Raw genomic sequence first — 230686 nt, forward strand, 5'->3', positions numbered from 1 at the left:
CGCTCGCCCAGTCGCCCTCGGCGTCGTCCGACTCGTCGAAGGCGTCGTCCGGCTCCAGTCCGGAGGGGCCGGCGAGCCAGGCGTGGTCGTCGGAGGTCCCCGCGCCCGGCCCGGCGAAGGTGTCGGACGCCCAGAGCCGCTCGGGCTCGGGCGCCGCCTCGGCCTCCGCCGCGGCCGCCGTGGCCCGCAGCATGCCGGCGACGGACCGGGCCGCGTCGGCGCAGTACAGCCGCTCCTCCACGGCCCAGTGCTCCCGGACCGCCTCGGCCAGCAGGGCGTCGAGCCCCTCCAGGTGCCGTCGCAGTACGGCCGTCGTACGGCCCGGCGCCCAGGCGGCGGCCGCCGCACGCCAGAGCCGGCGCGCCGTCTCCCAGGCCACGCCGAGGCCCGCCGGCAGGGCGAACGTGCTCAGCCAGAGCGGGGGTCCGGTCACGGCCGCCACGCCCGCCCCGACCACCGCGCCGGCGAACGCTCCGATGCGGGGGGCCACGGCCCAGCGGCCGGGGCGTCCGCTGCCGCGCAGCCGGGCCGCGCCGAGCGCCGCCATGCCGACGAACAGCAGCGGAACGGCGAGGGCCAGGGCGAGCAACGGCCCCTGCCACAGCGCGCCGAACAGCCCCGCCAGAGCGGCGAGCGGAGCGGCCGCCGCCAGGCCGGGCACCGCGGTGCCCTCCGCGCCGGTCTGGCGGGCCACGGTGTCGGCGGAGTGCGCTGCCAGCTTCGGCAGCAGTGCCGAACCCGGCAGCGGCTCCACCCGCCCGGCCAGACCGGTGAAGCGCTGGGCCACCGCCCGCATGGGCAGCCCCTGGCCCAGCAGCTTCCCGGCGAACTCCTTCAGGCCCTCGCCGATCCGCTCGCCCATGCCCTCGGCCGACGGCACCCGCAGCCCCAGGGCCGTGAGCCGGGCGGCGGACTCGGCGGCCGACGGTCCCGCGCCACCGCCGCCGCGCAGAGCCGTGCCGACGAGGTCCCGGTACTCGTCGAGGGCCTCGCGCGCCTGGTCGACGTCCGCCTCGAACGCCATTCTGCGGGTGGGCCGCAGCAGCCCGGGCAGGCCCTGCAGCCCGGCGAGCGCGTCCTCGGCGTGGTCGAGGGCGTGCGCGCAGCTGTGGAAGGCGTCGTCCGCCACGCCACCGGATTCCCGGTGCCGCTGGTCCTGGCCGCCGCGCGGCGCCACCAGGGCGCGCAGCGGCTCCGGGAGATCGGCTCCGGAGGAGGCGGTCAGCAGGACGTCCGGGGCGAGTTCGGTGTCCTCGCCCGCGAACCGGGTCAGTGCGTCGCGCCAGGCCCTCTCGCGCACCTCCGGCGGCAGGTCCTGCTCCAGCAGCCGTACGCCGGGCGCCGCGACGGCCTCGGGCAGCGACCCGATGGAGCGCAGGACCCTGAGGTAGAGGTCCGGCACGGACAGCACGCCGACCAGGACGGCGAGCGCGTCCGGGTCGTCTGGCTCGGGCTGCTCCAGCGCGGTGCGGGCGGAGCGCAGATCGCCGGCCCACAGCAGCGCGGTGCCCGAGGTCCGCAGGACGGCGGGCCGCACCAGCCGGCGGTCGGGCTGGAACGCCTCGTCCTCACCGGCGTACGAGCCCGGCGCGCTGCCGACCAGCAGGACCAGGAGCCTGACCTCGCCCACGGCCCGGAAGCCGGTGAGGAGTTCGTACTGCAGTTGGTGGTCGGTGAGCCCGGCCGGGGTGTCGACCACCAGGAAGAGCGGGTCGTCGGGCTCGGGCAGGCCGGCGCGCCCCAGTTGCCGGGCGACTCTGGAGCGCAGGGCCGCGGGGCTGTCGAGTTCGGCGGCTCCGGCCCGCAGGTCCAGATGGATGACGGCGCCGAAGTGCTGGGACATGCTCACTGCGCGTCACCGTCCCAGGGGTTGCGGCGGGACCGGTCGCGCTCGTCGCCGCTGCCCTGGACCTCGCGGTCCCCGGGCTCGTCCCACGGCGCGGCGGGCTCGTCCTCGTGGCGGGGGCGTCCGCCGGCGTCGCTCGCTGAGCCGGCCGGGGACCGTTCGTCCCGGCGGCCGTTCCAGTCGGCCCAGCCGTCCCGGCGGTCCGGGCCGTCCTCGTCGTCCTTCCGGAGCCGGGTGCCGCGGTCGTCGCCGTAGGGCCTGTCCTCGCCGTGGCGTCCCTCCTCGCCGTACCTCCTGTCGTGGCCGTGCCGTCCCTCCTCTGCGGACCGCCTGTCGTCCTCGTACGGCCTGTCGTTCCCGAACCGCCTGTCGTCCTCGTACCGCCTCTCGTCACCGCGGCGCCGGTCGTCGCCGTACGCCCTGTCCTCGCTGTACGGCCTGTCCTCGCTGTACGGCCTGTCCTCGCTGTACGGCCTGTCCTCGCCGTAGGACCTGTCCCCGCCGGGGCGGCGTTCCTCGCCGTACGGCCTGTTGTCGCCGTGACCGCCGGTGCCGTTCCTGCCGGCGGGCTCGTCCCGTTCGCTCTCGCTCCGGTAGGTGTCGAAGGCGGAGACGGGGGCCGTGCCCCAGTCGTCGTCCTCGGCGGCCGTGCGCCGGGGTTCGCCGATGTCGTCGCGGACGCGTGGCCGGGCCGGGCCACCGCCGCGCACGTGTTCCAGCAGGGTGCGCAGGGTGGGCTGGATGGCGCGCTGGTCGCCGAACTCCTTGTCCAGGGCCGCCGGCAGGGTCTCCGCCCAGAACTCCCACAGCGGCCGCACCCATCCCTCGACCCGCTCGCCGCCCCGCTCCCGGCGGTCCGTGAGCAGCTCCAGCTGGCGCGGGGCGATCTTCTCGACCAGGTCGACGAAGAGCGGGTGCGGTTCGCTGCCGGTGCGCGCGAGGCCCAGCGGCTGAGCCCCCATCAGCTCACGGCAGTAGTCCTCGACGGTCCGCTCGTCGTCGAGGACCGTCCAGCGTTCGTACGACCGCAGCAGCTCCGCCCAGCTCGACACGCCGCCGGGGAAGTCGCCCAGCCGCAGCCGGACCCCGGGCACGTTCGCGCCGTTCTCGGGGAACAGGCGCAGCCGGACCCGCTCCGGTGACGCCGGGTCGCCGTCCACTACGTCGACCTGGCCGTTCCACAGGCAGCACAGCAGCCGGTGCAGGATGGTGCGCCGGTCCTCCTCGCTGCTGACCATCCAGTTGTCCCGGTAGCCGAGCCGCTGGCGCCACCGCAGCACGTCCTGGGCCTGCTCGGACTCCTTGGCCCGGGCCCACTGGCGCAGCACCTTGCGGGCCTCGGGCACCTGGGTGAGGCTCATCTCGCTGCGGAAGAGGACCACGGTGACCGAGTCGCTCTCCACCCCGCGGTACTCCACGGAGTTCTTCGCGTCCGAGGGCAGCCGCAGTGTCTTGCCCAGGTACTCCTGCACCTCCTCCACGGCCTGCACGCGCGGGTGGGTGACCAGGACCCGCAGCGGGCCCGTGCCCTCCGGGGTGAACCCGACGGGCAGCAGCCCGGCGAGCTTGCGCCCGAACAGGTCGAGGGCCTCCTTGCTGACCTGGTCGGTGGCGTCGGCGCTGCCCGCCGAGGCGGCCAGCAGGGTGCCCATGGCCGGCAGCAGCGGACGCTCCTCCAGATGGGTGCCGCTCTCGGCGAACAGCCGGGTGATCCGGGCCTCCAGCTGCCCCTTGACGTGGGCGACGGCGCCCTCCGGGTCGCGGCGGCTGCGCGCGAGGACCTGGCGCCAGGTGTCCCCGTCGACCAGTTTCAGCAGCAGCGCGGACTCGTAGTCGTTCTCGCGCAGCCCCTCTCGGCGGATGAGCCGGGCGACGACGTCCTCGTAGAAGTGGTTGAGGTTGCGCTGCGGCGGGAGCAGGTACGAGATGCCGGTGCGGTCCTCGTACAGTTCGTGGCCCTTCTGCGCGGAGTGCTTGCGCTCCTGGTCGCAGTGGTGGCGGAAGGCCCGCACCAGACGGTCGACGTCGGCGCCGGCCGCATCGGCCTGGGGCTGCCAGTGCTGTTGCTGCTCCCGCCAGGCCTCGTGCCACACCGTCCGGCAGCGCCACTGGTACCAGGCGTCCTGCTCCTGGATGGCCGCCTGTACGTCGTCGTCGCCCCAGCGGGCCGGTGCCAGACCGGCCAGCTGGCCCTTGATCCGGGGGATCTTGGGCGGCTGGTCGGTGACCCCGGGCGGACGCTGCGGGGACCGGGCGCGGCTGTCCAGCATGCCGAGGAAGCCGAGCCGCGGGATCGTCTCGTCACTGTCCGGTATGCCCCTGACGATCCGTTCGACGAGGAACGGGTCGGCGCTCTGCAGCAGCTTGTCGATCGCGGGACGCGGGGCGAACCGGTCGGCCATCACGGCTGCCTGGCGGTCGGCCTCGGCCCGCAGGTCGGACAGCAGCCGCTGCATGTCGGCGATGCGCTCGCCGAGCGCCTGCTCGATGTTCTTCCCGCCGCGCGGCAGCGGATCGGGCTCCGGCACCGCCAGCTGCCGGCGCTCCCACAGCTCTTCGAGGTGGGAGTCGGCGAACAGCTGCCGGATCATCGGCACCGCGCCGTCCCGCAGCGCGGCCCGCGGCCGCTCCACGAGATCCGTGACCGCCTCCCGCAGCACCCGCCCGGCCACCAGGTCGGCCAGCTGGTCCATGGGGGCGGTCATGGAGGCCACCAGGCTGGTGGAGACGCCCTGCCGGCCGATGCCGGTGGGCGACAGGGAACCGCGGGCCACGCCGCGGTTGATGAAGCTCGCGGCGAAGGTCTGGTAGTCGTCGTCGGCCGCCATCTTGCGGCCCCGGGAGCGGCCGTCGCCCAGTTCGGTGCCGATCAGCGACATCACCAGGGAGACGATGGAGCGGCGCAGGTCGTCCGCGCGGATGCCGGCGGTCGGGCTGAACAGGAACGCCGTGGGCAGGATGCCGGTGCGCAGCCGGACCGGGTTGGAGCCCGGGTAGCGGATGCCGAAGCTGGAGTCGAAGTCGAGGTCGCCGATCTCCGCGCCCTCGCGCGGCGCGTTCTGCCGGTCCACCAGCCGGAACAGGTCGACCAGGGCCCGGGCCGCGTTGAGTTCCGCCTCCCGGCCGCCGCCGGTGGCGCTGGAGAACGACGACGGCATCACGACCAGCGGGTAGATCTTCACCCCGTCGAAACGGCGCAGCTGGAAGGCGTGGTTGATGAGGTGCAGGTAGTCCAGGAAGATCCCGGCGCCGGTGCCGCCGGCCACCGAGAAGGCGACGAAGACGTCGCAGCCGCTGACCTTGCCGCCGCCCAGCTCGCTCAGCTCGCCCGCCGACTTGGCGATCGCGTCGATCGCCTGGAGCAGCGGCTCCAGGACCGGCCCGAGGCTGTGGCGGAGCGTGGCGAACAGGGCGGCGCGCCCGACGGTGGGCAGCTGGCCCGCACCGTTGCGCAGCGGGGTGACCTCCGGTTCGTCGATGATCGGCGGCAGCCAGCCGGCCACCTCCTCGCGCAGGCTCGCCCGGAGCATCTTGGTCACTTCGGGAGAACTGTCGAAGTTCGGCAGCAGGTTGTGCGTGGCCCGGGAGGTACGGGCGTAGGCGGCCCGCAGCGACCGGTCCACGTTGAACTGCGGCAGCCGCTGCAGATCGCTCTCGCTGTAGTCCGCGTACACGAACTGGAGGCAGTCGGGCAGCTGGAAGGGGGCGTGGCCGCTGGTCCGGCTGAGCGCCATGCCGTCGGGACCGCACAGCTCGGTGCGCAGTCTGCGTTCGAGTTCGGCGCCGACCAGTCCCCCGGTGCCGCCCAGGCCGACGAAGAGCATCGGCTGGAAGATCTTCATGGTTTCCTCCCCGCTCGCGGCCGGGGCGGCCGCGGGTTCGTGCTGGGAACGTCCGTGGTGTGCGCGGCCGGTGGCCGCGGAGCGGTGTGCCGGGCGGGCGGTGCGGTGCCCGCCCGCCGTGTCACTCCCATTCGCTGAAGGCACCGCCGCCCGAGCCGGCACCGGGTGTGGGGGTGGCCTCCGGGCGCGTCCGGCCGGCGTTGCGGCCGGCGTTGCGACCGCCGCCCTTGGGGGCACGGCTGTCCTCGCCGAGGGCCAGGTGCAGCGTGTCGGTCAGCGGGACCTGCCCGCGGGCGGGCACCGGGGTCCGTCCGCCGCCCCGCTTGCGCAGGACCGCTCCGCCTTCGGGGCTGCGCTGGACGGCGTACGGTCCGTGGGGGCGCCGCTCGATGCGCGGGCTGCGGTGGGCTTCGGCGACGGCGAACTCGTACCACTGCTTGGTGCCGTGTCCGGCCAGGTGCTCGTTGAGGACGCTGCCCTCCTCGGAGACCAGCCGCAGCACGAGTCCGTGCGGGTCCCGGCGCCGGCGGCGCTGCCGTACCCAGGCGGCGACCGCCACCGCGGCCAGCGCGAGAAACGCGGCGCCGGCCGCGAACGCCCACCAGTACTGGTCCCAGATGCCCGGCCTGGGCGTGACCTGCACGGAGAGCGGGAGGCCCTGGAGGGTCCGGTCGTGGTCGGTGGTGTCGACGACGGTGGCGGTGCCGGCGAGCTTGAGCCCGCCGCCGAGGCGGTCGCCGAAGGCACTCGCGGGTGCGACCCGCACCGTCACCTTCCGGGTGCCGGACTCGCCGGGCTTGAGGGTGATCTCGGCGGGACGGACCGAGAGCAGCCCGGGCTGCACGTCGGCAACGGCGAGCCGCAGGGTGTGCGCGGTGTTGCTGGTGTTGTGGACGGACAGGGTGCCGCCGAGCGTGCCGCCCGGGTGGGTGCTCGCCGCGGGCAGGTCGAGCGCGGCGGTGACCGGCGGCTGGCCGGGTGCGGCCCAGCCGCCCTCGCTGCGGGTGTCGGCACGCAGTCCCGAGGCGGTCAGCGTGGCGCTCACCTTCAGCGCGCCGTCGGCGGTCTGCGGGATCCGGACGGTGCCGCTGAAGGAGCCGTCGCCGGCCGTGGGGTCGGGTGCTTTGCCGTCGTCGGCGAGGTCCAGGGCCAGAGGGCTGAAACCGGCTCCGGTCAGTTCGCTGCGCACGCGCAGTCCCGAGTAGTCGCGCGGGTCCTTGACCTCGTAGCCCTCGCGGGTCTGCAGCCGCATGGTCACGGTGACCTTGTCCCCGGGCTGCGGCGAGGGCGGGTCCATGGTGATGGCGCCGCGCAGCTCGCCCTGCCACAGCACGCTGACGGAGACGGGCAGGGAGCGGTGTCCCTCGGGGGCCTCGGCCTTGATCTTCCAGGTGCCGGGCAGCGGGTCGACGATCTTCAGCGCCTCCACCGGGCCGGTGCCGCCCGCCAGCTCGAACTGCGACTTCTTGAACGCCCCGTGGGTGGGGACCTTGTCACCGCTCGGGTCGTAGTAGCTGATCTTCACCGCGGGGTCGCCCTTGTCGACCACGATGCTGCCCACCGTGGCGAGCGGCGAGATGCCGACGCTCAGGGTGGCCGGGGGCCGCTGGCTGGTGCCCTTCTCGTGCCGCATGCAGTGGGCGGCCGCGAAGATGTCCTCCAGCGTGGAACCGATGTCCTCCGCCTTGACCTTGTGGGGTTGCGGATGGGCCGAGGGCAGGTCGACGCAGCCCTTCTGGTACCCGCCGGAGGCCATCCGCTTCAGCTCGTCCAGGCGCGGCTGTGCCCCGAAGCCCAGCGGCCAGATCTGCACGTTCTGGGCGGCCGCCTCCTTGAGCGCGAGGCCCAGCTGCCGTTCGCCCTCCGCCTTGCGGTGCTCGCGGGGGCCGTACTTGGGGCTGTCGGTGACGTCCATGTAGCCGTCGGTGAGCAGGAACAGCACCCGGGGCTGGGACGCGTCGGTGCCGTCGGTGAGGTCGTGCACGCCCTGGCGTATCGCGCTCGGGAAGTCGGTGCCGGTGCCCTCGTCCTCCGTGCGGCTGTGCAGCTTGCCGACGCAGTCGCCGATCGTCTCGCGGCCCGCCGCGTCCAGGCCGGTGCGCGGGCACACCGGGTCCACCGCGCGCTGGTCGCCGGACTCGGCGGCGGCGAATCCGAAGACGGTGACGTGGGAGTCCGAGGACACGTCACCGAGCGCGATACGGGCGGCGGCGGCCTTCTCGGCCTTCATGTCCTCGGGTGCGAGGCTCGCGGACTCGTCCACCGCCACCGCGTAGTTGACCGCCGGAAACGCCGCTACGGAGTCCGCCGCCGGCGCCGGATCCTGACCGGCCGGTGCCAGCAGGGACGCGAACAACGCCGCGCTCGCCAGCACCGGGGCCGTGGCGCGGCGCATCCGGCCCCTGTGTGTCTGCCGTCTTCCCGTGACTCTTCCCACGGCCGTCCCCTGTTTCTTCGTTCGTCGCTGCATGGAGTGCTTGTGCGGGCCGGCCACGCGTCAGCGCGGGGTCAGGCCCCAGGCCAGTGCCAGGGCGGCCGACAGGGCGAGCGAGCCCATGCCCCAGCGGATGGCCCGGTACTTGGCGGACAGGATCGAGCTGACGTCCACGGCCTGGACGAGCAGCCATTCGGCGGGATCGTGGCCGGCCTCGGCGACCTGTGCGGCGAGTGCCTCCAGATCGCGGGAGGCCGCCAGGTCGCCGAAGTACGTCACCCCGTTCCGGCCCCGGACGGTGCGGGTGCGCGGCATCAGTACGCCGATCAGCGCGATCACCGCACCGGCCCAGAGCACGGCCGCGAGGACCAGCGTCAGGTCGGCGGGGCCGTGCCAGCCCGGTGCGCCGTGCCAGCCGATCAGGAACGCGGGCAGGGCGAGCGTCCCCGACAGCAGGACCGCCGCCTTCGAGTCGGCCCGGCCGAGGTCCTCCCTGACCGTGCTCAGCAGCCGTTCGGCTATGCGCTCCCCCGCCCGGTCGTGGCAGTGCCGACCCCCGTGCGGCACAGGCCCGACCGGGTCGGGGGAGGTCCGGGGCCCACCCTCGGCGGTCATCGGTCCTCGTCCGCCCAGTCCCAGCCGTCGTCCCGCGACCGTCCGCGGTTGCGCGGCGGCTCCCGGTCGGGATCGTCGTCGGCCGGATAGCGCTCGGGCCGGTGGGCGCGGCCGCCGCGCGGCGGGTCGCGGTCGGGGTCGTCGGCCGGATGGAGCTCGGGCCGGTACGGCCTGCTGCGCGGCGGCTCCCGGTCGAAGTCGTCGTCCGCATAGCCGTCCGGCCGCTCCGACCGGTACGCCCGGCCGCGCGGCTCCCGGTCCACGTCGTCGACCGGGTAGGACTCCGGCCGGTACGGCCTGCTGCGCGGCGGCCCCCAGTCGAAGTCGTCGTCCGCATAGCCGTCCGACCGGTCCGACCAGTCCGACCGCTGCGGCTGTTCCGCCCGGTCCGGCTGTTCCGCCCGGTCCGACCGGTACGACGCCCGGCTGCGCGGCGGCTCCCGGTCCGCGTCGTCCGCCGGGTAGGGGTCGAAGCGGTCGGACCGGCGCCGGGTGCGGGAGGGCGGTTCGTCCGCCCCGGCGTCGTCGTAGCGGTCCCTGCGGCGGGACTCCTGCCGGGAGGACTCACCGCGGTACGGCTGCCGCCGGGGCGGTTCGTCGGACACCCAGTCCGGGGTGTACGGGCCGTCGGCGGACGCCTCCAGCTGACGGGGCGCGCGGCGGGCGGGCACCGAGCCGATGGGGCCGCTCAGGCCGCGGTTGTCCTTGTTGAGGAGGTTCAGGACCTGCGTCTCCACGTCGATGGAGTTGAGTTCGCCGCGCAGAGCCATGCTGTAGAGCCGGTCGACACGGTCCCGTTCGTCCTGACGGCCCTCCTGGCGGATCTTCTCCAGGAAGTCCTTGGCCCCCTCCGGGTCGGCGGCCAGCATGAAGCTGAGCTGCTCCAGTTCGCCGCCCTGCAGCATGCGCCGGAAGCCGTCCTGACGCACCTTGGTGACCTCGGCGTCGGCTCGCACCTCGCGCTGCTTCTTCGCGTACCCGATGGCCTCGTCGTCCACCCCCAGGCGGACGTAGAGCCGTACCCGCAGGCCGAGGTCGGATCCCAGGTCGCTCCAGCGTCCGCCCACGCACTCGCGGGTGATGACGCGGTTGGCCTGCTGGGCGTCGGTCACCCGGTAGGTCAGGGTGACCTCGCGCAGCCGTTCCAGCACCGGGGAGGTGAGCCGCTTGGCGACGTCGGTCACGACCTGGACGGCGGCCAGATAGGGATCGGTGACCTCCCACTCGATGTCCACCTCGGCCTTGAAGAAGCTGGTGCCACCGGCGGCCGGCAGATCCAGTTCGAGGGTCGACACATAGGTTCCCTGCGCGATCTCGCAGACGGAGCGCGGCTGGGCCAGCGCCCGCTTGTCGACGTGGCGCACCCCGGAGACCGTGATCACGCTGTAGCCGCCCTTGCGGTAGAAGACCACCGAGGCCTTCTGGGCGCTCACCGGCGGGAGGCCCACCGGCGTGTACTCCTTCAGGAACGGCCCCGGGGGCGCCACTCCTGCGGCTGCCGCCTCGTCCTCGTCCTCAGCCATGCCTCTCCTCCTCGCGGGTCGTCTCCCGGCGCGTGATCTCCTGACGCGACCGCGTCCGGCGCGGCCGTTCCTGCCGCGTCCGCTCCTGCGGCCTGACGGCGAGCCGCCACAGGTCGCGGGCCTGCGGCTCGGGGACGGGGTTCTCGGGGTCGTTCATCATGCGGCGCAGCAGCCAGTCCAGCCGCCGCCGGTCGTACTCGTCGGTGGCCAGCGCGGGCAGCAGTGCCGCGAGCCCGGGCCGGGTCCACTCGGTGCCCTTCTTGCGCACGGCCGAGCGCAGCAGACGTTCCAGGGCGTCCATCGCCACGTCCCTGGCCCGTGCCGTGTTCAGGGCGGTCCACATCAGGTCCGCCATGGGGCCCACGAGTTCGGGCCGGGTGGCGGCGAGGGCGAGCGGCAGCGGCCAGTCGCCGTGGTCGGCCAGCGGGGAGTCGGGGTCGTCGGAGAGCACCTCGTCCACGGGGGTCAGCGCGAGCCGGACGGTGGTCACCAGGCCGAGGTCCTGGTACCGCTCGCGCTTGTGGTGGGTCCACTCGGCCATCCGCTCCAGCACCTGCGCCGCGTCCGGCAGGGCGAGCAGCCGTACGACGTTGTAGGAGGCGGCCGCGAGCTGTTCCCCGTCGTCCCTGACCCCGATCCGGGCCAGGGCGTCCAGGGTGTCGTCCGTGTCCTCGGCGGCGTTGCCGTAGCCCAGCGCCATCGCCGCGGTCCAGCGCAGGAGCTTCGTGCCGTTGCGGCTCCAGTCGGCGACCAGCTTGTGCACCGTCTGGCGGTGCGAGCCGTGTCCGGCGGCCTGGTCCAGGACGGTGGCCGCGAAGATCCGGCGGCGGGGTGTGGCCGCCTCGGCGAGCGGCCGGACGATCTCCGCGTAGCCGTGGTCGAAGTCCCGTACGCACAGCTCGCCCGCGGCCACCGCGGCGCGCATCCACACCTGGGAGCGCGGGTCGTCCGCGAGCAGCCGCAGCCAGCGCACCACCGGCGCCCGGACCGGGAAGTGCCGGTCCCACAGCTCGGTCAGCACCGCGGACGGCAGGGCGGACCCCCGGTACCAGATCAGCCGCGCCGGTACCTCGACGCCGTCCACCTCGACCTTGCCGTCGGTCGGTTCGGCGCGCGAGAGGGCCAGATCGGCTTCCGGGTCGTCGCAGAACAGCGAGCGGGCCGGGGTGTTGTCCGGGTCGCACTGCACGGACAGTTCCCAGGTGAGCAGGTGGGCGGCGGCGGCCACCGCACTGTGCGTGGCCCCGCCGAGCACGGCGAGGGCGATGCGGAACGCCACCGGGTGGAACAGGGTCGCCGTGCCCGGCCGCTCCGTCCTCCGGTCCGCCTCGGCCGGCTGTGCCGGCTGCGCCGTCAGCGCCCGGTCGACTCCGGCGAACCACTCCTGGGCCTGGCTCGCGGCGAGGCTGCGGCACCCGGACAGCAGCTCCTCGTAGGGGAAGTCCCCCATCACGTGCCCGGCCAGCAGCGAGGCGAGCAGTTCGGCCTCGGCCGGGCGCAGTTCGTTGAGGCCGACGGCCTCCCTGACCTCTTCCCGGTCGGCCAGTTCCCGGGCGCGGGCGAGCAGGTCGTCCGCCCGGGCGCCGCCGTCCGGCTCCGCGGCGGCATGCCGCTCCAGGCGTTCGCTCAGCCGGGTGTCCAGCAGTTCCTGGTAGGGCACGGGCGGGCAGAGCATGCCGTAGCGGCCGGCGAGCAGCGGGTTCGCGGCCGATCCGACGGTGACGACGATCACCGCGAAGGCGTCGTGCCGGGCGAGGGCCGCGGCGAGCTCGTCGAGGTCCATCTCGTCGGGGGGCAGCGCGCCGGGCCGGGTGAGGGACAGCTCCAGCACGTGCCCGCAACCGCCGCTCGACTCCAGCTCGGCGGCCAACTGCCGTACCCCGCCGTCCGGATCGACCCGCAGCACCCGGTCGGTGTCCGTGTCCTCGGCGGAGCGCCGGGTGACCTCGTCGAGGAGCGAGAGCGCCGTACTCGTCCGTCCGGTACCGGGCGCGGCGCCGAGCACCAGCAGCCGCCGGGCACGCAGGGCGTTGCGCAGCCGTACGTATCCTTCCGGCTCCACATGGACGCGGCGGAGCCTGCGCAGCTCCTCCTCCGGTACGGGCCCGCTGCGCATGCCGGCGCCCGGCCGGCGGCCGTCCAGCCGCAGGTTGATGTCGCCGATGTGGGCGCTGTTGAAGTACGAGCGGTCGAAGCGGTTCAGGTCCCGGCCGACGTCGAACAGCTGCCGGGTGGCGCGGCGCGTGCGCGCGGCGGCGGCGAGGTCGGTGGGGCCGTCCTCGCCCTGGTCGTCGGCGAGGGGGTCGCGGGTGTACGCCTTGAACTGCTCGGCGGCGCGCTCGCGTTCCCTCTCCCGCTCCTCCGCCTTCTTCGCCTCCTCGTCCTCGGCGGACTTCTTGTCGTCGTCCTTGTCCTCGTCGTCCCGGGACCGGTCGTCCTTGGACTTCCTATCGTCCCGGTCCTGCCTCTTGCCGTCCCGGTCCTGCTTCCTGTCGTCGTCGGACGACCGTCCCGCCTCGGGCCTCTCGGGGGCGTCGTCTGCCGCGCCGCCCGCCTGCTCGTCGTCGCTCACTCGGCTCAGCCCTTCCCCTGCCCGGAGTCGTGGTTGACGGTCCGGCCGATCTGCACGTTCCCCTCGTACTTGTTGTCGTGGTGATGGGACACGTCACCGATGACGTTGTAATGAACTCCGCCGGGACCGGTCCGCCGGCCGGGCGTTGCGCCGTCGGCCTCGATGTCGTCGTGGTCGTCGAACGCGTCGGCGGCGGCATCGGCGTCGGCCGGGGAGCCGGCGGCGGGTGACGGTGCCGACGGTCGCGGCGACGGCGTGGACGGTTCGGCCTCGGGAATCCGCGGAGCGGGCCGTCCGGGCAGGTGGAACCAGGCGGTGACCTCGCCCTCCTTCAGGTCCAGCCGGGCCGGGGAGTAGTGCGCGGGGTCGATGAACTTGCCGCCGCCGCTGACCACGTCCTCGTACAGGGACCGGGAGGTCACCAGCACGAGGTCGGCCCCCTCGGCGTCGAGGAGCCGGCGGGCGACGGAGGAGTCGGCCAGCCGGCAGGCGAGGTCGACCGCGCGTCCGCTGATGCCCCGCTCGTCGTGCCGCACCGGGCCGACGTGCATCCCGATCCGCAGTCCCAGGGGCACACGCAGACCGCGGTTCTCCGCCCGGAGCCCCTCGTGCACCTCCACCAGCCACAGACCCAGCAGCCGGGTGACCGCGATGCGGCCGGGCACCGCCAGCAGCACGCCGTCCCCGCGGTCCTCCGTGTGGACGGCCTCGCGCGCCACGGTGGCGTGGGTGAACGCCGTCTCCAGCACCCGGTAGATCTGCTCGCGCATGCGCGGCTTGTCGACGTCGGCGTACTGGCCCGAACGTCTGGCATCGACGCTGATCACCAACTCGTAGTGCGCTTCGCCGAGTTCCGGTGCGTCGTGGTTCACGCGTGCCCCCTGCAGTCCTGTCCGCTTGCCAAAGAGGTGGTTCGTCCCATCAGCGTCAGGCCCGGGACGCAGGCCGTCTGTAGCCGTTTACACATGGCGGGGCGGGGTTCTACTCCTGATGCCCTTCCGCGAGGAGCGCGAGCAGCTCCGGATCGAGAATCTCCACCAGCCGGTTGCCGGTGCGCACGATGTTCTGGTCACGCAGCAGGCGCAGGGCCTTGGCCACGGCTTCCCGGGTGGCCCCGATCGTGGCGGCCAGTTCGTCCTGGGCCAGCTGGACGACGGGGCGGGCGGGCACCGGGCCGGCCGACGGTCCCGCTCCGGCCGGGGCGTAGGGGCCGGAGGACTCGGCTCCGGAGAGTTCGGAGAGCCGGCTGGCCAGCCGCTGGAGCACGGTGAGGGAAGCGAGCGCGGACCGCTCCTGGTCGGCACTGCGGAGCCGGAAGGTGAGCTGGCGGATCACCAGACCGCTGACCCGGGGGTGCAGGGCGAGGAAACGACGGAACGCGTCCCCGGCGATGATCTGGGCTTCTATGGGGCCGAGGGCGCGCACGGTGGCGCTGCGGGGATGCGGGTCGAGCGCCGCCATCTCGCCCAGCAGTTCACCGGGGCCGCGCACCCCGAGTATGAGCCGGGTGCCGCCCCGGTCGGTGGCCACGGAAACGGTTACCCACCCCTGAAGTATGATCACTACGTGACTGGACCGGTCACCTTCGGTCAGAAGGTGGGCATCGGCCGGGTATCGCTTCCGGTTGCCGAGAGCCATCACGCTCTCCCGTTCCTGGGCCGTCAGCGCGTGCGCGAACGCCAGCTCATTGCCGAGCAGCCCCATGGCCACGCCCCCCGCCGCAGTCCGGATGCCTCGTCTTGCGATGGCGTTGATGGTGACAGAGCGCCGTTTTGTGGCGAGTGAAATACGCCACACCGGGGGTACCGCCCGGTAGTTGACAAAGTGCCAGGTAGGTCACACAGGCGCGGCACGCTTGCGTCGCACGCTCACCCTTGGTACTCGCATCGAGCCATTCCGCCGGCCTGAGGAATTTGGCGCAAACTCAGGTTTTCCGATGCCGGGGCGGTGATGCCGAGGTAGTGACGCGGTGAGGGGACGGTGATTAATCGCCACCCCGGCGACAGGGCAGGAGGCGGCTGTCGCCCACGCGGACACGACCGTCCGCAACGGGTGGGGCGGTGGCGCGACGGGGGCTGATCGGTTCGGCCGGAAACGGCTGGAGCGGGACGGGTCGGCACGGACGGCCGGGGCGGTGGAGACGGCCGTGGAGACGGCGGCGGAGACGGCGAGGCTGCCGGAACCGCCGGGCGTCAGTTCGCCGCGCAGGGCTGCCCGTTGAGCGTGAAGTGGTAGGGGGCCCGGTTCCTGCCCTGCCAGGTCGCCAGGAAGCCGAAGGACAGCGTCCCGTGCGCGGCGACGGTCCTGTTGTAGTCGGCCGCGGTGGCGGTGACGCGGGACCCGTCCTGCCGCACGGTCGCGTCCCACATCTGGCCGGCCTGCTGGCCGTCGGGGAAGGTCCAGGCGACCTGCCAGCCGGAGAGCGGCCTGGCGGTGGTGACGGAGACGGTGGCCTGGAAGCCGTCGGCCCACTGGTTGACCAGGTCGTAGGCGACCCGGCAGGTGGCGGCGGGGACCGCCGGACGGCCGGGGCCGGTGGCGGTGGCGGCGGCGGCGGCGGCCGAGGAGGTGCTGCCCTGGGGTTCGGTGTCGGGGTTCGTGCGGCCGGTCCCGGTCCGGGTGGCGGACGGGGACGGGGTGGCGGAGGGCGAGCGGGAAGGGGCCGGGCCGGCGGTGCTGCGGGAGGGGGCCGGGACGGCGGCCGGCTGCCGGTCGCCGCGGGCGGCGGCGATGTCGTCGCCGGAGGCGGCGGACCCGCCGGAGCCGTCGCCGACGCCGAACGGCATCATCGACACACCCAGCGCCAGGGCCGACAACAGGACGGCTGCGGCGATCAGGCCGCCGCGCAGCACCCGGGTGCTGCTCGTGCCCTCCTCGGGGTCGCCGGTGTCCGTCCGGGCGGCACCGGGACCGGCCACGCCGAGCCGGACCTCGGCGGCGCGGCGGCGGCGCTCCAGATAGGCGAGGCCGCCCCAGCCGATGACGCCGCCGGCCAGCGCGGCGGGCAGGCCACCGCCGTGCAGACGCAGACACGCGGCGGCCTCGGCGCACCGGACGCAGGTGGCGAGGTGCCGGGAGAGGTCGCCCGGCGTGTCGGCGGCGGGCGAGCGGGTGACCGCGTCCAGCAGCCGGGCGTAGCTGCGGCACTGCGCGTCCATCGGGGAGTCGAGGTGCGCACGCCGGCAGCGGTCCCGGAACAGGCCGCGGACCTGGTCGAGCTCGTCGGCGACCGTGACCGGGTCCAGCCCGAGCCGGCGGGCCACAGCGGGCAGGGGCAGTGCCTCCGCCTCCGCGAGCCACAGCAGCGAGGCGTCGGCGTCCTGCATGTCCCTCAGGCCGCGCAGCGCGACCGGGCGGCCCGGCGGAGGGCCGCTGTAGCGGGCGGCCTGGCCGGAGTTGAGCCACAGCCTCAGGTCGGGGTCCAGCTTGTGCCCCTGACCGCCGGCCTCCCAGCCCGCGGCCGTGGCGCGGACGGCGGTGAGCAGCTCCGCGATCACCGGCAGCCCGGCCCGCCGCGCGGGGCCGCGCACGGACACGGCCCCGGCCGCACGCACCTCGCGCATGCCGAGGGCGAACGCCTCGGTGGCCAGCTGATGAGCCGTCAGCGAGCCGGAGGTGCACAGGTCGGCGTACGAGAGCACCGCATCCCAGCACTCCGAGAACAGCGCGGCCTCGGTGGCGTCCTGGGGGGTCGGCACGTCGGGCATGGGACTCCTGCATCCACGAGCGAGGTCAACTCACCATAGGAGGAATGGAGTTGGGGGAACCTCGCGGCGGGCAGGAGCCTTTCACGTCCTCGACACAACTGACAAGCGGCGTATTCAAATCCGGTGACCGCGAGGTAGCGTGGCGTGACCGCGTCCGCGGGGCCGACCACTCCGGCCTCTGATACGGACGCGGGCGCCGTCCGACTCACCGCCGTGGCAGTTTGCGCGGGCGGATCACACCTGGGCCGGCTCCTCGGCGGGCAGGCTGTCCATGAAGGAGCTGACGGAGAAGACGGCGCGGCCGGGTCCGGGCGGGCCGTAGCCGGGGGGCGAGGAGAGACCGAATTCGTCCATCGTGGCCCGGTAGGCCTCCAGCAGCCGGATGTGGTACTCCAGCGGCGCGCCCTGCGGGTTGGCCTTGCCGAGCGGCGTGGTGGGCTCCGGGCACCAGGTGGTGAAGCGGGGCGTGATCCCGTGCGACATGAAGAAGCGCAGGCCCTCGGTGGTGGAGGCGATGGCCTCGTCGACGGTGGTGAAGCCGAACGGCTCGGCCATCTCCACGCCCGCCACGAAGTTGGGGATCACATTGCGCGCGCCGAACACCTCGGTGGAGTCGAGGATCCGCTTGTGCCACTCGTCCCGGCCGACGTAGCGCTCCTTGCCGGGGCAGTACAGCTCGAACAGCCGGCGGTCCCACACCTCGAAGTTGGGGTGGTAGATCTGCACGCCGTAGTCCTTGAACCGCTGCACGTCCGCCTTGGGCAGGGCCTGCGCGACGACCTTGCCGATCCAGCGGCCCGGGAAGCGCTCCTCGATGGCCTTGGCGTAGTGCCCGTAGAAGTCGGCCTCGTCGCGGCCCGCCACCTTGGACGTGATCGCGCCGCCGGTGAGGGTGTAGGCGGTGGACGCCTTCTGCGTGTCGTACCGGTCGATGATCTCCAGGGCTTCGAGGACCTCCTCGACGTCCTTCACACCCGTGTAGGGCCGCCCCGCGGCCTTGTGCTGGCGCCAGTTGTGGTTGATGTCGCAGTACTGGCACTCCTCCTTGGCGCCGAAGTACTGGCAGACCCGGAAGACGGTCAGGTAGATCAGGTAGCCCCACTGGATGGTGGGGGCGACCTCCATGACGGACTTCCCGTTGGCGAGGGTGTGCCGGTAGTACTCCGGCATGGGCGGCACGCCGACGTCGGCGATCCGCTTCCCGTCCAGGTAGAGCCCGAGCACGCCCTCGTCGTCGGCGGCGACCCGGTAGGGCGAGGCGGGGTTCACCCGCACCGAGACGACGGTACGGCGCAGGCCGTACGGGCCGCCCGTGAGGATGATCTCCTCCGGGGGGCGGCGCAGCGCGGCCTCGCCCAGTTCGGGCAGGGTGCTGTGGTCGAAGGAGAAGATGAAGTACGACTTCGGTTTGACGTCCCCGGCCGCCTCGTTGGAGGTGTCGCTCAGGGCGGACGGGTCGAAGGCGACACCGCCCCGGAGCAGGTCCTCCTTGAAGACGGCTTCCCGCGGCACATGCGGAAAGCGCTCCATCAGATCCTCGACCAGCGCGGTGCGGCTGCCCATCCCGTAATCTCCTCCCGGCTCAGGCGTTCGGCTCCTCACGGTATGCCCCCGCTCGCGCGTCAGCCGTGCCGGGTCCCCTCGCGACGCGCGACGTGTCCCGGGACGGGGACGTCCGGCGGCAGCAGCGGGTCTGCCACGGGGGCGCCCCAGACCGCGGTCAGCGGCAGGGTGCCGGCCCACAGGCCCAGCCCGGCGTCGGGTCCGTCGCCGTCCTCGGGGGCGCCGGTGCGGATCTTGACCGAGGCCTCCTCCAGGGAGAGGGCGAGCAGGGTGGTGGCGGCCAGTTCCCTGCGGTTCGGCCGCCGGGCGTACGACCACTGCCCGGGCGTCGCGTGCTCGGTGAGCCGGCGCAGCCCCTCCAGCTTCTCCTCCGGGTCGGTGATCCTGCGGGCCTCGCCGTGGATGACCGCGCTGCGGTAGTTGACCCCGTGCTCGAAGACGGAGCGGGCGAGGACCAGGCCGTCGACGTGGGTGACGGTCACGCAGACGGGGGTGCCGCCCGCGAGGCTGCGGCTGGCCACGGACCCGTGGACGTACAGCTGCCGCTCGTCCCGGCCGTACACGGTCGGCACGACCAGCGGCCGCCCCTCGGCCACCACTCCCAGATGGCAGACGAACCCGGCGTCCAGGATCGCTTCGAGATCGGCCCGCTCCCGGCTGCCCTGCTCGCGCAGGCGGCGGTGCCGGGTGAGGTCGGTCTCGGGGAGCTGGGCAGGGAGGGGTTGTGAGGTCATGGGCAGCAAATCTACTGAAAGCGCATCGATGGCGCCATTGGATTGCGGAAACAGTTCACTTGACTCGATGGATCAACGAAATCAGCAGATTGTGATGATCGACGCTCGGGCTCGGGAGGGTCGGGGGTCCGCGGACGGTACGGCTGCTGAGCACCCGCACGCGGGCCGGTGTCAGGCCGACCGCGTCAGCTGCGCGTGGTCGACGGCGTGCAGAAGCCCGGCCCCCGCGGCGAGCCGCCCCGCCTCCTCCACCACCGTCCGCCCGAGCCGGGCCACCTCGTTGCCCTGGGAACCGGCGAGATGCGGGGTCACGAACGCGTTGGGCAGGTCGAACAGGGGCGAGTCGGCGGGCAGCGGCTCGGGATCGGTGACGTCGAGGACGGCGCTCAGCCGCCCGCTGCGCAGCTCGCCGATGAGCGCGTCGTGGTCGACCAGGGCACCGCGCGCGGTGTTGATCAGCACGGATCCGGTGGGCATCAGCGCGAGTTCCCGGGCACCGACCAGGTGCCGGGTCTCGGGGGTGTGCGGGGCGTGCAGGGTGACGATGTCGGAGGTGCGCAGCAGTTCGTCGAGGGGCAGCAGGGGCACACCGAGGCGCGCGGCCCCGGGCCGGTCGACGTACGGGTCGGTGAGGCTCACCCGCAGGTCGTGGGGCCGGAGCAGTTCGATCAGCCGGCGGCCGATACGGGAGGCGCCGACGACGCCGACGCGGCGGCCGTGGTTGCCGATGCCGGGGACGAGGTCGCCGTGGGGGAAGGTGCGGCGGGCGCGCAGCCGGTCGCGGAAGGCGAAGACGTCCTTGCCGGCGAGCAGGATCATGGCGAGGGTGTATTCGGCGACGGGCAGGGCGTTGGCGGCGGCGGCCGAGGAGACGAGGATGCCGCGCTGCCAGACCTCGGGGGTGGTGAAGCCCTTGACCGAGCCGGCCGCGTGCAGCACCGCGCGCAGCTGCGGGGCCGCGTCCAGGGCGGCCGCGTCCAGGCGGGGGCAGCCCCAGCCGGTGATCAGGACCTCGGTGCGCACGAGCGTCTCCCGTACCCGGGGTTCGGCGAAGTCGTGTGCCACCAGGGCGGGATCGATCTCCACGTGCTCGCGCAGCAGGGCGAGGACGTCCGGGGGGAAGACGTGCGGCACGTTCCGTGCCGTCATGGCGAAGAGCGCCTGGGGGCGTTCGGGCAAGGAAGGGGCCTTCCGGCTGGGTGACGCGCGGGTAGCAACCGCTCTCTACGGTAGGTCCCGGCCGATGAGAGGGTCAACGGACACACACTCTCCGGAGGGACGACAGGACATGACGGAGCCGGTACCGGCGGTCGCCAACTGGGCGCGCAACATCACGTACGCGGCCCGGGAGTTCCACCGCCCGGACACCCCGGACGCGCTCAGGGCCCTGGTGGCCGGCAGCGCGAAGGTGCGGGTGCTGGGCAGCGGCCACTCCTTCAACCGGATCGCCGACCCCGGCGCCGACGGAGTCCTCGTGTCGACCGCCGCCCTGCCGCCGCTGATCGACGTGGACGGCGCGGCCCGTACGGTGCGCGTCGCGGGCGGCGTGCGGTACGCCGAACTCGCCCGCACGGTCCACGCGCACGGTCTCGCCCTGCCCAACATGGCCTCGCTGCCGCACATCTCGGTGGCCGGCTCGGTGGCGACCGGCACCCATGGCTCGGGGGTCGGCAACGGGCCGCTCGCCGCCGCGGTGCGGGAGGTGGAGCTGGTCACCGCGGACGGTTCGGCGGTGTCGATCGGCCGCGGCGACGAAGGCTTCGACGGCGCGGTGACCTCGCTCGGCGCGCTCGGCGTCGTCACCGCGCTCACGCTGGACCTGGAGCCTTCGTACGAGGTCGAGCAGCACCTGTTCACCGGACTTCCGCTGGCCGGCCTGGACTTCGAGGCGGTGGCGGCGTCGGGGTACAGCGTGAGCCTGCTCACCGACTGGCGCAAGCCGGGCTTCGGCCAGGTGTGGGTCAAGCGCCGCACCGACCAGGCGCCGGTGGACTTCCCGTGGGCCGCCCCCGCGACCGAGGCACTGCACCCCGTGCCGGGGATGCCGGCGGCGAACTGCACGCAGCAGTTCGGGGTGCCGGGGCCGTGGCACGAGCGGCTGCCGCACTTCCGGGCGGAGTTCACCCCCAGCAGCGGCGCGGAGCTGCAGTCGGAGTATCTGCTGCCGAGGCCTGCCGCCGTCGACGCGCTGTGCGCCCTCGACGCCGTCCGGTCGGCGGTCGCGGGTGTCCTGCAGACCTGCGAGGTGCGGACGGTCGCCGCCGACCGGCAGTGGCTCGGCATGTCCCACGGCCGCGACTCGGTCGCCCTGCACTTCACCTGGACCGAGGACGTCGCGGCCGTGCTCCCGGTGGTCCGCCGGGTGGAGGAGGCCCTGGACGCCTTCGGTCCGCGCCCGCACTGGGGGAAGGTGTTCACCACCCCGCCGCCGGTGCTCCGCGGACGGTACCCGCGCCTGGCCGACTTCCGCGCGCTGGCCCACACCCTCGACCCCACCGGCAAGTTCGCCAACGCCTTCGTACGGGACGTGCTCGGCAACTGAACGGCGGCCGACGTCCGGCGGACTTTTTCCACCCCCTTTCCTAACCCCTTGCCGAAATCCCTTCCCGGCCCATAGCCTGACGCCGCGCCGGTGCTCGTCGCCCCGGCCTGGTCCGACGGGACGGGAGGGGCAGCTCCGTGAAGCGCACATCGCGCGACATCCGCACCGCGAACCGCTACGAGGTGCTGCGTCAGATCATTGCGGGCTCTCCCACCTCCCGGCAGGAGCTGGCGGCCGCCACCGGACTGAGCCTGGCCACCGTCGCCACGCTCGTCGGCGAACTGCTGGACCTGCGCATGATCACCGAGGTCGGCTTCGAGGACTCGGCCGGGGGCCGCCCCCGGGGGCTCGTCGCCGTCAACGCCTCGGGGGGCGCGCTGATCGGCGTCGACGTCGCCGAGACGTACGTCCACGTCGAGCTGTTCGATCTGGCGCTGAACGTGCTGGCCCGCGCCGACGAGGACCTGCGGCCCGGCGAGAGCCGCCCCGAGCAGGTGGTCGGCCACGTCGCCGCCGCCGTCGGCTCGGTGGTCGCCCAGGCCGGGGGCGAGGCGGCCCGGGTGCTGGGCGTCGGGGTGAGCGTGCCGGGCCAGGTGGACCGGGACACCGGCGTCGCCGAGTACGCGCCCAACTTGAACTGGCACGACGTGCCGTTGCTCGACCTGCTCGCCGAACACATCGCCTACCCCCTCCACCTGGACAATCCGCTGCGCGCCTGCGCGGTGGCGGAGCTGTGGTTCGGCGCCGCGCGGGGCCGCGGGGACGCGGTCGTGGTGAACCTCGGCACGGGCGTCGGCGCGGGTCTCGCCCTCGGCGGAGGGCTGCACCGGGGCGTGAGCAACAGCGCCGGCGAGTGGGGCCACACCACGCTCGTGCTGGACGGGCGGCTGTGCCACTGCGGCAACCAGGGCTGTGTGGAGACCTACGTCGGCGCGCCCGGCATCATGCAGAACCTGCGCGAACTCAGCCCGCAGTCACCGCTGTTGCACCCCGAGGACCAGACGGCCACCGTCGACGCGCTGGCCCGGGCGGCCGCCGCGAACGACCCGGTGGCGCTCAAGGTGGTCCAGGACACCGCCCGTTACCTGGGCGCCGGGATCTCCGACCTGATCAACCTTCTCAACCCCGAAGTCGTCGTGCTCAGCAGCTGGGTGGCGGCCCGGCTGGGCGAGCCGCTGCTCGGCGAGGTGCGCGCGGCCGTGGCCCGGCACGCGCTCCGGCGGCCGCTGGCCGCCACCGAGATCGTCCTCTCCCCGATCCCCACCGACCCGGTGTCCCTCGGCGCGGCCACGTTCGCGCTGGAAGGGGCACTGCAGTCCGCCGGCCACAGGACCGGCGGCACCAGGCGCACCGCCGCCCCCGCAAGGAGCCGTACCGCACCGCCTTCATGACGACGGAAGGGATGCACGTGTCCGACCCCCGCAGCGTTCACACCCGCACCGTTCACACCCGTACCGCTCACCCCCGCACCGCTCGGGCCTCCGGTGGCCGCACGGCCGGAGCTCGGCCCGCCACCGCCCGGCCCCGCACCGGGAGATCCTTCCTGCTGACCGTCGCGGCGGCGCTGGCCGTCACGAGCCCGCTGCTCACCTCCCCGGCCGCGAGCGCCACAGCCGCCCCCGTGACGGCCGAGGTCTCCCCGCACGCCGCCCAGACCATCGACGACATCGGCGCCTCGGGCGCCTGGTGGGTCAACGACCTCCAGCACTTCTCGCCCGCCGTCCAGGCCCGGGTCGCAAAACTCCTGTTCTCCTCCCAGGGCCTGGACCTCAGCGCCTACCGCTACAACATCGGCGCGGGCGGCACCGGCGTCACCACGCCGGCCCGCGCCCCCGAGGACTTCCTCGGGCCCGGCGGCTCCTACGACTGGAGCAGGGACAAGGGCGGCCGGACGTTCCTCGGCTACGCCGCCCGGTACGGCGTCGAGGACCTGATCGGCTTCGTCAACAGCGCACCCGCGCGGTGGACGTCCAACGGCAAGAGCTGCGGAGGTCTGCTGAAGGCGGAGAACGAGGGCGACTTCGCCCGGTACATCGCCGACGTGAGCGACCACTTCGCCCGCGAGGGCGTGCACCTGGGACTACATCAGCCCCTTCAACGAGCCGGACAACAGCTTCGCCGACTGCGGCCAGGAAGGCATGCCGGTTCCGGTGGACCAGCGCGACGACATCGTGCGCGCGCTGGGCGCCGAGCAGCGGGCCCGGCACCAGCGGACCGGCATCATCGCGGACGAGTCCAGCAGGACGACCCAGTTCACCACCGAAGTGCCGCGGTGGATCTCCCGACCGGGCACCGCCCCGTACGTGTCCAGGCTGGCCCACCACACCTACGACGACCCCGGCGACGGAGACCTCGGCAAGGTGTACGAGACGTCGCGGTCGGCCGGCAAGGCCTCCTGGGCCACCGAGATCTGCTGCTTCGGCAAGGGCACGACGGGCTGGAACCAGGAGTACGACCCGACCATCGACAACGCCCTGCTGATGTCCCGGATCATCTACAGGGACCTCGCGACCGCCCACGACTCGGCGTTCCAGTGGTGGGTGGCGCTCGCCAGCGGGTACGGCACCGATCCGGCCGCACGCAACGACGAGGGCTGGAACGACGGCCTGATCTACTACGACCCCGACTACGCGGCCGACGGCAACCAGGAGCTGTACTTCACGAAGCGGTACTACGCGCTCGGCCAGTACAGCAGGTTCGTACGGCCGGGCTCGGTGGCGCACGACGTGACGGGCGCACCGAGCGGGGTCGAGGTCACGGCCTACGACTCCGAGGGCCGCTGGGTGGTCGTGGTCAACAACCACAACACCACCGACACGGCACTGCACCTGCACTTCAACAGCCGCACGCCGGTGCGCGCCGCACAGGCCGTCCGCACCTCGGCCACCGAGGACTGGGCGGACGCCGCCCGGCCGTCGGTGCACGGCGGTACGGCTTCGGCGACCCTCGCCGCCCGGTCCGTCACCACGTACGTCTTCGACCGGGCGGGGCGCGGCGCATCGGCCGTGACCGGCGCCTGGCAGGGCACGCAGTCCGGCAAGTGCCTGACGGCGGACGCGTCCGGCGCCCGCATCGGCACCTGCACGGGGCAGGCGGGGCAGGCGTGGTCCTACGACGCCCGGGGCACCCTGAAGGGCGCGAACGGGTATCTGACGGCGGGGAGTTCGGGCCCGGCGACCACGGCCTCCTACGACGGCCGGGGCACCGGGCGCTGGCTGCTGAACGCCGACGGGCAGATCGTCAACGAGGAGACGGGCCAGTGCCTGGACGTCAGCGGCCGGGCGAGTGCCGACGGCAGCCCGGTGATCCTCTACAGCTGCAACGGCGGCACCAACCAGACCTGGTCCAGGCGGTGACCCCCTGGACGACACCCGGGCGCCCTGCGCACGCCGGCCCGCGGTCCGGGTCACGCTGTCGTCCTGCCCGACCCGCCGGACCGCCGACCACCGCCTGAACTCCACGGCGGCCTCCCCTTCCATCCCGCCCCTGCTGTCCGTGTCCCTCCTGCGCCGGCGCCGGCCGGTGCAGGGGAGCGCACAGACCGGTTCCAGGGGCTGAGCCAGGAGAGCGATGTCCATCCGCACGAGCACCGAGTACATCGAGGACGTCTCGCCGGGATCGGGGGCGCTGCCGCCCCGGGCCCGGTACGCGTCCTCGGACGCCGAGTCCCTCTCACTGAACGGCAGCTGGCGCTTCAGGCTGTCCGGCACCGCCGATACCGAGGACGACTCCTTCGCCCAGGAGGGGTACGACGCCGGCGGCTGGGCGCAGGTGACGGTCCCGGGCCACTGGGTCCTCCAGGGGCACGGCTCCCCCGTCTACACCAACCACCTCTACCCCTTCCCCGTCGACCCGCCCCGGGTGCCGACCGAGAACCCGACCGGCGATCATCTGCGCGTCTTCGACCTGCCCGAGGACTGGCCGGACGGCGGCGGGGCGGTGTTGCGCCTCGACGGCGTGGAGTCCTGCGCCCGGATCTGGCTGAACGGCACGAGCCTCGGCGAGTTCAAGGGCTCCCGGCTGCCGCACGAGTTCGCGGTGGGCCATCTGCTCAAGCCCGCGGGCAATGTGCTGGCGGTCCGGGTCCACCAGTGGTCGGCAGGCTCGTACCTGGAGGACCAGGACCAGTGGTGGCTGCCCGGCATCTTCCGTGATGTCACCCTGCTGCACCGGCCGGCGGGCAGCGTCCTCGACTTCTTCGTGCACGCCTCCTACGACCATGTCGCAGGCACCGGCACCCTGCGCGTCGACTCCGACGTGGACGGCCGGGTGACCGTGCCGGAACTCGGCGTCGACACCGCGGCCGGCGAGCCGGTCACGGTGCCGGTCGAGCCCTGGTCGGCGGAGCGTCCGCGGCTGTACGACGGGGTGCTGGCCACCGAGGGCGAGCGGGTGCCGCTGCGCATCGGCTTCCGCACGGTGGAGCTGTCGGACGGATTGATCAAGGTCAACGGCACGGCGGTGCTGTTCAGGGGGGTCAACCGGCACGAGTGGCACCCGGAGAGGGGCCGTGCGCTCGACACGGACACCATGCGCGAGGACGTGCTGCTGATGAAGCGGCACAACATCAACGCCGTCCGCACCTCCCACTATCCGCCGCACCCCGCCTTCCTCGATCTGTGCGACGAGCTGGGCCTGTGGGTGATCGACGAGTGCGACCTGGAGACCCACGGCTTCACCGAGCAGCGCTGGCGGGACAACCCCGTCGACGACGACCGCTGGACCCCGGCCCTGCTGGACCGTGCCGCCCGAATGGTGGAGCGGGACAAGAACCACCCCTCGATCGTCATCTGGTCCCTCGGCAACGAGGCCGGCACCGGCCGGGGCCTGACCGCGATGGCCGAGTGGATCCGCCACCGTGACTCCTCGCGGCTCCTGCACTACGAGGGCGATCCCGACTGCCGTGACACGGACGTCTACTCACGGATGTACGCCGATCACGCCGAGGTCGAGCGGATCGGCCGCGGCCTGGACGGCGGACCGCACCGGCGCCGCCAACTCCCCTTCCTGCTCTGCGAGTACGGGCACGCCATGGGCAACGGCCCCGGCGGTCTCGCCGACTACCAGCGGATCTTCGAGACGTACGACCGGCTCCAGGGCGGCTTCGTCTGGGAGTGGATCGACCACGGCATCAGGGACGAGCGGTTCGGCTATGCCTACGGCGGCGACTTCGGCGAGGAGCTGCACGACGGCAACTTCGTCTGCGACGGCCTGCTGTTCCCGGACCGCCGGCCCTCCCCCGGCCTGGTCGAGTACAAGAAGGTGATCGAACCGGTCGTCATCGAGGGCGACGGCGCCGGCGGCACGGTGCGCGTCACCAACCGGTACGGCTTCGCGGATCTTTCGGAGCTGGCCTTCGCCTGGTCGTACCAGGTGAACGGCGAGACCGCCGGGGAGGGAACCCTCCCCGTGCCCCCGCTCGCGCCCGGCGAGTCGGCCGAGGTGAAGCTGCCCGGGCGGCCGGCCGCCACCGGGCCCGGCGAGGCCCACTGGACGGTACGGGCGCTGCTCGCCGCCGACACCCCCTGGGCGCCGAAGGACCATGTCGTCGCCTGGGGCCAGTTCGCCGTGTCCGCACGTCAGATCCCGTCGGTCGCGCCGACCGGCGGGCCGGTGCGCGGCGACGGTGTCATCACCCTCGGCCCGGCCTCCTTCGACGCCCGCACCGGCGCCCTGCGGACGGTCGGCGGGGTGGCTGTCACCGGGCTGCGTCTGGACGTGTGGCGGGCCGTCACGGACAACGACAACGGCGCCGCCTGGCAGACCGACACCCGGTACGGCCCGTTGTGGCGCACGCTCGGACTGCACCGGATGCGGCACCGCCTGGACACGGTCGAGGCGGGCGACGAGGCACTGACGGTGCGCACCAGGGTGGCGCCGGCCGCCCGCGAGATCGGGCTGTCGGCCGTGTACCGCTGGACGTCGGACGGCAGCCGTCTGCGGCTGGCCGTCTCCGTGACGCCTGAGGGCGACTGGACGGTGCCGCTGCCCCGGCTCGGCATCCGCTTCGCGCTGGCCGAGGCCGACCGCGTGCAGTGGTTCGGCGGCGGTCCGGGCGAGGCGTACCCGGACAGCAGGACGGCGTCCATGATCGGCCGGTGGCGGTCGACGGTGGACGATCTGCAGACGCCCTACGTCCGTCCGCAGGAGAACGGCGCCCGGGCCGATGTCCGCTGGGCGCGGATCGGCGGTCTGCACATCGAGGGCGACCCGGAGTTCTACTTCACCGCCCGGCGCTGGACCACCGAGCAGCTCGACGCGGCGGCACACCTTTGCGACCTCGCCCCCGGTGCGGCATCCGGCGGCGGCTCGTCGGCGGGGGTATGGGTCAACCTCGACCACGGCCAGCACGGACTCGGCTCGCAGTCCTGCGGCCCGGGCCCGCTGCCGCAGTACCACCTGCGGGCCGAGCCCGCGCAGTTCTCGTTCGTCTTCTCGGCGACCGGCTGACGGACGCGCCGGCGACGCCCGCGGATCCGGGCCCCGTGGCCGGCCGGTGGCTCAGCGCCCGGCCGGCCACGGTCACGTCCCGCACGGGGGCCGCCGCCGGTGGGCGTGCTCAGGCCCGGCGGACGGGTGTGGCCACCGCGGCCGCCGCGATCAGGACACAGCCGGCGCCCGCCACCAGGGCCACCGGTGCGGTGCCCCAGCGCTCGGCCGCCCAGGTGAGGAAGGCGGCGCCGACGGGTGCGGCGGCGTAGGTGAGGGTCCAGTAGGCGGAGGTGACGCGGCCGAGGAGGTGCTCGGGGGTGATCTCCTGGCGCAGGGACATGGAGCAGGTGCCCGCCATGCCGACGCAGGCCAGGAAGGCGACGGCGAGCAAGGCGACGACAAGGACCGCGTCCGACCCGCCGATGCCGGCGATGGCGAGGCCGCACACCGCGACCGAGCCGATCCAGGTGAGGCCGAAGCCCAGCCGGCGGCGGACGCGGGCGACGAGCAGCGATCCGGCGATGGTGCCGAGCGCGCCGACGGCCAGGACGGTGCCGACCGTGCCGTCGTGGCGGCCGAGGTCGTGCTTGAGGTGGTAGATCAGCAGGTCGGTCAGGCCGAGGGTCAGAAAGCCGAAGACGAACAGCAGCACGGTCAGCGTGCGCAGCACCGGGTGCCGGCGCAGGAAGCCGACCCCGGTGCGCAGGTCCTGCCACAGGGTGCCGCGCCGGGAGGCCGGCCGGTCGTCGGCGGGGCGCGGGCGCAGGCGTACGAGGGGCAGGCAGGCTGCGCAGACGCCGAAGCTGGCGGCGTCGACGGCGACGGCGGCGGCCGGCCCGGTCCAGGCGGCGACGAGGCCCGCGCAGAGGGGTCCGAGGACTCCGGCCGCGGCGGCGGTCGAGTTCAGCAGGCCGTTGGCCTCGGTGAGCCGGTCGGTGCCGACCAGGCCGCGGACGACGGTGACGTATCCGACGGAGAAGAACATGCCGACGGCCTCGCACACGGGCAGCACCGCGTAGAGCACCCAGAGGCGCGGGCCGAAGGCCCAGACCAGCGGGACCAGTCCGTACAGGACCATGCGGAACAGGTCGCAGACGATCAGCAGGCGGCGCCGGTCGACCCGGTCCACCACCACCCCGGCGAAGACGGCGGCGAGCACGGACGCGGCGCCGCCGACGGCGGTCAGCAGCCCCATGCGGGCCACCGATCCGGTGGCCTCCAGGACCAGCAGCGGCAGGGCGATCAGCGCGAAGGCGTCGCCGAGGACGGAGAGCGTCTGGGCGGCCCAGAAGATGCCGAAGTCCCGCTGCTTCAGGGGCGATCGGACCGTCGGCGGGCTCGTCGACGCCGTGGGCTCCTCGTCACGTCGCGCCTCGTGCACCATCCGGCTCCCCCTCGCCGCTGCGGCCGGCCCCGCATCACCCGCCCCTGGCGAACGGATACCCCAACCACTGGGCGGATCAACCGTGTTGGGCGGCTCATGAGATCCGTACGTGCCCGTGAGACCCGTCCGCACCACGAGCCGGCTCGCTGCCGTCGGCTCGGCCGACGGCTCGGCGGGACCGCCCGGGAGCACGTCCGCGCACCGGTGTGCGAAACTTCGCCCGCAGGACGCACGGGGCCTGCCGGAACGTGAGCGAGGAGCGCTGTGACCACCGTCGAACCCGGCCACGGGTGATGCCGGAACCGTTCAACCGCAGGGTGCGTCTGGTCGTCGAGGTCCGCGAGGACCCGGACGAACTGGAGCTGGCGACCGGTGTGTTCGCCGCGCAGGGCTGGCGGGTGCGGCCGGCACGGGAGGGCGACGCGATCACCGCGGACGACGGATACGCCGCACTGCTCGTCGAAGTCCCGCTCCTGGGCTCACGGCTGACGGCCAGGTCGATGGCCTGCGAACACCTGACGACGCTCGCCGCCCGGCGCAGGCTCGACGTCCGGGTGCGGGAGGCCAAGCTCATACGGCCGAGGCCGGAGGCGCCGGACACGACGTACCACGTCCACCACAAGGTGCCGGACGGCGCGGGCCGCGTGCTGCGGTGGGTTCTCGAACACTGGACAGCCGTCGGCGGGCGGGACGTACGGCACACCCTGCACCTGCGCGGCGAGTACACCGAGGAGCAACGGGACCGGGCACGCGCCGAACTGGAGCAGCGCAATCTGGGGGGAGCGCCCTTCGACCCCGACGCGCACGACATCCGCAGGTCGATCGGGCCCGGCACCCGCTACCGGTCGGCCGATCCGCGCCGCAGGGCGATCGTGATCGCGGCCGTCGGTGCGGTCGTCGTCGTCAGCCTCGCCTGCGGAATCGTCCTCGGCTCCCTGGCGACGCCGTGGCGGCTCCTGGCGCTCGGGTGGCCGCTCGGCATGTGCTGGCCCGTGGGCACGTGGGTGTCCGCGAACGAGCCCCGTCCGTGGCTGGTCCGGCTGGGCATCGGCGTGATCGTCGTGTGGGGCCTGACCGCCGTCGGTGCCCTGTGGGCGAGCGCCCTGGACGTGGGAACGGCCGGGCAGCTCGCCGGATTCGGCGTGACCGCGGGCCTCGGCTTCGTCGTCCTCGGCCTGTGGTACGCCCTGAGCGAGTCCTGGTTCAGCCGCAACATGCAGTGGTTCCTGCCCGTCCTGGCCGCGCCGCTGCCGTTCGTGATGCCCTGGGTCGGATCGTTCCTGCACGCCATGTACCTGGAGGACTTCTTCGGCGTCCCGGCCGACTCCGTGCACGTGGCCTTCTACTGGCAGTACGTCGTGGCGCTGCGCCCGCTGACCACGGCCGCCGGATGCGGGCTGGTCCTGGTCGCACTGGCCGGCTGGGCCCGGCACTTCAACGTGCAGACGGGTGCCGCCGGGCTGGTCCGCTGGGTCCTGCCGCTGATGGCGCTGGTGGTGGTGCTCACCGTGGCGTCCGGCGCGGTGGGCGGCGTGGACAGGGCCGCCCACCGGACGATGGCGGCCGCCGCCCAGGGCCGGCGCGCACCCGCCTACTTCGGCATCCGGGGCGACCTCGTCTGCATCGAACCGCTCACCGGAAAGATCCCCGTCATCAACGGGCCGGTCCCGACGCGGCACCCCGTCCTCTCCTTCCGGGCGAGCGGCGACACCGTATGGCTCTGGGACCCGGACCCGGCGCGGGGCAGGGACACGTCCCGCCACGCCCTGCGCCTGAGGGCGGAGGACGTGCAGTTGGTCGCCGCCACCGGACGGCACTGTCCCGCCCGGCGAGCACCCTGAACCTAGATGCCCTAGGATTATTCCTAGGTCAACTAGGAGGAGGGGTCCGATGGCCCGTGCGGGTATCACGGCCGACCGGCTGGTCACGGCGGCGGCCGACCTCGCCGACGAGGCGGGCTTCGAGAACGTCAGCCTGTCCGCGCTGGCGCGGCACTTCGGCGTGAAGGACGCGAGTCTGTACTCGCACGTCCGCGGCCTGGGCGACCTGCGGACCCGGCTCGCGCTGCACGCGGGAGGCGAGCTGATCGACCGGATCGCGGCGGCCGTGGCCGGACGGGCGGGCAAGGACGCGCTGGCCGCGTTCGCGGGCGCCTACCGGGCCTACGCCCTGGAGCACCCGGGCCGGTACGCGGCCACCCAGATCCGTATCGACCAGGCCCTGATCGCCGATTCCCCCGCCCTGCGCCGCACGGCCGAGATCACCTACGGCATGCTGCGCGCCTACGGCCTCGCCGAGCCCGACCTGACGGACGCCGTACGCCTGCTGCGCAGCACCTTCCACGGGTACTGCGCCCTGGAGTCCGCGGGCGGCTTCGGCGCGGACCGGGATGTCCGGGCCTCCTGGGACAAGGCGGTCGAAGCCCTGCATCTGGCCCTCACGCACTGGCCCCGGGAGACGAGGAACGATGAGTGACCTTCTGCACCACGACATGACGGGCAGCGGTCCCGTCCTGCTGGTCGTGCCGGGCGGGGCCGGGCACCCCATGGGGCTCGGGCCGCTGACCGAGCGGCTGGCGCTGCGCTTCACCGTGGTGACGTACGACCCGCTGGGGCTCGCCCACGGGCGGCTCGGCCTGCCGGTCCCCGACCAGCGTCCGGCGGACTGGAGCGACGGGGCGCACCGGGTGCTGGAGGAGGTGCTGCCGCCGGGCGAGCAGGCCTACGTGTTCGGCACCAGCTCCGGCGGCATCGCCGTCCTCGACCTGCTCGCCCGGTACCCGGGGCGGCTGGCGGGCGTGGTGGCGCACGAGCCGCCCTGCGTGACGGTGCTGCCGGACGGCCGGGAGCGGCGTACGGAACTGATCGACGCCCTGGACGGTCCCGGCCGTCCGCCCGCCGAGGGCGGATCGGCGACCCCGATGGGCGTCTTCCTCGCCCATGTCCTGCGCCCCTTCTCCGCCCATGTGCCCTCCTTCACCGCCCCCGGGGGCCGTCTGACCCTCGCCGCCGGCGCCGACTCACGCGGGCACCTCCTGCACCGCACCACCGAGCTCCTCGCCGACCGCCTCGGCGGCTGCTTCAGGGAGTTCCCGGGCGGTCATCTCGGCACCCTGGAGCACCCGGTGGACTTCGCCGACCGGCTCGCCGGGACGCTCCTGGAGGGTGCGCACACCTCGGCGTAGGACGGTGTCGTGCCGCCCGGGACCCGCCCGGCCGCGATGTCGGCCACCGCGTCCAGGGCAGCCCCCAGCGCCCGCCGGTAGAGCAGCGAGCCGAGGCTGATGCGGCCGACGCCGAGACCGGCGAGCCGCGACACCGTGGGGCCGGCGGGCGAGTAGAGGACGTTGAGCGGGGCGCGGACGCGCCGGACGAGGGCGCCGATCCGGTCCGGGTCGGACAGTCCGGGCACGAACACCCCGTCGGCGCCCGCCTGTTGGTAGGCGTCGAGGCGGTGCAGGGTCTCCGTCTCGTCGCCGTCGCCCAGCCAGTACGTGTCCGTGCGGGCGTTGACGAACAGGGCGGGTACGGCCCTCTTCACCGCGGCGATCTTCGCGGCGTGCCGGGCGGCCGGTCCGAGTCCGTCCTCCAGATTGATTCCGACGGCCCCCGCCGCCCACAACTCGCTCGCCAGCTCGGCGACGTCGTCCGGGTCCTCACCGAATCCGTCCTCGGCGTCGACGGACAGCGCAAAGGGCTCCGCGCCGAGCGTGCGGGCGAGGCACAGGGTCTGTTCGCGGGTCGCGCCCCGGCCGTCGGGCAGCCCGGCGGCCGCCGCCACGGCGAGGCTCGTCGTCCCGATCGCGGGGAACCCCCGGGCCGCGAGGGCGACGGCGGAGGCATGGTCCCAGGCGTTGGGCAGGAGCAGCGGCTCGCCGGGCTGGTGGTGGAGGCCGGCGAAGGACGTCACGGCAGGCTCTGCGGTCATACGGCCACGCTAGGCGCCGTTCGTTGCGGCGCCCGCCGAAACGAGCGGGCACGGGCCGGTCCGGGGCGACCCGCGCACCCCGGCGGCACCCGGCCCGCACCCGGCACCGTGCACCGTGCCCGCGCGCCGGACAGCCTTGCTTCGAGCGCACTCGAATGACCTAGCGTGGCCGGCACGGCGGTGATCGACAGCACCACCGGGCACGGCTTTCACGGGGGGCGTCCGACGGACGCCGGAAGGGACCGGAACACCGGTATGAGCAGCGCCATCGAACAGATCAGCAAGGTCGCACTGGGCAACGGGGGCCCGCTCGTCGGCGTCCAGGGCTTCGGCGCCATGGGCATCAGCGCCGCTTACGGGCAGACGGACGACGCGGCGGCCCGCGACACACTGGAGGCCACTCTCGCGGCGGGCGTCACCCTCCTCGACACCGCCGACATGTACGGCGCCGGCGCCAACGAGGAGTTCCTCGCGCCGTTCGTCGCCGCGCACCGCGACGAGATCACGCTGGCCACCAAGTTCGGCTTCGCCTTCCGCGCCGACGACCCGGGTTACCGGGCCATCAGCAACGACCCGGCCTACATCAGGAAGGCCGTCGAGGCGAGCCTGCGCCGCCTGGACGTCGACGTCATCGACCTCTACTACATGCACCGCCGCGACCCCGCCGTCCCGCTCGCCGAATCCGTCGGCACCATGGCCGAACTGGTACGGGAGGGCAAGGTCAAGCACCTCGGCCTGAGCGAGGTCACCGGCGCCGAGCTGCGCGAGGCGCATGCCCTGCACCCGATCACCGCCGTGCAGTCGGAGTGGTCGCTCTTCAGCCGGGACGTCGAGCGGAGCGTGGTGGGCGCGGCCGCCGAGCTGGGCGTCGCCGTCGTGCCGTACTCGCCGCTCGGCCGGGGCTTTCTGACCGGGTCCTTCACCGACGCGGGCAAGGACCTCTCCAGCGGCGACTTCCGGAACCTGCTGCCGCGCTTCAGCGGCGACAACGCCAGGGCGAACGCCGCCCTGCTCACCCCGCTGCACACGATCGCGGCCGGTCACGGCGCCACCACGGCGCAGATCGCCCTGGCCTGGGTGCAGCAGCGGGCCCGGGTGCACGGGCTGACCGTGGTGCCGATCCCGGGGACCCGCAGCCGCAGCCGTCTCCTGGAGAACGCGGCGGCGACCCGGATCACCCTGAGCGCCGACGAGCTGGCGCTGCTGGAGCCGATCGCCGGCCGGGTGTCCGGCGACCGCTACGCGGACATGTCGCTCACCTCGACGGCCCGCGAGGACTGAAACCGGCCGGGCGCCACCGACCACGGCCCGCCCGCAGCACGCCCGTCCGGGGCCGTGAAGCGGAAGTGCCCGAGCCGTCCGGTGGCCCAGCGGACGCTCAGCCCGTAGTCCCCCTGCACCTCCACGGTCACCAGGTCCGTGAGGGGCCGGGGGCCGGGTTCCGCGGTGAGCCGGGCGAGCGCGACGAACAAAGCGGGTGCGGCGCCGGTGACGCCCGTGAGGGCGAGGCCCCCCGACAGGCCGTGGACCGGAACCAGTTCGGCCGACTCCCCCTCCCCGGGCGCCCATCCCGTAACCGTCACCTCGGTGCCGGCAGCGGCTCCCGCCACCAGATGGGCCCGCACCTCCACCGCACCGTCGGCCACGACCAGGCTGGTCACCTGCGCTCCGGAACCCACCGCGTACCGGGAGGCCGCCCAGCCGTCCCCCACGCCCAGCGGCACGATGCCCGTACGGGCCGGGTTCCCGCCGACCACGACGCTGTTGTCGGGCGGCGGTCCGACGGGCCGGGTGACCGTGGAGTAGGCGAACCGCGTGTAGTGGGGGTCGTAGCGGACGTCCTCGCTGCCGTGGTTGTGGAGGCGCACCACGCCGTCCGAACGGGTCGACTGCAGCAGCCAGTTGGGACCCGCGAGCGGTGTCACCGCGTCGGCGCGCTCCGCCGGGCCCGGCTCCTCGGCCACCGTCCACACCTCGTGGTCCGGGGGCAGCAGGAGGCCGAGGAACCCCTTGCTCGCCCAGTAGGGAGAGGCGGGCCCCGAGTAGCTCTGCAGGACGGCGGTGTCGGGGCCGTGCCAGCCGAGGGTCAGCAGCCCTCGGGCGTCCACGGCCCCCCGGTCCAGGAAGTACTTCAGCGCTCCGGAGGCCAGCCGTCGCGTCACTCCCGCCGTCAGCGGCGTACGGCCCGTGAGCGCGCCCAGCCAGAGCGGGGCCGTCGTCGCGAACCGGTACGTGAGCGAGCGGCCCTGGAACAGGGGGGCGCCGTCGCCGCCGAACAGGCGGGCGTGGTCGGCGAGATGGCGTTCGAGCCGGTCTCCGTAGAGCGCGAGCAGCCCTTCGTCGCCGGCGAGCCACGCGTGCAGCACCGGATACAGGTGCATGGCCCATCCGTTGTAGTAGTCGAACTTGCGGCCGTCCCCGTCGGTGTACCAGCCGTCGCCGACGTACCAGTCGTCGATGCGCTCCAGGCCGCGGTCGACCGCCCTGCGGGCCGCCTCGGGTTCGTGGCCGATCTCGGCGAGGAAGGCGCCCACGGTGACCGGGAACAACTCCCAGTTGCAGGGCCAGGGTTCGGCGGTGAGCGCATCCGCCAGCCAGACCGCCGTCCGCTCCCGCACGCTCTGGTCCAGGCGGTCCCACAGCAGGGGCCGGGTCAGCCGCAGGGCGAGAGCGATCGAGGCGGCCTCGACCAGGGGCTGGCTGCGGTCGGCGATCCGCGGCCAGACACCGCCGGGGCCCGCCGCGAGGCCCTCGGCGTAGCGGCCGAGCGCGGTCTCGTCCCGGCGGAACGCGGCGAGCAGCAGCGTGCGGGCATACCCTTCCAGGCCGTCAGAGAGGCGGCCGGAGTGGCTCACGTGGTCGCCCGGGAGGTGGTAGAGCGCACGGTCGTGGGTGGCGCAGGGCTCCACGGCGGCGAGCAGGACGTCGGCGGCCTTCTCCCAGTGGGCGCGGGTGTATCCGGTGTACGGGCTCGTGGAGCGGTCGGCGGCGGGCAGGTCGATCACGGCGGTGCTTTCCTTCCTTGCGGGCCCGGGCCCCCTGGTTCGGCCGGTGCCGGGAGCCGGGTTCGGACGGGTCCGGGGCGGCCCGGTTCCGGCGGGCCAGAGGTGAGCCGGTTTCCGGCGGGCCTGGGGGTGAGCCGGTTCCGGCGGGCCGGAGGGAACCCGGCCCCGGCGGGCCTGGGGCGCCCCGGTTCCGGTCGGGGCGCCCCAGGGGACTCTTCCCACCTGCACGCTGCCACGGGGCACCGGATGCCGGGCGGGGAGTTCGTCGCCGGCGAGTGGCACACCGTCACACGGACGGGGCGGTACCGGTCGCGGACCGTGCGGGCTGCCTGCCGACGGGGAAGGCGCAAGGTGCTCGACATGCCGAACGCCAACTTCTCTTCCGAACGCCGAAAAGGTAAGGGCGGGCACTGCGGAGGTCAACGGGTCCGACGAGACAGGGGGGTAAGCGATTTCCACAGTACAGGTGCAAGGGGGTGGCTCCGCGCAGGTCGGCCGCGGTGGTACCGACCGCTCACCTCCCGGACACCCATCCAGGTCCCGACCGCTCATCTGCCGGACGCCGACCCCGGTCCCGACCGCGCATGCCGGACGCCGATCCCGGTCCCGACCGCTCGCCTCCCGCACACCGGCCCCGGTCCCGACCGCTCACCCACTGGACGCCGCCCCCGGCCCCCGCCGCTCACCTGCCGGACGCCGATCCCGATTCCTGCCGCTCGTCTGCCGGACGCCGGTGCCCGATCGCGCCCGTCTGGACTAGCGTCGTGACATGGTCAGCAACACCTCCCCCGGCCTCGCCGAAGCCCTCGCCGCCCGGACCGTCGTGCTCGACGGCGGCATGTCCAACCAACTGGCGTCGGCCGGGCACGACCTGAGCGACGAGCTGTGGTCGGCGCGGCTGCTCGCCGAGCGGCCCGAGGCGGTCACCGAGGCGCACCTCGCCTATTTCACGGCGGGCGCGGACGTGGCGATCACCGCGAGCTACCAGGCCACCTTCGAGGGCTTCGGCCGGCGCGGGATCGGCCGCGAGGACGCCGCACGGCTGCTGGCGTCGAGCGTGGAACTGGCCCGTGCCGCAGCCCGGCAGGCACGCGAGGCCGGGGTCGCGCGGCCGCTGTGGGTGGCGGCGTCGGTCGGGCCGTACGGAGCGATGCTCGCGGACGGGTCGGAGTACCGGGGTCGGTACGGGATGAGCGTCGAGGAGCTGGAGCGGTTCCACCGGCCGCGGATCGAGGTGCTCGCCGCCGCCGCGCCGGACGTCCTCGCGCTGGAGACGGTGCCGGACACCGAGGAGGCGGCGGCGCTGGTGCGGGCGGTGCGGGGGCTGGGCGTGCCTGCCTGGCTCTCGTACACCGTCGACGGTCGGCGAACCCGGGCCGGACAGCCTCTCGAAGAGGCCTTCGCCCTGGCCGCCGACGTGGACGAAGTGATCGCGGTCGGCGTGAACTGCTGTGCCCCGGCGGATGTGGAGTACGCAGCCGCGACCGCGGCCCGGGTGACGGGCAAGCCGGTCGTCGTCTATCCCAACAGCGGGGAGGTCTGGGACGCCACCGCGCGGGCCTGGCGAGGGCGGACCACGTTCGGCGCCGGGCAGGTCGAGGGGTGGCAGGCCTCGGGGGCCCGGCTGATCGGTGGGTGCTGCCGGGTGGGGCCGGAGGCGATTGCCGCCATCGCACGCACGGTGTGAGGTGCGCCGGCCCGCCGTGGGGAAGCCGGCCGACGCGCGAGTGACGGTCCGGTCGGGCCCGGACGGCCCCAGCAGGCCTGCATCGGAGACGACCACGGCGACAGCTATGGCTACGGCGGCAACGGCAGCGACGGCCATGGCGACAGCAACAGCGACAGCGACATCGACAGCGACAACTTGCTGGGCGCGCCCATACGGCAGAGCCGCACGTCGGCGGTGCCCTACGGGGCGCGGGCGGCGGTGGCTCAGTGGCGGCGTGCGCCGACCGAGCGGCGCAGGCGGCGCACCGCCGAGGCGAGTTCGGCTCCGGGGGCCCGGAAGTCGGAGTCCGACGCCGGCTCCGGGACGGTGGGGGCGGCCGACCACAGGGCGATCTCCGCGTCCCGCGGGCCGTAGGCGATGTGCGGGACACCCTCGCCGAAGATCCGTACCGGATGGCGGGCGTCCCAGGCCTGCCAGCCGGGATCCCCGGTCGCGGCGAACCGTACCCAGGCCGTGTGCATCGCGTCGCACAGCTCCTGCGGTGCCCCCTCGCCGGCCAGCTTGGCCGACTCCGGCACTCCGGCGCTGTCGAAGACGAATCCGAGTTCCAGGGCGTGGCAGGCGCCGAGGCCGGGGAGGCGGGACGGCCAGGCGAACTCGTAGAGGTAGGAGGTGCCGGGGCGGGCGTCGGCCAGCCGGTGCAGGGGGATGCGGAGCAGGTGGTCGGTGACCATCTGGCCGACGATCTCGGCGGTGCCAGTCTCCGGGCGCAGGGCGCGGTAGCCGCGCGGGACCTCGTGGCCGACGTGGCAGCGCGCCATGGCGCCGGCCAGGGCGACCGGTCCGAGCCGGTCGACGGCCTCCAGGAGTCCGCCGGGCACCAGCCACAGCCGGTATTCGTCGCGGGTCCAGCCCATGAGCAGGTCGATGCCCCGGGCGGCCTCGCCGTCGATCAGGGCCTGGAGCGGGTCGCGGGGCACGAGGTCGCCGTCCAGGACGATGCCGAAGGCCGGACCGCCCAGGACCGGGCTGCTCAGTCGTCCCACCTCGGCCTGGGTGCGCAGCAGCAGGTCGCGGTCGACGGTGGCGAAGGCCTCGGCGGTCGCGGGGATCTTCAGCCGGGCGGCCATGCGGCGGACCATGCGCCGTACCTTGTCGCGCTCGGACGCCTCGGGCGGTCCGCTCTGCAGGACGGCCCGTCGTATCAGGCCCTGGGTCTGGGGTGCGGCGATCAGGGCGCCGGCGCTGATCGCACCGGCCGACTGTCCGCAGAGGGTCACGTTGCCGGGGTCGCCGCCGAAGGCGCCGATCGTGTCGTGGACCCAGCGCAGGGCGGCGAACTGGTCGCGCAGCCCTGGGTTGGGGAGTGCGTCCGGGAACAGTCCGTAGCCCTCGACGCCCAGCCGGTAGTTGACGGAGACGCAGACGACGCCGTCACGGGCGAAGGTGCGGCCGCCGTAGACGGGGACGGCCGAGGATCCCCTGGTCAGGGCGCCGCCGTGCAGCCAGACGAGCACCGGGAGCCGGGCTTGGGGGTCCGGCTCGGGGGTCCACACGTTGAGGTTCAGGCAGTCGTCGCCGGCGACGACCGGATCGGCCAGGTACTGGGCGAACGCCTCGGAGTACGGCGGTTTCGGCGCCGTGGGCCCGAAGGCGCCGGCGTCGCGCACCCCGTCCCAGGACTCGGGCGGCTCGGGCGGCCTGAAGCGCCGGGGGCCGAAGGGCGGGGCGGCGTACGGTATGCCCCGGAACACCGCGACACCCTGCTCGTACCGGCCGCGTACGGCCCCGTGGAGGGTTCTGACCACGGGGCCCGTCGGGTCTGCCGCCATCGCCCACCAGCCCTTCGCCGTGCGCGTGCACCGCTCATTTCAGAGCACCACATCACGCGTGTGTATTCCGGCGCACAGACTCGGTGTACGGCCGAACGGCGTACGGCACCCGCGAGGCCGGACAGGCCGCCGCCCGCATCGGCCCGTCCGTCGGCCGGCATCGCCCGTCCGCCGGCCATCGCCCGTCCGCCGGCCCGCCGCCCGTTCGGCCGCACCGCGGTGACCGCCCCCGTCCGGGACCGTTGAGAGGGCATGCATCCCACCACGCGCATCGCAGCGGTCCTCGCTGCGACCGCAGTCGCTCTGGTCACCGCGTACGGCACCGTCCAGGACACCGTGCGGGCCGCCCTCGCCCCCACCGGGCATCGCACCACGGCGGCCGTCCCCCGCGACGAGCACGACCCGAAGGAGGACGTCGAACTCGACGAGAACGGCCACCCGGACCTGAACGAGGACTGACCGCACCCGAGCAGAGGCAGGCGGCAGGCAACACCGGACGGCGGCACAACGGCACGCGGCACGACGGCAGACGGCGCGACGGCAGACGGCAGACGGCAGACGGCAGACGGCAGACGGCACAACGGCCGGGCACCTCCCGCACGGGGTGCCCGGCCCTCGCCCTGCCGCTTCTCCCGCTGCGCCTCAGTCCTCCCCGTCCCCGTCACGGGCTCCGAAGATGGCCTGCACCACGTCCACGGCACTGCCGTCGTGGTCGCTTCCCGCCGTACCGCTGCCGGTCTGGACGTTGGCCGTACGGTCGACCTCCAGGGTCGAGTCCGTCTCCGAGTTGTCGGTGCCCCTCTGCGAGTTGTCGATGACGGTGATCAGGCCGCCGTTCGCGACCGCGGGCACGGCACCGGCGCCGAGGAGCGTCACCGCGAGCATCGCAGCCGCCCAGAGACGGATCACGGTGCTCCTCACACGCCCACGCCCTCGGGCTGCAGCCGCTCGGGGGCGATGTTGCGCTCCAGCAGGGTGGTCGACGCCTTCACGCCGACCCCGCTCGCCGGGTCCACCTGCGGAAGCCTCCCGTCGGCCGCCTTCAAGCCGATGAGCGCGGAGCTCATCGCCTCGTGCGCGGCGAACAGGCAGGGGGTGCTGTAGATCGCGACGTCCACGCCGAGGTCCGACAGCTCGCCCAGCGACAGACGGGGCGACTTGCCGCCGGCGATCTGGTTGAACAGCAGCGGCTTGTCCCCGACCACCTTGCGGATGCGCTCGATCCACTCGACGCTGCGCACCCCGTCGACCAGGACCACGTCGGCGTCGGTCGCGGCGAGCCGCTCGGCCCGGTGCAGGATGTCGTGCTCGTCGGTGGCGTCCGTGCGGGCGACGACGACCAGGTCGTTGCGCGTCTCCAGGACCCGCTCCAGCTTCTCCAGGTACTCGTCCAGCGGCAGCACCTGCTTGCCGTCGGCGTGGCCGCAGCGGCGGGGCCGCTTCTGGTCCTCCAGGATCACCCCGGAGGCGCCGATCCGCTCCAGCCCCTCCACGACATGACAGGCGACCTCGGGATCGACGTACCCGTCGTCGATGTCGACCAGCAGGTGGTGGTGCGGGAAGGCGCCCCGCAGCCGCTGGACGAAGGCCACCATGTCCGGCCAGGCGATGAAACCGATGTCCGGCAGGCCGTAGTACGAGGCCGCGAAGCCGAACCCCGAGACGAACATCCCGTCGTAGTGCTCGGCCGCGATCGAGGCCGAGTACATGTCATACACACCGATCAGCGGTGTCGTCCCGGGCCCGGCGATCCGCTCGCGCAGCTTTTTCCCGTAAGTCAAGGTCCGGCTCCTCCTGTGGGTGGGTGACGCGGGCCGGGATGGGCCGTCGCGCCTCGGCGCCCTTTGCCAAGACAAGAGCATCTCTAGATATGCACGTGACCTGTTAACTACGCTAGCTTTACTCACTCCAATGGACGAGCGGGTTCACCGCAGAAACGTCACTCGGAGCCCCGGGCTCCGCCCCGACCCGGCCTGCCCCAGCGGGCCGGGAAAGCATGGGAGACCGGGTCGCGCGAGGCGCCGGCGGTGCAGCCAAGGGCCGTGACCCGTTCCGGGACAAGGGTGCCGCGCCACCCGTCACGAGGGGCCGGGACACGACGCGGCGGGCACGGGATGCGCGGACGTCCCAACACCGGTGGCAGGTACGCGCCGAGACTCCGGCAGGATGCCAACTCGGCCCCGTTTCGGACGAGGTGACCGCCTCCTCCCGGAAGTGTGCAACCGGACCGGGGTGGCTCAGGTCGGGCCGCGGCGCCGAAGCACGGGCCCCGGGCCGCCGGGCGGCCGCGGAGGGCTCACCTCGCCCGGGTGTTCCACACCGAGGTGCCGTTCCCGTAACCTCCCCCGGAATGAAGCCCATTCCTCCCCTGCTGGACCACCTCGTCCTCGCCACGCCCGATCTCGCCGCGACCGTCGCCGACTTCACCCGGCGGACCGGAGTGACGCCCGCGCACGGCGGGGTCCATGTCGGGCTGGGCACGCGGAACCACCTGGTCGCCCTGGGCGGCCGGAGCTACCTGGAGATCATCGGGCCGGATCCGGAGCAGCCGGAGCCGGTGGAGCTGCGTCCGTTCGGGGTCGACCGGCTGGCCGGTCCGCGCACCGTGACGTGGGCGATCAGCCCGCCGGGCCTGGAGCCGGCGATCACGGCCGCCCTGGCGCGGGGGTACGACCCGGGGCCGGTCCACCCGATGAGCCGCCGCACCCCCGACGGCACCCTGCTCCGGTGGCGGCTGACCGACAGCGGCACCGCGCACCCCTCCGGACTGATCCCCTTCCTCATCGACTGGGGCGACTCGCTGCACCCGGCGGCCTCGGGTCTGCCCGTCACCCCGCTGCTGGAGGTGTCGGCGACGGCACCGGATCCGGACGAGGTCCACTCCCTGCTGTCGGCGCTGGGCACCGAACTCACGGTCACCGAGGGGCCGTTCGCGATCACCTTCACCGTGCAGACGGCACAGGGGCCGGTGACTTTCGGCTGAGCTCCCGCGCGGAACGGGCGGACGTCCCGCCGGACCGGGCGCGGGCCCTGCGCGACCCCACCACCGCACACCCCCTCCCGACCCCACCACCGCACACCCTCCCCCCTCCCGACCTCACCGCCCGCGGCCGCACGCCTTCCTTGCCGGCCCGCGGCCGCCGTGTCCGATTCCTTCAAGACCCCGGGCTCGCGGCCTGCCTACGGTGAGCCCATGACTCCACGATTCGCCGTGATCGGCCTGGTGGCCGCCGACCTGGCCGCCTCGCTCGCGTTCTACCGTCGCCTCGGACTCACCTTCCCGGACGGGGCCGAGGAACAGCCCCATGTCGAGGCCGAGTTGCCCGGGGGGCTGGTGCTCGCGCTGGACACCGAGGCGACCGTCCGCTCGTTCCACCCCGCATGGCGGCCGCCGGCCGGCGGGGGCCGGGTCGGGCTCGCCTTCCGGTGCGGCTCACCGGCCGAGGTCGACGCCGCGTACGAGGATCTGGTCGGTGCCGGGTACCACGGGGAGCTGAAGCCGTGGGACGCCTTCTGGGGGCAGCGCTACGCCACCGTGCACGACCCCGACGGCAACGGCGTCGACCTGTTCGCGCCGCTGGCCGACCAGTAGCCCGGCGACAGGGGCGGGACCTCGACCGACAGGGAGTTCCTGGCCGAGTACGCCCCCCACTGTGTCGGGCTCTGCTCGCGGGCGTCGGCGATCGTCCGGTCCAGTTCCTCGTCGTGCCCGGCCCCCGCGCGCCGGACCACCTCCTCCTTCGGCGACGGAAGCGCGGAGAAGATCACCTGCCCGGTCCTGGTGTGCGAGGCAGCCGCCGATCTCTTCCACTCCGCCGCCGAGGAGTCCGATCCCCGCAGGCTGTACCGGCACCTCACGGCCCCGAAGAAGCTCCTGACCTTCACCGAGGAGGAAGGCGGCGCACTGCCACCCGGGCGCCGTCCGCCTGGCGGTGGCGCGCATCTTCGACTGGCCGGACGACACGATCTGATGCGGGGGCCTTCCGCCCGTCCGACACCGGACACCGGACACCGACGGGGTCAGTCGGCGCCAGTCGGGGTCAGCCGTGGGTGACGTTCGCGGTGAGCAGGCGCAACAGGTGCTTGGCGGTGGCGTCCTGCTCGGGCGTCAGGCCCATGGCCTCACCGATGGCCAGGGGGACGGTGCCGGCCTTCTCGCGGAGATCCGCACCGGCCCGGGTGAGGCGTACGGCGACCGAACGTTCGTCGTCGGCACGCCGCTCGCGATGGACCAGTCCGCCGGCCTCCAGCCGCTTGAGCAGGGGTGAGAGGGTGCTGGACTCCAGGTGGAGCGCGGCGCCCAGCTCGCCGACGGAGACCGAGTCCTGCTCCCACAGCACCAGCATGACCAGGTACTGCGGGTAGGTCAGACCCAGGTCCTCCAGCAGCGGGCGGTAGCGCGCGGTGACCGACCGCGAGGCGGCGTACAGGGCGAAGCACAGCTGGTCCTGGAGCAGGAGCGAGCCCTGGTCTGCGGCGTGGTGCGAGCCCTGGTCCATGTCTGCGGCCCTCCCGTCGAATGCTCGGCGCGTTCCAGCCTACTACTCCGGACGTCCGCAACCATGTACTGCTCGATTAAGTTGCGCACAACTTAATCGAGCAGTACCTTCTTTCTCGTGCCCGCCGGACGGCCGGCCGCACCGGCCCCCGGCACGACCCACGAGGAGAGACCGATGTCCGAGACCACCACCCGCCCGGTGCTCGAACCCGCCGCCGCGGCCTTCGCCGAGGCCACCGCGAACCCGCCGTACCTCTTCGACCTCGGCCCGGCCGAGGGCCGCAAGGCCGTCGACGAGGTGCAGTCCGGCGAGATCGACAAGCCGGAGATCGCCGAGGAATGGGTGACCGTCCAGGGCGGCCCCACCGGATCGGTCCGGGCCCGCGTCGTCCGGCCGGCCGGCACCGAGGGCCCACTGCCGGTGATCCTCTACATCCACGGCGCCGGCTGGGTCTTCGGCAACGCCCACACCCACGACCGGCTGGTGCGCGAACTCGCCGTCGGCGCCCGCGCGGCCGTCGTCTTCCCCGAGTACGACCTGTCGCCCGAGGCCCGCTATCCGGTCGCCGTCGAGCAGAACTACGCCGTCGCCCGGTGGATCGTCCGCGAAGGCGCGGCGAGCGGCCTGGACGCCGGCCGGATCGCGGTGGCCGGCGACTCCGTCGGCGGCAACATGACGGCCGCGCTCACCCTGATGGCCAAGGAGCGCGGCGACGTTCCGCTGGTCCAGCAGGTGCTGTTCTACCCGGTCACCGACGCGGCCTTCGACACCCCCTCCTACCAGCAGTTCGCGGAGGGGTACTTCCTGCGCCGCGACGCCATGCAGTGGTTCTGGGACCAGTACACCACCGACGAGAGCCAGCGCGCCGAGATCACCGCCTCACCGCTGCGCGCCACCACCGACCAGCTGCGGGGTCTGCCGCCGGCCCTGGTCATCACCGCCGAGGCCGACGTGCTGCGCGACGAAGGCGAGGCCTACGCGAACAAGCTCCGCCAGGCCGGCGTACCGGTCACCGCCGTGCGCTACCAGGGCATCATCCACGACTTCGTCATGCTCGACGCCCTGCGCGGCACCCACGCCGCCGAAGCAGCCGTCGACCAGGCCGTCGCGACACTGCGCACGGCCCTCGGCACCGCATGACCGCCACCGCGTGATCGCCGCCGCACGACCGGCACCGCACGACCTGACCCCGGCTGCGGCCCCGGTTCCGGTTCCGGCTCCGGCAGGGCACGAGGTGTCGAGTTCAGCGAGCGGGTGCGGTGACAGCCCCGTGGCCCAGCAGCTCCCCGAGCGTCGCCCCGGCCAACTCCCTCACCTCACGGGCGAAATGCGGCTGGTCCGCGTATCCGGAGCGGGCCGCCGCCTCGGCGTAGGGGACGCCGGAACGGGCCAGGGCCAGGGCGCGTTGCAGGCGCAGGATGCGGGCCAGGGTCTTGGGGCCGTAGCCGAACGCGGTCAGGCAGCGGCGGTGCAACTGGCGTGCTCCGAGGCCGAGTTCGGCCGCCGTCGCCGCGACCGCCCGGCCGCCGTCCAGGCACTCGACCAGTCGGCGCAGCAGCGCTTCGGGGGCCGCCGACTGTGCGGCCCGGTCCAGGGCGATCTCCTCCAGGGCGGCCGCCGGGTCGCGGGACGCCTCGACGCGACCGCGCAGCCGTTGCACCCGGGCGGCGGGCCACAGGTCGGCCAACTCGACGCGGGCGTCGCGCAGTTCGTGTGCCGGGACGCCGAGCAGGGCGGGTGCGGTGCCGGGGAAGAAGCGGATGCCCGTCCAGGCGCGGGGCGGGCCTACGGGGACGTAAGCCCGTGTGTCGGGGCCGGCGACCAGCAGCCGGCCCTCGCTGTACAGCAGGTCCATGCAGCCGTCGGGCAGCACCGGCCGGACGGCACGCTCTTGCGCGGTGCGCTGCCAGACCACCGCGCCGGTCAGCCGGGAAGGCCGCTCCTCGTACACGTGGGCCAGGCTACGCCGCCCGGGTGCGGTGCTCCTGCGGGCTGACCCCGTAGACCCGCTTGAAGGCGCTGGACAGGGCGAAGGCGCTGCCGTAGCCGACCCGGCGGGCGATGGCGGCGAGGGTGTCCTCGGTGTCGCGGAGCCGGTCGGCTGCCAGGGCGAGGCGCCGGCCGGTGAGGTGGGCCATCGGGGGTTCGCCGACCAGTTCGGTGAAGCGGCGGGCCAGGGCCGCGCGGGACACCCCTGCCCTGGCGGCGAGCGCCGCCACCGTCCAGGGGTGGGCCGGGTCGTTCTGGATCAGGCGCAGCGCGCGGCCCACGACGGGGTCGCCGAGGGCCCGGTACCAGGCGGGCGCGGCCGCCTCGGGGCGGGAGAACCAGGCCCGCAGCGCGCTGATGACGAGCAGGTCCAGCAGGCGGTCCAGGACCACCTCCTGCCCGGGTTCGTCACGGACGACCTCCTCCATGAGGAACGGGGTGAGCGGGCACTGCCACACCTCGGCCGGGAGGGTCAGCAGCGGGGGCAGGGCGTCCAGCAGACGGTTGCTGATCTCGCCCTGCATCAGGTAGGTGCCGATGAGCATCACCGTCGGGGCGTCCGGGCGGTCGCCCCAGGTGCGCACCCCGAGGTCCATGGAGCCGTTCAGGGAGCTGCCGTCGGGACAGCGGCACTCGCCGCCGGGCAGGATCAGCGCCTGCGGGGCGGTGGTGGGGGTGTCGCCGCAGGTGTACGGGGCGGGGCCGCGCGCGACGGCCAGGTCGCCGGGGCGCAGCCGCACCTGCTCGCCGCCGTCGTGGGTGATCCAGGCGTCGCCGCGCGCCACCAGCATCACCGTCAGCGGCGCCCGGTCCTCCACGCGTACCGCCCACGGCGGCTCGAAGCACGCACGGATCATGAAGGCGCCGCGCGCGCGGGGGCCGTCGAGCAGGCACGCAAGGGGGTCCCCCCGCGTGAGCATGTCCGAGCGTGCGGGAGCGTCCATGGGGCCAGCGTAGACGCGCGCGCATGGGGGCGAGCCGTTCGGCGATGGTCCCTTGCCCGGGAGGGCAGTTGACTGGCGGACATGACGCAGAACACGAGCAGGGCAGACGGGCCGACGGTGGTGGTGACCGGCACGTCCGGTCGTACGGGCAGCCGGGTGGCCAAGGCCGCACGGGCGGCCGGGATGAGGGTGCGGGCGGCCTCGCGGGCGCAGGGCTTCGACTGGCGGGACCGCTCGACGTGGGCGCAGGTGCTGCGCGGTGCCGACGCGGCCTATCTGGTGTACCCGTCGGACGTGGGGGCGCCGGACGCGGCGGAGGCGGTCGGGAGCCTGGCCCGCGAGGCCGTCGCCCTGGGGGTGCGGCGGCTGGTGCTGCTGTCGGCGCGGGGCGAGGAGCAGGCGCGGCCCACGGAGGAGGCGCTGCGTGCGTCGGGGGCGCGGTGGACGGTCGTCCGGGCCGCGTGGTTCGCGCAGAACTTCAGTGAGGGCCCGCTGGTGGCGGAGTTGCGGGAGGACGGGGAGCTGGTGTTTCCGGGCGGGGCGGTCGAGGAGCCGTTCGTCGACGTGCGGGACATCGCGGACGTGGTGGTGGCGGCGCTCTCCGAGGGCGACCGGTACGCCGGGCAGGTGCTGGAGGTGTCCGGGCCGCGGCTGCTGAGCTTCGGCGAGGCGGTCGCGAAGATCGCGGCGGAGACGGGGCGGGAGCTGTCCTACCGGGCGGTGCCGGCCGCCGAGTACGGCGAGCGGCTGGCAGGCTTCGGGGTGCCGCCCGAGGAGCTGGACTTCGTGGTGGATCTCTTCGCGTCACTGCTCGACGGCCGCAACGCCCGCCTGTCGGACGGGGTACGGCAGGTGCTGGGACGTGAGCCGTGGGACTTCACCGACTTCGTGCGGGAGGCCGCGGCGGCGGGGACCTGGACGCCGCTCGCAGCCGCGGGCAGGCCCTGACACGGGTGCCGGGCGCCCGGCACCGCCGGCCGACGCCGTCGGGCATCGCGCCGTTGCGGCGGCGAGGAGGGACTTCAGCGGTGAGGAAGGGCCGAAGAACCGGCCTCACCCGGTGGGCCGCCGACCGGACGTCGACCAGTGCCCTGGCTGCTTCGCCGACCGGACGCCGACCCGTGCCCGAGCCGCTCGACCGACCGGAGGCCTGTCAGTTCCCGGGCTGCTTCACCGACCGGACGCCGACCAGTGCCCGGGCTGCTTCGCCGGCCGGACGCCGATCAGTGCCCCGACCGCCTCACCGACCGGATGGCGGTCGATGCCCGTGCGGGGACGTGTCTCCGCCCGTGCCGTTCGCGCCGTGCGTCTTGTGCGTGTGGTGGTGCGGGTTCTTCGCGTGGGTGCGCAGCCGGGCCGTGACGTCCTCCGGGGGCAGGAAGCGGGACCACCGCTCGGGGAACTCGGAGGGCATGTCGGGGTCGTCGGGGTCGGCGTCGCGGGCCGCGGCGGCACGGGCGACGTACTCGACGACCTGGGCCTCGCGCAGCCGCTCGTTGGCCTCGCGGGCGGCGGCCGTGGCCGCGGCCGGCCAGACCCGGTCGATGGCGGCGTTCACCGCGGCGCCGACGAGCACGGCGAAGGCGGACACGCCGATCCAGAGGAGGACGGCGACGGAGGCGGCGAGGGAGCCGTAGATCGTGGCGCCCTCGATGGTGCTGGTGAGGTAGATACGGAGGAGGAAGCTGCCCAGGACCCACATGGCGAGGGCGACCAGGGCGCCGGGCACGTCCTCGATCCAGGGGGAGCGGACGGGCACGGACACGTGGTAGAGGGTCGTCAGGAAGACGATGGACAGGACGATGACGACGGGCCAGTACAGGACCTGGATGCCCGTCTCCGACCAGGGCACGATCCGCACCACCGCGTCCGGTCCGGCCACCATCAGGGGCAGGGCGACCGAGCCGATCAGCAGGCCCACGATGAACAGCAGGAAGGACATCATCCGCGTCTTGACGATCCCGCGGACGCCGTCCAGGCCGTACATCACGGTGATCGTGTCGATGAAGACGTTCACCGCGCGCGAGCCCGACCACAGGGCGAAGAGGAAGCCGATGGAGATGACGTCCGGGCGGCCGCCCTTCATCACGTCGTGCAGGATCGGCTCGGCGATCTCCTTGACGCCCTTGTCCGACAGGACCGTGCGGGAGGCCTCCAGGAGGTTGTTCTCCAGGCTCTGGATGGTGTCCGCGCCGGTCCAGGCGTCGACGTAGCCGAGCAGGCCGATGAGGCTGAGCAGCAGCGGGGGCACGGACAGCAGCGTGAAGAAGGCCGCCTCGGCCGCCAGGCCCAGGATGCGGTACTCCATGCAGGAGTTGACGGTGTCCTTCAGCAGCAGCCAGGCGGTCCTCCGCTTGGAGACGTTGCGGTAGAGGGCTCGGGCCCGGTGGAGCCGGCCCGGGGGCCGCTCGGGGGGTTCACTTCCTGACTGCACGACCTAACGGTATCCGCCATGCCGGACGGTCCTCACCTTCCGGGGCCGGTGACCGGCGCCGACTCGCCCGCGGGCGCTGCTGTGCCAATCTGGAGACCCCCGTCGCCGCCGTCCCGGGTAGGTTCGTAAACATGGCAGGCATTTCCACCCACACCGTGGCGAACCAGCCTCCTCCGCTGGTGGGCTACGACCTCTTCACCGCCGACCGGGCCCTCCTCGAGGCGGTCGGGCGGCACACCGCCGCGGAGGTGGTGGACGAGGTGCGCGACGAGTTGTCCGTACTCGGCCGGGCCTCGGGTTCGGCGCAGGTGCAGGAATGGGGGGTGCAGGCGAACGAGCATCCGCCGCGGCTGCGCACGCACGACCGTTACGGCCACCGGATCGACGAGGTCGAGTTCCACCCGGCCTGGCACCGGCTGCTGGGCAAGGGTGTCGGGGCGGGGCTGACCGGCGCCTGGACGCGCCCTGCCGGGCATGTGCGCCGGGCGGCCGGCTTCCTGATCTGGACGCAGGTCGAGGCGGGCAACTGCTGCCCGCTGTCGATGACCCACGCGGCGGTGCCCGCGCTGCGCACCGACCCCGGCCTGGCGGCGGAGTGGGAGCCCCGGCTGACCTCCACGGTCTACGACCGTCAGCTGCGGCCCCCGGGGCAGAAGCCCGGCGCCCTCTTCGGCATGGCCATGACGGAGAAGCAGGGCGGCAGCGACGTACGGGCGAACACCACGGGGGCCCGGCCGCTCGCCGAGGCCGGGACGTACACCCTGACCGGGCACAAGTGGTTCTGCTCGGCGCCGATGTCCGACGGCTTCCTGGTGCTGGCCCAGGCTCCCGGCGGGCTCACCTGCTTCCTCGTCCCGCGCGTCCTCGCCGACGGCACCCGCAACGTGTTCCTGCTCCAGCGGCTCAAGGACAAGCTGGGCAACCGGGCCAACGCCTCCGCCGAGGTCGAGTTCGACGGCACCTGGGCCCGCCGGGTCGGCGAGGAGGGCCGCGGGGTGCGCACCATCATCGAGATGGTCGCCGCGACCCGGCTGGACTGCGCGCTGGGCTCGGCGGGCCTGATGCGGCAGGCGGTGGCGCAGGCGATCCACCACTGCACGTACCGGGAGGCCTTCGGCGGCCGGCTGGTCGACAAGCCGCTGATGCGCAACGTCCTGGCCGATCTCGCGCTGGAGTCCGAGGCCGCTACCGCGCTGACCCTCAGGCTCGCGGCCGCCTACGACGACGGGGGCGAGCAGGAGCGCGCGTTCCTGCGGCTGGCGGTGCCGGCCGCCAAGTACTGGATCACCAAGCGCTGCACCCCGGTGGCGGTGGAGGCCGCCGAGTGCCTGGGCGGCAACGGGTACGTCGAGGAGTCGGGCCTGCCCCGGCTGGTGCGCGAGTCGCCGCTGAACTCCGTCTGGGAGGGCGCCGGGAACGTGCAGGCGCTGGACGTGCTGCGGGCGCTGCAGCGCGAGCCGGGCGCCCTGGACGCCTGCCTCACCGAGATCGGCCGGGCACACGGCGCCGACCACCGCCTGGACCGCGCGGTGAAGGACCTGTTCACCGAACTCGCCGATCTGGAGGGCATCGAGGGCCGGGCCCGGCGGCTGGTCGAGCGCCTCGCACTGGTGCTCCAGGGGTCACTCCTGGTGCGGTACGCGCCGCCGGAGGTCGCCGACGCGTTCTGCGCCTCCCGGCTCGGCGGTGACCGGGGCGCGTCCTTCGGCACCCTGCCTTCGGGACTGGACACGGCGTCGGTGGTGGAGCGGGCACGACCGGTGTCCGACCCGGCCTGACCTGCCCCTTCGCGGGCCGACGGCGCGAGGGTGGTGCTGCGCCGACACGGCACCACCCCCGCCTCATGGGCCCCTTGGAGGCCGCGAACGCCGCCCGGAGGCCGCATTCGCAGTCAAGTCTCAGCCACCCTCGTGCGGTTCACCAGGGTTGCAGGGGGTTGCAACATGTCGGTGTCTGTGCGCGGAGTGTGTGCCTCCGGCATGGTCCGGGCGGCAGTATGAGAGACACAGCCGGACCGGAAACCGCCGCCGGATCGGCTTGACAAGTGTGTTCGAAGCCCTTTCCCGGGAGGACCCCAGTGGTGAACCCGCCGATGAACGTGGCGCGCCTGGCCGCCGTGGACGCGGCGCAGGCGGCGCGGGTGCTGAGCGAGATGCGCGAGGCCACACTCGCGGGACAACGTGCACGGATCGCCCCCCGGCCGGTGATCGAGCAGTCCTGGGGGCGGATGCTGCGCAGCGGGGTCGACCCCGACCACGACTTCAGGTCCCAGCCGCTGGCCCTGGACGAAGTGCGGCGCAGGCGGGAGGAGTCACCGCTGCGCCACATCCTTCCGGTGCTGCGCGAAGGTCTGCTTTCGGTCGCGGACGTGGCCCAGCACATCATGGTGGTCGCGGACGCCGAGGGGCGTGTGCTGTGGCGGGAGGGCTCCGCACAGGTCCTGCGCAAGGCCGACAGCCTCGGGTTCCTGCTCGGCGCCGATTGGCGGGAAGACGTCGTCGGCACCAACGGCGTGGGCACCCCGGCGGTGGTGCGGCGGCCCGTGCAGGTCTTCGCCGCCGAGCACTTCGTGCGCTCGCACGCCTCCTGGACCTGTACGGGCGCCCCGATCACCGACCCCCGGGACGGCCGGCTCATCGGCGTGGTGGACGTGAGCGGCCCGCTGGAGACCATGCATCCCGCGACCCTCGCCTGGGTGGACACGGTCGCCAAGCTCGCCGAGGCCCGGCTGCGCGAGCTGCATGCGACCTCGCTGGAGCAGCTGCGCACGATGGCCGCGCCGGTGCTGGCCCGGCTGGACGGGCGGGCGCTGGCGGTGGACCGGGACGGCTGGGCGGCGGCCGTGACCGGGATGCCCTATGTACGGCGCATCGCGCTGCCCAAGTCGCTGACGCCGGGACGCCGGTGGGTGCCCGGGCTCGGCCCGTGCGCGGTGGAGCCGCTGGCCGGGGGCTGGCTGCTGCGGGCGGCCGAGGACGCGCCGCCGTCCGGCGCCACCCGGATCACGCTGGACCTGGGCAGGCCGTCCCGCAGTTCGGTGACCGTGGCCGCCGCCGCGGGCGCGTGGTCCCGGGAACTCAGCCCCCGGCACGCCGAGTTGCTGTACCTGCTCGCCGAGCACCGCGCCGGGCGGGGGGCCGCGGGCCTCGCCGAGGATCTGTTCGGAGATGCCTCCAGGACCGTAACCGTAAGAGCAGAAATGTCCAGAATTCGCCGATATCTCGGGGATCTTCTGCAACATCGGCCGTATCGTTTCTGCGAGGACGTGGAGGTCGAGGTGCTGATGCCCGCCGACCCCTGTGACCTGCTGCCCCAGTCCTCGGCACCGGCGGTGGCACGGCGACGGGCGGCGCCGGGGCCCGGCTGACGGGGACGAGCGGGCGTCGTCCAACGAGGAACGGGCGCGCCGGTGACGCGCCTGGGTGCACCATCCGTCCCGTGCGGGTGGCTTACGCGCCATTACGGGGTCTTGGCCCCGCGCCGCCCCTCACTGCCGTAGCATCGCTACGGGCCTCCCCACCTGCTTCTCCGTCAACCCGCGGATCACCAGGCGCAGTTGGCCCTCTCCGGCCGCGAGCGAGCCGACGTGGCACCGGAGGCGAAGGAGCCCTGAGGAGGGGACGGGATGAAGCATCGCGGCAGACACCGCCGGCACAGACGGGGCGCGGCTCTGCGCGCGGTCCTGGCCGGGACCGCGCTGGCCCTCACCGCGGCCGCCACCCTGATCAGCGCCTCGCAGGCCGAGGTCGCCGAGAGCCCCGGCGCCCTCAAGCCACTGACCTCCCCGGCGGACACCGGCGCGCTGCGCCTCCAGGAGCACCTGGTGGCCGCCCGCACGCTGAACCGGCTCGCCGCCTCCATGGGTCGCCCGGTCGGCGTGGACGCCGTACTGGAGGACGCCGACCACACCCTGCGCGACGGCGACGACTGCACCGCCGGGGACCGCGCGACCCTGCCCGTCACCCCGGCCGCCGCCCGCGCCTACTGCTGGGACCGCGCCGATGCCGCCGACACCGCCTGGCAGCCCGCCTCGGTGACCACGTCGGGGGACGCCGACGACGACGGCGTCCGGGGCACCCACCGGGTGATCCTCACCGGCTGGACGCACAGCACCACCACGGGACCGGCCTCCGAGCGGGGCCTTGCCCGGGTCGCCTTCGTCGACGCCGACCGCCCGGGCCGCCCCGCCTACCGCTGGGTCCTGCTGACGGTGCCCGTCGACGGCGGCCGCGACTACCGCGGCCTGGCCGCCCGCATCTCCGGCATGGTCTGGTACCAGGACAAGCTGCTGGTCACGACCACGACCGGCAGCGCCGACGCGCTCTATGTCTACGACCTCGACCGCATCCAGCGCACCACGGAGGACGGGCCCGCGATCGGCCGGGTGCCCGGCGGCTGGTCCGCCGACGGCTACCGGTACGTGATGCCCGCCGTCGGCTCCTACCGCTTCTCGGCAGGCCACTGCACCGCATCGGGCCCCCCGTGCCCCGGCGCCCTCGCCCTGGACCGCGGCACGGCACCCGACACTCTCGTCGCCGGCGAGTGGACCGCCCCCGACGGCGGCCGGCACGCCCGACTGTGGCGGTACGCGTTCAGTACGGACCCCGCGCGCAGCGGCCTGCTCGCCACCGACGCCACCGGGCGGGCCGACGCGGTCGAGGCCTACCGGACGCGGGCGGCCGGCATCCGGGGCGTGCTGTCGTACCGGCGGGCGGGGGCGACGGGCCCGTCCTGGTATGTGGGACGGATGTCCAGCCCCGTGGACGGCCATGGCGGGCTGTGGCGGCAGGACACGAAGGGCACGGCGATGGCCCGCTGCGGCTCGGACGCCTCGCACCACTGCTGGGCGGCGGCCCCGGGCTCGCTGTCGTACTGGCAGGCGACGGGCGAGGTGTGGTCCCTGTCGGACCGGATGCTGTTCGCGGTGCCCCTGGCCGCCCTGGACCGGTCGCTCGGGTGACGCCCGCGGCCCGGCGACGCTGCCGGCCCCCGTACCGCGCGGCGTGACCGGGGCGATCGACAGAGGGCCGGGCGGGATGATTCCCTGACCCGCATGAGCAGCATCCCCGTCACCACCTGGTCCCTGGAACAGACCTCACCGGCCGACCTCCTGCCGGCCGCGTCCCCCGACGGCGACGTACGGATCGCCCGCGCCGAGGTCCCCTCCCCCGAGTTCAGCCGCTTCCTGTACGCATCGGTCGGCGGCGACATCCGCTGGACCGACCGCCTCGGCTGGAGCCATGCCCGGTGGCTGGAGCACCTGGACCGTCCCGGGGTGGAGACGTGGGTGGCGTACGACCGCGGCACCCCCGCCGGCCATGTCGAGCTGGATCCACAGGACGACGGCGTGGTCGAGATCGCCTACTTCGGTCTGCTCCCCGCCTTCCGCGGCCGCCGGATCGGCGGCCACCTGCTGGCGTACGGTGCCGCCCGCGCCTGGGACCTGGCCGAGCGGTGGCCCGAGCGCGCGCCGACGAAGCGGGTGTGGCTGCACACGTGCAGCAAGGACGGCGCGTTCGCGATGGACAACTACCTGCGGCGGGGCTTCAGGCTGTTCGACACGAAGGTCGAGGAGGAGGCCGAGGTGCCCACGCCCGGCCCCTGGCCCGGGGCATACCCCGCCTGACCTGGCGGGACAAGCCGTTCCGCAGCGCATGTGACCGATGACACCCTTGTCCCACTCTTCGGGACAAGGGTGTCCGCATGATGGACGAAGCTGGACTGTGTCCAGATCTCCGTGACACGCTTCCGCCATGTCCGGAACTGGAGTTGCCTTGGTGAGTCGGCGGCACGTCGACCTCGGCCGCATGTCCAGCGCCATCTGTCCGGCGAGCTGACTGACCCAGCACCGCCGACTTTCCCGTACCTGATTCCTGCTGCGCAAAGGCGCGCGCATGCCTCCATGCGCGCGAATGCGCAGATCAGAGCAGCTTTCCGCCTGTCCGAAGGACGTACATCCATGGCCGCCACCCCGCAGAATCCCGCCGCGTCCACGCCCCGCCGCAAGGTGAGCCGTCACCGCGGTGAGGGGCAGTGGGCCGCAGGTCACTTCACCCCACTGAACGGCAACGAGCAGTTCAAGAAGGACGACGACGGTCTCAATGTGCGGACACGCATTGAGACGATCTACTCGAAGCGCGGCTTCGACTCGATCGACCCCAACGACCTGCGCGGCCGGATGCGCTGGTGGGGGCTGTACACCCAGCGCAAGCCCGGGATCGACGGCGGCAAGACCGCGATCCTGGAGCCGGAGGAGCTGGACGACAAGTACTTCATGCTGCGGGTGCGCATCGACGGCGGGCGGCTGTCGACCGAGCAGCTGCGGGTGATCGGCGAGATCTCGCAGGAGTTCGCGCGCGGCACCGCGGACATCACCGACCGGCAGAACATCCAGCTGCACTGGATCCGGATCGAGGACGTGCCCACGATCTGGGACCGGCTGGAGGCGGTCGGCCTGTCCACCACCGAGGCCTGCGGCGACACGCCCCGCGTGATCCTCGGTTCTCCGGTCGCCGGCATCGCCGCGGACGAGATCATCGACGGCACCCCGGCCGTCGAGGAGATCCACCGCCGGATCGTCGGCAACAAGGCGTTCTCGAACCTGCCCCGCAAGTTCAAGTCCGCGGTCTCCGGTTCGCCGCTCCTGGACGTGGCGCACGAGATCAACGACGTCGCGTTCGTCGGTGTCGTCCACCCCGAGCACGGCCCCGGCTTCGACCTGTGGGTCGGGGGCGGCCTGTCCACCAACCCGAAGATCGGCGTCCGGCTCGGCGCCTGGGTCCCGCTGGACGAGGTCCCGGACGCCTACGAGGGCGTCATCTCGATCTTCCGCGACTACGGCTACCGGCGCCTGCGCACCCGCGCCCGCCTGAAGTTCCTGGTCGCCGACTGGGGCGCGGAGAAGTTCCGGCAGGTGCTGGAGGACGAGTACCTGCAGCGCAAGCTGGTCGACGGCCCCGCGCCCGCGCAGCCGGTGGAGCGCTGGCGCGACCACGTCGGTGTGCACCGGCAGCAGGACGGACGGTTCTACGTCGGTTTCGCGCCGCGCGTCGGCCGGGTCGACGGCACACAGCTGGCCAAGATCGCCGACGTCGCCGAGGCGCACGGCTCGGGCCGGGTGCGCACCACCGTCGAGCAGAAGATGATCGTGCTGGACGTCGAGGAGTCGCAGGTCGAGTCCCTGGTGGCGGGGCTGGAGGCGCTGGATCTGACGGTCAGCCCGTCCCCGTTCCGGCGCGGCACGATGGCCTGCACGGGCATCGAGTACTGCAAGCTCGCCATCGTGGAGACCAAGGCGCGCGGCATGTCGCTGATCGACGAGCTGGAGCGCCGCCTGCCGGACTTCGACGAGCCGATCACCATCAACCTCAACGGCTGCCCGAACGCCTGCGCCCGTATCCAGGTGGCGGACATCGGTCTCAAGGGCCAGCTGGTCCTCGACGACAAGGGCGAGCAGGTCGAGGGCTACCAGGTGCACCTCGGCGGCGCCCTCGGCCTGGAGGCGGGCTTCGGCCGCAAGGTCCGCGGCCTGAAGGTCACCTCGGAGGAACTGCCCGACTACGTCGAGCGGGTCCTCAAGCGCTACCAGGCCGAGCGCAAGGACGGCGAGCGGTTCGCCACCTGGTCCGCGCGTGCCGACGAGGAGGCCCTGTCGTGAGCGAGCGGGCCGCGCCTTTCCACTGCCCCTACTGCGGCGACGAGGACCTGCGTCCCAGCGAGCAGGGCCACGGCGCCTGGGAATGCGGGGCGTGCAACCGCGCATTCCAGCTGAAGTTCCTCGGGGTCCTCGCCCGGGGACTGCAGCGAGCCGACGACGGAGGGGACGACCGGATATGACGACCGCCCAGGACGCGTGCACGGACGAGGAGTTGAAGCGGCTCGCCGAGCAGGCGGGCCGTGACCTGGAGGACGCCCCGGCGCTGGAGATCCTCCAGTGGGCGGTGGACACCTTCGGCAGGCAGTTCTGCGTCACCTCCTCCATGGAGGACGCCGTGGTCGCCCATCTGGCCTCACGGGTGCTGAAGGGGGTGGACGTCGTCTTCCTCGACACCGGCTACCACTTCCCGGAGACCATCGGCACCCGGGACGCCGTCGAGGCGGTGATGGACGTCAACGTCATCACCCTCACGCCGCGGCAGTCGGTCGCCGAGCAGGACGCCGAGTACGGCCCGAGGCTGCACGACCGCGACCCCGACCTGTGCTGCGCGCTGCGCAAGGTCCGGCCCCTGGAGGAAGGGCTGAAGGGCTACCGGGCCTGGGCGACCGGCCTGCGCCGCGACGAGTCCCCGACCCGGGCGAACACCCCGGTCGTGGGCTGGGACGAGAAGCGGCGGAAGGTCAAGATCTCCCCGATAGCCCGCTGGACCCAGGACGACGTGGACGCCTACGTCACCGAGCACGGAGTCCTCACCAACCCGCTGCTGACGGACGGTTACGCCTCCGTCGGCTGCGCCCCGTGCACCCGACGGGTCCTGGAGGGCGAGGACGCGCGCGCCGGCCGCTGGGCGGGCCGCGCCAAGACCGAGTGCGGGCTGCACGGATGACGACCTTCGACCTTCAGGAGAACCACGTGACCACCGGAGCCACCGTCTGGCTCACGGGTCTGCCGAGTGCCGGCAAGACCACGATCGCCCACGAGCTGGCCGGCCGGCTGCGGGCCGAGGGCCGCAGCGTCGAGGTGCTCGACGGCGACGAGATCCGCGAGTTCCTCTCGGCGGGCCTCGGCTTCTCCCGCGAGGACCGGCACACCAACGTGCAGCGCATCGGCTTCGTCGCCGAACTGCTGGCCCGCAACGGCGTCACGGCGCTGGTCCCGGTGATCGCGCCCTACGCGGCCAGCCGGGACGCGGTGCGGGGGCGCCACGCGGAGAACGGCACGGCGTACCTCGAAGTGCATGTGGCCACGCCGGTCGAGGTGTGCTCCGTGCGCGACGTGAAGGGCCTGTACGCCAAGCAGGCCGCGGGCGAGCTGACGGGGCTGACCGGGGTCGACGACCCGTACGAGGAGCCCGCGTCGCCGGATCTGCGGATCGAGTCCCAGAACCAGACCGTGCAGGAGTCCGCGGCGTCCGTGTACGCCGCACTCAGCGAAAGGGGACTGGCATGACGACCGTCGCTTCCGTCCACGAAGGCCACGAGGGCGCGGACAGCCCGTACGCCCTCTCGCACCTGGACGCGCTGGAGTCCGAGGCGGTGCACATCTTCCGTGAGGTGGCGGGAGAGTTCGAGAACCCGGTGATCCTGTTCTCCGGTGGCAAGGACTCCATCGTCATGCTGCACCTCGCGCTCAAGGCGTTCGCGCCCGCGACGGTGCCGTTCTCGCTGCTGCATGTGGACACCGGACACAACTTCCCCGAGGTCCTGGAGTACCGGGACCGTGCGGTCGCCACACATGGGCTGCGCCTCCATGTGGCCTCCGTGCAGGACTACATCGACCGGGGTGTGCTCAAGGAGCGTCCGGACGGGACCCGCAACCCGCTGCAGACGCTTCCGCTGACGGAGAAGATCCAGAGCGAGAGGTTCGACGCCGTCTTCGGCGGCGGCCGCCGGGACGAGGAGAAGGCCCGGGCGAAGGAGCGGGTGTTCTCGCTGCGCGACGAGTTCTCCCAGTGGGACCCGCGCCGCCAGCGCCCCGAGCTGTGGAACCTCTACAACGGCCGGCACGCCCCCGGTGAGCACGTCCGTGTCTTCCCGCTGTCCAACTGGACCGAGCTGGACGTGTGGCAGTACATCGCCCGTGAGGGCATCGAGCTGCCGCAGATCTACTTCGCGCACGAGCGCGAGGTGTTCCAGCGGGCCGGCATGTGGCTGACGGCCGGCGAGTGGGGCGGCCCGAAGGAGTCCGAGACCGTCGTCAGGCGCCTGGTCCGCTACCGGACCGTCGGTGACATGTCCTGCACGGGCGCCGTCGACTCGGACGCCGTCACGCTGGAGCAGGTGATCACGGAGATCGCCGCGTCCCGGCTCACCGAGCGCGGCGCGACCCGCGCCGACGACAAGCTCTCCGAGGCCGCGATGGAAGACCGCAAGCGCGAGGGGTACTTCTAAGCATGAGCACGACCACGACCGAGGCGCTCTCGGCCACCACCCTGCTGCGGTTCGCCACCGCCGGCTCCGTGGACGACGGCAAGTCCACCCTCGTCGGGCGGCTGCTGCACGACTCCAAGTCGGTTCTCACCGACCAGCTGGAGGCCGTGGAGCGGGCGTCGGCGAGCCGCGGCCAGGACGGCCCCGACCTCGCGCTGCTCACCGACGGCCTGCGGGCCGAGCGCGAGCAGGGCATCACGATCGACGTGGCCTACCGCTACTTCGCCACGCCGCGGCGCCGGTTCATCCTCGCCGACACGCCGGGCCATGTGCAGTACACCCGCAACATGGTGACGGGCGCCTCCACCGCCGAACTGACGGTGGTCCTGGTCGACGCCCGCAACGGCGTCGTCGAGCAGACCCGCCGGCACGCCGCCATCGCCGCCCTGCTGCGCGTCCCGCACGTCGTCCTGGCCGTCAACAAGATGGACCTCGTCGACTACCGGGAGTCCGTGTTCGCCGCGATCGCCGAGGAGTTCACGGCGTACGCGACCGAGCTGGGCATCCCCGAGGTCACCGCGATCCCGATCTCGGCGCTCGCCGGTGACAACGTGGTGGAGCCGTCGGCGACCATGGACTGGTACGGCGGCCCGACCGTGCTGGAGCACCTGGAGACCGTCCCGGTCAGCCACGACCTGGCGCACTGCCACGCCCGGCTGCCCGTGCAGTACGTGATCCGGCCGCAGACCGCCGAGCACCCCGACTACCGGGGCTACGCGGGCCAGATCGCGGCCGGTACGTTCCGGGTCGGCGACCGGGTCACCGTCCTGCCGTCCGGCCGCACCACGACGGTCTCCGGCATCGACCTGCTCGGCAAGCCGGTCGACCTGGCCTGGACGACGCAGTCGGTGACCATCCTGCTCAAGGACGACATCGACGTCTCGCGCGGCGACCTGATCGTGCCGACGAAGGACGCGCCGGCCACCACGCAGGACGTGGAGGCGACCGTCTGCCACGTCGCCGACCAACCGCTGACGGTGGGGCACCGGGTGCTCCTCAAGCACGGCACCCGCACGGTGAAGGCGATCGTCAAGGACATCCCGTCCCGGCTCACGCTCGACGACCTGTCCCTGCACCCGCACCCGGGACAGCTCGTCGCCAACGACATCGGCCGGGTGAAGATCCGCACCGCGGAGCCGCTGCCGGTCGACGCCTACGCCGACTCGCGCCGCACGGGCTCCTTCATCCTGATCGACCCGAGCGACGGCACCACGCTCACCGCGGGCATGGTCGGCGAGTCGTTCGCGGCCCCCGAACCGGTCAAGGACGAGACCGAAGACGACGGCTGGGACTTCTGACATGAACCGGACCGACTTCTACTCGACGTTCGCGAAGGAGGGCGGCCGCGTCGGCAGCGGCGCCCTCGGCAGCGGGCAGGGCGGGGTGGCGCGATGTGCGCGATGACGTACGCGCACTGCCTGCGCGCCCCGGCCCCCCACCCGACGTCCCGGAAGCGACGAAGACCTGCCGACCTCCCGGCCACGACCTGAAAGACCGTGACCGCCGGGCCAACGAGAGGAAAGCCTCCCGTGCCTGCCAACCGCTCCACTCTGCTTCGCCGCGGCATAGCCGCCCTCGCCGCACTCCCCCTGCTCACCCTCGCCGCTTGCAGCTACGGGTCCGAGTCCAAGAACGACACCTCCGACGCGAAGATCGCCGCCGGGGCCAAGAAGATCGACGGCCTGGACTCCGTCAAGATCGGGTACTTCGGGAACCTCACCCACGGAACCGCGCTGGTCGGCAACCAGAAGGGCTTCTTCCAGAAGGAGCTGGGCGCCACCAAGGCCGACTACCAGCTCTTCAACGCGGGTCCCTCCGAGATCGAGGCGCTGAACTCGGGCTCCATCGACATCGGCTGGATCGGCCCCTCCCCCGCGATCAACGGCTACACCAAGTCCGACGGCAAGAACCTGCGCATCATCGGCGGTTCGGCGTCCGGCGGCGTGAAGCTGGTCGTGAACCCCAAGAAGATCAAGTCCCTCAAGGACGTCAAGGGCAAGAAGATCGCGACGCCCCAGCTGGGCAACACCCAGGACGTCGCGTTCCTCAACTGGGTCGCCGAGCAGGGCTGGAAGGTCGACGCGCAGAGCGGCAAGGGTGACGTCTCCGTCGTCCGCACGGACAACAAGGTGACCCCGGACGCCTTCAAGTCGGGCTCCATCGACGGCGCCTGGGTGCCGGAGCCGACCGCGTCCAAGCTGGTCGCCGAGGGCGGCAAGGTGCTGCTGGACGAGTCCTCGCTGTGGCCGGACAAGAAGTTCGTGATCACGAACATCATCGTGTCGCAGAGCTTCCTGAAGGAGCACCCGAAGGCCGTCGAGGCGGTCCTGAAGGCGTCGGTCGAGACCAACAAGTGGATCAACGGCCACCCGGACGAGGCGAAGGCCGCGGCCAACAAGCAGCTGGCGTCCGACTCGGGCAAGGCCCTGCCCGCCGATGTCCTGGACCCGGCCTGGAAGTCCATCCAGTTCACCGACGACCCGCTGGCCGGGACCCTCAGCACCGAGGCGCAGCACGCGGTGAAGTCCGGTCTGCTCCAGAACCCGAAGCTGGACGGCATCTACGACCTCACCCTCGTGAACAAGGTCCTCAAGGCCGAGGGCGGCAGCACGGTCGACGACGCCGGACTCGGCGTCAAGTAAACCCCGCACCCGGTGAGTTCCCAGGAGGTGACGACCATGTCCACGACTTTCGCCAAGGCGGCCGCCGAGACCGTCGAGCAGGCGGCACGCCTCGAGCACGTCTCCAAGTCCTTCGCAGGACCGGCCGGACAGCAGCTCGTGCTCGACGACATCAGCCTCGATGTCGCCCCGGGCGAGTTCGTCACCCTCCTGGGGGCCTCGGGCTGCGGCAAGTCGACCCTGCTGAACCTGGTGGCGGGGCTCGACCGGCCCACCGCCGGCAGCATCACGACCCACGGGCGTCCGGCTCTGATGTTCCAGGAGCACGCCCTGTTCCCGTGGCTGACCGCGGGCAAGAACATCGAACTCGCCCTGAAGCTCGGGGGGGTTCCCAAGAGCGAGCGGCGCGGCCGCGCCGAGCAGCTGCTCGAACTGGTCCGGCTGCAGGGCTCGTACGGCAAGCGGGTCCACGAGCTGTCCGGCGGCATGCGCCAGCGCGTGGCCATGGCCCGGGCGCTCGCCCAGGACAGCCGGCTGCTGCTGATGGACGAGCCGTTCGCGGCACTGGACGCGATCACCCGCGACCTGCTGCACGACGAACTGACCCGGATCTGGGAGGAGACGGGCCTGTCGGTCCTCTTCGTCACGCACAACGTGCGCGAGGCGGTGCGGCTCGCCCAGCGGGTCGTGCTGCTGTCCTCCCGGCCCGGCCGGGTGGCCCGGCAATGGCGGGTGGACATCCCGCAGCCGCGGCGCATCGAGGACGCGCCGGTCGCCGAACTGTCCCTGGAGATCACCGAAGTCCTGCGTGGGGAGATCCGCCGTCATGGCCAGCACTGAGACGAAGACCGCCACGGACGCGGGAAGCGTCGAGGCGGGCCTGGACGCCCTGGAGACGGCCGTCACCGGCCGCACGCCCCTGCGGCGGACGTTCGTCGACAAGATCCTGCCGCCGGTCGTCGCCACCGTGGTGGTGCTGGCCGTGTGGCAGGCACTGATCTCCTTCAAGATCGTCGACGATCCGACCAAGCTGCCCTCCCCCGCCGACGTGGGCGCCGAGTTCAAGAGGGCCTGGCTCGAGGGCACGCTGCTCGACTACATCTGGACCAGCGTCTCGCGCGGTCTGCTGGGCTTCGCGTTCGCGCTGGCCATCGGCACCCCGCTGGGGCTGCTGGTGGCCCGGGTGAAGTTCGTGCGCGCCGCCATCGGCCCGGTCCTGTCCGGTCTGCAGTCGCTGCCGTCGGTGGCCTGGGTGCCGCCCGCGGTGATCTGGCTGGGCCTGGACAACTCGATGATGTACGCGGTGATCCTGCTCGGCGCGGTCCCGTCCATCGCCAACGGCCTGGTCTCCGGCATCGACCAGGTGCCGCCGCTGTTCCTGCGGGCGGGCCGCACGATGGGCGCGACCGGTCTGAAGGGCGCCTGGCACATCGTGCTGCCGGCCGCGCTGCCGGGCTATCTGGCCGGTCTGAAGCAGGGCTGGGCCTTCTCCTGGCGCTCGCTGATGGCCGCGGAGATCATCGCCTCCTCGCCCGACCTGGGCATCGGCCTGGGCGCGCTGCTGGAGAACGGCCGCAACGCCAGCTCCATGTCCATGGTGTTCGAGGCGATCTTCCTGATCCTGTTCGTCGGCATCGCCATCGACCTGCTGATCTTCAGTCCGCTGGAGCGGTGGGTGCTGCGCAGCCGCGGCCTGCTGGTGAAGGGCTGAGTACCCCCATGCGCCGTCCGGTCCGCCCCGTCCTCGTGGTCGTCGCCCACGGCAGCCGCGACCCGCGGCACGCCGCGACCGTGCACGCCCTCGTGGAGCGGGTGCGGTCGCTGCGGCCCGGACTGCGCGTGGAGACCGGCTTCCTGGACTTCAACATCCCCTCCGTGCACGGGGTGCTGGAGTCGCTGGCGGCGGAGGGGGTGCGGGACGTGGTGGCCCTGCCGCTGCTGCTCACCCGCGCCTTCCACGCCAAGGCCGACATCCCGGCCGTCCTGCGGGACGCGCCGCCGCGCCTGCGGATCCGGCAGGCGGACGTGCTCGGCCCGTCGCCCCTGCTGCTGTCGGCGCTGGAACGGCGGCTGTACGAGGCGGGCCTGACGCCCGCCGACAAGTCCTCGACCGGGGTCGTGCTGGCCTCGGCGGGGTCCTCCGACCCGGAGGCGATCGCAGTGATCGCAGACATCGCGCGGGAGTGGTGGCACACCGGTTGGTGCGCCGTGCGGCCTGCGTTCGCCTCCGCCGGTTCTCCCGGGGGGTTCCCCCGCACCGAGGACGCGGTGCGGGAACTGCGGGCCCTCGGCTGCGAGCGGGTCGCGGTGGCACCGTACGTGCTGGCTCCCGGCTTCCTGCCGGACCGCATCGCGCGCGGCGCGGCCGACGCGGACGTCCTGGCGGAGGTGCTGGGCGCGGCGCCGGAGGTGGCGCGGGTGCTGCTGGAGCGGTACGACACGGCCCGCCTGCCGCTGGCCGCGGCCGTCGGCGCCTGACGGACGGACCGTTCCACGCCTTTCGCCGGCCGCGACGCCGGTGCCGGACGGAGCGCCCCGACACCCGGCACCGACCGCCGCGCTCGACGCCCGAGGGATCAGTCGTTACCTCCCGCCCACCGCGACGCCCGAGCCTGACGAGCCGGTCCGAGACCTGACGCCGACCGCCGCACTCGACACCCGTGGGGCCGGCCCGAGCCCTCCCCTCGGCCCCGCGCCCATGCCCGACAGGCCGATCCGACGCCTGACGCCGACCGCGTCGCTCGACGCCCGCCAGGCCGGTCCGAACCCTCCCGCCGACCCCGCGCCCATGCCCGACAACCCAGTCCGACGCCTGCCGCCGACCGCCTCACTCGACGCCCGCCAGGCCGGTCCGAACCCTCCCGTCGATCTCGGCGCCCGGGTCTGGCGGGCCAGTTGCGTGGTCGTACGTCCCGACCTGCTCGGTTTCCCCGAAACCCCTTCCTGGCCCCGCCCGGATCTGCTGGGATGGTTCCCCGAAGCACTATCGGGGGAGCAGTTCGCGTGGCCGGTCAGGAGTTCGGGCATCACCTGGGGCTGCCCAGGGCCCTGTCGGGTCTGCCGCTGAGCCCTCTCGTGCCCGGTTACGGCGCCCTCGCCGTCGCCCAGCACACGGCCGGGCTGCGTCATCTCGGTGAGGCCCTCGGTGCCTCCCCCACGGGATTACGTGTCCTGGACGGGCTGTACGTGCCGGCGGGCCCGCGCGGCCGGCGCCGGGTGGACGGCCCGTTCCTGGACTCCCTCGCCCGGGGGCCCGGCTCCGCGGCCGCGCTCGCGGCCCGGATGGCCGCACTCCACCGCGGTGATCCGCAGGCCCTTCGCCGTGTCGTCCTCTACCAGCTGATCTGCCTGCTGCAGGACCATCCCCCCTCCCGACGCGCCCGTGCGGCGGCCGAGTTGGGGGTGCACCCGGACGAGGTCGCGGGCCTGGTGGCGGCCGCCCGACTGCGGCCCGCCCTGGACCGGCGCGGGCGTGACGCCGCCGAGTCCCTCGCCGACGCCCACGAGCAGCGGCGGCTGCACCGGCTGCGGGGGCTGTTCGACCGGCTGCCGGCCGACGGCGGGGACCCGGCACTGACCGCGCTGCGCACCGAAGTGTCCGAACGGCTCGACGTGGTCGACGAGGCCCTGCGGTCCGCGCGGCGCGCCGAGGAGCGTGGTGACCGGCAGGCCGCGAGCGGCGCGTGTCTGACCGCTCTCGGCGAGGCCGCCGACGACCGGCGGGCCCTCGGCTCCCTGGTCCGCATCCACCGGCCCGGCCCGCACGATCCTCCCCTCCTGGACGCCGAACTCCGCTCCGGCGACGTGGAGTTGACCTGGAAGGATCCGGACGGCACTCCGGGCGACTGGCGGTTGCTGCGGCTGCAGCGCACGGAGGGCGGCAGGTCTGCCGTACGGAGCGTGTCCGGTGCGGACCCGACGCCGGCCGGGACCGTCCGGGACAAGCAGGCCGCGCTCGGCTCGACCGTCCGCTATGCGGCCCTCCCCCTGCGCGAGGGGCGCCTGGCGGGGCCGCCCCTGGTGTCGCGGCGGCTGCTCGTCGCCCCGGAGGTGGGGGGCGCGGCGCTGACCGACGGGCCCGGCCGCATCGTCGGAACTTGGCAGCCGCCGACCGGCGTCGACGAGGTGACGGTCGAGCGGACCGGGTCCCGGGGCGGCACCGGGCAACTGGAGTCCCGTTTAGACGGGTTCACGGCCACCGGTCTGCCGGCCGGTGCGCACACCTTCCGCATCGTGAGCCATTACCGCGCGCCCGACGGCAACCGTGTCGGCTCCCCGGGCGTCAGCGTGACCGGCACCGTCCACCCCTGGCCCGAGCCCGTGCGCACGCTGACCGCCCGGTCCGAGGGCGGCTCGTTACGGTTCGCGTGGACGGGCGGGCGCAACGCCGAGGTCCGGCTGCTGGTCTGGCCCGGCCGGGCACCCGCGCCGGGCACCGAACTGCGCACGGGCGAGCTGCCGCCCGCGCCCGGCTGGCCCGGGCGGGCGGGCGTCCTGTGCCCTCCGGCCGGCACGCGGGCTAAGGTCACCGCGGTGGCCGTGCTCGGTGCGCGGGCGCTGGCCGGGCCGGGCGTCGCCGTGGAGGCCGTGCACGCCGTGCCCTCGCTCGCCGCCACCCGGCTCCCGGACGGGCAGGCACAGGTCACCCTGGACTGGCCCGAGGACGCCGGGCACCTCGTGGTCACCTGGGACGGCACGGAGGGCTCCGGGGAGCGGACCCTCACCGCGCACGCCTACCGGCGCGGCGGACTGCGCCTGCCCGTCGGTCCGGGCGCCGTGCGCATCCGGGCGGCGACCGTGCCCCGGGTGCCCGGTGCCGTCGTGGTGGTCCCCGACGCGGCCGAGGCGCTGCTGCCGCCCGACACCGCCGTCAGCTACCACCTGGTGCGCGCCCCGCGCCGGCTGCTGGGCCGGGGCCGCCCCCTGCTGCGGGTCAGCCTGTCCGCGTCCGGGCCGCCCGGGAACGTGCCGGAGTTCGTGTGCGTGGCGCGCAGCGGGACGCTCCGCCCGCGCAGCGTCGCCGACGGCACGACGGTGCTGCGGATAGCCGGGCCCGACCTGGCCCGGCGCGGGACCGTCGAACAGGAGCTGCCGGCCTCCCCCTGCCCGGCCCCCTACACGCTGCGCGGCTTCCTGCTCGGGGAGCACGCGGCCCTGGTGCGACTCGAAGAACCCTCCCTCGCCAGCCTGGTGGTGCGCTGAGCCATGACGACCGTGATCTGTCCCTACTGCTTCGACCGCGCGCCGGCGGCCAAGCTGCCCTACCGCTGTCAGATGACCCCGAGCGGCGTGCGCGGCAGCGCGCCCTGCGGGCCCGAACGCGACGACGCCTGGGCCGGGTTCATGGGCCCCAGTGTGCCCCCGGCGGCCCGGATGCGCGGGCCGCTGTTCGCCCCCGCGCGCAAGGTCGCCGGGTTCGGCGGCGGGGGCAGCAGCGTGCCCTGCCCGAAGTGCGGGGTGCCCACGCCGGTGCGTGCGTGCCGGTCCTGCCACAGCGATCTGCCCAGCGACTACTGCGACCAGGACAGCCGGATCATCGCGCTGGTCGGCGCGAAGGCCTCCGGCAAGAGCACCTATGTGTCCGTGCTGGTCAACGAGTTGAACCACCGCGTGGGTCAGGCCTATCACGCCTCGCTGGCGGCGATGGGGCAGAGCACCCAGCAACGGGACCGGGAGATGGCCGAGGACCTCTACGAGCGGCTGCGGCTGCCGGACGCCACCCGGCCGGCCGCCCTCGGCTTCAACGACCCGCTGCTGTACCGGCTCAGCCTGCCCCGCAAGGGTTTGCTGGGCGGCTCGGGCACCCGGCACACCACGCTGGTCTTCTTCGACGCGGCCGGTGAGGACCTCGCGGGCGCCGAGGCGATGAACCGCTACACCCGTTACCTCGGCGCCGCCGACGGGATCATCCTGCTCGTCGATCCGCTCCAGCTCGGCTCCGTGCGGGACCGGCTGCCCGTGCACGAGGGGCCGCCGCTGCCCGTGGTGGAGACCGCGCCGCAGCAGATCGCCGCCGACCTGGCGGCGCAGCTGCGCGCCCACGGCAGGGGGAAGGCGCGGGGCCGCGTGTCCACGCCGATCGCGGTGGCCGTCACCAAGACGGACATGCTCGGTCCGCTCCTCGACCCGCACTCCCCGCTGCTGCGCAACGCGGCGCACAGCGCCGGCCGCCACGACGCCGAGGACCGGCTCGCCGTGCACGAGGAACTCCGGTCGCTGCTGAACGACTGGGACTCCGGCGCGCTGCTGCGCCAACTGGAGCTGGACTTCGCCGAGTTGTCGCTCTTCGGGCTCTCCGCGCTCGGGGCGCCGCCACCCGCGAGCGCCCCGGCGGACGTACCGAAGTCGGGTCCGCAGCCGGTCCGGGTGGAGGATCCGCTGCTGTGGCTGCTGTCCCGGCGCGGGCTGCTGCCCGTCAGCGCCGCGGCGAAGGGGCGTGCCCGGTGAGCCTCTCCCAGCTGCACTACACCTCCGCGCCGCCCGGACCGGACGGGTCCGGGTTCCGGTTCACCGCGGTCAGCCCCGGCGTCACGCCCGCACTGCTGCGGGAGGCCGAGCAGCTCATCGGTTACGAGCCGCCGCGCGACCTCGCGGCCCGCCCGGACGCCGAGCAGCTCAAGAGCTTCCCGAAGGCCTTCGCGTTCAGTGAACTCTCCGACGGCGGGATGCTGCTCAGCCGCTCGGTGTACACCGGTGCCGACTACAGCGGCCGGTGGGGCAACTTCCACGCCCACGCCTTCCATCTGCCGCCGGGGGTCCGGCTGCCGGACGGGGCGCTGCCCATCACGGCGTGGGAGTCGCCGCGCTGGGCCGATGCCACACCCGAGGGCGGGCGGACCGAGCCCGTCGACCGGTTCGAGCCGTCCGGCCTGCTGCGCCGGGACGGTCTGGTGGCCTTCGCCCGGTCCCGCGCGGACCGGCTGGCCGCCTTCTTCGCGGACCTGCGAGCCCTGGCCGACGGCACGGACACCCGGCAGATCGTGCTCGTGGAGCACGACAGCGCCGATGTCGCCCAGTGGATCGCGCTCGCCTGCACCGTGCTGGCGCGCGAGCAGGCGCACCGGCTGACCTTCGTCACGTACACCCGCCGTCCGCAGCAGGCCCGCCAGCAGATCGTCGGGGCACTGCCGTCCTCCGAGCCGGCCGGCCACGACCACCGGTTCCGGGTGCACGACTGCACCGCCGGCACCGACACCGCTCCCGTCGACGACGCCTGGGCCGACGTGTGCGCCCGGGTCTGGGCCGCCGGGCGGCCCGAGCTGTTCCGCGACGGCTCCGGCGAGCTGGGACGCCTCGCCGTGGCCGCGCTCGTCGACGGTGTCGGGCTGCGGGCCGACGGGCGGGCGGCGGCGGCCCGCTGGGCCGCGGACCACGCCTTCACGCTGCCCGAGGAGTCGCTGACCGCGCTGGTCGCCGCGCTGGCGGGCGGGGCCGGGGAGCCGCGTGCCGGCACGGGCGGCCCAGGCGCACGGGAGACCCGGTACAACCCCACCGGCACGCCCCTGGACGGCGAACCGGCGGCGCTGGCCGCCCTGTTGGCGCGGCTGGACGGGCAGGTGCCCACCGTGGTGTCGGCGCCGCTGGCCGCACGGGTGCTGGCCTCGGCGGTACGCGCCCGGGGCCCGGTGCCGCCGCTGGGCGCCGGGTCCCTGACCCCCGCGCTCCGCGCCGAGCTGGCCCGCGATCTCGCCCCGGACCTGCGCCGGGGCGTCGCCGACGCCGCCGAACCGGCCGCCGGGCGCCCGCTCGCCCTGCTGCGCGTGGCCGATCTGCTCGATGTCGACTGCACGGAGGTGCTTGCGGAGTTCGCGGGCCGCATCGCCCGGGACCTGGTGAGCGGGCGGGCGACGGCCCCGGACGCGGCGGAGGGAACCGCGCAGGCGGGTCCGGACGCGGGAACCGTGCCGCCCGGCCGGACCACATCCGCCAAGGACGGCGGCCCGCACCCCGCAGGCTCTGCGCGCTTCCGGGCCGACGGCCGGGGAGATCCTGCGCGCTCCCCCGCCGACGGCCGGGGAGGTCCTGTGCCCTTCCCCACCGACGGCCGCGCGGGCGACGGGAGCTGTCCCGCCGCCCTGCTCGACGCCGTCCACGGCCATCCCGCCCTGCGCACCGCCCTGTTCGGGGCACTGAACTCGCTCGCGGCCGCCAACCCGCCCGGGGTCGCCGCACGACTCGCGGGCTCCGGTCTGCCGGTCTCGCTCGACTCCGGCTTCCCGCACCTGCGGATGTGCGTCCAGGCCGGGGGAACGGACCGGCGCGGCGGTGACCGGCTGGGGCGGTTCCACGAGGTGCTGCGCACCGCCGGGGTCTCGCCGCACGCCGAGCCCGCCGTCCTGCGCACCGCCTTCCACCTGGTGTGGCCGGACGGCCTGCCGACGGGTGAGGAGGCGAGCCTGCTGCTCGACGAGCTGGGCTCGGACGCCCACCGGGTGGCCGGCACCCGGGACCTGCTGGTCGGGGCCGCGCTCGCCGCCCCGGCCGACGACCCCGCCGTACCGGTCCTCGCCACCCGCCTGCTGCGGGGCTTCCCCACCGATCTGCCCTCCGCCCACCGCGGGCCGCTGCTCCTGCTGGAGTTCGCCGGGCAGCTGGGCACCGAGGCGGAGGGCGAGGGCTGGGTGAACCGGGTGCTGGGCCTGCGCGACGGCGCGGCCGAGGCCGTGCCGGAGCCGGTGACCCGGCGGGTCTGCGACGCGGTGGCGCGGCGGCTTCTGGCCGCTCCGGCGCCCGAGAGCGAGCTGTACGCGCTGGCCCGCTCGGGCGATCCGGCGCTGCTCGCGGCGTACGCGCGGCTGGCGCGCTCGGACCGGGCCGGTGACCGGCTGCGCACCGTGCCGTCGTACGTCGCCGCCTGCTTCTGCGACTGGAGCGCCTACCCGGGCACTCATCCGGCCTGGGACGAGATGCGCACGGCCCTGCTGTCCAAGGTGCTGCGGCCCGTGGTGCGGGCGTTGCCCGCCGAGGACCTCGCCGAGGTCGAGGAGGCGCTGCGCCGCACCGGCCGGGGCCGCCTGGACGCCTATCACGCCTGGAACCGGCCCGGGGCGCTGGGCAGGCTCGCGGGCCGCCTGACCGGGCGCGGGCGGCGCGAGGACCGGCCCACGGCCTGGTACGGCGACGTGGAGCCGCCGGACGAGGAGGGCCGCCGATGAAGGTGGGCACGAACGACAGCGTCGAAGTGCTGGTGGTGCTGGCCCTGTTCGGCTGGGCCGGCGTGGTCGCCGCCGCGGTGTGCGGGTGCCGCACGCTGTGGGAGTTCCTCGGGCGCGGTGTACTGGCCGTGTGGCGGGGGCTCGGGCCCTGGCAGACCGGCCGCTCGGATCCGCGTCTGGCCGGGGTCGGCGGCGGCGAGCCCGCGTATCCGGCCTACTGGTGGCGGCAGTCGTGGGCGGACGCCCTGGCCGCCGGGCGCGCGGGACTGCGGGCCGTGTGGTCGGCGTGCACCGGCCGGTGGCTCCACCGGATCGTCAGGAACCTGTTCCTCGGGCGCCGGCCGTCGGGACGCCCCGCCGTGATGCCGCTGACCCGGTTCCTGCTTGCCGTGCTCGTCGCGCCCGGGACCGCCGCGGGCGCGCTGGCCGGCGCCGTGCTGGCCACCGTGCTGCTCGGCTGGGCCCTGCTGCTGTTCGGGCTGCTGCTGGCCGTGGTGTGGGTGGGCTGGGCCGCCGCCGTGCCGGTGCTGCGCGGGCTGGAGCGGGGCTGGACGCTGGTGCGGGGCATCCGCGTCAGGTGCCCCCATCCCGGGTGCTGGGCGCCGGTCGCACTGCCTGTGTACCGCTGCCCCGGCTGCCGTGCGCACCATGCCGGGTTGCGGCCGGGACGCCACGGCGTGCTGGGGCACGTGTGCCGGTGCGGGCACCGGCTGCCGACCACCCGGCTCGCGGGCCGCGGGAAGCTGACCGCGCTGTGCCCGCACTGCGAGCAGTTCCTGCCGCGGGCGGCCGGCGCCCTGCGGGTGGTGCACACGCCCCTGGTCGGCGGGACGTCGTCGGGCAAGACGATGCTGATGGCGGCCATGGTCGAGGGGCTGCACGCCTGGGCCCGGCAGGGCGAACTGCGTGTGGAGTACGCCGGCATCGACGACCAGCGCGCCCAGACCGGGCTCACCCAGGAGCTGAACCGCACCGGCTGGGCACACGCCACGACCGGCGGCCCGCCGCGCGCCCTGATGCTGACGGTCGCCCGGGGCCGCCGGCGCCGGCTGCTGTACCTGTACGACCCGATGGGCGAGTCGGTGAGCGACGCCGAACGGGTGCGCACCCAGCGCTATCTGGCCCACACGGACGGAGTGGTCCTGGTCGCCGACGTGCTGGCCGACCCCAAGGTCCGCGGACTGCTGAGCCCCGCCGACCGGGACCGGGCCGACCGGGCACGCCCCTCCTCCCAGGGGCCGTGGGAGACGTACCAGCGGCTCACCGGGGAGCTGGCCGCGCTCACCGGCCGGCGGTCGCGGATGTCCGTGGCGACCGTGGTGACCAAGCGGGACGTGCTGGACCAGCTGGCCTCGCTGCCGGTGCCCGGCGCGCACCTCGGCGAGTGGCTCACCGGCATCGGTCTGGGCGGGCTGGTGCGCGCCCTCGGCCACGACTTCGGGGCGGCCCGCTACTGGGCGGTCAGCGCCCATGCGGCCACCGGCACCGGGCCGCTGGAGAGCGAGCAGCGCCGGGCCGCCGAACCGGTGCTGTGGCTGCTCGCGGCCTCGGGCCTGCGCACCGGTCCGCTCACCGGGTCCGGCGGCGGCCCGGCGGGCCGGCTGATCCGGCCCCGGCGGCGCCCGGACGAGACCAGGCAAGGGAGGTTCAGCAAGGCATGAGCCAGGTCACCCCCTCGGTCTCCCGGGCCCGGCGGGCTCTCGCGGGCCTGTTCGTCACCGCCCTGGTACTGGCGGCGGCCGCACTCGGCTACGGCGTACGGCTGCTGCTCTGACCCGAATACGGCCCCGATCCCCCCGATACCGACCCCGATCCCGAACTCACCTGCACCCTCACCTCCACACTCACCTCCACCGGAAAGGAATCACGGCGTGAGCGACATTCCCGGCGGGCCCATGGCCAACCGGCCGGTCCATTTCATCTGGCTGCTCGACTGCTCGTACTCGATGCAGGGCGAGAAGATCGCGAAGCTCAACTACGCGATCAGAGAGGCCGTTCCGGAGATGCGGTCGGTGGCGCACGACAACCCCGCGGCCCAGTTGCTGCTGCGGACCGTCACCTTCTCCACCACCGCCCAGTGGCATCACCAGACGCCGGTCCCGGTCGACGACTTCACCTGGCAGGACGTGCAGGTCGACGGCATGACCAACCTCGGTGAGGCACTGCACCTGGTGGCACGGGAGCTGCAGACACCGCCGATGCCGCAGCGGGCGCTGAAGCCGGTGCTCGCGCTGGTGTCGGACGGGGTTCCCACCGACGACTGGAAGGCGGGCCTGAAGGCCGTCGACGCCACCCCCTGGGGCCGCAAGGCGGTGCGGGTCGCCATCGCGATCGGCACGGACGCGGACCGCGGGGTGCTCCAGGAGTTCCTCGGCAACCCGGAGCTGCAGCCTCTGGACGCCAACAGCCCCAAGCAGCTGGCCGCCGCCATCCGGTGGGCGTCCACCGCGGCCGTCAAGGCGGCCTCCCAGCCGGTCGCGGGCGGCGACACCCCTGCGGGGGTGACCATGGCGAAGCAGCCGTACGCACCGCCGGTGCTGGACGACGACGATGACGACGTGTGGTGACGCTCGGGGTGCGACGGTGGGAGACGCTGGCCCACAGCGTCCAGGGCGTCAACAAGCGGCGCAACCAGGACTGGTACGAGTGCCTGGGCACCGGATCCGGTGAGGACCCGCTGGTCCTGGCCGTGGCCGACGGGCACGGCTCGGCGGTGCACGCGCGCAGCGAGCTGGGGGCGCGCTTCGCCGTGGACCGGTTCGTGTCGCTGGCCGCCGGCTTCGGCCGGGCGGCGCACGACTGCCACGAGCCCGGGCGTCTGGCACGGCTGATGACGTACGCGCGGGACGACTTCCCGCGCGCCCTGGTCCACGAGTGGCGCCAGGCGGCCCTCGGCCACTGGGACCGTCACCGCCCGGTCGTCGAGGAGGCCGCGCGGGAACCGGCGCCCGAGGACAAGCTCGTGCTGTACGGCACGACGCTGATCGGTGCCGTGCTCACCCCGTGGCTGTTCGTGGCCTGGCAGCTCGGCGACGGGGACCTTGCGGTGGTGGAGCACGATGGCACGCTGAGCCGGCCGCTCGCACCCCCCGAGGAGGAGCTGGGCGACGAGACGGAGTCGCTGTGCGGGCGCGAGGCCTGGCGGTCGGTGCGGATGCACTGGGCGCCGCTGTTCGAGGAGGCACGCACCCCGCGCCTGGTGGTGCTCTCCACGGACGGGCTCTCGAAGAGCTACGCGTCGGCCGACGGGTACCGGGAGTTCGTCGCGGGGCTGGCCGGACGGCTGGCCGAACAGGGCGGCCCGGGTGTGCGCGCGGTGCTGCCCGAGTGGCTGGGCCAGGCCTCGCGCTACTCGGGCGACGACACGACGCTGGCGGCGGCGGTGCGCTGCGCACAGGACGGCGAGGAGCCGGACGGGGCTACGGCGGACGACGGGGCGGACGACGAGTCCGCGGCGGCGGCCGGCGGTGCCGCCGGGACGGAAGAACGGGAGACGGAGACGTAGATGAGCGGCATGCTCGATGGCGGGACGCGCCTTGCGGCGGAGAACGGTGACGAGGTCGAGATCGTCGACTTCCTCGGCGCGGGCGGCCAGGGCGAGGTGTACCGGGTCCGCACACCGGACGGGGAGCGGGCCCTGAAGTGGTACTACCCGACCTGTGCGACGGGCGAACAGGAGGTGATCGTGAGGGAGCTGGTCGCGCGGGAGTTCGCCGACGACCGGTTCCTGTGGCCCGAGGCGTACGTGCCCGCGCACCGCGGCTCGTTCGGCTATCTGATGGGGTTGCGCCCGGACCGCTACAAGGGGCTTCCGGCGCTGTTCCGGCGGCAGCTGCGCACCAGCCCGCGCGCACTGCTGACGGCCTGTCTGTACACGGTGGAGGCCTATCAGGCGCTGCACTCGCGGGGCATCGCCTACCGGGACATCTCCTGGGGCAACATCTTCTTCGACCCGGCCACCGGTGACGTGCTGGTCTGCGACAACGACAACGCGGTGGTGGAGGGCGACGCCAGCGGCATCTCGGGGACCATGGAGTTCATGGCGCCGGAGCTGGTGCGCGGCGATCCGGGCGCGCGTCCGGGCACCCAGTCCGACCTGCACTCGCTGGCCGTGCTGCTGTTCATGTTCCTGATGAACCATCACCCGCTCAAGGGCAAGCGGGAGCTGGGCATCCACTGTCTGGACGAGGCGGCCGAGCGCAGGCTGTACGGCAAGAGCCCGCTGTTCGTCTTCGACCCTGCGGACGACTCCAACGCGCCGGACCCGATGGAGCACGCGACCGTGCTGGCGACCTGGTCCGCGGCGGCCGGGACGCTCCAGGAGCTGTTCCGCCGCTCCTTCACGGCCGGGCTGCACGATCCGGCGGTCCGGGTCCGCGAGTCGGAGTGGCGCAATGCGCTGCGGGCGGTGCTGGACTCGGTGGTGGAGTGCGCGTCCTGCGGGCGGCAGAACATGACCGAGCCGGGCGAGAACCCGCCGCCGCGGCACTGCTGGGGCTGCGGGGCGGTCCTGGTGCTGCCGCCGCGGCTGACGGTGACCACTCCCCCGCCGCGCACCGAGCACCACATCCGGCTGCGCCGGGGCGCCCGGATCCAGGCCCACCATCTGCTGCCGGAGCCGGCGCGGCACGACTGCTCGGACGCCGCGCTGGTGGCGGAGCTGGTCGAACACCCCGCCAGGCCGGGCCGGTTCGGTTTCGCCAACCGGTCGCAGCAGGCCTGGACGGGTACCCGCTCCGACGGCACCGTGCAGAAGGTGGAGCCCGGTCAGACGGTGCCGCTCAGGTCCGGTCTGGAGCTGGACCTCGGCGACGGGGTACGGGCGGTGGTGCGGGCCAGGTGAGCGGCGGTGGGGGCCCCGTGGCGACGGGGCCCCGGCCGTCTACAGGCCCATGACGTGCATGAGCTGCTGGACGAAGGCGAGGCTGCTGGTGCCGGCCGAGGCACTGATGCTGACGGCCTCCAGGGCCGAGCGGATCCGGCCCCGGTTGGGCGGCCCGCCGTCCGCCTCGGACTCCGCCAGCGCACCGCGGATGACGTCGCCGTGGTGCACGAGTCCCGGGTACTCGGCGCGCAGCGCCGCGAGGAGCCCCTCGGAGAGCTGGATGACGCCCTCCAGGTTCAGCCCGTGGGTGATGTCGATGCGGCCGTGGTCGCCCATGTTGGCGGGGCCGTTGATGTTCCCGTGGAAGTTGTAGGTGCTCACTGTCGTGTCCTGACTCCTGGTCTGAGGGAGCGGTCGGCGTCGGGGCTACGGCGGGGGCGGGCCGGATCCCGCGGGTCCCGGGCCGCCCTGGGGTCCCTGGCCGCCGTGCGGCCCGGGTCCCTGCTGACCGCCCATGGCGATCCGGCCGTCGTTGCCGAAGATGCTGGGACCGCTGACGTTACCGATGTTGTAGGTCTGTGTGCTGATGACCTGAACGGCTTTGTCGTACGAGCTGGTGTCGACATTGTGGTCCTGCAGGAACCGCTCCGTGGCGACGAGCACGCCCTGCTGGAGCCGGAACAGGAAGTCCTGCGCGTCGGTGCGCTCGGCGTAGCCCGCCTCGTCCCAGGCGCCCAGGTCCTCGCGCAGGCTGCCCTTGGCGCCGTAGTCGTACAGCACGTGCTGCTTGGTGATCGCCCGGCGCAGCCGGGTCAGTGCGCGCTCGTGGTCGTGCTGCCAGCGACGACGGGAGCGGAGCCGGCCCAGGGCGCCGCGCAGTTCCCCGCCCGTGTGCCTGGTGGCGTGTCCGACGAGGTCCCACCAGCGTTCGCGGGGGGCCACCGGGAGCCGGTCCACCCGGTGGAAGCGGCCGTCCAGCGGCGGTATCGCATAGGCGGCGACCTCCCAGGTCAGGCTGGGTGGATGGAGGATCGCGCGCAGGTACATGGAGACGATCATCCGGCCGCCCTCGCCGATGCGTTCCAGGCACAGGTGGGTGCGCATGCCCGCGCCCGGGTTCTGCAGCCCCGCCTGCACCAGGTGCTTGGGTATCCGGGCGTGCGGCCGGGCGGTGCGGTCGGGGACCAGCTCGGGCAGGTAGCTCGCGTTGCTCCCGATGACGTAGAGCCGGTTCTGGGCCCTGAGGCCCTGGAGTCCGGAGATGCTCTCCATGTGCCGGGCCACGTAGGTGTGCAGGTCGACGGCGTCGAAGTCCCGCAGGGGGAGTTTGCCGCCGCCGGGGGCCTCGGCGGGCCTGCTGACGTCGATGGGCTGCCAGACCACCTCCTTGATCTTCGAGCCGCTGCCGACGAACGGAGTGGTCTGGGCGGCCGCGTCCGCGTAGGGCAGGACGTTGGCGCGTTTCACCTCGTTCAGCCAGGCCTCCGCCTCGGGCTCCACGGGTTGCGCCGTCTGCTCGGGCTTCCCGGCCGAGAGGTAGATCTCGCGGGCCAAGTCCCGGTCCGTGGACTCCTTGCGGTGGACCAGGGTCCAGGCGGCCGCGTACGCCCCGAGAAGGCCGAAAATCGCCACCCATCCGAGTGAACCGTGTCCGTTGACCAGCCCCCACAGTCCCACCAGAAGGGCCACGGGTACGACCGCGGCGAGCCAGGCCAGCCTGCGGTCCAGGGCCGCCCGGCGGAGGGTGGCCCTGCGGGCCTGCCGGGCCAGGGCCACGAAGTTGATGCCGAGGCTCAGCCCGAGGGCGTCCAGCCGGTCGCCTGTGAGCGCCCGGTCCACGTAGAGGGCGAAGGCGTCGTCGAGGTGCACCGAGGCGCACAGACGCCGTGTCACCGAGTCCTTCCGGTACTGCGGCAGTGACGGCAGTGGTCTGCCCGACGTGCTCATCCGTCCCCCTCCGGCCCGTTCCGCGCGCTTCACCCTAGGGACAACCCGGTGGGTTTGTCGCGCGGTTCCGGCGAGCCGGGCACCGCGGTCCGGCGCTCCCCTGTGGCGTCGGACCGCGGTCGGCTCTTGGTACTGCGTCCGTTCCGGCACAGGTGTCACTGGCACGGGACGACACCTCGGCCGGAGGGGCGCTTATCAGCCAATCTCCTTGCGCCGCAGCCGACTTGACAGCCGGAGGGTCGACCTGCTCGGGGTGGGCCCGGTACCGGGTCAGTCGAAGCGGAGCGCTCCGGTGCGGGTGCGCTTGAGTTCGAACAGGTCGGGGTGGCGGGCCAGCACCCGGACGCTGTCGAAGAGTTCCGCCGCCTCGGCGCCGCGCGGAATCGCCCGCAGCACCGGGCCGAACCACACCGTGCCGTCGACATGGATCGTCGGCGTGCCCACATAGCCGCCCGACTCCGGCTCGGCGCCCGCCTCGTGGCTGCGGCGCACCGCGTCGTCGAACGACGCGTCCCGGGCGGCGTCCGCGAGGGCGGCGGGCAGACCGAGTTCGGCGAGGGACTCGGCGACCACCGTGTCGAAGTCCTTGATCCCCCGAGCGTGGATCCGGGTGCCGAACGCGGTGTACAGGTCGCGCAGCACCGGGGTGCCGTGCTGCTCGGCGGCGGCCACGGCGACCCGCACGGGGCCGATCGACCGGTCGACCAGGTCGCGGTACCAGTCCGGGAGTTCGTTGCCGGTGTTGTGCATGTACAGGCTCATGACATGGAAGCGGAGGTCGAGCGGGCGCTCGCGCTCGACCTCCAGCAGCCAGCGGGAGGTGATCCAGGCGAAGGGGCAGGCGGGGTCGAAGTAGAAGTCGACCCGGGTGGCCGGGGCACCGGCGGTGGCGGCGGCGAGGGCGGTGGCAGCATCGGTGGAGGCAGCGGCGACGGTGGCGTCGGCGGAAGCAGCGGTGGGGCCGGTGGCGGTGGTGCGGCCGTGGTCGGAAGGCGTCGTCATACCCGTGACGTTAGTACGTCAATGGCTCTTGATCCCGGCCCAATCCCCGTCCGTTTCACTGGTCCACTTCGGGTTCCCGGGAACCGGCGTCCTCGGGGAACCGGTGTCCTCGGGGAACCGGCCCTTTGGGAATCGAGGTCTCCGGGAAACCGGTGCCTCCGGGAACCGGAGGGAGCGTCGCACCCTCGTCCGCGACGCCGGCACGCCGCTCCCGTCATCCCTCGGGAGCGGTCAACTCCACCAGTTTGAGGACGGTGTTCCAGTTCCGGGTGGTGGCGATGACGCCCTTGGTGATGCGCGGCCGGGACAGGACCTCGGCAAGCCTGGAGCGGCCGAGGCCCTCGGGGGCGTACAGGTACAGGCAGCGGTCGCCGAGGCGGTACTCCTCGGGGAGGTGGGTCCCGGGATCGATCTCCGCGAAACGCTCCGGGGTGACGGGCGCGGAGAAGTAGGTGACGTGCAGCTGCTTGGGCGCGAGGTCGGCGGCGGGGAACGGGCAGGCGTCGGCGACCGCCTTCAGATAGGCGTGCTCGCGCACGAGCACGTCGACCGGGAAGCCGAACCGCTCCTCGATCGCCCGGGACAGCTCGGCGGCCAGGGACTCCTGGTCGCCGCGGTCGGTGGCGAAGACAGCCTGGCCGCTCTGCAGATGGGTGCGCACACCCTCGTGGCCGAGCTCTGTCATGAGTGTGCGCAGGTCGGCCATCGGGAGTTTCCTGCTGCCGCCCACGTTGATTCCGCGCAACAGCGCCGCATAGCTCGTCATCCGGCCACCCTAGAACGGCCGTCGTGCCCCGTGGGGGCGGGCACGACGGCCGTACCCGGGCGAGCCGGGTTGCGCGAAACTCTGGCGGATCGGAAGGGCCTGGATCAACTCCTACACGCAGCTGTGATTTGTTCAACAACCTTTCGTAATCACAAAGTGGATCTCTGTCGGCGGATCGGACATCCCATCTGCCGCCCCGGCCCGCCATCCCATCTGCCGCCCCGGCCCGCGCTGTCGGACACCATCCCCGAGAAGCATCCCCGAGAACCACCGATAGATGTAAGGGCCCGCCGTCCTCCTTCGCGGTGAGCCGGGACCGCCGTACTTCACCGGGCAGCACGAGGAGACGCGTTTATCCGGCCCATACCGTCGAAGCGAGCAAGCGAAGACGTGGCGGCTGGGGGCCGTCACCGCACACGAGGGGGATGGCCCGTCATGGGGAACACGGACGTGCGGACGCGGGGCCTGGCCGCGCGCGCCGGCGGCTGGAGCGCCCGGCATCGCTGGGCGGCCGTCGGCATATGGGTGCTGTTCGTCGCTCTCGCCCTGGGACTCGGTTCGGCCGCCGGCCGGGTCAACGTGGACGAGAACGACCAGCTCAAGGGTGAGACGCACACCGCGGCGCGGATCATCGACGACGCGGGCATCAAGGAGCCGGCCGCGGAGACCGTCCTGATCCAGTCCGGCGACGGCTCCGCGAAGGCCACGAGCGGTGAGTTCCGTGCCGCCGTCGCCGACGTCGTCAAGGCCGTCCGGGGGACGGGCAGGGTCACGGGTGTGACGTCGCCCTACGACAGTCACGCCATCTCCCGGGACGGCCGCAGCGCGCTGGTGCAGTTCGACATGCGCGGCGACGCGGACACCGCCTACGACAGGGTCCAGCCGGTGATCGACGCCGTGGCCGGGGCGCAGAAGGCGCATGGTTCGCTGCGGATCGAGGAGATCGGCGGCGCCAGCATGACCAAGCAGTACAAGGACGCCTTCGGGGACGACTTCAAGCAGGCCGAGTACTCGGCGGTGCCGGTGGCCCTCGGCATCCTGCTGATCGCCTTCGGCGCGCTGGTGGCCGCACTGCTTCCGGTCGGTCTGGCGATCACCGCGATCATGGCGACGATGGGCCTGATGGGCGTCGTCAGCCATCTGCAGCCGATGAGCGACACCGCCAACTCCGTGATGCTGCTGGTCGGCATGGCGGTCGGCGTCGACTACTGCCTGTTCTATCTGCGCCGCGAGCGCGAGGAGCGGCTCGCCGGGCGGGATCCGGGCACCGCGCTGCGGATCGCCGCCGCCACCAGCGGCCGTGCGGTCATCGTCTCCGGTGTCACGGTGTGCGTGGCGATGGCGGGCATGCTCTTCACCGGTCTGGCCGGCTTCGAGGCGATGGGCCTGGCCTCGATGATGGTGGTGGCCGTCGCCATGGTCGGGTCGGTGACGGTGCTGCCCGCGCTGCTGTCGCTGCTCGGCGAGCGGGTCGAGAAGGGGCGGGTCCCGTTCCTGAACCGCACCAAGCGGCGCGGCCCGGACAGCGGGAGCCGGTTCTGGACCGCCGTGCTGCGGGGCGTGCTGGCCAGGCCGCTGGTCTCCGTGGTCGTCGCGGTCGGTGCACTGCTGGCGGTGGCCGCGCCCGCGCTGGGCATGAAGACGCAGCAGCTCACGCTGGACCAGGAGTTCGGCAACTCCCTGCCGATGGTGCAGACCTACGACCGGATGAACGAGGCGTTCCCGGGCGGCTCCGAGCCGGCCCAGGTGGTGGTCAAGGCCAAGGACATCAACGCGCCCGAGGTGCGCAGGGCACTGTCGGACTTCCGTGCGCAGGCGATCTCCTCGGGCGCCTCGCGCGGCCCGGTCGACATCAAGCTGCACGCCGACCGGAACGTCGCCGTGGTCTCCGTGCCCCTGGTCGGCGGCTCCGACATGGACAAGGCCGTCAAGAGCCTCGACACGCTGCGCGACCGGGTCCGGCCGGCCACCCTCGGCAAGGTCGAGGGCGTCCAGGCACCGATCGCCGGACAGGTCGCGGGCAACCACGACTTCAACGACCAGCTGCTCGGCTCCGTCGTCCCGGTCTTCGCCTTCGTGGTCGCCTTCGCCTTCCTGCTGATGCTGCTGTCGTTCCGCTCGCTGACCGTGGCGATCACCTCGATCGTGCTCAACCTGCTCTCGGTGGGCGCCGCCTACGGCATCCTCGTCGCCGTCTTCCAGCACGGCTGGGGGGCCTCGCTGGTGGGGGCCGAGGGCGTCGGCGCGATCGTCACCTGGCTGCCGCTGTTCCTCTTCGTGATCCTGTTCGGCCTGTCCATGGACTACCACGTGTTCGTGGTCTCCCGGATCCGCGAGGCGCGGATGCGCGGCCGTACGACGCGGGACGCCATCCAGCACGGTGTGGTCACCACGGCCGGTGTCGTCACCAGTGCCGCCGTCATCATGGTCGCCGTGTTCGCGATCTTCGGGACGCTGTCCATGCAGTCCATGAAGCAGATGGGCGTGGGCCTGGCCGCCGCGGTCCTCATCGACGCGACGGTCATCCGCGGAGTGCTGCTGCCGGCCGTGATGGCGCTGCTCGGCGAGCGCAACTGGTACCTGCCGAAGTGGCTGCACCGGCTGCCGGACCTCACCCACGACGAGTCGCCGGAACCGGTCGCACCGGCCCCGGTGCGCGGCGAGGGCGAGCGGCTCGGCGTCTGAGAGGGCGCACCTCCTTCCAGGCGTCTGCATCCGCGGCTCTGATGCCGGAGTTCCGCTGCCGGAGTTCCTCGGCTGGGGTTCCTCTGCCGGAGTTCCTCTGCGGGGGTTCCTCTGCCGGAGTCCTGCTTCCAGAATTCAGTTTCCGGATTTCTGATGGCACGGTTCCGATTCCGCAGGTGTGATTCCGCGCGGGAGACAGGGCCCGTTGGTTCCCGGATGGGGACCGACGGGCCCTCTTTGCCGGACCGGGGTACGCGACGGATCCGGGCCGCGCCCAGGCCCACCGCCTGCTCGGTCACGTCCTCGCCATTGGCCCTGAAGCGCAGTCGGGCAGGGAAGCGCGGCCCTGGGGGCAGCACCTTCTCCAGCCGATCGACCATCAGGCCCCTCCATGGCCGCCTTCTGCGCACCCCGGCGGAGATCCGGGCGAAGCGGGCCTAGGGGCGGAGGCCTGCCGGGAGTTCCGCCTCGATCAGGTCGGCCGCCCGGCGGGTGCCGCCCTCCTCGGCCATCCCCGCCCGGATCTCCTCCAGGCGCCGGGCCACCTCCGGGTCGCCGGTCAGGGTGAGGGCGGCTTCGCGCAGACGGTCGGCGGTGGCCTCCTCGGTGGGCAGGTTCCGGGCGACACCGAGGGACTGGAGCACATCGGCGTTGCCGAACTGGTCGGCGGCCTGCGGTACGGCGATCATCGGCGTGGCGGTGGCCAGCCCTTCCTGGCTGCCGCCCGCACCGGCGTGCGTGACGAACAGGTCGGCCTGGCGCAGGACGGCCAACTGCGGCACCCAGCTGTGCACTTCGGCGTTGCCGGGTACCTCGCCCAGCTCGGCGGGGTCCACATGCCGGCCGATCTGCAGGACCAGGTGCCAGCCGGGCAGGTCCTGGAAGGCACGCAGGCACTCGCGGTAGAAGCCGGGCTGTTTGGTGAAGGCCGAGCCGAGGGAGACCAGGACCACCTTCTCGGCGCCGGCCGGCCGCTGCCAGTCGCCCTGTTCGGCGCGGTCGCCCTGGCAGGCGCCGACGAAGGTGTGGACCCGCTCGTCGACCCGGTCGGCGTGCGGCTGGAGCGCCTTCGGGATGAGCACGAGGGAACGGGCGGGCCGGCCCGCGAAGTCGTCCGGGTGCCGGGTGATCCCGTTCTCCTGCAGCCAGGCCTCGAAGCGGGCGTAGTAGGCCTGCCCGCGTTCGGTCTTCTTCGGCTCGGCCCACAGGGGCTCGGCGACCTCCTTCTCGTAGCCGTCCCAGGCGACGAGGTTCGGCGAGAGGGAGACGGCCGGGACGCCCCAGCGGTGCGCGAGGACGCGGGCCGGGTAGGAGGCGATGTCGTGCAGGACGAGGTCGGGCTCGTCACCGGTGTAGGCCTGGATCAGCTGCGGAAGGGCCTGGATCGCGTCGGCCAGGAAGGGCTCCACGTTGTCCAGGAGGGTGGATCCCCAGGCCTCGGGGTCGGCGTCGGGCCCGGGCAGTGTGCTGGTGTAGGGCACGGGCAGGGCGCCGGTCACGGCCACCTTCTCGGCGAAGGCCGGCGGGATGGCGTAGGTGACCCGGTGGCCCCGGGCGACGAGTTCACGGATCACCTCGAGGCTGGGGTTCACATGGCCGTGGGCGGCGATGGAGAACATGGCGATGTGGGCGGGACTACGTCGAGAAGTCATGCCCCAGAAGCTAGACGAGACGGGTCGTCTCGCTCAATTGAATTTACGGCGCGCACGATCACCGCTGGTATCTCGCACAACTCACCGCTGGCACCTCGCACGATCTCACCGCTGGTACCTCGCCAACACCAGGTTCCCGTCCGTCTCCAGGCGTCTGCGCAGGCCGGAGAGGCCGATGGAACCGCTGTAGTACTCCTGGAAGGCCGGGGCGGCGACCTTGTCCTTCCACTCCGGATAGCCGCGCACGGACTGGGCGGGCGCCGGTCGGAGGTGGGCCGCCAGGGCGGTGCCGACGGCCCAGCCGTTCTCGGCGGTGTGCAGGGCGGGGTCCTTCAGGGCCTGGGTGCCGGTGGGCAGCATCCAGTCGCCGAGGGCGAGGCGGACCATGTTCCGCGGCCGCAGCAGGAAGTCGACGAACGCGGCGGCCTCCTTCTTGTGCGGGCAGTCGGCGGCGATGGACAGGGTCTGCGGGCTGACGCCCTGAGCGAGTCCGCCGGAGCCCGCGGGCGCGGGGAGCACCTCCCATGCGAAGCCCCTCGGGGCCTGCTGCACGATCTGCTGGCGGTAGGAGAAGCCGAGGGGCACCATCGCGTACCGGCCGCCGAAGAAGCCGGGCAGCGTGTCCGAGCCGCCGCTGCCCAGCGTCGAGACGGGGGCACTGCGGGCGGTGGCGATCTGGTCGTGGATGGTGCGGGGCACGACCGCGTCACCGTCCTCGAAGCGGACGGTCACCCTGCCGCCGGCGCCCCGGTGGAAGAGCTGCCCGCCCGCCGACAGCCCGAGGTCGAGGGTGGCGGAAACGGGTTCCTTCAGCGGCCAGGCCACGCCGTACCTTCCGTGGCCGCCGAGCCGCTCGGTGATCCGCCGGAACTCGGCCCAGCTCCAGGGGTGTCCGGGCGTCGGTGTGCGCACTCCCGCCGTCCGCAGCCAGGCGGAGTTGGCGACCAGCACGCGGGGCTCCTGAAGGAAGGGCACGCCGTAGATCCCGTGCCCGAAGGCCGTCGTCCGCCAGCTGCGCCGTGGGATGCCGGACCGGAGCCGGGCGGACAGCAGGCCGGTGAGGTCCGCGAGGTAGCCGCCGTAGGCGAAGTCGGCGAGGTCGTCGGAGGCGTCGTGGATGATGTCGGGTGCCTCGCCGCCCTCGAAGGAGGTGAGCAGTTGGTCGTGGACGCTGTCCCAACTGCCCTGGACGTACTCGACCCTGACGTCCGGGTGGGTGGCGTTCCACTCCTTCACGAGTTGCCGGTTGGCGGCGACGGACTCCTGCTGCCAGGCCAGGGACTGGAAGCGCAGGGTGATCGGGCCGCCGTGCCGGCCACTGCCCGGCGAGCAGCCCGCGAGGAGCAGGAGGAGGACGACGGCTGCCGTGACGGCCCTGGTCTGCATCAGCTCTTCACCGCCCCGGCGAGCAGTCCGCCCGTCGTCCGCCGCTGGACGAGCGCGAACACGAGCAGGGAGGGCAGCGTGGCGAGGAACGCCGCCGCGGCCAGCGGGCCGAGGTCGGCGACGCCCTCCGCGCCGACGAAGTGGGTGAGGACCACCGGCAGGGTCTGCTTGCCGGGGCTCTTGAGCAGCACCAGCGCGAAGAAGAACTCGTTCCACGCGGTGACGAAGGCGAACAGCGCCGTCGCCGCGATCCCGGGCGCGAGCAGCGGCGCCGTCACCGACACCAGGGTCCGCAGCCGCCCGGCCCCGTCGACGGCCGCTGCCTCCTCCAGTTCGGCGGGCACGGCCCGGACGTGGCCCACGAGCATCCACAGCGCGAACGGCAGCGCCCACACCACGTAGACCATGACCAGCCCCGCCAGGGAGTCGATCGCCCGCAGGTGCTTCAGCACCAGGAACAGCGGGATGATCACCAGTACGAACGGGAACGCCTGGCTGGCCACGACCCATCCGGTCGCCGCCCGGGACGGCCAGGACCGGTGCCGTGCCATGACGTACGCCATCGGCGTCGCGAGCAGGACGGCGACGACGGCTGCCGCGAGCGCTGCGAGCAGGGAGTTGAGCGCGGCGTGCAGCAGCGGCTGCTCGTCGAAGGCCCGCCGGAAGTTGTCCAGGGTGGGGTGGCGCGGGATCCAGGTGGGATGGAGGGTGCCCAGTTCGCGGGGCGGCTTGAAGGCGGTGGACAGCAGCCACAGGAACGGGAACGCCAGGAAGACGACGTAGGCGAGCAGGGCGGCGTACTGGCCGGCGCGTGCCGCGGGGCGGGTCCTCATGCCTCCTCACCGCCCCGCAGCCGACCGGCCAGGAACACCGCGAGCAGGACCGAGACCACCGCGACCAGCACGCATCCCATCGCCGCCGCATAGCCGAACTGCCCGTAGCGGAAGGCCTCCTCGTAGGCGAACAGCATGGGCAGCCGGGTCTTTCCGCCGGGCCCGCCGTTCGTGAGCACGTACACCAGGGCGAAGGAGTTGACGTTCCAGATCAGCTGGAGCGCGGTGATCGCGAGGGCCACGGGCCGCAGGGCGGGCCAGGTGACCGTGCAAAAGCGGCGCCAGGCGCCTGCGCCGTCCACCGCGGCCGCCTCGTGCAGTTCGCGCGGGGTGTTCTGCAGCCCGGCGAGCAGGGCGACCGTGGTCTGCGGCAGGCCCGCCCAGACGCCGACGACGATGACGGCGGGCAGTGCGGTGCCCAGGCCGCTCAGCCAGTCCCGTCCGTCGCCGAGGCCCAGGTCGCGCAGGGTCTCGTTGAGGACGCCCGCGTCCGGGGCGTAGACGAGCCGCCACATGATGCCGACGACGACCTCGGGCATGGCCCACGGGAGGATCGAGAGGGCGCGGGCGAGCCCGCGCAGCCGTAACTCCTGGTCGAGCAGGAGGGCGAGGCCGAGGGCGAGCAGGAACTGGGGCACGGTCACACCGGCCGCCCACACCAGCCCGATCCGGAACGACTCCCAGAACAGCGTGTCGTGCAGCAGGTCCCGGAAGTTGAGGGCACCGATCCAGCGGGTGGCCGCGGTCCGGCCGGACTGGGCGTCGGTGAAGGCCAGCAGGATGCCGTAGAGCAGCGGGCCCACGCTCAGGACGAGGATCGGGATCAGGGCGGGCAGGACCAGGAACCAGCCGCCGTGACCGGCGGCGCGCCCTGCCGCCCGTCCGGCGGCACGTCCGGCCGGTCGTCTGGTTTCGGCCACCGATGCCACGGAATCAGCCCCTTTGCCGGATCTGGTTGGCGTGTTCATGGTCGTGACGGAGTGAAGTCTCGTCAAGGGGCCGTGCACGCCCTCCGACCTGTGCGAATGCAAGACTGGCCGGAGGCCGGACAGACACGGCACGGCGCGGCACGAGTGGCACGGAGGCGGACGATGGACGAGGCGCGGGCGCGGGACGTACTGGCCGCGGCGGGGGTACTGCCGGACGCGGCGCGGGACGCGCGGCTCCTCGCCCTCGGTGAGAACGCGGTGTTCGCCGCCGGCGACCTGGTGGTCAAGGTGGGCCGCGACGCGGAACTGCTGGAGCGGGCCCGTCGGGAGCTGGACATCGCCGGCTGGCTGGCCGGGGCGGGCGTGCCGGCGGTGCGGGCGGCCGAACCGAAGCCGCTGCTGGTCGAGGGGCACCCGGTGACCGTGTGGCACCGGCTGCCCGAGCCGGTACGGCCTGCCGAACCCCGGGATCTGGCGCAGCTGCTACGGATCGTGCACGCGCTCCCCTCTCCCCCCTTCTCCCTCCCGCCCCGCGAGCTGCTGGGCGGTGTGGAGCGCTGGCTGCGGCTCGCGGGTGACGCGATCGACCCGGCGGACGCGGCCTATCTGCGCGAGCGCCGGGACGGCTTCGCCACGGCCGCGGCCGCGCTGACGCCGCATCTGGCGCCGGGCCCGATCCACGGGGACGCGCTGCCCCGCAATGTGCACATCGGCCCCGAGGGCCCGGTCCTGGTCGACCTGGAGACCTTCTCCGCCGACCTGCGCGAGCACGACCTGGTGGTCATGGCCCTCTCCCACGACCGCTACGGCCTGCCGGCCGAGGCGTACGGCTCCTTCACCGAGGCCTACGGCTGGGACGTGCGGGAGTGGGAGGGCTGCTCGGTGCTGCGCGGCGCCCGCGAGACGGCCAGCTGTGCCTGGGTGGCCCAGCACGCCCCCGCCAACCCCAGGGCGCTGGCCGAGTTCGAGCGCCGGGTGGCGTCCCTGCGGGAGGGGGACGAGACGGTGCGGTGGTACCCGTTCTGAACGCCCGCCCGAGCGGCTGTGAGTCGCCGCCCGAACGCCTGCCGAAGCGCCCGCTGAAGCGGGCGGGGTGCGCCGTGCGCAGGCGAGTGCGTGGGGGCGCGCGGCGGGTCGCTCGCACGCGGCTCGGCCGCATGTCGCACCCGGCCCGCGCCCCTCAGCCAACAGGCTCACCCCCAGGCAGCCACCTCGCCCCTCAGGCAGTCGCCCCCTCCCTCAGGCAGTCGCCCCCTCCCTCAGGCAATCACCTCGCCCCTCAGGCAGGCGCCCCCTCCCTCAGCCAGTCACCTTGCCCTTCAGGCGGTCGCCGCGCCCCTCAGGCAGTCGCCTCGCCGTGGATGATCCGGGCCGCTCGCCCCAGTTCCGCCAGGACCGTGCGGACCGCCCTTCTCGCCGTGCGCTCGGGTCGGCACAGGACGTCGATGTGCCGAGTCGCCCGGACGCCGCTGAGCGGTCGCAGGACCAGTGCGGGATGCCGGCGCACGGTGAAGCGCGGCATCAGGGCGATCCCGCCCCCGGCGGCGACGGCCTCGGCGACCACCGCGAACTCGTTGATGCGATGGGCCAGACGGAGCCGTCTGCCGGCCGCCGCGGCGATGGCCTCGACGGTGGCCATGACCGGGAACCCGTCGTGCACGGTGATCCACGGCTGGTCGGCCACGTCCCGCGGCGTCACCCGCTGCTTGACGGCGAGCGGATGCCCGGCCGGCATCGCCACGTCGAGGGGTTCGTGCAGCAGGGTGGTCACGGTCACCGCGCGCGGCCACGGCGGTGCGTGGTCCAGGCGGTGGGCGAGCACGAGGTCGTAGGTGCTGGTCAGCCGCGGGAAGTCCTCCTGCGGTACGTCCTCGTCGGCGAGCGCCACCGTCGGTGCGTCCGGCCCGGACAGGCCGCGCAGCAGGAGCGGGAAGAACGCCGAGCCTGCGCTGTGGAAGGCGGCCACCGACACCTCGCCGTCCGGCCTGCCGACGAACTCCTCGACCGCGTGCCGGGCCCGGGCCAGCGCCGACTCCACCCCGACGGCCGCGTCCGCCAGCGCCTGCCCGGCATCCGTGAGCACCAGGCGCCGCCCATGCCGTTCGGTGAGCGGCACCGGGATCGAGCGCTGCAGCAGCCGCAGCTGCTGCGAGATCGCCGACGGCGTGACCAGCAGCGCCTCGGCGACGGCGGTGACGCTGCCCAGCTCGCCCAGCTCCCGCAGAATCCGCAGCTGGCGTTCGTCCATGCCGCCAGTGTAGGACGACGATGAAGGCCGGCTAAAAGATCGTTTAAGAAACTGGTTCTGGGCTTCAGACACCCGGGGGTGCACGGTGGGCGGGTGACCGACGCCCGCCGTACCGACGCGGTACTCCTCCTGGTCGCGCTGGTCTGGGGTTCCAGTTATCTGTCCGCCCAGACGGCCGCGGCCGCCCTGCCCGTCCTCCTCGTCCTGTTCGCGCGCTACGCCCTTGCCGCCCTCCCATGCCTCGCTCTCGTCGCCGCCCGGGGCGGACCGCGCGGGTGGACCCGGGACGAGATCCGGACGGGTCTGCCGCTCGGGGTCACCCAGGCCGTGGTCCTGGTCGTGGAGACCTACGGCGTCGCCCACACCACGGCCGCCAACGCGGGTCTGATCATCAGCCTCACCATCGTGCTCACCCCGCTCCTCGACCGCGGCGGCCGCCGGGGCGGTCCGCCTCCCGCCTTCTTCGCCGCGGCCGGGACGTGCGTCCTGGCCGTGGGTCTGCTCATGTCCGCGGACGGCTTCCACGCGCCGCGCTCCGGGGACCTGCTGATGCTGGCCGCGGCCTGCGTCCGCGCGGTGCACGTGGCCCTCGTCGGCCGGCTGACCGCGGGCCGGGCGGTCCGCCCGCTGCACCTGACGGCGGTGCAGACCCTGGTCGGCACGGGGCTGTTCCTCGCACCCGCCGCCCGCGGCCTTTCGGAACTGGCCCGAGCCGGTACGGCGACCTGGGCACAGCTGGCCTATCTCGCCCTGTTCTGCAGCGTGTTCGCCTTCCTCGCCCAGACCTGGGCCGTGCAGCGCACCTCGGCCAGCCGGGCCAGCCTGCTGCTGGGCACCGAGCCCGTCTGGGCCGCGGCGGTGGGCATCGTCCTCGGCGGCGAACGCCTCACCCCGCTGACCGCCCTGGGCGCTGCCCTGATGGTCGCCGGCACGTACTGGGGCCAGGCCGTGGAACGCGCCCACCGCAGCGCCGCCGGCCCCAGGGACACCGGCACCGCCGGGACCTTCGCGCCCGCCGGGCCCCTTGAGAGAAACGGAGACGAACCCCCGTGCCCGACCACGACACTTACCAGCACCTGATCTCCCTGCTCGACGCCTCGGGCGTCGGCTACCGCCTCATCGACCACGCACCCGAGGGCGCCACCGAGACCGTCAGCGCGCTGCGCGGCCATCCCGTGGAGCAGGCCGCGAAGTGCATCGTGCTGCGGGTCAAGGTCGACCGCCGCACCACACGCCACGTCCTCGCGGTCGTCCCCGGGGACCGGAGGGTGGATCTGGACGCGGTGCGCGCACTGTTCGAGGCGCGGTACGTCGGTTTCTGCGACGCCGGGACCGCGGAGCGGCTCGCCCGCTCGGTGCCCGGCACCGTGCTGCCGTTCAGCTTCGATCCCGGGCTCGAACTCGTCGCCGACCCGGATGTCGTCGCCCGGCCGCTGCTGTACTTCAACGCCGCCCGCCTGGACCGCTCGCTGTGTCTGACCGGCGCCGACTACGCAAGGCTCGCCTGCCCGCGGGTGGCCGGCATCGCGAGCCCCGCGCCGGCGTGACCGCCCGGCTCAGACCTTCTCGTCCGCCAGGTCCGCCGGCTCACGCAGCGGCCACACGCCCTCGACCACCGCCGTCGCGTCCCCCTTGCGGCGCAGGAACGCCTGGAAGTCCGCCGCCCACTCGGCGTACCACTGGATCTGGCGGCGGTGCAGCTCCGCCGGGGACAGGGACGCGACCTTCGGGTGGCGGTCGGCTATCGCGGAGGCGAGACGGGCCGCGGCGAGGGCATCGGCCGAGGCGTTGTGCGCCGCGTCGAGGACTATGCCGTACTCGGCGCAGACCGCCTCCAGATTCCGCTTGCCGCGGCGGTAGCGGTCGACCCGGCGGTCGATGGTGTACGGGTCGACGACCGGCGCCGGGTCCGGGCCGCCGAGCCGGTCGGCCAGGGACGGCAGGCCGTGGCGGTGCAGTTCGGCGGAGAGCAGCGTGAGGTCGAAGGCCGCGTTGTAGGCGACGACCGGCACTCCCGTGCGCCAGTAGGAGACGAGGACGTCGGCGATGGCGTCGGCCACCTCGTCGGCCGGACGGCCCTCGGCCGCCGCGCGTTCGTTGCTGATGCCGTGGACGGCCACCGCGTCGGCCGGGATCTCCACGCCCGGATCCGCCAGCCATTCCCGGCGCCCCAAGGGCTCACCGTCCCTGACCTCGATCACCGCGCCGGTGACGATGCGCGCCTCACGCGGATCGGTCCCGGTCGTCTCCAGGTCGAAGCCGATCAGCAGCTCCCGGTGCCAGCCCATGGGCGGCCCCCCTTCTTGGTGGTGCTTTCCCCCAGTGGCCTCCACCCTCGCACGCGGCACTGACAATGCGATGACCGCGTTCCGCTTGCCGGGGCGGACTGTTCAGGACACCGGGCGCGAATCCGCCCAGGACAGCTCGAATTCCTCGCGGTATATCGGGAAGAGTCCCGCTTCACCCACGTCGTCCGACTTGACCAGCTTGCTTCCGTTGCGCAGCACCAGCACCGGCGACTCCATCCCGCGCGCGCCGCGCAGATAGGACTGCACCACGGCGATGCCGTCGGAGCCGTCTCCGTCCACCAGGTAGGCGGTGAAGCGGGGCGTCTCGTCGTAGACCTGGATCTCGAAGGCGCCGGGGTCGCGCAGCCGGGACCGCACCCGGCGCATGTGCAGGATGTTCATCTCGACCGACCGGCCCAGTTCGCCCCGTTTCATCCCGAGTTCGCGCTCGCGGCGTTTGACCGCGCTGGAGGCCGGGTTGAGGAAGAGCAGCCGTACCCGGCAGCCGGACTCGGCGAGCCGGACCAGGCGCCGTCCGGAGAAGTTCTGCACGAGCAGGTTGAGGCCGATGCCGATCGCGTCGAGGCGCCGGGCGCCGGCGAACAGGTCCTCGGCCGGGAACTGGCGCATCAGCCGCACCCGGTCGGCATGGACCGCCACCACGTCCGCGTACCGGTCGCCGACCAGGTCCTCGACCGCGTCGATGGGCAGCCGGCGCGCGGAGGGCACGTCACCGCCCGCCCCGAGCGTCTCCAGCAGCCGGGCCGAGGCCCGTTCGGCCTGGTTCAGGACGGCCTCGGACAGGGCCCGGTTGCGGGAGACGACGTTGCGGGTGACCTCCAGCTCGTCCAGGGCGAGTTCGAGGTCGCGGCGCTCGTCGAAGTACGGCTCGAAGCACGGCCAGTGCTGCACCACCAGCTCGCGCAGCTGGGGGAGGGTGAGGAAGCTGAGCACGTTGTCGTCGGCCGGGTCGAGCAGATAGCCCTTGCGGCGGCTGACCTCGCGCACCGCGACGGCGCGCTGGACCCACTCCTGCCCGGCGGGTCCGGCCGCGGCCACCACCCACTCGTCGCCGTGGACGGGTTCGTAGATGGGGCGCAGTACAGCGGCCACGACCGCGCGCAGCCGCTGTTCGACGAGGTTCAGCCAGATGTACGCCCGGCCCGCCCGCTGGGCGCGGGTGCGCACCTCGAGCCAGGCGTCGGCGTCCCAGTCCAGCTCCGGCCCGATGGACCCCGCCGCGTCCATCGGGCGGGCCAGGGACACCGCACCGGGCGGGACGTCTGCGGAGCTCCCCTCGTGACCCTCGTCACCAGGGGGCAGCTCCAGGCCTCCCGAGCCCACCCGTGCACCGCCTTCCGCCACCCCGGGCCTTCCCCGTCTCAACGATCAAGGAAGGGTACTCCGGGAGCGGTCGGCGGTGCAGCCGGATGGACAGGTCGGTTTCTCAACTACGCGGGCGCCAGTGGCCGTTCTGCCATGACAGGGCGTCCGGAGTGAGGGGATTCATAGCGGTGACGTCCCTCGGCGCGATGGCGAAGCCCTGCCAGTGGATCGGCATGGGCTGCTGGTCCTCGTCGCGCGCGATGTGGTGGAAGCCGACGTTCATCCAGATCACCGGGTGAGTGAGCGTCTGGCCGTTGACCCACGTGTCGACGGACTTGCCCGCTCCGGCCGGGCAGGCGCCGGGGTTGTTGCTGGCGAACTGCTCGCACGGGTTGTACTCGGTGAAGTACACGTCGTGCTTCGTGAAGCTGCGGCCCGGGTACCTCGTGGTGGGGCCGGGCACGATCTCGTACGAACGCGCGTGCCCGTCCTTGTTCTTGCCGGTCTCGCTGACCACCCGCCACCAGCGGTAGGTCTTGGCGTCGCCCGCGAGTTCCTTGGTGACCTTGGTGCGGGTGGTCTTGTTGGTGGGTGCCTGCTGGCCGCGGGCCGGGGCGGTGACGGCGGAGTCGTACTGCTCGACCTTGGTCCTGGAGGAGCCGTCGAGGCCGAAGTCCAGGCGCCAGAAGACGTTGTGGCTGTGGCTGGTGGCGTAGGCCTTGGCGCCCTTGCCGATCGGCCAGCCGCGGCCGTCGCCGGCGTCGTAGTCGTCGTAGGAGAGGCTGCCGGTGGCGCCGACGTTCATGTTGACGGTGCCGTCGTCCTGGAAGCGCCACTCGGTCATGTACTCGTACCAGCCGACCTTGTTGACCGTGTAGACGAGCAGGTCCTTGCCCTGGGTCTGGAAGACCTTGTTCGCGCTGTCCCCCTGCATGCGGTAGGCGTGGCCGCGCGAACGGGTGGTCGTGCACAGGCCCTTGACGTCCTGGTGCTGCGGGTCCCAGGCCTCCGGGACCCGGACGGTCTTGATCGTGCCGCCCGGGCACTCGCCCGGCGCCAGGTCCACCAGTCCCTGGGCGAAGCCGAACCCGGTCAGGTCGTCGTACTCGACGCTGCCGTTGTCGTAGGGCACGTCGATCTGGGCGAGACGGGCGCTGTTGAGGACCTTGATCGGCTTCGGCTCGCCCTTGGGCTGGTAGGAGACGTTCTCCAGGACGAGCCCGGCCTTGCTGTCGTAGCGCCAGCACATCCGCCAGGTGGTGCCGGTGGCGAGTTTCTGCTCGATCCGGTAGGCGGCGCTGCAGTCGGCGGCAGCGGCGCGGGCGGCCGGGGCGGTCCCGGGCCGGGCCACGGCCGGTCCGGCGCCGGCCGTGACGCCCGCGGCCAGTGCCGCGACGGTCAGGCCGACGGCCGCCCGCGTGCGGGCACGGGTGATTCTGTCTTTGCGCATGAAGACGTGACTCCCCTGCAGGAGATGCAAGTTGGAAAAGTGAACGACTGCCGGGACTCAGTGGCGGCCGAGCTCGGCGACCTTGCGGGCGCTCAGGTCGACGATCAGCCACCGGGCGTCGATCCACGGGCCGTTCTTGACCTTCGGGAACAGCCGCACACAGCGGTGTTCGCCGCACTTGTCGAGCACGGCGGGCTGCCCGCCCGGGGTGGCCCGGTAGACGGCGCCGTTGAGCAGCAGCTGGTCCGCGGAGGTCAGCTCGTGGCCGGTGGCGTCCTTGTAGTCCGCCTTGAGGCCCGCCCCCAGCGGGTCGGCGATCAGCAGAGCGGCCGCCTCGGCGTTCTCGTCACGGCTCAGCGGCGGCTGGACGCCGTGCTGACTGCCGGTCCGCTCGACCTTGCCGGTCTCCAGGTTGACCGTCTTGGTGACGAGCGTGTCGCTCTTGTAGTCGTAGAAGGTCACCTCCGCCCGGCGCGGCGCGTCCGGGTCGTCCAGCTCGTTCGCCTCGGGGTCGGCGAGGTCGACGCTCAGTCGCTGCGGACCGCGGTCCCCGTCGACGTTCTCGCCCGAGGTCAGCAGCTGTTTGTTCAGGGCGATCTTCTCGACGCGCCGCATCTCGTCGTCGGTCAGCGGGTCGCGGCCCGTGCCCGTCTTCCCCTCGGCCGGCGCCTGCTGCACCACGCCCGGCCGGACCGCGTCCGGCCCCTGCCCCCCTTGCTGTGCGGCCTGCGCGCCGCCGCTCGCTCCTCCCGATTCGTCCGCCCCGGCCGTGCCCGGCAGGGTGATCCCGATCATCACGGCGGTTCCGGCGACCGCCAGGGCCGCACCGGCCACCACCTTGCCCAGATGGCGGTGCACTATCTCGCGCACATCTTCCCCCTACTCCCCCAACATCCCCGGGAGTACGTGTTGCCCCACTGGTTCGGCACACGGCGGGTGGTCGAGTCGCCGTGCGCTCTGGTCGGCCGGTAAGAGGGGCGTAAGTCACAGGAGGTTGCATCACTTTCGGGCAGACTCGAGGCCGAGAGCGGCCCCGGCGGGGCGGCACACCTGGAAGAGTCGTGTCCATGCAGGTCTGGCCTGGAGAGGCGTATCCGCTCGGCGCCACCTACGACGGCGCCGGAACCAACTTCGCGGTCTTCACGGAGGCCGCGGACCGAGTAGAGCTGTGTCTGCTGCACGACGACGGCTCGGAGACGGCGGTGGAACTGCGCGAGAGCGACGCGTTCGTGCGACACGCGTACCTGCCGGGCGTGATGCCGGGACAGCGGTACGGCTTCCGGGTGCACGGCCCGTACGCCCCCGAGCGCGGGCTGCGCTGCAACTCCGCGAAGCTGCTGCTCGACCCGTACGCGAAGGCGATCAGCGGCAGCGTCCGCTGGGGCGAGGAGGTGTACGGCTACCACTTCGGGGCCCCCGACCGGCGCAACGACCTGGACTCGGCGCCGCACACCATGACGTCGGTGGTGATCAACCCGTACTTCGACTGGGGCGACGACCGGCCCCCGCGCACCGGGTACCACCACACGGTGATCTACGAGGCCCATGTGAAGGGCCTGACCATGCGCCACCCCGGCCTCCCGGAGGAGCTGCGCGGCACCTACGCGGCGCTCGCGCACCCCGCGGTCGTCCAGCACCTGACCGAGCTGGGCGTGACGGCGCTGGAGCTGATGCCCGTCCACCAGTTCGTCAACGACCACCGGCTGGTCGACATGGGCCTGAACAACTACTGGGGCTACAACACGGTCGGCTTCTTCGCCCCGCACAACGCGTACGCCTCCTGGGGCGACCGCGGCCAGCAGGTGCTGGAGTTCAAGTCGGCGGTCCGGGCGCTGCACGAGGCCGGGATCGAGGTCATCCTCGACGTCGTCTACAACCACACCGCCGAGGGCAACCATCTGGGTCCGACGCTGTCCTTCAAGGGCATCGACAACGCCTCGTACTACCGTCTCGCGGACGACCCCCGCTACTACACGGACACCACGGGCACCGGGAACTCGCTGCTGATGCGGTCCCCGCACGTCCTCCAGCTGATCATGGACTCGCTGCGGTACTGGGTGACCGAGATGCACGTCGACGGCTTCCGCTTCGACCTCGCGGCGACGCTGGCCCGGCAGTTCCACGAGGTGGACCGGCTGTCGTCGTTCTTCGACCTGGTGCAGCAGGATCCGGTGGTCTCCCAGGTGAAGCTGATCGCCGAGCCGTGGGACGTGGGCGAGGGCGGCTACCAGGTGGGCAACTTCCCGCCGCTGTGGACCGAGTGGAACGGCAAGTACCGGGACACGGTGCGGGACCTGTGGCGGGGCGAGCCGCGGGCGCTCGCGGAGTTCGCGTCCCGGCTGACCGGCTCCTCCGACCTCTACCAGGACGACGGGCGCCGCCCGCTCGCCTCCATCAACTTCGTCACCTGCCACGACGGCTTCACCCTGCACGACCTCGTGTCGTACAACGAGAAGCACAACGGGGCCAACGGCGAGGACAACCGGGACGGAGAGGGCCACAACCGGTCCTGGAACTGCGGTGCGGAGGGCGAGAGCGACGACCCGGGCGTGCTCGCACTGCGCGCCCGCCAGATGCGGAACTTCGTCGCCACGCTGATGCTGTCCCAGGGCGTGCCGATGCTCAGCCACGGCGACGAGTTCGCCCGCACCCAGCGCGGCAACAACAACGCCTACTGCCAGGACAACGAGGTGTCCTGGGTGGACTGGCCCGAGGACGGCGGCGAGCTGCTGGAGTTCGTCCGGGCGATGGTCTGGCTGCGCCGCGACCATCCGGTCCTGCGCCGGCGGCGCTTCTTCCACGGGCGGCCGGTGGAGGGCACCCACGACGAGCTGTCCGACATCGCCTGGTTCACGCCCGAGGGCGGCGAGATGACCCAGCGGGACTGGGACTCGGCGCAGGCGTCCGCCCTGACCGTGTTCCTGAACGGCAACGCGATCTCCGAACCCGGTCCGCGCGGGGAGCGGATCGCCGACGACTCGTTCCTGCTCATGGTGAACGCCTCGCCCCGGCCGCTGGACTTCCTGGTGCCGGTCGACCACGGCCGGCAGTGGCAGGTGGTCGTCGACACGGGCCGACCGGAGGGGGTCGCGCCGGGGACGGGGGCGAAGGTCGCGGCCGGTGACCGCATCACCCTTCCGGACCGCAGTCTGACGGTGCTGCAGCGGCCGGCCTGACGCCTCCCGGCGGCCCCGCCCGGGCCACTCGTGCGGGTCTGATCGTCCTTCGCGCGCGCGTGGAGGACCTGTCCGGCCCGTCCGGGGTGCGCCGCCGGACGGGCCGCGGGACAAGGTGCGCATGCGGGGGTCCGTGCCGGAGTCGATGACACGAAGGACGGCGGGCTGGGTACTTAGGTCTCCATGACCTCTGTGCGACCCGGACCGGCGGTGCCCACGGCCACCTACCGGCTGCAGCTCCAGCCCGCGTTCCCGTTCGCCGCGGCCGCCGCGGCCGTACCGTACCTGGCGTCGCTCGGCGTCTCGCACCTGCACCTGTCCCCCGTCCTGGAGGCCGTGCCGGGCTCCGCGCACGGCTACGACGTCGTCGACCACGCGCGCGTGCGCGAGGAACTGGGCGGCGAGGAGGGGCTGCGCGCGCTGGCGCACACCGCCCGGGAGCACGGCCTGGGCCTGGTGGTGGACATCGTGCCGAACCACATGGCCATGGCACCCCGGCACAACCACGCGCTGTGGGAGGTGCTGCGCGAGGGGCCCGGATCGCCGTACGCACGCTGGTTCGACATCGACTGGGAGGCGCAGGGCGGGCGTGTGCTGCTGCCCGTGCTCGGCGGTCCGGTCGGCGCGGAACTGGACCGGCTCGTGGTCGACGGGGACGTCCTGCGCTACCACGACCACGTCTTCCCGCTCCGCGCCGGCACCGAGGACCTGGAGCTGCCCCGGCTGCTCGACGCCCAGTGGTACCGCCCGGTGTGGTGGCGGCTCGCCCGCACCGAGCTGAACTACCGGCGCTTCTTCAGCATCTCGGAGCTGATCGGGGTGCGGGTGGAAGACCCCGAGGTGTTCGGGGCCACCCACGCCAAGATCCTCCAGCTGCTGGCGGAGGGGGTGGTCGACGGCCTGCGGATCGACCATCCCGACGGGCTCGCGGACCCCGACGGCTACCTGGCGCGGCTGCACGGGGCGAGCGGCGGACGCTGGACGGTCGTGGAGAAGATCCTCGCCGACGGCGAGCGGCTGCCGGCCTCCTGGCCCGTCGCGGGCACCACGGGGTACGACGCCCTGCGCCACGTCGACGGCCTCTTCACGGACAGCGACGGGGCGTACGAACTGGTCGGACGCTACCGGGCGTTCGCCACGCCGCAGACGGACCGGGGCGGCAACTGGGAGGCGACGGTGCGGCGGGCCGCCTACAAGGTGCTCACGCACGAGCTGGCCGCCGAGACCGACCGGCTCACCCGGGTGGCCGCCCGGCTGTGCGCCGACGCGCCGGACCCCGCGCTGCGCGACCGGGCCCCGTGGGCGCTGCGCACCGCCGTGGAGGAGCTGCTGGTGCGGCTGCGCGTCTACCGGCCCTACGCCTCGGGCGACGCCTGCGCCGTCCTGACCGAGGAGGCCGCCGAGGAGGCCCGGCTGGCCTTCGTGGTGCCCGAGGAGGCCGAGGCCGTCGACATCGTGCGCCGGCTGCTGGTCGAGGCGCCCGGGGACCCGTCGGCACCGGACCACGCCGCCCGGGCCGACTTCCGCACGCGGTTCGCACAGACCGCCTCGGCGCTGCGCGCCAAGTCCGTGGAGGACACCGCGTTCTACCGTTATGTGCCCCTGCTGGCGGCGACCGAGGTGGGCGGCGACCCGGGCAGTCCCGGCGTGGCCCCGGAGGACTTCCACGCGTACTGCGCGCGCGTGCAGCGCGACTGGCCGCTCACCGGCACGGTCGTCTCCACCCACGACACCAAGCGCAGCGCCGACGTGCGGGCGGCGCTGGCCGTGCTCACCGAGTGCCCGGACCGCTGGGCGCAGCTGCTCGCCGAGGTGGCCCTGCCCGAGGAGGGCGCACCGGACGGGCAGCTGGCCTGGGCGGCCTGGCAGACGGTGTTCGGGCTCGGACCGGCCCCGGACGAACGGGTCCGCGAGGCGCTGCTCAAGCATGTGCGCGAGGCGGGCATGTACACGAGCTGGACGGAACAGGAGCCGCCGTACGAGGAGGCGGTGGCGGCGTTCGTCACGGCCGGGCCCTGCGGGCCTCCCGGGGAGCGCGTGGCCGCCTTCCGCAAGGCGCTGGAGCCGCACATCCAGGCGAACGTCCTCGGCACCGCGCTGGTCCATCTGACGATGCCGGGCGTGCCGGACGTGTACCAGGGCACCGAGGGCGAGTACCGGGCGCTGGTGGACCCGGACAACCGGCGGCCGGTGGAGTTCCCTCCCGGGACACCCGGCGAGAAGGACGCGCTGACGGCGGCCGCGCTGCGGCTGCGCGCCCGCCGGCCCGCCGCCTTCGGCGCCTCGGCGGCCTACGCCCCGCTCGCCGCCGAGGGGCCGGCGGCGGACCACTGTGCGGCGTTCACGCGCTCGGGCGAGGTGGTCACGGCCGTGACCCGGCTGTCCCTGCGGCTGGCGGAGTCGGGCGGCTGGCGGGAGACACGGCTGGAGCTGCCGCCGGGGCGGTGGGCGGACGTGCTGACCCCGGGGCGGGAGTTCACCGGGCACGCGCGCACGGCGGACCTCTTCGAGCGGCTGCCCGTGGCGCTGCTGGAACGGGCCGGTCAGGACTGAGGGGCCGCCGCCCGCTCAGCGGGCCCGGCGGGCGACCGGGCCGCACCCGTCCTGCGCCCGGGCGCCGCCGCCCGGCCGCGCCGAGGGCCAGGCTGCGCGCAGCAGGTCCACGAAGGCCGCGGCGGCCCCGGCCGGCGGCACGCGCGCGTAGACCGTCAGGGTGCGCTTCCAGGCCGGGTCGGGAGTGAGGACCACGCAGTCCTCGCCGACGGCTCCCCGCACGACGTGGGCGGGCGCCACGCATATCCCGACGCCCGCGGCGGCCATGCGTACGGCCGTCGAGGTGTGCTCGGTCCACACGGCGGTCCGGGGGCGGAACCCGGCCTGCCCGCACGCCCAGTCCAGGAAGCGCTCGCCGTGGACGACGGGTTCCATGGCGCAGCGGATCCAGGCGCGCTCGGCGAGTTCCGGCAGCGTCACCGTCGTACGGCCCGCGAGCCGGTCGTCGAACGGCACGACGAGGACGACCTCCTCCTCGCCGACCGGTACGACGGTGCCGGGCCGGCCGGCGGGCTCCGGGCCGACGGCGAGGTCGGCCGTGCCGCGCTGCACCGCCTCCTCCAGGGCGTCGGAGGTGGCGTACTCGTGCAGCCGCAGCAGGACCTGGGGGTGGGCCTCGCGCCAGCGGGCGAAGACGTCCGGGAGAGCGCCCACGGCGATGGAGTGGAGGGCGGCGATGTGCAGCTCGCCGCCCTCCGCTCCGGCGGCGGCGCGGGCCGCGCGGCGGGCCCGGGCGGCACTGCGGACGGCGAGTTCGGCGTGCGGCAGGTAGGCGCGGCCCATCGGCGTGAGGCGCACTCCGCGCGGCAGGCGCTCCAGCAGGGCGCCGCCCACCGCCTTCTCCAGGGCCTTGATCTGGTGCGAGAGCGCGGGCTGGGTGACGTGCAGGGCCTCTGCCGCGCGCGTGAAGGACGCCTCCTCGACGACCGTCAGGAAGTACTCCATCTGCCGCAGGCTCAACTCCGCCCCCTCCCATGAAGATCCGGCATGGATTCCACACAAACATTGCCTTGGACTCATGGCAAGGGGCGGGCGGAGGGTGGGGCCATGAGCATGAACACTTCGGACGTCATCGTCATCGGCGGCGGCACGGGCGGGTACAGCACCGCCCTGCGCGCCGCCGCCCTCGGACTCGGCGTGGTGCTCGTCGAACGCGACAAGGTCGGCGGGACCTGCCTGCACCGGGGGTGCATCCCGAGCAAGGCCATGCTGCACGCCGCCGAACTCGTCGACGGCATCGCCGAGGCCCGTGAGCGCTGGGGCGTGAAGGCCACGCTGGAGTCCGTGGACTGGCCCGCGCTGGTGGCCGCGCGGGACGGGATCGTGGCGCGCAATCACCAGGGGGTGGAGGCGCATCTGGCGCACGCGGGTGTCCGGGTGGTGCGGGGCAGCGCGCGGCTGACCGGAACGCGCACGGTGCGCGTGGACGGCGTGCGCGAGAGTCCCGTGGCCGGCACGGACGGCGGTCCGGCGCCGGGCGTGGTCCACGGTTCCGCGCCCGGCGTGGCCCCCGGTTCCGCACCCGGCGTGGTCGACGGTCCGGCACACGGCGTGATCGGCGGTCCGGCAGCCGGCGTGCACGACTTCACCGCACGCCGGGGCATCGTCCTGGCGACCGGCTCGCGGCCGCGCACGCTCCCGGGACTCACACCGGACGGCCATCGCGTGGTGACCAGCGACGACGCACTGTTCGCCCGCTCGCTGCCCGCCTCCGTGCTGGTGCTGGGCGGCGGCGCGATCGGCGTGGAGTACGCCTCCTTCCACCGCTCGATGGGGGCGGAGGTCACGCTGGTGGAGGCCGCCGACCGGATCGTGCCGCTGGAGGACGCCGATGTGAGCCGTCATCTGACGCGGGGTCTGAAGAAGCGCGGCATCGACGTACAGGCGGGCGCGCGGCTGCTGGACGCGGAGGTGGTGGAGGACGGCGTACGCGCCCGTGTGCGCACCGCGCGCGGGGAAGTGCGCAGGGTGCAGACGGAGCGGCTGCTGGTGGCCGTCGGCCGGACCCCGGTCACCGAGGGCCTGGGCCTGGCCGCCGCCGGTCTGACGACGGACGAGCGGGGGTTCGTCGTACCGCAGGACTGGAACCGGCTGGAGACGGCCGTACCCGGGATCCACGTCGTGGGCGACCTGCTGCCGCCGCCCTCGCCCGGCCTCGCGCACGCCTCGTTCGCGGAGGGCCTGCTGGTGGCCGAGACGCTGGCGGGGCTGGCATCCGCGCCCGTGGACCACGCGGCGGTGCCCCGGGTGACGTACTCCTCGCCGCAGACCGCGTCCGTGGGGCTCGGCGAGGCGGAGGCACGCGCGCGTGGCCACGAGGTCGACGTCAACACGATGCCGCTGACCGCCGTCGCCAAGGGGATGGTGCACGGGCAGGGCGGCATGGTGAAGGTCGTCGCCGAGGCCGGCGGCGGGCAGGTGCTCGGCGTGCATCTGGTGGGCCCCCATGTGTCGGAGATGATCGCCGAGAGCCAGCTGATCGTCGGCTGGGACGCCCAGCCCTCGGACGTGGCCCGGCACGTGCACGCCCACCCGACGCTGTCGGAGGCGGTGGGTGAAGTGTTCCTGACGCTCGCGGGGCGCGGCCTGCACCAGCAGTGAGACCCGGAGCACGGTGCCCGGACGGGCCCCCGGAATGCGTCGGGCGCCCCCTGGAGCCTCCGCCGCCGACTGCTTGACAGTTCACCCACGCCGTGCGGCACTTGGAGGGCGAAGCCGGGCGGACAAGTCGGGGGTGAGTCTCCTGCCGGAGCTGCGCTACCCCAGCGTTCCCGAACTTGTCGCCTCCGCACGGGCGTTGGCCGCCGAGGAGCCCGGGCTGTGTGCGCTCAGACAGGTGGGCGTCTCGCGGGCCGGCCGGCCCCTGCATCTGCTGTCCGTGGGACATGCGCGGCGCGCGGTACTGGTCGTCGCGGGCGCCCACGCCAACGAACCGACGGGCGGCTCCACCCTCCGGGTACTGGCCGAACGCGTGCTGGCCGAGCGGGAGCTGCGGGCCGGCACCTCATGGCACTTCCTGCTCTGCGCGGACCCGGACGGCGCGAGCCTGCACGTGACCCCGGCGCCGCGCAGCCTGCTCGACTACCACCTCGGCTTCTACCGGCCGACGGGCGCGGAGCAGCCCGAGTGGTCGCCCGCGGTGCTGCCGCCGGACCGGCTGCCGCCCGAGACCCGGACCCTGACCGGGGTGATCGACGAACTGCGCCCCTACCTGCAGGTGACGCTGCACGGCACCGATCTGGGCGGCAGCTGGGTGCAGCTGACGAAGGACGTGCCGGGCCTTGCCGAGCCGTTCGCCAAGTCCGCCGCGCAGCTGCACATCCCGGTGGAGGCGGGTGCCTCGGACGCCGCGGGCTGGCCGGCCTCCGGGCCCGGGGTGCATGTGATGCCGGGCCCGGAGACGGGCGTCGCGTACCCGAGCATGCCGGACGACGCCCGGCACAGCACCTGGTACCACACGCACCGCTACGGCGGTCTGACGGCCGTCGTGGAGGTCCCGATGTGGGCCAGCGACCTGGTGGACGATCCGGCGCCGCACCCGGCACCGACGGCGGCGATGCACCGGCTGGCGCGGCGGCTGCTGCAGGACTCGCGGGAGGTGGAGCGGGTGCTCGCCGAGGCGCTGCCCCGGCTGGAGGGCTCGGACGGGCCGCTGCTGCGGGCCTCGCAGTGGGCCCTGGAGCTGATACCGGGCCTCGCGCGGGACTGGACCCACACCCCGCCGGCCGGCACGACGATGGCGTACGTCGGCAGCGTGGACGCCTTCGGACGGCGGCTGCCCCTGCGGGCGGCCGCGATGCTGCTGCGGGTGCTGCGGGAGACGGACGACCGGGCGGCGCCGCGGCTGGAGCAGCTCGTCGCCTCCTGGTGCGAGGCCTTCGCGGAGCGTTTCAACGCCCGCTGGGTGCCGCTGGAGCACCAGGTGGAGCACCAGTCCCGCACGGTGCTGGTCGCGGCCCAGCAGGCCCGGGAACAGGCGGTATGAGGCCCCGTACCGGAAACCGGCGGTACGAGACCCCGTACCGGAAACCGGCGGTGTGAGGCCCCGTACCGCCCGCGCCTCGTTCACCTCCCTGGAGCCGGGCCCCGCTCCAGGGCGAACACGGATCCCGTCCGTGCGTCCATGACGCACTTGCTGGAGTAGGTCTCCTGGTAGTCGACGGGCCGCCCGTTCCACTGCCCGTGGGCGTGCACCGTCACGGGGGCGAAGATCATGGGGCAGAAGACCTTCGTGTGCGGGATGCGCGCGATGTCGCCGCCCGCCGCTTCGAGTTCGGCACAGGCCTCGGCCGCACGGGCGAACCCCAGGGGCACCGGGTCGCACAGCAGCAGCTTTTCGTGCGCGTCGCCGGGCCCGGTCTCGCCGCGGGCGACGGAGAGGTAGAGCCAGTTGTCGGCAAGGGGGAACGTGCTGCGGGGTGCCGCCTGGGCCGGGCCCGCGGCGAGGAAACCGGCACAGGCCAGCAGGGCGCCGGCGGCCGCTGTCGCTCGGGTGATGTACGTCATGCCCGAATCCATCGGCACGGCGGCCCGCGTTCCCCAGCCCGACTCACCCGAACGGGACCGTACGGACACGCGGTAGCGCGTCAGTTCGAATGCGGGAGGGTGTCCCCGTGCGCCGCGAGCCGGAAGGCGATCCGCCCGAAGGCGACCTGGTCGCCCTCGTTCACCACCACGGCGCCGACCACCCGGCGGCCGTTGACCGTGGTGCCGTTGGTCGAGCCGAGATCCCTGAGGATCCACATGCCGCCCTGCCGGCGCAGCTCGGCATGGACCCGCGAGACGGTCTCGTGGTTCAGGCGCAGCCCGTTCGCCGGGTCGCGGCCTATGCGCAGCGGATGGCCGCCCGCCGGGTGCGGCAGCAGCAGCTTGGGCAGCCGCTCGGCCTGCCAGGCCCGGCGCAGCCGTACGGTGAAGCCGGAGACGGCCTCCACGGTGCCGAGGACCGCGCGCGAGAAGCGGTTCTCGCGGGGCAGGTCGGCGGTGAGGGCGGCAAGCTCGTCGGAGCGGCGCGCGGCGAGCGCGAGTTCCATGCGGCGCACGAACGTGTCGTGCGACAGCCGGCCCATGGCGACGCCGTCACGCAGCACCTGAAGCGCCTTGTCGCGCTCCGCGTCGGACAGCCGCGCGGGGTACGTGGGGAACTCGAAAGACGACGTCACGCTGGTGATTGTCGGGCAGTGAACCCCCGGTGTCCAGAATCGGGGGAAACGGTTGCAAGGTGCGTGCACTTCCGCGACACCTTCCGGGAAAGGGAGTATTCGAAAGCGGATTGATCTCTTTCGCGGCACGATGGAAGCGCTACATCACGGTGAGCAGACGAAGGGGAACCGTCCGTGCAGTTCGAGGTGTGGGCACCGCAGGCAGACCGTGTGACGCTCCATTGCGACGGCGCCACGTGCGCGTTGGAGAGGGATCCGGAGCGTACCGGCTGGTGGACGGGGGAGGCCGGGGCGCAGGACGGCTCGCGCTACGGATTCGCGCTGGACGACGGGCCCGTGCTGCCCGACCCGCGATCACGCCGCCAGCCGGACGGCCCGGAGGGGCTGAGCGCCGTCGTCGACCACGGGCGGTACGCGTGGCGCTCCGCGTGGGAGGGGCGCGAGCTGCCGGGTGCGGTGCTCTACGAGCTGCACGTGGGCACCTGCACCCGCGAGGGCACCCTGGACGCTGCCGCCGCACGTCTGGAGCACCTGGCCGAACTGGGCGTCAGCCACGTGGAGTTGATGCCGCTCTGTCCGTTCCCGGGGCGGCACGGGTGGGGCTACGAGGGGGTGTCGCCGTGGGCGGTGCACGAGCCGTACGGCGGGCCCGAGGCGCTGAAGCGGTTCGTGGACCGGGCGCACGAACTGGGCCTGGGTGTCGTGCTGGACGTCGTGCACAACCACCTGGGCCCGTCGGGCAACCATCTTCCGCAGTTCGGGCCGTACTTCACGGACACGCACCACACGCCGTGGGGCGCGGCGGTGAACCTCGACGCGCCCGGCTCGGACGAGGTGCGCGCGTACTTCCTGGGCAGCGCGCTGGCGTGGCTGCGGGACTACCGTGTCGACGGGCTGCGCCTGGACGCGGTGCACGCGCTGCACGACACACGCGCCCGCCACTTCCTGGAGGAGCTGTCGGAGGCCGTCGACGGCCTCGCGGGCGAGCTGGGCCGCCCGCTGTTCCTGCTCGCCGAGTCCGACCTGAACGACCCGCGGATCATCACCCCGCGCGCCGAGAACGGCCTCGGGGTGCACGCCCAGTGGAACGACGACTTCCATCACGCCCTGCACACCGCACTGACCGGCGAGTCCCAGGGCTACTACGCCGACTTCGCGCGCGCACCCTTCGCCGCGCTCGCCAAGACGCTCACCGGCGGCTACTTCCACGACGGCACGCACTCGGCCTTCCGGGGCCGCGGCCACGGCAGGCCGCTGGACCGGGGACAGGTGGCCGCGCACCGGCTGCTGGGCTACAGCCAGACCCACGACCAGGTCGGCAACCGCGCGCAGGGGGACCGTCTTTCGGCCCTGCTCTCCCCCGGTCTGCTGGCCTGCGCGGCCACGCTGACGCTGACCGCGCCGTTCACACCGATGCTGTTCATGGGCGAGGAATGGGCGGCGGGTACGCCCTGGCAGTTCTTCACCGATCACACGGATCCGGAACTGGCCGAGGCGGTACGGCAGGGCAGGCGGCGGGAGTTCGCGCAGCACGGTTGGGCCGAGAAGGACGTACCGGACCCGCAGGACCCGGCGACCCGGGAGCGGTCCTGCCTCGACTGGGCGGAGCCGGAACGCGAGCCCCACGCGCGCGTGCTGGCCTGGTACCGGCAGCTGATCGCGCTGCGCCGGGACCAGCCGGACCTCACCGATCCTGACCTCGCCGACACGAAGGTGGCCTACGACGAGGAGGCCCGCTGGCTGGCGTTCCGGCGCGGGGACGTCCGGGTGGCGGTGAACCTCGGCACGGAACCGGTGGCGATTCCGCTGGGCACCCGCCCGGCCGAGGTCCTGGCGGCATGGGAGCCGGTCGCGGCGCCGGGCCCCGACGGACTGCTCCAGGTGCCCGGAGAGTCGTGCGTGGTGCTGGTGCAGCCCTGACCGACCGGCCCCTGCGGCCGGTTCCCGCGGCCGGTCCCTGCGGCCGGTTCCCGCGGCCGGTCCGCGTCGCGGGGCGGATCAAGGTGGGGTGGAGCGGGGCGGAGAAGGGCGGGGCGAGTGGGGAGGAGCGACAGGGAGGTCGGGGCGGTCCTGGGGCGAGGGGTCGGGGCAGGTCCTAGGGCTCGGTCTCGTCGTCCTTGAACTCGGTCACCCGCTCCAGCAGGATCGGCTCCCAGGTGCGCCGCAGCCGGGTTCTCAGCAGCGGCAGGTCGCCCGGTGCGCGGCCGTCGAGACGGTCCGTGAGGCGGATGACGGTGTCGCAACGGGCGAGCCACAGGCCACGCAGACAGGGGCGGGCGCCGTAACCGGCGAGGGTGGCGGCGCGGACGGCCGCCGGGGAGCCCACGGCGACGGCGAGCCCCGCGATGTCCTCGGCGGGGTCGCCGAGGGCCGCCTCGGTCCAGTCGAGGATGCCCCGGACCCGCCCGTCGGCACTGACCACCACGTGCTCGCCGGTGAGGCCGTGGTGGGTGAGGACGGCGGTCCCGGGCTGCGCGGCGAGCTGGGCGGCGCTGGGCGCGGTGAGCTGGTGAAGACGGGCGGCGTCGAACTCGTCGGCAGCGGCGAGCCGTTCGGCCGCGTGCACGGCCATGCGGCGCAGCGCCTCCAGGGAGCGCGGAGCGGTGCGGGGCACGCCGAGCGTCTCGCACTGCCGTGCGGGCACCGTGCGCAGCCCGCTGAGCAGCCCGGCGAGGTCGGCCTCGCCGACGGCGGAGACGTCGTGCTGGTCGGCGGTGCCGCCGGGCACCAAGGTGTCGAGGGTGTAGGCGAGTCCGGGTGCCCAGTCGCCGTGGGCGACGCTGGTGGGGACGGCGACGGGCACCTGCGGACGGACCAGGTCGCGCAGGCGCAGTTCGCGGCGACGGCGGACGGAGGCGTCGCGGTCGGGGGCGAGCCGCAGCACATGGCGGGTGCCGACCCACCAGGTGTACTCGTGGCCCTCCCCGACGGGCCGCACGTCGGGTCCCTCGGTGCCGGTGCCCTTCCCGCTGCTCTCCCCGCCCTCCTTGAGCAGCGAACGGACCAGTCTGCGGACGGTGTCCGCGGTGGGTGTCGGTGCCTGGGTCATGGGTCGCGTCGTCGCCGTTCCGGGATGTCGTCTGGGTGTGTCTCTTGGACCTCTCAGCCCACTATGACCATCTCGCGGGTGGTGTTGTTGAACCGGCGGCCGCCGTCCTCGGTCACCGTGACGATGTCCTCGATGCGCACCCCGAAGCGGCCGGGCAGATAGATGCCCGGCTCCACGGAGAAGCACATGCCGGGTACGAGAGGCTGCTCCTCGCCCTCGATCATGTACGGCGGCTCGTGCGTGGTGACGCCGATGCCGTGCCCGGTGCGGTGGATGAAGCAGGCGCCGTAGCCGGCGTCGGTGATGACCGCGCGGGCGGCGCGGTCGACCTCCTGGCAGGCGACACCCGGCCGCACGGCCCTGAAGCCCTCCTCCTGGGCGGCGCGCACGATGTCGTGGACCGTGCGCTCCTCCTCGGTCGGCTCGCCGACGTGGACTGTGCGGGTGGTGTCGGAGCCGTAGCCGTCCTTGAGGCCGCCGAAGTCGAGGACGACCATGTCGCCGTCCTGGATGACACGGTCGCCGACCTCGTGGTGCGGGTTGGCGCCGTTGGGGCCCGAGCCGACGATAGTGAAGTCGACCTGGGAGTGGCCGAAGCGGCGCAGCAGGTCGGCGAGGTCGTGGCCGACGTCGGACTCGCGGCGGCCGGCGAAGGGGACCTTCCGGATCTCCTCGAACGCCCGGTCCGCGGCCGCCCCCGCGGCTGCCAGAAGATCCAGTTCGGCCGCGTCCTTGACGGCCCGCAGCATGGGCAGGGCGTCGGTGAGGGAGGCGTAGGAGGTCCCGGGAAGGGTGCGCTGCAGGCCCAGCAGGTGCATCGCCCAGGTGTTGTCGCTGATGCCGATGGGGGCACCTTCCGCCCCTTTGGGGCCGTGGGGGAGCCCTCGGCCGCCGAGGAGGGCGGCGGTGACGGCGTAGGGGTCCTTGCCGTCGGTCCAGTCGTGCAGGGTGAGCCCACTCGCGCCGGTCGCGTGCTCGGCGTCCGGAGCCTCCAGGGTGGGCACGACCAGCACGGGGTCGTGGCCAGGGGTGAGCACCAGCACGGTGAGCCGTTCGGTGACCGCGGTGGGCGTGTAGCCGGTCAGCCACACCATGTCGGGTCCGGGCGCCACGAGCAGTCCCGCGAGGCCGGCGTCGGCGGCGGAGCGCGCGGCGCGTTCCATGCGGGCCCTGTAGTCGTCGGCGGTGAAGGGCGCGGGCGTGCTACCGGTCATCCGGACCTCCGAGCGCGATCGAGGTGGCGGGGCGTGCGAAGCGGTCCCGGGCAGCATCCTGCCCGGCCGGGCAGGGCGGCGCGAGCCGATCGCGCGGTACCGGGGGCACGGTGCGCGGACGGGTGCGCGGACGGGTGCGCGACATGGGGCCATCATGGCGCGTGGGGCGCGGCGCGACCAGCGGGTTTCGGGACGTGTCCGGACACGCGGGACCGGCCCGGGACACGAGCACCTCACATCGGCCCCGGGTCGGGCCAGGGCCGGGATCAGGGCGGGGGTCGGGATCAGGGCGGGGCCGGGATCAGGGCGGGGCCGGGGGCGGAATCAGGATCAAGGCCGGGGCCGCGATCTGGGCCAGGGTCAGGTCACCACTCCCGGAACGACCGTCAGCTGCTGGTAGCCGCCTCCGGCGTGGCGCACGGTGAGCGTCACCGCCGTGCCGGGGCGGGCGTGGGCGACGGCTCGGACGAGGTCGGCTGCCGTGTCGACGCGGAGGGTGCCGAACTGCAGCAGGACGTCGCCGCGGACCAGACCGGCCGTGTAGCCGGGGCCGGGCACATGGACGCCCACCACCAGGGCACCCGGCTTGCCGGCGTCGACGGCCTCCACGCCCAGGGTGGCGCCGGTACGGACCTCGGCCGGACTCGGGGACGCCGAGGGCCCGGGCCTGGCCGAGGAGTCCGGCGGGATCCGGTGACGCAGCTCGGCCAGCCTGCTCATGCCGATCACCGTGGCGCCGACCGTGCCGATGCCGACCCCGCAGAGCACCAGGGCGGTGCCGATGACCACCCCGAGCAACAGGGTCCTGAGCCGCCTGCCGCGCCGGCGCGGGGCATGCGGCTGCCGGGCGGGCCCGGACGAGTCGCCCTCCCGCCCCTCCTGACCGGGCATCGGCTTGGGACGCAACGCAGTCTGTTCCATGGTTCTCTCGCCTCCGGCTGGTGCTCTACCCCTGACGCCGGGCCGCGACGAGACACGAACGAGTGAGACTGGCCGGGGAGTGCCGAAGGGTAGTCATGGCCTTCCTGCCCCGCCCAGGAGTCATGCCCTTCGCGCCCCGCCCGGGATCCATGGCCTTCGCGCCCGCCCCGCCACCTCGACACGCCCACGCCCACGGCCCACGCCCACGGCCTGCGCCTGTCGGGACACGACGAGGACGGGAACGCGCGCGTGGACGGACTGCCGGCCGCGCGCGGCCGGCTCCCGGGCCGTCCCTTCTGCCCGGCCACGCTGTTCCGGTCTTCCCGGCCACGCTGTTCCGGCTGGAGCTGTCCCGCGACGGCCCGCGCCCCCACCCGCCGCTCCGCCTGCTGTCCCGTGATGCTCTTGGTGATCTTCTCGAAGATGTCGGGCAAGGTGCTTGGTCAGCCGACGGGCAGCGCGGGACTCAGGCCGGGGACGAAGCCGTGGGTCCGGCGGGCCAGGTAGTCGGCCTTGTAGCGGTCGACCTTCCGATGCCAGTTCAGAATGCCCGCCAGCCAGTTCTGCAGGTCGCCCACGTAGGCGCCCATGGCCTCGCGGGCCTCGGCCGACAGAGCGAAGTCGTCGTACAGGACGGGCAGTTCCTGTCGGACGATGTGCTCGAACTGCTGCATGCGCTGGGTCATCAGGTCGTGGACGATGGCGAGCGCGGCCGGGTAGTCGCAGCCGAAGAAGTTCTGCACGACGAGGATCGCGTTGTGCATCTCCCCCTCGTACTCGATCTCCTTCTGGTACGAGAAGACGTCGTTGGTCAGGCACGCGTAGTCCATGGCGGCGTTCTCCAGCGCCTGGACGGGGCCGGTGCGGTAGATCTCCGGCGGGATCGCGGGTCCCTGGCCCAGGCGGCACAGGCCGAGGGTGAGGTCGGAGCCGAAGGTGTCGCGGCGCATCTCCAGATAGTCCACCGGATCGGGGACACGGTTCTGGAACTGGTTGGACAGCTCCCATACCCAGCTCTCGGTCATCCGGTCCACCGAGTCGCGCAGGGTGCGGCGCTGGTCGGGGGGCATGCCGTCGGTGGTGCGGGCCCACAGGTCGATCAGGCCGCGCTCCATGCCGTTGACGGGCGCGACAGTGACCGCCTCGCCGTCGACGGGCATGCACTCCGAGAGGCGGGCGGTGGTCAGCCGAGCGGCCGCCAGGTCGCGGCGGGCTCCGTAGACCAGCGGGTAGTAGTCGTCGGCGTAGGTGCCCCAGGCGAGCCACTGGGAACTGAGGTCCAGGGCCTCGGGTGTGGCGTCCGGGTCGAGCCCGGCCGAGCACAGCGGCAGGTCGAAGGCGGCGAGCTTGTCCTCGTCCCAGACGCCCTCCTCCAGCATGCCCATGCGGTGCATCCACGCGGTCAGGCGGGGGCGGCACGCCTCCAGGTGCGGGCTCAGCTCGACCTCGTAAGGCATGTGGAAGTCGGGCAGCAGGGACGGGCCGACCTTCTGGAAGGGCACGTGCGCGTAGGCGCGCAGACGCTCCGCCGCGGCCGAGGCCAGCAGCGCGCCGACGTCGGCCGCGGAGGTGCCGGGGCCGGTCAGGCGCTGCCAGGGCGCGGCGGAGACCGCGCCCTTGTTCATGTAGCGGCTGGAGCGCAGGTGCCACTCGTGGCCGCCGGACTGCCAGTCCTGAAGTCCCTTGGTGTAGGCGGCCACCGCGGCGGTCTCGTCGGGCCCGAGGCCCTTCTCCAGGGCGACGGCGGGCACTTCGGTGAGCGCCGTGTGCTCGAACTGGTGCAGCCGTGAGGTGAGGATGTCGTTGACGGTCTCGGCGGCTTCCTGGGTGGTGCAGCCGAAGAAGGTCTCCAGGACGAGCACGCCGTTGCTGTTCTCGCCCTCGTCCTCGACCTCCCGCTGGTAGGAGAAGAGGTCGTTGCGCAGGTGGACGGCGTCGGAGAAGGTCTCCATGAGCACCCTGAGCGGCCGGGTCCCGGCGACGGTCGCGGGCACCTCGGCGGTCGCGTACTCCACGAGCCCCGAGGACCAGGGGGCGCCGCCCACCTTGCGGCGCATCTCGATGTACTCGACCGGGTTGGCGATCCGGCCCTCGTTGATGTTGGACAGCTCCCACATGGACTCGTTGAGCAGGTGCTCGGTGGCGACGGAGAAGCGGCGGCGCCAGTCGACGGACATCGACGGCACCGTGCGCCTCCACAGGTCGGCGAGGCCCGCCTCGACCGGGTTCTCCGGCTCCGGCATCGGCGTCGCCGGGTCCAGCGGCATGAACAGGGGCAGCCGGTCCAGATGAGCCTTTCCGGCGGCGCGGTCCTGGGTGCGCTTGTACATGTCCAGGAAGTGGTCGTCGAAGAAGAACACCCACACGTACCAGTCGGTGATCAGCGAGAGGGCCGGGCCGTCGCAGTCGGGGTGGGTGTAGGCGCACAGGAGCCCGTAGTCGTGCGCCTCCAGGTCGGCCTGCTCCCAGACTCCGGAGCCCTCCAGCATGCCCATCTCGCGTGCCCACGCGGTCGAGTGGGCACGTGCCTCGTCGACATGCGGGTTGAGCCGCGCGGGATACGGCATGTAGAAGTGCGGGAGTTCGAACGGCTGCGTCATGGCCGGGGGCCTACCCGGGGCCCGCGAGAGCCATCCGCCCGGCAGGTGATGATCACACCATCGCGTGAACCGGTGGCGAAACGGGGAACTCCCGTGGGTCCGTGTGGCGTTGGCCATTGTCCACGGCCGTTGGCGCCCCGTGCGCGCGAGGCACCCCGGACGCCCGGCGTCATGCCCCGTCCGCACCCTTGCCGGGCCCCGGAGCACGGGCCACGGTGGGCACATGGCCTCCTTCGTACTGACCGGCGAGCAGGGCACGCTGTTCACGGATGCGGCGCATGTGACAGGCACGGCGCATGTGACAGGCACGGCGGACCCGTCGCATGAGGCGGACGCGGCGGACCCGTCGCATGAGGCGGACGCGGCGGACACGGCGCGTGCGGCGAGCACGGACGGCCGGGGGTGAGCGTGCGCGAGGCCCCGCCGGTGCCCGACGTCTTCGATCCGCGCCGCTACGCCGCCGGGGTGCCCTACGCCGACTACCGGGTGCTGCGGGACCACCACCCCGTGGCCCGGCAGGAGGAGCCGGAGGTGCTCGGCTGGCCGGCGGGACCCGGGTTCTGGGCGGTGACCCGGCACGCGGACGTGGTGCGCGTGCTCAAGGACTCGGCGACGTACTCCTCGCACCTCGGCGCGACCCAGATCCGTGACCCCGACCCCGAGGACCTGCCGTTCATCCGGCGCATGATGCTCAATCAGGATCCGCCGCAGCACGGGCGGCTGCGGCGGCTGGTGAGCCGGGCCTTCACGCCGGGGCGCATCGAACGGTTCGCGGCGGTCGCGCGCGAGCGGGCACGCACACTGCTCGTCCGGGCGCTGGACGAGGCCCGCTCGGGCGACGGCACGGCCGACCTGGTCGCCGCCGTCACCGACGAGTACGCCCTGCTGAACCTGGCCGATCTGCTGGGGGTTCCAGCGAGCGACCGGCGGCTGCTGCTGCACTGGACACAGCGGGTCATCGGCTACCAGGACCCGGACGAGGCCGCTGCCCCGGTGCTGGACGCGGCGGGCAAGCCGGTCGATCCGCGTTCCCCGGCGATGCTGCGCGACATGTTCGACTACGCCCGGCAGCTGGCCGCGTACAAGAGGGAACGTCCGGCGGACGACATCCTGACGACTCTCTCCCTCCCCCCGGACTCCCCCCCGCCCGGCCCGGGCCGCACGTCCGGCACGGAACTCGCCGACGCCGAGCTGGAGATGTTCTTCTTCCTGCTCACCGTCGCCGGCAACGACACCGTGCGCAGCGCCGCACCCGGCGGCCTGCTGGCTCTGGCCGAACACCCGCAGGCGTACGGGCTGCTGCGCGCCGGCGAGGTCGGCGTGGAGTGTGCGGTCGACGAGCTGCTGCGCTGGCATCCGCCCGTGCTGAGCTTCCGCCGGACGGCCGCGCGGGACACCGAGCTGGCGGGCCGCCGGATCCGGGCGGGCGACAAGGTCGTCGTGTTCCACGCCTCGGCCAATCGTGACGAGCGTGTCTTCGCCGGGCCCGACCGGCTGGACCTGGCTCGTACGCCCAACCCGCACGTCTCCTTCGGGGACGGCCCGCATGTGTGCCTGGGCGCCCACTTCGCCCGGCTCCAGCTGCGGCTGCTCTACGAGGAGGTGCTGCGCACGCTGCCCGGCCTGCGCCCGGCCGGCCCGCCGGTGCGGCTGGTGTCGAACTTCATCAACGGCATCAAGTCACTTCCGCTGAGCATCGCCTGACGGGTTCACCTGGATCAGCGCATGGGTGCCTCCGGTGCGCCAGCGCCGGCCCTCCGCCGCGTCCAGCGCGGCCTCGGTGGCTGCGGACAGGCCGGTGATCACGTCGGACTTCAGGGTGCGCAGGGCGGCGACCGGTCCCGGGAAGTAGGCCGTCACCTCCTGGAAGGGTGTGGTGGGCGGCCACAGCCGGTCGCCCACCAGGCGGCGGTAGTTGAGGTCGCCCTTGAAGAGGGTCAGGGTGGCCGACGCGAACTCGGCACGCAGGTCCTGAGGCATGTCGGCGTACGGCAGCGGAGCGCAGGAGAAGGGGTGGGCGCGTACCGTGAGGCGGCCGTCGGCCATGGCCGACCAGAGCGTGCGCGCGTACCCGGCGGCCGCGCCGGGCGCTGCCGCGAGGTACTGCAGGGCGTCGACCACGTCGGCGGTCGTGGCGTCGGAGACGTAGTACGGATACGGCTTGACGTGCAGGACGGCCCGGCCGATCCGCCCCTCGGCCAGGAGGTGGGCGATCAGCAGCAGGTCCGGGAGGAGTTCGCGGCCCGCGTTGTCCGCGACCAGGCAGAGCGTGGCGGCGGAGGAGGTCGGCAGCAGCGACCACAGGGTCTCGCTGTCGTCGGCGACGAGGGCGGGTGCCGGTGCCGCGGCACCAGCACCGGCACCTGCACCGCAGGAGGAGAGGCGGAAGCCGAGGTCGGCGCGGTTGCCCCACAGCGAGCCGTGCAGCAGGGCGTCGGCCCGCTCCCGCTCCAGCCGGTCCTGGAGCGCGTCGAGCGCGGCGAGTTCCTCGCCGGTCTCAGGGGCTTCGAGTTCGCCGCGCTTGAACGGGCGGAAGGGATCGATGCCCTGCCAGGCACCCGGGCCGGCATGGCCGACGGCGTCCAGCAGCCGACGGTAGAAGTAGCTCTCGGACCAGAGCCAGGGCACGTCGAACCAGGACTGCCCGGCGTGGTCGTCCAGCCCCCAGGCACGCCACCGGTCCCGGTCGTCCGCGTCCTCGGGCAGCGGCTCGATCACGCCCTCGGTGCAGCTGTGCAGCAGCTCGTCCAGCGCGCGATGCTGCCCGGGGCCGTACGGGAAGGCGTCCCGGACCTGCCGGATGATCGCGGGATGCCGCTCGGCCAGCACGCTGTGCGGGAACGAGCCGGGTTCGTTGCCGAGGAGCACGGGTGCGGCGGGGGTGACGGGCATGCCCGTCACCGTACCGCGCGCGATCAGCCCGTTCTGATCTCCCGCTCCAGCTGCGTGGCGAGGGTCAGATAGCGGGGGCGGCGGTGCACCGGCACCAGTCCGCGAACCATGAGGAGCCACATCTCGGCCACTCTGCGGGGCAGCCGTCCGACCGGCTCCAGGGAGCGGCCGGCGACCCGGGTACCGACGAAGAAGCAGACGAGGGAATGGGCGACCACACCTACGTCTATCTCGGTGTGCACGTCCGCCTCCTTGACGGCGCCGCTGAACTTCAGGGTGGCGAAGTCCAGCCACTCGGTGAAGGGATGCCTGAGCGGCGGCCGCACGGCGACGTCCGCCGTCGCGAGGCGGAGACCGGCGCGCGGGACCGGGTCCTCCACGGCGAGCCGGGCCATGGCGAACGTGGTGCGCATCAGGGACTCCAGGGAGGAGCAGCCACGGCCCTCACTGTCGGCCATCACCTGGTGAGCCGCCTTGGCCTGGAGTTCCAGGATGGCGTGGGCGAGGTCCTCCTTGGCGGCGAAATGGAAGTACAACGCCCCCTTGGTCACCTGCGCATGCCCGACGATGTCACTCAGACTGGTGGATTCGTAGCCCTGTCGGTCGAACAGATCGGCGGCGGCCGTAATGATCGTCGTCCGGGTCTGCTCGGCGCGTAACTGCCTCGCCATCGACCTCACCCCTCCTCGCGGCTCGAACGAACGGGACACGCGGTTTGTTTTGACCCCACGCATACGATAACTCACCCGACGGCTTTGGGAGTCGGATGGGGGGACTTCGACTCGGACACGTGCAAATCACCCGCACGCAGGCCGCGCCGAATCCTTGCGGAACGCAAAGGGAAGATGCCATATGCCGGTGATCCGCTGGACCCTGGGCATTCCCTGAAGCCAATGCCAGGCGATCTCCGCCCCCTTGACCGCTGCCGCACACGGCGCGCGGGCCGGGTCTCGCCGGGCTCCCGCCGCCCCCCGCCAAAACAGCCGCGCCGGTCTGTGCCCGTCGGCGGCCGGTCCCGTGGCGTGTGGATGCGGCTGAACGCGCGGGACGGGTCTGCCGTACTGGACGCAGCAGACCTCGTTCCCGCGCCCGCCGAGGAGATGTCCCCGATGACTCGGATGACCGCCCGCATGAGCGTCACGGCGGCCGCCGCGGCGACCCCGCTGCTGCTCCTGCCGTGGACGGCGGGACCTGCCCAGGCGCACGGCGCCCCGACGGACCCGGTCAGCAGGGTCTACGCCTGCTCCCCCGAGGGCGGCAGCGCGAACCGGTCGGCAGCCTGCCGGGCGGCGATCACCGCGAACGGCGGCCCCTTCACCGCGTGGGACAACCTGCGTGTGGCGGGGGTGAACGGCCGGGACCGGCAGGTGATCCCGGACGGCCGGCTGTGCAGCGGGAACCTGCCCGCGTACCGGGGCCTCGATCTGGCCCGGCGGGACTGGCCGGCGACCCGGCTGGCCCCGGGCGGCCGGCTGACGATGACGTACGCCTCGACGATCGCGCACACCGGCACGTTCAGGCTGTACCTCACCGAGCCCGGCTACGACCCGTCGAAGCCGCTGAAGTGGTCCGACCTGCCCGCGCGCCCCTTCGCGCAGGTCACGGACCCGCCGCTGACGAACGGGGCGTACCACATCCGGGCGACGCTCCCGGCGGACCGGACGGGTCGTCAGATGCTGTACACGATCTGGCAGAACAGCAGCACGCCGGACACGTACTACTCGTGTTCCGACGTGGACTTCGGGGCTGCGGGTACGGCGGCGAAGGACGCGGGCAGCGGAGCGGGGGCCACCCGGACACCCGGCGGCGCGCGGAAGCCGACGGGCGCGCACTCCGCCGGGGCGCAGGCGCACCCCTCCACGGCGAGCCCGGCACCCGCGGCGGAGAAGGGGGCTTCATCGCCCTCGGGGTCCGCCGGCGGCAGCACGCCGGTGGCCGAGGAGACCCGCGCGGACGGGGGCCCCTCGGCTCCTTTGCTGGCGGGCGCGGCCGCCGCGGTACTGGTGCTCAGCGGGGGCGCCGCCCTGGTCCTGCGACTGCGACGGCGCTGAACACCCTCCGCACGGAGATCAGTTGACGAAGACCTGGGCGCCGGCGTCCGTGACCGGGGCGTACTTCGCGGTGAAGTAGCCGTTGGCGAAGCACAGCGACGAACCGGAGGACTTCGTGAACTGCTGGTTGGTGAAGGTGATGCTGCTGTCGGCGTTGTCGGTCTTTCCGGTCAGGCTCGGCGCCCGGTAGACGCAGGTGATGGTGCCCAGCAGGGTGCGCAGCTTGACCGTGGTCTGGACGGTGGAGCCGGCGGCCGGTGAGACGGTGAGGGTGCCGTCGGAGGTGACCGTCGCGGTGTAGGGCAGGTTGTCGACCGTGATGCTGCTGACGCCGAGCACACCGGCGACGTTGCTACGGCAGCTGGAACTGTCGAAGCTGTGCCCGGTGACCGACTCGGTGGCCGAGCCGGGGGCGGCCGGGTTGCTCGCAACCGTGGCGTTGAACTGGGACGACGTGCAGATGACCCCGCTGGTGCCGGTGGCACTGGAGTAGAGCGTGGCGGAGGTGCCACCGGCCAGCGGCGCGGTCAGGGTGTCGCCGACCGCGGCGGCGGTGCCACCGGCACTGCCGGTGGTCAGAACCGCGGCGCCGTCCGCGGAGGCGGGGACGGCCACGGCCACGGTGAGCGCGGTGACGGTTCCGGCGAGGGCGAGAAGGGATCGCGTACGCATGCGGGTGCCTCTTTCCTGAAGTGGGGGGCGTTGCGAGGTGAGGTGGAGGCGGCGGCGACGGAGGCCGCCGTGGGAGGCGTGGAGGGCACGGGGAGGGGGCAGGGCGGGGCGTGGAGAGCACGAGGAGGGGGACGGGGCGGGGCGTGGAGAACACGGGAAGGGGGACAGGGCGGAGGCCTCGTCGCTGCCGGTCCGTGACGCCTTCTCCGTACGTGACGGACCGACAGCGACGGGCTGCCGGGCACCGGCCGAAGGCCTCGGGGGAAGGCCTCCGCCCGGGCCGGACAGGGAGCGGCCGGACGCAGGCCGAGGGGAAAACGACCGCGCCGATGCCGCACTGCTGCACAGCAGTTGCCGGGAAGAAGGCCGGGAAGCGGCGATGCCGCTCGGCGGATCCGGCGCCACGGATCCGAGTGGAACCAGGGAGAGTTGTAGACCCGCTCAACCATCAACGTCAAGGAGTGGCAAGGGAGTTGACGCTGCGGACGCCCTGCTCCATACCGCCTTGGAGTCACGTTCGCCGGTGTCCGCGCAGATCCGACACCCTTTTTTCACAACTCCCTTGACCCTTTAAAGTAACCGGCGGTAACTTCCTCGCAGGCTACTGCTGCGTAGCGAGAAAGCCCTTGCATCCGCCGGGAGTGCGAGGAGGCGTGCGCGGCAGCCGCTGTCCGCGCCAGGACAACGCGCCACTGAAGCCCAAACCGCATTTGATCTATGCCCATGGGAGCAGACATGGCCTCGTCCCCGGACTTTTCGTCCGCCGACAACACCCCAGAGAACCCGGAAAGCGGTTCCCCCTCCGACGTGACAGCCGCATCCAGGACCGCCGTCGGCGGTGAGCGACGGGGGCGGGTCCGGCTGCGCAGGGCCGCGGTCATGGCGGTACCCGCCACCCTGGTCGCCGCGGGCCTCGCGATCCTCACCGCGCAGGGGGCACTGGGTGTGCAGTTCGCGATCTCGGGCATGCCGTTCACGGTCACGGCGACGGAGCTCAACGGCACCGGCTTCGAACAGTTCGGCGGACTCGACACCATGGCGGACGGCAGCCCGAACGCCGGCGACACCGGCGGGCAGGTGCTCATCGTCACCTCCGCGATCAAGAACGCCACGCTCACCAAGCTGTGCCAGAGCGTGGACCTCGGCGGCACCAACCTGCTGATCACCGCGGGCAGCGGCGCACAGAAGGTGACCGCGAGCGACCTCACCACCGACTCCACCCAACTGTCGGGCGACGCCGCGTTCAACAACATCGAGATCGGCAACGACGCCAGCACCCTGAACAAGGCGAACGCCAAGGGCGCGATCGGCGTCTTCAGCCAGCAGGCCGACACCGTGCACATCGGCAACCTGCGGCAGACCAACTACGCCACCACGGCAGGCGTGTTCAAGCTGCCCGGGCTCAGGCTCCGCTTCAGCGACTCGGGCTGCTGATCCGATGCCGGAGCGACCGCGCCAGGCACTGAGGCCCGCCTTCCGCGGATGGCGGGCCCGCCGGCCGTTCTGGGGCGGGCTGCTGCTCGCCCTGGGCGGCGGCGAGATCCTGTTCACCGAGAAGGCGTCGATGAAGGTCGTGATGCACATCGGCATGCAGGGCCTGGCCGGCTATCTGCTGCCGACCCTGATGGTGCTGCTGGGCCTGCTGGTCCTCTTCAACCCAGGACAGCGGCTCTTCTACTCCCTGACCGGCATCCTGGTCTCCCTGGGCACCTGGCTCACCTCGAACCTGGGCGGCTTCTTCATCGGCCTGCTCCTCGGCGCCACGGGCAGCTGCCTCGCCTTCGGCTGGCTGCCCGACCAGGAACCCCGCGTGAGCCGCCGCAAGCGCCGCAGGCAGGCCCGGGCCACGGCGCAGCCCCTGGAGGAGAGGGCGGGGGAACCGGCCTGAGGGCGCGCGCCGGGGAACCGGCTGGGAACTCCTCGTCCGGAGTCTCCTCGTCCGGGAACTCCTCGTCCGGTCCCGGTCGTCGGAACTTATCGACCGTCCGGAGAGTTTCTACGTTGTTGTAGAAGTTGCGGCAAGCGTTGCTTGAGACGTCCCTGTCGAAGCAACCGAGCGTGGATACGAGGAGTTCGCATGGCCCTGTGGGACCGCATCAAGGAGTCGGCGTCGCAGATGCAGACCCAGTTGGAGGCGAAGAAGAACGACCTGAAGAGCGGTGCCTTCCGCGACGCGAGCATGGCGATGTGCGCGCTCGTCGCCGCCGCCGACGGCACCATCGACCCGGCGGAGCGGCAGCGGGTGGCCCAGCTCATCGCCACGAACGAGGTACTGCAGAACTTCCCGGCCGACGACCTCAGGCGCCGCTTCGAGGAGAACCTGAACAGGCTGACCACCGACTTCGACTTCGGCAAGGTGAGCGTGCTCCAGGAGATCGCCAAGGCGAAGAAGAAGCCCGCCGAGGCGCGTGCGGTGGTGCAGATCGGCATCGTCATCGGCGGTGCGGACGGCGACTTCGACAAGACCGAGCAGGCCGTGGTCCGCGAGGCGTGCTACACGCTCGACCTGCCGCCGCACGAGTTCGACCTCTGATCCACCGGGGTCCGCCGGGACCGGGAGGATGAGGGCATGCTCGACGACATCGACCGTGCCCTCATCCACGCCCTGCACATCGACGGCCGGGCACCCTTCAGCAGGATCGCGGCGGTCCTCGGTGTGTCGGCGCAGACCGTGGCCCGTCGTTACCGCAGCCTGCGCACCGGGGCCGGGCTGCGGGTGGTGGGCCTGGCCGACCCGCACCGGGCGGGCCGCACCCAGTGGCTGGTGCGGCTCACCGCCACGGCCCGGTCCGCGCAGGACATCGCCGGGGCCCTGGTGCGGCGGCCGGACACCTCCTGGGTGAAGCTCACCTCGGGCGGGACCGAGATCACCGCGGTGATCCATGCTCCGGCCGCGGAGTCCTCCCCCGACTCCCTCCTCCTGCGGGACATTCCGCGCACCGGTGGCATCACCGCCGTGTCCGCGCACTGCCTGCTGCACACCTATCTGGGCGGTCCGGCGAACTGGCGGCGCAGCGCCCAGGCGCTGGACCGGGAGCAGCAGGCGGCGTTGACGCAGCGGCTCACCGGGGAGGCGGTACGCCAACCCGGGCAGGACGACGCCGAGTTGCTGGCCGCCCTGGAGAGGGACGGGCGGCTGGGCCAGGGCGATCTGGCGCGGGCGACCGGCTGGTCGCCCGCCACCGTGGCCCGGCGGCTGGCCGAACTGCGGGCGGCGGGCGCGCTGTTCTTCGACGTGGAGGTCGACGCCGGACTGTTCGGGGTGCGCACCCGGGCGCTGCTGTGGCTGTCGGTGCGCCCGGCCGACCTGGAGGAGGTCGCCCTCGCCCTGTCGGGCCACGACGAGCTGGCCTTCGTGGCAGCGACCACCGGGCCCACGAACCTGGTCGCCCAGGCGCTCTGCCGCGACCCGGCCGACCTGCACCGCTATCTCACCCGGCGGCTCGGCGCGCTGCGGGCGGTCCGGACGCTGGAGACGAGCCCCGTGCTGCGCACCCTGAAGGCGGCGAGCCCGTCGCTGACGGACCTGGCCCGGCTGCGCCGCGGACCCGACCGCCCCGCCTGACCTGGCCAACTCGGCTGACCCGGCTGACCCGACCGACCCGGTTGACCCGACCGACCCGACCGACCCGACCGACCCGACCGCGCATCGTGCCTGCCGGTGGGGTCGGCACCGCCGCCTGCCCCCGCCGCCACCGGTATCAGGGGGCGTGTCGGACCCCGCGCCCCCGGCAGGATCCGGAAGAGAGGCCGCAGCAAGGTCCTGAAACCGCCGCCGGACCGCGCTCGGCGGGTCCTGGCAGCCAGGTGTGGACGGGAGCGGACAGCGGTGGACAGTCCCGGGTCATATCCGACCTGGATAGTGGACACACAACCGCAGGACTGTGTGCGCCATGAACCTCAAACGCACGCAATCGGCCCTGGCGCCGCCCGCCCGTCGGCCGGGGGCTGTGCTCGCGGCGCTGGCCGCCGGCCAGTTCATCATCATGGTCGCCACCTCGATCGTGAACGTGGCGCTGCCGCACATCCGCGCCGGGGTGGGCCTGTCGGACAGCGGCACCACCTGGGTGGTCAACGCCTACAGCCTGGCGTTCGGTGCCCTGCTCCTGGCGGGAGGGCGGGCGGCCGACCTCCTCGGCCGCCGCCGGATACTGATCGCCGGTCTCGCGCTGTTCGCGGGTTCCTCGCTGGCGGCAGGACTGGCCGCCTCCTCCGGCGTACTGATCGCCGCCCGGACCGCCCAGGGTCTCGGCGCGGCCGCCATCGCCCCGGCCGCGCTCGCCCTGACCATGGATCTGTTCCCGTCCGGCCCCGGGCGCGGCAGGGCGCTGGGGGTGTGGGGCGCGGTCTCGGGGGCGGGAGGAGCGTGCGGGGTCCTGCTGGGGGGTGTCCTCACGCAGGCGTGGGGCTGGCCCTGGATCTTCCACTCCGTCGCCCTCGGGGCCGTACTGGTGCTGGCCGCCGTGGTGGTCCTCGTACCACGGACGGCCGGACGGAAGTCCGGGCGGTTCGATCTGCTGGGCACCGCCACTGTCAGCCTTGCCCTGACCTGCCTGGTCTGGGGGCTGACCACCGCACGCGACGCCGGCTGGGCGGACGCCGGCGTGCTGGGCGCCCTCCTCGGCGCCGCCGTACTGCTCGGTGCCTTCGTCGTGATCGTGCGTCGCCGGCCGAACGCGCTGGTGCCGCCGCGGCTGTTCAGCACCGGCCGGGTCGCCGCGGGGAACCTGCTGATGGCGCTGATGGGATCCGTGTGGATCGCCCTGTTCGTCTTCCTCTCGCTCTACCAGCAGCAGGTCCTGGGAATGGACCCGCTGACCACGGGACTGGGCCAACTCCCCTTCGCCGTGGCCAACATGCTCGGCTCGACGCTGGCACCGCGGATCTCCCGGCGGATCGGTGCCGGGGCGACCGTGACCGCGGCCCTGCTCACCGAGGCCGGCGGAATGCTGTGGCTGTCCCGGATCAGCGCCCACGGCAGTTATCCCACCGACATCCTCGGCCCCGTCACCCTGATCGGCCTCGGACTGAGCGTCGCCTTCGTCCAGATGACCGCCCTGTCCGTCGAGGGCGTCCCCGCGCAGGACGCCGGGCTGGCCGGCGGACTGGTCAACACCACCCGCCAGGTCGGCGGCGTGATCGGCCTCGCCGCTCTGACCACCCTGGCCGGCTCCGTGACCGCCCACGCATCCACCCGGCTGCCCCACCTCGAAGCCGTCACCGCCGGCTACCGCACCGCCTTCGGCGCCTCCGCCGCGATCCTCGCGGCCACCGCAGTCCTCGCGCTGCTCCTCACCCGCTGCGCAGGACGCCGACGGACGGCGACCGCCCCCGCCCCACCGGCCTGCCGGCTGCAGGCCTCCGACCTCTGAAACCGTCCCCCGACCCGACAGCCCGGCCGTATCAGCGGCACCTGTCCAGCAGTAGAGGAATCACCACCATGGTCACCATCGACGAGAACGCCCCCGTCGTCGTCCGCCTGAGCATCGAGATCGACGCTCCGGTCATGACGGTGTGGGCGCTGCACACCGACATCGCGGCCTGGCCCGCCTGGAACGCGGACATCGAGAAAGCCGTCCCCGACGGCCCGCTCAGGCCAGGCAGCTCCTTCAGCTGGCGGACCCACGGCCTGGAGATCACGTCCACCGTGCGCGAACTGGTCCCCGGCGAGCGGATCGTATGGGGCGGCCCCTCCAGCGGCATCACCGGCATCCACGTGTGGACGTTCGAGGAGAGCGACGGCCGTGTCGTCGTCCGCACGGAGGAGTCCTGGAGCGGCGCCCCGGTCGAGGCCGCGACCGCGGAACTCGGCAGGGCCCTGAACGCCTCCCTGGAGAACTGGCTCGGCCACCTCAAGGCCCGTGCCGAACAGCTTGTCTGACACCTCATCACCTTCACACGAGAAGAGTCTCCCGCCATGAACGCTGCGACGAAGCCCTACCTGACCGGCCACTACGCCCCTGTCGCCGACGAGATCACCGCCACCGGACTCACCGTCGAGGGCACCCTGCCCACCGAGCTGAGCGGCCGGCTGCTCCGCAATGGCCACAACCCCAAGCCCGGCGTCACCCCCACCCACTGGTTCAAGGGCAGCGGCATGGTCCACGGCATCCGGCTGCGCGAGGGCCGCGCCGAGTGGTACCGCAACCGCTGGGTGCACACCCCCGCCCTGGACGACGGCGCCCCCTACATGACCGAGAAGGGCCCGGACCTGACGGCCAGCGTCGCCGGCACCCACATCATCGAGCACGCCGGACGCCTGCTCGCCCTGTGCGAGGCGAACTTTCCCTACGAGCTCACCCGTGACCTGGACACGGTCGGCGCCCACGACTTCGACGGCAAGCTGCGCTCCGCCATGACCGCGCACCCCAAGGAGGACCCGGTGACGGGGGAACTCCACTTCTTCGGGTCCTCGCCGTTCCCGCCGTTCCTGATGTACTACGTCGCCGACGCCAAGGGCGAGGTCGTCCACAGCGCCGAGATCCCGGGAGCGACCGCCTCGCTCAAGCACGACTTCGCCGTCACCCGCCGCCACGTGGTCTTCATCGAGGGCAACGTCACCTTCGATCCGGCCGAGCACTCCGGCATCCCCTACGGCTGGAGCGACCAGCAGCCCGCCCGCATCGGTGTCATGCCCCGCGGCGTGGACGGCACCCGGCACATCCGCTGGTTCTCCATCGAGCCGGGCAACATGCTGCACGTCAGCAACGCCTACGAGGACGGCCAGGGCCGCATCGTCCTGGAAGGCCCCACCGTGGACCGCGAGGGCTTCCAGCTCTCCTGGAACTGGTGGGTCGGCGCCCCCGGCCGGAGCACCGAGCCCAACGCCCGCTCCTACACCCGCCGCTGGGTCATCGACATGGCGGCCGGCAGCGTCGACGAGCAGATCATCGACGACCTCGCGGTGGAGTTCCCGACCCTCAACGAGGACTACCTGGGCGTCGAGAACCGCTACCAGTACGCCATCTCCTTCCCCGACGAGAAGGGCTTCGGCGGATACGGCATCGTCAAGTACGACCGCACCACCGGTGCCCGCCGCATCCACCAGGTCGGCGACGCCCGGCTGCCCAGCGAAGCCGTCTTCGTCCCCGCCGCCGAAGCCACCCGCGAGGACGACGGCTACCTCCTGACGGTCGTCTCCGACCTCAAGCAGGACGCCTCGCAGCTGCTGGTCCTCGACGCCTCCGGCCTCGACCGGGTCGCCACCGTCCACCTGCCCCGACGGGTGACCGCCGGGATCCACGGCTCCTGGGTCCCCGACACCGACCTGGACGGCATTGCGGGCTGACCACATCCCGCCAGTGGACGGTGGGCGGCACGGGCCTCGGGACCGTGCCGCCCACCGGCGGGCTGCCCCACCGGGGCGCGCCGGGCGGCCGGCGCGCCCCGGAACCGGCTCTGTCACGGCTCCGACGGCCGGTGCGCAGCGCCCACCCGGATGCTCGCGGCCGCGCACACCCCGACGAGCCCCATCGCCACCCAGCACGCGGCCTCGGCCGCGTGCTGCGCCGCGCCCGGTCCTGCGGTCCTCGCACCGGCCAGGTACACGCTGCCGAGCACCGCCACGCCGACGGTGGCCCCGAGCTGCTGGACCGCATTGAGCAGACCGGCCGCCGAGCCGGTTTCCTGGGGGCGCAGCGGGTGCAGGGCGAGGGTGAAGAAGGCGGGCGTGAACAGGCCGGCACCGAGGCCGATCAGGGCGAGGCCGGGCAGCACCGCGGCCGGGTAGTGGCCGGGCGTGGCCGTCCGGTAGGCCACGACGGCGGCGAGCAGGCCGGTGAGAAGTATGCCGAGCCCGTACGGCATCACCCGGCGCCCGTACCGCCGTACCAGGCGGGCGCCCGCCAGCCAGGACGCGACCGCGAGTCCGGCCGACCACGGGGTCAGGCTCAGGCCCGCCGCCAGCACGCCGGTGTGCGTGCCGAGCTGGAGCTGGAGGACGACCACCGTCGTCATTCCGTTGGTCACCGCGAAGAAGGCGGTCGAGGCGACGAGGGCCGCGGGAAAGCCCCGGTGGGTGAAGAGTCCCGGCTCCAGCAGGGGCCGGTCCGAGCGCCGCTGGTGCCGTGCGAAAAGGGCGAGGGCGAGGAGTCCGGCGAGCAGCAATGCCCAGCGCCCCGTGGAGAGGTGTGTGACGTCGGCCCCGATGAGGGGGTACACGACGAGCCCGGTGCCGGTCGCCGCCAGTGCCGTGCCCGGCCAGTCGAGGGCCGGCCGGACCGGCGCCCGGTCCTCCGGGAGCAGCGGGGCGAGGGCGAGGACCACCGCGGCCACGGGCACATTGACGAGGAACGCGGCCCGCCAGGAGGAGCCGAACAGGTCGGCGTGGGTGAGCACCCCGCCGAGGACGGGCCCGCAGACGGCGGCGAGACCCATGACGGGGCCGATGCTGCCCAGTGCCTTCGCCGTCTCCTCCCCCGGGAACATCGCCTTGATCAGCCCGATGGTCTGCGGAATGACCAGGGCCGCAGCCGCGCCCTGCACCGCCCGGAAGGCGATCAGCAGGCCCGCGGTGGGCGCCAGGGCGCAGGCCACCGAGGCCGCCGTGAAGGCCGCGACCCCGAGGACGAACAGGCGGCGCCGGCCGGCGAGGTCGCCGAGACGTCCGCCGGTGATCAGCAGCACCGCGAACGGCAGGGTGTAGGCGGTGCCGAACCACTGCACGTCGGAGACCGAGCCGCCCAGATCGGCGTGGACGGCGGGCGCGGCGACCTGGACGACGGTCGCGTCCAGCAGGTTCATCGCCTCGCCCAGCAGCAGGGCGGTCAGGGCGGGCCAACGCCATCGGTGGGCCTCGGCGGGCAGCACGCGTTCCGTGGTCATGGGGTTCCTCTCGCACTCGGCACGCACCGGCCCCGGGCGGGCCGGCCGTGGGCCAGCGTGCGAGCGCGGGAGAGGCGAACTCCAACCAGACGGGGAGGGATGAGGAATTCTTCCCTCGCACCCGTCTCCGGTGCGGAAAACTCACGAGCGGATCGCCCGCCCCGTCCCGGAGCGGAAACTCACGACCGGAGCGGCCGACTCCCGTCGTCCGGGCGGGAACTCACGGGCGGATCGCCTGGTTCCCGTCGTCCGGGGTGTCGAAGCGGGCGAGGTCGTGCAGCCAGGCCCGTGCCGTGCTGTCCGACGGGGCGCGCCAGTCGCCGCGCGGGGAGAGGGAACCGCCGGCCGAGACCTTCGGCCCGTTCGGCATGGCCGAGCGCTTGAACTGCGCGAACGCGAAGAAGCGGCGGCAGAAGACCTCCAGCCAGCGCCGGATGTCGGGCAGGTCGTAGGCCACCCGGTCGGACTCGGGGAACCCCGGAGGCCAGGCGCCGGCGTCCCGGTCGTGCCAGGCGTGCCAGGCCAGGAAGGCGATCTTCGACGGCCTGAATCCGTGGCGCAGCACGTGGAAGAGGGTGAAGTCGTGCAGGGCGTAGGGGCCGATCTTCGACTCGGTGGACTGCAGTTCCTCGCCGGGCACCAGCTCCGGGCTGATCTCCGTGTCGAGGATGGCGGTCAGCGTCCGGCCGGTGCCCTCGTCGACCTGGCCGCTGCTGACGACCCAGCGGATCAGGTGCTGGATCAGCGTCTTCGGCACCCCGGAGTTGACGTTGTAGTGGCTCATCTGGTCGCCCACGCCGTAGGTGCACCAGCCGAGCGCCAGCTCCGAGAGGTCGCCGGTGCCGAGCACGATGCCCCCGCGCTGGTTGGCCAGCCGGAAGAGGTAGTCGGTGCGCAGGCCGGCCTGCACGTTCTCGAAGGTGACGTCGTAGACCGGCTCGCCGGACGCGAACGGGTGGCCCATCTCCTGCAGCATGAGGCGCGCGGTCGGCGTGATGTCCAGCTCGGCCGCGGTGACGCCGAGGGCGCGCATCAGCAGGTGGGCGTTGTCCTTGGTGTGGTCGCTGGTGGCGAAGCCGGGCAGGGTGAAGGCGAGGATGTCGCTGCGCGGGCGGCCCGCGCGGTCCATCGCCCGGGCCGCGACGATCAGCGCGTGCGTGGAGTCGAGGCCGCCGGAGACGCCGATGACGACCTTCGGGCCGCCGATCGCCGCCAGCCGCTGCTGCAGGGCCGCGACCTGGATGTTGTACGCCTCGTAGCAGTCCAGGGCGAGGCGGTCGGGGTCGGCCGGCACGAACGGGAAGCGCTCGACGCGGCGCCGCAGCCCGAGGTCGGCCGCCGGCGGATCCAACCGGAACGGCACCCGGCGGAAGCCGCCGGTCCGGGAGGCGTGGGTACGGCGGTTGTCGTCGAACGAGCCCATCCGCTGCCGCTCCTGGCGCAGCAGGTCGAGATCCACGTCGGCCACCGCGATCTGGTCGTCGAGCGGGAAGCGCTCGGTCTCGGCCAGCAGCGCACCGTTCTCGTAGATCATGGTCTGGCCGTCCCAGGACAGGTCGGTGCTCGACTCCCCCAGTCCGGCCGCCGCGTAGACGTACGCGGCGAGGCAGCGCGCGGACGCCGAGCGGCACAGCAGCCGGCGGTCCTCGGCGCGGCCCACGGTGATCGGGCTGCCCGAGAGGTTGGCGAGCACGGTCGCTCCGGCGAGCGCCGCCTCCGCGCTCGGGGGTACCGGGACCCACATGTCCTCGCAGATCTCCGCGTGCAGCACGAGGCCCGGAACGTCCTCCGCCTCGAAGAGCAGGTCCACGCCGAACGGGACGGTCGTGCCGGCCACACGGATCTCGCCGCCGCGTTCGTCGTCGCCCGAGGCGATCTGCCGGCGCTCGTAGAACTCGCGGTAGTTCGGCGGGTAGGACTTGGGTGCGACGCCGAGGATCCGGCCGCGGTGCACGATCACCGCACAGTTGTAGATCCGGTGGCGATGGCGCAGCGGGGCGCCGAGGACCAGCACGGGCAGCAGATCCGCCGATCCGGCCACGATGGCCGAGAGGGCCTCCTCGACCTGGTCGAGGACCGCGTCCTGCAGCAGGAGGTCCTCGATGGAGTAGCCGGTCAGGCACAGCTCGGGAAAGACGGCGACGGCGACCCCGTCCTGGGCGCACCGGCGTGCCTGGCGCAGGACGGCTTCACCGTTGGTGTGCGGGTCGGCGATGGCGGAATGGCCCGTGCACGCGGCGATGCGTGCGAAGCCGTGCTGGTAGATCGACCAGAAGTTCAACGGGGCTTCCTCAGGAGAACACGACGGATGGACACCTTGCAGTGGATCACATCCGGGGCGGGCCCCGTCGCCGACCGGGCCTCAGCACCGACCGGGCCCCGACGCCGACAGGGCGCCGGCATCGGCAGGGCCCCGCACCGACCGGGGCTCGCCCCTCACGGCGGCACAGGCCTCGGCGGTCACGGCTGAGCGGGCGGCGGACCGATCGGCACGGGCGAGGGCTCGGCTTGCACAGGGGGCGGCGGGCCGGGCGGAGCACGACGCGGGTGCCCCCGGTCTCCGGAGGCACCCGCGTGGTGTGGTTCACGGTCGCGTCCACGCCGTGGGAGTCACGGTCGTGTCCGCGTCATGGGCGGTCAGTCGAGACCGGCGGACTTCAGCCAGGCCTTGGCGACGTCCAGCGGGTCCTTGTTCTGCGACTGCACCTGGATGTCCAGGTCCAGAAGAGTCGCGGTGTCCAGCTTGGCGGAGACGGCGTCGAGCGCCGCGACGCCCTTCTGGTTCAGGGCGCTCTTGTAGGCGAGCGGCTGCACGTTCTCGAAGCCGAAGAGGTTCTTCGGGTCCTGCAGGACGACGAACTTCTCCTTGGCGATGGTCGTGTCCGTGGTGAAGATGTCCGCCACCTGAACGGCGTCCTTCGTCAGCGCCGTCTGGGTGAGCGGGCCGCCCGCGTCCAGCGCCTTGAAGGACTTGAACTCCAGGCCGTACACGTCCTTCAGGCCGGCCAGGCCCTGCCGGCGGGTCTGGAACTCCGGCGAGGCGCCGATGGTCAGGTCCTTCGCGACGTCCTTCAGGTCGGCGATGGTGGACTTCTCGGTGAGGTGGTACTTCTTCGCGGTGGCCGCGTTGACCGTGACCGAGTCCTTGTTCTGCGCGGACGAGGGCTTGAGCAGGGTCAGCTTGGAGTCCAGCTTGGCCCCGATGGCCGATGTGGTCTCCTCGACCGTCTTCGGGGCGGCCTTCTGGTCGAGGTAGGCCAGCAGTGCGCCGTTGTACTCGGGCAGGACCGAGATGGAGCCGTTCTTCAGCAGACCGTAGGTGGTCTCGCGGCTGCCGATGTTCGGCTTGTAAGTAACCTTGATTCCCTTGGCCTTGAGGGCCTCGCCGTAGATGTCGGCGAGCAGGATGCTCTCGGCGAAGTTGTTGGATCCGACCACGACACTGTCGCCGCCGGCCTTGTTGTCCGAAAGGGGGTCGCTGCCCTTGCCGTCGGAGGAGTTACAGCCCGCCAGCAGGGCCGTGGCCGCCGCGAGGGCGACCGCCGCCGCGCCTCGGTTCCTCCGGATGGGCCTGCTGATGCGCTTGGTGGAAGTCACCCATTGATCCAATCCAGCCAGTTCTCGACCAGTCAAGTGGATTCAGGTCACCGATTGGCTTCGATCTGCGATCGGTTGGCCGCGCGTTGTAACGGATTCTTGATAAAGGGCGTGCTCATTGACGCTTCAAGAACACGGTAGTCTCGCGGCAGTTGAAATCGGTCACAGCGGTGTACGGGGCCCGCTTCCACCACAAGGCACCCCCAAGGAGGCCCGGTGTCCACGAACCAGGTGGACGCGCCCGCCCGGCTCACCCCGGTACACGGTGGTGTACGCGGCTTCGCCGACCGCTGGCCCTTCAGACGCAAGCTCAACCTCCTCGTCGGTATCCCGCTCGTGGTCGTCGCCGTCCTGCTGTGGTACCCGGTCACCAACCTGGTCCAGCAGTCCGACAGCGCCGAGTCGGCGGCCCGGACGGTGCGGGACAGCGCGCAGGTGGCCCGGCTGACGGACCGTGTGGAGGCCGAGCACCAGCAGGCGATCCTGCTCTCCGCACGCCACGAGTCCGGCAATGCCAAGCCCTCGCTGGCGTCCTACCGCGCGGCCCAGAAGGCGGTGGACGACCAGGTCGAGAAGGTGCGTGACACCTTCGGCGGCCGGCTGCCGGACGCCGAGAAGCGGGCCCTCGGGGATGTGGACGCCCTGTCCAGCCTGCGCCAGAGCGTCGAGCGGGGTTACCTCCCGGCCGACAACATCGACCCCTTCTACACGGACGCGGCGAGCAGTGTGATCGACGGCCTCGGACTCGACCGCGACACCACCTTGGCCACGACCTTCACCGGCAACCTGCTGGACTCCCTGCTGCGTGCGGACGCCGCCCACGGCGCCTTCGAGACCAGCGTGTTCTCGGCCAGCACCGGGGACACCAACGCGCTGATCGAGTTCACCGACGCGGTCGGGTCCTACGACCTCTACGCCCACCAGACGGATCGTTTCTCCAGGTTCGCGACCGAGAGCCAGGCCCGGCAGCTGAGCGGAATCGACCACACCCCGGCACAGGCGAAGATCTCCTCGGCCTACGCCGAGTTGCAGATCGATCCCAGCCAACTGGAGGCGGGCAGCAAGGAGACGATGCGCCGGGCGGTCCGGGACGCGCTGGCCGACTACCCCTCCTACCCCGAGCAGGCCGCCGCGCGGCTGAAGATCACCACCGCGCTGACCGACCAGATCGCCGCCCGCGCCGACGCCGCCGCCTCCTCCGCGAAGTGGCGTGCGGGCCTGCTGCTGTGGGGCGCGGTCATCGGCTTCGCGCTGTGGATCGCCCTCTCGGTGCTGGTGCGCCGCTCGGTGCTCCGGCCGGTGCAGGCGCTGACCGGGGCCGCGCAGGAGGTCGCCGACGTGGCCGGACGCGAGCTGGCCCGGGTGGCCGACGACGACGCCGAGGACGACGGGCCGCCCCGGCTGCGGGACATGCCGGTCACGGCCCGCGACGAGATCGGCGACCTGGCCGAGGCCTTCAACCGGGTGCAGACCACCGCCGCCGCCCTGCTCGAACGCCAGGTGCTCAGCCGCCGCAACACCGCCGAGATGTTCGGCAACGTCGGCCACCGGGTCAGCAACCTGACCACGCGCCAGCTCGCGCTCATCGACTCCGTCGAGCGCGGCGAGACCGACCCGGCACTGCTGGAGCGCCTCTACTCCATCGATCACATCGCGGTGCGCCTGCGCCGCAACGCCGACAGCCTGATGCTGCTCGCGGGCATCCGGGAGACGGGGCTGGACGACGGGCCCATGGCGCTGTCCAACGTCGTACGGGCCGCGCTCGGGCAGATCGAGGGCTATCAGCGGGTACGGCTGTACGCCGCCTCGGACGCGTTGGTCGAGCCGGACATCATCGGTGACCTCACCCTGATGACGGCCGAGCTCCTGGAGAACGCGGTGTCGTTCTCGCCCGAGGGCAGCCCCGTCGAGGTGACCGTCCGCTCCGGCGACGACGGCGCGCATGTCGTCGTCACCGACCACGGCCTCGGCATGAGCACCGAGCGGCTCGCCGAGGAGAACGCCCGGCTGATCCGCCGCGAACGCCTGGACCTGGTGCCGACGAAGGTGCTGGGCCTGTTCGTGGTCGGCGCGCTGGCCCGCCGCTGGGAGATCGGGGTCGAGCTGACCCGTACGCCGGGCGGTGGTGTGACGGCCGAAGTGACCCTGCCGGCCGCTCTGCTGCGGGCCCCGAGCCCGGTGGCGGAACCGGTCGCCGTGGCACCGGCGGCCGCGGACGCTCCCTCCGGACCGGTACCGTCCGGCTCCGCCGGGCAGATGACCGACCCCGGTGCCCTGCCCCGCCGCCCGGCGAACCGCGAGGCCGCCGCCCCCGGGGAGCAGCCGCAGCCCGCCCCCGGCGACGGTTCCCGGCCCCTGCGCCGCCGGGTCCGCGGCGCCACGCTGCGCACCACCGCCACCGTGGCCCAGACCGTGCCGCAGGCGGCCCGCCCCCGGGACGCGGAGGCCGAGCGCAGCGCGCTGGAGGAGTTCGAGGCGGCGGTGGAACGCGCCCATCAGGACTGCGAGACCGGCAGCCACGCACTCCCCCACCCCGAGAGCACCCCCGCCCATCCCCCCACGCCGACCCCGCCGCACGACCAGAACCATCTTCCGGAAGGAGCCGAGCAGTGAGCACGTCGACAGGTGACACCCCGACGGGCGGCACCGCGCCGACCGACCTGCAGGCAGCCGCAGCCGACTTCACCTGGCTGCTGAAGCGATTCGCCACCGAGACCGCGGGCGTCGTGGACGCCATCGCCGTCTCCTCCGACGGCCTGCTGATCGCCGTGTCCGAACTGCGCGAGCGCGCCCACTCGGAGCGGCTGGCCGCGATAGTCTCGGGCATCACCAGCCTGGCCGCCGGCGCCTCCGGCAACTACGGCCTGGGCGGCCTGAACAAGGTCATCATCGATCTGGAGGGCGGCCATGTCGTCGTCTCCGCGATCGGCAGCGGCGCCGTCCTCGGCGTGGTGGCCGACAAGGACGCCAAGCTCGGCAACATCGCCTACGAGATGACGCTGTTCGCCAACCGCGCCGGTGCCGCGCTCAGCCCGCAACTCGTGCTGGAGCTGAAGAACAGCGTCGGCACAGCCGGCTGAGGCGCCGGTCCGGAGAGGAAGAGCTGACAGCCATGGCGGACGGCACCCCGCCCCCGGGCCCTGATCCGGCCCCGGTCGGCCCCGCCCCCGCCGTACGGCCGTTCCTGGTCACCGCCGGCCGGGTGGCGGACGCCGCCCCCGGCCGGTCCCTGCCCGTGGAGACCCAGGTGGTGGCCACCGCCGCCGGGCTCGACGCGCTCGGCCGACTCTCCTTCGAGCGCCACGACATCGTCGCCGCCTGCCGGCTGCCGCAGTCCGTCGCGGAACTCGCGGCCCGGCTGCGGCTCCACCTCAACGTGGTCCGCGTGCTGGCCGAAGACCTGCGCGAGGCGGGGCAGCTGGCGGTCCACATACCCGACGCCGAAGCCACCCACGACGCCTCCGTCCTGCGCAGGGTCATCGACGGCCTACGGGCCATTCCCGACTCCCGAGGGGTACCGAGTGACACCGACTGAACCGCTGACCGGGGGCGCGGCCGCACCCACCGCCGTACGGCCGCCGCTGCCGGTGAAGATGGTGATCGCGGGCGGCTTCGGCGTGGGCAAGACCACCACCGTCGGCTCGATCTCGGAGATCGAGCCGCTGACCACCGAGGCCTCGATCACCGAGGTCGCGGCGGGCGTCGACGACCTCACGCACACCCCGCGCAAGACCACCACGACGGTGGCGATGGACTTCGGGTGCATCACCATCGACCCGACGCTGAAGCTGTACCTGTTCGGCACGCCCGGGCAGGAGCGGTTCGGGTTCATGTGGGACGACATCGTGGAGGGCGCGATCGGCGGCCTGGTCATCGTCGACACCCGCCGCCTGGACGACTGCTACGCGGCCGTCGACTACTTCGAGCACAAGGGCATCCCGTTCGCGGTGGCGGTCAACGCCTTCGACGGGAAGGTGGAGCACTCGCTGGAGGAGGTCCGCTGGGCCCTGGACGTCTCCGACGGCGTGCCGGTCGTGGTCTTCGACGCCCGCGAGCGCGGCTCGGTGCGGGACGCGCTGCTCGTCGTCCTCGAACTGGCGCTGGCCCGCACCGGGAGCTGAGCGCTCAGCCGCTGCGGCGCACGCCCGGCGAGACCGCGATCCGGGACACGGCCCAGAACAGCGCGAGGGTCGCGAGTGCCAGCCCGGCGACCAGGGTGGCGCCGCCGACGACCTTCTCGTAGTTCTTCTGGTAGAGGCCGTCGATGATGTAGCGGCCGAGGCCGCCGAAGCTGACGTAGGCGGCGATGGTGGCGGTGGAGACGATCTGGATGGCCGCCGTGCGCAGCCCGCTGAGCACCAGCGGGAGCGCGACCGGGAGTTCCACCTGCACCAGCACCCGCGGCTCGGACATCCCCATCCCCCGCGCGGCGTCCACCGGGGACGGGTCCAGGGAGCGGATCGCCTCGTAGGAGGTGACCAGGATCGGCGGCACGGCGAGCGCGACCAGCGGGATCATCACCGGCAGCTGCCCGAACCCGAGCCAGGTGAACATCAGCACCAGCAGGCCGAAGCTGGGCAGCGCGCGGGCGGCGGTGGCGATGAGCGCGAGGGCGTTGCCGCCGCGGCCGAAGTGACCGGTGACCAGGCCGACGGGCAGTCCGATCGCGGCGGCGACCACGAGGGCCTGAAGGGAGTAGAGGATGTGCTCGCCGACGCGGGTCGGAATGCCGTCCTGACCGTGCCAGTGCGCGCCGTCGCTGAAGAAGGCCTGGACGAAGTGGAGTACGTTCACCGGGTGGCGCCCTTCCGCGGCATCCAGGGGGTCAGCAGGACACGGACGAGGACCAGCAGGGCGTCGACGAGGATCGCCAGGACCGCGGTGGTCACCACGGAGTTCACGGCGAGTTCGGGCCGGTGGTAGATCTGCGCGTCGTTGAGCAGGTTGCCGAGCGCGCCCTGGTTGCCGATGAGCATGCCGACGCTGACCAGGGAGATGCTCGACACGGTCGCCACCCGCAGGCCCGCGATGATCGCCGGCACGGCGATGGGCAACTGGACCTGCACATAGCGCCGTACGGGCCCGAGCCCCATGGCGGTGGCGGCGGCGAGGGTCTCCGGCGGCACCGAGCGCACCCCGTCCACGATCGCGGGGACCAGCACCACCAGGCTGTACACGGCCAGCGGAATCATCACCGTGGTCTCCGTCAGGCCCGTGTAGTCGATGAGCACGACGAAGAAGGCCAGGGACGGGACGGCGTACAGCACGGTGGTCACACCGAACACGGGCGGATACAGCCAGCGGAACCGCACGCACAGCTGGGCCACCGGCAGCGAGACGAGCAGCCCGGCCAGCACCGGCAGCAGCGCTTCGCGCAGATGCAGGCCGATCAGCCCGAAGTAGCCGTACTGGAGGTCGCTCGGGATGTCGAAGAAGCCGCTCATCGCGCGGCCTTCGCATCCTGCCGGCCGCCCTCGGCGTGCGCGGTGCGGATCGCCTCGCCGATCACCTGCTGGGAGACGACACCGACGGCGCGCCCCTCCTCGTCCACGGCCACCGCCCAGCCGGTGGGCGACAGGACGGCCCCGTCGAGCGCGGTGCGCAGCGAGTCCCTGCCGGGTGCGAACGGCCGCCCGTACGGCAGCAGCCGGCCCGGGTCGATCTCCCCGGCGGTGAGCCCGTCCGGCTCGCCCCAGCCGAGCGGCCTGCCGTCGGTGTCCGTCACGAGCACGTACGGGGCCGAGCCGCGGGAGGCGAGTTTCTCCGCGCCCGCGTCGATCGCGACCACGGGGGCGGTCTGCAACTCCAGGCCGTCCGAGGGGAAGAAGGACAGCCGCCTGATGCCCCGGTCGGCGCCGAGGAAGTCCTCCACGAAGGGGTCGGCGGGTGCGCTGAGCAGTTCGGCCGGCGGGGCGAACTGGGCGAGCCTGCCGCCCGTGCGCAGCACGGCGACCATCGTGCCCAGTTTGATGGCCTCGTCGATGTCGTGGGTGACGAAGACGATGGTCTTGCCCAGTTCGTCCTGGATGCGCAGGAGTTCGTCCTGCAGGCCCTTGCGCACGACCGGGTCGACGGCGGAGAAGGGCTCGTCCATGAGGAGCACCGGCGGGTCCGCGGCGAGCGCGCGGGCCACGCCTACGCGCTGCTGCTGGCCGCCGGAGAGCTGGTAGGGATACCGCTTGGCGAGCGCGGTGTCGAGGCCGACGCGCTCCATCAGCTCCGCCGCCCGCGCCCGGGCCTTCTGCTTGCTCCAGCCGAGCAGCCGGGGCACCGTGGCGATGTTGTCGAGGATGGTGCGGTGCTGGAAGAGGCCGGCGTTCTGGATGACATATCCCATCGACCGGCGCAGGGTGTTGACCGGCTGCTGCCGGATGTCCTGGCCGTCGAGGAGAATGCTGCCCTCGCTGGGGTCCACCATCCGGTTGATCATCCGCAGGGTCGTCGTCTTGCCGCAGCCGGAGGGGCCGACGAGGACGGTGATCGCGCGGTCCGGTATCTCCAACGACAGACCGTCGACGGCCACCGTGCCGTCCGGATACCGCTTGGTGACTGACTCTATCCGTATCAAAACGCCGGGTACCCTTCGGTTCTGGCGAGGCCTGGGCCGTTGCCGGGAGAGTCTAGACGGCGATTGTTTCCGTACTTTGGCGGGCCGGCGGCCGGCGGCCCGCCGTGACCCGACCGTGCCCGGTCCGTGAGGTGCCCGACTCCCGCCCGCCGGGCCCGGCACCGGACGGCCAAGGGCGTGTCGTCACTTGAGGAACGCGACCGCCAACGGGCGCTGCTGTGCAACCAGTTGACCCCACGGGCCGGGCCCGCGATGCGCACACACGCTCAGGCCTGTGAGGTCCGCGCGCTCGGGTCTGTGAGGGGACCCGCTCATCCCGTCACCTCGACGCCGTCCAGCATCTCCGCGGCCGCCTGCCGCGGGTGCGGCCGTGCCGCGAGGACCGCCACGTCGTCCTCCGCGTGACGCGCGTCCAAGGAGTTCAGGATGGTGTCCAGGACCTCGTCCACGCCATGGCCGGAGTGGAAGCGCAGGGCGGCCAGGCGGGACATGGAGAAGTCGATGTCCTCACCACGGCGCTCGACGAGCCCGTCGGTGAAGAGCACCAGGGTGTCGTCGGGGTTCAGCTTGTGCGTGGCGGACTCGTAGCCGCCGAAGCCGGTGCCCAGCGGCGGCCCGACAGGTACGGGCAGCGGCATGGCCAGACCCTCGCCGCTGATGAGCACGGGCGGCAGATGGCCGGCGCTGGCCAGCGTGACCTGCCCCCGGCCCGGGTCGATCCGCGCGAGCAGACAGGTGGCCGGCCTCCGCTCGGCCTCTGTGGAGGAGATGTCGTCCATCTGCCGCAGCACCCGGTGCGGGGGCAGGTCGGAGGAGGCGATGTAGCGCAGCGAGGAGCGGTAGGCGGTCATGTCGACGGCGGCCTCCAGGCCGTGGCCCATCACGTCTCCGACGACCAGCAGGGTGCGGCCGAAGTGGAGCCGTACCGTCTCGCACCAGTCTCCGCCGACCAGCACCCGGCTGCTGCCGGCCGGCAGATAGCGGATGGCGACGTCCAGGTTCGGGTGCGGCCGGCCGGGCTCCGCGAGCAGCGCGCGCTGCAGGTCACCGGCCGTCTGGCTGACCTGGTCGTAGGCGCGGGCGTGCCGGATGTGGGAGACGGCGCGTTCGGCGAGAAGAGTGAGCTGCTCGGCCTCCGAACGGGTGTACCGCGCTCCGTGCCGCGCCGAGACCAGGACGCCGTACTGGTCGCTGCCGCTGGTCAGAGGCACACAGAGCGCGGGCACGCCGCGGATGCCGGGCGGCTGCTCGATCCAGGGCTCGGGCTGCCGGTCGGCAGCCGGGGTGCCCGCGTCCCGGGCGACGGCCACGGCCCACCGGGCATCGGGCAGCAGGTCCGCCTCACCGGCGATCGTCTGGTACCCGAAGGGGGACTTCCCGACCCGGCGCATGATCGCGGCCGTGCCGCCGGTCAGCCGTACGCTCGCCCGGGTCAGCTCGGCGCAGGTCGTCTCCTCGTCGAGCGTGGTGCCGATCCCGGCCGCGGCGGCACGCAGTGCCTCCAGCCGCCGCGCGTCGATCTCCGCCTCACCGGCTCCGTCGTCCCGGCGGTGGCTGTAAGGGGGCATGGGCCTGCGACGGGCCTGGATCCAGCGCGCGACACCCATCACCCTCACAGAATCTCAAACCGGAGCGGGCCGGGCACCAGTCCCGGGCGTCCCGGCCGCTCCTTGGGCCCCTCGGGCGTCAGGTCCCGTCCGGCTCCAGCCGCAGCGAGATGCTGTTGATGCAGTACCGCTGGTCGGTGGGGGTCGGGTAGCCCTCGCCCTCGAAGACATGGCCGAGGTGGGAGCCGCAGCGGGCGCAGCGGACCTCGGTGCGGACCATGCCGTGCGAGCGGTCGTCGATCAGCTCCACCGCGTCGGAGTCCTTCGGGTCGTAGAAGGACGGCCAGCCGCAGTGCGACTCGAACTTGGTCGTGGAGGTGAACAGCTCGGCCCCGCAGGCCCGGCAGGAGTAGACGCCCTTGGCCTTGGTGTCCGTGTACTCACCGGTGAAGGCCGGCTCGGTGGCGGCCTGGCGCAGCACGGCGTACTCGGCCGGGGTCAGTTCCGCGCGCCACTGCTCGTCCGGCTTCTCTACGTCGTACGACATGAGCCTCAGCCCCTCTACTGCTGTGACAGACGGTCCAGGATCTGCGGGCCCAGGTCTGTCACGTCGCCCGCGCCCATGGTGAGAACGAGATCACCGGGCTTGGCCATTCCCGCGATCACCGCCGGGATCTGCGTCTTGTCGCGGACGGCGGTGACGTCGGCGCCCGCCGCACGCGCGGCCTCGATGATCAGCTCGCTGGTCACCCCGGGGATCGGGTCCTCGCGCGCGGGGTAGATGTCGAGCACGACGGAGGCGTCGGCGAGGGCCAGCGACTGGCCCATCTCCTTGCCCAGCTCCTGGGTGCGGGAGAACAGGTGCGGCTGGAAGACGACGAGGATCCGGGAGTCGCCGGCGGCTGCGCGCATGGCCTCCAGGTCGGCGGTCATCTCGGTGGGGTGGTGGGCGTAGGAGTCGATCACCTGGACCCCGGCCGCCTCGCCCTTGAGCTGCAGGCGGCGCTTGACGCCGGTGTAGGCGGCCAGCGCGGGTGCCAGCTCGGCGGCGGGGATGCCCACGGCGGCGCCGGCGGCCAGCGCGGCGACGGCGTTGAGCGCGTAGTGACGGCCGGGCACGGAGACCGTGAAGGTCAGCTCCTGCCCGTCCAGCACCGCGGTGACCCTGCTCTTGAGCCCCTGCGGCACGACGGCCAGGACCCGCACGTCGGCGTCCGCGGCCTCGCCGTACGTCACGGTCCTCACCGACCCGGCCAGCCGCCGGGTCAGCTCGCGCGCGCCCTCGTGATCGGCGGAGATCACCAGGGTGCCGCCGGGCACGATCTTCCCGGCGAAGGTCTCGAAGGACTCGTAGATCTCATCCATCGAGGCGTAGTTGGCGTGGTGGTCCAGCTCGACGTTGAGGACGATGGCGACCTCGGGCGCGTACTTGTGGAAGCTGCGGTCCGATTCGTCGGCCTCGGCCACGAAGACGTCGCCGTCGCCGTGCAGCGCGTTCGAGCCGGGCGCATCCAGGTCGCCGCCGATGGCGTACGACGGCTTCAGTCCGAGTGCGGACAGGGAGACGGCCAGCATGGAGGTGGTGGTGGTCTTGCCGTGGGTGCCGGCCACGGCGATCGGCCGCAGGCCCTCCATCAGCGCGGCGAGCGCGTCGGACCGGTGCACCACCGGAATGCCCAGCTCGGCGGCGCGGGCCAGCTCCGGGTTGTCCTTGCGGATCGCCGACGAGACGACGACGCAGCTCGCGTCGTCGGCCAGGTGCGCGGCGGCGTGCCCGATGTGCACGGTGGCGCCCAGCGCCCGCAGCGCCTCGGCGGTCTCCGACTCCTTGGCATCGCTGCCGGCGACCTCGGCCCCACGCTGCGCAAGGATCTTGGCGATCCCCGACATCCCGGCGCCGCCGATGCCGATGAAGTGCGGTCGGTCCATGGCGGTGGGCAGTCCGGGTGCCATGCGTGTCTCCATAAGATCCGGTACGGGCTGAGCAGCCCTAGCCTATGCGGTGGAACACGGGTCACCCTGCAATGGGCTCCACCGGTCCGGCCGGGGGCCCGGGGAACCGCGCGAGCAGCCACGACGCACCTGCATGCGCCATCGCGACACACCTGCACCCGCAGTCGCGCCGCCCCGCCCCCGCCCCGCGCCCCGAACGGCGCTCACCGGCGTACCCGGCGGAGCGGCTACGCCTTGCTGTGCGAGAACAGCTTCAGCACCGGCACACCGACCTTGTGCCGAGCCCGGGAGGCCCAGTCCCGGTGGAAGAACTCCTCCACGTAGTGGGGATCGGTCAGCACGATCACCTCGTCGGCACCGACCTCGGCGACCAGGGACTTCAGCGCGTCCAGCGGATGATCCTCGACCAGCCGTCCCTGGGCCTCGCTGCCGGCGGCCCGCAGTGCCGCCAGGGACACGTCGAGCGCTTGCCGTCCCACGCTCCTGGCCTGTTCGCCCTCGGGTGTGGCGCCCTCGCGGACCGCCTCGTCCAGTTCCCCGAGCGCGATGTCGTCGATGGCCCGCAGCAGGCGGTCCGCCTGGTCGCCGCGCGGCTGGAGCAGCACATGGAAGGAGACCGGTTCGTCGCCGTGCAAGGTGGTGACGAACTCCACGTCGGCGGACGTCAGGGCCTTCTCGATCATCAGAACGCTTGTGAACACCAGGCGCCTCTCTCCTCCGTGGGCCCCCCAGGGCCCTGCGGAAACCATCCTGCCCCGTGATCGCACGGGTAGTGCCGGACTTAGTGTGCCCGCCGGAAGCTAAACGGAATAACAGATTCCGCCGATTTCACGACCGACGGTAGCGACTGAACAGAAATCCGTCCTCCTCCAGCAGGGACACGAGCCCGAATCGGCGCGGAACGGCGACGGACGGCCCGCCGGCGATGCGCTGCGCCGCCCCCGCCGTGAGCATCGGCGAGAGGGTCAGGCACAGCTCGTCCAGCACCTCCGCCGCGACCAGCTGGCCGAGCAGCCTGGGCCCGCCCTCGGTGAGCTGCCGGGTGTGGCCGAGGCCCGCCAGGGCGCGCACCGCGCGGGCGGGGTCGACGCCCGCGCCGTCCCCGGCGACGACCACCCGGGCACCGGCCTTCTCGGCGGCGGCGACCCGGTCCGGGGGCGCGGCGGCGCCGGTCAGGACGATGGTGGGCACCAGGGGCGAGGTGAACAGCGGGAGGGAGAAGTCCAGGTCCAGGCCGGCGGTGACGACCGCGATCGCCGGGGCCGGTCCCTGCCCGGCGGCCGTGCGGGCCTGCGCGAACTCCGCACGCGCGCGTGCGGGGCGGTACACCTCCTGCCGTACCGTTTCCGCGCCGACCACGATCACGTCCGCGAGCGCGCGGAGCGTCCCGAAGACACGCATGTCGGTCGCGCTGGAGATGGGCTGGGAGCGCCCCTCGTGCTGGGCGGCGCCGTCCAGGGTCGAGACCATGTTGGCCCGCAGCCACGGCCGCGGCGCGTCGGCGTCCGGCTCCGGGTAGGCGTAGGCCGCGGCCAGCTCGGCCAGGCTCCACTCCCGGTCCATGAGGGCACCGGCCCCGGCATGCCCGCCAGGCTCACCGGGCGCATGAGCCCCGGCGGCACCGGCCGCCCCCCTCACCTCCGCCGCCTCCGCACCCTGGCCGAGGGCCCGGGCTGGTGTCTGGTCGGTCACAGGGAACAGGCGTCGCATGACGTGCAGTGTGACACGGCGCTTAGCATGGATAGCCGTGTCATCCTCCATCGCCGCTCCCGGTTCCGGCCCCCTGCCCGACGCGGGCCCCCAGTCCCTGTGCGCCCGCGAGCCACACGTCCCCGCCGACCGTCTGGTCGCCGAGATGGTGCCGCCGCCGCGCTTCGACTCGGTCCGTTTCGCCACGTACATCCCGGACCCGAACCAGCCCAGCCAGACCGGGGCCGTACAGGTGCTGGAGAGCTTCGCCGCCGGCCTCGGCGGCGCGCACGCCTCCGGCGCCGGCCGGCGCGGCCTGTTCGGCTTCGGCCGGCCCAAGGCACCCAAGGCCCCGGCCGGCCCCCGCGGGGTCTACCTGGACGGCGGCTACGGCGTCGGCAAGACCCATCTGCTCGCCTCCCTGTGGCACGCCACCCCGGCCGAGCCCGCGCTCAAGGCGTTCGGCACCTTCGTGGAGCTGACCAACCTGGTCGGCGCACTGGGCTTCCAGCAGACGGTGCAGACACTCAGCGGCCACCGTCTGCTGTGCATCGACGAGTTCGAGCTGGACGACCCCGGCGACACCGTGCTCGTCTCCACGCTGCTCGGCAAGCTGGTCGACGCGGGCGTCGCGCTCGCCGCCACCTCCAACACGCTGCCCGGCAAGCTCGGCGAGGGCCGGTTCGCGGCGGCCGACTTCCTGCGCGAGATCCAGGGCCTGTCCGCCCACTTCCGCCCCCTGCGCATCGACGGCGAGGACTACCGCCACCGGGGCCTGCCCGAGGCCCCGGCGCCGTTCACCGACGAAGAGGTGACGAAGGCGGCGTACGCCACCGAGGGCGCCTCGCTGGACGACTTCCCGCACCTGCTGGACCACCTGGCCCGGGTGCACCCGAGCCGGTACGGAGCCCTGACCGACGGGGTGACGGCCGTGTGCCTCACCGATGTGCGGCCGGTTCCGGACCAGTCGACGGCACTGCGGCTGGTGGTGCTGGCGGACCGCCTGTACGACCGTGAGGTCCCGGTGCTCGCCTCCGGGATGCCCTTCGACCGGCTGTTCAGCGAGGAGATGCTGAACGGCGGCTACCGCAAGAAGTACTTCCGCGCGATATCCCGGCTCACCGCACTGGCCCGGGACGCCAAGGGCCTCGTCGGCGCCTGACCGACCGTCCATAACTGATCAACGCCCCGCGGGTCAAGGGCTGGATTGCGCCATGCGACCGGCGCTTTTCACGCTCTCTCGGGTTCGTAACGCCCAGTTAACCCTGCAAAGGACTTTGCAGGGTTAACGTGTTTCTTGACCATCCATTGACCAATGCTTGGCGCGGGCAAGAGGCGTGAACTTCCGGAAGGGGGGCGCATGTTCCGAGGTACGACGACCCGGACCGTGATCACCCTCTTTACCGTCACCCTGCTCGCCCTGCAGTTCTTCGCACCCACGGGAACCTTCGCAGCCGCGCACACGCTCGGTCATGCGAAGGCCAAAGCCACTTCCGGAACCGTGCTCCCCTCCCATCCCGTGCGCAACGGGTCGGACACGCTCCGCGACGGCGGCTGCACCCAGTCGCCCGTGGGGGCCCAGCACCTGCGCGACCGGCAGCGCGGCTCCGCCCACGGGTGGGCGCTCGAACACCCGCCGATATCCCGGCAGGCGGCCGCCCCGCAGGAACCGGACGCATCCGGTGCCCCGCAGCACCGCATCACGAGATCCTCCAGAGCCCACTCCCCGGCGGCGCTTCAGGTCTTCCGCCGCTGAGAGCCGGCTCCTCCCCCACGAACGTCGTGCAAGCCCGACGCGCCGGTCAGGCGCGCCAGGAGGAATCCACAGATCATGCAGCCCCTCATCGACAACGCCCGTACCTTCGGACAGCGCCCTGAGGAGTTCGCCAAACTCGCCGAAGGCCAGTCCCCGCAGGTGCTGTTCATCACCTGCTCCGATTCCCGGGTCGTCCCGGCCCTGATCACGGGCGCCCGCCCCGGCGAGCTGTTCGAGCTGCGCACCGCGGGCAACATCGTCCCGCCCCACACCTCACAGCACCCCACCGGTGAGGCCGCCACCATCGAGTACGCCGTCGAGGTGCTCGGCGTCCGCGACATCGTCGTCTGCGGCCACTCGCACTGCGGCGCCGTGGGCGCGCTGGTGCGCGGCGACGACCTGACCGCTGTACCCGCCGTGCGCGACTGGCTGGCGCACGCCACCCCGCGCCCGGCCGGCACGGCTGAGGACCCCGAGGTCGCCGAGGGCGTCCAGAGCCATGTCCTGACCCAGTTGCTGCGGCTGCGCGCGTACCCCTGCATCGAGCGCCGGCTGGCGCAGGGGCAGCTCGGTCTGCACGCCTGGTACTACGAGGTGCACACCGGCGCCGTACGTGCGCACCGACCGCAGTCCGACACCTTCGAAGCCCTGTGAGCGCGCCGATGAAGAGCACTCTCATATCCCGTTTCCCCCATCTCAGGCAGGACTTCACCGCCTCCCTCGTCGTCTTCCTGGTCGCGCTCCCGCTGTGCGTGGGCGTGGCCGTCGCCTCCGGGGTGCCGGCCGAGCTCGGGCTCGTCACCGGCATCGTGGGCGGACTGGTCACCGGGCTGATGCGCGGCAGCAGCCTCCAGGTGTCCGGTCCGGCCGCCGGACTGACCGTGCTCGTCTTCGAGGCGGTCAAGGAGTTCGGGCTGCCGGTGCTCGGGGCCGTCGTCCTCGTCACCGGACTGCTCCAGATCCTCATGGGCGCACTGAGGCTGGGCCGGTACTTCCGGGCCATCTCGGTCTCGGTCGTCGAGGGCATGCTGGCCGGGATCGGCCTGGTCCTGATCGCCGGTCAGCTGTACCCCGCCATGGCGGCGAAGGCCCCCGACTCGGGCCTCGGCAAGATGGCCGGGCTGCCGGGCGCGTTCCTGGACGCCCTGGGCGACGGCAAGGCGCTCGCCTCGCTGGCCCTGTGTGCGGGCACCGTCGCGATCCTGGTGCTGTGGAAGCACGCGCCCGCGAAGCTGCGCACGGTGCCCGGTCCGCTCGCCGCGGTCGGCCTCGCCACGCTCGCCGCACCGGCGCTGAGCCGGCCGGTGGCGACCGTCGAGGTGAAGGGGCTGCTGGGTGCCGTCCAGCCGCCGCCGCTGAGTGCCTTCGCGGATCTCGCGGGGGTCGGGGTGCTCGGCACGGTCGTCGCGTTCACGCTGATCGCGTCCGCCGAGTCACTGTTCAGTGCGGCGGCCGTGGACCGGCTGCACCACGGTCCGCGCACCCAGTACAACAAGGAGCTGGTCGCCCAGGGCGCGGGCAACGCGGTCTGCGGGCTGCTCGGCGCGCTGCCGATGACCGCGGTGATCGTGCGCAGCGCGGCCAATGTGCAGGCGGGCGCCCGCACGAAGGCGTCCCGTGTGCTGCACGGCGTCTGGCTGCTGCTGTTCGCCGCCCTGCTGCCCGGCGTCCTCGCCTACATCCCGATCCCGGCGCTCGCGGGTGTCCTGGTCTACTCCGGCGCCAAGCTCGTGCCGGTCGGGGCGCTGGCCGCGCTGTGGCGCGAACACCGCGGCGAGGCGCTGATCCTGGGCGTCACCGCCGTGTCGATCGTGGCGGTCAGCATGTTCGAGGGCGTGCTCATCGGACTCGCCCTGGCGGTGGTCAAGACCGCCTGGGAGGCCTCGCACCTGCGGCTGGAGGTCGTCGACAAGGGCTCCGGTCCCATCGAGGCGTACCTGTCGGGCAACGCGACCTTCCTGCGGCTGCCGAAGATCCTGGACAGCCTGGAGTCACTGCCCCAGGACCGCCCCGTCCGGCTGGACCTCTCCGGCCTGCACCACCTCGACCACGCCTGCCGCACGGCGCTGCAGAACTGGGCCGAACGCCACAGCGCGACAGGCACGGAGCCGGTGAGGGTCACCTCTCCGACCGCCCCGAGGGAAGCGGCCAGAACAGCGGCGCCCTAACGGCTCCTCACGGCGCAGCCACCGAGCCGCCGGCGCCGGCCCGGTCGTCCCCTCCCCGAGCCGACCGGGCCGGCCCACCGCTCCCTGCGCCCAGCCGACCGGACTGGCCCACCGTTGCCTCCCCCGGCCGACCGGACTGGTCCACCGCTGCCTCCCTCAGCTACCGGGCCGACCCCACCGCTCGCACGTCGAGCCCCGGGGCCGGCCCCTCGCCCCTTCCCCGAGCCGCAGGGGCCGGCCCGCCCCCGCCTCGCGGCCCACCGCGTCGGTGCTCCCCCGCCTCTGGCCCACCGAGCCGCTCCACCTGTGCCTCCCGGCCCACCGAGTCGGGTGGCGGGTGGGGCGGAGGTCGGGGTCAGGGGGCGACGCCTCACCCGGTGCCGACGCTGTGCCCGCCCATGGCTTCCATCTCAAGCCGGGCATATCGTTACAGCAGCGGACAGAACAACGCAGGCCTCTCGGCGAGGAGGTCATCATGCTCCAGGAGCTGCTGGGTGCCGCCGCCGCGGTGGGCTCGGTCGGCGTCGTGTACCTCGCGATGGCAGCGCGGGTGATCAAGCAGTACGAGCGAGGTGTGCTGTTCCGGCTCGGGCGGGTCACGAAAGACACCCGCGATCCGGGCCTGAACCTGGTGATCCCCTTCGTGGACCGCCTGCACAAGGTCAACATGCAGATCGTGACCATGCCCATCCCCGCCCAGGAGGGCATCACCCGCGACAACGTCACCGTGCGCGTGGACGCCGTCGTCTACTTCCGGGTGGTCGACGCGGTGAGCGCCCTGATCAAGGTCGAGGACTACAAGTTCGCGGTCTCCCAGATGGCGCAGACCTCACTGCGCTCGATCATCGGCAAGAGCGACCTGGACGATCTGCTCTCCAACCGCGAGAAACTCAACCAGGGCCTGGAGCTGATGCTCGACAGCCCGGCCGTCGGCTGGGGCATCCAGGTCGACCGGGTGGAGATCAAGGACGTGTCGCTGCCGGACACGATGAAGCGGTCCATGGCCCGCCAGGCCGAGGCCGACCGGGAGCGCAGGGCCCGGATCATCAACGCCGACGCGGAGTTGCAGGCTTCGAAGAAGCTCGCCGAGGCGGCCCAGCAGATGTCCGACACACCGGCGGCGCTCCAACTGCGGCTCCTGCAGACGGTGATGGCGGTGGCGGCCGAGAAGAACTCCACGCTGGTCCTGCCGATCCCGGTGGAGCTGCTGCACTTCCTGGAAAGGGGCCATCAGCAACCCGCGCCGAACCCTGACGGAGGGCAGCGTTCCGGCTAGCGTGCCGGGCATGCGCAAGGGTTGGGTGATCGCCGTGGCCGCGACGGCCGTCGTATCGGGGTGCGGAAAGGATGGCCCGGCGTCCGACGCCTCCTCGGCCCCCACCGCCCCCTCCGTCTCCTCCCCCGGCGCCGCCCGTCGGATCGCCGTCACCAGCCCCGCGTACGCCGACGCCGGCACGATCCCGCGGCGCTACACCTGCGACGGCGAGAACGTCTCGCCCCCGCTCGCGGTCAATGGCGTACCCGCGCAGGCCGTCTCGCTGGCCCTCCTGCTCCAGGACCCCGACGCCCCGCACGGGACGTTCACCCACTGGCTGGCGTGGGACATCGATCCGCACACCACGCATCTCACGGCCGGCGAGCATCCGGCGGGCGCGGCCGAGGGCCGCAACGGCTTCGGCGGTACGGGCTACGGCGGCCCCTGCCCGCCCCGCGGCGACCGCCCGCACCGCTATGTCCTCACGGTCTACGCCGCCGACCGCCGCCCGGGCCTCGCCCTCACCGCGACCCCGGACGACCTGCGGCAGGCCCTGTCCGGCCACACCCTCGCGAAGGGCACCCTGACCGGGCGGTACGGACGCTAGGGCCGGTCGCCCACCCTCCCCGGATTCACTCGCGGGCGCCGGTACCACCAGACGGACGGACATCTCTCCGCATACCCGATCAATTAATACTACTTTCATACTGTGAACCCAGTAACACTCCGTGTCACCGCCGTCTGCGCCCTGGGCGCGACTCTCGCCGCCTGCGGTACCGCGGGCACCCCGGACGCCACGAGCCCGGCCCATGCCAGGCCCGCAGCCTCCGCCCCCCTGTCCGCCGCTCGTCCGCCCGTGCTCACCCCCGGCCCGGGCGGCCTGACCCCGGTGTTCGAACACGGTCCGCGCAACCTGGGCAAGACCGTCGCGCTGACCTTCGACGCCGACATGACCGCCGACGAGGGGCCCCGCGCCTCCACCGGCGAGCACTTCGACAACCCCGACCTCATCGGCACGCTGCGCACGCTGAAGATCCCGGCGACCATCTTCATGACCGGCCGGTGGGCCGACGAGTACCCGGCCCAGGCCCGCTCCCTCGGCCACGACCCGCAGTTCGAGGTCGCCAACCACTCCTACAGCCACTATGCGTTCACCAAGGACTGCTACGGCCTGCCGACCGTCGCCGCGGACCGGATGAAGACGGACGTCGAGCGGGCGTACGCCTCTCTCCGCAAGGCCGGCGTACCCAACCCGCTGCCGTACTTCCGTTTCCCCGGCGGCTGTTACGACCAGCAGGCACTGCGTGCGCTCAGCGGGATCGGGGTCACCGCGGTGCAGTGGGACGTGGTGAGCGGTGACGCGTTCGCCACGGACGCCGACGCCGTCGTCCGGCAGGTCCTGGACGGGGTGAAGCCCGGCTCGGTGGTCATCATGCACTGCACCCGCAGCGCCGCCCCGACGACCGAGCGGGTCGTACGCGCGGTCGTGCCGGAACTGCGCAAGCAGGGCTACCGGTTCGTGAAGGTCTCCGAGCTGATCGCGGAGACGAACGGCCACCGGTGACCGCCCCGCGGCGAACCGACGGAAGGAGGCACGGCGCACTCCCTGCTCAGGGTGACCGTCGGGCGGTGAGTGCGCTCGCCGCCGCGAAGGCCGCGGCGGTGACGAGGGCCGCCCCGGCCAGCGGCAGCAGCGGCACCGGGACCCGGCCGGACTGCGAACCGGTGACCAGGTCGCTGACGGCGGCCTGGGCCGGGGAGCCCGCGAGCACCGCCGACAGCAGCGCGGCCAGCAGCATCGCCGGCACCGCGCGACCGGTGGAGCGCAGCAGCGGCCTGCTGGTCAGTGCGCCGACGGCGCTGCCCAGCAGGGCGCAGACGAGGGCGGCCAGGAGTCCGGCCGCGCCTGCCTGGAGCGGCGGGACATGGACCCGGTGGCCGTTGCTCGTGGGGGCGCTGATCAGCGTCACCACCAGGATCGCCGTCACGCCGAGCACCACCGAGGCGAGCAGGGCCGTCAGCAGGCAGGCCAGGTGGGCGCGGGCGGGACCGCGTGCCGCCGCGACACAGGCACGGGCGGCATCGGGCTCGCCCGTGACACAGAGGCGCACCAGCCACGCGGCCACCGGCAGCAGGCCGCTCGCCGCGTAGCCGAGCGAGTCGAGCACCGGCTGGCCGCTCTGCACGCCGATCGCGAGAAAGGCGGCGTACAGGATCACCGGCGGCAGCCAGCGCTGGGAGCGCAGGAGCAGGTCGGCCTGGTAGCGCAGGAGAGCGGTCATGAGCGGCTCCCGGGGTGCTCGGGCGGGTTGGTGCCGTCGGGGCCGACGCTCACCACGTGCCAGGACGGCCGGGCCGTCAGCAGAGCGCGCAGGAGGACGTCCGAGCGGGAGGCGGGGACGGTGAGACGGTGGGTGCCGGGGGTGGGCTCCGTCGCGGCGGCGACGCTCTGCACCACGTCGGCCGGCAGTTGCCGGCCCGGCGGGCCCTGCACGACGACGCGGATGACCGGACCTGTGCCCGCCTCCGGTGAACCCACGTGGTCCGTACGGCGTTCGAGACCGCTCCCGACGACGGTGTACGTCGCGTCGGATGCCCCGGCGAGGCGGCGCGGATCATGGTCCACGAAGACGACGGCGCCCCCGTCGGCGGTGCGCTCGGCCACCGCACGCTCCAGCTCGGCCCGCGCGCCCTCGTCCAGCCCGGTCCACGCCTCGTCCAGCACCAGCAGCTCCGGTTCGGCGAGCAGGGCCTGGGCCACCGCGACCTTCTGGCTGCTGCCCTTGGACAGGCGGGACATGGGGGTGGTCGCGTAGACGGAGGCGCCGAACCGCTCCAGCAGGTCGCCCGAGGCGCGTTGCGCGTTCCCCCGGCTCAGGCCGTGCACCGTGCCGAGGTGCGTCAGATAGCCGAGGGCGGTGAAGGGCAGCGCCGACGGGAACCGCTCCGGCACGTAGGCCGTGTGCGGACGGCCCATGACACGGCCCTCGCTCGGGGTGTCGAGGCGGGCGAGAAGGCGCAGCAGGGTGGACTTCCCGGTGCCGTTCGCTCCTTCGATGCGGGTCAGGGTGCCGGGGGTGAGTGTGAGGTCGACGCCTCTCAGTACCCAGGGGCCGCGGAGGCCGTAGCGGCGGCCGACGCCGACCAGCCGTAGGTCACGTTGCATGGGGTGATGGTGTCCGGTCTCGCCGTCGGGGTTGATCATGAGTCCGGTGTGCGAGACGCGGCCGGCGGCCGCGCGGTTCCCGGCTCCCCTTAGGGTGGGGCGATGTGAGCCACGTTCCAGCGTCCCCCGGTGACAGCCCCTTCCAGTCCGAGCCCAACACCCGTGACGAGGCGCCCCAATTCGTGCTGCCCCTCGTCGTACGGATCGAGCGGGGTGCTCCTCCTGCCCGTACCGATGCGCTGGAGACCGCCGCCCGTGCCGTACTCGTCCTGCTGGGCGACGAGCGGGCCGTCGGGGACGGGGAGTGGGCCGAGGCCGTGCGGGACTGGGAGGACGCCCGGATCCGGAAGGTCGTGCGGCGGGCCCGGGGCGCCGAGTGGCGGCGGGCCGAGGCGCTGCCCGGGATCACGGTGACCGGCAAGTCCGCGGAGGTACGGGTGTTCCCGCCCGTTCCGCTGGACGGCTGGCCCAAGGACCTGGTCAAGCTCCAGGTGTCGGGAACCGAGCTGGACGATCCGGAGCCGCCTCCCGCGGCCGACCGCGGCCGACCCGTGCTGTGGCTGAACCCGGGGCTGGAGATGTCGGCAGGCAAGGCGATGGCCCAGACGGGGCACGGCGCCCAGCTGGCCTGGTGGGCGCTCTCCGACGAGGCGCGTACCGCCTGGCGCGAGGCGGGTTTCCCGCTGGCGGTGCGCAGCGCCGACCCCGCCGAGTGGCGCGGGCTGACCGGCAGCGGGCTGCCGCTGGTCCGGGACGCGGGGTTCACGGAGATCGCGCCGGGCTCCTGCACGGTGGTCGCCGATCATCCCTCGCTCCGCCAGGGATCGCGACGCCCCGGCCCGACAGTCGCCCCGGCCCGACAGTCGCCCTGACCCGACGCCGCTAGGGCCTGTCTGCCGCCTCTGGGCCGTCGGGCTACTTCGGCTCCGGGCAGGAACCGCGGCCGGACACCCTCGGAAGGCGCCCACGGCTTCGCCGAGCGGGTGCCGGGGCCAGGTCCGCAGGCAGGGGCCGGGGCCGCAGGCAGGGCCGGGGCCCGGGGCCGGGGGCACAGGGCCGTCCGGCGGGACGCGGAACCTCAAATGTTCCTCTGAAGGCGCGCCGGCCGGGATTCGGCGGAGCCCGCCGGGGCCATACCCCCGTCATTCGAGGGAGGGGGCGCAGAACCATGCGGCGACTGGGTACGGGAATCGGCTGGCGGCCGGAGATCGCGGACGCCGTGGAGCGCATGCCGGGCATCGACTGGGTGGAGGTCGTGGCGGAGAACCTCTGCCCCGGCCATCTCCCGGACTCGCTGCTGCGGCTGCGCGAGCGCGGGGTGACCGTGATCCCGCACGGCGTCTCCCTCGGCCTCGGCGGCGCCGACCGCCCCGACGAGGGCCGGCTGGCGGCGCTCGCGGAACGCGCGGAGGCGCTCGGGGCACCGCTGGTCACCGAGCACATCGCGTTCGTCCGGGCGGGCGGCGCGCTCACCGCGTCGGCGTGCCTGGAGGCGGGCCACCTGCTGCCCGTCCCACGCACCCGGGACGCCCTGGACGTGCTGTGCGAGAACGTGCGGATCGCGCAGGAGGCGCTTCCGGTGCCGCTGGCGCTGGAGAACATCGCCGCGTTGTTCTCGTGGCCGGGCGAGGAGATGACCGAGGGGCAGTTCCTGGCCGAGCTGGTCGAGCGGACCGGGGTACGGCTGCTCATCGATGTGGCCAACCTGCACACCAACCACGTCAACCGCGGTGAGGACCCGGCCGAGGCGCTGGCCCGGCTGCCGCTGGAGGCCCTCGCCTACGTCCATGTCGCGGGCGGCTACGAGCGCGACGGCGTCTGGCACGACAGCCACGCGCACCCGGTGCCGGACCCCGTGCTCGGCATCCTCTCCGACCTCGCGTCCCGGGTCGCCCCGCCCGGGGTGCTGCTGGAGCGGGACGAGAACTTCCCCGCGCCGGGCGAGCTGGAGCAGGAGCTGGGGGCGATCCGGGAGGCCGTGGCGGCGGGGCGGGCGGCCCACGCGCAGCGCCCCGCGAAGGCGGGTGCCGCCGGGACGAAAGGGGCCGTCGGGACGAAGGAGACCGCCGCGACGGAGGAAGCCCCGGGGACGGAGAGTGTCGCCGGGACGCAGCGTGCCGTCGGGACGCAGCGTGCCGCCGAGACGGAGGGCACCGCCGGGACGAACGGCGTCGTGGTGCCGGGGCTGCCCGAGGTCCGGCAGCGGCTCGCGGTCGCCCAGGCAGCGGTGCTGTCCTCGCTGGTGGCAGGGACGCCGGTGCCGGAGGGCTTCGACCGGGTGCGGATGGGGGTGCAGGCGCGGGCGCTCGCGGCGAAGCGGGCGGGGGTGGTGGCGCGGGTGGCGCCGGAGCTGCCGGAGCTGCTCGGGGAGGGGTACCGGGAGGCGTTCCTGGAGTACGCGCGGACACGGCCGATGAGTGGCGGGTACCGGCAGGATGCGCTGGACTTCGCCGGGCAGCTGCTGAAGACCGGGCGCCCGAAGGACGCGAGGGCACGACGGCAGCTGCGGGACTGGTGGCTGGACCGCGCGGGCCCGGCCCCGCGGCCGCACGGCCTGACGGCCCGGGCGAAGGTGCTGCTGCGGCGGGGCTGAGCGGCGCCCCGGAGGGCCGCGGGGAACCGCACGGCCGCCCTGGGACGGCCCGCAGCCGGACGACGCCCTTCCGGACCACCCCCGGCCCCGCAGTAATATGCCAAGCCCGCACACCAAGCACCTGGCGTGCGGCGCAGGAGGCACCATGCGACCGCGACCCCCCGTCAAGGGCCGAGGCATATTCAGTGGCACCGGATTCATCATCCTGGGGCTGGCGGCAACAGTCGCCGCACTGGCCTTTCCGATCTGGTCGTACGCCGACCGGTCGAACGTGGCCGGCGCGAGCGTACTGAGCGCCCGGACCGTGACGACGCCGTACGGCCCGCTGTCCGCGCAGGACCGGGACTTCATCACCAAGGTCCGCCTCGCGGGCCTGTGGGAGCTGCCCGCCGGAGAGCTGGCGGAGCGCAAGGGCACCACCGAGGCCGTGCGCCAGGCCGGAGCGCACCTCATCGACGGGCACACCTCCCTCGACACGCACGTGCGCACCACGGCCTCCCAGCTCGGCGTCCCCCTGCCCAACGAGCCCAACAGCCAGCAGAAGCAGTGGCTCGCCACCCTGACCGCGGCCCAGGGCCAGGAGTTCGACCGGCAGTTCGCGGGCATCCTGCGGCTCGCGCACGGCCGGGTGTTCTCGCTCGTCGCCCAAGTCCGCGCCGGCACCCAGAACTCACTGGTCCGCGACCTCGCCGACGACGCCAACGCGACCGTGCTGGACCACATCAAGATCCTGGAGGCGACGGGGTACGTCGACTTCTCCTCGCTGGCCCGTGACCTGGCGGTGTCCCCCTCCCCCGTGCCCACGCCGCCGGTGGCCGATCCCGCCTCCGCGGTTCCGGTGGCGCCCTCGCCGTCCACGACGTACTCCCTGCCGCCCGCCGCCTCCGGCCCGCCACCGGCGAACAGCCCCTGACCTGCACACGAATCGGAACGTCACATACCGGCAACACTCTGTCCGGATGGTGAACCGGGCATGGCCATGCGGTGGGCGCGTGGCATAGAAAACACGTCATGTTCTGGGTCCTTCTCCTCCTCCTGGCCTGGGTGTTCGCCGGATCGTCCTGCACCCGCCTGTGCCTGGCGGCCGTACGTGCGGCGGCCGGGGACACGGACACTCCGGCACCTCGCAAGCACGAACTGACGCTGTACGAGGCGGCGTTCCTGTCCGGCGGGCCGGCGCGGGTCGCCGATGTGACCCTGGTGTCCATGGCCCGCCAACGGCGGCTGCTGCTCGCGCACACCGGGTGGGCCACCGTGGTGGACCCGCGGGGCCGTGACGAGATCGAGCAGTCCGTCATAGGGGCGATCGGACCCGAGGGGCAGTCCAGGATCACTCCCGTGCGGGCCGCGGCGGCCGGGGCCGAGGCCGTACGGCAACTCGCCGACGGGCTGGTGCGCGCCGGGCTCGCGGTGCCCGACGATGCGCGGCCGACCGTGGCGGACGGGATCCGCCAGGTGCGGGCCGCCGTCCTGGTCGTGCTCGTGCTGGGCCTGACCGCACTGCTGATGCCCGCCCAGACCGGCACGCCCCGTCTTCTCGTCGGCCTGTGGTTCGCCCTCCCCCTCACGCTCGCCCTCAGCTGTCTGGCCATGGCCCGGGTCGAAGCGCAGCCGTACTCGCGCTGGGCCTCCCCGGCCGGGCAGCGCCTGCTCATGGCGCTCGGCACCCGCAGGCGAGCGGGGGACGGCGGCGACGGCAGCGGCGACGAGCGGTCCTTCCTCACCTCTGTCGCCGTCCGCGGCGTCCGCGCGATCGGCGAGCCGGAGCTGCGCGCCGCCTTCGCCCACCGCGACCAGCTCTGGCGGGAGTGAGGCCGACCCCGGGGGGCGCATAAGGGGCATTGACGGCGACACCGGCCGGACGGTGCTTGCCTTCACCGACAACTGACCGAAACATCCCTTTTGTTGTAGCCGGGCCGTGGCAGTCGTGCCATCGCCGCCGTGCACCGAAGGGATACGCGATGAGAACTGCCGCCCTGTACTCGGCCGCCGGATCCTTGCTCCTGACGTCCCTGTCCGCGGCCCCCGCGGGCGGAGCACCCGCCGCGCCGGGCACCGCCGAACTGCGCGGGGCCGCGACGGCCGCCGCCCGCGCCGACGCGGCAGGCATCGCCTTCGGCAAGTGCTCCGCCGTGCCCGACGCGCCGAGCGACATGGAGTGCGGCACCGTGAGCGTCCCGCTGGACTACGCGCATCCCGACGGCAGGCAGATCAAGCTGACGGTCAGCAGGATGCGGGCCAGCCACAAGGATCCGCACAACAGCAAGCGGAAGGTGCCCCGTCAGGGCGTCCTCGTCTACAACCCCGGCGGTCCCGGCGCGTCGGGCATGCTCTTCCCGCTGGTCGGCAAGCTGCCCGAGTGGAAGCGCATCGCCGCCGCCTACGACCTCGTCGGCTACGCACCGCGTGGAGTGGAGCGCTCGGCTCCGTTGTCGTGCGTGGACCCCAAGCACTTCTTCACGGCTCCCGGCCAGTCTCCGGCACACCCCTCCGAGGAGTACAAGCGCCGACGCATCGCCCGGGCGAAGGCCTACGCACGCGGCTGTGCCCAACGCTCGGGCAACAAGCTGCAGTTCTACACCTCGCTCAACAACGCCCGTGACCTCGACGTCCTGCGGGCGGCGCTGGGCGAGAACCGGCTGACCTTCATGGGGGCGTCGTACGGCACGTACTTCGGCGCGCTGTACGCGACACTGTTCCCCTCGCACGTGCGGCGGATGGTCCTGGACTCGGCGGTGGACCCGGCCCCGGAGAAGATCTGGTACCAGGACAACCTGGACCAGTCGGCCGCGTTCGAGGACCGCTGGACGGACTTCCGCGAGTGGGTCGCCCGGCACGACGCCGTGTACGGGCTCGGCGACACGGCGGCGAAGGTGCAGCGCAGTTACGACATCGCGCGCAGCCGGCTGACCTCGAAGGCCGCGGGCGGAAAGGTCGGGCCCGCGCAGCTGCAGAGCGCGTTCCTCACCGCCGGGTACTACGACGACTTCTGGCCGAGCCGTGCCGCCGCGCTGTCGGCCTATCTGAAGGGCGACGCGAAGCCGCTGATCCAGCTGGCCGCGCCGAACCAGGCGACCGCCGCCGAGGCGGAGAACAGCGGCGCCGTCTACACGGCCGTCGAGTGCAACGACTCGCCCTGGCCGACGGACTGGAAGGTGTGGGACCGCGACAACACGCGGCTGGCGCGCGTGGCACCGTTCGAGACCTGGGACAACGCGTGGATGAATCTGCCGTGCGCCTACTGGCCCGCGCCCCGGCAGCGGCCACTGGACGTGCGGACCGGTCCCGGTGAGCTGCCGGCGGTGCTGATCCTGGCCGCCGAGCGGGACGCGGCCACGCCGTACGCGGGCGCGCTGGAGATGAACCGGCGGCTGTCCGGCTCGGTGCTGGTGACCGAGCGGGACGCGGGCACGCACGGCATCGGGGGCGGCCAGAACAAGTGCGTGAACGGCCACTTGGAGGCCTACCTGCTGGAAGGCCTCCTGCCGGAGCGGCGCGCGGCCTGCGCACCGCACCCGGAGCCGAGGCCCGAGGCCCCGGCCGGCCGCTCCCACAAGCAGCCCCTGCGGGACTCCCTCAAGGGCAAGACCACCTAGGCGGGCCCGGGCCAGCCGTACCGGCCACCGACGCGCGGGGGCCGGTGCGGCATCACCCGGAGGTGCAGCCCCCGGGCCCCCCGGCCCGCCGCACGCACCACCGGCCGTCAGGCGAGCCCGGCCACCAGGTCGGCCACCGACTTGCGGCGGCCCGTGAAGAACGGAACCTCTTCGCGGACGTGCATGCGGGCCTCGGAGGCGCGCAGGTGGCGCATCAGGTCGACGATGCGGTACAGCTCGTCGGCCTCGAAGGCGAGGACCCACTCGTAGTCGCCGAGCGAGAACGAGGCGACCGTGTTGGCCCGCACGTCCGGGTAACCGCGGGCCATCTTGCCGTGGTCCGCGAGCATCCGGCGGCGGTCCTCGTCGGGCAGCAGGTACCAGTCGTAGGAGCGCACGAACGGGTAGACGCTCACGTAGTTGCGGGGCGTCTCGTCGGCGAGGAACGCCGGGATGTGCGCGCGGTTGAACTCGGCGGGGCGGTGCAGCGCCATGTTCGACCAGACCGGCTCCAGGGCACGCCCCAGCCGGGTGCGGCGGAAGAGGTTGTACGCCTCCTGGAGCTGGTCGCTGGTCTCGGCGTGCCACCAGATCATGAGGTCGGCGTCGGCGCGCAGGCCGGAGACGTCGTAGGTGCCGCGGATCGTCACGTCCTTGGCGGCGAGCTGGTCGAACAGCTCCTGGACCTCGTCGGCGTAACCCGCGCGGTCCTCCGGCAGCACGTCCTTCAGCTTGAAGACCGACCACAGGGTGTAGCGGATGACCTCGTTGAGATCCTTGGCCAGCTTGCCCTTGTTCGGGATCCTGCCGGACTCGGTGGTGGGGGCGTCGTCACTCATGGTCCCTATTCTCCCGCTCCGCCGTGCAGGCTCTGCACCGGGTCGGCGGTCAGCTCCTCGATGCCGCTCAGGTCGCCGCCGAGCTGGTCCACCGCCGCGTACGCGCTCGCGATGCAGGCGGGGATGCCGACGCCGTCGTACTGCGCGCCGCACACCGCGAGGCCGGGCAGCCTGGCCACGTGCTCGCGGATGCGGGCCACGCGCGCGTGGTGGCCGACGGGGTACTGGGGCAGGCCGTCCGTCCAGCGGGTGACGCGGGTCCGCAGGGGCACGGCGTCCAGGCCGGTGGCCTCGTGCAGATCGTGCCGGGAGAGCGCGACCAGGCCGGCGTCCTCGCGCTGGAGGATCTCGGTCTCGCGGTGGCGCCCCACGGAAGTGCGCAGCACGACGACGTCCGGGTCCTCCTCGGCGATCCAGCCCCACTTCTGGGAGGCGAAGGTCGAGGCCTTGATGGTGTGCCCGTCGACCGGCGGCACGAGGAAGCCGCTGCCCTCGGGAAGGGCGATGTCCGCCCGCCGGTAGGCGAGGGTGATCAGTGCCATGGAGGCGTACTCGACGGCGCCCAGCTCGGCGGCGGCCGCCGGGGACTCGGCGCGCAGCAGGGCGGCGGCGGCCGGGGCGGGTACGGCGACGACCACCGCGTCGGCGTGCAGCGCACGCTCCCCCGTGGTGACCCGCCAGCCGCCGGACGCCTCCCGGCGGAGCCCGGTGACCGGCGTCCCGGTCAGGATCTCGCCGCCGCGCGCCCGCACCGAGGCGGCGACCGCGAGGGGCAGCCGGCCCACACCGCCCTCGATGCCCATGAAGACGGGCCCGGTCTGCTGCTGGGCGGCCGCCCTGGCCTGGATGTCACGGACGGCCCCGGTCAGGGAGTCGTGGGTGCGGGCCGCCTGGAAGAGCTGCGGGACGGCCGAGCGCATCGAGATGCGGTACGCGTCTCCCGCGTACACGCCGCCCAGCAGGGGCTCGACCAGGCGGTCGACGACCTCGCGGCCGAGCCGTGCCGCCACGTACTCCCCGACGGCCACGTCGTCGCCGAACTCCGTGCGGGGCAGGCCGGCCTCGTGCTCGATGCGTGCCAGGCCCTCGTCGGACAGGACTCCGGCCAGTGCGGCGGCGGTGCCGGGGACGCCCATCACATGGCCCTTGGGCATCGGGCGCAGGGCGCCGCGGGTCCAGATCGAGGCGGTCGCGGGGGCCGGCGTCCTGAGCTGCTCGCCGAGGCCCGCCTCGCGCGCGAGGTCCACCGCCTCGGGGCGGCGGGCGAGCATCGACTCGGCGCCCAGGTCGACGCGGACGCCCGCGATCTCGCCGGGCAGCAGCTTGCCGCCGACCCGCTCGGAGGCCTCCAGGACGGTCACCCGCGCCCCGCGGCCGAGCAGCCGGTGGGCGGCGGCCAGCCCGGCGACACCGGCTCCGACGACGACGACATGCCCGGTGCTCGTACCCGTTGCGCTCATGTCCCCCACTCTCTCAGACCCCGCCGGCCCGCCCGCCCCGGCCCGGTGTCCGGGACGAGTCCGGACCGTGACCGCATCGGGACCGGGAACGTCCAACGTCCGTGCGCGGCCGGGCGTCGAAGGAGCGTCACAGAACACCGTCCTCGGGGGTACCACCCATGCGCACACCACATTCCGCACTCCGTTCCGCACGCCGCTCCGCACGCCCCGTACGGCTGCTGGCCGGCACCCTGCTCGCCGCCTCCCTCGCGCTCGCGGGATGCAGCAGCGCCGGCGACCGGGGCGGCGACTCGGCGAAGTCCGCCGCGGGCGCCGAGGCACGGCAGCCGGGCGCCGCCGACCAGGGGGCCGGGGCCAAGCCGACCCGCCGGGCGCCCAGGCTCGCCCCGAGCGCCATCATCCGCACCGCCTCCCTGACCGTCGAGGTCAAGGACACCGCCAAGGCACTGACGCAGGCCCGCACGACCGCCGAGAGCGCGGGCGGATACGTCGGCGAGGAGAGCACCAGCCGGGACTCCGACGGCCATGAGCGGACCCGGGTCGTGCTGCGCGTGCCCACCGCGCGGTACGACGAGGTCCTCGCCGGCCTCCAGGGCACCGGCAGGCTCCTGGAGCGCACCGCGAAGGCGGTCGACGTCACCGACCAGGTCGTGGACGTGGACAGCAGGATCAGGTCGCAGCGGGCGAGCGTGAACCGGATCCGTACGCTGATGGACCGGGCGACCAAGCTGGGCGACGTCGTCACCCTGGAGGGGGAGCTGAGCAGCCGTGAGGCGGACCTGGAGTCCCTGCTGGCGCAGCAGGCGTCGCTGAAGGACCGGACGAGCCTTGCGACCATCACCCTGTCGCTGTCCGAGAAGCCCGTGCACGAGGCCGCCCAGGACGACACGCCCGGCTTCGTGGACGCGCTGTCGGGCGGCTGGCACGTGTTCGTCACCATGCTGCTCTGGATCGCCCTCGCCCTCGGCGCGGCCCTGCCGTTCGTCGCGCTCGCGGCGCTGCTGACGCTGCTGTGGCTGCGGGTCGTGCGCCCGCGCCGGTCGCGCGGCGGGGAGGCTTCGCCGGCGACGACGGCGCCGGGTCCGCTGCCGCAGGCGCGTCCGGTTCCGGACTCCGCCCGCGAGGGAGACCGGGACTGAAATGCCCGGGCCCCGTAGCGTGTTCGCATGAGCATGAGCGGTGGGCAGGGCGGCAGGGAGCGGCTGGTGGTGATCGGCGGGGACGCCGCGGGGATGTCCGCGGCATCGCAGGCCCGCCGGCTCCGCGGACCCGGTGAGCTGGAGATCGTGGCCTTCGAGCGGGGCCACTTCAGCTCCTTCTCGGCGTGCGGGATCCCGTACTGGGTGGGCGGCGAGGTCCCCGAGCGGGACCGGCTGATCGCCCGTACGCCCGGGGAGCACCGCGCGCGGGACATCGACCTCAGGATGTGCACGGAGGTCATGGAGATCGACGTGGCGGGCGGCCGGGTCCGCGTGCGTGACGTCGACTCCGGGGACGAATCCTGGACGTCGTACGACAAACTCGTGATCGCGACCGGCGCCCGCCCGATCCGCCCCGACATGCCGGGCACGGACGCTCCCGGTGTGCACGGCGTGCAGACCCTGGACGACGGCCAGGCACTGCTGGACTCCCTGGCGCGCACGCGGGGCCGCCGGGCCGTGGTCGTCGGCGCGGGCTACATCGGTGTGGAGATGGCCGAGGCGATGATCAACCGCGGCTACGAGGTGACGGTCGTCAACCGGGGCAGCGAGCCGATGTCGACGCTCGACCCCGACATGGGCCGGCTGGTGCACCGGGCCATGGAGGGCCTGGGCATCACCATGGTCGACGACGCCGAGGTCACCAAGGTGCTCACCGGCGAGGACGGCCGGGTGCGGGCGGTGGTCACCGAGGACGCCGAGTACCCGGCGGACGTGGTGGTCCTCGGCATCGGCGTGCGCCCCCAGACGGAGCTGGCCGAGGCGGCGGGCCTCCCGCTCGGCACGCACGGCGGGCTGCTGACGGACCGCGCCATGCGGGTGCGCGGCCACGAGAACATCTGGGCGGGCGGCGACTGCGTGGAGGTGCTCAACCTGGTCTCCGGCCAGGAGCAGTACGTTCCGCTCGGCACCCACGCCAACAAGCACGGCCAGGTCATCGGCACCAACGCCGGCGGCGGCTACGCCACCTTCCCGGGCGTCGTCGGCACGGCCGTCAGCAAGGTCTGCGACCTGGAGATCGCCCGCACCGGTCTGCGCGAGAAGGACGCCCGCCGCGTCGGCCTCCAGTACGAGAGTGTCACCATCGAGTCGACCAGCCGCGCCGGGTACTACCCGGGCGCCGCCCCGATGACGGTCAAGATGCTCGCCGAACGCCGCACGGGACGCCTGCTCGGCGTACAGATCGTCGGCAGGGAGGGCGCGGCCAAGCGGGTCGACATCGCGGCGGTGGCGCTGACCGCGCAGATGACGGTGGAACAGATGACGGCCCTGGACCTGGGCTACGCCCCGCCGTTCTCACCGGTGTGGGACCCGGTTCTGGTGGCGGCGCGAAAGGCCGCATCGAAGGTACGGGCGGGGTGACCGGCCCGAAGGGGCGCGGGGAACGGCGCGACCTGCCACGTTCCCCCCGCGCCCCGGAACGCTCCTCAAGCCGTCCCGCTGATCCGCGGCAGCGAGGTGACAGCGGCACTCGACGTCACGGCCGCGGGCTGCTCGCCCGCCGGCTTCGCATGGGACGCGGCCGGCCGGGTCGAGCGCAGCCTGTGGCTCACTGCCTCGTCCAGGGTCACCGGCCGCTGCATCTGCGAGGCGAGCCGCCCCGCCTCCTGACCGAGGCGCGCCACGTCCTCCCAGGGAAGCCGTACCACCAAAGACAGCTCGGCCTCGCCGTCGGGCAGAGCATGCATCGCCGAAACCTGCGGAACGTTCATCGCCTGATCCTCACGTCGGTTGAAGGAGGATACGGACGCCCGCCCGCGATCGTTCACCGGTTCGCGGGGCCCGTCGCGGGCAGTACTCCTGTGTGGTCATACCCGTCCATGACGTGAATGCGGTGCGCCGTACGCCCTATGTGACGTATGCGCTCATCGCCGCCAACGTCCTCGCCTTCCTCGCCACCCCGGGCATCGCCGGTTCGGTGGCCGGGGGCAGCGATCTGGCGCAGCTGTGCCATCTCCGCGCCTTCACCGACCATTACGCGGCGGTCCCCAGGGAGTTGATCCACCATCAGCTGCCACGGCTGGTCCCGACGGGCGAGGTGGGCGTGGGCCCGCACGGTCCGGGCTGCGTGGTGGGACCGCCGCGCTACGACAAGTCCCCGCCCCTGTCCGTGTTCACCGCCATGTTCCTGCACGGCAGCTGGCTGCACCTGCTCGGCAACATGCTGTTCCTGCTGATCTTCGGCAACAACGTCGAGGACCGGATGGGCCACATCCGCTACTTCCTCTTCTACGTCGTCTGCGGCTACGCGGCCGGCTACGGCTTCGCGCTGCTCAACGACGCCTCCGGCGACCCGCTGATCGGCGCGTCCGGAGCGATCGCCGGCGTGCTGGGCGCCTATCTGGTGCTGTATCCGACGGCCAGGATCTGGGTCCTCGTCCCGTTCCTGGTCTTCCTGCCGCTCAGGCTGCCCGCCTGGCTGGTGCTGGGCTTCTGGTTCGCACTCCAGGCGGTGTACTCCTCGGGGCACGGCGTCTCGGGCGCCGGCACGGTGGCGTACGCGGCGCACGTGGCCGGCTTCGTGGCGGGGATGCTGCTCGCCTGGCCGCTCAAGGCCGGCACGCCGCCCCCGCCTCAGCCCGGCCGCCTGCTGTTCGGCAGGCGGGCCCGGTCGCGTCAGGTGTGGTCCCGCGAGGTGTGGTGAACGGGTCCGCTCAGCGGGCGCTGTGCGTGTGGACGTAGTCCACGAGCCGGGTCAGCGCGTCCGGGTCGGTGTTCGGCAGCACGCCGTGGCCCAGGTTGAAGACGTGGCCCTCCAGGCCGGCGGCCGCGTCGAGGACCTCGCGGGCCCGGGCCTCGACGGTGTCCTTGTCCGTGAACAGGACCGTCGGGTCGATGTTGCCCTGGAGCGCCTTGCCGGGGCCGACGCGGCGCACCGCTTCGTCCAGCGGGACGCGATAGTCGACGCCGACGACGTCCGCGCCGGCATCGCCCATGAGCTTCAGCAGCTCACCGGTGCCGACACCGAAGTGGATGCGCGGGACGCCGTAGCCGGCGACGGCGTCGAAGACCTTCGCGGAGGCCGGCATGACCGAGCGTCGGTAGTCGGCCGGGGCGAGGGCGCCGACCCAGGAGTCGAACAGCTGGACCGCGCTGGCGCCGGCCTCGATCTGCACCTTCAGGAAGGCGGCCGTGATGTCGGCGAGGCGGTCCAGCAGATCGGCCCACAGCTCGGGGTCGCCGTACATCATCGCCTTGGCGTTCTCGAACGTGCGAGAGGGACCGCCCTCGATGAGGTAGCTCGCGAGGGTGAAAGGCGCGCCCGCGAAACCGATCAGCGGGGTGGCGCCCAGTTCCTTGGTGAGCAGGCCGATCGCCTCGGTGACGTAGGAGACGTCCTCGGGCGTGAGGTCGCGCAGCCGGGCCAGGTCGGCTCGGGTGCGGATGGGCTCCTCGACGACCGGGCCGATGCCGGGCTTGATGTCGAGGTCGATGCCGATGGCCTTCAGCGGGACGACGATGTCGCTGTAGTAGATGGCCGCGTCCACGCCGTGCCGGCGCACCGGCTGCAGCGTGATCTCGGTGACCAGCTCGGGCCGCGTGCAGGACTCCAGCATGGGGATGCCCTCGCGCACCTTGCGGTACTCCGGCAGGGAGCGGCCGGCCTGGCGCATGAACCACACGGGGGTGTGCGGCACGGGCTCGCGCCTGCACGCCTTGAGGAAGGCGCTGTCGTACGTCGCTGTCGGCTGCTGGCCCGTAGGGGTGTCGTTGGCGGTCACGGGGAAAGTCTCGCACGACCCCGGTGAGCGACACGCAGCCCGTCCGGCGCTTGCGCGTGGGCCCTTCCGGCGCTCGCGCGGAAGGCCGTCGGACGCCGCTGCACCAGGCCGTCCGGGCCGGTGCGGCGGACCCGGCAGGTGGCTCGCGGCCGCTACGGCACATCCGGTGCGGGGTGTCTAGGCCAGCACCGAGCGCCAGTTCCCCTTACTCTTCCGCCATGGCTGCGGCTCAAGGACGAACGTCGGACAGTACGGACGGGACGGACGACGCGAAGGAGGCCGGTGAGGCGGACCGGCATCCGGGCAACACCACCCCGCCGGCGTTCCGGGCCGCGGTGGAGGCCCTGCGCACCGCGCGTCTGCGACCGCAGGTCGAGGTGGAGCCGACGCCCGCCCCGCAGCGGCTCGCCCCGTTCGCGTACGCGCTGGAGGCCGTGGTGGTCGACGGCGACCAGGATCTGGCCGACGGGCGGCTGGTGCTGCTGCACGACCCGGCCGGGCACGAGGCCTGGCGCGGCACGTTCCGGCTGGTGACCCTGGTGCGCGCGGAGCTGGAGCCGGAGATGGCCGCCGATCCGCTGCTGCCCGAGGTGTGCTGGTCGTGGCTGACCGGCGCGCTGCAGGCGCGGGGGCTCACCTACGGCGAGCCGAGCGGCACGGTCACGCGCGCGAGCTCGCACTACTTCGGCGGGCTGGCCGAGCGGGCGCCCGCCTCGCAGATCGAGATCCGTGCCTCCTGGACGCCCCGCGAGGGCCTGGGCGGGGTGCCGGACACCGCAGCCCACCTGGCCTCCTGGTGCGATCTGCTGGCCCAGGTCGGCGGGCTGCCCCCGGCCGGTCCCGGTGACGCCTCGGTGGTGACCCTGCCGCAGCGCAGGGGGCCGCAGTCCCGGTAGGGACGCGGGCGGCAGTCCCGGCGGAGCAGGGGGCGTCACGGCAGCGGAGCACGGGCATCACGGCAGGGACAGGGGCGGCAGTCCTGGTGGAGCGGGAACCCCCGGTCACAGCAGGACGGGGTTCCCCGCCCCGGTGACGTCACGACCGGTCACACCCGCGTCATCCTCGCGAAGGTGCTATTGACCATCTCTTTGTCGATACGGCCACTTCCTGCACTCGAATCGCATCAGCCCGAACCGATTCGATCTTCGGATGATCGATCGCGTGTCCGAATTGCACGGATTGTTACTCACTAGATCGTGATCATTCTCTAAAGGCGGACGGGTTTGCTGCCGAAGACGACTGTGACCTTGAAAGCACGGTTCGTCCCGGCTTCTTCCCCAAAGCCGGCCCCCGTCCCCCACCCCAGGAGGCCTGGTGTCCGTTCTCCTCGAGCAGCCCGCAAGCCTGGTCGCCTACCGCCCGAACAAGCCGACCGCCATGGTGGTCGTGGCCGACCCGCGCGTCCGCTCCACCGTCACCCGCCATCTGTGGGCGCTCGGTGTGCGCGATGTCATCGAAGCCTCGTCCATCGCGGAGGCTCGTCCCCGCATCGGCAACCCCCGCGACATCTGTGTCGCCGACGTCCACCTGCCCGACGGCTCCGGCCTGACCCTGCTGTCCGAGACCCGCGCCGCGGGCTGGCCCAACGGACTGGCCCTCTCCGCAGCCGACGACATCGGCGCCGTCCGCAACGCCCTGGCGGGCGGGGTGAAGGGCTACGTCGTCACCGGCACCCGGACCAACATCGGACTGCCCCCACGGCCCGGCGCCGCCCCCCTCGGCGCCGGCGCCCGTATGCACCGCCGCCCCCCGGGTGCCCCGAGCCACCCGGGCGGCTACCGCGAGCTGTCCGGACGCGAGGTCGAGGTGCTGCGGCTGGTCGCCGAGGGCCAGTCGAACAAGGCCATCGGCGTCTCGATGGGCCTGTCCGCACTGACCGTGAAGAGCCACCTGGCCCGCATCGCGCGCAAGCTCGGCACGGGCGACCGGGCCGGCATGGTGGCCGTCGCCCTGCGCACCGGAATCATCCACTGACCCTGCACCCGACCCTGCACCCGACCCCGCACCCCACCCTGCGCCACGCCCTCCGCCGGGCCGCTCGGCGGAAGCACCGGTTCAGTCATGTGAACCCGACGTTTCACCGGCCTGACTGGTTTACGACCCTCCGGCGCCCGTCGACGGAACGTTCCGGCGACGGGCGCTGTCCACACATGGATACCCTTGACATGTGACCGACGCCCAAGACACCGCAGCAGACGCTTCCCTGCGCACCACCGGAGGCACTCCTCCGGACGACGCCGGAGGGTCTGTGACGGGGGCGCCGACCCCACTGCTCGAACCGCGCGAGGGCATTCCGCCGGTGATCGCCGACGAGGCCGCGCTCGCCGAGGTGATCGCCGCGTTCGCCGCCGGTTCCGGCCCCGTCGCCGTCGACGCCGAGCGCGCCTCCGGCTACCGCTACGGCCAGCGCGCCTACCTGGTGCAGCTGCGCCGCGAGGGGGCCGGCAGCGCACTGATCGATCCCGTCGCCTGTCCCGACCTCTCGGGCCTCGGCGAGGCGCTGACCGGCGTCGAATGGGTGCTGCACGCGGCCACCCAGGATCTGCCCTGTCTGCGGGAGATAGGCATGATGCCGACCGCGCTGTTCGACACCGAGCTGGCCGGCCGGCTGGCCGGATTCCCCCGGGTCGGGCTCGGCGCCATGGTCGAGAGCGTCCTCGGCTTCGTCCTGGAGAAGGGCCACTCCGCCGTCGACTGGTCCACCCGCCCGCTGCCCGAGCCGTGGCTGCGCTACGCCGCGCTGGACGTGGAGCTCCTCGTCGACCTGCGCGACGCGCTGGAGAAGGATCTGGACCGGCAGGGCAAGCTGGAGTGGGCCCGCCAGGAGTTCGACGCGATCGCCTCCGCGCCGCCGGCCGAGCCCCGCAAGGATCCCTGGCGCCGCACGTCCGGCATGCACAAGGTGCGGCGGCGCCGGCAGCTGGCCGTCGTGCGGGAGCTGTGGCAGACGCGGGACCGGATCGCCCAGCGGCGGGACGTGTCGCCGGGCAAGGTGCTCAGCGACGCCGCCATCGTGGAGGCGGCGCTCGCCCTTCCGGTCAACGTGCACGCGCTCTCGGCGCTGAACGGGTTCGGGCACCGCACGGGACGGCGGCAGCTGGAGCAGTGGCAGGCCGCGGTGGACCGTGCCAGGGCCCTGACCGAGACGCAGCTGCCGCAGCCGGGGCAGCCCGTCACCGGCCCGCCGCCGCCGCGGGCCTGGGCCGACAAGGACCCCGCCGCCGCGGCGCGGCTCTCCGCCGCCCGGGCCGGGGTGTCGGCCCTGGCCGAGCAGCTCAACATGCCCCAGGAGAACCTGATCTCTCCGGACACCGTGCGCCGGATCTGCTGGGAGCCTCCGGTCGCCGATGCGCAGGCGGTGGGGGCCGCGCTGGCCGGGTACGGTGCGCGTGCGTGGCAGGTGGAACAGGTTTCGGCGGTGCTGGTTTCGGCGCTGGCCCCGAAGGGGTAGGGCGGGCCGGGCGCCCAAGCGCCGTAGGACCTGGGCGTGGTGCGGCGGCTGCGGGTGGGTCGTGGCCGTTCGCGTAGGTCCCCGCGCCACTGAGGGGGCGCCACTGAGGGGGCGCCCGCTTGCGTGTCAGTGTCCGGGGGGCGTAGGGCCTGGTCGTGTGCGGTGGGTGCGGGTTCGTTGTGGCCGTTCGCGTAGGTCCCCGCGCCCCTTGCGGGGCGGCAGCGGGGCGTCGGGAACGCGCCAAGATTGCTGCTGGGGCTGTGTGCAGGTGCTGTGGCTGTCGTCGCTTTCGGCTCTGGAGACTCTTCCGGCTCTGCCCGTACCGCCTGGCACTGCCTCGCGCTGCCCGGCATTTTCGGCTCTGCCGGCGCTGTCTTGAGCCCTCACGGGATTCGCCGGCCCGGGAAGGGCATCGGATCAGTGTGGGCGGACGTTTCGCTGGGGGACGGGTGGGTGCGGTCCGTAGTGCCGGGGTCCTGTCGGGTCGGCCTCCTGGTGTGACGTTCGCCGCTCCACCCGCCAGGACTGTGCAGCTACGTTACTCATAAGTAGCATGAGCCTGAGCGCGCGCTCAGCGCTTGCGTGTCGCAGCTGTGCCACCCCGCACCCTGGAGGAGAGCCATCGTGCCTCGTACCGTCAGGGACGTCGTCTTCGTCGACGGCGTCCGCACCCCGTTCGGCAAGGCGGGCCCGAAGGGCATCTACCACGAGACCCGCGCCGACGACCTCGTCGTGAAGGCGATCCGGGAGCTGCTGCGCCGCAACCCCGGCCTGGACCCGAAGAAGATCGACGAGGTCGCCATCGCCGCGACCACCCAGATCGGCGACCAGGGCCTGACCCTCGGCCGCACCGCCGGCATCCTCGCCGGCCTGCCCCAGTCGGTCCCGGGCTACTCGATCGACCGCATGTGCGCCGGCGCCCTGACCGCCGTGACGGCCACCGCCGGTTCGATCGCGTTCGGCGCCTACGACGCCGTCATCGCCGGTGGTGTCGAGCACATGGGCCGCCACCCCATGGGCGAGGGCGTGGACCCGAACCCGCGGTTCGTCAGCGAGAAGCTGGTCGACGAGTCCGCCCTGTTCATGGGCATGACCGCCGAGAACCTGCACGACCGCTACCCGACCATCACCAAGCAGCGCGCCGACGAATACGCCGTGCGCTCGCAGGAGAAGGCCGCCAAGGCGTACGCCAACGGCAAGATCCAGCAGGACCTGGTGCCGATCTCGGTGCGCCGCACCAGCCCGGAGGCCGGCGAGACCGGCTGGGGCCTGGTCACGGCCGACGAGCCGATGCGCCCGGGGACCACCCTGGAGAACCTGTCGGGTCTGAAGACGCCGTTCCGCGTCCACGGCCGGGTCACCGCCGGTAACGCGGCCGGTCTGAACGACGGCGCCACCGCCTCGATCATCGCGAGCGAGGACTTCGCCCGCGAGAACGGCCTGCCGGTCAAGATGCGCCTCGTCTCGTACGCCTTCGCGGGTGTCGAGCCCGAGGTCATGGGCTACGGCCCGATCCCGGCGACCGAGAAGGCGCTCGCCAAGGCGGGTCTCGGCATCGGCGACATCGGTCTCTTCGAGATCAACGAGGCCTTCGCCGTCCAGGTCCTGGCCTTCCTGGAGCACTACGGCATCGCCGACGACGACGCGCGCGTCAACCAGTACGGCGGCGCGATCGCCTTCGGCCACCCGCTGGCCTCCTCCGGCGTCCGGCTGATGACGCAGCTGGCCCGCCAGTTCGAGGAGCAGCCGAACGTCCGCTACGGCCTGACGACCATGTGCGTCGGCTTCGGCATGGGCGCGACGGTCATCTGGGAGAACCCGCACTTCGACGGAGGCGACAAGTGAGCACCACCGCTGAACTCCTGAAGGGCGCGGCCGAGCTGTTCCCGGACGAGGTCGTGACCCAGGCGCACGTGCGCCACTTCGACCTGCCGTTCGGTGCCGGGCGCTTCGCCCTGATCACGCTGGACAACGGCCTGGACCACACCAAGCCGACCACCTTCGGCCCGGCCTCGCTGGCGAACCTCAACACCGCCGTCGACCAGGTCGAGAAGGAGGCGGCCGAGGGCACCATCGTCGGCGTCGGTGTCACCGGCAAGCCGTTCATCTTCGCCGTCGGCGCCGACCTCAAGGGCGTCGAGCTGCTGAAGAAGCACGAGGACGCGCTCGCCATCGGCAAGGGCGGCCACGAGGTCTTCAAGCGCCTCGCGGGCCTCGCGGTCCCGACGTTCGCGTACTACAACGGCGCGGCGATGGGCGGCGGCGTCGAGGTCGGTCTGCACTGCACCTACCGCACGGTGTCGAAGGCCATCCCGGCGTTCTCGCTGCCCGAGGTCTTCCTCGGTCTGGTCCCGGGCTGGGGCGGCTGCACGATCCTGCCGAACCTGATCGGCGCCGACAAGGCCGTCTCGGTCATCATCGAGAACAGCCTCAACCAGAACAAGCAGCTCAAGGGCCAGCAGGTCTTCGACCTCGGCATCGCGGACGCGATCTTCGAGGGCGCCGACTTCCTGGAGCAGTCGCTGCTGTGGACCGCGCAGGTCCTCAAGGGCGACATCGAGGTCGAGCGCCCGGTGATCGACCGCGGCGAGGGCTGGGACCAGGCCGTCGCCAAGGGCCGCTTCATCGCGGACGGCAAGGTGCACGGTGCGGCCCCGGCCGCCTACCGCGCCCTCGACATCATCGCCGCCGCCAAGAACGGCGACCTCCAGCAGGGCTACGACGCCGAGGACCAGGCCCTCGCCGACCTCATCATGGGCGGCGAGCTGCGCTCGGGCATCTACGCGTTCAACCTGGTGCAGAAGCGCGGCAAGCGCCCCGCGGGCGCCCCGGACAAGAACCTGGCCCGCCCGGTCACCAAGGTCGGCGTCGTCGGTGCCGGTCTGATGGCCAGCCAGCTCGCGCTGCTCTTCCTGCGCCGTCTGGAGGTGCCGGTCGTCCTGACCGACATCGACCAGGAGCGCGTCGACAAGGGTGTGGGCTACGTGCGCGCCGAGATCGACAAGCTGCTCGGCAAGGGCCGGATCAACCAGGACAAGGCCAACCGCCTCAAGGCGCTGGTCACCGGTGTCCTGGACAAGGCCGAGGGCTTCTCCGACGCGGACTTCGTCATCGAGGCCGTGTTCGAGGAGATCGGTGTCAAGCAGCAGGTGTTCGCGGAGGTCGAGGCGGTCGCCCCGGCGCACGCGATCTTCGCCACCAACACCTCCTCGCTGTCGGTGACGGAGATGGCGTCGAAGCTCAAGAACCCCGAGCGGGTCGTGGGCTTCCACTTCTTCAACCCGGTCGCCGTCCTCCCGCTCCTCGAGATCGTCCGCGGCGAGAAGACCGACGACGCCTCGCTGGCCACCGCCTTCGCGGTCGCCAAGAAGCTCAAGAAGACCGCGGTCCTCACCAAGGACGCCCCGGCGTTCGTCGTGAACCGCATCCTGACCCGCTTCATGGGTGAGATCCAGAACGTCATCGACGAGGGCACCCCGGTCGAGGTCGCCGAGAAGGCGATCGAGCCGCTCGGCCTGCCGATGTCCCCGCTGGTGCTGCTGGAGCTGGTCGGCCCGGCGATCGGCCTGCACGTCTCGGAGACCCTCAACCGGGCCTTCCCGGACCGCTTCACGGTCTCCCCGAACCTCGCGGCCGTCGTCAAGGCGGGCAAGCGCGGCTTCTACGTCTACGACAGCGGCAAGCCGGAGCTGGACCCGGAGGTCGCCGCGCTGCTGCAGCAGGGCGATGTCGTCCTGACCGAGGAGCAGGTGCGGGCGCGGGTGCTGGACGCGGTGGCGCAGGAGATCGGGCTCATGCTCGACGAGGGCGTCGTCGCCGAGGCCCAGGACATCGACCTGTGCCTGATCACGGGCGCCGGCTGGCCCTTCCACCTGGGCGGCATCACGCCGTACCTGGACCGTGAGGGTGTCTCGGAGCGCGTGAACGGCAAGCCGTTCCTGGCTCCGGGCGTGGCGAGCGTCCCGCAGTAACGGACCGCGCAACCGTCCTGCGATGCCCGGCACACCTCGGGGTGTGCCGGGCATCGGCGTGTCAGGGGGTGGGCGGGCGCGCGTCCTCGACATGGACGACGTTCAGTTCCCTGCCGTCGCGGTCGCGCTTGGACCGCCCGTGGATCCCGACCGCCAGGTGCGAGGGATCCTCGGACTCCTCCTGGGCGACGAAGGTGACGACGTCCGGGTGGTGGCCGGTCACCAGCCAGCCCTCGTCGCTCTTGAGCTCCAGCACCCGGAAGTCGCCCGCCGGACCGCCCACGTGCACGGGTCCGAACTCGCGCAGGATCTCGCTCGCCCGGTCGGCGAGCGCCCCCTCGGGCTCCTCCAGCACCACACAGGTGCCGTGCTCGAAGAGCACCCACGATTTTCCGGAGCCGCTGAGGAGGCGCCGCCAGGCGCCTATGAGTGTCTCGGTGTCCACGACCGCCATCATGGCGCACTCAGAGCTGCCGCCACGCCTTCAGCGCCAGCCCCACCTCGTCCTTGCGTCCGGTCAGCAGGAGCCGGCCGGTGGAGGGGGACAGCGTTGCCGCCACCACCCGGCCGTCCTCGTCCACGGCCAGGGACACCAGCGCGTCCACCGGCAGCTGCGGGCCCGACTCGGTCCACCAGGCGCCCGCCGACTCCCGCTCGGTGGGATAGGCGGCGAAGGCCACCCGGCCGCTCGCCGAGCGCTGCGCCAGCAAGGTGCAGTCGTGGCCGTCGAGCTCGCAGCGGACCGCCACGGTCCGGCCGTGTCCCGCCGAGGGCAGGAGGGTGGCCGGCCTGCCGCCGGGGCGCCAGGCGCACAGGTCGCCCGCGTCGTCGGTGTAGAGGACGGTGGTGTGCTCGGGCGACGTGGCCAGGGCGTACAGGGTGCCCGGGCGGACCCCGGTCTCCAGGGTCTCCCGGAGGACCGGCTGGGCGCCCGGCTCCTCCTGACGCCAGTGCAGGAGGGCCCCGGGGGCGGCCGCGTACAGTTCGACCCTGCCGGACTCCCCCGTCACGGCCGCCAGGCCGTCCTGGACCTCCCGGCCCTTCAGATCGCGCCAGGGCTCCCAGCCGCCCTTCTCCTTCTGCGCGAGCAGGCTCACCCCGCCGTCCCTGTTGCGCACGAAGACATGGGCGCGGCCCCGGGCGTCCACGGCGACCGCGGGCTGCCCCGTACGGTCGCCGGTCCTGTTCGGGTGGCCGATCGGGTTCCAGTCCAGCGCCGCGAGGCGCGGGCTGTAGTGGGTGGAGTGCACCAGGCCGGACTCGCCCTGCTTCGTGGGCCGCCAGGAGACCAGGTGGGCGTAGCCGTCGGCGCCCTGGCCGACGGCGAGGACGGGGTGAAGTCTCTGGTCGCCGCCCACCCTGCGGGGCTCGGTCCAGGGCCCGCCCGGCCCGCGCTGCGCCCGGCACAGGACGGCGTCGGCCGACAGTTGGTAGACACTGAGCCGGCCGTCGCGGGCGCGCAGGAGCCAGTCACCGTTCACCGGTTCGCCCCCGGCCGGTCCGCGCACCCGCCGGCGCCCGGGCTGTGCCGTCCGTCCACGGTCACAGCCGCTTCGCGCTGCGGAACAGCTCGGCGTAGAAGCCGTTGCCGTCGATGCGGGAGACACCGCCCTTGTCGCCCATCGTGGGGCCGTTCTGTTCCTTGCGGCTGGAGACGAAGACCTTGTGGCCCTCGGTGTCCAGGCCCAGGTAGAGGGCGACGTGGTCGATGTGGTCGGCGGTGCGGTGGTCCATCTTGAAGAACAGCAGGTCCCCGGGCTGCAGCGTGTCGGTGTTCTTCGGTCGGGTGTACCAGGGAGCGGGGCCCTGGAGCTTGATGATGTCGACGCCGGCCTTGGAGCGCGCCATGCCGTTGGCGGAGCGGGGCAGGCCGTCGCCGAGGGTGTCGGAGGCCATCAGCGGGTAGCGGGAGCGGTAGCCCCACACCATGCGCATGAAGCCGGAGCAGTCCAGGGCCCGGTAGCGCTCGGGGCGCGGGGACAGCGTGGTCCCGTTGCGGAAGGTGTACGGGATGCCGAGGTAGTCGTAGAAGTCGTTCTGCTCCAGGCGGTCCACGCCGTCCGCCTTGTACGGCCCGAAGACCGCGTCGCCCCGGTACGGCACGCCCGTGGCGTCCTTCTTGACCGGGGCGCCCTGCACGTACTGGAAGGCGATCGCGAAGACGTCGTCCTCCTGGCTCCCGTAGTACTGCTTGAACCAGTCCTTGAACCACTGCTGGTCCTGGGCGCCCTTGGTCCACGGCTCCGGCATGAGGCGGACCCAGTCGTCGGTGACCACCTTGGTGCTGGTGTTGGCCGGCTCGCCGAAGGTCCGGGACGGGCCCTTGAGCGTGGCGGTGCGGGCGCCGTCGGTGAAGGTGGCGACGACCGCGCCCTTGGCGTCGCGCAGCACGGAGCGCGCCGGGTCGTTCAGTCGCTCCCAGGTCTGCTTGCCGGTCGCCGCGTTCGAGTTGCGCAGGGTGTTGTCGGTGACGGTCTGGGCGGCCGGGACCTTCGCCTGCTCGTCCTTGCGCAGTTCGTAGGTGAAGTAGGCGCTGCCCGCGAGCAGCGCCAGGACCGTTGCCGCATGGACGACGGGGCGGCCTTTGCGCTTCGGCATGGTGGGGGCTCCAGGATTGCGTCGAGTACGGGGGCGGGTTCAGGCGGACGGCAGGGCGCCCAGCAGAATTCCGGCGGTCAGCACCACGTAGGTGGCGAGGGTGACCGTTCCGACGGACAGCAGCGTCGCGCCCTTGGGCTGGCGGACGAGCTGGTAGCCGACCAGGCCCGGGACGATGAAGCCGAGCGTCTGGTTGGCGTACAGCAGCGGGAACTCCATCTGCAGCACGATGATCACAGTGGCCTGGATGAGCACGCCGCTGAGCACCACGGCCGCGAACAGCCGCTTGCCGTACAGGATCACGAACTTCTGCATGAGCAGCGTCGCGAGGTAGGTCAGCACGGTGACGCCGACCACCAGCGCGGCCCGCTGCAGGTCCTCGATGAGGGTGAGCGCGAGCCAGCCCGGTGTGATCATGCCGCCGGGCGACAGGTTGGTCGTCAGATAGCACATCAACGAGAACACGAGGCCCAGGCCGATGCCGATCGCGGCGATCTCGGGGGTGAGGACGGAGGGGATCACTGCTGTTCTCCTGGGCTGTGCCACTGCTGGCTGTCGTCGGCGGGCTGCTGGGGGGCGACGCGGGGCTCGAACAGCCCGCGCTGCCCGCCCGGGCCGTGCGAGAGGCCGGGGTCCGGATGTCCCTGGGGCGCGGCGGGGCCGGGCCGTTCGCCGTGGTACGGCTGCGTCCACCCGTCGGCCGGGTGGGGGCGCTCGTGCCCGGCGGGGCGCACCGGCTCCTGTCCCGGGTAGGGGTGCACGGCGTCCCGCTGCACGGGGATCTGCGGGATGTACACCTGCTGCGCGTAGCGCGTCTCGTACGCCTCGGAATAGCCCTGGTAGGGGTCGATGCGGGGCGCGTACAGCTGCACGGTCTCCACGTGCTCGGCCACGCCGGGTGCCGTGCCGCGGCCGGGCGGGGCCGTGGCGGCGGGCTCGTCGGCGCTCTCGTCCGGCGGCAGTTCGGCGAGGTGCTCCAGCAGGATCTCGCCCTGGCCGTGGATGTTGCCGATCGCGACGAGCGAGGAGTCGGGGCCGAGCTGGTCCAGCAGCTTGGCCATGAACTCCTCGGGGTCGCGCTTGTCGCCGCCGAGGTCGACGGCGCGCGAGCGGAACTCGGCGGGGATGGCGTCGATGGCGGACTTGGCCGGGTGACCGATGACGAAGACGCGCTCGGGGTCGAGGTCGGGGATGATCTCGCCCATCTGCCCATTGCGTTCGACGCGGTCGGGACGGCAGTTGATGACCACGTTGAGCGGGCGGTGGACGGCACCGAGGTCGAGCAGCTGGTTGATGTTCATCAGTGTCGACTCGGGGTCGTTGGCCGCGAAGACGTTGGCGAAGCGCAGCTTCTTGCCCCCGGGCGTCAGATAGCGCTCGACGGAGAGGACGCCGGGGTCCGGCGGGGCGTCGTACATGCCCTGCAGGGCCGTCTCCCTCTCGACGCCGAGGAGTTCGGCGACGGTCAGCGCGATGGCCACGTTCTCCTTGAAGGTGAACCAGCTGAAGCCGCGCAGCTCCTCGTCGCTGACCGTCTCGGGGTCGGCGTAGACCAGCCGGCAGTTCCGGGCGTCCGCCTCCTCCTGGAGGATGTCGAATCGGTCCTTCTCGGCGGTGACGCAGATGCCGTCCTCGGGCATCGAGCGGCACAGTGAGCGGGCCACGTCGTCGAGGGTGGGGCCCATCTCGGCGAGGTGGTCCTCGCGGACGTTGCACAGCACGCCGATGGTGGAGCGGATCAGCTTGGACTGGTTGATCTCCTGCAGGGCCGGCATGACGGCCATGCACTCGATGACGAGCGCGTCCGGCTTGTACGCGGCGGCGCGCCGCACGATGCCGATCTGCTCGACCACGTTGGCGATGCCGAACTTGCGGTAGACCGGCTCCTCGGTGGCGTCCGGGTGGATGAACCGGGCCGCGGTGCCGGTGGTCTTGGCGACGGTCGTCAGGCCGCCGCCGCGCAGGGCACCCGCACACAGGCGGGTGATGGACGACTTGCCGCGGATGCCGTTGACCAGCACCCGCGTGGGTATGTGGTCCAGGTTCGTGAAGTGCCGACGCTGTTCCACGACTCCCGCGACGAGCAGGAACGCGCAGCACACCAGCAGCACGGTGTAGAGGAAGAGCACGGGCGATCAGTTCCTTGTGTACTGCTGCGGCGCGGACGAGGGGGGCGAGGTGCGGCGGGGCTGCTGCCGGCGCTGGTCCTGCAGCTGCTGCCGGATGAGTTCCAGGGAGCGGGTGACCGCGCCGACCTCGTCGTGGTGCTGCGGGAACAGGACGGTCTTGCGGTCGCCGTCGGCCAGGGCCTCGGCCCGGTCGGCCAGCGTGCGCAGCGGCCGGGCCACCACGATGTGCATCCAGCCCAGGCAGGCGACGGCCGCCGCGGCGCCGAGCAGACCGGCGAGAACGGTGCGGTTCTGGGATTCGTACTCGGGGATGGCGAGCCGGCCGGCCTGCTGCCAGCTGACCACGCTCCAGCCGAGCGAGTCGGCGGGGCCGCTGCCGGCGAAGGGGGCGGCGGCGGCGATCCGCACTCCGTGCTCGCGGTAGAGCACTCCGTTGGCGCGGGCCTTCTTACCGAGCCGCTGGGTGCTGGCCGCGACCAGGTCCTTCAGGTGATCGTCGGGCAGGGACTGGAAGGCGAGGAAGCCGGTGTTGCCGGCGATGACCTCGTCCTCGTGGTCGACGAGGCGGACCACGCCCATGCCCGGCCGGGTGAGCAGGGCGTTGAGGAACTCGATGCGGAACTCGCCGACCAGCTGGGTGCCGTCCCCGCCGGGGATCTCGGCGGTGGCGACGACGACGGGCTCCTTGCCGCCGTGTCCGAGCAGCCGGAGCGGGGTGGCGGAGACCCGCTTGGAGCGGATCAGCTTGGGGTCCTTGCCCTCACGGGCCAGGACCTCGCCGGAGGAGTTGACGACGTAGAGCGAGCGGTAGCGCCGGTTCTCGTCGAGGGTGCGTCGCAGCACCCCGTCCATGGTCCCGGCTTCGGTGCGGTTGCCGATGAGGGAGGCGACCGACTGCAGGTCGGCGCTGCCCTCGTTGAGGGCGCGGCGCACCCGGTCGCTGAGGGTGTCGGTGCGTTCGCGCTGGTCGCTGACGAGCTGCTGGGGTACGACGGCCGTGCCGTCGGCGCGGTTGAGCAGCAGCATCAGCGGTGCCGACCAGGCCAGCAGCAGCACCGCGGCGACCACGAGCAGGGCTCGGGTGCCGACACGGCGCAGTCCGCGCGGGTGGTGGGCCGGGCCGGTGGCCTCGGCGCTCTCGCCGAGGAGCTGGCGGCGCAGCCGTTCCAGGGCGTTGCCGACGCGGTGCGCCTCGCCGTAGCCGGGGACGGTGACGGGCCGGGTCAGGTCGCCGCGGCTGAGCCGGCGGGACTCCAGGAACAGCCGGATCAGCGGGCGTTGCACGGTGCCCAGCAGCACGGCCACGGCGATCCCGCCGACCACGAGCAGCGCCCCGCCCGCCAGCAGGCCGATCACCGGGGAGTCGGCGCGGGTGGGGTCCTCGGTCACCTCGACCATGGCCACCACCGACAGGCCGAGGCCGCTGGCGGTGCTGACCTCCCCCGGATCGGCTGCGGCCAGCGTGGCGTATCCGGCGACGGACCGGTCGCCCAGCAGATGCCCCCCGATCAGGCTGCCGCTGACGCCCTGGTAGCCGCCGGAGCCGGGCTCCTTGCTGCTGCGCGGGTCCTGCCGGGCCTTGCGGGCCGCGAGCTGGGCGAAGGACTTCAGCTGCTTGCGGGAGGCGGCGATGTCCTTGCGGTCGGTGCTGGTGCGCACCTGTTCGGGCTCGGGGATGCCGTCGCTGCTGAGGATCGCCCCGTCGGGGTCGGCCACGGCGATCGACCGGAACTGGCCGAGGCTGATGCCGGGGAACTTCAGGTTGTTGGAGGCCACCAGCAGCAGCTGCGGCTTGCCGGGCCAGGACAGCAGCGCGAAGGACAGCAGCCGCGTCTCGCCGTTCTTCAGCCGGACCATCCGCGGCGCGAGTCCGCCCTCGTCGCCGAGTGTGGAGGTGTTCACCGAGGTCAGGGGCACGGTCTCGCCCCGGGCCGCGACCAGCTTGCCGGTGCGGATCTCGACGACGGCGGTGCCTGTCCACTTCTGGTAGGTGGTGCCGAGCTTGTCGAGCACGGCGTCGCCGGTGACCGGCTGGCCCGCGCTGAACAGGGCGGCGGACCGGGTGAGGTCGGTGACGGACTCGTCGATGGAGGCCCGCAGCGCGATGGCCCCGTCCTCGGCGAAGTGCTGCTGGGAGGTCAGCACCGCTTTCGGCACCCCGGCATGGTCGACACGGCCCAGCACGAGTGCGGTGATGCCGGCGAGCGCCAGGAGGAGCGCTGACAGCACCGCGATCGGCGGACGGATGCCTCCGAGCAGCGACATGTCGGCTCGTCGACGGGCTCGGTGCTGCCGCGCCGTGGGCGGTGACGCCAAGGGAGGATCCTCTCGGGGTGTGCGGGCGGGCCGGTTCCGCACAGAAGTAAGAACACGATATTTCGAACATGCGTACACGATGAGCGCGCGGGCTGCACAGGTGCACCCGCAGCACTCAGACAGGTAAGAGGTGCCTAAAGTTGCTCACTTACCAATGTGGTCTGCGCAACATTCGCGCCCAGGCAGTCAGGACCGACCAGACATGGCCCAGGCAGTCAGGACTGAACGGACATAGCCCAGACAGTCAGGACTGAACGGACATAAGGGTCGAACGAGCGCTGGCCGGGCGTCAGGGCATCGGAGTCAGCGGCTTCAGGCCGTCCTGGGCCGCGCCGCGGTTGTACAGCGTGCCCTCGGTGCGCTCGAAGGCGAGCCGCAGCCGGGACCGCTGCCGGTCGGTCAGACCGCGGTCGTCCCGCAGCGCGGCCGCCACGTCCAGCAGGCGGTAGTCCCGTACGTCGTCGTCGCCGTAGGCGGCCTTGCCGCCGTCCGTGACGTTCTCGGCGTCCGGCGGGAACTGCAGCATCGTCGGCTCGAAGCGCGGGCGGACCTCCCAGTGGCCCTTGCCGTGCTCGGTGAACGTGAACCAGGCGATCACGCCCTCCTCGGTCAGCCCCGTCGGCGCCTCGTGCCGCGCGATCTGGTTGCCGAGACCGTAGGCGACCCAGGTGCCGTCGACCTTCTCCATCGGCTGCACGACGTGTGCGTGGTGGCCGATGACCAGGTTGATGCCGGTGGACCGGGCGATCTGCCGGGCGAAGGAGAGCTGCGTGGCGGTGGGGCTCGGCTCGTGCTCGTGCCCCCAGTGCAGCGAGAGGATCACCACCTCGGCGCCGGCCTTGCGGGCCTGCTGTTCAGCAGCCTTGATCCGGCCGAGGTCCTGCTGGTTGGCGAGCCACGGCTTGTCCTTCGGCAGCCGGTGCGGCTCGTTGAAGCCGTAGGCGAACGATATCTGCGCGACCTTGACGCCCTTGACGTCCATGACCAGCGGCGTGAGCGCCTCCTTCCGGGTACGGAAGGAGCCCGTGTGCTTCACCCCGGCGGCGTCCAGCGCGTCCAGGGTGCGCTTCACCCCCTGGTACCCGTGGTCGAGCGTGTGGTTGGAGGCGGTGGAGCAGGTGTCGTAGCCGAGATCCTTGATCGTCTTCGCGGTCTGCGGGGGGACCTGGAAGTCCGGAAAGCCCTCGAAGGGGCCGTTGGGGGTGCCCATCACCGGCTCGAAGTGACAGATCGCCAGGTCCGCCTTGCTGATCACCGGCTTGATGCCGGCCATCATCGGCCCGAAGTCCAGACCGGCCACGCCCTTGCCCGTGCGCTTGGCGTCCTTGCGGGCCTGGTCGACCAGCTCGGGGTGCATCAGGATGTCCCCGGCCGCCGCGACGGTGAAGGTACGCCCGCTGCCCGGGTCACCTCCGTCGTCCGTAAGGAGGCCGCACCCGGCGACGGTGGCGACGAGGGAGAGCGGGGCCAGGAGGGCCAGCAGGGAGCGGGAACGGCTTCTCTTCACCGGGATATCTTGATACAGCCATGAGAGCCACTCGCTCGCGAATCATAACGATCGCAACAATTCTGCTGGTCATCGCTGGTCTCGCCGGCGGTCTGACCGCCGTGCTCCGCGCCACCCGCGGTGGGGGTGCGGCTCCGGCCGACCCCCGCCCCGGCCACGGCGTCCAGCAGGTCGACCTGGCGCAGGAGGTGGCGGACTACACCCGCCGCTTCGGCCCGGACCACGGCTACCGGCAGCCCGGCCGGGCGGACCGCACGGCCGTCGCGAAGGCGGTCGGCCTGCTCCTGGACGGCCACCGGACCGAGGCGGAACGGTTGCTGTCCGAACGGGACTTCACCGTGCGCACCGTTGTCGACCGGGTCTCCGGACACCGCTACACCGAGGTGGCCGACCGCACCGACGACGCCGTGGCCCCGCGCGGCTGGGGCCGGGTCTACCTGGACCTCGACCACCGGCCACGCTGGTCGGTGCAGGTCCCGCACCCGGTCGCCGACCTCGGCACCGAGCAGCTGGGCGTACGGGTCCTGCGCGACTCCCCCGGCGGCATCCTGGTGATTGCGGGCGCACACCGCAAAGCCGGGATCGGGAACGCCGCGGACGTGGCGCACCGCCGGGACACCGTCTTCCACGCCGTCTGCGCCGAACTGGTCCGTCGCGGGATGCCCGGGGTCCAGCTGCACGGCTTCGCCGCCGCCTCCGTGCCGGGGTACGACGTGGTCGCCTCCACCGGCGCCGGCTCCACGGGCCACGCGGACGGCCGCAGGCTGGCCGGCGCCCTGGGCGCGCGCGGCTTCCCCGTGTGCCGGGCCTGGGTGCGGGACTGCCCGCTGGAGGGCCACGAGAACATGCAGGGCCGTGCCGCCGACGCCGCACACGTTCCCTTCCTGCACGTGGAGTTCGCTCCCGAGGTGCGAGCGGGCGGATCGGCGGCCGAGCGAGCGGCCGCCTCCGTCACGGAGGTCACACGCCGCTGGGCGACCGCGCCTGTGACACCGTGAGCGGCATGACGGACGAGACTGCCGGCACGGACGGCACGGACGGCACGGACGGCGCAGAGGGCGCAGAGGGCGCGGACAACCCGGACACCACGGACACCACGGACGGCCGGCCTTCGGACGGCCTCCTGCTGGTGATCGTCGACGGCGCGAACGTCGTCGGCTCGCGCCCCGACGGCTGGTGGCGGGACCGCAGGGGCGCCGCCGAGCGGCTGCGCGACCGGCTGGCCGGGGCGGGGCTGCCGGGTCACGGCGGCGCCGTGGAGATCGTGCTCGTGGTGGAGGGCGCCGCCCGTGGGGTGGAGTCCGTGCCGGGGGTACGGGTGGAGTCGGCCCCCGGCAGCGGGGACGACCGGATCGTGGAGCTGGCCGCGGAGCACCCCGGCCGGCCCCGCCTGGTGGTCACGGCCGACCGCGAGCTGCGGCGGCGGGTGACCGGGCTCGGCGCGGAGGTGACCGGGCCGCGCGCCGTCCTCGGCTGAGCGCGCGGGCACCGGCCTACGACGCGGCGAAGGCCACGATCAGAGCGAGGAAGCCGGCCACTCCGACGGCACCGAGCACGGTTCCCGCGACGGCGGTCCCCATACGGCCGATGCCCTGGCGGGCGTAGTGGATCCCCGCGATGCCGAAGGTGACGGCGAGGGGCCCCGCGATGAACGACCACGGCAGTACGGCAAGCATGAGCGAGGGCCATGCGCCGACGGCCGCGACGGCTCCCAGGACGAGCGAGGTGGGGCCGAGGGCGACGGCCGGTGAGTCGTTGCGGCCGGGTGCGGTCGGTGCGGACATACGATCCCCCTGATTTGAACGTGTTCAAATTCTTGCTGCGAGCCTAGCAGGGGCGTCGGCCGCCCCGCACCGCGGCGGCCTTCCCGACCGGCTGCCCCGCACCACGGCAGGCTTCCCGCCGGCCGCACCGCACCGCGGCCGACTCCCCGCCGCTCGCACCGCACCGCGGCCGACCCCCCGTCAGCCACCCGGAATCCTCGCGTAGAGCACCGCCCCGTCCACCGTGCCCACCTCCTCGTACCGCGCCTGGAGCAGCCGGCGCAGGCTCGGCACGCGGTCGGGGGCGTACGGCTTGCCGCGGGAGTCGTCGACGACGAGGGCGGGGGCCCGTCCCGCCAGCTCCGCCCGGAAGACCGGCCAGGCGCCCTCGACCGCGTACTTCTCGCCGACCTGAGGGCCGTCGCGGCCGCCGCTGTAGTTGGTGAGCAGGCCCGCGGTGAGGTAGCGGGTGGCGGGGGTGCGGCGGGCCAGCCAGTACGTCTCCGGGTGCATGCCCCACACGAGGACACGGTCGGCGGGCGCGGTGCGCTGGGCGAGGACGCTCGCGAGACGCTGGGCGTGGACGAGTTCGGGGCGCGGGGCGAGCAGCCCCCAGGCGAGGAACAGCGTGCAGCAGCAGGCCGAGGTGACGACGGCGCCGGTCAGCCGTTCGCGGGGCGCGGGGCGCAGGGCGGCCGTGGCCAGCAGGGCCACGGGCGCCGTGAGCTGCAGGTAGTAGTGGCCGAAGAAGTGGAAGCCGAGGACGACGGCGGCGGCCGAGGAGGCCAGCCACAGCCACAGGTCGGCCGCTTCGCTGCGGGCGGTGCGCAGGGACCGTACGACCGGCGGGATCAGGCCCGCACAGGCCACGGCCAGGATCGTGGTGTTGGCCACGGCACGGACGAGGACATGGAGTTCGGAGCCGGTGAAGGAGGCGTAGGCGGCGGAGCCGGTGACGGTCCAGAACAGGAATCCGGCGGGGTCGGTGACCAGGGCCGCGCACAGGACCGGCACGGCGAGGCCGGCCGCGAGCCGCAGCGCTCCGACGCGCGGGGTTCCGGCGCGGTGCAGCAGCACGGCCGCCGGCAGCAGCACCGCGCCACCGGTCTGCTTGGCGAGGAAGGCGCAGGCGACAGCGGTCCCGGCCGCGCCCCAGCGGCCCCGGTCCGCACACCACATGGCGGCCGCCGTGCAGGGCAGTATGAACACCTCGAAGGTGGCGGCCTGGGCGTCCTCGGGGTTGAGGCCGACCGACACCAGCAGGTACAACACCCCGGCCGTGCGGCCCGCCGTGTCGCCCCAGCGGCGGCGGGCCAGGGAGGCCAGCAGGACGGCGGTGAGCAGCTGGGCGAGGACCGCCAGCACCCGGACCGGGGTGAGCGAGCCGGAGCCGCAGACCGCGAAGGCGGCCTCGTACAGCCAGGGCACCAGCGGCGGCTTGCGGTCCACGACCGTCTCGTACAGCTGCCCGCCCTGCGCGAGGAGGCGTGCCTGTACGGCGAGATAGCCCTCGTCGGGGTTCCACAGCGGCCGGGCGAAGGACGGGATCCGGGTGGCGCAGGCCAGGGCGGCGAGCGCGGGCAGCAGTCGCGCCCAGTACGCCCTCCGGGTGGTCACGGACCGTGCGGGGGCGAGCGGGGCGGCGAGCATGGGCAGCACGCTATCGGGCCCCGCAGTCCCAGCCGAAGCGGGACATACGGGTCAGGAAGGGCTGCCGGAAGGGTTACGGAGCGTTTTCGGCCGACGGGCCCGGAACGTCGCCCGCCGGGGCCTGGTCACGCAGGGCCAGGCGGCTGTGCGTGCGGCCGTAGAGCATGTAGACGACGATGCCGATCACCATCCAGATGGCGAACCGCAGCCAGGTCTCGGCCGGCAGGTTGAGCATCAGCCACAGCGTGGCGCACACCGACACGATCGGGACGAACGGCACCCAGGGGGTGCGGAAGGCGCGGGGCAGGTCCGGGCGGGTCCGGCGGAGGATGATCACGCTGATCGCGACGACGACGAAGGCGAACAGAGTGCCGATGTTCACCAGCTCGGCCAGTTCACTGAGGCTGGTGAAACCGGCGACGATCGCGATGATCCCCCCGAGCAGGATGGTCGGCCGGTGCGGGGTCTTGAACCGCGGGTGGACGCGGGAGAAGAAGCGCGGCAGCAGTCCGTCACGGCTCATCGCGAAGAACACCCGGGTCTGGCCGAGCAGCAGGATCAGGCACACCGTGGTCAGTCCGACGGCGGCTCCGAAGCTGATCACGCCCGCGTACCAGGGATGGCCGATGGCCTTGAAGGCGTCGGCGAGCGGAGCCTCCACGGACAGCCTCGTGTACTTCTGCATGCCGGTGACGACGACGGAGACGGCGACGTAGAGCACGGTGCAGATGAGGAGCGAGCCGAGGATGCCGCGGGGCATGTCGCGCTGCGGGTTGCGGGTCTCCTCGGCGGCGGTGGCCACGATGTCGAAGCCGATGAACGCGAAGAACACCACCGAGGCGGCGGTGAAGATGCCCATCACGCCGAAGTTGGCCGGTGCCCAGCCGAACATCAGCTGGATGAGCGGGGCTTTGAGGTTGCCGCCCGCCGGGACCGGCTGGGCGGGCGGGATGAAGGGCTTGTAGTTGTGGCCGGTGATGAAGAAGGCGCCGGCGATGATCACGATGAGCACGACCGCCACCTTGATGGCCACGACGATCGAGGTGATCCGGGCGGACAGCTTCATGCCGAGGACGAGGATGCAGGTGAGGACCAGCACCAGGGCCGCGGCCAGGATGTCGAAGCCGAAGCCGTGGGCACCGTCCCGGCCGGCCAGGTAGTCCGGCAGGTGCCAGCCCGCGTTGTCCAGCAGCGAGCGGACGTACCCGGACCAGCCGACCGCCACCACCGCCGTGCCGAGCGCGAACTCCAGGACCAGGTCCCAGCCGATGATCCAGGCGGGCAGTTCACCGAGGGAGGCGTAGGAGAAGGTGTACGCGGATCCCGCCACGGGGACCGTGGAGGCGAACTCGGCGTAGCACAGGGCGGCGAGCGCACAGACCACGCCGGCCGCCACGAAGGCCAGCGACACCGCCGGGCCGGCGTTGTTCTTGGCCACCTGTCCGGTGAGGACGAAGATGCCGGTGCCGATGATGACGCCGACGCCGAAGACGGTCAGGTCGAGGGCGGAGAGGGACTTCTTGAGCGAGTGCTCGGGTTCCTCGGTGTCCAGGATGGACTGTTCGACGTTCTTCGTCCTGAAGAGCGTGCTCACGTGCCTACCTCCCACGCTTGTCGTCCTCGACATGATCGAGAGGGCTGGGGGTGCGTATGCCCCGGCACAGGCAGGTTCACGCAAAAGGACCGGTTCCGCCACTGCAAGAAGTGGCGGAACCGGCCCGTTCCGGTGCTTTTCGGCTAGTCGCGCGCGGGCTCCACGGAGTCCACCTCGTCGGCCGTCCGGTCGAACCGGCCGTCGAGCTTGGAGACCAGACCGGTGACCTGGCGGGCGATGTCGGGCGCGGTCAGCCCGATCTCCGCCATGACCTCGGCGCGCGAGGCGTGGTCGAGGAAGCGCGGCGGGATGCCGAAGTCGCGCAGCGGCAGGTCCACGCCCGCGTCCCTGAGCGCCTGGGCGATCGCCGAGCCGACACCCCCGGCGCGGCTGTTGTCCTCGACGGTGACGACCACCCGGTGCCGCTCGGCGAGCGGGGCCATCGCCTCGTCGACGGGCTTGACCCAGCGCGGGTCGACGACGGTGGTGGAGATGCCCTGCTTGTCGAGCAGAGAGGCGATCTCCAGGCACATCGGGGCGAGGGCGCCCACGGAGACCAGCAGCACGTCCGGGCGCTCGGTGCCGGGCTCGCGCAGCACGTCCATGCCGCCGACGCGGCCCACGGCGGGGACGGCGGGGCCGACGGCGCCCTTGGAGAAGCGCACCACGGTCGGCGCGTCGTCGACGGCGACGGCCTCGCGCAGCTGCGCCCTCACCTGGTCGGCGTCGCGCGGCGCGGCCAGCCGCAGACCCGGTACGACCTGCAGGATCGACATGTCCCACATGCCGTTGTGGGAGGCGCCGTCGGTGCCGGTGACGCCGGCCCGGTCCAGCACGAAGGTCACGCCGCACTGGTGCAGGGCCACGTCCATCAGGACCTGGTCGAAGGCGCGGTTGAGGAAGGTGGCGTAGACGGCGAAGACGGGGTGCACACCGGCGTGGGCCAGTCCGGCCGCGGAGACGGCGCCGTGCTGCTCGGCGATGCCGACGTCGTAGATCCGGTCCGGGAAGGTGTCCGCGAACTTCTTCAGGCCGACGGGCTGCAGCATCGCCGCCGTGATGGCCACGATGTCCTCGCGCTCCTTGCCCAGCTCGACCATCTCGTCGCCGAAGACGGAGGTCCAGTCGGCGCCCGAGGCCTTGACCGGCAGGCCCGTGTCGGGGTGGATGGGACCGATGCCGTGGAAGCGGTCGGCCTCGTCCTGGAGGGCGGGCTGGTAGCCGCGGCCCTTCTCGGTGAGGCAGTGCACGATGACCGGCCCGCCGAACCGCTTGGCCCGGGCCAGCGCCGACTCCAGCGCCTCGACGTCGTGGCCGTCGATCGGGCCGACGTACTTCAGGCCCAGGTCCTCGAACATGCCCTGCGGGGCGATGAAGTCCTTCAGCCCCTTCTTGGCGCCGTGCAGGGTCTCGTACAGCGGCCTTCCGAGGACCGGGGTGCGGTCGAGGATGTCCTTCGTCCGGGCGAGGAAGCGCTCGTAGCCGTCGGTGGTGCGCAGGGTCGCGAGGTGGTTGGCGAGCCCGCCGATGGTCGGGGCGTAGGAGCGCTCGTTGTCGTTGACGACGATGACGAGCGGGCGGTCCTTGGCCTCGGCGATGTTGTTCAGCGCCTCCCAGGCCATGCCGCCGGTCAGCGCACCGTCACCGATCACGGCGACGACGTGGCTGTCCCGTTTCCTCAGCTGGTTCGCCTTCGCGATGCCGTCGGCCCAGCCGAGGACCGTGGAGGCGTGGCTGTTCTCGATGACGTCGTGCTCGGACTCGGCCTGCGAGGGGTAGCCGGACAGGCCGCCCTTCATCTTCAGCCGGGAGAAGTCCTGCCGGCCGGTGAGCAGTTTGTGCACGTAGGACTGGTGCCCCGTGTCCCACAGGACCTTGTCCTTCGGGGACTCGAAGACGCGGTGCAGGGCGATGGTGAGCTCGACCACGCCCAGGTTGGGGCCCAGGTGGCCGCCTGTCTTGGAGACGGCATCGACGAGGAAGGTCCGGATCTCCTCTGCCAGCTGGTCCAGCTCCTCCAGGCTGAGCCGGTCCAGATCGCGCGGTCCCCTGATGCGGGTCAGCAGCGGCACCCGTGCCTCCTTGCAAGTAGAGCTGATCGAGCTGTTGCCGGGCTTGACGAGTCTAATGTTCCGGCTTTGTGGGACACGACAGTGCCCGGCACCTTCGAGGCACCGGGCACGGTCAGACACCTGAAAGGGGCGCGGGGAGCTGCGCGACCGGCCACGACGGACCGGACCCGCAATCACACCCGCGCCCCGAGGCGGCTAGGCGTTACGCACGCCCCGCCGACTTCTGCGTCTTGCGGGTCACCGCGTCGATGACGACGGTCGCCAGCAGAACACCGCCGGTGATCATGTACTGGACCGGCGAGGCGATGCCCTCCAGGGCGAGACCGTACTGGATCGAGACGATGACCAGCACGCCGAGGAGCGCGTTCCAGGTGCGGCCACGGCCGCCGAAGAGGGACGTACCGCCGATCACAGCCGCCGCGATCGCGTTCATCAGCAGGTCGCCTCCGCCGGCGCCCTGGTTGGCGGACGCGATCTTGGAGGCGATGAACAGACCGCCGATCGCCGCGAACGTGCCGGAGATGGCGAACACCGAGATCCGGGTCAGGTCCACGTTGATACCGGCACGGCGGGAGGCCTCGACGCTGCCACCGAGCGCGAAGATCTTCCGGCCGTAGGCGGTGCGGCGCAGTACGAAGTCCGTGATCATCAGCACTGCCACGAAGATCACCACGGCCAGCGGCAGGCCCTTGTACTGGTTGAAGACGTACGCGACGACGAAGGCGACGATGGCCAGCAGCACGGTACGCAGGACCGTTTCGCTGAGCGGCCGGGACGGTACGCCGGCGGCCTCGCGGCGCTTGTTGCCGAAGAAGGAGCTGAGGAAGAACAGCACCGTCACCACGAGGGCGAGCCCGTAGGCGGCGGCCACGTCGGAGAAGTAGTAGCTGGTCAGCTTGGCGACCAGGCCGTTGCTGTTCAGGTTGATCGTGCCGTTGTCGCCCAGGATCTTGAGCATGAGGCCGTTCCAGAACAGCAGACCGGCCAGGGTGACCGCGAAGGCCGGCACCCCGATCTTCGCGAAGAAGAAGCCCTGCACCGCGCCTGCGACCGTTCCGGTGAGGATGGACAGCACCAGGGCCAGGATCTCGTTCATGCCATGCGTGACGTTGAGCACCGCGAAGGTGGCGCCCGCGACACCGGACAGCGAGCCGACCGACAGGTCGATCTCGCCGAGGAGCAGGACGAACACGATGCCGACGGCGATCATGCCCGTGCCGACCATGGCGACGGAGATGTCGGACAGGTTGCCCGCCGTCATGAAGTTGGAGTTCAGGCTCCAGAAGATGCACCAGATGATCGCCAGACCGACGACGACCGGCAGGGAGCCGAGGTCACCGGCCTTCATCTTCCGCTTGAACTCGGTCCAGTATCCGAGGATGCCCTCTTCGCGCACCAGCAGGCGGGGGTCGACCGCGACGTCGGAGCCTCGTGCCGCCTCGGGGTTCTCCACGACGGTGTCCTCGGGGGACGTGGAGGTCTTGTCGATGCTCACTTCTTGATCTCCCCATTGGTGCGCGCCGCACGACGGGTCACGGCATTGTCCGTGGCGCCGGTGATGGCGGAGATGATCTCTTCCTGCGAGGTCGACTTGACCTCGAAGACGCCGTTGTTGCGACCCAGACGCAGGACGGCCACCTTGTCGGCGACGGCCTTCACGTCGGCCATGTTGTGGCTGATGAGGATCACGGCATGACCGCGCTCCCGCAGCCGTTCCACCAGGTCGAGGACCTGTGCGGTCTGCTCGACGCCGAGGGCGGCGGTGGGCTCGTCGAGGATGACCAGCTTCGGCTCGCCGAGCATGGAGCGGGCGATGGCCACGGTCTGGCGCTGACCGCCGGAGAGCGAGGCGATCGGGATGCGGACGCTCGGGATGCGGATCGACAGCGTGGTGAGCAGTTCGCGGGAGCGGCGCTCCATCTCCACCTCGTCCAGGACGCCGCGACGGCGGATCTCCCGGCCCAGGTAGAGGTTGCCGACGACGTCGATGTTGTCGCACAGCGCGAGGTCCTGGTAGACCGTCGCGATGCCCAGGTTCTGGGCGTCGTGCGGCTTGCTGATCTGGACGGCCTTGCCTTCCCACTCGATGACGCCCTCATCGATGGGGTGAACGCCGGCGATCGTCTTGACCAGCGTGGACTTTCCGGCACCGTTGTCGCCCACCAGGGCGATCACTTCACCGGCGTGGACCTCAAGCTCTACGTCGGTGAGCGCCTGAACGGCACCGAACCGCTTGGAGACCCCGCGCAACGCCAGCACGGGCGTAGCGGACACGTGAACCATCTCCTTCGCCGCCTGACCCGGCGGGAGGTTGTGCAGAAGTTGGGGGATGTTCCGTCCGGCGCCCCACGACGAGCTTGCGGGGCTGTCTGATGTGCGGGGCGCCGGAGGAGCTGTGGTGGCCTTCTTTTCCGTCAGCGGAATTCATGTGTGAATTCGCCTAGCGGGAAAGGCCCGTGCGGCTGCTTACTTGAGGCCGATCTTGTCGCAGGCCGCCTTGTACTGCGAGGTGCAGATGTCGCTGATCGTGTAGACGCCGTCCTTGATGACGGTGTCCTTGATGTTGTCCTTGGTCAGCGCGGTGACCGGCACCAGGACCGAGGGGACCTGCTTCGTGGTCGGGCTGTCCACCTTGTCCTTGGCAACGGCGTCGAGCGCCTTGCCCTGGGCGAGGTCCACCGCCATCTCGGCGGCTGCGGCGGCCTCCGGGGCGTAGGGCTTGTAGACGCTCATGTACTGGTCGCCGGTGACGATGCGCTGCACACCCGCGAGCTCCGCGTCCTGGCCGGTGACCGGGACCTTGATGCCGGCGGCCTTGAGGGCGGTGATGATACCGCCGGCCATGCCGTCGTTGGCGGAGTAGACGCCGACGATGTTCTTCTTGCCCAGGGCGGAGATGGCGCCCTCCATGTTGGAGTTGGCGTTCTCCGGCTTCCACTCCTTGGTGTCGTACTCCTTGCCGACGTTCACCTTGCCGGCGAGCACCTCGTGGGCGCCCTTCTTGAACTGGGCGGCGTTCGGGTCGGTGGAGGAACCGTTCATCATGACGATCTTGCCGGACTTGGCCTTGGAGCCGAGCGCCTTGAGCAGCGCCTCGCCCTGGGTCTTGCCGACGGTCTCGTTGTCGAACGACGTGTAGGCGTCGATCGGGCCCTGGGCCAGGCGGTCGTAGGCGACGACCGGGATGCCGGCGTCCTTGGCCTTCTGCACGGAGTTCTTGATGGCAGCGGCGTCCACAGCGTCGACGATCAGCACGTCCACCTTGTTGGTGACCATGGTGTCGACCTGCTGGTTCTGCATCGAGGCGTCCTGCTTGGCGTTGGCGTAGACGACCTCGCCCTTGCCGTTGGTCAGCTCCTTGACCTTCTTCTCGATCAGGGGCTTGTCGAACTTCTCGTACCGAGCGGTCTGGTTCTCCGGGAGGAGCAGACCGACCTTGATGGCATCGCCCTTCTTGGCGCTGCCGGACGACTTGGAGGAGCCACCGGACTCCTTGGCGCTGCCACAGGCCGCGAGAGAGACGGCCATGGCACCAGCAGCAACGGCGAAGGCCGCACGACGCATACGCGTGTTCACTTCAGAAACCTCCCTGACGAGGCCGCGTCGTTGCGGCCGAGGTGGCTGGAAGTCAACTCGGCCACACGTGCGACGTCAAGAAGTAAATCCTTAACGAGATGGCAACGGTGCCATCCGTTCTCTAAGTGAAGGCAGGCGCGACCGCAGGAAGGATGCCTGCGACAGACCCGTCCAGAAGGGTCGAATCGCCCATCTCACTGAGGGCGAGAGCGAGCGCTCCGAGCACTTCCGCACGGCCGCCAAGTGCCCCCGGGAGAACGGACAGTTGGCGCGCCGCACTGGGGATGGCATAGCGGCCGACGGACTCCCTGATGGGCCCGAGAACCAGCTCTCCGGCCTCGGCGAGATCACCGCCCAGGACCACCCGGCTCGGGTTCAGAAGGTTGCAGAGATTGGCCACCCCACTGCCGATGTGGCGGCCGACGTCGGCGATCACCCGACGGCAGCCCGGGTCTCCCTCCCTGGCCAGCCGGACGACACCCTCCATCGTCAGGTCGGCGCCGTGACTGGGCTGGAGCAGCGGGAGCACATAGCGCGCGGCCGTGAACGTCTCCAGGCAGCCACGGTTCCCGCAACGGCAGACCGGTCCGGATTCATCGAGTGTAATATGCCCGATTTCACCCGCGGTGCCGCCCGGGCCGCGATAGATCTTCCCGTTGATCACCAGCCCGGCGCCGACACCGCTGGCGACCTTGATGTAGGCGAGGTCGCGGACGCCCTTGCCGCTGCCCCAGACCAGCTCACCGAGGGCGCCCAGGTTGGCGTCGTTGTCCACGTGCACGGGCACGCCGAGGCGCCCGCGCAGCTCCTCGGCGGGCTTGGTGCCGCCCCAGCCCGGCAGGATCGCGGTGGACCCCAGGGTCCCGGACTCCACGTCGATCGGACCGGGCACGCCGAGCCCGACGCCCGCCACCTTGGACCGGTCGACGCCGGTCGCCGCGATCAGGCGGTTGACCAGCTCCTCCGCCCGGTCGAAGCCCTGGGTGGAGGAGGCGTCGACGTCCAGCGGCTCGGACTCCTCGGCCAGCACCTGGTGCGCGAGATTCCCGATCGCCACGCGCAGGTGGGTGTGCCCGAAATCGACGCCGATGACAATCCCGGCGTCCCCGCTCAGCGACACGCTGCGGGCCCGCCGGCCGCCGGCCGACGTGGGCGTGACCTCGACGGTTCCGCCGTCCTTCAGCTCCCGCACGATGTTCGAGACCGTCGCGGCGGACAGGCCGGTCGTGCGCGCGATCTCCGCCTGCGTGAGCGATCCCGCCAGCCGCACCGCTCGTACGACTCGTTCCAGGTTGGCTCGGTGCAGCGACGACTGCGACCCCGGAGTCTCCATCGACCCATCCACTCCCGCCATCGGCCGGGCGGCCCCTGTGCCGCCCGTGGCCCAGGTCACATCTGCGGAACCGGGCCACTTACAAGTTATGAACTCCAAGCTCGGCTGTACGGGTTACCGCAGTCAAGTCCTTGACGGAAATCGCTGTCACTTCCGTGGTCCGCCCCGGACACCTCGCGGACACGTGCGTGCCACCCGGAACAGGGCGGAACCGCAACTTCAGGGGGCTTCGGCACAGGTGCGTGGGGTACGGCGCGCGGGCGCGCGGGAGCCGGCGGATCGTTCAGCCGCGGAATCCGGGGGCAGGACCGTGACCAGGTCGTGACCGGGGCCCGGGCGGCCGGGTGTACATCGCGAGTGCGAAGGATCACTGCCCGAAGAGTCCGCCCTGCGGTTCACTCCCCGGGCGGAGCGGAGCACGGCCCGGCCCGGGCGCCGCGGTGGCGCCCGGGCCGGGCCGGATGCTCCAGGGACGGGCTACTTCAGTGCGCCCGCCGTCAGGCCCGCCACCACCTGCCGCTGGAAGATGATGTACGCCGCCAGCACCGGCAGCATCGCCATCACCAGGCCGGCGAAGAGACCGGACCAGTCGCCCTTGTACCCCTGGCTGACCGCGAGCTGGACCAGGCCCTGGGTCAGGACCCGCTTGTCGGGGTCGGTGTTGAGGACCGTGGGGAGCATGTACTGGTTCCACTGGCCCAGGAAGTTGAAGATGCCCACGCTGATCAGGCCCGGCTTGGCCATGGGGAGCATGATCTGGAAGAACGTACGGGTGTGCGAGGCGCCGTCCACGAAGGCCGCTTCCGCCACCGAGGTGGGCAGGGTGCGGAAGAACGCGGTCAGGAAGAAGACCGTGAAGGGCAGTGAGTACGCGATGTAGACCAGGATCAGGCCGTGGATGGTGTTCAGCAGTCCCATGTTGTTCACGACGTAGAACAGCGGGACCAGCGCCAGCATGATCGGGAAGCTCATGCCGCCGACGAAGAGGTAGTAGATGAAGCGGTTCCCGGGGAAGTCGAAGCGGGCCAGCACGTAGGCCGCCATCGAGCCGAGGACCAGGGTGCCGATCAGCGAGCCGCCGACCACCAGGATGGTGTTCAGGAAGTAGTCGCTCATGTTGGCCTGGGTCCAGGCCCGCGACCAGTTGTCGAAGTGCAGCTTGTCCGGCAGGGACCAGGGGGAGCCGAAGATGGAGCTGTCGTCCTTGAAGGACGTCATCACGGCCCACAGCAGCGGCATGACCACCATGATCGCCCACAGGATCAGCATGCCGTGGGAGAAGACGTTGAGGACGCCGCCCTCTCGCTTCCGGACAGGGGGCCTCGGCGGTGCCACGTCGACCTTGGAGACGGTCGCGCCGGACTCGGCTGGCAGCGGGGCGGGGGTCTCGGTCGTCTTCATCGCTTCAGTACTCCAGCCGCTCGCGACGGCCCAGCCGCATCACGATCGCGGCGAACGCGAGCGTGACGACGAGCAGGGCGACGCCGATGGTGGTGGCGTAGGCGGCCTGACCGTCCCGGAACGCCTTCTGGTACACGTACAGGACCATCACCGTGGTCGAGTAGTCCGGCCCGCCGGGCCCGGTCGTCATGATCTGTACGACCGCGAACGACTCGGCGCCGAGCGCGAGGATGCCCATGTAGACCCAGCCGGACTGCACGGTGTCCCACAGCAGCGGCAGGGTGATGCGGAAGAACGTGGCGGAGCGGCTCGCTCCGTCCAGCAGTGCCGCCTCGTACAGCTCGGCCGGGATCGACGCCATGCCCGCGGAGAAGAGGACCACGAAGAATCCGACCGTGGACCACACGAGCACCGCCATCACGCACCACAGCGCGAGGCTCGGGTCGCCGAGCCAGAGGGGCTGGATGTCGTCGAGGCCGATGCCGCGCAGGAGCGAGTTGATCGCGCCGCTGTCCGGGTTGTACGCGAAGGCGAACAACAGCGAGACGATCGCGATCGAGAGCACCTGCGGGAAGAAATAGACGATCTTGTAGAAGGACGAGCCCCGCACGCCCGAGACCACGGGGCCGCCCCTTCTCCGTCGTCCGCCCACATTGATCATGAAGGCGAAGAACAGCGCCAGACCGAGTGTCACCAAAGGCAGCACCAGGGCGAAGAGCAGGCTGTGCTGAAGCGACTTCCAGAAGATGTCGTCATGGAACATCCTCTTGTAGTTGTCGAAGCCGACCATTTTGAATTCGGGGCTGAGGCCGGTCCAGTCCGTGAACGAGTAGTAGATGGACTGGATGAACGGCCACACCACGAAGAGCGCGTACAGTCCAAGAGGGGCTGCCAGAAACCCCGCGATGAACCGGTACTTGCCGTGCTGCATCGCCACTCCGGTGTGCGTAAGGGTGCTGGTTACTGGTGCTTGTAGTGCTTGATCGAGGTGTCCTTGGCAGCCTCGTCGGCAAAGCCCTGGATCTTCTTGATGGCCTCGGCCGGAGTGAGGCGGCCGGCCATCATCTCGCCGAGTCCGGCCACACCGATCTTCTCCTTCTGCAGCTGCACGTACCAGTCCTGGATCCGCGGATTCACCACGTTGGATCCGGCCTTGTCCAGCGCGGCCACGCCCGACTTCAGACCCGGGGTGAGGGTGATGCCGGTGGTGCCGCCGTTGTACGCGGTCAGCGACTTCACCTTGGCGGTGAAGTTCTTCGAGGACGCCTCGGAGAGCATGATGCGCAGCTGCTCCATGCCGCCCTCGGAGTTCGCCGCCTTGGCGGGCACGACGAAGGGCTCGCCGCCGGAGGCCCAGATGGTGCCGAACGGCATCTTGTCCGAGCTGTCGATGCCGGTGGGCGCGGAGACCGCGAGGTTGAAGTCGGACGGGATGACGTTGGCCGACTCGTTCTCCACCCAGGAGCCGTTCGGGATGAACAGCGCCTTGCCCTTGGCCCAGGCGGTCTGCGACTGGATGTGGTCGAGACCGGGGGTGCCCTTGAGGATGTAGCCCTTCTTGTACAGCTCGTAGTAGGCCTCGAAGCAGGCCTTGACGGCGGGGTGCTTCCAGGCGTTCGGCTCCAGGTTGTCGATGGCGTCGAGCACCTCGCGGCCGCCGACCTTGCCGATCATCGGGTACAGCGAGAAGGGGAGGTAGTACGGGTACTTGCCCGCGTAGGTCCAGCCCGCCATGCCCTTCTTCTTGGCCTTCTCGCACACGGCGAGCATCTGGTCCCAGGTCTCGGGGTACTGCGCGTCGAGCGAGTCCAGGGCCTTCTGCGAGTACCAGACGCCGTAGACCGTGTAGGCGTAGTACAGGATCCAGACCGGCTTGCCGTCGAACTGGCCCATCTCGACGATGCCGGGGCGCAGCGTGTCGCGGACCTTCTTGTTCGGGTCGTCGTACGAGGGCGCGTCGAGGAGCGAGGTGAGGTCTGCCAGCTGGTTCTTGCCGACGAGCACGCCCATGTCCATCTGCTCGGCGCCGGAGTTGTCGATGAGGTCCGGCGGGTTGCCCTGGTTGAAGCGGGGCTGCAGGGTGGACTGGATCTTCTGGGTGGCGGAGAACTTCACCGTGGCCTTGGGGAAGTCCTTCTGATAGATCTTCACCGCGTCCTGGGCGTACTCCTTGCCGAAGCCGCCGTCGAAGAGGACGAACTCCATCTTGGCGGTCTCATTGACGCCGAGCGGGTTCTTGGAGGTCTTCTTGCCCGCCTTCGCCTTGTCCTGTCCGCCGCCGCCGCTGCTCGCGCAGGCGGAGAGCAGGCCCATTCCGGGGGCCGCCACCAGGCCGAGTGCGGCCGAACGCTTGATCAGATCGCGGCGGCCGACACCTTCGCCGTCGTGGTGCGCAGTGGATCCCATGCTCAAGTCCTCGCCTTCTCCAGGACTCAGGCGGTGAACCGGATCCTCCCCGGCACCGCTGTCGGGTAGTGCAGGGTCATGCGGGAAACGCCGACAGGTATAGTCCACTTCCCGCCAGCTGAGCAAGATCGAATGCAAGGTTGGCCATGGGTCTTTTCCGAGTTGAGACCTCTCGGAAATATGAGCGACCTGTGGACCCTCCGCCGGTGAAATTCGCGACATAGGCCCCTGAATGCCACACCCAACACCCTTGACATCAAGGGCCACTTGACCACCTACTGGTTCCTGCGCATCGAAGCTGACAACGTTGTCTCACGTGGCTGCAGGAGGGGAATCCGTAGATGCAGCGGAGAACTCGGCACAGATACGGTCCGGCGGTCGTGCTCACGACCGCCTTTGTCATGGCCCTCGGTGCACAGGGCGCGGCGGTCGCCCCGCCGGCCGCGGCCGCGGCAGCCGACCGGGAGTTCGCATCCTCGTTCGAGGCCGGCGATCCGGCGCCGGACTGGCTGAACACCGTCGACACGGCGGCGGACGGGAGCAAGCGTGCCTCGGGCGTGGACGGCGGCTACAGCACCGGCATCCCGGGCAACGCCACCGACCATGTCACCGAAGTCCGGGCGAGCGGTGAGAACGAGGGCGCGGGCGAGGTGAAGGAGAACCTCGTCGACGGGGAGCCCGGCACCAAGTGGCTGACCTTCCAGCCCACCGGCTGGGCCGAGTTCGACCTGGACAAACCCATCAAGCTGGTGACGTACGCGCTCACCTCGGCCAACGACTTCGACGGGCGCGACCCGCAGGACTGGACGCTCAAGGGCTCGACGGACGGCAAGGACTGGAAGACGGTCGACACCCGTTCGGGCGAGACCTTCAAGGAGCGGTTCCAGACGAAATCGTACGATCTGGAGCAGCCGGCCGAGTACCAGCACTTCCGGCTGGAGGTGACGAGGAACAACGGCGCCCCGGACATCCTGCAGATCGCCGACCTGCAGTTCTCCACCGGCGGCGGGGGCGGCCCGGTGCCCGAGGACATGCTGTCCCTGGTCGACAAGGGCCCGAGCGGCTCACCGACGGCGAAGGCGCGGGCCGGATTCACCGGAAAGCGGGCCCTTCGCTACGCCGGACGCCACACGGCGGCCGGCCGCGCGTACTCCTCCAACAAGGTCTTCGACGTGAACGTGAAGGTCGACCGCGACACCCAGCTGTCGTACCGGATCTTCCCGTCGATGGCCGACGGCGACCGCGACTACGACGCCACCGACGTCTCCGTGGACCTGGCCTTCACCGACGGCACCTACCTGAGCGACCTGGGCGCCCTCGACCAGCACGGCTTCCCGCTGTCGCCGCGCGGCCAGGGCACCTCGAAGGCGCTGTACGTCAACCAGTGGAACAACGTGGCCTCGCGGATCGGCTCGGTGGCGGCCGGCAGGACCGTCGACCGGATCCTGGTGGCGTACGACTCCCCGCACGGCCCGGCGAAGTTCCGCGGCTGGATAGACGACATCGGCATCGAGCCGGTGGCGCCGGAGAAACCGAAGGCCCACCTGTCGGACTACGCGCTGACCACCCGCGGCACCAATTCCAGCGGCAGCTTCTCGCGCGGCAACAACTTCCCGGCGACGGCCCTTCCGCACGGCTTCAACTTCTGGACGCCGGTGACGAACGCGTCCTCGCTGAGCTGGCTGTACGAGTACGCACGTGCGAACGACGACGACAACCTGCCGACGATCCAGGCGTTCAGCGCGAGTCATGAGCCGAGCCCGTGGATGGGCGACCGGCAGACCTTCCAGCTGATGCCGTCGGCCGCGTCCGGCACCCCGGACACCGGGCGCGAGGCGCGCGCCCTGGCCTTCCGGCACGAGAACGAGACCGCGCGGCCCTACTACTACGGGGTGCGGTTCGAGAACGGCCTGAAGGCGGAGATGACGCCGACCGACCACGCGGCCGCGCTGCGCTTCACCTACCCGGGCGACGACGCGAGCGTGCTCTTCGACAACGTCACCGAGCAGGCGGGCCTGACCCTGGACAAGGAGCACGGCGTCGTCACCGGCTACTCGGACGTGAAGTCGGGCCTGTCCACGGGCGCGACCCGGCTGTTCGTGTACGGCGTCTTCGACAAGCCGGTGACGGACGGCGGCTCCAGCGGGGTGAAGGGCTATCTGCGCTTCGACGCGGGCTCGGACCGCACGGTCACCCTGCGCCTGGCCACCTCCCTCATCAGCGTCGACCAGGCGAAGGACAACCTGCGTCAGGAGATCCCGGACGGTACCTCCTTCGACGCCGTCAGGGACCGCGCCCGCGGGACCTGGGACAAGCTGCTCGGCAAGGTCGAGGTGGAGGGCGCGACCCCGGACCAGCTGACCACGCTGTACTCCAGCATGTACCGGCTGTACCTGTACCCGAACTCGGGCTCCGAGAAGGTCGGCGGCAAGGACCGGTACGCCTCGCCCTTCTCCCCCATGCCGGGCCCGGACACGCCGACGCACACCGGCGCGAAGATCGTCGACGGCAAGGTGTACGTCAACAACGGCTTCTGGGACACCTACCGGACCACGTGGCCGGCGTACTCCTTCCTGACCCCGTCCCAGGCGGGCGAGATGGTCGACGGGTTCGTCCAGCAGTACAAGGACGGCGGCTGGACCTCGCGCTGGTCCTCCCCCGGCTACGCCGACCTGATGACCGGCACCTCCTCGGACGTGGCGTTCGCCGACGCCTACGTCAAGGGCGTGAAGTTCGACGCGAGGGCGGCGTACGACGCGGCGGTGAAGAACGCGACGGTCGTGCCTCCCTTCTCGGGCGTGGGCCGCAAGGGCATGAGCACCTCGCCGTTCCTCGGCTACACCAGCACCGACACGCACGAGGGCCTGTCGTGGGCGATGGAGGGCTACGTCAACGACTACGGCATCGCGAAGATGGGCGAGGCCCTCTACAAGAAGACCGGCGAGAAGCGCTACCAGGAGGAGTCCCAGTACTTCCTCAACCGCGCCCGGGACTACGTGGACCTCTTCGACCCCAAGGCGGGCTTCTTCCAGGGCCGTGACGCCCAGGGGAAGTGGCGGGTGGACTCCGCGAAGTACGACCCCCGTGTCTGGGGCTACGACTACACGGAGACCAACGGCTGGGGCTATGCCTTCACCGCCCCGCAGGACAGCCGGGGCCTGGCGAACCTGTACGGCGGCAGGTCCGGCCTCGCGGACAAGCTCGACGAGTACTTCGCCACCCCGGAGACCGCCTCGCCGGAGTTCGTCGGCTCCTACGGCGGTGTCATCCACGAGATGACCGAGGCCCGGGACGTCCGGATGGGCATGTACGGCCACTCCAACCAGGTCGCCCACCACGTCATCTACATGTACGACGCGGCCGCCGAGCCCTGGAAGGCGCAGGAGTACGTGCGCGAGGCGCTGTCCCGGCTCTACACGGGCAGCGAGATCGGGCAGGGCTACCACGGCGACGAGGACAACGGCGAGCAGTCGGCCTGGTACCTCTTCTCCTCGCTGGGCTTCTACCCGCTGGTCATGGGCAGCGGCGAGTACGCGATCGGCTCCCCGCTGTTCAAGAAGGCGACCGTGCACCTGGAGAACGGCCGGGACCTGGTGATCAAGGCGCCGCGCAACAGCGCGCAGAACGTGTACGTGCAGGGGGTGAAGGTCGACGGACGTCCCTGGACGTCCACCTCGCTGCCCCACTCACTGCTGGCCAAGGGCGGGGTGCTGGAGTTCTTCATGGGCTCCAGGCCCTCGACGTGGGGCACGGGCAGGAACGCGGCCCCGGTCTCCGTCACCCACGACGACAAGGTGCCCACGCCCCGCGCGGACGTACTGAAGGGTGACGGCGCCCTGTTCGACAACACGTCGGAGACGAGCGCCACGGTCACCTCGGTGGACCTGCCGGCCGGCGGCGCCGTGAAGCCCGTCCAGTACACGCTGACCTCGGCGGCCGACCACACGAAGGCACCGTCCGGCTGGACCCTGCAGGGCTCCGCGGACGGCAAGGCCTGGCGGACCCTGGACCACCGCTCCGGGGAATCCTTCGGGTGGGACCACCAGACCCGGGCCTTCACCGTCGCCGCACCGGGCTCGTACACCAGGTACCGCCTGGTCCTCGACGGCGAGGCGACGCTGGCGGAGGTGGAACTGCTGGCCTGACGCACCGCGGACAGCGGGAAGGGGCGGGTCCTCGCGGGCCCGCCCCTTCGTCGTGCGCGGGGTCAGCCGGTGGCCAGGGTGAACACGTGCAGGTCGGCGTTGCGCGGCAGCCGGACGCTCCTGACGGTCCGGCCGGCCGGGGCCGTGAACGGCTTCGTGGCGAAGACGTACGTCGTCACCGGGTCCTTGTCGGCGCCGGCGACGTTGCGGTACGGGGTCCTCGCCACGACCTCGTTGCCGTACTGGACGGTGCCGCCTGCGCCGCCGACGGTCCAGTCGGTGAAGGAGAGGTCCACGGTGTCGGTGGTGCCGTCGGTGTAGGTGACCGTGGCCGTGGCCTGCTGGTTGCCGTTGACCGCGCTGCCGAGGAAGGACAACCGGTGGGCCGGGGCGCCGAGTTCGATCGTCTGGCCGGCGGCCGAGGCGTTGTCCGGGCGGGCTGCGGGCGAGCCGGGCCAGGTGAAGGCGAGGCCGTCGAGCGTTCCCTGGCCGCCCGGGGTCAGGCCGGCCGCGGCGAGGGCCTGGCGGGAGTAGCTCCAGCCGCCGCCGTCGTAGTCGGCCTCGTCGTGGTGGCCCTCGTCGTCGGAGACGCCCGTGTTGTTGTAGGCGGCGAGCAGGCTGCCCGCGGCGGCCACGGTCAGGGAGACGGGCTGCTCGTAGGAGGTGTCGCCGGAGGTGACGGTGACCTTGGCGGTGTAGAAGCCCTGGGCGGCGTCCTGGGCCGCCGTGAGGGTGATCTCCTGGGAGCCGTCGGTGACCGAGCCCGCCGCGGGCGTGGCCGTGACCCCGGAGGAGGTCTGGACCCGGAAGCGCACCTCGGGCCCGCTGCCGCCGCCGAGCGCCAGCGCGCGGACGCCGACCTTCGTGCTCTCCCCGGGCGCGAGGGTGACCGCGGTGGGGCCGACACCGATCTGGTACGGCTGCTCGCCCTGCCGGAAGGACGGCGGCGGGAAGGACGCGCCCCAGCCGCGGTCCGGGGTGGTGGCGAGGGTGTAGTCGAGGCGGCCGCCGTCGCGCACGAAGGAGGCGGGCAGCCACGGACGGCCGGTGGTCCGCCCGTCGACCTTCAGCGACCGCACGTAGGGCGCGTCGGCCGCCGCCCCGCTCGCGTGGATGGAGATGTCGTTGCCGTGCGGCCGGTCGATCTCCACCCGCTCGAACAGCGGGGAGGCGAGGACGAGTTCGGCGCGCGAGGGCACCTGCGGGTACATGCCGAGCGCGGAGAAGACGTACCAGGACGACATCGCGCCGAGGTCGTCGTTGCCGGGGATGCCGCCGGGCCGGGTGGACCACAGCTGCCGCATCGCCGCGCGCACCGTCACTTGCGTCTTGTACGGGGCCCCCGCGTAGTCGTACAGGTAGGGGACGTTGACCGAGGGCTCGTTGTCCAGCTCGGACTTGGTGCCGCCCTCGCCGGTGAAGGCCCAGCCGCCGTCGGCCGTGTGGAAGAAGTCGTCCAGCCGGGCCAGGGCGGCCTTCCGGCCGCCCATCGCGGCGAAGAGCCCGGCGGGGTCGTGCGGGACCATCCAGGTGTACTGGGCGGCGGTGCCCTCCACGAAGCCGTTGCCGGTGTCGGGGGCGAAGCCGGTGACCCAGCTGCCGTCGGCCTTGCGGTCGGCGATGTAGCCGCCGCCGGGATCGGCCGCGATGTCGAAGTTGTTCTGCCACCACTGGGCCCGGCGGGCGAAGGCGGCCGCCGTGTCCTTGTCCCCCGCGGCCACGGCGAGCTGGGACAGGGAGAAGTCGGCGGTGGACATCTCCAGGGTCTCGGCGGCGCCGCCCCAGGCGTTGGAGACGCTGGGCATGTAGTGCAGCGCCAGGTACTTGTCGAGCGAGGGCCGCTGGCCCACCGACAGCACCGGCTTGCCGGCCGCGGACAGGTCCTGACTCGTGGGTACGGTGGCCGCCCGGACCAGCGAGTGCAGGGCGCCCTTCAGGTCGAAGCCGGTGCCGCCGAAGGCGCGAATGCCGGCCAGGGCGGTCGGCGAGGGGTCGCCGTTCATCACGTGGGTGCCGCTCGCGCCGTGCAGCCAGCGGTCCCAGACGCCGCCGTTCTGCCCGGCGAGGGTGTAGAGCGACTGGGCGATGTCGGAGCCGGTGCGCGGGTCCAGGAGGGTGAGCAGCTGGACCTGGTCGCGGTAGACGTCCCAGCCGGAGAAGGTGCCGTACTGGGCGCGGTGGCCGCGGGCCACCCGGTGCACGCGGCCGTCGCTGCCGCGGTATCCGCCGTCCGCGTCGCTGATGACGTTCGGATGGAGCAGCGAGTGGTAGAGCGCCGTGTAGAAGGTGGTGCGCTCGGCCTCGGTGCCGCCGCCGACCCGGACGGCCGCCAGCCGGTCGCGCCAGGCGCGGCGCGCCGCGGCCTCGACCGCCTCGAAGGAGCGGCCGCGCGGGTTCTCCGCGGCGAGGTTGGCCGCGGCGCCCGCCGGGCCGACGTAGGAGATGCCGACCTTGACGTTCACCGGACCGGTTCCGGGCGCGAACTCGACGTAGCCGCCCGCGCCCTTGCCCGCGACGGGCCGTCCGCCCTGCGAGAAGCCGCCGGTGCCGCCGGAGGCCTTGAGGGACCCGGGGTTCAGCTTGTCGTCCTGCCAGGTGCCGGCCGCCTTGAAGGCCCGGTCGAAGCGGGCGGTGAAGTACAGGGTGTAGTAGGAGCGCCGGCCCTCCGGGTCCAGGTAGCCGCAGAAGTTCCCGGAGGTGACGGAGCCGGAGACGGTCCGGGCCGCCGGGTCGATCGTGACCGTCGAGTCCTCGGAGCCCACCTCGGAATTCGCGGTGCGCACGAGCAGGGACGCCGGCTTGTCCGCCGGATAGGTGAAGCGGGCCGAGCCGGTGCGGGCGGTCGCGGTGAGGTCGGCGGTGACGCCGGAGGCGAGGCCGACCCTGTAGTGGCCGGGTTCGGCTCTCTCGTCGGTGTGGGAGAAGTCCGAGGCGTAGACGGCGTCCTTGGTGTCGCTCGCGGGTGAGGAGATGACCTCGCCCGCGAACGGGAAGAAGGGGATGTCGCCGCTGCCGCCCGCGCAGCCGCTGCCCGACATGTGGGTCAGGCTGAAGCCCCGGATGCGGGTGGCGTCGTACTGGTAGCCGCCGGGCGCGGAAGTGCGGGCCGCGTCGCCTCTGGTGTTCTCCGGGCTCCAGGAGAGCATTCCGAACGGCAGGACGGCACCCGGGAAGACGTTGCCGCCGTTCTTGGTGCCGATGAGCGGATCGACGTACGGGGTCGGGTCCTTGACCAGGCCGGGGGGTGCGGCGCCCGCCGCGAGGGCGGGGGTGGCGCCGCCGACCGCGAGCAGCGCGGCCAGCAGCAGGGACATGGGACGGAGACGCATGACGCGGCCCTTCCTCCTCAGGACGGGTCGCGCACCACAGGTCGCACAAGCCGCAGGGACAGTAGCGTGCGCCACCGGTAACACGGAAGACCCCGTACACCGCGGCAGACACGGGCCGGGATCACCCGGTCGAGGTACCCCAAACAGCTTGACATCGTTGTCGGTTAGCGCGGTAAAGTCATGTACAGACCACAAGACAACGTTGTCGCGCTCCCAGGGGGCGAAACCTTCCAAGGGCTCGCCACCACAAGCCAGCACCACCCGGGCAGGTGCTCAACCCCCCTCCCCTGCCCGGCTCGCGGACCCGGTGTGCACGGACACCGGGTCCGCCCGGAGCGACCCTGCAGCGTGCAGTCGGCGCATTTCTGATGTCCATCTCATGGACCAGCCATAGCCACCCGGAAATGCCAGGTGCTAGAAATGTCGCATGCCGGATCTTTTCGGCCGATTCAGGAAAATCCCTTGGCGCTCCATAGTCGGCAAGAGCCCCCGCAGCGTCGCCGGGCAGGTGTTCGTCCTGCAGGTGGCGCTGGTCGTGGTGCTCGTGGTCTGCAGCGTCATCGCGCTCGTCCTGCAATCGGAACGCGACACCACGACGGAGGCCAAGCGCCGGTCCATCGCCGTCGCGCAGACCTTCGCGCACTCTCCCGGCATCGAGCGGGCGTTGCAGACCCCTGAGCCGTCCAAGGTGCTCCAGCCCCTCACCGAGGCGGGGCGCAAGGCCGCGGGCGTCGACTTCATCGTGGTCATGGACACGAAGGGAATCCGCTACACGCACCCCTTGCCGAGCAAGATCGGCCATCGGTTCGTGGGCACCATCGGACCGTCGCTGGCCGGGAAGGTCTACACCGAGAGCGTCCACGGCCCGCTGGGCCACGAGGTGCAGGCGACCGTTCCGGTCTACGACGACCACGGCAAGGTGATCGCCCTCGTCTCCGCCGGCCTGAAGGTCAAGAACGTGACCAACGAGGTGGACAAGCAGTTGCCGATCATCCTGGCCGCCGGCGTCGGAGCGTTCGTGGTGTCGACCGGCGGGACGGCACTGGTGGGCAGGCGTCTGCGGCGCCAGACCCACAGCCTGGCCCCGGCCGAGATGACCCGCATGTACGAGCACCACGACACGGTGCTGCACTCGGTGCGCGAAGGCGTGCTCATCGTCGACGACGACGGGCAGCTGCTGCTGGCCAACGACGAGGCCCGGCGGCTGCTGGAGCTGCCCCTGGAGGCCGAGGGGCGGCCCGTGCGGGAGCTGTCGGTCCTCGACCCCGAGATGGTGGAGCTGCTGACCTCCGGGCGCGAGGCCACCGACGAGGTGCACTTCGCCGGCGGACGGCTGCTGGCGGTCAACCAGCGGCCCACGGACCGTGTGGGAGGCCCCCGGGGCACCGTGGTGACGCTCCGCGACTCCACCGAGCTGCAGGCGGTCTCCGGCAGGGCGGAGGTCACCCGCGAGCGGCTGGAGCTGCTGTACGACGCGGGACTGGGCGTCGGCACCACCCTCGACGCGATCCGTACGGCCGACGAGCTGGCGCAGGTCGCTGTCCCCCGATTCGCCGACTTCGTCACCGTGGACCTCGCCGACGCCGTGCTGCACGGCGAGGAGCCGGCTCCCACCGCGACGGACATGCGGCGCGTCGCCGTCGTCGGCATCCGGGACGACCACCCGCTCTACGAGAAGGGGCGGCTGATCGACTTCCTGCCCTCCACGCCCCAGGCCCGCGGCTACGGCGCCGGACGGTCCGAGCTGGTGACCAGCCTGGCGACCGCGACGGGCTGGCGCGCCCAGGATCCGAAGCGCGCCCAGCAGATCATCGACTTCGGCATCCACGCCCTCATCGCCGCGCCGATCAAGGCCCGCGGCGTCGTCGTGGGCATGGTCAACTTCTGGCGCTCCAAGCGGGACGCCTTCGACGAGGAGGAGCTGTCGCTGGCGGAGGAGCTGGTGGCCCGGGCCGCGGTCAGCATCGACAACGCCCGCCGGTACACGCGCGAGCACGCCGTGGCGGTCACCCTGCAGCGCAGCCTGCTGCCGCGGGCGCTGCCCGAGCAGAGCGCGCTCGACGTCGGCTACCGCTATCTGCCCGCCCACTCGGGAGTGAGCGGTGACTGGTTCGACGTGATCCCGCTGCCGGGCAGCCGGGTGGCGCTGGCCGTCGGCGACGTGGTCGGGCACGGCCTGCACGCCGCCGCGACGATGGGCCGGCTGCGCACCGCCGTGCACAACTTCTCCACGCTCGACCTGCCGCCCGACGAACTGCTCAGCCATCTGGACGACCTGGTGGGCCGCATCGACCAGGACGAGGCCTTTGCCGACGAGGCCGCGGAGATCGCGGGCGCCACCTGCCTGTACGCCATCTACGATCCGGTGAGCCGCCGCTGCGTCATGGCACGTGCCGGGCACCTGGCACCCGCGCTGGTCCACCCCGACGGCAGTGCCACCTTCCCCGACGTGCCGGCCGGGCCGCCGCTGGGCATCGGCGGCATGCCGTTCCGGACGGCCGAGCTGGAGATCCCCGAGGGAAGCCAGCTCGTCCTGTACACCGACGGGCTCATCGAGGACCGCAAGCGTGACCTGGACGTGGGCATGGAGCTGCTGCGCCGGGCACTGGAGGGGCATCCCGAGCGGCCCCCGGAGGAGAGCTGCCAGGCGGTGCTGGACGAGCTGCTGCCCGGGCGCCCCAAGGACGACGTCGCTCTGCTCATCGCGCGCACCCGGGCGCTGCCGCCGGAGAACGTCGCCGACTGGGATGTGCCGCACGACCCGGCCGCCGTGTCGGGCATGCGCCGCGCCGTGTCCGAGAAGCTGGAGGAGTGGGGCCTGGCCGAGCTGGGCTTCGGCATGGAACTCGTCCTGAGCGAGCTGATCACCAACGCCATCCGCTACGGCTCCGAGCCGATCCATGTGCGGCTGATCCGGGACCGCACGCTGATCTGCGAGGTGGCCGACGGCAGCAGCACCTCGCCGCATCTGCGGTACGCCGCGACGACCGACGAGGGCGGCCGGGGCCTGTTCCTGGTCTCGCAGATGACCGAGCGCTGGGGCACCCGGTACACGCCTCAGGGCAAGGTGATCTGGGCCGAGGTGGCACTGCCGGACCTCTCGCTGCTCCTGCCGGAGTGAGGCAGGTCAGGCGGAGCTGCCGAGCGGCCGGGAGGCCCGGCACGCGGTGACGGACGTGCTGCCGGGCACGCGTGTCCCGGGCGTCGGCGGCGTGACGGACGAGGGGAGCTCGATCGTGAACCCGGTGCGGCCCGGGGACGGGGACGGCGAAGGGCCGCACCCCCGTCGCCGGGGATGCGGCCCTGTGGCGCCGCGTCCTGCCGCCTACTTGCGGATCAGGTTGCGCAGCACGTACTGCATGATGCCGCCGTTGCGGTAGTAGTCGGCCTCACCGGGGGTGTCGATGCGGACGACCGCGTCGAACTCCACACCGGAGTCGGTGGTGACCTTGACCGTGCGCGGCGTGGTGCCGTCGTTCAGCTCGGTGACACCGGCGAAGGAGAAGGTCTCCTCACCGGTCAGGCCGAGGGACTCGGCGGAGGAGCCCTCCGGGAACTGGAGCGGCAGGACGCCCATGCCGATGAGGTTCGAGCGGTGGATGCGCTCGTACGACTCGGCGATGACGGCCTTGACGCCGAGGAGCGCGGTGCCCTTGGCGGCCCAGTCGCGGGACGAGCCGGAGCCGTACTCCTTGCCGGCCAGGACGACCAGCGGGATGCCCTGCTCGATGTAGTTGCGGGAGGCGTCGTAGATGAACGACACCGGACCGTCGGCCTGGGTGAAGTCGCGGGTGTAGCCGCCCTCGGTGCCCGGCGCGATCTGGTTGCGCAGGCGGATGTTGGCGAACGTGCCGCGGATCATGACCTCGTGGTTGCCTCGGCGCGAGCCGTAGCTGTTGAAGTCACGACGCTCCACACCGTGCTCGGTGAGGTACTTGCCGGCCGGGGTGTCGGCCTTGATGGCGCCGGCCGGGGAGATGTGGTCGGTGGTGACCGAGTCGCCCAGCTTGGCCAGGACGCGGGCACCGGCGATGTCGGTGACCGGGGCCGGCTCCATGCCCATGCCCTCGAAGTACGGGGGCTTGCGGACGTAGGTGGACTCGGTGTCCCACTCGAAGGTGTTGCCGGTCGGGACCGGGAGGGACTGCCACTGGGCGTCGCCCGCGAAGACGTCCTGGTAGGACTTGTTGAACATGTCCTCGCCGATGGCGTTGGCCACGACGTCGTTGACCTCGGCCTCGGTCGGCCAGATGTCGGTCAGGTAGACCGGCTTGCCGTCCTGGTCGGTGCCGAGGGCGTCCTTGGTGATGTCCACCTTCATGGACCCCGCGAGGGCGTACGCGACGACCAGCGGCGGGGAGGCCAGGTAGTTCATCTTGACGTCGGGGTTGATCCGGCCCTCGAAGTTCCGGTTGCCGGAGAGGACCGAGGTGACCGCGAGGTCGTGGTCGTTGACGGCCTTGGAGACCTCGTCCGGCAGCGGGCCGGAGTTGCCGATGCAGGTGGTGCAGCCGTAGCCGACGAGGTTGAAGCCGACCTTGTCCAGGTAGGGGGTCAGGCCCGCCTTGTCGAAGTAGTCGGTGACGACCTTGGAGCCCGGGGCGAGGGTGGTCTTGACCCACGGCTTGCGGGTCAGGCCCTTCTCGACCGCCTTCTTGGCCACCAGGGCGGCGGCGACCATGACGTACGGGTTCGAGGTGTTGGTGCAGGAGGTGATGGCCGCGACCGTCACCGCACCGTGGTCGAGGGTGTAGGTCGTGCCGTCGGGGGCGGTGACCTGGACCGGGTTGGACGGGGCGCCGTTGGGGTGGACGGCCGGGGCGTCGGAGGCCGGGAAGGACTCCTTGCCCGCCTCGTCGGCGGTGTCGACGTAGTTGCGGACGTCCTGCGCGAACTGCTGGGCGGCGTTCGCGAGGACGATGCGGTCCTGCGGGCGCTTCGGGCCGGCGATCGACGGGACGACCGTGGAGAGGTCCAGCTCCAGCTTCTCGGAGAAGTCGGGCTCGGCCGCCGGGTCGAGCCACAGGCCCTGCTCCTTGGCGTACGCCTCGACGAGCGCGACCTGCTGCTCGGAGCGGCCGGTCAGGCGCAGGTACTTCAGGGTCTCGCCGTCGATCGGGAAGATCGCGGCGGTGGAGCCGAACTCCGGCGACATGTTGCCGATGGTGGCGCGGTTGGCCAGCGAGGTGGCGGCGACGCCCTCGCCGTAGAACTCGACGAACTTGCCGACGACGCCGTGCTTGCGCAGCATCTCGGTGATGGTGAGCACCAGGTCGGTGGCGGTGGTGCCGGGCTTGAGCTCACCGGTCAGCTTGAAGCCGACGACGCGCGGGATGAGCATGGAGACCGGCTGGCCGAGCATGGCGGCCTCGGCCTCGATGCCGCCGACGCCCCAGCCGAGCACGCCGAGGCCGTTGACCATGGTGGTGTGCGAGTCGGTGCCGACCAGCGTGTCGGGGTAGGCCTGGCCGCCTCGGACCATGACCGTGCGCGCCAGGTGCTCGATGTTCACCTGGTGGACGATGCCGGTGCCCGGCGGGACGACCTTGAACTCGTCGAAGGCGGTCTGGCCCCAGCGCAGGAACTGGTAGCGCTCCTTGTTGCGGCCGTACTCCAGCTCGACGTTCTGCTTGAAGGCGTCGTTCGTGCCGAACTTGTCGGCGATGACGGAGTGGTCGATGACCAGCTCGGCCGGCGCCAGCGGGTTGATCTTCGCCGGGTCGCCGCCCAGCTCCTTCACGGCCTCACGCATGGTCGCGAGGTCCACGACGCAGGGCACGCCGGTGAAGTCCTGCATGATCACGCGGGCCGGCGTGAACTGGATCTCCTGGCTGGGCTGGGCCTGGGAGTCCCAGCCGCCGAGGGCACGGATGTGGTCGGCGGTGATGTTCGCGCCGTCCTCCGTGCGGAGCAGGTTCTCCAGCAGGACCTTGAGGCTGTACGGCAGGCGGGCCGAGCCCTCCACCTTGTCCAGCCGGAAGATCTCGTACGACTCGTCGCCCACCTGCAGCGTGCTGCGGGCGTCGAAGCTGTTCGCCGACACGACAGTCTCCTTCATTGATGTGCGCGTACCACCGTCCATCGTGCCGCCACGCCGGCTGGGCCGATCCACTAAGGTAAGGCTTAGTTAGGTAATCCTTAGCGAGTGGCGGCGGGTGCGGTGCGCCCGGCAGATATCTCGATGTCGAGATAACTCTAGTACATGACCGCTGAATGGTCATGCCCGACCCGGCCGCACCGCGCCCGCCGGCCTACCAGTCGCGCTCGGTGGTCATCTTGGCGGGCGCCAGGACGGTCACATGGCCGTGGCCGCCGTACACGGACCGCCTCCAGCGGGCGAACGCACCGGCGGCGCGGTTCCGCTCGCCGTCCTGCCACACGCCGTAGTCGACCCACACGTCGGCCTCGGTGCGACCGCTGTCATCGGGCGTGCGGACACAGACCCTCGAGACATGGGCGGCGATGGCGACGTCGCCCTTCGAGACACCCGCCGCCAGATACGCGCGGAATTCCCGGGTCATCGGGAACCAGCGGTGCGGACCGGCCTCCGGCACCCCCGCGCCGTCCTCCGTGGTGCCGTCCGCGGCCGGACCCTGGTCGTCGGTGGTGGTGTCCGGGAGCCCTTGGTCGTCACTCGTGGTGTCGGGGAGCCCCTGGTCGTCGGACGTCGTGTCCGGCAACTCCCCCTGGTCGTCGGACGTCGTGTCCGGGAGCTCCCCCTGGTCGTCGCTCGTGGTGTCGGGGAGCCCCTGGTCGTCGGACGTCGTGTCCGGCAACTCCCCCTGGTCGTCGTCCGTGTCCTGCGAAGGCCGCTCGACGGCGCACGCCGTGTCGACCGCGGACGGGCGCGGCGCCGGGGAGCCGGCCTTCGCGGCGCCCGCGCGGTGCGTACCGCAGGAGACAAGTGCGCAGCAGCCGACGAGCAGCGCGGCGACGAGGCGCCCGCGCGTCTTGATCCTCATGTACATCCCCCTTCGCGGACAGAGAGGGACGCGCGTGGGCCGGGGTTGCCTGGGTAACCGAGTGTCATACGACATCGGCTGATTTGCCCGAATCTCCCCAGCCACCGCCCTCCGGTGCGGCCAGGGCGCACTGACGACCCGTCACGGCCGTCACCCGAACGGACCCCCCTAACAGGCGTCATCTCATATCTGAGATAACCTCGGCCTCATGTCAGACGACTACCTCGTACGCATCGGCAAGCTCATCCGTGACGCCCGGCAACACCGAGGCTGGACACAGAGTCAGCTCGCGGAGGCTCTCGGCACCAGCCAGAGCGCGGTCAACCGCATCGAGCGCGGCAACCAGAACATCAGCCTTGAGATGATCGCCCGAATCGGTGAAGCCCTGGACAGCGAGATCGTGTCGCTGGGCTATGCGGGTCCGATGCATCTGCGCGTGGTCGGCGGCCGCCGGCTGTCCGGCGCCATCGACGTGAAGACCAGCAAGAACGCGTGCGTGGCCCTGCTGTGCGCCTCGCTGCTGAACAAGGGGCGCACCGTGCTGCGCCGGGTGGCCCGGATCGAGGAGGTGTACCGCCTTCTGGAGGTGCTCAACTCCATCGGCGTGCGCACCCGCTGGATCAACGACGGCGTCGACCTGGAACTGGTCCCGCCCGCCGAGCTGGAGATGGCCGCGATCGACGCGGAGGCGGCCGTCCGCACCCGCTCGATCATCATGTTCCTCGGTCCCCTGCTGCACCGCATGGACCACTTCAAGCTGCCGTACGCCGGCGGCTGCGACCTCGGCACCCGGACCATCGAGCCGCACATGATCGCGCTGCGCCGGTTCGGTCTGGACATCGCGGCGACCGAGGGCCAGTACCACGCGCAGGTGGACCGCACGGTCCGCCCCGACCGCCCGATCGTGCTGACCGAGCGCGGCGACACGGTGACCGAGAACGCGCTGCTGGCCGCTGCGCGGCACGACGGCGTGACGGTCATCCGCAACGCCTCCTCCAACTACATGGTCCAGGACCTCTGCTTCTTCCTGGAGACGCTCGGCGTCAAGGTCGAGGGCATCGGCACCACCACGCTGACCGTGCACGGCGTGCCGAACATCGACGTGGACGTCGACTACTCCCCCTCCGAGGACCCGGTCGAGGCGATGAGCCTGCTGGCCGCCGCGGTGGTGACCGAGTCGGAGCTGACGGTGCGCCGGGTGCCCATCGAGTTCCTGGAGATCGAGCTGGCGGTCCTGGAGGAGATGGGCCTCGACCACGACCGCAGCCCCGAGTACTTCGCGGACAACGGCCGCACCCGCCTGGTGGACCTCACGGTCCGCCCCTCCAAGCTCGAAGCCCCCATCGACAAGATCCACCCCATGCCCTTCCCGGGCCTGAACATCGACAACGTCCCGTTCTTCGCGGCCATCGCGGCGGTCGCACAGGGCAAGACCCTCATCCACGACTGGGTCTACGACAACCGCGCGATCTACCTGACGGACCTCAACCGCCTCGGCGGCCGGCTGCAGTTGCTGGACCCGCACCGGGTGCTGGTCGAGGGCCCGACCCGCTGGCGCGCCGCCGAGATGATGTGCCCGCCGGCACTGCGTCCCGCGGTGGTCGTCCTGCTGGCGATGATGGCGGCCGAGGGCACGTCGGTGCTGCGCAACGTGTACGTCATCAACCGGGGTTACGAGGACCTCGCCGAGCGGCTGAACACCATCGGCGCACAGATCGAGATCTTCCGGGACATCTGAAAGTCTTGAGAAAGACTGCTGCGGCACCCCTCCTGACCTGCATGAATGTGGGGCGGGAGGGGGATGGCGGCCCCTGTGGGACTTCTCTGTGACTTTGAGCCGGGACCGAAGGCCCGCTCTGGTGCTACGTGCGCAAGTCTGACGCATGTCGACACGGGCCAGGAGGCGCTCTCTTGGCCCCAGTGACGCTGCTGACGTTCGGGTACGGGACTGCCACCCGCGACGAGCTGACCGGACTCCTCCGCGACGCCGGCATACGGGCGGTCGTCGACGTGCGAACCGCGCCCGGCGGCCGGCACAACCCCGACGTGGGCAGGGAAGTGTCCGCGCGTGGCCGCCCGCCAGGAAGATCGAGTACCGCTGGGAGAAACGCCTGGGCGCCTTCCGCAAGACAGCACCGGACTCGCCGATGTGAACGAATCGTTCCGGGCTACGCTCCAAACGTGGCGCAGTGTCCGTCAGATCAACGTGCTCGGAAAACTGACCGACCTCGCGATCACCGCCCCGAAGCAAACCGACTGTCACGCTCCTGGGCTCTGGAGTGGCCAAGCGACAGCCGGCGCCCCCTTGCTCGAGGTGACGACTCCTGGCGCGTCGTCCGCTCGCCATGCACGAACACACCGTGGTGAGTGCGGAGCGCCACAGATGCGGAGCGCCACAGAGATGTGACCCAACGCGCGCTGTCAGTGGAATCGGCTAGCTTGTTGCGGTACCGGTTCGACAACTCTCACCCGGTGGGCCCGACAGAAGGACACACGTGCCGCAGGACCGGTGAGCCCCGTACCGGCCCCAAGGGCAACAGCTGACGCAGGCACGGGAGGTGGCCCCTAAGCGGGCCGCGGGGCGCATCTGATCGTCTGTTTACGGTTTCATGGCACACTTGGTGATCACATGACCATGTGATCCAGCAATACGACAGCCGGACGACGGGGGACGGACATCATGTCGTGGGACGAGGAATGGGCCCAGCTCAAAGCTGATGCCCTCGCCAGGCAGCCGCAGTCGGCGCACATGCAGTTGAACCAGTTGCCCGCCGATATGGGCGGTGGCGGGTCAGCCGCTGGAGCGTCCGGGCATGGAGACGGGTTTGCCGTGAACGCCAGCTCCATCGACGGCAGTTCACATCTCCTGCTCGAGATCGCGGGAGTCCTGTATGAGGGGCGCATGGACGGAGAGAACGCGACAATGTGCCGTGCTCCCCGAGCCCATCCAGGCGTAGCCTCGAACGCCGAGACGTTCGCGCGGTTCGCCCAGGACCAGTACAACGACGCGGTGGTGCTGCTGGCGGCACTGGCCGGCAAGCTCAAGTCGACCAACAACACGTACGCGGAGTACGACGACGGGGTGCGCTCCAAGCTGAACTCCGTCCTGGTGTCCGGCCGTTACACCGAACCTGGGGACCGGTGATCCGCAGTGACCCATCGCACGGACGTGGAGTTCCTGGAGGACGCGAATCCTGCGCTCATAGGGCGCAGTGCCGCGGAGTTCACGCGTTTGCAGAAGCTCATCGAGACCACTGACGACGCCTTCCGCAAGGCCGTGAAGGTGGACTGGCAGAGCGAGGCCCGCGACCTGTACGTCAAACGGCTGAAGGAGGCCAAGGAGCTCACCGACGCCCTGTCGGAAGCCTTCCGCACGGTGAGCACCGCCCTCAGGACGTACTCGGACGCGGTCACCACCGCCAAGAGCCATTACAAGAGCGGCAAGGCCACCGAGAAGAAGCTGTCCGAGGTGATGTCGCGCGAGGCCACCGCGGTCACACCGACGGCGCGGGCTGCCGAGCCCATGCGGCAGTGGGAGGATCTGCGGGCCACCACAGGGGTGCTGGACTGGTTCGCGGAGGTGACCGTTGACGTCGACGCGATACGCGAGGACGCCGAGCGGTACTACCACCAGACCAGCGACCACTACGGCGACGCCCTGCGCGTGGAGTCCGAAGCACGCGAGCAGTGCATCGCCGACATCAAGGCGGCCTACCGCTCCCTTCCTGACTTCCAGAGTCCCGTCAAGGACCCAGGACAGTTCCTGAAGAGCCTGGGGCCGCTGCTCACCGAGGCGCACCAAGCAAGCGACAACCCCTACGCGCAGCTGCCTGGCGCGGGACCGAAGGTGGACGCCATCCCCACCATGGGCGGCAACGTCGTGGCGAACGAGATCCTTTCGCGGATCGAGACCCGCATCGACGGACTGCCGAACGCCCAGGGCAACAACTACTGGATGTGGTCCAACGACGACGACAAGCGTCGCGAGTACATCTCCGCCAACAGTGAACTCATCAGGGCTGCCGCACACGATTCCGGCCTGCCGCCCGAGATGGTCGCCGGCATCGCCTGGCAGGAGGTCGAGGGCGACCCCGGCTGGCTCGACGATGCAGCCTTCGAAGGACGGAAGATCCTTCCCGGACAAGAGGACCCCGACGACACCTCGATGGGTCCACTGTCCATCCAGGTGCGCCGCGCCGCCGAGGTGCTCGGCTACGACCCGCACCACCTCACCGACATGCAGCGGGACGTCGTCGTGGGCGCCATCAAGGACCCGTCGAAGAACATTTTCATCGCCTCGGAGTACCTGGCCCAGCTCAAGGCGGAGAGCGGTTTCGCCGACGTACCGCCGGAACAGATGACCCGAGCCCAAATGCAGGAACTGGCCGCCCGCTACAACGGCGGACCCTACTACGAGGACCCGAACGCCCAGGGATACGGTCGGGGCTTCGACAGGAAACTGGACGACGCGAAAGAGGCGCTGCGGTGAGCTCAAGCGCAGATTCGACCACCGAGGTACGCGAGAGTCGACGGCCAGGGGTCTCCAGCCGGATCGGCACCGGTGTGTGCGCGGTCGTCCTCGCCCTGGCAACCTTGGTCACCGGCTACGTCGTGCTCACGGCCTTCATGGTCGAGCCAGACGGCCCCTGGGACCGACAGGCCGTCACCAACTCTCATGTCGCGGCCGGCGTCGGCTTGGCCTTCTGCTCTGTGATGGCGCTGCTGACGTGGGTATTCGTCAAGGCCGAGTGGCTCCGCAGGTGGTGGTACGCCGTCCCCGCGGTGCTGACACTCGCCGCACTGCTGCGGCTGACCCTGTTGGCGCCCAGTCTCTGATTCCGATTCAAGGGGCTGGAGTACCAGCGCATGATCATCGCCGGAGTCAGCGACGGCCTGATCCCCCGCGAGCAGGTCAACCAACTGCGCCGGTCGGACCCCGCCCGCTACCGAAGAGAGCTCCAGCGGGCGCGATCCCTGGTCTTCGTGGCGGCGACCCGGGCACGCGACAGCCTGGACATCTTCTGGCATGGCACTCCCAGCCCCTTCTTGCACCCCCTGCTCGCCTGAGCGGGTGTGTCTGGGGACAGACCCGGCAAGCTGTTCACAACGCGCAGCCGAAGCGTGGCTGTGCGTCGGTGGACTGTCTCTGGGACTCTTCTGGGACTTCCGGCTGCATCAACGGGGACGAGCGTGAAACAGTCGAAAGGTCGTTCGCGCAGGTCAGCGACCCGCGACCACTCATCGAGGCCGGTCACGGCTTCCGCTAGTCCCTTCCGGGACATCTGAAAGTTCTCAGAAAAAGGCGCCCGTCACGTCCCTACCAACCTGCATAAACGCGCGGCGAGACGGGACGTGGTGGCGCCTGTGGGACTTCTCTGGGACTTTCGCCGGGACCGAAGGCTCCCGGCCGCCGTGCATTCCACACGATGCGTCACCGGAAAGTTGTCGCATGACGACGGAGTGGAAGAAGCACCGGTTCAGATGGCGTTCATCGATCCTTCGAGTGGGCTGCTGGGGGGTCCTGGATGAAGCGCTCCAGGTACTGGATCAGCCGGTCCTTGTAGGCGAGGAACGCCTCGACCTCGATGTCGTGCAGGTCGATGGTGCGCTGGAGCGAGCCCATGAAGGCACGGGCGTTGTCGGCGAGGTCGGTGAACCGCGCCGTCACCGCCTCCGGGTCGGCGGGCCGGCTCCCCGCGTCCAGGGCGGCGTACACGTCCTCCGGCCGCAGATGCACCGCGAACCGCTCCTTGGCGGCGAGGAACGCCCGCATGACCTGGCGGTAGAGGGGGGCGTTGGGGGCGGTGAGGTGGGCGAACGCAGAGTAGTCGCTGGAGGTCATCCCGGCACATTCTTCCACCGCGGTCCCGAGCTCACGTGGGAGTTGCGAACACGCACTCCGCCCAGACCGTCTTGCCCGGACCTCCCGGCCGGAGGTGCCAGCCCCAGCAGGTGGCGAGACCCGCGACCAGCAGCAACCCTCGGCCGCTGGTGTCCTCTGGGCCGGGGGCGGGCAGCGCGTCCGGTTCGGGTGGTGTGCATTCGGTACGGGTGTCGGTGACCTCGATCCTGACCGTGCGGGCGGGTTCGCTCACGTGCAGGAGCAGATGGAAGTCCCGGCCGGGGACATGGCTGTGCCGTACCGCGTTGGCGGTCAGCTCACCGAGGACCAGCACGATCTCCTCGTGCGGGTCGGTGCCGTACGGGATTCCCCAGGCGTCCAACCGGTGTGCGGCCAGTCGGCGGGCGAGGCGGGCACCCCGTGGGGTGGAGGTGAAACGCATCTCGAAGGCGCGGCTCAAGTCGTCGCCGGGACACGTGCGTTGGGAGGCGCTGATGGGGCTGGGGAGTTGGCTCGTCATGCCGACAACGGTGTCTTCGGTCGCGTAGCGTGACCAGTGGTGACGCACCGACGCGGCCCGTTGTACGCGTTGTGCCGGTACGGGTACGAGACGCGCGGCGTGACGAGGCCGCCGATGCGGCGTTGAGCCAGGGAGGCGTAGCGATGACCGAGGTTGCACGCGAGGGAGCCGAGACCGTGGTGGCAGACGACGCGGGACAGGCCACGGCGGACACGTCCGGGCAGGCTGTGGTCATCGCGTTCGGGCAGACACTGAAGACGCTGAGGGTGCGGGCGGGCCTGGAGCGGGAGGAGTTCGGACGGCGGATCGGATACTCGGCGTCCACGGTCGCATCGTACGAGCAGGGGCGGCGGATCCCCTCATCCAGGACGATCGAGCGGGCGGACGAGGTCCTGGACGCGGGCGGGTTGCTGACGGTGTGGAAGGAGCAGGTGGAGCGGGCTCAGTATCCGGTGTTCTTCCAGGGGATGGCGACGCTGGAGAAGGAGGCTCTGGAGCTGCTCATGTATGACACCCATGTCGTCAACGGCCTGCTGCAGACGGAGGAGTACATGAGGGCCCTGCTCGCCATGCGGTGCCCTCCCCTTGACCAGGAAACGATCGAGCAGCGGGTGACCGCCCGACTGGCCCGGCAGGACATCTTCGCCCGTCGACCCGCACCATTGCTGAGCTTCGTGATGGACGAGGCGGTGTTGCGACACCGCTACGGCGGCAAGAACGTACTACGCGGGCAGCTGGAGCATCTTCTGCTGATCGGCGACAAGCGGAACGTGGAGATTCAAGTCATGCCGATCGATTGCGAGGACAACGCAGGTGTGAATGGACCGTTCACGGTCCTTACACATAAGGACAGCAAGAAGTTTGTGTACTCGGAGGCACACGCGACCAGCACCCTCGAGACCGACTCGGAGCAGACGGTTCTCGCCGCCGCCCGCTATGGGATTATCCGATCGCAGGCTCTCACTCCGCGAGAGTCGCTGAAGTTGATCGAAGGGTTGTTGGGATCGCTATGAGCAACGCTGAGTCCTCAACCGTCGCGTCCGACCTCGCTTGGTTCAAGAGCAGCTACAGCGGAACCGAAGGCGGTCAGTGCGTTGAGATAGCTGCGGACACGCAAGCTGTGCACATCCGGGACTCCAAGACCGTGGCCGGACCCGTCATCCGCGTGTCACGTGAGGCGTGGGCAGGGTTCCTCGGGGAGGCCTGACGGTCGTACGTCAAGCGTGAGCCCTGCCGCCCGATCACGGACGGCAGGGCTCACGCACACCGCTACCTGGGCAGGTAAGGACTCGGCTTGCCGTACCAGCTGATCCGCAGGGTGTCGCGGGCGCGGGTGGCCGGCGACGGTCAGCCCGGACTCGGTCGCCAGGTAGTACATGACCTGGTTGACGGCTTCGCGGTCGGCGACGCACACCGCGATGTTGCCGCGGGGGGCGCGGACCTTCGGTTCTGTACGGGAGTCGTCACCGGTGAAAGCACGGTGCGCCGGCCCGACGGCTCCGTTCGAATATGGCGAAGCTCCGGGGCGGACGGCCTGACGGAGTCGTCCCGCACCGGAGCCTCAGCGGGCCGGCGGTCCCTGCCGGCGGGTTATGCGTAGTCGATGTCGATGTTGCCGGCGTCGGAGTGCGCGGTGATCGCACCCTGTCCGGTCGAGCTCTGGGCGACCTTGACGGACTTCTGGCCGGCGTCGGTGTCGGCCTGCACCCGGTACTGCTGCCCGGTGTGCGGCACCTTCACGTTCACGTTTCCGGATTGGGCGCGGGCCGTCACCTGAGCCGGCGCCCTGACGAATCCCATGCTCAGATTGCCGGCCTGCGAGGTGGCCGAGGCGGACGCGGAAGCCAGGCCGTCGGCGGTGATGTTGCCGCTCTTGACGGAGGCCGACAGCCGGCCGGCGGCATCGGTGACCCGGATGTCCCCGGAGTCCGTCTTCAGCTGCTGGTCCCCCTGGACGGCCTGGGTGCTGATCACCCCCGCCTCGGTGGACGCGTCGACCTGTACGGAGCTGGGCAGCTGGACCTTGTAGTCGGCCGAGCAGTGCCGGCCGTCGCACTTGCTGGTGATGCGCAGGACGTTGCCCTGCCACTCCTCCTTGAACACCGGACGGTCGTCCGTCCAGGTCAGGGTCCGGCCGATGCCGACCTGGCCCTGTTCACCACGGGTCAGGGTGATGTTGCCGCTGTCCAGGTCGAACTCGATCCGGTCGATCCGGTGGTGGAAGGAGAGCTGCTTGGTCTCGGTGTGGGTGGGTCCCCGGCCCACGCAGCCGACCAGGGCGGCACCGCCGAGGACCAGGACGGTGCCGGTCAGGAACACCTTCCGGGCGATCGCGGGCAGCCCCGTGGACCCGTTCTGTGACGACATGCTTCTCCTTCACCCCTCCAGGAATTTCAAGACGGCCAGGACCCGGCGGTGGTCGTAGTCGGCCGGTGGGATGTCCAGTTTGCTGAAGATCCCGTTGATGTGCTTGGCCACGGTGCTCTCGCTCACCACCAGAGCCGCCGCGATCCCGGCGTTGGACCGCCCCTGCGCCATCAGGACGAGCACCTCCCGTTCCCTGGCGGTGATGCGCTCCAGCGGATCGGCCTGCTTGCGGATCAGGAGCTGGGAGACCACCTCCGGGTCCAGGACGGTGCTTCCTTCGGCCACGCGCCGTACGGCGTCCAGGAATTCGTCCACGTCGGCGACCCGGTCCTTCAGCACATAGCCCAGTGCCCGGGTCCGACCGGACAGCAGCCGTGTGGCGTACCGCTCCTCGACGTACTGGGACAGCACCAGCAGGGCGACGTCGGGCTGGCGTTCGCGGATTTCGACCACGGCCCGCAGGCCCTCGTCGCGGAAGCCCGGGGGCATCCGGACATCGCTCAGAGCGAGGTCCGGCCGGTGCTCCTCGACCTGGGAGATCAGCCCATCGGCGTCGCCGACCGCGGCGACGATCTCGTGTCCGTCGGCTTCGAGCAGCCGCACGATGCCTTCCCGCAGCAGCACCGAGTCCTCGGCGATCACCACCCGCATGGCAGTTCCGCAGTGATCACGGTCGGGCCGCCGGCCGGACTGTCGACGTGCAGCTTGCCGTCCACCCCGTGAACGCGCTGCATGAGGCCGCGCAGTCCGCTGCCGGCCTGCTCGCCGGCGCCTCCGCAACCGTTGTCCGTGACTGTCACCCCGTTTGGAATCGTCGTGATGCTCGACCCGAACGCCCACCTCGGGGGCCTGGGCGTTCTTGGCGACGTTGGTCAGCGCCTCGGAGACCACGAAGTAGGCCGTCGCCTCGATAGCCGCAGACGGCCGGCGCGGCAGGTCGACGTGCAGGCTCGCCGGCACCGGCGAGCGCGCCACGATGCCCGACAGGGCTGCATCGAGTCCCAGATCGTCCAGTACCGCCGGGTGCAACCCGCGCACCAGCTGCCGCAGATCGGCCAGGGTCTGTTTGGCCTGTTCATGCACCTGTGCCAACGCCTCCCTGGCGGGCTCCGGCATGTCCTTGACCGTCTTTCTGGTGATGCCCAGGTTCAACGACATGGAGACCAGCTGCTGTTGCACTCCGTCGTGGAGATCGCGCTCGATCCGGCGTCGCTCCGAGTCGGTGGCTTCGACCACCTGGGCGCGTGCCTCGGTCAGGGTGAGCACCTGCTCGGACAACTGGTTCATCCGGTGCCGCGGGCTCGGGCCCAGCAGGTTCCCGGCCAGCGCCACATCCACAAGAGCCAGGCCTCGCGCGAGGTTCAGCAAGAGCGGCAGGACGCAGATCCCGGCGAGCGTCAGCACCACGAGGAGAGCCTGGTGAAGGCCGAGGACGTACGGCAGGCTACCGCCGATGCCGGTGGTGCCGAGGCAGACCGTGCTCAACGCCAGTCCGGCCACCCAGAAGGCGACCAGCGCGACGGAGCCGAGCAGGCCCAGGGCGCTGGAGACCACGTGGTACCCCAGGCGCCGCCAGGTAGTTGAGGTACGGACCTCGGCCATCACGCGCCGGGACCAGGTGATGCCCTCCGTCCTTGAGCGCTCCACCACCAGGTCGACGTTCAGCAGCGCGGCGAACCTGGCGTGCTGCAGCTCGGCGAACTGCCGCGAACACCAGAACAGGGCCGCGAGGACCGGCAGCACGGCCACCCAGGTCAGCGCCAGCCCGGCCGCCAGCCCGCCCAGGAGCAGCAGGGTGCCGATGGTCACCAGAGCGATGGGCAGACCCGACAGGACATGCAGAACGATCAGCCAGGTCCGTGCCGACCAGGGAGCGCATAACACCCGGGGAACACTGTCGGCGACGCGACCGGTCCGCTGCACTTCCATGGCACCCGTCACCCTGCCCGTCTCCGCCTTCCGGTTCCTGAGCGCCGGCCCGGCCTGCTCCGCACCGTCCGTCACCGTACGTCGTCGAGTCTTGCCGATCGGGTCGGATCCGGTCAGGCAAGCAGACACCCGTTCCGAGGGTGGTGCTGGGTACAGGGTCCCGCCCCCGCTCTGACATCGGTCCTGGTCACCGACGTGCTTGTGCGCCGGGTCGGGCGATATCGAGGAAATATGAATCCCGGTTGCAGCATGTCGTCCCCCACAGGACCCGCACCGTCTGGACGTCGTCCACCGCGGCCTGCCGGACGAGCAGACCGCCCTGTGGTCGCCGGCCTGCTCCGCGAGGCGATCCCGAACGGCGGGTTGCTCGATGACTGCCACCGGACCGGATCACCGGACGGCTTCACACAGCACGTCCTCCATGCGGGCGACCACTCTCGGTCATTCCCTGGGTCAAGGGCCTGCCGCTTCCGCCCCTGGAAAAATACCCGGTAGGGTATGTCTGGCGGCGGCTCGCGCCGAGGCGTCACCGTCCTCGTCGCACCCCGTCGACCTCTCGATCCGCCACGCCGTCCGCGGTCGACCGGACGTCGGCAGCGGTCGGCGCCGACGCGAAAGGCCCCGGCCATGACCGGCAGCGCAGCACACCGCCACAGAGTGGACATACTTCGGCAGCCGTCCGCGAGCGACAGCGGGCCGCGGTCGTGAGCGCCTTACCTGCACCGGCCGCCCCGGCACTGCTGGAGCGCATACGCCGGGGGATCATCGGCGACGACGTGGTGCTGGACGGCCCCTACGGTCCGAAGCGCATCGTCTACGCCGACTACACCGCCTCCGGCCGCTCGCTCGACTTCATCGAGGACTTCATCCGCGAGCAGGTGCTGCCGGGTTACGGCAACACCCACACCGAGAGCTCCCGCACCGGCCTGCAGACGACCCGGCTGCGCGAGGACGCGCGCCTCGTCGTGCGGGACGCGGTCGGCGGCACCGAGGACGACGTCGTCATCTTCTGCGGCTCGGGGGCCACCGCCGCCGTCAACAAACTGGTCGGCATCCTGGAACTGCGCCGCCCCGACCAGCCGCCGCCGGCCGAGCGTCCCGTGGTGTTCGTGGGCCCCTACGAGCACCACTCCAACGAACTGCCCTGGCGCGAGTCCGTCGCCGACGTCGTGGTGATCGACGAGGACGCCGACGGTCACATCGACCTGGGCGCGCTGGAGGCGGGCCTGCGCCGGTACGCCGACCGCCCGCTGCGCATCGGCAGCTTCTCGGCCGCCTCCAACGTCACCGGGATCCTGACCGACACCGACCGTGTCACCCGGCTGCTGCACGCGCACGGCGCCCTGTCGTTCTGGGACTACGCGGCCGCCGCTCCCTACGTCCCGATCCGGGTCGCCGAGAGCGCGCCGGGCGCGGACGACCACAAGGACGCGGTCTTCCTGTCCCCGCACAAGTTCGTCGGCGGCCCGCAGACCCCGGGGGTCCTCGTCGTACGCCGGGACCTGATCCGCAACCGCGTGCCCACCGTCCCAGGCGGCGGCACGGTCACCTTCGTCGACCCCCTCGCCCACCACTACCTCGACGACCCGGTCGCCCGCGAGGAGGGCGGCACCCCGGCGATCGTCGAATCCGTCCGGGCGGGGCTGGTCTTCGCCCTCAAGCAGGCCGTCGGTGCCGACACCATCCAGGCCGCCGAGGAACGCCATGTGCGCCATGCGCTGACGCGCTGGGCCGCCAACCCCCGCATGGAGATCCTCGGCAACCGGCACGCCCGCCGGCTGTCCATCGTCTCCTTCCGCATCCGCCACGGCGACGGTTCCCATCTGCACCACAACTACGTCGTCGCCCTGCTCAACGACCTGTTCGGCATCCAGGCCCGCGGCGGCTGTTCCTGTGCGGGGCCGTACGGCCATCGTCTGCTGGCGATCGACTCGGCCACCTCGCACGCCCTGCTCGGCGAGGTCGCGCGCGGCTGCGACGGCATCAAGCTCGGCTGGATCCGCGTCAACTTCAACTACTTCATCAGCGACACCGTCCGCGACTATCTGGTCGACGCGGTCGACCTGATCGCCGCGCACGGCCACCGGCTCCTGCCCGACTACCGCTTCGACCCGAGCACGGGCCAGTGGCACCACCACGCCGCTGCCGCCGCCGACCTGCTGCGGCTGACCGACGTGCGCTTCACGGACGACGGACGGATCGCCGCCCCGGCCGCCCCTCGTCGCCGGCTGGGCGAGGACGCGCTGGCCGGTCAGCTCGAACGGGCCCGCGAGCTGCTCGGCTCCCGCTCCGGGCGGCTCGACGAGGGCCCGACCGGGCTGTCCGCCGACTTCGAGCGGATGCGCTGGTTCCCGCTGCCTCCCGTCTGCCTGGAGCGGGCCCGGCGGACCCCGCTCGGCACCGGCTGACACGGATACCCCTCGGGGTATCCGTGCGGTGGGGCGGGGCGGACGTCGTCCGGCCTGCGGAGCGTCCGTGCGGTGTGCGCGGGCGCTCCCGTGGCGCGCGGTTCAGCGACTGCGCAGGGCGGCGAAGACGGCGTCGAGATCGGCCGCGCGCGGACGGTTGTGCGGCAGCCTGCCGAGCACCGCCGCCATGCCGCAGGTGTCGGTGAGCGCGGAGAAGACCAGGCCGCCCGCGATGCCCGCCGACAGGATCTGGAAGGCCGGGTGCACGAGCAGCCCGAGGGCGATCCCCGCGAGCACCAGCGCTCCCGCGGTGAAACGGACCTGCCGCTCCATGCTCCACCCCGCCCGGGTGTCGCAGGTCGCGGGCCGCTCCAGGTCGTGGCCCGCGGCGGCCCAGGCGCCGGTGCCGCCGGCCAGGGTGGCGGTGCGGACGCCCTGCTCGGCCAGCAGCCTGCCGGCGTTCTCGGCGCGGGCTCCGGAGGCGCACACGAACACGACGTCGCCGCGCCCGGCGGCGTGCCGCAGCTCGGGGAGGGCGTGCCGGATCCGGTCCAGGGGGATGTTGAGGGCTCCGGGCAGGTGACCGGAGGCGTACTCGCCGGGGGTGCGCACGTCGATGACGGTCAGTTCGGTGAGCCGGGTGCGCACCTGGTCGGTGCGGAGGGTGACGGGAGCATGGGCAGAGGTCATGGCAGTGAGATCCTTGAAGGTCGACGCCGTCCCGAACCGGGACGTACAGTACCCCTAGGGGTATGGCCGAGGAGCGATGGTGGAACTGGAACTCGCGGGTGCGGAGCTGAAGTCCGTCCTGAACCGTCTGCGCCGCGCGCAGGGCCAGATTGCCGGTGTGATCCGGATGATCGAGGAGGGTCGCGACTGCGAGGACGTGATCACGCAGCTCGCCGCCGCGTCGCGGGCGCTCGACCGCGCCGGTTTCGCGCTCATCGCCACCGGTCTGCAGCGATGTGTCGCCGACATGGAGTCCGGCCGCAAGAACGGCGAGGATCCCGAGCAGATGCGGGCCCGTCTGGAGAGGCTCTTCCTGTCACTGGCCTGAGGCCGCAGGCGTGAGGCCACAGGCGTGAGGCCGCAGGTGCGTGGTCGCCGGTGTGGTCGCCCGTGGGTGGTCGCCGGTGGGGGACTCGCCCGGGACGGCGGCCGGCGGTGCATCAGAGCACCGCGTCGATCATCATGAACCCGGCCACGGCCAGCAGCACCAGGGCGAAGGCGCGCTGAAGCGCGCCCCCGGACAGTTTCGCGGCCAGCCGCCTGCCGTCCCAGGCACCGAGGATCGCCGCCCCGGCGAAGGGTGCGATACGGGCCCAGTCCAGGCCGTCCGCGGTACCGGCCCGCATCACCAGCGCGGCCAGCGAGTTGACGCTGATCACCAGGAGGCTGGTGCCCACCGCGTCCCGCATCCGCATGCCGAGCACGCTCACCAGCGCGGGAACGGCGAGGAAGCCGCCGCCGACGCCGAGGACACCGGTGACCGATCCGAGCCCCGCACCGGCGGCCGCCGCGCGGCCCGGCCGCACCGGTACGACGCTGTCCGTCGCGGGACGGGGCCGCAGCATCCGCACCGCGGCCGCCCCTGCCACCAGGGCGAAGGCCGCCGTCAGAGCGTTTGCGGGCAGGTGCCCGGCGAGCGCGCCGCCCAGCATCGCGGGCACGGTTCCCGCCGCCGCGAACAACAGGCCGGTCCGCCACCGGACATGTCCGTCCCGGGCGTGCGCGGACAGCGCGGTGGCCGAGGTGACGCCGACGACGACCAGGCTGGCGGTGGTGGCCGCGACCGGGGTGAAGCCGAGCAGATAGATCAGGGCCGGGACGGCCAGCACACTGCCGCCGCCCCCGAGCGCGCCGAGCGCCAGGCCTATGACGGCCCCGGCGACCAGGGCGCACAGCACAGCGCTCACGCGACGGTCCCGTTCCCGCCCCGTGCGTCGACGACGGGCAGCCCCGCCCCGGCCCAGTCCCGCATGCCGCCGATGACGTCCACGGCGTCCGCTCCGCGCGCGGCCAGCAGCTCGGCCGCCTGCCGGGAACGGTTGCCCGAGCGGCAGATCACGACCAGCGGGCGCGCCTGCGCGGGGGCCGGCAGCCCGGCTCCGGCGGACAGCAGGGACAGCGGCAGATGCACCGCTCCCGGCACATGCCCCGCCTCCCACTCGGCGGGTTCGCGCACGTCCAGCAGGACGGCGCCCTCACCGGCTCGGCCGGCCGCCGCACGGTCACCGGCCGCCGCGGCCGTCCCGTGGCTGCCGCCCTCCTCGGCGGTGCCGTGACCACCTGCCTCCGCGGCAGGGCCACGACCGGAGTCCCCGGCGGCCCTCCCGTGGCCGGTGCGGGCGGCGGCCTCCTGGACGGTCACCCGGCCCGGGCTGTGCAGGTCTCGTCGGAAGATGCTCATCGCGGCTGTGTGCTCCTGTCTGCCTGGTCGGTGCGTCGGGTCGTCACGGACGTGTCCTGCATCCGGCGCAATCAGCCGGTGAGGACCGTGAGCCCGGCGTCCTCGGCCGCGCCGAAGACGTCGTCCACGGCGACGACGTCGCGGCCGGCCGCGTCCAGCAGGGAGGCGGCGACGGCGGCGCGCATGCCGCCCGCGCAGTGCACCCACACCCGCCCCTGCGGTATCTCGCCGAGGCGGCGGTGCAGGGTGTGGACCGGCAGGTGGACCGAGCCCTCGATGAACCCGCCCGCGCGCTCGGACGTGCGCCGCACGTCGAGGACGACGACGCCGTGCGCCGGGTACTGGCCGGCGAGGTCGGCGAAGGTGGCCCGGGGGAAGGTGGCCAGGGGCTCGTCCCGGCGGACCCAGGAGCGCGGGTCACCGGTGGCCGCGGCGGCCGGGCGGTCGATGCCCACGCGGACGAGTTCACGCTGGGCCGCGGCGAGCTGCTCGGGGGACTCCGCGAGCAGCGTGACCGGCCTGCCCCACGGGATCAGCCAGGCCAGATAGGTGGCCAGCTGGCCCTCGGCCTCGAAGTTGAACGAGCCGGAGACGTGCCCGGCGGCGAACGCGACCCGGTTGCGCAGGTCCACCACCCACTCCCCCGCGGCCAGCCGGGCGGCTATCTCGTCCGCGTCCGCCACGGCGGGCGGCGTCAGGTCGACGGGCGCGGGTCCGGCGGCGTTGGCCGGTCCCATGTGCGCGTAGTACGCCGGTATGTCGTCCAGAGCGGCCAGCAGGTCGGCGACGAAGGTGTCCACGTCCCGGGTGAGGGCCTCGTTGGACGCCCTTTCCTTGCCGATGGTGGTCGCCTGCCCGTGTGCCTGGGAGGACGAGCAGAAGCTGCCGAAGCCGTGTGTGGGCAGCACCGCCGTGTCGTCGGGCAGCTCGGCGGCCAGGCGGTGCACGGAGGCGTGCTGCGCGCGGGCGAGGCGCTCGGTCAGCCGCGGCTCCACGAGGTCGGGCCGGCCGACGGTGCCCATCAGCAGGGAGCCGCCGGTGAACACCGAGACCGCAGCGCCGCCCTCCTCCAGCACGTAGGAGGTGTGGTGGGGCGTGTGCCCGGGTGTCGCCACGGCGCGCAGGGTGAGCCCGTCGGCGGCGTCGACCACCGTACGGTCGCCGTCGTCGACCGGTGTGCGCTCGAAGGAGACGCGGGCTCCGGCGGGGACGAGGTAGGCGGCGCCGGTGACCCGGGCCAGCTCCAGACCGCCGGTGACGTAGTCGTTGTGCAGGTGCGTCTCGACGACGTGCGAGATCCGCACCCCGCGCCGCGCGGCCGCCGCGATCACCCGGTCGATGTCGCGCGGTGGGTCGACCGCCACCGCCGTACGCCCGCCGCCCGCCAGGTAGCTGCGGTTGCCGAGACCCGACACCTCGATCGTGTCGACGAAGAACACCGGGTGACTCCCTTCCGTCGAAGAATTACCCCAGGGGGTATGCCGTCGACGGTAGCATGAGTACCCCCGGGGGTATTTTCGAAGGCGGAGAAAGCCCTGTGGATCACCTCGTCGTGTGTCGCGGGTGGGGAGGCGTACGAAGCAGGAGCGGGCATCCGGGAGGCCGACGGCAGTCCCGGGGAGGCGGACCCGGCCGGAGCGGGAGCCTTCGCGCTGCGGACATCAGGGAGGCGGGCAACAGTCTCAGTGGACAGCGGGCCGAACCGGAGCCGGAGCCCTCGGCCTCCGGTGGGCCCGTACGACATCTCGGCGAGCACCATGCGCACTTCGGTGGGCCCGTACGACACCCCGGTGGGCCCGTGCGGCTTCGGTGGCCGCCGGGGTCGGCGCCGGCTGGTTCAGGCGATGGAGTCCGGCCGGATGAGGGACGCGTCGTGGCGCCGCTCATCCGGCCGGAGGCGGAAAGGGCCGGGACCACCCCGGGGGCGTGCCGTCACGGTCGTGACGGCACGCCGCTGGGCGTGGCGGGCCCGCTCGGGTACCGCGGGAGCGCGGCGCGATCACCGCGGGACCCGGCACGGCCCGAGGCCGCGGCCGGGTTGCGCGTCAGTCGCAGGCCGTGGCCGACCGGGCCCGGTCGATGATCGCGACCGAGTCGGACCACATGATGGCGGTGACCGGCGGGCAGTTGACGGCCATGGAGTCGCGGCTCTCGATCTTCACGGGGCCGGCGTAGTCCTTGAAGGTGCCCTCGTCGGTCTTGCATCCCAGGGCCACCAGGCCCGCACAGAGCTTCAGCTTCATGTGCTTGGCGGTGCCCAGGTTGTTGTCGAACACGGAGCAGACTCCGTGCACCCCGCCCACATACTTGGTGTAGGTGAACAGGGTCCCGAACCGCCGCGAGTCGGGAAGCTGCTCGGCGTTGTCCAGCTTGTAGCCGCTCCCGCAGAGAGTCGCCGCCGCGGCGACGGCAACGGGGTTCGCCCCGGCGACCGCACGGGTGCGCGCGTCCCGGGCACCCTTCGCCGAGAGCTGGACATCGGTACCGGCGATGTGCTGTTCGCCAGCGGAGGTCACGGAGGCCGCGGAGGCGTTCTGGGCGATCGCCTGCGGGGCGACCAGGGCCGTGGCGGCGATGGCCGCACCGACGGCAGCGGCACGAATCAGAGTGCGCATGGACGTGTTCTTCCCTTCGGGACGTCCTCGGCGCGGTTGCGCCAAAACGTCCTTTGTCCGTGGGTGAGTTGACTGGGATCGAGCGGGCACGGCCCTCTACGGAGAGGCTGGTGCCGTGCCGTTTGCAGGCCCACGACCGGGCCGGTGCAGGGCGGAAGGGCCGATGCAGGCGGAAGGGCCGATGCAGGGCGGACGGGGCCGGCGCGGCGCGGCGTCGGCCCATCGCGGACGACCGCACATGGCCGGGCGCGATGCCGCAGGCCGCTCCGGTCCGCTTCCTTGCGGTCACCGGCCGGGCAGTGTCGTGGAACGGGGCGTCTGCCCCTCGTTCTCAGGAGTGCCGCATCGAGCGGCGCGTCGTGCGCGGCTTGTGTCCCGCGTCGGCACATGGCTGGTTCGGTGGCGTGGTGATGCGCCCCATGACGTTCCCCCGTCGTTGATCAGCGCGCGTTTCGGCAGGTTGGTCAGGCTGCCCTACGCGGCGGTAACCATAGCCGGGGACCACTCCGGAGCGTCAAGGACCCTTGCGGGTGGCTTGATTGCGCCCATGCGGCACCGGGGCACCGGAATGTGGAGTTCCGTGGATGTTCCAGCAGTTGTGTGAAGGATTCATGGGTGCAGTCGGGTCGCATCCGACAGCCTGTCGACCTTTCCATGTTGACTTGATTTCGCCATAACCGGCCCCGGTTCAACCCTCGTTCGGCCCCTCCCCCGCTCCATACCTGGTCACCGGCCCGAACGTCCCATCGGCGCGCCCACTGTTTTCAGTCAATGCCGATCTCGACAAAAGGGTCCCGTCCGCTTCCGCTTCACAGATGGTTCACAGCTCGGGCGGGGGATCTTGCCGGACCAACGGGGCCCGCCGGGTGCATTCCGCTTACCAGGGCGACTTTGCGCCACTGGCAGATATACCTCTTGCTGCCGCTGTTTCCGGTGTGGCTACAGTGACGCGCCGCCCCGCCCTGCGCATCGGATCGCAGCTGTCCTGGCCGGGGCGTCGGTCATCCACCTGCCGCGACACCCGGGCGCGGCCATCGGCACCGTGGCGTCAGCACTCCTCGCGATGTCACGCCTCCTGACACACCCCTAAGGAACGCTCATGCGTAGCGCATTGACCGCTGCCGGACTCTCCTCGGCCGCCGTCGCCCTCGGCGTCCTGCTGGCCGGCCCGGCTGCCGCGGCAGCCACGACGTCGCAGTTCGACGTCGTCTTCCCCGGCCAGAAGCCGCAGACCCAGTACTACGTGGAGAACAGCACGGCCTCCAAGGACGGGAACATCGCCGCGAAGTCGGTGATGTCCTGGCAGATCCTCGACGACCAGGTCATCGACAACTCCAAGCGTTTCACCAGCTTCAAGATCACGACGCGGTTGGAGGAGCGCCTCACCAAGACCACCGAGGACCACGTGGTCACCAGCAAGACCTGTGATCTGACCAAGCTGGTCAACGACAACTACACCTGGTTCCTGAACGAGCCCGT

At 72.3% G+C, this 230686-nt stretch carries 184 protein-coding genes and 3 pseudogenes (2 of these 187 running past the window's edge); 94 read left to right on the plus strand and 93 right to left on the minus strand.

Going from position 1 to position 230686, the window contains the following annotated elements; translation table 11 throughout:
• From ACFZCP_RS09950 to ACFZCP_RS10005, 12 genes are all read right to left on the minus strand, one after another.
• Window positions 1–1843 carry the 5' portion of a hypothetical protein gene (locus ACFZCP_RS09950; RefSeq protein WP_391426196.1) on the minus strand. It extends 1004 nt beyond the left edge of the window, so the window shows 1843 of its 2847 coding nt (coding positions 1–1843); its start codon is at window positions 1841–1843; its stop codon lies off the left edge, out of view.
• Between the two features lie 2 nt (window positions 1844–1845).
• Window positions 1846–5688 carry a tubulin-like doman-containing protein gene (locus ACFZCP_RS09955; protein ID WP_391425742.1) on the minus strand — a complete coding sequence of 1281 codons (3843 nt, stop codon included), beginning with the start codon at window positions 5686–5688 and terminating at the stop codon, window positions 1846–1848.
• A gap of 121 nt (window positions 5689–5809) precedes the next feature.
• Complete coding sequence (locus ACFZCP_RS09960; protein ID WP_391425743.1) at window positions 5810–8083, minus strand: choice-of-anchor X domain-containing protein; 2274 nt, start codon at window positions 8081–8083, stop codon at window positions 5810–5812.
• 102 nt (window positions 8084–8185) lie between these two features.
• The gene (locus ACFZCP_RS09965; RefSeq protein WP_391425745.1) at window positions 8186–8737 is read right to left on the minus strand and encodes a Pycsar system effector family protein; all 552 of its coding nucleotides are present in this window, start codon (window positions 8735–8737) and stop codon (window positions 8186–8188) included.
• The gene (locus tag ACFZCP_RS09970) at window positions 8734–10260 is read right to left on the minus strand and encodes a hypothetical protein (RefSeq protein ID WP_391425747.1); all 1527 of its coding nucleotides are present in this window, start codon (window positions 10258–10260) and stop codon (window positions 8734–8736) included. The genes ACFZCP_RS09965 and ACFZCP_RS09970 overlap by 4 nt, the downstream gene beginning before the upstream one ends.
• On the minus strand, window positions 10253–12832 hold the full coding sequence (locus ACFZCP_RS09975; protein ID WP_391425748.1) for a hypothetical protein: 2580 nt from the start codon (window positions 12830–12832) through the stop codon (window positions 10253–10255). The genes ACFZCP_RS09970 and ACFZCP_RS09975 overlap by 8 nt, the downstream gene beginning before the upstream one ends.
• A 5-nt stretch (window positions 12833–12837) precedes the next feature.
• A complete protein-coding gene (locus tag ACFZCP_RS09980; protein WP_391425750.1) occupies window positions 12838–13704 on the minus strand; it encodes a hypothetical protein in 867 nt (288 codons plus the stop codon).
• A gap of 109 nt (window positions 13705–13813) precedes the next feature.
• Window positions 13814–14536: a cyclic nucleotide-binding domain-containing protein gene (locus ACFZCP_RS09985; RefSeq protein ID WP_391425752.1), complete on the minus strand. Its 723-nt coding sequence runs from the start codon at window positions 14534–14536 to the stop codon at window positions 13814–13816.
• A 488-nt stretch (window positions 14537–15024) separates the two neighbouring features.
• Window positions 15025–16539 carry a cellulose binding domain-containing protein gene (locus ACFZCP_RS09990; RefSeq protein WP_391425753.1) on the minus strand — a complete coding sequence of 505 codons (1515 nt, stop codon included), beginning with the start codon at window positions 16537–16539 and terminating at the stop codon, window positions 15025–15027.
• A gap of 234 nt (window positions 16540–16773) precedes the next feature.
• The gene (locus tag ACFZCP_RS09995) at window positions 16774–18102 is read right to left on the minus strand and encodes a radical SAM protein (RefSeq protein WP_391425755.1); all 1329 of its coding nucleotides are present in this window, start codon (window positions 18100–18102) and stop codon (window positions 16774–16776) included.
• Between the two features lie 59 nt (window positions 18103–18161).
• Window positions 18162–18836, minus strand: a complete 675-nt coding sequence (locus tag ACFZCP_RS10000; protein ID WP_391425757.1) for a pyridoxamine 5'-phosphate oxidase family protein — start codon at window positions 18834–18836, stop codon at window positions 18162–18164.
• 171 nt (window positions 18837–19007) lie between these two features.
• On the minus strand, window positions 19008–20015 hold the full coding sequence (locus tag ACFZCP_RS10005) for an NAD(P)-dependent oxidoreductase (protein WP_391425759.1): 1008 nt from the start codon (window positions 20013–20015) through the stop codon (window positions 19008–19010).
• 109 nt (window positions 20016–20124) lie between these two features.
• Between ACFZCP_RS10005 and ACFZCP_RS10010 the strand changes: the two genes are divergently transcribed.
• The 5 genes and pseudogenes from ACFZCP_RS10010 (at window position 20125) to ACFZCP_RS10030 (ending at window position 27828) form a co-directional block, all read left to right on the plus strand.
• Complete coding sequence (locus ACFZCP_RS10010) at window positions 20125–21378, plus strand: FAD-binding protein (RefSeq protein WP_391425761.1); 1254 nt, start codon at window positions 20125–20127, stop codon at window positions 21376–21378.
• A 137-nt stretch (window positions 21379–21515) separates the two neighbouring features.
• The gene (locus ACFZCP_RS10015) at window positions 21516–22769 is read left to right on the plus strand and encodes an ROK family protein (RefSeq protein ID WP_391425763.1); all 1254 of its coding nucleotides are present in this window, start codon (window positions 21516–21518) and stop codon (window positions 22767–22769) included.
• Window positions 22770–22780: 11 nt separating this feature from the next.
• Window positions 22781–23413: pseudogene (locus ACFZCP_RS10020) on the plus strand (glycoside hydrolase); the annotation flags it as partial.
• 103 nt (window positions 23414–23516) lie between these two features.
• Complete coding sequence (locus ACFZCP_RS10025; protein ID WP_391425765.1) at window positions 23517–24734, plus strand: ricin-type beta-trefoil lectin domain protein; 1218 nt, start codon at window positions 23517–23519, stop codon at window positions 24732–24734.
• Window positions 24735–24948: 214 nt separating this feature from the next.
• The gene (locus tag ACFZCP_RS10030) at window positions 24949–27828 is read left to right on the plus strand and encodes a glycoside hydrolase family 2 TIM barrel-domain containing protein (protein WP_391425767.1); all 2880 of its coding nucleotides are present in this window, start codon (window positions 24949–24951) and stop codon (window positions 27826–27828) included.
• A 109-nt stretch (window positions 27829–27937) separates the two neighbouring features.
• Here the strand turns inward: ACFZCP_RS10030 and ACFZCP_RS10035 are convergent, their stop codons facing one another.
• Window positions 27938–29194: an MFS transporter gene (locus tag ACFZCP_RS10035; RefSeq protein WP_391425769.1), complete on the minus strand. Its 1257-nt coding sequence runs from the start codon at window positions 29192–29194 to the stop codon at window positions 27938–27940.
• Window positions 29195–29487: 293 nt separating this feature from the next.
• Between ACFZCP_RS10035 and ACFZCP_RS10040 the strand changes: the two genes are divergently transcribed.
• The 3 genes from ACFZCP_RS10040 to ACFZCP_RS10050 are packed head-to-tail and all read left to right on the plus strand — an operon-like array spanning window position 29488 to window position 32378.
• The gene (locus ACFZCP_RS10040; protein WP_391425771.1) at window positions 29488–31035 is read left to right on the plus strand and encodes a hypothetical protein; all 1548 of its coding nucleotides are present in this window, start codon (window positions 29488–29490) and stop codon (window positions 31033–31035) included.
• A gap of 49 nt (window positions 31036–31084) precedes the next feature.
• Window positions 31085–31669, plus strand: a complete 585-nt coding sequence (locus ACFZCP_RS10045) for a WHG domain-containing protein (protein WP_391425773.1) — start codon at window positions 31085–31087, stop codon at window positions 31667–31669.
• Window positions 31662–32378: an alpha/beta hydrolase gene (locus ACFZCP_RS10050; RefSeq protein ID WP_362684824.1), complete on the plus strand. Its 717-nt coding sequence runs from the start codon at window positions 31662–31664 to the stop codon at window positions 32376–32378. Before ACFZCP_RS10045 ends, ACFZCP_RS10050 begins: the two co-directional genes overlap by 8 nt.
• On the opposite strand, the gene ACFZCP_RS10055 is transcribed toward ACFZCP_RS10050, so the two are convergent.
• A complete protein-coding gene (locus ACFZCP_RS10055) occupies window positions 32294–33121 on the minus strand; it encodes an isocitrate lyase/phosphoenolpyruvate mutase family protein (RefSeq protein WP_391425776.1) in 828 nt (275 codons plus the stop codon). The two genes, ACFZCP_RS10050 and ACFZCP_RS10055, sit on opposite strands and share 85 nt — an antisense overlap.
• A 255-nt stretch (window positions 33122–33376) precedes the next feature.
• On the opposite strand from ACFZCP_RS10055, the gene ACFZCP_RS10060 reads away from it, so the two are divergent.
• On the plus strand, window positions 33377–34402 hold the full coding sequence (locus ACFZCP_RS10060) for an aldo/keto reductase (protein WP_391425778.1): 1026 nt from the start codon (window positions 33377–33379) through the stop codon (window positions 34400–34402).
• Here ACFZCP_RS10060 and ACFZCP_RS10065 read toward each other — a convergent pair.
• Entirely contained in the window at window positions 34360–36123 is a 1764-nt protein-coding gene (locus ACFZCP_RS10065; RefSeq protein ID WP_391426198.1) for a DUF2264 domain-containing protein, read from the minus strand. The genes ACFZCP_RS10060 and ACFZCP_RS10065 overlap by 43 nt on opposite strands.
• Window positions 36124–36895: 772 nt before the next feature.
• On the opposite strand from ACFZCP_RS10065, the gene mmuM reads away from it, so the two are divergent.
• Window positions 36896–37813, plus strand: a complete 918-nt coding sequence (mmuM, locus tag ACFZCP_RS10070; protein ID WP_391425780.1) for a homocysteine S-methyltransferase — start codon at window positions 36896–36898, stop codon at window positions 37811–37813.
• Between the two features lie 245 nt (window positions 37814–38058).
• On the opposite strand, the gene ACFZCP_RS10075 is transcribed toward mmuM, so the two are convergent.
• Window positions 38059–39627, minus strand: coding sequence for a carboxylesterase family protein (locus ACFZCP_RS10075; RefSeq protein WP_391425782.1), 1569 nt, complete (start codon window positions 39625–39627; stop codon window positions 38059–38061).
• A gap of 252 nt (window positions 39628–39879) precedes the next feature.
• On the opposite strand from ACFZCP_RS10075, the gene ACFZCP_RS10080 reads away from it, so the two are divergent.
• Window positions 39880–40086, plus strand: a complete 207-nt coding sequence (locus tag ACFZCP_RS10080; RefSeq protein ID WP_391425784.1) for a hypothetical protein — start codon at window positions 39880–39882, stop codon at window positions 40084–40086.
• 183 nt (window positions 40087–40269) lie between these two features.
• On the opposite strand, the gene ACFZCP_RS10085 is transcribed toward ACFZCP_RS10080, so the two are convergent.
• Complete coding sequence (locus tag ACFZCP_RS10085; RefSeq protein ID WP_362684803.1) at window positions 40270–40536, minus strand: hypothetical protein; 267 nt, start codon at window positions 40534–40536, stop codon at window positions 40270–40272.
• Window positions 40537–40544: 8 nt separating this feature from the next.
• Window positions 40545–41408 carry an isocitrate lyase/phosphoenolpyruvate mutase family protein gene (locus tag ACFZCP_RS10090; RefSeq protein ID WP_391425786.1) on the minus strand — a complete coding sequence of 288 codons (864 nt, stop codon included), beginning with the start codon at window positions 41406–41408 and terminating at the stop codon, window positions 40545–40547.
• Window positions 41409–41977: 569 nt separating this feature from the next.
• Between ACFZCP_RS10090 and ACFZCP_RS10095 the strand changes: the two genes are divergently transcribed.
• Both ACFZCP_RS10095 and ACFZCP_RS10100 read left to right on the plus strand, forming a co-directional pair.
• On the plus strand, window positions 41978–42610 hold the full coding sequence (locus ACFZCP_RS10095) for a VOC family protein (protein WP_391425788.1): 633 nt from the start codon (window positions 41978–41980) through the stop codon (window positions 42608–42610).
• A gap of 210 nt (window positions 42611–42820) precedes the next feature.
• Window positions 42821–43219 carry a VOC family protein gene (locus ACFZCP_RS10100; protein WP_391425790.1) on the plus strand — a complete coding sequence of 133 codons (399 nt, stop codon included), beginning with the start codon at window positions 42821–42823 and terminating at the stop codon, window positions 43217–43219.
• 448 nt (window positions 43220–43667) lie between these two features.
• Here ACFZCP_RS10100 and ACFZCP_RS10105 read toward each other — a convergent pair whose 3' ends face one another.
• A complete protein-coding gene (locus ACFZCP_RS10105; RefSeq protein ID WP_391425792.1) occupies window positions 43668–44126 on the minus strand; it encodes a MarR family transcriptional regulator in 459 nt (152 codons plus the stop codon).
• 174 nt (window positions 44127–44300) lie between these two features.
• Here ACFZCP_RS10105 and ACFZCP_RS10110 point away from each other — a divergent pair, with 174 nt between their 5' ends.
• Complete coding sequence (locus ACFZCP_RS10110; protein ID WP_391425793.1) at window positions 44301–45266, plus strand: alpha/beta hydrolase fold domain-containing protein; 966 nt, start codon at window positions 44301–44303, stop codon at window positions 45264–45266.
• A gap of 103 nt (window positions 45267–45369) precedes the next feature.
• Here the strand turns inward: ACFZCP_RS10110 and ACFZCP_RS10115 are convergent, their stop codons facing one another.
• Both ACFZCP_RS10115 and ACFZCP_RS10120 read right to left on the minus strand, forming a co-directional pair.
• On the minus strand, window positions 45370–46077 hold the full coding sequence (locus ACFZCP_RS10115; protein ID WP_391425794.1) for a helix-turn-helix domain-containing protein: 708 nt from the start codon (window positions 46075–46077) through the stop codon (window positions 45370–45372).
• 10 nt (window positions 46078–46087) lie between these two features.
• On the minus strand, window positions 46088–47059 hold the full coding sequence (locus ACFZCP_RS10120; RefSeq protein WP_391425795.1) for a cupin domain-containing protein: 972 nt from the start codon (window positions 47057–47059) through the stop codon (window positions 46088–46090).
• Window positions 47060–47140: 81 nt separating this feature from the next.
• Between ACFZCP_RS10120 and ACFZCP_RS10125 the strand changes: the two genes are divergently transcribed.
• Entirely contained in the window at window positions 47141–48007 is an 867-nt protein-coding gene (locus ACFZCP_RS10125; RefSeq protein WP_391425797.1) for an NmrA family NAD(P)-binding protein, read from the plus strand.
• A 292-nt stretch (window positions 48008–48299) separates the two neighbouring features.
• On the opposite strand, the gene ACFZCP_RS10130 is transcribed toward ACFZCP_RS10125, so the two are convergent.
• Window positions 48300–49493, minus strand: coding sequence for a YhjD/YihY/BrkB family envelope integrity protein (locus ACFZCP_RS10130; RefSeq protein WP_391425799.1), 1194 nt, complete (start codon window positions 49491–49493; stop codon window positions 48300–48302).
• A gap of 131 nt (window positions 49494–49624) precedes the next feature.
• Here ACFZCP_RS10130 and ACFZCP_RS10135 point away from each other — a divergent pair, with 131 nt between their 5' ends.
• The 22 genes from ACFZCP_RS10135 to ACFZCP_RS10240 all read left to right on the plus strand — a co-directional run bounded on the left by ACFZCP_RS10135 (window position 49625) and on the right by ACFZCP_RS10240 (window position 76198).
• Complete coding sequence (locus ACFZCP_RS10135) at window positions 49625–51271, plus strand: acyl-CoA dehydrogenase family protein (RefSeq protein WP_391425802.1); 1647 nt, start codon at window positions 49625–49627, stop codon at window positions 51269–51271.
• A gap of 314 nt (window positions 51272–51585) precedes the next feature.
• The gene (locus ACFZCP_RS10140) at window positions 51586–52860 is read left to right on the plus strand and encodes a GAF domain-containing protein (RefSeq protein ID WP_391425803.1); all 1275 of its coding nucleotides are present in this window, start codon (window positions 51586–51588) and stop codon (window positions 52858–52860) included.
• 258 nt (window positions 52861–53118) lie between these two features.
• The gene (locus ACFZCP_RS10145; RefSeq protein ID WP_391425805.1) at window positions 53119–54453 is read left to right on the plus strand and encodes a hypothetical protein; all 1335 of its coding nucleotides are present in this window, start codon (window positions 53119–53121) and stop codon (window positions 54451–54453) included.
• 93 nt (window positions 54454–54546) lie between these two features.
• Entirely contained in the window at window positions 54547–55119 is a 573-nt protein-coding gene (locus tag ACFZCP_RS10150; protein WP_391425807.1) for a GNAT family N-acetyltransferase, read from the plus strand.
• Window positions 55120–55246: 127 nt separating this feature from the next.
• Window positions 55247–55330 (plus strand): putative leader peptide, encoded by an 84-nt coding sequence (locus ACFZCP_RS10155; RefSeq protein WP_345942706.1) that lies wholly within the window; start codon window positions 55247–55249, stop codon window positions 55328–55330.
• A 122-nt stretch (window positions 55331–55452) separates the two neighbouring features.
• The gene (locus ACFZCP_RS10160) at window positions 55453–57150 is read left to right on the plus strand and encodes a nitrite/sulfite reductase (RefSeq protein WP_391425810.1); all 1698 of its coding nucleotides are present in this window, start codon (window positions 55453–55455) and stop codon (window positions 57148–57150) included.
• The gene (locus ACFZCP_RS10165) at window positions 57147–57329 is read left to right on the plus strand and encodes a hypothetical protein (RefSeq protein WP_391425812.1); all 183 of its coding nucleotides are present in this window, start codon (window positions 57147–57149) and stop codon (window positions 57327–57329) included. Before ACFZCP_RS10160 ends, ACFZCP_RS10165 begins: the two co-directional genes overlap by 4 nt.
• Entirely contained in the window at window positions 57326–58036 is a 711-nt protein-coding gene (locus ACFZCP_RS10170) for a phosphoadenylyl-sulfate reductase (RefSeq protein WP_391425814.1), read from the plus strand. The genes ACFZCP_RS10165 and ACFZCP_RS10170 overlap by 4 nt, the downstream gene beginning before the upstream one ends.
• A 26-nt stretch (window positions 58037–58062) precedes the next feature.
• Window positions 58063–58599 (plus strand): adenylyl-sulfate kinase, encoded by a 537-nt coding sequence (gene cysC / locus ACFZCP_RS10175; protein ID WP_391425816.1) that lies wholly within the window; start codon window positions 58063–58065, stop codon window positions 58597–58599.
• Complete coding sequence (cysD, locus tag ACFZCP_RS10180) at window positions 58596–59540, plus strand: sulfate adenylyltransferase subunit CysD (protein ID WP_391425818.1); 945 nt, start codon at window positions 58596–58598, stop codon at window positions 59538–59540. The genes cysC and cysD overlap by 4 nt, the downstream gene beginning before the upstream one ends.
• 2 nt (window positions 59541–59542) lie before the next feature.
• Window positions 59543–60877, plus strand: a complete 1335-nt coding sequence (locus tag ACFZCP_RS10185; RefSeq protein ID WP_391425819.1) for a GTP-binding protein — start codon at window positions 59543–59545, stop codon at window positions 60875–60877.
• Between the two features lie 231 nt (window positions 60878–61108).
• Entirely contained in the window at window positions 61109–62221 is a 1113-nt protein-coding gene (locus ACFZCP_RS10190) for an aliphatic sulfonate ABC transporter substrate-binding protein (RefSeq protein WP_391425821.1), read from the plus strand.
• A 36-nt stretch (window positions 62222–62257) separates the two neighbouring features.
• Window positions 62258–63040 (plus strand): ATP-binding cassette domain-containing protein, encoded by a 783-nt coding sequence (locus ACFZCP_RS10195; protein WP_391425822.1) that lies wholly within the window; start codon window positions 62258–62260, stop codon window positions 63038–63040.
• Complete coding sequence (locus ACFZCP_RS10200) at window positions 63027–63911, plus strand: ABC transporter permease subunit (protein ID WP_391425824.1); 885 nt, start codon at window positions 63027–63029, stop codon at window positions 63909–63911. Before ACFZCP_RS10195 ends, ACFZCP_RS10200 begins: the two co-directional genes overlap by 14 nt.
• An 8-nt stretch (window positions 63912–63919) precedes the next feature.
• Window positions 63920–64678 carry a sirohydrochlorin chelatase gene (locus ACFZCP_RS10205; RefSeq protein ID WP_362684740.1) on the plus strand — a complete coding sequence of 253 codons (759 nt, stop codon included), beginning with the start codon at window positions 63920–63922 and terminating at the stop codon, window positions 64676–64678.
• Between the two features lie 525 nt (window positions 64679–65203).
• On the plus strand, window positions 65204–67402 hold the full coding sequence (locus ACFZCP_RS10210) for a hypothetical protein (protein ID WP_391425827.1): 2199 nt from the start codon (window positions 65204–65206) through the stop codon (window positions 67400–67402).
• A gap of 3 nt (window positions 67403–67405) precedes the next feature.
• Entirely contained in the window at window positions 67406–68647 is a 1242-nt protein-coding gene (locus ACFZCP_RS10215) for a hypothetical protein (RefSeq protein WP_362684734.1), read from the plus strand.
• Window positions 68644–71355 carry a GTPase-associated protein 1-related protein gene (locus tag ACFZCP_RS10220; protein ID WP_391425830.1) on the plus strand — a complete coding sequence of 904 codons (2712 nt, stop codon included), beginning with the start codon at window positions 68644–68646 and terminating at the stop codon, window positions 71353–71355. The genes ACFZCP_RS10215 and ACFZCP_RS10220 overlap by 4 nt, the downstream gene beginning before the upstream one ends.
• Entirely contained in the window at window positions 71352–73016 is a 1665-nt protein-coding gene (locus tag ACFZCP_RS10225) for a hypothetical protein (protein WP_391425832.1), read from the plus strand. Before ACFZCP_RS10220 ends, ACFZCP_RS10225 begins: the two co-directional genes overlap by 4 nt.
• 234 nt (window positions 73017–73250) lie before the next feature.
• Window positions 73251–73922, plus strand: coding sequence for a tellurium resistance protein (locus ACFZCP_RS10230; RefSeq protein WP_362685310.1), 672 nt, complete (start codon window positions 73251–73253; stop codon window positions 73920–73922).
• The gene (locus tag ACFZCP_RS10235; RefSeq protein WP_391425834.1) at window positions 73916–74860 is read left to right on the plus strand and encodes a protein phosphatase 2C domain-containing protein; all 945 of its coding nucleotides are present in this window, start codon (window positions 73916–73918) and stop codon (window positions 74858–74860) included. Before ACFZCP_RS10230 ends, ACFZCP_RS10235 begins: the two co-directional genes overlap by 7 nt.
• On the plus strand, window positions 74861–76198 hold the full coding sequence (locus tag ACFZCP_RS10240) for a protein kinase (RefSeq protein ID WP_391425836.1): 1338 nt from the start codon (window positions 74861–74863) through the stop codon (window positions 76196–76198).
• A gap of 39 nt (window positions 76199–76237) precedes the next feature.
• On the opposite strand, the gene ACFZCP_RS10245 is transcribed toward ACFZCP_RS10240, so the two are convergent.
• From ACFZCP_RS10245 to ACFZCP_RS10260, 4 genes are all read right to left on the minus strand, one after another.
• Window positions 76238–76561 (minus strand): hypothetical protein, encoded by a 324-nt coding sequence (locus ACFZCP_RS10245; RefSeq protein ID WP_362684719.1) that lies wholly within the window; start codon window positions 76559–76561, stop codon window positions 76238–76240.
• Window positions 76562–76606: 45 nt separating this feature from the next.
• Window positions 76607–78127 (minus strand): hypothetical protein, encoded by a 1521-nt coding sequence (locus ACFZCP_RS10250; RefSeq protein WP_391425838.1) that lies wholly within the window; start codon window positions 78125–78127, stop codon window positions 76607–76609.
• Window positions 78128–78397: 270 nt separating this feature from the next.
• A complete protein-coding gene (locus tag ACFZCP_RS10255) occupies window positions 78398–79129 on the minus strand; it encodes a DsbA family protein (protein WP_391425840.1) in 732 nt (243 codons plus the stop codon).
• Window positions 79130–79343: 214 nt separating this feature from the next.
• Window positions 79344–79895 (minus strand): DUF1697 domain-containing protein, encoded by a 552-nt coding sequence (locus ACFZCP_RS10260; RefSeq protein ID WP_391425842.1) that lies wholly within the window; start codon window positions 79893–79895, stop codon window positions 79344–79346.
• A gap of 435 nt (window positions 79896–80330) precedes the next feature.
• On the opposite strand from ACFZCP_RS10260, the gene ACFZCP_RS10265 reads away from it, so the two are divergent.
• Complete coding sequence (locus ACFZCP_RS10265) at window positions 80331–82580, plus strand: MMPL family transporter (RefSeq protein WP_391425843.1); 2250 nt, start codon at window positions 80331–80333, stop codon at window positions 82578–82580.
• 437 nt (window positions 82581–83017) lie between these two features.
• On the opposite strand, the gene mgt is transcribed toward ACFZCP_RS10265, so the two are convergent.
• The 4 genes from mgt to ACFZCP_RS10285 form a co-directional block, all read right to left on the minus strand.
• Complete coding sequence (gene mgt / locus ACFZCP_RS10270; protein ID WP_391425845.1) at window positions 83018–84232, minus strand: macrolide-inactivating glycosyltransferase; 1215 nt, start codon at window positions 84230–84232, stop codon at window positions 83018–83020.
• 105 nt (window positions 84233–84337) lie between these two features.
• Entirely contained in the window at window positions 84338–85618 is a 1281-nt protein-coding gene (locus tag ACFZCP_RS10275) for an extracellular solute-binding protein (protein WP_391425846.1), read from the minus strand.
• Window positions 85618–86451 (minus strand): ABC transporter permease subunit, encoded by an 834-nt coding sequence (locus tag ACFZCP_RS10280; protein ID WP_391425848.1) that lies wholly within the window; start codon window positions 86449–86451, stop codon window positions 85618–85620. The genes ACFZCP_RS10275 and ACFZCP_RS10280 overlap by 1 nt, the downstream gene beginning before the upstream one ends.
• On the minus strand, window positions 86448–87419 hold the full coding sequence (locus tag ACFZCP_RS10285) for an ABC transporter permease subunit (protein ID WP_391425850.1): 972 nt from the start codon (window positions 87417–87419) through the stop codon (window positions 86448–86450). Before ACFZCP_RS10285 ends, ACFZCP_RS10280 begins: the two co-directional genes overlap by 4 nt.
• A gap of 123 nt (window positions 87420–87542) precedes the next feature.
• Here ACFZCP_RS10285 and ACFZCP_RS10290 point away from each other — a divergent pair, with 123 nt between their 5' ends.
• The gene (locus ACFZCP_RS10290) at window positions 87543–88406 is read left to right on the plus strand and encodes a phosphotransferase (protein WP_391425852.1); all 864 of its coding nucleotides are present in this window, start codon (window positions 87543–87545) and stop codon (window positions 88404–88406) included.
• Between the two features lie 313 nt (window positions 88407–88719).
• Here the strand turns inward: ACFZCP_RS10290 and ACFZCP_RS10295 are convergent, their stop codons facing one another.
• A complete protein-coding gene (locus tag ACFZCP_RS10295) occupies window positions 88720–89628 on the minus strand; it encodes a LysR substrate-binding domain-containing protein (RefSeq protein ID WP_391425853.1) in 909 nt (302 codons plus the stop codon).
• A 93-nt stretch (window positions 89629–89721) separates the two neighbouring features.
• On the opposite strand from ACFZCP_RS10295, the gene ACFZCP_RS10300 reads away from it, so the two are divergent.
• Both ACFZCP_RS10300 and ACFZCP_RS10305 read left to right on the plus strand, forming a co-directional pair.
• Window positions 89722–90708 carry an EamA family transporter gene (locus tag ACFZCP_RS10300; RefSeq protein ID WP_391425855.1) on the plus strand — a complete coding sequence of 329 codons (987 nt, stop codon included), beginning with the start codon at window positions 89722–89724 and terminating at the stop codon, window positions 90706–90708.
• Window positions 90678–91175: a YbaK/EbsC family protein gene (locus tag ACFZCP_RS10305; RefSeq protein ID WP_391425858.1), complete on the plus strand. Its 498-nt coding sequence runs from the start codon at window positions 90678–90680 to the stop codon at window positions 91173–91175. The genes ACFZCP_RS10300 and ACFZCP_RS10305 overlap by 31 nt, the downstream gene beginning before the upstream one ends.
• Window positions 91176–91184: 9 nt before the next feature.
• Here the strand turns inward: ACFZCP_RS10305 and ACFZCP_RS10310 are convergent, their stop codons facing one another.
• The 4 genes from ACFZCP_RS10310 to ACFZCP_RS10325 form a co-directional block, all read right to left on the minus strand.
• The gene (locus ACFZCP_RS10310; RefSeq protein WP_362684682.1) at window positions 91185–91916 is read right to left on the minus strand and encodes a 3'-5' exonuclease; all 732 of its coding nucleotides are present in this window, start codon (window positions 91914–91916) and stop codon (window positions 91185–91187) included.
• Window positions 91917–92018: 102 nt separating this feature from the next.
• The gene (locus ACFZCP_RS10315) at window positions 92019–93260 is read right to left on the minus strand and encodes an SAV2148 family HEPN domain-containing protein (RefSeq protein WP_391426201.1); all 1242 of its coding nucleotides are present in this window, start codon (window positions 93258–93260) and stop codon (window positions 92019–92021) included.
• Between the two features lie 103 nt (window positions 93261–93363).
• On the minus strand, window positions 93364–94692 hold the full coding sequence (locus ACFZCP_RS10320) for a copper amine oxidase (protein ID WP_391425860.1): 1329 nt from the start codon (window positions 94690–94692) through the stop codon (window positions 93364–93366).
• A 57-nt stretch (window positions 94693–94749) separates the two neighbouring features.
• Window positions 94750–95562, minus strand: coding sequence for a Tat pathway signal sequence domain protein (locus tag ACFZCP_RS10325; RefSeq protein ID WP_391425862.1), 813 nt, complete (start codon window positions 95560–95562; stop codon window positions 94750–94752).
• Window positions 95563–95759: 197 nt separating this feature from the next.
• Here ACFZCP_RS10325 and glgX point away from each other — a divergent pair, with 197 nt between their 5' ends.
• Both glgX and treY read left to right on the plus strand, forming a co-directional pair.
• Window positions 95760–97868 carry a glycogen debranching protein GlgX gene (gene glgX / locus ACFZCP_RS10330; RefSeq protein ID WP_391425864.1) on the plus strand — a complete coding sequence of 703 codons (2109 nt, stop codon included), beginning with the start codon at window positions 95760–95762 and terminating at the stop codon, window positions 97866–97868.
• A gap of 183 nt (window positions 97869–98051) precedes the next feature.
• Window positions 98052–100421, plus strand: a complete 2370-nt coding sequence (gene treY / locus ACFZCP_RS10335; protein WP_391425866.1) for a malto-oligosyltrehalose synthase — start codon at window positions 98052–98054, stop codon at window positions 100419–100421.
• 15 nt (window positions 100422–100436) lie between these two features.
• Here the strand turns inward: treY and ACFZCP_RS10340 are convergent, their stop codons facing one another.
• On the minus strand, window positions 100437–101381 hold the full coding sequence (locus ACFZCP_RS10340) for a LysR substrate-binding domain-containing protein (protein WP_391425868.1): 945 nt from the start codon (window positions 101379–101381) through the stop codon (window positions 100437–100439).
• A gap of 93 nt (window positions 101382–101474) precedes the next feature.
• On the opposite strand from ACFZCP_RS10340, the gene ACFZCP_RS10345 reads away from it, so the two are divergent.
• Together ACFZCP_RS10345 and ACFZCP_RS10350 are read left to right on the plus strand one after the other, a co-directional pair.
• Entirely contained in the window at window positions 101475–103022 is a 1548-nt protein-coding gene (locus ACFZCP_RS10345; protein ID WP_391426203.1) for an FAD-dependent oxidoreductase, read from the plus strand.
• Between the two features lie 133 nt (window positions 103023–103155).
• Window positions 103156–104406, plus strand: coding sequence for a M14 family zinc carboxypeptidase (locus tag ACFZCP_RS10350; protein ID WP_391425870.1), 1251 nt, complete (start codon window positions 103156–103158; stop codon window positions 104404–104406).
• Between the two features lie 80 nt (window positions 104407–104486).
• Here ACFZCP_RS10350 and ACFZCP_RS10355 read toward each other — a convergent pair whose 3' ends face one another.
• The gene (locus ACFZCP_RS10355; protein ID WP_391425872.1) at window positions 104487–104927 is read right to left on the minus strand and encodes an SSI family serine proteinase inhibitor; all 441 of its coding nucleotides are present in this window, start codon (window positions 104925–104927) and stop codon (window positions 104487–104489) included.
• Between the two features lie 80 nt (window positions 104928–105007).
• Window positions 105008–105583 (minus strand): DUF1707 and FHA domain-containing protein, encoded by a 576-nt coding sequence (locus tag ACFZCP_RS10360; RefSeq protein ID WP_362684655.1) that lies wholly within the window; start codon window positions 105581–105583, stop codon window positions 105008–105010.
• Window positions 105584–105757: 174 nt separating this feature from the next.
• On the opposite strand from ACFZCP_RS10360, the gene treZ reads away from it, so the two are divergent.
• Window positions 105758–107503, plus strand: a complete 1746-nt coding sequence (treZ, locus tag ACFZCP_RS10365) for a malto-oligosyltrehalose trehalohydrolase (RefSeq protein WP_391425873.1) — start codon at window positions 105758–105760, stop codon at window positions 107501–107503.
• A gap of 175 nt (window positions 107504–107678) precedes the next feature.
• Here treZ and ACFZCP_RS10370 read toward each other — a convergent pair whose 3' ends face one another.
• From ACFZCP_RS10370 to cyc2, 4 genes are all read right to left on the minus strand, one after another.
• Window positions 107679–108632, minus strand: coding sequence for a phosphotransferase (locus ACFZCP_RS10370; protein WP_391425875.1), 954 nt, complete (start codon window positions 108630–108632; stop codon window positions 107679–107681).
• 53 nt (window positions 108633–108685) lie between these two features.
• Window positions 108686–109846, minus strand: coding sequence for a M24 family metallopeptidase (locus ACFZCP_RS10375; RefSeq protein ID WP_391425876.1), 1161 nt, complete (start codon window positions 109844–109846; stop codon window positions 108686–108688).
• 360 nt (window positions 109847–110206) lie between these two features.
• Window positions 110207–110767: a PDZ domain-containing protein gene (locus ACFZCP_RS10380; RefSeq protein WP_391425878.1), complete on the minus strand. Its 561-nt coding sequence runs from the start codon at window positions 110765–110767 to the stop codon at window positions 110207–110209.
• Window positions 110768–111210: 443 nt separating this feature from the next.
• Window positions 111211–113367 (minus strand): germacradienol/geosmin synthase Cyc2, encoded by a 2157-nt coding sequence (gene cyc2, locus ACFZCP_RS10385; protein ID WP_391425879.1) that lies wholly within the window; start codon window positions 113365–113367, stop codon window positions 111211–111213.
• A gap of 223 nt (window positions 113368–113590) precedes the next feature.
• Between cyc2 and ACFZCP_RS10390 the strand changes: the two genes are divergently transcribed.
• Both ACFZCP_RS10390 and ACFZCP_RS10395 read left to right on the plus strand, forming a co-directional pair.
• On the plus strand, window positions 113591–113773 hold the full coding sequence (locus ACFZCP_RS10390; protein WP_391425881.1) for a hypothetical protein: 183 nt from the start codon (window positions 113591–113593) through the stop codon (window positions 113771–113773).
• Window positions 113770–115071 carry a cytochrome P450 gene (locus ACFZCP_RS10395; protein WP_391425883.1) on the plus strand — a complete coding sequence of 434 codons (1302 nt, stop codon included), beginning with the start codon at window positions 113770–113772 and terminating at the stop codon, window positions 115069–115071. Before ACFZCP_RS10390 ends, ACFZCP_RS10395 begins: the two co-directional genes overlap by 4 nt.
• Here ACFZCP_RS10395 and ACFZCP_RS10400 read toward each other — a convergent pair.
• Window positions 115048–116259: an ARMT1-like domain-containing protein gene (locus tag ACFZCP_RS10400; protein ID WP_391425885.1), complete on the minus strand. Its 1212-nt coding sequence runs from the start codon at window positions 116257–116259 to the stop codon at window positions 115048–115050. The genes ACFZCP_RS10395 and ACFZCP_RS10400 overlap by 24 nt on opposite strands.
• A 23-nt stretch (window positions 116260–116282) precedes the next feature.
• Complete coding sequence (locus ACFZCP_RS10405) at window positions 116283–116930, minus strand: ScbR family autoregulator-binding transcription factor (protein ID WP_362684628.1); 648 nt, start codon at window positions 116928–116930, stop codon at window positions 116283–116285.
• 438 nt (window positions 116931–117368) lie between these two features.
• Between ACFZCP_RS10405 and ACFZCP_RS10410 the strand changes: the two genes are divergently transcribed.
• The gene (locus tag ACFZCP_RS10410; RefSeq protein WP_391425887.1) at window positions 117369–118310 is read left to right on the plus strand and encodes a lytic polysaccharide monooxygenase; all 942 of its coding nucleotides are present in this window, start codon (window positions 117369–117371) and stop codon (window positions 118308–118310) included.
• Between the two features lie 18 nt (window positions 118311–118328).
• On the opposite strand, the gene ACFZCP_RS10415 is transcribed toward ACFZCP_RS10410, so the two are convergent.
• Window positions 118329–118982 (minus strand): Tat pathway signal sequence domain protein, encoded by a 654-nt coding sequence (locus ACFZCP_RS10415; protein WP_391425890.1) that lies wholly within the window; start codon window positions 118980–118982, stop codon window positions 118329–118331.
• A gap of 735 nt (window positions 118983–119717) precedes the next feature.
• Between ACFZCP_RS10415 and ACFZCP_RS10420 the strand changes: the two genes are divergently transcribed.
• From ACFZCP_RS10420 to ACFZCP_RS10450, 7 genes are all read left to right on the plus strand, one after another.
• Window positions 119718–120416, plus strand: a complete 699-nt coding sequence (locus ACFZCP_RS10420; protein WP_362684618.1) for a DUF6230 family protein — start codon at window positions 119718–119720, stop codon at window positions 120414–120416.
• 4 nt (window positions 120417–120420) lie between these two features.
• Entirely contained in the window at window positions 120421–120870 is a 450-nt protein-coding gene (locus tag ACFZCP_RS10425) for a DUF6114 domain-containing protein (RefSeq protein ID WP_391425892.1), read from the plus strand.
• Between the two features lie 189 nt (window positions 120871–121059).
• Window positions 121060–121515 carry a TerB family tellurite resistance protein gene (locus ACFZCP_RS10430; protein WP_362684612.1) on the plus strand — a complete coding sequence of 152 codons (456 nt, stop codon included), beginning with the start codon at window positions 121060–121062 and terminating at the stop codon, window positions 121513–121515.
• Between the two features lie 36 nt (window positions 121516–121551).
• A complete protein-coding gene (locus ACFZCP_RS10435) occupies window positions 121552–122547 on the plus strand; it encodes an AsnC family transcriptional regulator (RefSeq protein ID WP_391425894.1) in 996 nt (331 codons plus the stop codon).
• Window positions 122548–122875: 328 nt separating this feature from the next.
• A complete protein-coding gene (locus ACFZCP_RS10440; RefSeq protein ID WP_391425896.1) occupies window positions 122876–124354 on the plus strand; it encodes an MFS transporter in 1479 nt (492 codons plus the stop codon).
• Between the two features lie 68 nt (window positions 124355–124422).
• Entirely contained in the window at window positions 124423–124863 is a 441-nt protein-coding gene (locus ACFZCP_RS10445; RefSeq protein ID WP_391425897.1) for an SRPBCC family protein, read from the plus strand.
• A 36-nt stretch (window positions 124864–124899) separates the two neighbouring features.
• Window positions 124900–126270: a carotenoid oxygenase family protein gene (locus tag ACFZCP_RS10450; protein ID WP_391425899.1), complete on the plus strand. Its 1371-nt coding sequence runs from the start codon at window positions 124900–124902 to the stop codon at window positions 126268–126270.
• Between the two features lie 113 nt (window positions 126271–126383).
• Here the strand turns inward: ACFZCP_RS10450 and ACFZCP_RS10455 are convergent, their stop codons facing one another.
• The 3 genes from ACFZCP_RS10455 to ACFZCP_RS10465 all read right to left on the minus strand — a co-directional run bounded on the left by ACFZCP_RS10455 (window position 126384) and on the right by ACFZCP_RS10465 (window position 131402).
• A complete protein-coding gene (locus ACFZCP_RS10455; RefSeq protein ID WP_391425900.1) occupies window positions 126384–127805 on the minus strand; it encodes an MFS transporter in 1422 nt (473 codons plus the stop codon).
• A gap of 220 nt (window positions 127806–128025) precedes the next feature.
• Complete coding sequence (locus ACFZCP_RS10460) at window positions 128026–130086, minus strand: NAD(+) synthase (RefSeq protein ID WP_391425902.1); 2061 nt, start codon at window positions 130084–130086, stop codon at window positions 128026–128028.
• A gap of 356 nt (window positions 130087–130442) precedes the next feature.
• Window positions 130443–131402 (minus strand): glycine betaine ABC transporter substrate-binding protein, encoded by a 960-nt coding sequence (locus ACFZCP_RS10465; RefSeq protein WP_391425904.1) that lies wholly within the window; start codon window positions 131400–131402, stop codon window positions 130443–130445.
• A 216-nt stretch (window positions 131403–131618) separates the two neighbouring features.
• On the opposite strand from ACFZCP_RS10465, the gene ACFZCP_RS10470 reads away from it, so the two are divergent.
• The 4 genes from ACFZCP_RS10470 to ACFZCP_RS10485 are packed head-to-tail and all read left to right on the plus strand — an operon-like array spanning window position 131619 to window position 135523.
• Window positions 131619–134015, plus strand: coding sequence for an ATP-binding protein (locus ACFZCP_RS10470; protein ID WP_391425906.1), 2397 nt, complete (start codon window positions 131619–131621; stop codon window positions 134013–134015).
• A complete protein-coding gene (locus ACFZCP_RS10475) occupies window positions 134012–134482 on the plus strand; it encodes a roadblock/LC7 domain-containing protein (protein ID WP_391425907.1) in 471 nt (156 codons plus the stop codon). Before ACFZCP_RS10470 ends, ACFZCP_RS10475 begins: the two co-directional genes overlap by 4 nt.
• Window positions 134483–134514: 32 nt before the next feature.
• Window positions 134515–134937 carry a DUF742 domain-containing protein gene (locus ACFZCP_RS10480; RefSeq protein WP_362684581.1) on the plus strand — a complete coding sequence of 141 codons (423 nt, stop codon included), beginning with the start codon at window positions 134515–134517 and terminating at the stop codon, window positions 134935–134937.
• Window positions 134924–135523, plus strand: a complete 600-nt coding sequence (locus ACFZCP_RS10485) for an ATP/GTP-binding protein (protein WP_391425909.1) — start codon at window positions 134924–134926, stop codon at window positions 135521–135523. Before ACFZCP_RS10480 ends, ACFZCP_RS10485 begins: the two co-directional genes overlap by 14 nt.
• Before the next feature lie 4 nt (window positions 135524–135527).
• Here ACFZCP_RS10485 and ACFZCP_RS10490 read toward each other — a convergent pair whose 3' ends face one another.
• The 8 genes from ACFZCP_RS10490 to ACFZCP_RS10525 form a co-directional block, all read right to left on the minus strand.
• A complete protein-coding gene (locus tag ACFZCP_RS10490; protein ID WP_391425911.1) occupies window positions 135528–136196 on the minus strand; it encodes an ABC transporter permease subunit in 669 nt (222 codons plus the stop codon).
• Entirely contained in the window at window positions 136193–136846 is a 654-nt protein-coding gene (locus ACFZCP_RS10495) for an ABC transporter permease subunit (RefSeq protein WP_362684572.1), read from the minus strand. Before ACFZCP_RS10495 ends, ACFZCP_RS10490 begins: the two co-directional genes overlap by 4 nt.
• Complete coding sequence (locus ACFZCP_RS10500; RefSeq protein WP_362684569.1) at window positions 136843–137970, minus strand: ABC transporter ATP-binding protein; 1128 nt, start codon at window positions 137968–137970, stop codon at window positions 136843–136845. Before ACFZCP_RS10500 ends, ACFZCP_RS10495 begins: the two co-directional genes overlap by 4 nt.
• A 311-nt stretch (window positions 137971–138281) precedes the next feature.
• Entirely contained in the window at window positions 138282–139577 is a 1296-nt protein-coding gene (locus ACFZCP_RS10505) for a SpoIIE family protein phosphatase (protein WP_391425913.1), read from the minus strand.
• 79 nt (window positions 139578–139656) lie between these two features.
• Window positions 139657–140064, minus strand: coding sequence for a peptide-methionine (R)-S-oxide reductase MsrB (gene msrB / locus ACFZCP_RS10510; protein ID WP_391425915.1), 408 nt, complete (start codon window positions 140062–140064; stop codon window positions 139657–139659).
• Window positions 140065–140078: 14 nt separating this feature from the next.
• Window positions 140079–141470: a UDP-N-acetylmuramate--L-alanine ligase gene (gene murC / locus ACFZCP_RS10515; RefSeq protein WP_391425917.1), complete on the minus strand. Its 1392-nt coding sequence runs from the start codon at window positions 141468–141470 to the stop codon at window positions 140079–140081.
• A 227-nt stretch (window positions 141471–141697) separates the two neighbouring features.
• Window positions 141698–142171 (minus strand): indole-3-glycerol phosphate synthase, encoded by a 474-nt coding sequence (locus tag ACFZCP_RS10520; protein ID WP_362684557.1) that lies wholly within the window; start codon window positions 142169–142171, stop codon window positions 141698–141700.
• 127 nt (window positions 142172–142298) lie between these two features.
• Complete coding sequence (locus tag ACFZCP_RS10525) at window positions 142299–143180, minus strand: dihydrofolate reductase family protein (RefSeq protein ID WP_391425920.1); 882 nt, start codon at window positions 143178–143180, stop codon at window positions 142299–142301.
• 37 nt (window positions 143181–143217) lie between these two features.
• On the opposite strand from ACFZCP_RS10525, the gene zapE reads away from it, so the two are divergent.
• The 7 genes from zapE (at window position 143218) to ACFZCP_RS10560 (ending at window position 149902) form a co-directional block, all read left to right on the plus strand.
• Window positions 143218–144321 (plus strand): cell division protein ZapE, encoded by a 1104-nt coding sequence (gene zapE, locus ACFZCP_RS10530; RefSeq protein ID WP_391425922.1) that lies wholly within the window; start codon window positions 143218–143220, stop codon window positions 144319–144321.
• 198 nt (window positions 144322–144519) lie between these two features.
• Window positions 144520–144915, plus strand: coding sequence for a hypothetical protein (locus tag ACFZCP_RS10535; protein WP_391425923.1), 396 nt, complete (start codon window positions 144520–144522; stop codon window positions 144913–144915).
• Between the two features lie 75 nt (window positions 144916–144990).
• A complete protein-coding gene (locus ACFZCP_RS10540; RefSeq protein WP_391425925.1) occupies window positions 144991–145569 on the plus strand; it encodes a carbonic anhydrase in 579 nt (192 codons plus the stop codon).
• A gap of 8 nt (window positions 145570–145577) precedes the next feature.
• On the plus strand, window positions 145578–147083 hold the full coding sequence (locus tag ACFZCP_RS10545; protein WP_391425927.1) for a SulP family inorganic anion transporter: 1506 nt from the start codon (window positions 145578–145580) through the stop codon (window positions 147081–147083).
• 475 nt (window positions 147084–147558) lie between these two features.
• Window positions 147559–148359 carry an SPFH domain-containing protein gene (locus ACFZCP_RS10550; protein ID WP_391425929.1) on the plus strand — a complete coding sequence of 267 codons (801 nt, stop codon included), beginning with the start codon at window positions 147559–147561 and terminating at the stop codon, window positions 148357–148359.
• A 10-nt stretch (window positions 148360–148369) separates the two neighbouring features.
• Complete coding sequence (locus ACFZCP_RS10555) at window positions 148370–148945, plus strand: YbhB/YbcL family Raf kinase inhibitor-like protein (RefSeq protein WP_391425931.1); 576 nt, start codon at window positions 148370–148372, stop codon at window positions 148943–148945.
• 102 nt (window positions 148946–149047) lie between these two features.
• Window positions 149048–149902: a polysaccharide deacetylase family protein gene (locus ACFZCP_RS10560; protein WP_391425933.1), complete on the plus strand. Its 855-nt coding sequence runs from the start codon at window positions 149048–149050 to the stop codon at window positions 149900–149902.
• 46 nt (window positions 149903–149948) lie between these two features.
• Here ACFZCP_RS10560 and ACFZCP_RS10565 read toward each other — a convergent pair whose 3' ends face one another.
• Both ACFZCP_RS10565 and ACFZCP_RS10570 read right to left on the minus strand, forming a co-directional pair.
• A complete protein-coding gene (locus tag ACFZCP_RS10565; RefSeq protein ID WP_391425935.1) occupies window positions 149949–150620 on the minus strand; it encodes an ABC transporter in 672 nt (223 codons plus the stop codon).
• Window positions 150617–151504 carry an ATP-binding cassette domain-containing protein gene (locus ACFZCP_RS10570; RefSeq protein ID WP_391425937.1) on the minus strand — a complete coding sequence of 296 codons (888 nt, stop codon included), beginning with the start codon at window positions 151502–151504 and terminating at the stop codon, window positions 150617–150619. Before ACFZCP_RS10570 ends, ACFZCP_RS10565 begins: the two co-directional genes overlap by 4 nt.
• A gap of 104 nt (window positions 151505–151608) precedes the next feature.
• On the opposite strand from ACFZCP_RS10570, the gene ACFZCP_RS10575 reads away from it, so the two are divergent.
• The 5 genes from ACFZCP_RS10575 (at window position 151609) to ACFZCP_RS10595 (ending at window position 157693) form a co-directional block, all read left to right on the plus strand.
• Window positions 151609–152376 (plus strand): peptidyl-tRNA hydrolase, encoded by a 768-nt coding sequence (locus ACFZCP_RS10575; protein ID WP_391425939.1) that lies wholly within the window; start codon window positions 151609–151611, stop codon window positions 152374–152376.
• 296 nt (window positions 152377–152672) lie between these two features.
• Window positions 152673–154097, plus strand: a complete 1425-nt coding sequence (locus ACFZCP_RS10580; RefSeq protein ID WP_391425941.1) for a DUF692 family multinuclear iron-containing protein — start codon at window positions 152673–152675, stop codon at window positions 154095–154097.
• 145 nt (window positions 154098–154242) lie between these two features.
• Window positions 154243–155010: a DUF4142 domain-containing protein gene (locus ACFZCP_RS10585; protein ID WP_391425943.1), complete on the plus strand. Its 768-nt coding sequence runs from the start codon at window positions 154243–154245 to the stop codon at window positions 155008–155010.
• Window positions 155011–155108: 98 nt separating this feature from the next.
• Entirely contained in the window at window positions 155109–155909 is an 801-nt protein-coding gene (locus tag ACFZCP_RS10590) for a TIGR04222 domain-containing membrane protein (protein ID WP_391425945.1), read from the plus strand.
• Between the two features lie 149 nt (window positions 155910–156058).
• Window positions 156059–157693, plus strand: a complete 1635-nt coding sequence (locus tag ACFZCP_RS10595; RefSeq protein WP_391425947.1) for an alpha/beta fold hydrolase — start codon at window positions 156059–156061, stop codon at window positions 157691–157693.
• Window positions 157694–157800: 107 nt separating this feature from the next.
• On the opposite strand, the gene hemQ is transcribed toward ACFZCP_RS10595, so the two are convergent.
• Together hemQ and hemG are read right to left on the minus strand one after the other, a co-directional pair.
• The gene (gene hemQ / locus ACFZCP_RS10600; RefSeq protein WP_362684510.1) at window positions 157801–158532 is read right to left on the minus strand and encodes a hydrogen peroxide-dependent heme synthase; all 732 of its coding nucleotides are present in this window, start codon (window positions 158530–158532) and stop codon (window positions 157801–157803) included.
• Between the two features lie 5 nt (window positions 158533–158537).
• Complete coding sequence (gene hemG / locus ACFZCP_RS10605) at window positions 158538–159992, minus strand: protoporphyrinogen oxidase (RefSeq protein WP_391425950.1); 1455 nt, start codon at window positions 159990–159992, stop codon at window positions 158538–158540.
• 158 nt (window positions 159993–160150) lie between these two features.
• Between hemG and ACFZCP_RS10610 the strand changes: the two genes are divergently transcribed.
• Both ACFZCP_RS10610 and ACFZCP_RS10615 read left to right on the plus strand, forming a co-directional pair.
• Window positions 160151–161131 (plus strand): DUF4349 domain-containing protein, encoded by a 981-nt coding sequence (locus ACFZCP_RS10610; protein ID WP_391425952.1) that lies wholly within the window; start codon window positions 160151–160153, stop codon window positions 161129–161131.
• 27 nt (window positions 161132–161158) lie between these two features.
• Window positions 161159–162553, plus strand: coding sequence for an FAD-dependent oxidoreductase (locus ACFZCP_RS10615; protein ID WP_391425954.1), 1395 nt, complete (start codon window positions 161159–161161; stop codon window positions 162551–162553).
• A 65-nt stretch (window positions 162554–162618) separates the two neighbouring features.
• Here ACFZCP_RS10615 and ACFZCP_RS10620 read toward each other — a convergent pair whose 3' ends face one another.
• Window positions 162619–162903, minus strand: coding sequence for a hypothetical protein (locus tag ACFZCP_RS10620; RefSeq protein ID WP_391425956.1), 285 nt, complete (start codon window positions 162901–162903; stop codon window positions 162619–162621).
• 92 nt (window positions 162904–162995) lie between these two features.
• On the opposite strand from ACFZCP_RS10620, the gene ACFZCP_RS10625 reads away from it, so the two are divergent.
• Window positions 162996–163835 (plus strand): rhomboid family intramembrane serine protease, encoded by an 840-nt coding sequence (locus ACFZCP_RS10625; protein WP_391425958.1) that lies wholly within the window; start codon window positions 162996–162998, stop codon window positions 163833–163835.
• Between the two features lie 10 nt (window positions 163836–163845).
• On the opposite strand, the gene hemE is transcribed toward ACFZCP_RS10625, so the two are convergent.
• Window positions 163846–164913 carry a uroporphyrinogen decarboxylase gene (gene hemE, locus ACFZCP_RS10630; RefSeq protein ID WP_391425960.1) on the minus strand — a complete coding sequence of 356 codons (1068 nt, stop codon included), beginning with the start codon at window positions 164911–164913 and terminating at the stop codon, window positions 163846–163848.
• Between the two features lie 218 nt (window positions 164914–165131).
• On the opposite strand from hemE, the gene ACFZCP_RS10635 reads away from it, so the two are divergent.
• From ACFZCP_RS10635 to ACFZCP_RS10655, 5 genes are all read left to right on the plus strand, one after another.
• Window positions 165132–165809 (plus strand): DUF3000 family protein, encoded by a 678-nt coding sequence (locus tag ACFZCP_RS10635; RefSeq protein ID WP_391425962.1) that lies wholly within the window; start codon window positions 165132–165134, stop codon window positions 165807–165809.
• A gap of 418 nt (window positions 165810–166227) precedes the next feature.
• Window positions 166228–166887 (plus strand): LuxR C-terminal-related transcriptional regulator, encoded by a 660-nt coding sequence (locus ACFZCP_RS10640; protein ID WP_391425963.1) that lies wholly within the window; start codon window positions 166228–166230, stop codon window positions 166885–166887.
• Window positions 166888–167080: 193 nt separating this feature from the next.
• On the plus strand, window positions 167081–168364 hold the full coding sequence (locus tag ACFZCP_RS10645) for an HRDC domain-containing protein (protein WP_391425965.1): 1284 nt from the start codon (window positions 167081–167083) through the stop codon (window positions 168362–168364).
• Between the two features lie 624 nt (window positions 168365–168988).
• The gene (locus tag ACFZCP_RS10650; protein WP_362684482.1) at window positions 168989–170209 is read left to right on the plus strand and encodes an acetyl-CoA C-acyltransferase; all 1221 of its coding nucleotides are present in this window, start codon (window positions 168989–168991) and stop codon (window positions 170207–170209) included.
• Window positions 170206–172335, plus strand: coding sequence for a 3-hydroxyacyl-CoA dehydrogenase NAD-binding domain-containing protein (locus ACFZCP_RS10655; RefSeq protein ID WP_391425968.1), 2130 nt, complete (start codon window positions 170206–170208; stop codon window positions 172333–172335). The genes ACFZCP_RS10650 and ACFZCP_RS10655 overlap by 4 nt, the downstream gene beginning before the upstream one ends.
• Window positions 172336–172396: 61 nt before the next feature.
• On the opposite strand, the gene ACFZCP_RS10660 is transcribed toward ACFZCP_RS10655, so the two are convergent.
• The 7 genes from ACFZCP_RS10660 to ACFZCP_RS10690 form a co-directional block, all read right to left on the minus strand.
• Complete coding sequence (locus ACFZCP_RS10660) at window positions 172397–172789, minus strand: hypothetical protein (protein ID WP_391426205.1); 393 nt, start codon at window positions 172787–172789, stop codon at window positions 172397–172399.
• Between the two features lie 10 nt (window positions 172790–172799).
• The gene (locus ACFZCP_RS10665) at window positions 172800–173816 is read right to left on the minus strand and encodes a hypothetical protein (RefSeq protein ID WP_391425970.1); all 1017 of its coding nucleotides are present in this window, start codon (window positions 173814–173816) and stop codon (window positions 172800–172802) included.
• A 61-nt stretch (window positions 173817–173877) separates the two neighbouring features.
• Window positions 173878–174933, minus strand: coding sequence for an NlpC/P60 family protein (locus tag ACFZCP_RS10670; RefSeq protein WP_391425971.1), 1056 nt, complete (start codon window positions 174931–174933; stop codon window positions 173878–173880).
• Window positions 174934–174972: 39 nt separating this feature from the next.
• A complete protein-coding gene (locus ACFZCP_RS10675) occupies window positions 174973–175455 on the minus strand; it encodes a poly-gamma-glutamate biosynthesis protein PgsC/CapC (RefSeq protein WP_361126743.1) in 483 nt (160 codons plus the stop codon).
• Window positions 175452–177062 (minus strand): poly-gamma-glutamate synthase PgsB, encoded by a 1611-nt coding sequence (pgsB, locus tag ACFZCP_RS10680; protein WP_391425972.1) that lies wholly within the window; start codon window positions 177060–177062, stop codon window positions 175452–175454. Before pgsB ends, ACFZCP_RS10675 begins: the two co-directional genes overlap by 4 nt.
• Before the next feature lie 6 nt (window positions 177063–177068).
• Entirely contained in the window at window positions 177069–179327 is a 2259-nt protein-coding gene (locus ACFZCP_RS10685; RefSeq protein WP_391425974.1) for a HAMP domain-containing protein, read from the minus strand.
• Between the two features lie 340 nt (window positions 179328–179667).
• On the minus strand, window positions 179668–180885 hold the full coding sequence (locus ACFZCP_RS10690; protein WP_391425976.1) for a CapA family protein: 1218 nt from the start codon (window positions 180883–180885) through the stop codon (window positions 179668–179670).
• A 20-nt stretch (window positions 180886–180905) separates the two neighbouring features.
• On the opposite strand from ACFZCP_RS10690, the gene ACFZCP_RS10695 reads away from it, so the two are divergent.
• The gene (locus ACFZCP_RS10695) at window positions 180906–181883 is read left to right on the plus strand and encodes a hypothetical protein (RefSeq protein ID WP_391425978.1); all 978 of its coding nucleotides are present in this window, start codon (window positions 180906–180908) and stop codon (window positions 181881–181883) included.
• A 5-nt stretch (window positions 181884–181888) separates the two neighbouring features.
• Entirely contained in the window at window positions 181889–182362 is a 474-nt protein-coding gene (locus ACFZCP_RS10700) for an NTP pyrophosphohydrolase (protein WP_391425980.1), read from the plus strand.
• A gap of 16 nt (window positions 182363–182378) precedes the next feature.
• Here ACFZCP_RS10700 and ACFZCP_RS10705 read toward each other — a convergent pair whose 3' ends face one another.
• From ACFZCP_RS10705 to ngcE, 11 genes are all read right to left on the minus strand, one after another.
• Entirely contained in the window at window positions 182379–182669 is a 291-nt protein-coding gene (locus ACFZCP_RS10705; protein WP_391425982.1) for a hypothetical protein, read from the minus strand.
• A 180-nt stretch (window positions 182670–182849) separates the two neighbouring features.
• Window positions 182850–184298 carry a glycosyltransferase family 39 protein gene (locus ACFZCP_RS10710; protein ID WP_391425984.1) on the minus strand — a complete coding sequence of 483 codons (1449 nt, stop codon included), beginning with the start codon at window positions 184296–184298 and terminating at the stop codon, window positions 182850–182852.
• Between the two features lie 73 nt (window positions 184299–184371).
• Window positions 184372–185892, minus strand: a complete 1521-nt coding sequence (locus ACFZCP_RS10715) for an amino acid permease (RefSeq protein ID WP_391425986.1) — start codon at window positions 185890–185892, stop codon at window positions 184372–184374.
• 143 nt (window positions 185893–186035) lie between these two features.
• Window positions 186036–187964: a 1-deoxy-D-xylulose-5-phosphate synthase gene (gene dxs, locus ACFZCP_RS10720; RefSeq protein ID WP_391425988.1), complete on the minus strand. Its 1929-nt coding sequence runs from the start codon at window positions 187962–187964 to the stop codon at window positions 186036–186038.
• A 202-nt stretch (window positions 187965–188166) separates the two neighbouring features.
• The gene (locus tag ACFZCP_RS10725) at window positions 188167–189459 is read right to left on the minus strand and encodes a sugar ABC transporter permease (RefSeq protein WP_391425990.1); all 1293 of its coding nucleotides are present in this window, start codon (window positions 189457–189459) and stop codon (window positions 188167–188169) included.
• Window positions 189456–190247, minus strand: a complete 792-nt coding sequence (locus ACFZCP_RS10730; RefSeq protein ID WP_361126773.1) for an ATP-binding cassette domain-containing protein — start codon at window positions 190245–190247, stop codon at window positions 189456–189458. Before ACFZCP_RS10730 ends, ACFZCP_RS10725 begins: the two co-directional genes overlap by 4 nt.
• 183 nt (window positions 190248–190430) lie before the next feature.
• On the minus strand, window positions 190431–191528 hold the full coding sequence (locus ACFZCP_RS10735) for a substrate-binding domain-containing protein (protein ID WP_391426207.1): 1098 nt from the start codon (window positions 191526–191528) through the stop codon (window positions 190431–190433).
• Between the two features lie 133 nt (window positions 191529–191661).
• A complete protein-coding gene (locus ACFZCP_RS10740; RefSeq protein ID WP_391425993.1) occupies window positions 191662–192873 on the minus strand; it encodes an ROK family protein in 1212 nt (403 codons plus the stop codon).
• Between the two features lie 477 nt (window positions 192874–193350).
• Window positions 193351–194274, minus strand: a complete 924-nt coding sequence (locus ACFZCP_RS10745) for a carbohydrate ABC transporter permease (RefSeq protein WP_362684432.1) — start codon at window positions 194272–194274, stop codon at window positions 193351–193353.
• A 4-nt stretch (window positions 194275–194278) separates the two neighbouring features.
• Entirely contained in the window at window positions 194279–195205 is a 927-nt protein-coding gene (locus ACFZCP_RS10750) for an ABC transporter permease subunit (protein WP_391426209.1), read from the minus strand.
• A gap of 29 nt (window positions 195206–195234) precedes the next feature.
• Window positions 195235–196680, minus strand: coding sequence for an N-acetylglucosamine/diacetylchitobiose ABC transporter substrate-binding protein (gene ngcE, locus ACFZCP_RS10755; RefSeq protein WP_391425996.1), 1446 nt, complete (start codon window positions 196678–196680; stop codon window positions 195235–195237).
• Window positions 196681–197021: 341 nt separating this feature from the next.
• Here ngcE and ACFZCP_RS10760 point away from each other — a divergent pair, with 341 nt between their 5' ends.
• Complete coding sequence (locus tag ACFZCP_RS10760) at window positions 197022–200825, plus strand: GH92 family glycosyl hydrolase (protein ID WP_391425998.1); 3804 nt, start codon at window positions 197022–197024, stop codon at window positions 200823–200825.
• Window positions 200826–200887: 62 nt separating this feature from the next.
• On the opposite strand, the gene ACFZCP_RS10765 is transcribed toward ACFZCP_RS10760, so the two are convergent.
• Window positions 200888–204154 carry a GH92 family glycosyl hydrolase gene (locus tag ACFZCP_RS10765; protein ID WP_391426001.1) on the minus strand — a complete coding sequence of 1089 codons (3267 nt, stop codon included), beginning with the start codon at window positions 204152–204154 and terminating at the stop codon, window positions 200888–200890.
• Window positions 204155–204581: 427 nt separating this feature from the next.
• On the opposite strand from ACFZCP_RS10765, the gene ACFZCP_RS10770 reads away from it, so the two are divergent.
• The gene (locus tag ACFZCP_RS10770) at window positions 204582–207275 is read left to right on the plus strand and encodes a SpoIIE family protein phosphatase (protein WP_391426003.1); all 2694 of its coding nucleotides are present in this window, start codon (window positions 204582–204584) and stop codon (window positions 207273–207275) included.
• Between the two features lie 204 nt (window positions 207276–207479).
• Here the strand turns inward: ACFZCP_RS10770 and acnA are convergent, their stop codons facing one another.
• Together acnA and ACFZCP_RS10780 are read right to left on the minus strand one after the other, a co-directional pair.
• Window positions 207480–210197, minus strand: a complete 2718-nt coding sequence (gene acnA, locus ACFZCP_RS10775) for an aconitate hydratase AcnA (protein WP_391426005.1) — start codon at window positions 210195–210197, stop codon at window positions 207480–207482.
• A 208-nt stretch (window positions 210198–210405) separates the two neighbouring features.
• The gene (locus ACFZCP_RS10780) at window positions 210406–211116 is read right to left on the minus strand and encodes a hypothetical protein (RefSeq protein ID WP_391426007.1); all 711 of its coding nucleotides are present in this window, start codon (window positions 211114–211116) and stop codon (window positions 210406–210408) included.
• Window positions 211117–211324: 208 nt separating this feature from the next.
• Here ACFZCP_RS10780 and ACFZCP_RS10785 point away from each other — a divergent pair, with 208 nt between their 5' ends.
• The 5 genes and pseudogenes from ACFZCP_RS10785 to ACFZCP_RS10805 all read left to right on the plus strand — a co-directional run.
• Window positions 211325–212854, plus strand: coding sequence for a UDP-N-acetylglucosamine 1-carboxyvinyltransferase (locus tag ACFZCP_RS10785; RefSeq protein ID WP_391426009.1), 1530 nt, complete (start codon window positions 211325–211327; stop codon window positions 212852–212854).
• 1092 nt (window positions 212855–213946) lie between these two features.
• The gene (locus tag ACFZCP_RS10790; RefSeq protein ID WP_391426011.1) at window positions 213947–214261 is read left to right on the plus strand and encodes a hypothetical protein; all 315 of its coding nucleotides are present in this window, start codon (window positions 213947–213949) and stop codon (window positions 214259–214261) included.
• Between the two features lie 6 nt (window positions 214262–214267).
• Window positions 214268–215605, plus strand: a complete 1338-nt coding sequence (locus tag ACFZCP_RS10795) for a hypothetical protein (protein ID WP_391426012.1) — start codon at window positions 214268–214270, stop codon at window positions 215603–215605.
• A complete protein-coding gene (locus tag ACFZCP_RS10800) occupies window positions 215602–215952 on the plus strand; it encodes a hypothetical protein (RefSeq protein WP_391426014.1) in 351 nt (116 codons plus the stop codon). The genes ACFZCP_RS10795 and ACFZCP_RS10800 overlap by 4 nt, the downstream gene beginning before the upstream one ends.
• Window positions 215953–216183: pseudogene (locus ACFZCP_RS10805) on the plus strand (3'-5' exonuclease); the annotation flags it as partial. It abuts the gene before it with no gap.
• A 421-nt stretch (window positions 216184–216604) separates the two neighbouring features.
• On the opposite strand, the gene ACFZCP_RS10810 reads toward ACFZCP_RS10805, so the two are convergent.
• Together ACFZCP_RS10810 and ACFZCP_RS10815 are read right to left on the minus strand one after the other, a co-directional pair.
• A complete protein-coding gene (locus ACFZCP_RS10810; RefSeq protein ID WP_391426016.1) occupies window positions 216605–216958 on the minus strand; it encodes a DUF2397 family protein in 354 nt (117 codons plus the stop codon).
• 31 nt (window positions 216959–216989) lie between these two features.
• Window positions 216990–217478 (minus strand): ATP-binding protein, encoded by a 489-nt coding sequence (locus ACFZCP_RS10815; protein WP_391426018.1) that lies wholly within the window; start codon window positions 217476–217478, stop codon window positions 216990–216992.
• 143 nt (window positions 217479–217621) lie between these two features.
• Here ACFZCP_RS10815 and ACFZCP_RS10820 point away from each other — a divergent pair, with 143 nt between their 5' ends.
• A complete protein-coding gene (locus ACFZCP_RS10820) occupies window positions 217622–218491 on the plus strand; it encodes a Scr1 family TA system antitoxin-like transcriptional regulator (RefSeq protein ID WP_391426020.1) in 870 nt (289 codons plus the stop codon).
• Window positions 218488–218685 (plus strand): DUF397 domain-containing protein, encoded by a 198-nt coding sequence (locus tag ACFZCP_RS10825; RefSeq protein ID WP_391426022.1) that lies wholly within the window; start codon window positions 218488–218490, stop codon window positions 218683–218685. The genes ACFZCP_RS10820 and ACFZCP_RS10825 overlap by 4 nt, the downstream gene beginning before the upstream one ends.
• Window positions 218686–219068: 383 nt before the next feature.
• Here ACFZCP_RS10825 and ACFZCP_RS10830 read toward each other — a convergent pair whose 3' ends face one another.
• From ACFZCP_RS10830 to ACFZCP_RS10840, 3 genes and pseudogenes are all read right to left on the minus strand, one after another.
• Window positions 219069–219845, minus strand: a complete 777-nt coding sequence (locus tag ACFZCP_RS10830; protein ID WP_391426024.1) for a DUF4097 family beta strand repeat-containing protein — start codon at window positions 219843–219845, stop codon at window positions 219069–219071.
• Between the two features lie 9 nt (window positions 219846–219854).
• A complete protein-coding gene (locus tag ACFZCP_RS10835; RefSeq protein WP_391426210.1) occupies window positions 219855–220496 on the minus strand; it encodes a response regulator in 642 nt (213 codons plus the stop codon).
• A gap of 372 nt (window positions 220497–220868) precedes the next feature.
• Window positions 220869–221774 (minus strand): annotated as a pseudogene (locus ACFZCP_RS10840) (sensor histidine kinase); the annotation flags it as partial.
• A 704-nt stretch (window positions 221775–222478) separates the two neighbouring features.
• Between ACFZCP_RS10840 and ACFZCP_RS10845 the strand changes: the two are divergent.
• A complete protein-coding gene (locus ACFZCP_RS10845; RefSeq protein ID WP_391426026.1) occupies window positions 222479–224182 on the plus strand; it encodes an aminotransferase class V-fold PLP-dependent enzyme in 1704 nt (567 codons plus the stop codon).
• A 102-nt stretch (window positions 224183–224284) separates the two neighbouring features.
• Here ACFZCP_RS10845 and ACFZCP_RS10850 read toward each other — a convergent pair whose 3' ends face one another.
• Complete coding sequence (locus ACFZCP_RS10850; RefSeq protein WP_391426028.1) at window positions 224285–224872, minus strand: rhodanese-like domain-containing protein; 588 nt, start codon at window positions 224870–224872, stop codon at window positions 224285–224287.
• A 79-nt stretch (window positions 224873–224951) separates the two neighbouring features.
• On the opposite strand from ACFZCP_RS10850, the gene ACFZCP_RS10855 reads away from it, so the two are divergent.
• Complete coding sequence (locus ACFZCP_RS10855) at window positions 224952–225239, plus strand: metal-sensitive transcriptional regulator (RefSeq protein ID WP_362685290.1); 288 nt, start codon at window positions 224952–224954, stop codon at window positions 225237–225239.
• A gap of 112 nt (window positions 225240–225351) precedes the next feature.
• Here ACFZCP_RS10855 and ACFZCP_RS10860 read toward each other — a convergent pair whose 3' ends face one another.
• The 4 genes from ACFZCP_RS10860 to ACFZCP_RS10875 all read right to left on the minus strand — a co-directional run bounded on the left by ACFZCP_RS10860 (window position 225352) and on the right by ACFZCP_RS10875 (window position 229207).
• Window positions 225352–226098: a TSUP family transporter gene (locus ACFZCP_RS10860; RefSeq protein WP_391426030.1), complete on the minus strand. Its 747-nt coding sequence runs from the start codon at window positions 226096–226098 to the stop codon at window positions 225352–225354.
• The gene (locus tag ACFZCP_RS10865; RefSeq protein WP_391426212.1) at window positions 226095–226553 is read right to left on the minus strand and encodes a rhodanese-like domain-containing protein; all 459 of its coding nucleotides are present in this window, start codon (window positions 226551–226553) and stop codon (window positions 226095–226097) included. The genes ACFZCP_RS10860 and ACFZCP_RS10865 overlap by 4 nt, the downstream gene beginning before the upstream one ends.
• 110 nt (window positions 226554–226663) lie before the next feature.
• Complete coding sequence (locus ACFZCP_RS10870) at window positions 226664–228031, minus strand: rhodanese-like domain-containing protein (protein WP_391426033.1); 1368 nt, start codon at window positions 228029–228031, stop codon at window positions 226664–226666.
• A gap of 606 nt (window positions 228032–228637) precedes the next feature.
• Window positions 228638–229207, minus strand: a complete 570-nt coding sequence (locus tag ACFZCP_RS10875; protein ID WP_391426035.1) for a hypothetical protein — start codon at window positions 229205–229207, stop codon at window positions 228638–228640.
• A gap of 1099 nt (window positions 229208–230306) precedes the next feature.
• Here ACFZCP_RS10875 and ACFZCP_RS10880 point away from each other — a divergent pair.
• Window positions 230307–230686: the 5' portion of a hypothetical protein gene (locus ACFZCP_RS10880; protein WP_362701112.1), read on the plus strand. Its footprint extends 142 nt past the window's final position; 380 of the gene's 522 nt are visible here — the first part of the coding sequence; the start codon lies at window positions 230307–230309; its stop codon lies beyond the right edge, outside the window.

Source organism: Streptomyces sp. NPDC007971 (assembly GCF_042958635.1).
Classification (GTDB): domain Bacteria; phylum Actinomycetota; class Actinomycetes; order Streptomycetales; family Streptomycetaceae; genus Streptomyces.

Bases quoted from the DNA above. Each gene is read 5' to 3' on its own strand.
- ACFZCP_RS09955 (WP_391425742.1), bottom strand. From the start codon at position 5,688: ATGAAGATCTTCCAGCCGATGCTCTTCGTCGGCCTGGGCGGCACCGGG.
- ACFZCP_RS09960 (WP_391425743.1), bottom strand. From the start codon at position 8,083: ATGCGCCGCGCCACGGCCCCGGTGCTGGCGAGCGCGGCGTTGTTCGCG.
- ACFZCP_RS09965 (WP_391425745.1), bottom strand. From the start codon at position 8,737: ATGACCGCCGAGGGTGGGCCCCGGACCTCCCCCGACCCGGTCGGGCCT.
- ACFZCP_RS09970 (WP_391425747.1), bottom strand. From the start codon at position 10,260: ATGGCTGAGGACGAGGACGAGGCGGCAGCCGCAGGAGTGGCGCCCCCG.
- ACFZCP_RS09985 (WP_391425752.1), bottom strand. From the start codon at position 14,536: ATGGGGCTGCTCGGCAATGAGCTGGCGTTCGCGCACGCGCTGACGGCC.
- ACFZCP_RS09990 (WP_391425753.1), bottom strand. From the start codon at position 16,539: ATGCCCGACGTGCCGACCCCCCAGGACGCCACCGAGGCCGCGCTGTTC.
- ACFZCP_RS09995 (WP_391425755.1), bottom strand. From the start codon at position 18,102: ATGGGCAGCCGCACCGCGCTGGTCGAGGATCTGATGGAGCGCTTTCCG.
- ACFZCP_RS10000 (WP_391425757.1), bottom strand. From the start codon at position 18,836: ATGACCTCACAACCCCTCCCTGCCCAGCTCCCCGAGACCGACCTCACC.
- ACFZCP_RS10010 (WP_391425761.1), top strand. From the start codon at position 20,125: ATGACGGAGCCGGTACCGGCGGTCGCCAACTGGGCGCGCAACATCACG.
- ACFZCP_RS10025 (WP_391425765.1), top strand. From the start codon at position 23,517: ATGCCGGTTCCGGTGGACCAGCGCGACGACATCGTGCGCGCGCTGGGC.
- ACFZCP_RS10030 (WP_391425767.1), top strand. From the start codon at position 24,949: ATGTCCATCCGCACGAGCACCGAGTACATCGAGGACGTCTCGCCGGGA.
- ACFZCP_RS10035 (WP_391425769.1), bottom strand. From the start codon at position 29,194: ATGGTGCACGAGGCGCGACGTGACGAGGAGCCCACGGCGTCGACGAGC.
- ACFZCP_RS10040 (WP_391425771.1), top strand. From the start codon at position 29,488: ATGCCGGAACCGTTCAACCGCAGGGTGCGTCTGGTCGTCGAGGTCCGC.
- ACFZCP_RS10045 (WP_391425773.1), top strand. From the start codon at position 31,085: ATGGCCCGTGCGGGTATCACGGCCGACCGGCTGGTCACGGCGGCGGCC.
- ACFZCP_RS10050 (WP_362684824.1), top strand. From the start codon at position 31,662: ATGAGTGACCTTCTGCACCACGACATGACGGGCAGCGGTCCCGTCCTG.
- ACFZCP_RS10055 (WP_391425776.1), bottom strand. From the start codon at position 33,121: ATGACCGCAGAGCCTGCCGTGACGTCCTTCGCCGGCCTCCACCACCAG.
- ACFZCP_RS10060 (WP_391425778.1), top strand. From the start codon at position 33,377: ATGAGCAGCGCCATCGAACAGATCAGCAAGGTCGCACTGGGCAACGGG.
- mmuM (WP_391425780.1), top strand. From the start codon at position 36,896: ATGGTCAGCAACACCTCCCCCGGCCTCGCCGAAGCCCTCGCCGCCCGG.
- ACFZCP_RS10075 (WP_391425782.1), bottom strand. From the start codon at position 39,627: ATGGCGGCAGACCCGACGGGCCCCGTGGTCAGAACCCTCCACGGGGCC.
- ACFZCP_RS10080 (WP_391425784.1), top strand. From the start codon at position 39,880: ATGCATCCCACCACGCGCATCGCAGCGGTCCTCGCTGCGACCGCAGTC.
- ACFZCP_RS10095 (WP_391425788.1), top strand. From the start codon at position 41,978: ATGAAGCCCATTCCTCCCCTGCTGGACCACCTCGTCCTCGCCACGCCC.
- ACFZCP_RS10100 (WP_391425790.1), top strand. From the start codon at position 42,821: ATGACTCCACGATTCGCCGTGATCGGCCTGGTGGCCGCCGACCTGGCC.
- ACFZCP_RS10105 (WP_391425792.1), bottom strand. From the start codon at position 44,126: ATGGACCAGGGCTCGCACCACGCCGCAGACCAGGGCTCGCTCCTGCTC.
- ACFZCP_RS10110 (WP_391425793.1), top strand. From the start codon at position 44,301: ATGTCCGAGACCACCACCCGCCCGGTGCTCGAACCCGCCGCCGCGGCC.
- ACFZCP_RS10120 (WP_391425795.1), bottom strand. From the start codon at position 47,059: ATGGACGCTCCCGCACGCTCGGACATGCTCACGCGGGGGGACCCCCTT.
- ACFZCP_RS10125 (WP_391425797.1), top strand. From the start codon at position 47,141: ATGACGCAGAACACGAGCAGGGCAGACGGGCCGACGGTGGTGGTGACC.
- ACFZCP_RS10135 (WP_391425802.1), top strand. From the start codon at position 49,625: ATGGCAGGCATTTCCACCCACACCGTGGCGAACCAGCCTCCTCCGCTG.
- ACFZCP_RS10140 (WP_391425803.1), top strand. From the start codon at position 51,586: ATGAACGTGGCGCGCCTGGCCGCCGTGGACGCGGCGCAGGCGGCGCGG.
- ACFZCP_RS10145 (WP_391425805.1), top strand. From the start codon at position 53,119: ATGAAGCATCGCGGCAGACACCGCCGGCACAGACGGGGCGCGGCTCTG.
- ACFZCP_RS10150 (WP_391425807.1), top strand. From the start codon at position 54,547: ATGAGCAGCATCCCCGTCACCACCTGGTCCCTGGAACAGACCTCACCG.
- ACFZCP_RS10155 (WP_345942706.1), top strand. From the start codon at position 55,247: ATGTCCGGAACTGGAGTTGCCTTGGTGAGTCGGCGGCACGTCGACCTC.
- ACFZCP_RS10160 (WP_391425810.1), top strand. From the start codon at position 55,453: ATGGCCGCCACCCCGCAGAATCCCGCCGCGTCCACGCCCCGCCGCAAG.
- ACFZCP_RS10170 (WP_391425814.1), top strand. From the start codon at position 57,326: ATGACGACCGCCCAGGACGCGTGCACGGACGAGGAGTTGAAGCGGCTC.
- cysD (WP_391425818.1), top strand. From the start codon at position 58,596: ATGACGACCGTCGCTTCCGTCCACGAAGGCCACGAGGGCGCGGACAGC.
- ACFZCP_RS10185 (WP_391425819.1), top strand. From the start codon at position 59,543: ATGAGCACGACCACGACCGAGGCGCTCTCGGCCACCACCCTGCTGCGG.
- ACFZCP_RS10195 (WP_391425822.1), top strand. From the start codon at position 62,258: ATGTCCACGACTTTCGCCAAGGCGGCCGCCGAGACCGTCGAGCAGGCG.
- ACFZCP_RS10200 (WP_391425824.1), top strand. From the start codon at position 63,027: ATGGCCAGCACTGAGACGAAGACCGCCACGGACGCGGGAAGCGTCGAG.
- ACFZCP_RS10205 (WP_362684740.1), top strand. From the start codon at position 63,920: ATGCGCCGTCCGGTCCGCCCCGTCCTCGTGGTCGTCGCCCACGGCAGC.
- ACFZCP_RS10215 (WP_362684734.1), top strand. From the start codon at position 67,406: ATGACGACCGTGATCTGTCCCTACTGCTTCGACCGCGCGCCGGCGGCC.
- ACFZCP_RS10225 (WP_391425832.1), top strand. From the start codon at position 71,352: ATGAAGGTGGGCACGAACGACAGCGTCGAAGTGCTGGTGGTGCTGGCC.
- ACFZCP_RS10230 (WP_362685310.1), top strand. From the start codon at position 73,251: ATGGCCAACCGGCCGGTCCATTTCATCTGGCTGCTCGACTGCTCGTAC.
- ACFZCP_RS10240 (WP_391425836.1), top strand. From the start codon at position 74,861: ATGAGCGGCATGCTCGATGGCGGGACGCGCCTTGCGGCGGAGAACGGT.
- ACFZCP_RS10250 (WP_391425838.1), bottom strand. From the start codon at position 78,127: ATGAGCACGTCGGGCAGACCACTGCCGTCACTGCCGCAGTACCGGAAG.
- ACFZCP_RS10255 (WP_391425840.1), bottom strand. From the start codon at position 79,129: ATGACGACGCCTTCCGACCACGGCCGCACCACCGCCACCGGCCCCACC.
- ACFZCP_RS10260 (WP_391425842.1), bottom strand. From the start codon at position 79,895: ATGACGAGCTATGCGGCGCTGTTGCGCGGAATCAACGTGGGCGGCAGC.
- ACFZCP_RS10265 (WP_391425843.1), top strand. From the start codon at position 80,331: ATGGGGAACACGGACGTGCGGACGCGGGGCCTGGCCGCGCGCGCCGGC.
- mgt (WP_391425845.1), bottom strand. From the start codon at position 84,232: ATGACTTCTCGACGTAGTCCCGCCCACATCGCCATGTTCTCCATCGCC.
- ACFZCP_RS10275 (WP_391425846.1), bottom strand. From the start codon at position 85,618: ATGCAGACCAGGGCCGTCACGGCAGCCGTCGTCCTCCTCCTGCTCCTC.
- ACFZCP_RS10280 (WP_391425848.1), bottom strand. From the start codon at position 86,451: ATGAGGACCCGCCCCGCGGCACGCGCCGGCCAGTACGCCGCCCTGCTC.
- ACFZCP_RS10285 (WP_391425850.1), bottom strand. From the start codon at position 87,419: ATGAACACGCCAACCAGATCCGGCAAAGGGGCTGATTCCGTGGCATCG.
- ACFZCP_RS10290 (WP_391425852.1), top strand. From the start codon at position 87,543: ATGGACGAGGCGCGGGCGCGGGACGTACTGGCCGCGGCGGGGGTACTG.
- ACFZCP_RS10295 (WP_391425853.1), bottom strand. From the start codon at position 89,628: ATGGACGAACGCCAGCTGCGGATTCTGCGGGAGCTGGGCGAGCTGGGC.
- ACFZCP_RS10310 (WP_362684682.1), bottom strand. From the start codon at position 91,916: ATGGGCTGGCACCGGGAGCTGCTGATCGGCTTCGACCTGGAGACGACC.
- ACFZCP_RS10320 (WP_391425860.1), bottom strand. From the start codon at position 94,692: ATGCGCAAAGACAGAATCACCCGTGCCCGCACGCGGGCGGCCGTCGGC.
- glgX (WP_391425864.1), top strand. From the start codon at position 95,760: ATGCAGGTCTGGCCTGGAGAGGCGTATCCGCTCGGCGCCACCTACGAC.
- treY (WP_391425866.1), top strand. From the start codon at position 98,052: ATGACCTCTGTGCGACCCGGACCGGCGGTGCCCACGGCCACCTACCGG.
- ACFZCP_RS10345 (WP_391426203.1), top strand. From the start codon at position 101,475: ATGAACACTTCGGACGTCATCGTCATCGGCGGCGGCACGGGCGGGTAC.
- ACFZCP_RS10355 (WP_391425872.1), bottom strand. From the start codon at position 104,927: ATGACGTACATCACCCGAGCGACAGCGGCCGCCGGCGCCCTGCTGGCC.
- ACFZCP_RS10370 (WP_391425875.1), bottom strand. From the start codon at position 108,632: ATGACCCAGGCACCGACACCCACCGCGGACACCGTCCGCAGACTGGTC.
- ACFZCP_RS10375 (WP_391425876.1), bottom strand. From the start codon at position 109,846: ATGACCGGTAGCACGCCCGCGCCCTTCACCGCCGACGACTACAGGGCC.
- ACFZCP_RS10380 (WP_391425878.1), bottom strand. From the start codon at position 110,767: ATGGAACAGACTGCGTTGCGTCCCAAGCCGATGCCCGGTCAGGAGGGG.
- cyc2 (WP_391425879.1), bottom strand. From the start codon at position 113,367: ATGACGCAGCCGTTCGAACTCCCGCACTTCTACATGCCGTATCCCGCG.
- ACFZCP_RS10390 (WP_391425881.1), top strand. From the start codon at position 113,591: ATGGCCTCCTTCGTACTGACCGGCGAGCAGGGCACGCTGTTCACGGAT.
- ACFZCP_RS10400 (WP_391425885.1), bottom strand. From the start codon at position 116,259: ATGCCCGTCACCCCCGCCGCACCCGTGCTCCTCGGCAACGAACCCGGC.
- ACFZCP_RS10405 (WP_362684628.1), bottom strand. From the start codon at position 116,930: ATGGCGAGGCAGTTACGCGCCGAGCAGACCCGGACGACGATCATTACG.
- ACFZCP_RS10410 (WP_391425887.1), top strand. From the start codon at position 117,369: ATGACTCGGATGACCGCCCGCATGAGCGTCACGGCGGCCGCCGCGGCG.
- ACFZCP_RS10415 (WP_391425890.1), bottom strand. From the start codon at position 118,982: ATGCGTACGCGATCCCTTCTCGCCCTCGCCGGAACCGTCACCGCGCTC.
- ACFZCP_RS10420 (WP_362684618.1), top strand. From the start codon at position 119,718: ATGGCCTCGTCCCCGGACTTTTCGTCCGCCGACAACACCCCAGAGAAC.
- ACFZCP_RS10425 (WP_391425892.1), top strand. From the start codon at position 120,421: ATGCCGGAGCGACCGCGCCAGGCACTGAGGCCCGCCTTCCGCGGATGG.
- ACFZCP_RS10430 (WP_362684612.1), top strand. From the start codon at position 121,060: ATGGCCCTGTGGGACCGCATCAAGGAGTCGGCGTCGCAGATGCAGACC.
- ACFZCP_RS10435 (WP_391425894.1), top strand. From the start codon at position 121,552: ATGCTCGACGACATCGACCGTGCCCTCATCCACGCCCTGCACATCGAC.
- ACFZCP_RS10440 (WP_391425896.1), top strand. From the start codon at position 122,876: ATGAACCTCAAACGCACGCAATCGGCCCTGGCGCCGCCCGCCCGTCGG.
- ACFZCP_RS10445 (WP_391425897.1), top strand. From the start codon at position 124,423: ATGGTCACCATCGACGAGAACGCCCCCGTCGTCGTCCGCCTGAGCATC.
- ACFZCP_RS10450 (WP_391425899.1), top strand. From the start codon at position 124,900: ATGAACGCTGCGACGAAGCCCTACCTGACCGGCCACTACGCCCCTGTC.
- ACFZCP_RS10455 (WP_391425900.1), bottom strand. From the start codon at position 127,805: ATGACCACGGAACGCGTGCTGCCCGCCGAGGCCCACCGATGGCGTTGG.
- ACFZCP_RS10480 (WP_362684581.1), top strand. From the start codon at position 134,515: ATGGCGGACGGCACCCCGCCCCCGGGCCCTGATCCGGCCCCGGTCGGC.
- ACFZCP_RS10495 (WP_362684572.1), bottom strand. From the start codon at position 136,846: ATGAGCGGCTTCTTCGACATCCCGAGCGACCTCCAGTACGGCTACTTC.
- ACFZCP_RS10505 (WP_391425913.1), bottom strand. From the start codon at position 139,577: ATGGGTGTCGCGCGCTGGATCCAGGCCCGTCGCAGGCCCATGCCCCCT.
- msrB (WP_391425915.1), bottom strand. From the start codon at position 140,064: ATGTCGTACGACGTAGAGAAGCCGGACGAGCAGTGGCGCGCGGAACTG.
- murC (WP_391425917.1), bottom strand. From the start codon at position 141,470: ATGGCACCCGGACTGCCCACCGCCATGGACCGACCGCACTTCATCGGC.
- ACFZCP_RS10525 (WP_391425920.1), bottom strand. From the start codon at position 143,180: ATGCGACGCCTGTTCCCTGTGACCGACCAGACACCAGCCCGGGCCCTC.
- ACFZCP_RS10535 (WP_391425923.1), top strand. From the start codon at position 144,520: ATGTTCCGAGGTACGACGACCCGGACCGTGATCACCCTCTTTACCGTC.
- ACFZCP_RS10540 (WP_391425925.1), top strand. From the start codon at position 144,991: ATGCAGCCCCTCATCGACAACGCCCGTACCTTCGGACAGCGCCCTGAG.
- ACFZCP_RS10545 (WP_391425927.1), top strand. From the start codon at position 145,578: ATGAAGAGCACTCTCATATCCCGTTTCCCCCATCTCAGGCAGGACTTC.
- ACFZCP_RS10550 (WP_391425929.1), top strand. From the start codon at position 147,559: ATGCTCCAGGAGCTGCTGGGTGCCGCCGCCGCGGTGGGCTCGGTCGGC.
- ACFZCP_RS10555 (WP_391425931.1), top strand. From the start codon at position 148,370: ATGCGCAAGGGTTGGGTGATCGCCGTGGCCGCGACGGCCGTCGTATCG.
- ACFZCP_RS10565 (WP_391425935.1), bottom strand. From the start codon at position 150,620: ATGACCGCTCTCCTGCGCTACCAGGCCGACCTGCTCCTGCGCTCCCAG.
- ACFZCP_RS10570 (WP_391425937.1), bottom strand. From the start codon at position 151,504: ATGCAACGTGACCTACGGCTGGTCGGCGTCGGCCGCCGCTACGGCCTC.
- ACFZCP_RS10580 (WP_391425941.1), top strand. From the start codon at position 152,673: ATGCGGCGACTGGGTACGGGAATCGGCTGGCGGCCGGAGATCGCGGAC.
- ACFZCP_RS10585 (WP_391425943.1), top strand. From the start codon at position 154,243: ATGCGACCGCGACCCCCCGTCAAGGGCCGAGGCATATTCAGTGGCACC.
- ACFZCP_RS10590 (WP_391425945.1), top strand. From the start codon at position 155,109: ATGTTCTGGGTCCTTCTCCTCCTCCTGGCCTGGGTGTTCGCCGGATCG.
- ACFZCP_RS10595 (WP_391425947.1), top strand. From the start codon at position 156,059: ATGAGAACTGCCGCCCTGTACTCGGCCGCCGGATCCTTGCTCCTGACG.
- hemQ (WP_362684510.1), bottom strand. From the start codon at position 158,532: ATGAGTGACGACGCCCCCACCACCGAGTCCGGCAGGATCCCGAACAAG.
- hemG (WP_391425950.1), bottom strand. From the start codon at position 159,992: ATGAGCGCAACGGGTACGAGCACCGGGCATGTCGTCGTCGTCGGAGCC.
- ACFZCP_RS10610 (WP_391425952.1), top strand. From the start codon at position 160,151: ATGCGCACACCACATTCCGCACTCCGTTCCGCACGCCGCTCCGCACGC.
- ACFZCP_RS10615 (WP_391425954.1), top strand. From the start codon at position 161,159: ATGAGCATGAGCGGTGGGCAGGGCGGCAGGGAGCGGCTGGTGGTGATC.
- ACFZCP_RS10620 (WP_391425956.1), bottom strand. From the start codon at position 162,903: ATGAACGTTCCGCAGGTTTCGGCGATGCATGCTCTGCCCGACGGCGAG.
- ACFZCP_RS10635 (WP_391425962.1), top strand. From the start codon at position 165,132: ATGGCTGCGGCTCAAGGACGAACGTCGGACAGTACGGACGGGACGGAC.
- ACFZCP_RS10660 (WP_391426205.1), bottom strand. From the start codon at position 172,789: ATGGCGGTCGTGGACACCGAGACACTCATAGGCGCCTGGCGGCGCCTC.
- ACFZCP_RS10670 (WP_391425971.1), bottom strand. From the start codon at position 174,933: ATGCCGAAGCGCAAAGGCCGCCCCGTCGTCCATGCGGCAACGGTCCTG.
- ACFZCP_RS10685 (WP_391425974.1), bottom strand. From the start codon at position 179,327: ATGTCGCTGCTCGGAGGCATCCGTCCGCCGATCGCGGTGCTGTCAGCG.
- ACFZCP_RS10695 (WP_391425978.1), top strand. From the start codon at position 180,906: ATGAGAGCCACTCGCTCGCGAATCATAACGATCGCAACAATTCTGCTG.
- ACFZCP_RS10700 (WP_391425980.1), top strand. From the start codon at position 181,889: ATGACGGACGAGACTGCCGGCACGGACGGCACGGACGGCACGGACGGC.
- ACFZCP_RS10705 (WP_391425982.1), bottom strand. From the start codon at position 182,669: ATGTCCGCACCGACCGCACCCGGCCGCAACGACTCACCGGCCGTCGCC.
- ACFZCP_RS10710 (WP_391425984.1), bottom strand. From the start codon at position 184,298: ATGCTCGCCGCCCCGCTCGCCCCCGCACGGTCCGTGACCACCCGGAGG.
- ACFZCP_RS10730 (WP_361126773.1), bottom strand. From the start codon at position 190,247: ATGGTTCACGTGTCCGCTACGCCCGTGCTGGCGTTGCGCGGGGTCTCC.
- ACFZCP_RS10735 (WP_391426207.1), bottom strand. From the start codon at position 191,528: ATGCGTCGTGCGGCCTTCGCCGTTGCTGCTGGTGCCATGGCCGTCTCT.
- ACFZCP_RS10740 (WP_391425993.1), bottom strand. From the start codon at position 192,873: ATGGAGACTCCGGGGTCGCAGTCGTCGCTGCACCGAGCCAACCTGGAA.
- ACFZCP_RS10745 (WP_362684432.1), bottom strand. From the start codon at position 194,274: ATGAAGACGACCGAGACCCCCGCCCCGCTGCCAGCCGAGTCCGGCGCG.
- ACFZCP_RS10750 (WP_391426209.1), bottom strand. From the start codon at position 195,205: ATGCAGCACGGCAAGTACCGGTTCATCGCGGGGTTTCTGGCAGCCCCT.
- ngcE (WP_391425996.1), bottom strand. From the start codon at position 196,680: ATGGGATCCACTGCGCACCACGACGGCGAAGGTGTCGGCCGCCGCGAT.
- ACFZCP_RS10760 (WP_391425998.1), top strand. From the start codon at position 197,022: ATGCAGCGGAGAACTCGGCACAGATACGGTCCGGCGGTCGTGCTCACG.
- ACFZCP_RS10765 (WP_391426001.1), bottom strand. From the start codon at position 204,154: ATGCGTCTCCGTCCCATGTCCCTGCTGCTGGCCGCGCTGCTCGCGGTC.
- ACFZCP_RS10770 (WP_391426003.1), top strand. From the start codon at position 204,582: ATGCCGGATCTTTTCGGCCGATTCAGGAAAATCCCTTGGCGCTCCATA.
- ACFZCP_RS10780 (WP_391426007.1), bottom strand. From the start codon at position 211,116: ATGAGGATCAAGACGCGCGGGCGCCTCGTCGCCGCGCTGCTCGTCGGC.
- ACFZCP_RS10785 (WP_391426009.1), top strand. From the start codon at position 211,325: ATGTCAGACGACTACCTCGTACGCATCGGCAAGCTCATCCGTGACGCC.
- ACFZCP_RS10810 (WP_391426016.1), bottom strand. From the start codon at position 216,958: ATGACCTCCAGCGACTACTCTGCGTTCGCCCACCTCACCGCCCCCAAC.
- ACFZCP_RS10815 (WP_391426018.1), bottom strand. From the start codon at position 217,478: ATGACGAGCCAACTCCCCAGCCCCATCAGCGCCTCCCAACGCACGTGT.
- ACFZCP_RS10820 (WP_391426020.1), top strand. From the start codon at position 217,622: ATGACCGAGGTTGCACGCGAGGGAGCCGAGACCGTGGTGGCAGACGAC.
- ACFZCP_RS10825 (WP_391426022.1), top strand. From the start codon at position 218,488: ATGAGCAACGCTGAGTCCTCAACCGTCGCGTCCGACCTCGCTTGGTTC.
- ACFZCP_RS10830 (WP_391426024.1), bottom strand. From the start codon at position 219,845: ATGTCGTCACAGAACGGGTCCACGGGGCTGCCCGCGATCGCCCGGAAG.
- ACFZCP_RS10835 (WP_391426210.1), bottom strand. From the start codon at position 220,496: ATGCGGGTGGTGATCGCCGAGGACTCGGTGCTGCTGCGGGAAGGCATC.
- ACFZCP_RS10850 (WP_391426028.1), bottom strand. From the start codon at position 224,872: ATGACCTCTGCCCATGCTCCCGTCACCCTCCGCACCGACCAGGTGCGC.
- ACFZCP_RS10875 (WP_391426035.1), bottom strand. From the start codon at position 229,207: ATGCGCACTCTGATTCGTGCCGCTGCCGTCGGTGCGGCCATCGCCGCC.